Source organism: Streptomyces sp. 135 (assembly GCF_020026305.1).
In the GTDB taxonomy this organism is placed as follows: Bacteria; Actinomycetota; Actinomycetes; order Streptomycetales; family Streptomycetaceae; genus Streptomyces.
This window is the reverse complement of record NZ_CP075691.1, coordinates 1996248-2224827: the sequence shown is the minus strand read 5'-3', so window position 1 is coordinate 2224827 and position 228580 is coordinate 1996248. Positions and strand designations below refer to the sequence as shown.

Annotated in this window: 203 protein-coding genes, 1 tRNA gene and 7 pseudogenes (2 of these 211 only partly in view); 134 read left to right on the top strand and 77 right to left on the bottom strand. The window is 71.4% G+C overall.

Going from position 1 to position 228580, the window contains the following annotated elements; all coding sequences use genetic code 11:
• A protein-coding gene (locus KKZ08_RS10035; RefSeq protein ID WP_223774118.1) for a DivIVA domain-containing protein crosses the window boundary here: on the top strand, window positions 1-70 show its end. The gene continues 1043 nt to the left of window position 1, outside the view; 70 of the gene's 1113 nt are visible here — the last part of the coding sequence; its start codon lies beyond the left edge, outside the window; its stop codon occupies window positions 68-70.
• Window positions 71-282: 212 nt separating this feature from the next.
• Here KKZ08_RS10035 and ileS read toward each other — a convergent pair whose 3' ends face one another.
• A complete protein-coding gene (gene ileS / locus KKZ08_RS10030) occupies window positions 283-3429 on the bottom strand; it encodes an isoleucine--tRNA ligase (protein ID WP_223774117.1) in 3147 nt (1048 codons plus the stop codon).
• Window positions 3430-4021: 592 nt separating this feature from the next.
• Between ileS and KKZ08_RS10025 the strand changes: the two genes are divergently transcribed.
• From KKZ08_RS10025 to KKZ08_RS10005, 5 genes are all read left to right on the top strand, one after another.
• Window positions 4022-5995, top strand: a complete 1974-nt coding sequence (locus KKZ08_RS10025; RefSeq protein WP_263303335.1) for a histone H1-like repetitive region-containing protein — start codon at window positions 4022-4024, stop codon at window positions 5993-5995.
• Window positions 5996-6073: 78 nt separating this feature from the next.
• On the top strand, window positions 6074-6667 hold the full coding sequence (gene lspA / locus KKZ08_RS10020) for a signal peptidase II (protein ID WP_223774116.1): 594 nt from the start codon (window positions 6074-6076) through the stop codon (window positions 6665-6667).
• A gap of 62 nt (window positions 6668-6729) precedes the next feature.
• Window positions 6730-7671, top strand: coding sequence for an RluA family pseudouridine synthase (locus KKZ08_RS10015; protein ID WP_223774115.1), 942 nt, complete (start codon window positions 6730-6732; stop codon window positions 7669-7671).
• Window positions 7668-8141 carry a GNAT family N-acetyltransferase gene (locus tag KKZ08_RS10010; protein WP_223774114.1) on the top strand — a complete coding sequence of 158 codons (474 nt, stop codon included), beginning with the start codon at window positions 7668-7670 and terminating at the stop codon, window positions 8139-8141. The genes KKZ08_RS10015 and KKZ08_RS10010 overlap by 4 nt, the downstream gene beginning before the upstream one ends.
• Window positions 8142-8278: 137 nt before the next feature.
• Window positions 8279-9865, top strand: a complete 1587-nt coding sequence (locus KKZ08_RS10005; RefSeq protein WP_223774113.1) for a Na+/H+ antiporter — start codon at window positions 8279-8281, stop codon at window positions 9863-9865.
• 22 nt (window positions 9866-9887) lie between these two features.
• Here the strand turns inward: KKZ08_RS10005 and KKZ08_RS10000 are convergent, their stop codons facing one another.
• Window positions 9888-10979 (bottom strand): mechanosensitive ion channel domain-containing protein, encoded by a 1092-nt coding sequence (locus KKZ08_RS10000; protein WP_223774112.1) that lies wholly within the window; start codon window positions 10977-10979, stop codon window positions 9888-9890.
• A 103-nt stretch (window positions 10980-11082) separates the two neighbouring features.
• On the opposite strand from KKZ08_RS10000, the gene KKZ08_RS09995 reads away from it, so the two are divergent.
• Window positions 11083-11652, top strand: coding sequence for a dienelactone hydrolase family protein (locus KKZ08_RS09995; RefSeq protein ID WP_223774111.1), 570 nt, complete (start codon window positions 11083-11085; stop codon window positions 11650-11652).
• Between the two features lie 25 nt (window positions 11653-11677).
• On the opposite strand, the gene KKZ08_RS09990 is transcribed toward KKZ08_RS09995, so the two are convergent.
• From KKZ08_RS09990 to KKZ08_RS09975, 4 genes are all read right to left on the bottom strand, one after another.
• Entirely contained in the window at window positions 11678-13342 is a 1665-nt protein-coding gene (locus KKZ08_RS09990) for an alkaline phosphatase D family protein (RefSeq protein WP_223774110.1), read from the bottom strand.
• Between the two features lie 86 nt (window positions 13343-13428).
• Complete coding sequence (locus KKZ08_RS09985; RefSeq protein WP_223774109.1) at window positions 13429-14238, bottom strand: DsbA family protein; 810 nt, start codon at window positions 14236-14238, stop codon at window positions 13429-13431.
• Window positions 14239-14286: 48 nt separating this feature from the next.
• A complete protein-coding gene (locus KKZ08_RS09980) occupies window positions 14287-14973 on the bottom strand; it encodes a hypothetical protein (protein WP_223778984.1) in 687 nt (228 codons plus the stop codon).
• A gap of 78 nt (window positions 14974-15051) precedes the next feature.
• Window positions 15052-16380, bottom strand: a complete 1329-nt coding sequence (locus tag KKZ08_RS09975) for a DUF2252 domain-containing protein (RefSeq protein ID WP_223774108.1) — start codon at window positions 16378-16380, stop codon at window positions 15052-15054.
• 213 nt (window positions 16381-16593) lie between these two features.
• Between KKZ08_RS09975 and dnaE the strand changes: the two genes are divergently transcribed.
• Complete coding sequence (gene dnaE / locus KKZ08_RS09970) at window positions 16594-20136, top strand: DNA polymerase III subunit alpha (protein ID WP_223774107.1); 3543 nt, start codon at window positions 16594-16596, stop codon at window positions 20134-20136.
• 79 nt (window positions 20137-20215) lie between these two features.
• Here the strand turns inward: dnaE and KKZ08_RS09965 are convergent, their stop codons facing one another.
• A complete protein-coding gene (locus KKZ08_RS09965; protein WP_223774106.1) occupies window positions 20216-20395 on the bottom strand; it encodes a hypothetical protein in 180 nt (59 codons plus the stop codon).
• Window positions 20396-20732: 337 nt separating this feature from the next.
• Here KKZ08_RS09965 and KKZ08_RS09960 point away from each other — a divergent pair, with 337 nt between their 5' ends.
• From KKZ08_RS09960 to KKZ08_RS09945, 4 genes are all read left to right on the top strand, one after another.
• A complete protein-coding gene (locus KKZ08_RS09960; protein WP_223774105.1) occupies window positions 20733-21980 on the top strand; it encodes an NYN domain-containing protein in 1248 nt (415 codons plus the stop codon).
• Window positions 21981-22097: 117 nt separating this feature from the next.
• Window positions 22098-23078 carry an ABC transporter ATP-binding protein gene (locus tag KKZ08_RS09955; protein ID WP_223778983.1) on the top strand — a complete coding sequence of 327 codons (981 nt, stop codon included), beginning with the start codon at window positions 22098-22100 and terminating at the stop codon, window positions 23076-23078.
• Between the two features lie 85 nt (window positions 23079-23163).
• Window positions 23164-23961, top strand: a complete 798-nt coding sequence (locus tag KKZ08_RS09950) for an ABC transporter permease (RefSeq protein ID WP_223778982.1) — start codon at window positions 23164-23166, stop codon at window positions 23959-23961.
• 34 nt (window positions 23962-23995) lie between these two features.
• Window positions 23996-24679, top strand: coding sequence for a DUF2567 domain-containing protein (locus tag KKZ08_RS09945; protein ID WP_223774104.1), 684 nt, complete (start codon window positions 23996-23998; stop codon window positions 24677-24679).
• A gap of 120 nt (window positions 24680-24799) precedes the next feature.
• Here the strand turns inward: KKZ08_RS09945 and ybaK are convergent, their stop codons facing one another.
• The 4 genes from ybaK to KKZ08_RS09925 form a co-directional block, all read right to left on the bottom strand.
• Window positions 24800-25306, bottom strand: coding sequence for a Cys-tRNA(Pro) deacylase (ybaK, locus tag KKZ08_RS09940; RefSeq protein ID WP_223774103.1), 507 nt, complete (start codon window positions 25304-25306; stop codon window positions 24800-24802).
• A 21-nt stretch (window positions 25307-25327) separates the two neighbouring features.
• Complete coding sequence (locus KKZ08_RS09935; RefSeq protein ID WP_223774102.1) at window positions 25328-26074, bottom strand: LON peptidase substrate-binding domain-containing protein; 747 nt, start codon at window positions 26072-26074, stop codon at window positions 25328-25330.
• 2 nt (window positions 26075-26076) lie between these two features.
• Window positions 26077-27048, bottom strand: a complete 972-nt coding sequence (locus KKZ08_RS09930; protein WP_223778981.1) for a hypothetical protein — start codon at window positions 27046-27048, stop codon at window positions 26077-26079.
• Window positions 27049-27264: 216 nt separating this feature from the next.
• Window positions 27265-28779, bottom strand: coding sequence for an oxidoreductase (locus KKZ08_RS09925; RefSeq protein WP_223778980.1), 1515 nt, complete (start codon window positions 28777-28779; stop codon window positions 27265-27267).
• Window positions 28780-29001: 222 nt separating this feature from the next.
• Here KKZ08_RS09925 and hisD point away from each other — a divergent pair, with 222 nt between their 5' ends.
• Genes hisD through hisF form a run of 8 tightly spaced genes read left to right on the top strand, consistent with a single transcriptional unit; the run spans window position 29002 to window position 34755 of the window.
• Entirely contained in the window at window positions 29002-30324 is a 1323-nt protein-coding gene (hisD, locus tag KKZ08_RS09920; RefSeq protein ID WP_223774101.1) for a histidinol dehydrogenase, read from the top strand.
• Window positions 30321-31442, top strand: coding sequence for a histidinol-phosphate transaminase (locus tag KKZ08_RS09915; protein WP_223774100.1), 1122 nt, complete (start codon window positions 30321-30323; stop codon window positions 31440-31442). Before hisD ends, KKZ08_RS09915 begins: the two co-directional genes overlap by 4 nt.
• Window positions 31439-32041, top strand: coding sequence for an imidazoleglycerol-phosphate dehydratase HisB (hisB, locus tag KKZ08_RS09910; RefSeq protein WP_223774099.1), 603 nt, complete (start codon window positions 31439-31441; stop codon window positions 32039-32041). The genes KKZ08_RS09915 and hisB overlap by 4 nt, the downstream gene beginning before the upstream one ends.
• A 3-nt stretch (window positions 32042-32044) precedes the next feature.
• Window positions 32045-32209 (top strand): hypothetical protein, encoded by a 165-nt coding sequence (locus tag KKZ08_RS09905; RefSeq protein ID WP_062781233.1) that lies wholly within the window; start codon window positions 32045-32047, stop codon window positions 32207-32209.
• Between the two features lie 17 nt (window positions 32210-32226).
• Window positions 32227-32868, top strand: a complete 642-nt coding sequence (hisH, locus tag KKZ08_RS09900) for an imidazole glycerol phosphate synthase subunit HisH (protein ID WP_223774098.1) — start codon at window positions 32227-32229, stop codon at window positions 32866-32868.
• Window positions 32865-33593: a bifunctional 1-(5-phosphoribosyl)-5-((5-phosphoribosylamino)methylideneamino)imidazole-4-carboxamide isomerase/phosphoribosylanthranilate isomerase PriA gene (priA, locus tag KKZ08_RS09895; RefSeq protein ID WP_223774097.1), complete on the top strand. Its 729-nt coding sequence runs from the start codon at window positions 32865-32867 to the stop codon at window positions 33591-33593. The genes hisH and priA overlap by 4 nt, the downstream gene beginning before the upstream one ends.
• Complete coding sequence (locus KKZ08_RS09890; protein ID WP_223774096.1) at window positions 33590-34003, top strand: RidA family protein; 414 nt, start codon at window positions 33590-33592, stop codon at window positions 34001-34003. Before priA ends, KKZ08_RS09890 begins: the two co-directional genes overlap by 4 nt.
• Window positions 34000-34755 carry an imidazole glycerol phosphate synthase subunit HisF gene (hisF, locus tag KKZ08_RS09885; RefSeq protein ID WP_223774095.1) on the top strand — a complete coding sequence of 252 codons (756 nt, stop codon included), beginning with the start codon at window positions 34000-34002 and terminating at the stop codon, window positions 34753-34755. Before KKZ08_RS09890 ends, hisF begins: the two co-directional genes overlap by 4 nt.
• Before the next feature lie 15 nt (window positions 34756-34770).
• Here the strand turns inward: hisF and KKZ08_RS09880 are convergent, their stop codons facing one another.
• The gene (locus tag KKZ08_RS09880) at window positions 34771-35406 is read right to left on the bottom strand and encodes a TIGR03085 family metal-binding protein (RefSeq protein WP_223774094.1); all 636 of its coding nucleotides are present in this window, start codon (window positions 35404-35406) and stop codon (window positions 34771-34773) included.
• 83 nt (window positions 35407-35489) lie between these two features.
• Between KKZ08_RS09880 and hisI the strand changes: the two genes are divergently transcribed.
• The 10 genes from hisI to lgt all read left to right on the top strand — a co-directional run bounded on the left by hisI (window position 35490) and on the right by lgt (window position 44193).
• Window positions 35490-35876 (top strand): phosphoribosyl-AMP cyclohydrolase, encoded by a 387-nt coding sequence (gene hisI, locus KKZ08_RS09875; RefSeq protein WP_223774093.1) that lies wholly within the window; start codon window positions 35490-35492, stop codon window positions 35874-35876.
• Window positions 35877-35887: 11 nt separating this feature from the next.
• Complete coding sequence (locus tag KKZ08_RS09870) at window positions 35888-37396, top strand: anthranilate synthase component I (protein ID WP_223774092.1); 1509 nt, start codon at window positions 35888-35890, stop codon at window positions 37394-37396.
• 7 nt (window positions 37397-37403) lie between these two features.
• Entirely contained in the window at window positions 37404-38087 is a 684-nt protein-coding gene (locus KKZ08_RS09865; protein WP_223774091.1) for a TIGR02234 family membrane protein, read from the top strand.
• A 106-nt stretch (window positions 38088-38193) separates the two neighbouring features.
• Window positions 38194-38424 carry an HGxxPAAW family protein gene (locus tag KKZ08_RS09860; protein WP_223774090.1) on the top strand — a complete coding sequence of 77 codons (231 nt, stop codon included), beginning with the start codon at window positions 38194-38196 and terminating at the stop codon, window positions 38422-38424.
• A gap of 155 nt (window positions 38425-38579) precedes the next feature.
• The gene (locus tag KKZ08_RS09855; protein WP_223778979.1) at window positions 38580-38969 is read left to right on the top strand and encodes a DUF2752 domain-containing protein; all 390 of its coding nucleotides are present in this window, start codon (window positions 38580-38582) and stop codon (window positions 38967-38969) included.
• A gap of 141 nt (window positions 38970-39110) precedes the next feature.
• The gene (gene trpC, locus KKZ08_RS09850) at window positions 39111-39920 is read left to right on the top strand and encodes an indole-3-glycerol phosphate synthase TrpC (RefSeq protein ID WP_223774089.1); all 810 of its coding nucleotides are present in this window, start codon (window positions 39111-39113) and stop codon (window positions 39918-39920) included.
• A gap of 306 nt (window positions 39921-40226) precedes the next feature.
• Window positions 40227-41513, top strand: coding sequence for a tryptophan synthase subunit beta (gene trpB, locus KKZ08_RS09845; protein ID WP_223774088.1), 1287 nt, complete (start codon window positions 40227-40229; stop codon window positions 41511-41513).
• Complete coding sequence (gene trpA, locus KKZ08_RS09840) at window positions 41510-42325, top strand: tryptophan synthase subunit alpha (protein WP_223774087.1); 816 nt, start codon at window positions 41510-41512, stop codon at window positions 42323-42325. The genes trpB and trpA overlap by 4 nt, the downstream gene beginning before the upstream one ends.
• Before the next feature lie 62 nt (window positions 42326-42387).
• On the top strand, window positions 42388-43167 hold the full coding sequence (locus KKZ08_RS09835) for a thioredoxin domain-containing protein (protein WP_223774086.1): 780 nt from the start codon (window positions 42388-42390) through the stop codon (window positions 43165-43167).
• Between the two features lie 78 nt (window positions 43168-43245).
• Window positions 43246-44193 (top strand): prolipoprotein diacylglyceryl transferase, encoded by a 948-nt coding sequence (gene lgt / locus KKZ08_RS09830; protein ID WP_223774085.1) that lies wholly within the window; start codon window positions 43246-43248, stop codon window positions 44191-44193.
• A gap of 44 nt (window positions 44194-44237) precedes the next feature.
• On the opposite strand, the gene KKZ08_RS09825 is transcribed toward lgt, so the two are convergent.
• The 7 genes and pseudogenes from KKZ08_RS09825 to KKZ08_RS09795 all read right to left on the bottom strand — a co-directional run bounded on the left by KKZ08_RS09825 (window position 44238) and on the right by KKZ08_RS09795 (window position 51865).
• Window positions 44238-45080, bottom strand: a complete 843-nt coding sequence (locus tag KKZ08_RS09825) for a CoA ester lyase (protein ID WP_223774084.1) — start codon at window positions 45078-45080, stop codon at window positions 44238-44240.
• Complete coding sequence (locus KKZ08_RS09820) at window positions 45077-46285, bottom strand: CoA transferase (protein ID WP_223774083.1); 1209 nt, start codon at window positions 46283-46285, stop codon at window positions 45077-45079. Before KKZ08_RS09820 ends, KKZ08_RS09825 begins: the two co-directional genes overlap by 4 nt.
• A pseudogene (locus tag KKZ08_RS09815) lies at window positions 46282-47033 on the bottom strand (PfkB family carbohydrate kinase). Before KKZ08_RS09815 ends, KKZ08_RS09820 begins: the two are co-directional and overlap by 4 nt.
• Window positions 47030-48347 (bottom strand): annotated as a pseudogene (locus KKZ08_RS09810) (ADP-ribosylglycohydrolase family protein). Before KKZ08_RS09810 ends, KKZ08_RS09815 begins: the two co-directional pseudogenes overlap by 4 nt.
• A complete protein-coding gene (locus KKZ08_RS09805; protein ID WP_223774082.1) occupies window positions 48344-49555 on the bottom strand; it encodes an ADP-ribosylglycohydrolase family protein in 1212 nt (403 codons plus the stop codon). The pseudogene KKZ08_RS09810 and the gene KKZ08_RS09805 overlap by 4 nt, the downstream one beginning before the upstream one ends.
• Window positions 49491-50819 carry an ADP-ribosylglycohydrolase family protein gene (locus KKZ08_RS09800; protein WP_223778978.1) on the bottom strand — a complete coding sequence of 443 codons (1329 nt, stop codon included), beginning with the start codon at window positions 50817-50819 and terminating at the stop codon, window positions 49491-49493. Before KKZ08_RS09800 ends, KKZ08_RS09805 begins: the two co-directional genes overlap by 65 nt.
• A gap of 38 nt (window positions 50820-50857) precedes the next feature.
• A complete protein-coding gene (locus KKZ08_RS09795) occupies window positions 50858-51865 on the bottom strand; it encodes an ADP-ribosylglycohydrolase family protein (RefSeq protein ID WP_223774081.1) in 1008 nt (335 codons plus the stop codon).
• A gap of 247 nt (window positions 51866-52112) precedes the next feature.
• Here KKZ08_RS09795 and KKZ08_RS09790 point away from each other — a divergent pair, with 247 nt between their 5' ends.
• From KKZ08_RS09790 to KKZ08_RS09765, 6 genes are all read left to right on the top strand, one after another.
• On the top strand, window positions 52113-52844 hold the full coding sequence (locus KKZ08_RS09790) for a VIT1/CCC1 transporter family protein (RefSeq protein WP_223774080.1): 732 nt from the start codon (window positions 52113-52115) through the stop codon (window positions 52842-52844).
• A gap of 308 nt (window positions 52845-53152) precedes the next feature.
• On the top strand, window positions 53153-57721 hold the full coding sequence (gltB, locus tag KKZ08_RS09785) for a glutamate synthase large subunit (RefSeq protein WP_223774079.1): 4569 nt from the start codon (window positions 53153-53155) through the stop codon (window positions 57719-57721).
• Window positions 57714-59174: a glutamate synthase subunit beta gene (locus tag KKZ08_RS09780; protein WP_223774078.1), complete on the top strand. Its 1461-nt coding sequence runs from the start codon at window positions 57714-57716 to the stop codon at window positions 59172-59174. The genes gltB and KKZ08_RS09780 overlap by 8 nt, the downstream gene beginning before the upstream one ends.
• 261 nt (window positions 59175-59435) lie before the next feature.
• Complete coding sequence (locus tag KKZ08_RS09775; RefSeq protein ID WP_223774077.1) at window positions 59436-60737, top strand: sugar ABC transporter substrate-binding protein; 1302 nt, start codon at window positions 59436-59438, stop codon at window positions 60735-60737.
• 54 nt (window positions 60738-60791) lie between these two features.
• A complete protein-coding gene (locus tag KKZ08_RS09770) occupies window positions 60792-61805 on the top strand; it encodes a sugar ABC transporter permease (RefSeq protein WP_223774076.1) in 1014 nt (337 codons plus the stop codon).
• Complete coding sequence (locus KKZ08_RS09765; protein WP_223774075.1) at window positions 61802-62650, top strand: carbohydrate ABC transporter permease; 849 nt, start codon at window positions 61802-61804, stop codon at window positions 62648-62650. The genes KKZ08_RS09770 and KKZ08_RS09765 overlap by 4 nt, the downstream gene beginning before the upstream one ends.
• Window positions 62651-62706: 56 nt before the next feature.
• Here KKZ08_RS09765 and KKZ08_RS09760 read toward each other — a convergent pair whose 3' ends face one another.
• Complete coding sequence (locus tag KKZ08_RS09760) at window positions 62707-63453, bottom strand: glucose 1-dehydrogenase (RefSeq protein ID WP_223774074.1); 747 nt, start codon at window positions 63451-63453, stop codon at window positions 62707-62709.
• A 134-nt stretch (window positions 63454-63587) separates the two neighbouring features.
• Here KKZ08_RS09760 and KKZ08_RS09755 point away from each other — a divergent pair, with 134 nt between their 5' ends.
• Window positions 63588-64325 carry a VWA domain-containing protein gene (locus KKZ08_RS09755; protein ID WP_223774073.1) on the top strand — a complete coding sequence of 246 codons (738 nt, stop codon included), beginning with the start codon at window positions 63588-63590 and terminating at the stop codon, window positions 64323-64325.
• On the opposite strand, the gene KKZ08_RS09750 is transcribed toward KKZ08_RS09755, so the two are convergent.
• A complete protein-coding gene (locus tag KKZ08_RS09750) occupies window positions 64322-65254 on the bottom strand; it encodes a tyrosine-protein phosphatase (protein WP_223774072.1) in 933 nt (310 codons plus the stop codon). The two genes, KKZ08_RS09755 and KKZ08_RS09750, sit on opposite strands and share 4 nt — an antisense overlap.
• A gap of 327 nt (window positions 65255-65581) precedes the next feature.
• Between KKZ08_RS09750 and KKZ08_RS09745 the strand changes: the two genes are divergently transcribed.
• From KKZ08_RS09745 to KKZ08_RS09735, 3 genes are all read left to right on the top strand, one after another.
• Window positions 65582-65785 (top strand): cold-shock protein, encoded by a 204-nt coding sequence (locus KKZ08_RS09745; RefSeq protein WP_037661310.1) that lies wholly within the window; start codon window positions 65582-65584, stop codon window positions 65783-65785.
• A 163-nt stretch (window positions 65786-65948) separates the two neighbouring features.
• The gene (locus KKZ08_RS09740) at window positions 65949-67559 is read left to right on the top strand and encodes a DEAD/DEAH box helicase (protein ID WP_223774071.1); all 1611 of its coding nucleotides are present in this window, start codon (window positions 65949-65951) and stop codon (window positions 67557-67559) included.
• 111 nt (window positions 67560-67670) lie between these two features.
• On the top strand, window positions 67671-68522 hold the full coding sequence (locus KKZ08_RS09735) for a pentapeptide repeat-containing protein (RefSeq protein WP_223774070.1): 852 nt from the start codon (window positions 67671-67673) through the stop codon (window positions 68520-68522).
• 7 nt (window positions 68523-68529) lie between these two features.
• Here KKZ08_RS09735 and KKZ08_RS09730 read toward each other — a convergent pair whose 3' ends face one another.
• Window positions 68530-69423 carry a hypothetical protein gene (locus KKZ08_RS09730; RefSeq protein WP_223774069.1) on the bottom strand — a complete coding sequence of 298 codons (894 nt, stop codon included), beginning with the start codon at window positions 69421-69423 and terminating at the stop codon, window positions 68530-68532.
• A 248-nt stretch (window positions 69424-69671) separates the two neighbouring features.
• On the opposite strand from KKZ08_RS09730, the gene KKZ08_RS09725 reads away from it, so the two are divergent.
• A complete protein-coding gene (locus KKZ08_RS09725) occupies window positions 69672-70469 on the top strand; it encodes a serine protease (RefSeq protein ID WP_223774068.1) in 798 nt (265 codons plus the stop codon).
• 153 nt (window positions 70470-70622) lie between these two features.
• Complete coding sequence (locus KKZ08_RS09720; protein WP_223774067.1) at window positions 70623-73730, top strand: endo-alpha-N-acetylgalactosaminidase family protein; 3108 nt, start codon at window positions 70623-70625, stop codon at window positions 73728-73730.
• A gap of 27 nt (window positions 73731-73757) precedes the next feature.
• On the opposite strand, the gene KKZ08_RS09715 is transcribed toward KKZ08_RS09720, so the two are convergent.
• Window positions 73758-75515 (bottom strand): beta-galactosidase family protein, encoded by a 1758-nt coding sequence (locus KKZ08_RS09715; protein ID WP_223778977.1) that lies wholly within the window; start codon window positions 75513-75515, stop codon window positions 73758-73760.
• A 130-nt stretch (window positions 75516-75645) separates the two neighbouring features.
• Here KKZ08_RS09715 and KKZ08_RS09710 point away from each other — a divergent pair, with 130 nt between their 5' ends.
• The 6 genes and pseudogenes from KKZ08_RS09710 to KKZ08_RS09685 all read left to right on the top strand — a co-directional run bounded on the left by KKZ08_RS09710 (window position 75646) and on the right by KKZ08_RS09685 (window position 83732).
• Window positions 75646-76617, top strand: a complete 972-nt coding sequence (locus tag KKZ08_RS09710) for an AraC family transcriptional regulator (RefSeq protein WP_223774066.1) — start codon at window positions 75646-75648, stop codon at window positions 76615-76617.
• 11 nt (window positions 76618-76628) lie between these two features.
• Window positions 76629-76973 (top strand): chorismate mutase, encoded by a 345-nt coding sequence (locus tag KKZ08_RS09705; protein ID WP_223774065.1) that lies wholly within the window; start codon window positions 76629-76631, stop codon window positions 76971-76973.
• Window positions 76974-77046: 73 nt separating this feature from the next.
• Window positions 77047-79618: pseudogene (pepN, locus tag KKZ08_RS09700) on the top strand (aminopeptidase N).
• Between the two features lie 149 nt (window positions 79619-79767).
• Window positions 79768-80622 carry an NAD(P)H-binding protein gene (locus KKZ08_RS09695; RefSeq protein ID WP_223774064.1) on the top strand — a complete coding sequence of 285 codons (855 nt, stop codon included), beginning with the start codon at window positions 79768-79770 and terminating at the stop codon, window positions 80620-80622.
• Between the two features lie 225 nt (window positions 80623-80847).
• Window positions 80848-82287: an aminotransferase class I/II-fold pyridoxal phosphate-dependent enzyme gene (locus tag KKZ08_RS09690; RefSeq protein ID WP_223774063.1), complete on the top strand. Its 1440-nt coding sequence runs from the start codon at window positions 80848-80850 to the stop codon at window positions 82285-82287.
• Window positions 82284-83732 (top strand): SidA/IucD/PvdA family monooxygenase, encoded by a 1449-nt coding sequence (locus KKZ08_RS09685; protein ID WP_223774062.1) that lies wholly within the window; start codon window positions 82284-82286, stop codon window positions 83730-83732. Before KKZ08_RS09690 ends, KKZ08_RS09685 begins: the two co-directional genes overlap by 4 nt.
• A 64-nt stretch (window positions 83733-83796) precedes the next feature.
• Here KKZ08_RS09685 and KKZ08_RS09680 read toward each other — a convergent pair whose 3' ends face one another.
• Window positions 83797-85599 carry a 5'-nucleotidase C-terminal domain-containing protein gene (locus KKZ08_RS09680; protein ID WP_223774061.1) on the bottom strand — a complete coding sequence of 601 codons (1803 nt, stop codon included), beginning with the start codon at window positions 85597-85599 and terminating at the stop codon, window positions 83797-83799.
• Between the two features lie 128 nt (window positions 85600-85727).
• Between KKZ08_RS09680 and KKZ08_RS09675 the strand changes: the two genes are divergently transcribed.
• Together KKZ08_RS09675 and pyk are read left to right on the top strand one after the other, a co-directional pair.
• Complete coding sequence (locus tag KKZ08_RS09675) at window positions 85728-86438, top strand: SIMPL domain-containing protein (RefSeq protein WP_223774060.1); 711 nt, start codon at window positions 85728-85730, stop codon at window positions 86436-86438.
• Window positions 86439-86581: 143 nt separating this feature from the next.
• Window positions 86582-88009, top strand: coding sequence for a pyruvate kinase (pyk, locus tag KKZ08_RS09670; RefSeq protein ID WP_223774059.1), 1428 nt, complete (start codon window positions 86582-86584; stop codon window positions 88007-88009).
• Window positions 88010-88024: 15 nt separating this feature from the next.
• Here pyk and KKZ08_RS09665 read toward each other — a convergent pair whose 3' ends face one another.
• Both KKZ08_RS09665 and KKZ08_RS09660 read right to left on the bottom strand, forming a co-directional pair.
• On the bottom strand, window positions 88025-88816 hold the full coding sequence (locus KKZ08_RS09665; protein ID WP_223774058.1) for a helix-turn-helix domain-containing protein: 792 nt from the start codon (window positions 88814-88816) through the stop codon (window positions 88025-88027).
• Between the two features lie 106 nt (window positions 88817-88922).
• Window positions 88923-88997 (bottom strand) — tRNA-Leu (locus KKZ08_RS09660).
• Between the two features lie 101 nt (window positions 88998-89098).
• Here KKZ08_RS09660 and KKZ08_RS09655 point away from each other — a divergent pair.
• On the top strand, window positions 89099-89761 hold the full coding sequence (locus KKZ08_RS09655) for a response regulator (RefSeq protein ID WP_223774057.1): 663 nt from the start codon (window positions 89099-89101) through the stop codon (window positions 89759-89761).
• 96 nt (window positions 89762-89857) lie between these two features.
• On the opposite strand, the gene KKZ08_RS09650 is transcribed toward KKZ08_RS09655, so the two are convergent.
• From KKZ08_RS09650 to KKZ08_RS09615, 8 genes are all read right to left on the bottom strand, one after another.
• Window positions 89858-90574, bottom strand: coding sequence for an ABC transporter ATP-binding protein (locus tag KKZ08_RS09650; RefSeq protein WP_223774056.1), 717 nt, complete (start codon window positions 90572-90574; stop codon window positions 89858-89860).
• Window positions 90574-91395 carry an ABC transporter ATP-binding protein gene (locus tag KKZ08_RS09645; protein ID WP_223774055.1) on the bottom strand — a complete coding sequence of 274 codons (822 nt, stop codon included), beginning with the start codon at window positions 91393-91395 and terminating at the stop codon, window positions 90574-90576. Before KKZ08_RS09645 ends, KKZ08_RS09650 begins: the two co-directional genes overlap by 1 nt.
• A 3-nt stretch (window positions 91396-91398) precedes the next feature.
• Window positions 91399-93243: a branched-chain amino acid ABC transporter permease gene (locus tag KKZ08_RS09640; RefSeq protein WP_223774054.1), complete on the bottom strand. Its 1845-nt coding sequence runs from the start codon at window positions 93241-93243 to the stop codon at window positions 91399-91401.
• Between the two features lie 5 nt (window positions 93244-93248).
• Window positions 93249-94178: a branched-chain amino acid ABC transporter permease gene (locus KKZ08_RS09635; protein ID WP_223774053.1), complete on the bottom strand. Its 930-nt coding sequence runs from the start codon at window positions 94176-94178 to the stop codon at window positions 93249-93251.
• A 194-nt stretch (window positions 94179-94372) separates the two neighbouring features.
• Window positions 94373-95620, bottom strand: a complete 1248-nt coding sequence (locus tag KKZ08_RS09630; protein WP_223774052.1) for a branched-chain amino acid ABC transporter substrate-binding protein — start codon at window positions 95618-95620, stop codon at window positions 94373-94375.
• 291 nt (window positions 95621-95911) lie between these two features.
• Window positions 95912-96517 (bottom strand): Tat pathway signal sequence domain protein, encoded by a 606-nt coding sequence (locus tag KKZ08_RS09625; protein ID WP_223774051.1) that lies wholly within the window; start codon window positions 96515-96517, stop codon window positions 95912-95914.
• A gap of 289 nt (window positions 96518-96806) precedes the next feature.
• Window positions 96807-97289, bottom strand: a complete 483-nt coding sequence (locus KKZ08_RS09620; RefSeq protein ID WP_223774050.1) for a hotdog fold thioesterase — start codon at window positions 97287-97289, stop codon at window positions 96807-96809.
• Between the two features lie 65 nt (window positions 97290-97354).
• Complete coding sequence (locus tag KKZ08_RS09615; RefSeq protein ID WP_223774049.1) at window positions 97355-99634, bottom strand: FdhF/YdeP family oxidoreductase; 2280 nt, start codon at window positions 99632-99634, stop codon at window positions 97355-97357.
• Between the two features lie 124 nt (window positions 99635-99758).
• Here KKZ08_RS09615 and polA point away from each other — a divergent pair, with 124 nt between their 5' ends.
• From polA to KKZ08_RS09590, 5 genes are all read left to right on the top strand, one after another.
• A complete protein-coding gene (polA, locus tag KKZ08_RS09610; protein ID WP_223774048.1) occupies window positions 99759-102512 on the top strand; it encodes a DNA polymerase I in 2754 nt (917 codons plus the stop codon).
• Between the two features lie 256 nt (window positions 102513-102768).
• Window positions 102769-103764 carry a serine hydrolase gene (locus KKZ08_RS09605; protein ID WP_223774047.1) on the top strand — a complete coding sequence of 332 codons (996 nt, stop codon included), beginning with the start codon at window positions 102769-102771 and terminating at the stop codon, window positions 103762-103764.
• Between the two features lie 180 nt (window positions 103765-103944).
• Entirely contained in the window at window positions 103945-105723 is a 1779-nt protein-coding gene (locus KKZ08_RS09600; protein ID WP_223774046.1) for a lytic transglycosylase domain-containing protein, read from the top strand.
• 173 nt (window positions 105724-105896) lie between these two features.
• Entirely contained in the window at window positions 105897-106031 is a 135-nt protein-coding gene (locus KKZ08_RS09595) for an SPW_0924 family protein (RefSeq protein ID WP_223774045.1), read from the top strand.
• 44 nt (window positions 106032-106075) lie between these two features.
• Window positions 106076-107074 carry a DUF3068 domain-containing protein gene (locus tag KKZ08_RS09590; protein ID WP_223774044.1) on the top strand — a complete coding sequence of 333 codons (999 nt, stop codon included), beginning with the start codon at window positions 106076-106078 and terminating at the stop codon, window positions 107072-107074.
• Here the strand turns inward: KKZ08_RS09590 and hrpB are convergent.
• Window positions 107071-109605: an ATP-dependent helicase HrpB gene (gene hrpB / locus KKZ08_RS09585; RefSeq protein ID WP_223774043.1), complete on the bottom strand. Its 2535-nt coding sequence runs from the start codon at window positions 109603-109605 to the stop codon at window positions 107071-107073. The two genes, KKZ08_RS09590 and hrpB, sit on opposite strands and share 4 nt — an antisense overlap.
• A gap of 4 nt (window positions 109606-109609) precedes the next feature.
• A complete protein-coding gene (locus tag KKZ08_RS09580; RefSeq protein WP_223774042.1) occupies window positions 109610-110431 on the bottom strand; it encodes a class I SAM-dependent methyltransferase in 822 nt (273 codons plus the stop codon).
• A 354-nt stretch (window positions 110432-110785) separates the two neighbouring features.
• Here KKZ08_RS09580 and rpsA point away from each other — a divergent pair, with 354 nt between their 5' ends.
• The gene (gene rpsA, locus KKZ08_RS09575; RefSeq protein WP_223774041.1) at window positions 110786-112294 is read left to right on the top strand and encodes a 30S ribosomal protein S1; all 1509 of its coding nucleotides are present in this window, start codon (window positions 110786-110788) and stop codon (window positions 112292-112294) included.
• Window positions 112295-112452: 158 nt separating this feature from the next.
• Here rpsA and KKZ08_RS09570 read toward each other — a convergent pair whose 3' ends face one another.
• Window positions 112453-113415 (bottom strand): right-handed parallel beta-helix repeat-containing protein, encoded by a 963-nt coding sequence (locus tag KKZ08_RS09570; protein WP_223774040.1) that lies wholly within the window; start codon window positions 113413-113415, stop codon window positions 112453-112455.
• Window positions 113416-113607: 192 nt separating this feature from the next.
• Between KKZ08_RS09570 and KKZ08_RS09565 the strand changes: the two genes are divergently transcribed.
• The 3 genes from KKZ08_RS09565 (at window position 113608) to KKZ08_RS09555 (ending at window position 115625) form a co-directional block, all read left to right on the top strand.
• On the top strand, window positions 113608-114546 hold the full coding sequence (locus tag KKZ08_RS09565) for a PAC2 family protein (RefSeq protein ID WP_223774039.1): 939 nt from the start codon (window positions 113608-113610) through the stop codon (window positions 114544-114546).
• A gap of 24 nt (window positions 114547-114570) precedes the next feature.
• A complete protein-coding gene (gene coaE, locus KKZ08_RS09560) occupies window positions 114571-115176 on the top strand; it encodes a dephospho-CoA kinase (protein WP_223774038.1) in 606 nt (201 codons plus the stop codon).
• Window positions 115177-115256: 80 nt separating this feature from the next.
• Complete coding sequence (locus KKZ08_RS09555; RefSeq protein ID WP_223774037.1) at window positions 115257-115625, top strand: tetratricopeptide repeat protein; 369 nt, start codon at window positions 115257-115259, stop codon at window positions 115623-115625.
• Window positions 115626-115655: 30 nt separating this feature from the next.
• Here the strand turns inward: KKZ08_RS09555 and KKZ08_RS09550 are convergent, their stop codons facing one another.
• Window positions 115656-115916, bottom strand: a complete 261-nt coding sequence (locus KKZ08_RS09550) for a DUF6343 family protein (RefSeq protein WP_223774036.1) — start codon at window positions 115914-115916, stop codon at window positions 115656-115658.
• Window positions 115917-116202: 286 nt separating this feature from the next.
• On the opposite strand from KKZ08_RS09550, the gene KKZ08_RS09545 reads away from it, so the two are divergent.
• On the top strand, window positions 116203-116640 hold the full coding sequence (locus KKZ08_RS09545; RefSeq protein ID WP_223774035.1) for a DoxX family protein: 438 nt from the start codon (window positions 116203-116205) through the stop codon (window positions 116638-116640).
• Between the two features lie 38 nt (window positions 116641-116678).
• Here the strand turns inward: KKZ08_RS09545 and KKZ08_RS09540 are convergent, their stop codons facing one another.
• Window positions 116679-117125 carry an RNA-binding S4 domain-containing protein gene (locus KKZ08_RS09540; RefSeq protein ID WP_223774034.1) on the bottom strand — a complete coding sequence of 149 codons (447 nt, stop codon included), beginning with the start codon at window positions 117123-117125 and terminating at the stop codon, window positions 116679-116681.
• Window positions 117126-117318: 193 nt separating this feature from the next.
• Between KKZ08_RS09540 and KKZ08_RS09535 the strand changes: the two genes are divergently transcribed.
• The 6 genes from KKZ08_RS09535 to KKZ08_RS09510 all read left to right on the top strand — a co-directional run bounded on the left by KKZ08_RS09535 (window position 117319) and on the right by KKZ08_RS09510 (window position 123575).
• Complete coding sequence (locus KKZ08_RS09535; RefSeq protein ID WP_223774033.1) at window positions 117319-118821, top strand: Na+/H+ antiporter NhaC family protein; 1503 nt, start codon at window positions 117319-117321, stop codon at window positions 118819-118821.
• A 46-nt stretch (window positions 118822-118867) separates the two neighbouring features.
• Window positions 118868-119614 (top strand): uracil-DNA glycosylase, encoded by a 747-nt coding sequence (locus KKZ08_RS09530; protein ID WP_223774032.1) that lies wholly within the window; start codon window positions 118868-118870, stop codon window positions 119612-119614.
• Window positions 119615-119623: 9 nt separating this feature from the next.
• Entirely contained in the window at window positions 119624-120814 is a 1191-nt protein-coding gene (locus tag KKZ08_RS09525; protein WP_223774031.1) for an MFS transporter, read from the top strand.
• 24 nt (window positions 120815-120838) lie between these two features.
• Entirely contained in the window at window positions 120839-121798 is a 960-nt protein-coding gene (pip, locus tag KKZ08_RS09520; RefSeq protein WP_223774030.1) for a prolyl aminopeptidase, read from the top strand.
• A 297-nt stretch (window positions 121799-122095) separates the two neighbouring features.
• The gene (locus KKZ08_RS09515; RefSeq protein ID WP_223778976.1) at window positions 122096-123022 is read left to right on the top strand and encodes a glycoside hydrolase family 6 protein; all 927 of its coding nucleotides are present in this window, start codon (window positions 122096-122098) and stop codon (window positions 123020-123022) included.
• Window positions 123023-123086: 64 nt separating this feature from the next.
• On the top strand, window positions 123087-123575 hold the full coding sequence (locus KKZ08_RS09510) for a GNAT family N-acetyltransferase (protein WP_223774029.1): 489 nt from the start codon (window positions 123087-123089) through the stop codon (window positions 123573-123575).
• Window positions 123576-123653: 78 nt separating this feature from the next.
• Here the strand turns inward: KKZ08_RS09510 and KKZ08_RS09505 are convergent, their stop codons facing one another.
• The 5 genes and pseudogenes from KKZ08_RS09505 to KKZ08_RS09485 form a co-directional block, all read right to left on the bottom strand.
• Window positions 123654-124112: a GNAT family N-acetyltransferase gene (locus tag KKZ08_RS09505; protein WP_223774028.1), complete on the bottom strand. Its 459-nt coding sequence runs from the start codon at window positions 124110-124112 to the stop codon at window positions 123654-123656.
• Complete coding sequence (locus KKZ08_RS09500; protein ID WP_223774027.1) at window positions 124109-124561, bottom strand: RidA family protein; 453 nt, start codon at window positions 124559-124561, stop codon at window positions 124109-124111. The genes KKZ08_RS09505 and KKZ08_RS09500 overlap by 4 nt, the downstream gene beginning before the upstream one ends.
• Window positions 124562-124626: 65 nt before the next feature.
• Complete coding sequence (locus KKZ08_RS09495) at window positions 124627-125682, bottom strand: hypothetical protein (RefSeq protein ID WP_223774026.1); 1056 nt, start codon at window positions 125680-125682, stop codon at window positions 124627-124629.
• Window positions 125679-126961: pseudogene (locus KKZ08_RS09490) on the bottom strand (MFS transporter). The gene KKZ08_RS09495 and the pseudogene KKZ08_RS09490 overlap by 4 nt, the downstream one beginning before the upstream one ends.
• A gap of 14 nt (window positions 126962-126975) precedes the next feature.
• Window positions 126976-127944 carry a metallophosphoesterase gene (locus KKZ08_RS09485; RefSeq protein WP_223774025.1) on the bottom strand — a complete coding sequence of 323 codons (969 nt, stop codon included), beginning with the start codon at window positions 127942-127944 and terminating at the stop codon, window positions 126976-126978.
• Between the two features lie 342 nt (window positions 127945-128286).
• Here KKZ08_RS09485 and KKZ08_RS09480 point away from each other — a divergent pair, with 342 nt between their 5' ends.
• The 4 genes from KKZ08_RS09480 (at window position 128287) to KKZ08_RS09465 (ending at window position 134255) form a co-directional block, all read left to right on the top strand.
• A complete protein-coding gene (locus KKZ08_RS09480) occupies window positions 128287-131370 on the top strand; it encodes a DEAD/DEAH box helicase (protein ID WP_223774024.1) in 3084 nt (1027 codons plus the stop codon).
• A gap of 235 nt (window positions 131371-131605) precedes the next feature.
• Window positions 131606-132868 carry an SWIM zinc finger family protein gene (locus tag KKZ08_RS09475; RefSeq protein WP_223778975.1) on the top strand — a complete coding sequence of 421 codons (1263 nt, stop codon included), beginning with the start codon at window positions 131606-131608 and terminating at the stop codon, window positions 132866-132868.
• Between the two features lie 120 nt (window positions 132869-132988).
• Window positions 132989-133429 carry a hypothetical protein gene (locus KKZ08_RS09470; protein ID WP_223774023.1) on the top strand — a complete coding sequence of 147 codons (441 nt, stop codon included), beginning with the start codon at window positions 132989-132991 and terminating at the stop codon, window positions 133427-133429.
• Window positions 133430-133478: 49 nt separating this feature from the next.
• A complete protein-coding gene (locus KKZ08_RS09465) occupies window positions 133479-134255 on the top strand; it encodes a nucleotidyltransferase domain-containing protein (protein WP_223774022.1) in 777 nt (258 codons plus the stop codon).
• Between the two features lie 433 nt (window positions 134256-134688).
• Here KKZ08_RS09465 and KKZ08_RS09460 read toward each other — a convergent pair whose 3' ends face one another.
• Window positions 134689-135192, bottom strand: coding sequence for a DUF3574 domain-containing protein (locus tag KKZ08_RS09460; RefSeq protein WP_223774021.1), 504 nt, complete (start codon window positions 135190-135192; stop codon window positions 134689-134691).
• Window positions 135193-135351: 159 nt separating this feature from the next.
• Window positions 135352-135969: a 2'-5' RNA ligase family protein gene (locus tag KKZ08_RS09455; protein ID WP_223774020.1), complete on the bottom strand. Its 618-nt coding sequence runs from the start codon at window positions 135967-135969 to the stop codon at window positions 135352-135354.
• Window positions 135970-136160: 191 nt separating this feature from the next.
• Here KKZ08_RS09455 and KKZ08_RS09450 point away from each other — a divergent pair, with 191 nt between their 5' ends.
• From KKZ08_RS09450 to KKZ08_RS09440, 3 genes are all read left to right on the top strand, one after another.
• The gene (locus KKZ08_RS09450) at window positions 136161-137552 is read left to right on the top strand and encodes an amidohydrolase (RefSeq protein ID WP_223774019.1); all 1392 of its coding nucleotides are present in this window, start codon (window positions 136161-136163) and stop codon (window positions 137550-137552) included.
• Between the two features lie 216 nt (window positions 137553-137768).
• Window positions 137769-138452, top strand: coding sequence for a DUF899 domain-containing protein (locus tag KKZ08_RS09445; RefSeq protein WP_223774018.1), 684 nt, complete (start codon window positions 137769-137771; stop codon window positions 138450-138452).
• A 170-nt stretch (window positions 138453-138622) separates the two neighbouring features.
• Entirely contained in the window at window positions 138623-138811 is a 189-nt protein-coding gene (locus tag KKZ08_RS09440; protein WP_223774017.1) for a hypothetical protein, read from the top strand.
• Between the two features lie 71 nt (window positions 138812-138882).
• Here KKZ08_RS09440 and KKZ08_RS09435 read toward each other — a convergent pair whose 3' ends face one another.
• Together KKZ08_RS09435 and KKZ08_RS09430 are read right to left on the bottom strand one after the other, a co-directional pair.
• Window positions 138883-139311 (bottom strand): hypothetical protein, encoded by a 429-nt coding sequence (locus tag KKZ08_RS09435; protein WP_223778974.1) that lies wholly within the window; start codon window positions 139309-139311, stop codon window positions 138883-138885.
• 154 nt (window positions 139312-139465) lie between these two features.
• Complete coding sequence (locus tag KKZ08_RS09430) at window positions 139466-139894, bottom strand: ATP-binding protein (RefSeq protein WP_223774016.1); 429 nt, start codon at window positions 139892-139894, stop codon at window positions 139466-139468.
• A gap of 230 nt (window positions 139895-140124) precedes the next feature.
• Between KKZ08_RS09430 and KKZ08_RS09425 the strand changes: the two genes are divergently transcribed.
• From KKZ08_RS09425 to KKZ08_RS09415, 3 genes are all read left to right on the top strand, one after another.
• Window positions 140125-140985, top strand: coding sequence for a helix-turn-helix transcriptional regulator (locus KKZ08_RS09425; protein ID WP_223774015.1), 861 nt, complete (start codon window positions 140125-140127; stop codon window positions 140983-140985).
• Window positions 140986-141079: 94 nt separating this feature from the next.
• Entirely contained in the window at window positions 141080-141295 is a 216-nt protein-coding gene (locus tag KKZ08_RS09420) for a DUF397 domain-containing protein (RefSeq protein ID WP_223778973.1), read from the top strand.
• A 46-nt stretch (window positions 141296-141341) separates the two neighbouring features.
• Window positions 141342-142148, top strand: a complete 807-nt coding sequence (locus KKZ08_RS09415) for an SAM-dependent methyltransferase (protein ID WP_223774014.1) — start codon at window positions 141342-141344, stop codon at window positions 142146-142148.
• A 72-nt stretch (window positions 142149-142220) separates the two neighbouring features.
• Here the strand turns inward: KKZ08_RS09415 and KKZ08_RS09410 are convergent, their stop codons facing one another.
• Both KKZ08_RS09410 and KKZ08_RS09405 read right to left on the bottom strand, forming a co-directional pair.
• A complete protein-coding gene (locus KKZ08_RS09410) occupies window positions 142221-142700 on the bottom strand; it encodes an anthrone oxygenase family protein (protein WP_223774013.1) in 480 nt (159 codons plus the stop codon).
• 143 nt (window positions 142701-142843) lie between these two features.
• Complete coding sequence (locus tag KKZ08_RS09405; RefSeq protein ID WP_223774012.1) at window positions 142844-143575, bottom strand: DUF2293 domain-containing protein; 732 nt, start codon at window positions 143573-143575, stop codon at window positions 142844-142846.
• 71 nt (window positions 143576-143646) lie between these two features.
• On the opposite strand from KKZ08_RS09405, the gene KKZ08_RS09400 reads away from it, so the two are divergent.
• The 3 genes and pseudogenes from KKZ08_RS09400 to KKZ08_RS09390 all read left to right on the top strand — a co-directional run bounded on the left by KKZ08_RS09400 (window position 143647) and on the right by KKZ08_RS09390 (window position 145161).
• Window positions 143647-144297: a uridine kinase gene (locus KKZ08_RS09400; RefSeq protein ID WP_223774011.1), complete on the top strand. Its 651-nt coding sequence runs from the start codon at window positions 143647-143649 to the stop codon at window positions 144295-144297.
• Window positions 144298-144406: 109 nt separating this feature from the next.
• Window positions 144407-144628: pseudogene (locus KKZ08_RS09395) on the top strand (PPOX class F420-dependent oxidoreductase); the annotation flags it as partial.
• A gap of 113 nt (window positions 144629-144741) precedes the next feature.
• Window positions 144742-145161 (top strand): CBS domain-containing protein, encoded by a 420-nt coding sequence (locus KKZ08_RS09390; protein ID WP_223774009.1) that lies wholly within the window; start codon window positions 144742-144744, stop codon window positions 145159-145161.
• A gap of 38 nt (window positions 145162-145199) precedes the next feature.
• On the opposite strand, the gene KKZ08_RS09385 is transcribed toward KKZ08_RS09390, so the two are convergent.
• A complete protein-coding gene (locus tag KKZ08_RS09385) occupies window positions 145200-146345 on the bottom strand; it encodes a magnesium and cobalt transport protein CorA (protein ID WP_223774008.1) in 1146 nt (381 codons plus the stop codon).
• 158 nt (window positions 146346-146503) lie between these two features.
• Here KKZ08_RS09385 and KKZ08_RS09380 point away from each other — a divergent pair, with 158 nt between their 5' ends.
• Together KKZ08_RS09380 and KKZ08_RS09375 are read left to right on the top strand one after the other, a co-directional pair.
• Entirely contained in the window at window positions 146504-147334 is an 831-nt protein-coding gene (locus KKZ08_RS09380; protein WP_223774007.1) for a methyltransferase domain-containing protein, read from the top strand.
• Window positions 147335-147408: 74 nt separating this feature from the next.
• The gene (locus tag KKZ08_RS09375; RefSeq protein ID WP_223774006.1) at window positions 147409-147783 is read left to right on the top strand and encodes a cupin domain-containing protein; all 375 of its coding nucleotides are present in this window, start codon (window positions 147409-147411) and stop codon (window positions 147781-147783) included.
• Window positions 147784-147805: 22 nt separating this feature from the next.
• Here the strand turns inward: KKZ08_RS09375 and KKZ08_RS09370 are convergent, their stop codons facing one another.
• From KKZ08_RS09370 to KKZ08_RS09360, 3 genes are all read right to left on the bottom strand, one after another.
• Window positions 147806-149074: an MFS transporter gene (locus KKZ08_RS09370; protein ID WP_223774005.1), complete on the bottom strand. Its 1269-nt coding sequence runs from the start codon at window positions 149072-149074 to the stop codon at window positions 147806-147808.
• An 80-nt stretch (window positions 149075-149154) separates the two neighbouring features.
• On the bottom strand, window positions 149155-149709 hold the full coding sequence (locus KKZ08_RS09365; RefSeq protein WP_223774004.1) for a methylated-DNA--[protein]-cysteine S-methyltransferase: 555 nt from the start codon (window positions 149707-149709) through the stop codon (window positions 149155-149157).
• 39 nt (window positions 149710-149748) lie between these two features.
• Entirely contained in the window at window positions 149749-150645 is an 897-nt protein-coding gene (locus tag KKZ08_RS09360; protein ID WP_223774003.1) for a glycerophosphodiester phosphodiesterase family protein, read from the bottom strand.
• A 275-nt stretch (window positions 150646-150920) separates the two neighbouring features.
• On the opposite strand from KKZ08_RS09360, the gene KKZ08_RS09355 reads away from it, so the two are divergent.
• From KKZ08_RS09355 to KKZ08_RS09330, 6 genes are all read left to right on the top strand, one after another.
• A complete protein-coding gene (locus KKZ08_RS09355; RefSeq protein ID WP_223774002.1) occupies window positions 150921-151799 on the top strand; it encodes an MHYT domain-containing protein in 879 nt (292 codons plus the stop codon).
• Window positions 151800-151861: 62 nt separating this feature from the next.
• Complete coding sequence (gene uvrB / locus KKZ08_RS09350; protein WP_223774001.1) at window positions 151862-154015, top strand: excinuclease ABC subunit UvrB; 2154 nt, start codon at window positions 151862-151864, stop codon at window positions 154013-154015.
• A 155-nt stretch (window positions 154016-154170) separates the two neighbouring features.
• Window positions 154171-154749 (top strand): TerD family protein, encoded by a 579-nt coding sequence (locus tag KKZ08_RS09345; RefSeq protein ID WP_223774000.1) that lies wholly within the window; start codon window positions 154171-154173, stop codon window positions 154747-154749.
• A 116-nt stretch (window positions 154750-154865) separates the two neighbouring features.
• A complete protein-coding gene (locus tag KKZ08_RS09340; RefSeq protein WP_223773999.1) occupies window positions 154866-156830 on the top strand; it encodes a TerD family protein in 1965 nt (654 codons plus the stop codon).
• Between the two features lie 264 nt (window positions 156831-157094).
• A complete protein-coding gene (locus tag KKZ08_RS09335) occupies window positions 157095-158093 on the top strand; it encodes a TerC family protein (RefSeq protein WP_223773998.1) in 999 nt (332 codons plus the stop codon).
• A gap of 75 nt (window positions 158094-158168) precedes the next feature.
• On the top strand, window positions 158169-159269 hold the full coding sequence (locus tag KKZ08_RS09330; RefSeq protein WP_223773997.1) for an ionic transporter y4hA: 1101 nt from the start codon (window positions 158169-158171) through the stop codon (window positions 159267-159269).
• 33 nt (window positions 159270-159302) lie between these two features.
• Here KKZ08_RS09330 and KKZ08_RS09325 read toward each other — a convergent pair whose 3' ends face one another.
• A complete protein-coding gene (locus tag KKZ08_RS09325; protein WP_223773996.1) occupies window positions 159303-160589 on the bottom strand; it encodes an MFS transporter in 1287 nt (428 codons plus the stop codon).
• A gap of 62 nt (window positions 160590-160651) precedes the next feature.
• A complete protein-coding gene (locus KKZ08_RS09320) occupies window positions 160652-161698 on the bottom strand; it encodes a S66 peptidase family protein (RefSeq protein ID WP_223778972.1) in 1047 nt (348 codons plus the stop codon).
• Between the two features lie 79 nt (window positions 161699-161777).
• Here KKZ08_RS09320 and aroQ point away from each other — a divergent pair, with 79 nt between their 5' ends.
• Window positions 161778-162251 carry a type II 3-dehydroquinate dehydratase gene (aroQ, locus tag KKZ08_RS09315; RefSeq protein ID WP_223773995.1) on the top strand — a complete coding sequence of 158 codons (474 nt, stop codon included), beginning with the start codon at window positions 161778-161780 and terminating at the stop codon, window positions 162249-162251.
• 33 nt (window positions 162252-162284) lie between these two features.
• Here aroQ and KKZ08_RS09310 read toward each other — a convergent pair whose 3' ends face one another.
• Both KKZ08_RS09310 and KKZ08_RS09305 read right to left on the bottom strand, forming a co-directional pair.
• Window positions 162285-162941 carry an MBL fold metallo-hydrolase gene (locus tag KKZ08_RS09310; protein WP_223773994.1) on the bottom strand — a complete coding sequence of 219 codons (657 nt, stop codon included), beginning with the start codon at window positions 162939-162941 and terminating at the stop codon, window positions 162285-162287.
• Between the two features lie 10 nt (window positions 162942-162951).
• A complete protein-coding gene (locus KKZ08_RS09305; protein ID WP_223773993.1) occupies window positions 162952-163644 on the bottom strand; it encodes a maleylpyruvate isomerase family mycothiol-dependent enzyme in 693 nt (230 codons plus the stop codon).
• A gap of 251 nt (window positions 163645-163895) precedes the next feature.
• On the opposite strand from KKZ08_RS09305, the gene uvrA reads away from it, so the two are divergent.
• Window positions 163896-166991: an excinuclease ABC subunit UvrA gene (uvrA, locus tag KKZ08_RS09300; RefSeq protein WP_223773992.1), complete on the top strand. Its 3096-nt coding sequence runs from the start codon at window positions 163896-163898 to the stop codon at window positions 166989-166991.
• A gap of 173 nt (window positions 166992-167164) precedes the next feature.
• On the top strand, window positions 167165-167938 hold the full coding sequence (locus tag KKZ08_RS09295; protein ID WP_223773991.1) for a crotonase/enoyl-CoA hydratase family protein: 774 nt from the start codon (window positions 167165-167167) through the stop codon (window positions 167936-167938).
• Between the two features lie 150 nt (window positions 167939-168088).
• Here KKZ08_RS09295 and KKZ08_RS09290 read toward each other — a convergent pair whose 3' ends face one another.
• Window positions 168089-169021, bottom strand: a complete 933-nt coding sequence (locus tag KKZ08_RS09290) for a carbohydrate kinase (protein ID WP_223773990.1) — start codon at window positions 169019-169021, stop codon at window positions 168089-168091.
• A 193-nt stretch (window positions 169022-169214) separates the two neighbouring features.
• Here KKZ08_RS09290 and KKZ08_RS09285 point away from each other — a divergent pair, with 193 nt between their 5' ends.
• Window positions 169215-169643 (top strand): Rieske (2Fe-2S) protein, encoded by a 429-nt coding sequence (locus KKZ08_RS09285; RefSeq protein WP_223773989.1) that lies wholly within the window; start codon window positions 169215-169217, stop codon window positions 169641-169643.
• A 13-nt stretch (window positions 169644-169656) separates the two neighbouring features.
• Here the strand turns inward: KKZ08_RS09285 and KKZ08_RS09280 are convergent, their stop codons facing one another.
• Window positions 169657-170742 (bottom strand): hypothetical protein, encoded by a 1086-nt coding sequence (locus KKZ08_RS09280; protein ID WP_223773988.1) that lies wholly within the window; start codon window positions 170740-170742, stop codon window positions 169657-169659.
• Window positions 170743-170967: 225 nt separating this feature from the next.
• Here KKZ08_RS09280 and KKZ08_RS09275 point away from each other — a divergent pair, with 225 nt between their 5' ends.
• The 14 genes from KKZ08_RS09275 to KKZ08_RS09210 all read left to right on the top strand — a co-directional run bounded on the left by KKZ08_RS09275 (window position 170968) and on the right by KKZ08_RS09210 (window position 187719).
• Window positions 170968-171627, top strand: coding sequence for a papain-like cysteine protease family protein (locus KKZ08_RS09275; RefSeq protein WP_223773987.1), 660 nt, complete (start codon window positions 170968-170970; stop codon window positions 171625-171627).
• A gap of 5 nt (window positions 171628-171632) precedes the next feature.
• Window positions 171633-172478, top strand: coding sequence for a hypothetical protein (locus KKZ08_RS09270; RefSeq protein ID WP_223778971.1), 846 nt, complete (start codon window positions 171633-171635; stop codon window positions 172476-172478).
• 102 nt (window positions 172479-172580) lie between these two features.
• On the top strand, window positions 172581-175085 hold the full coding sequence (uvrC, locus tag KKZ08_RS09265; protein WP_223773986.1) for an excinuclease ABC subunit UvrC: 2505 nt from the start codon (window positions 172581-172583) through the stop codon (window positions 175083-175085).
• The gene (gene rapZ, locus KKZ08_RS09260) at window positions 175082-176017 is read left to right on the top strand and encodes an RNase adapter RapZ (RefSeq protein WP_223773985.1); all 936 of its coding nucleotides are present in this window, start codon (window positions 175082-175084) and stop codon (window positions 176015-176017) included. The genes uvrC and rapZ overlap by 4 nt, the downstream gene beginning before the upstream one ends.
• Complete coding sequence (yvcK, locus tag KKZ08_RS09255) at window positions 176014-177036, top strand: uridine diphosphate-N-acetylglucosamine-binding protein YvcK (protein WP_223773984.1); 1023 nt, start codon at window positions 176014-176016, stop codon at window positions 177034-177036. Before rapZ ends, yvcK begins: the two co-directional genes overlap by 4 nt.
• The gene (whiA, locus tag KKZ08_RS09250) at window positions 177027-178016 is read left to right on the top strand and encodes a DNA-binding protein WhiA (RefSeq protein ID WP_030784145.1); all 990 of its coding nucleotides are present in this window, start codon (window positions 177027-177029) and stop codon (window positions 178014-178016) included. Before yvcK ends, whiA begins: the two co-directional genes overlap by 10 nt.
• Before the next feature lie 195 nt (window positions 178017-178211).
• Window positions 178212-181172 carry a M14 family metallopeptidase gene (locus tag KKZ08_RS09245; RefSeq protein ID WP_223773983.1) on the top strand — a complete coding sequence of 987 codons (2961 nt, stop codon included), beginning with the start codon at window positions 178212-178214 and terminating at the stop codon, window positions 181170-181172.
• Between the two features lie 188 nt (window positions 181173-181360).
• Entirely contained in the window at window positions 181361-182371 is a 1011-nt protein-coding gene (gene gap / locus KKZ08_RS09240) for a type I glyceraldehyde-3-phosphate dehydrogenase (RefSeq protein WP_223773982.1), read from the top strand.
• A 106-nt stretch (window positions 182372-182477) separates the two neighbouring features.
• Window positions 182478-183689: a phosphoglycerate kinase gene (locus tag KKZ08_RS09235; protein WP_223773981.1), complete on the top strand. Its 1212-nt coding sequence runs from the start codon at window positions 182478-182480 to the stop codon at window positions 183687-183689.
• Between the two features lie 6 nt (window positions 183690-183695).
• Window positions 183696-184472 (top strand): triose-phosphate isomerase, encoded by a 777-nt coding sequence (tpiA, locus tag KKZ08_RS09230; RefSeq protein ID WP_223773980.1) that lies wholly within the window; start codon window positions 183696-183698, stop codon window positions 184470-184472.
• 124 nt (window positions 184473-184596) lie between these two features.
• Window positions 184597-184827, top strand: a complete 231-nt coding sequence (gene secG / locus KKZ08_RS09225) for a preprotein translocase subunit SecG (RefSeq protein WP_030784160.1) — start codon at window positions 184597-184599, stop codon at window positions 184825-184827.
• 159 nt (window positions 184828-184986) lie between these two features.
• Entirely contained in the window at window positions 184987-185322 is a 336-nt protein-coding gene (locus tag KKZ08_RS09220; RefSeq protein ID WP_003957010.1) for an RNA polymerase-binding protein RbpA, read from the top strand.
• A 168-nt stretch (window positions 185323-185490) separates the two neighbouring features.
• Window positions 185491-187143, top strand: a complete 1653-nt coding sequence (pgi, locus tag KKZ08_RS09215) for a glucose-6-phosphate isomerase (protein ID WP_223773979.1) — start codon at window positions 185491-185493, stop codon at window positions 187141-187143.
• A 312-nt stretch (window positions 187144-187455) separates the two neighbouring features.
• Window positions 187456-187719, top strand: a complete 264-nt coding sequence (locus KKZ08_RS09210; RefSeq protein ID WP_223778970.1) for a DUF2087 domain-containing protein — start codon at window positions 187456-187458, stop codon at window positions 187717-187719.
• A 51-nt stretch (window positions 187720-187770) separates the two neighbouring features.
• On the opposite strand, the gene pgl is transcribed toward KKZ08_RS09210, so the two are convergent.
• The 5 genes from pgl to tkt are packed head-to-tail and all read right to left on the bottom strand — an operon-like array spanning window position 187771 to window position 194362.
• On the bottom strand, window positions 187771-188550 hold the full coding sequence (gene pgl / locus KKZ08_RS09205; RefSeq protein ID WP_223773978.1) for a 6-phosphogluconolactonase: 780 nt from the start codon (window positions 188548-188550) through the stop codon (window positions 187771-187773).
• A complete protein-coding gene (gene opcA / locus KKZ08_RS09200) occupies window positions 188547-189596 on the bottom strand; it encodes a glucose-6-phosphate dehydrogenase assembly protein OpcA (RefSeq protein WP_223773977.1) in 1050 nt (349 codons plus the stop codon). The genes pgl and opcA overlap by 4 nt, the downstream gene beginning before the upstream one ends.
• A complete protein-coding gene (gene zwf / locus KKZ08_RS09195) occupies window positions 189593-191125 on the bottom strand; it encodes a glucose-6-phosphate dehydrogenase (protein WP_223778969.1) in 1533 nt (510 codons plus the stop codon). Before zwf ends, opcA begins: the two co-directional genes overlap by 4 nt.
• A complete protein-coding gene (gene tal / locus KKZ08_RS09190) occupies window positions 191122-192240 on the bottom strand; it encodes a transaldolase (RefSeq protein ID WP_223773976.1) in 1119 nt (372 codons plus the stop codon). Before tal ends, zwf begins: the two co-directional genes overlap by 4 nt.
• A 34-nt stretch (window positions 192241-192274) precedes the next feature.
• Entirely contained in the window at window positions 192275-194362 is a 2088-nt protein-coding gene (gene tkt, locus KKZ08_RS09185) for a transketolase (RefSeq protein ID WP_223773975.1), read from the bottom strand.
• A 419-nt stretch (window positions 194363-194781) separates the two neighbouring features.
• Here tkt and KKZ08_RS09180 point away from each other — a divergent pair, with 419 nt between their 5' ends.
• From KKZ08_RS09180 to KKZ08_RS09170, 3 genes are all read left to right on the top strand, one after another.
• Complete coding sequence (locus tag KKZ08_RS09180; RefSeq protein ID WP_223778968.1) at window positions 194782-195735, top strand: heme o synthase; 954 nt, start codon at window positions 194782-194784, stop codon at window positions 195733-195735.
• A gap of 93 nt (window positions 195736-195828) precedes the next feature.
• Window positions 195829-196191 (top strand): hypothetical protein, encoded by a 363-nt coding sequence (locus tag KKZ08_RS09175; protein ID WP_223773974.1) that lies wholly within the window; start codon window positions 195829-195831, stop codon window positions 196189-196191.
• Between the two features lie 124 nt (window positions 196192-196315).
• Window positions 196316-197395 carry an amidohydrolase gene (locus KKZ08_RS09170; RefSeq protein WP_223773973.1) on the top strand — a complete coding sequence of 360 codons (1080 nt, stop codon included), beginning with the start codon at window positions 196316-196318 and terminating at the stop codon, window positions 197393-197395.
• A 6-nt stretch (window positions 197396-197401) separates the two neighbouring features.
• Here the strand turns inward: KKZ08_RS09170 and KKZ08_RS09165 are convergent, their stop codons facing one another.
• From KKZ08_RS09165 to KKZ08_RS09155, 3 genes are read right to left on the bottom strand one after another with little or no spacing between them, the layout of a single operon-like run.
• Window positions 197402-198424: a COX15/CtaA family protein gene (locus KKZ08_RS09165; RefSeq protein ID WP_223773972.1), complete on the bottom strand. Its 1023-nt coding sequence runs from the start codon at window positions 198422-198424 to the stop codon at window positions 197402-197404.
• 53 nt (window positions 198425-198477) lie between these two features.
• Window positions 198478-199248 (bottom strand): ABC transporter permease, encoded by a 771-nt coding sequence (locus KKZ08_RS09160; protein WP_223773971.1) that lies wholly within the window; start codon window positions 199246-199248, stop codon window positions 198478-198480.
• Entirely contained in the window at window positions 199245-200168 is a 924-nt protein-coding gene (locus tag KKZ08_RS09155; RefSeq protein ID WP_223773970.1) for an ABC transporter ATP-binding protein, read from the bottom strand. The genes KKZ08_RS09160 and KKZ08_RS09155 overlap by 4 nt, the downstream gene beginning before the upstream one ends.
• A gap of 186 nt (window positions 200169-200354) precedes the next feature.
• On the opposite strand from KKZ08_RS09155, the gene KKZ08_RS09150 reads away from it, so the two are divergent.
• The 8 genes from KKZ08_RS09150 (at window position 200355) to KKZ08_RS09115 (ending at window position 206954) form a co-directional block, all read left to right on the top strand.
• Window positions 200355-201104, top strand: coding sequence for a metalloregulator ArsR/SmtB family transcription factor (locus KKZ08_RS09150; protein WP_223773969.1), 750 nt, complete (start codon window positions 200355-200357; stop codon window positions 201102-201104).
• On the top strand, window positions 201101-202522 hold the full coding sequence (gene sufB / locus KKZ08_RS09145; protein WP_223773968.1) for a Fe-S cluster assembly protein SufB: 1422 nt from the start codon (window positions 201101-201103) through the stop codon (window positions 202520-202522). Before KKZ08_RS09150 ends, sufB begins: the two co-directional genes overlap by 4 nt.
• Before the next feature lie 68 nt (window positions 202523-202590).
• Window positions 202591-203772 (top strand): Fe-S cluster assembly protein SufD, encoded by a 1182-nt coding sequence (gene sufD / locus KKZ08_RS09140; RefSeq protein WP_223773967.1) that lies wholly within the window; start codon window positions 202591-202593, stop codon window positions 203770-203772.
• Window positions 203769-204098, top strand: a complete 330-nt coding sequence (locus KKZ08_RS09135; protein WP_223773966.1) for a non-heme iron oxygenase ferredoxin subunit — start codon at window positions 203769-203771, stop codon at window positions 204096-204098. Before sufD ends, KKZ08_RS09135 begins: the two co-directional genes overlap by 4 nt.
• Before the next feature lie 7 nt (window positions 204099-204105).
• Window positions 204106-204870, top strand: a complete 765-nt coding sequence (sufC, locus tag KKZ08_RS09130; RefSeq protein ID WP_125512037.1) for a Fe-S cluster assembly ATPase SufC — start codon at window positions 204106-204108, stop codon at window positions 204868-204870.
• On the top strand, window positions 204867-206135 hold the full coding sequence (locus KKZ08_RS09125; RefSeq protein ID WP_223773965.1) for a cysteine desulfurase: 1269 nt from the start codon (window positions 204867-204869) through the stop codon (window positions 206133-206135). Before sufC ends, KKZ08_RS09125 begins: the two co-directional genes overlap by 4 nt.
• Before the next feature lie 16 nt (window positions 206136-206151).
• Window positions 206152-206622 (top strand): Fe-S cluster assembly sulfur transfer protein SufU, encoded by a 471-nt coding sequence (sufU, locus tag KKZ08_RS09120; RefSeq protein ID WP_223773964.1) that lies wholly within the window; start codon window positions 206152-206154, stop codon window positions 206620-206622.
• Window positions 206619-206954 (top strand): metal-sulfur cluster assembly factor, encoded by a 336-nt coding sequence (locus tag KKZ08_RS09115; protein ID WP_127910322.1) that lies wholly within the window; start codon window positions 206619-206621, stop codon window positions 206952-206954. The genes sufU and KKZ08_RS09115 overlap by 4 nt, the downstream gene beginning before the upstream one ends.
• A gap of 135 nt (window positions 206955-207089) precedes the next feature.
• On the opposite strand, the gene KKZ08_RS09110 is transcribed toward KKZ08_RS09115, so the two are convergent.
• Window positions 207090-208244 (bottom strand): oxidoreductase, encoded by a 1155-nt coding sequence (locus tag KKZ08_RS09110; RefSeq protein ID WP_223773963.1) that lies wholly within the window; start codon window positions 208242-208244, stop codon window positions 207090-207092.
• A 118-nt stretch (window positions 208245-208362) separates the two neighbouring features.
• On the opposite strand from KKZ08_RS09110, the gene KKZ08_RS09105 reads away from it, so the two are divergent.
• The 6 genes from KKZ08_RS09105 to KKZ08_RS09080 all read left to right on the top strand — a co-directional run bounded on the left by KKZ08_RS09105 (window position 208363) and on the right by KKZ08_RS09080 (window position 212970).
• Complete coding sequence (locus KKZ08_RS09105; RefSeq protein ID WP_223773962.1) at window positions 208363-208683, top strand: multidrug efflux SMR transporter; 321 nt, start codon at window positions 208363-208365, stop codon at window positions 208681-208683.
• A complete protein-coding gene (locus KKZ08_RS09100; protein WP_223773961.1) occupies window positions 208683-209228 on the top strand; it encodes a TetR family transcriptional regulator in 546 nt (181 codons plus the stop codon). Before KKZ08_RS09105 ends, KKZ08_RS09100 begins: the two co-directional genes overlap by 1 nt.
• Window positions 209229-209387: 159 nt before the next feature.
• Window positions 209388-210389, top strand: coding sequence for a 2,3,4,5-tetrahydropyridine-2,6-dicarboxylate N-succinyltransferase (gene dapD / locus KKZ08_RS09095; protein WP_223773960.1), 1002 nt, complete (start codon window positions 209388-209390; stop codon window positions 210387-210389).
• A gap of 125 nt (window positions 210390-210514) precedes the next feature.
• Window positions 210515-211048, top strand: a complete 534-nt coding sequence (locus tag KKZ08_RS09090) for a hypothetical protein (RefSeq protein ID WP_223773959.1) — start codon at window positions 210515-210517, stop codon at window positions 211046-211048.
• Between the two features lie 138 nt (window positions 211049-211186).
• On the top strand, window positions 211187-211747 hold the full coding sequence (locus KKZ08_RS09085; RefSeq protein ID WP_223778967.1) for a SigE family RNA polymerase sigma factor: 561 nt from the start codon (window positions 211187-211189) through the stop codon (window positions 211745-211747).
• On the top strand, window positions 211744-212970 hold the full coding sequence (locus KKZ08_RS09080; RefSeq protein ID WP_223773958.1) for a WD40 repeat domain-containing protein: 1227 nt from the start codon (window positions 211744-211746) through the stop codon (window positions 212968-212970). Before KKZ08_RS09085 ends, KKZ08_RS09080 begins: the two co-directional genes overlap by 4 nt.
• Here the strand turns inward: KKZ08_RS09080 and dapA are convergent.
• The gene (dapA, locus tag KKZ08_RS09075) at window positions 212910-213863 is read right to left on the bottom strand and encodes a 4-hydroxy-tetrahydrodipicolinate synthase (RefSeq protein ID WP_223773957.1); all 954 of its coding nucleotides are present in this window, start codon (window positions 213861-213863) and stop codon (window positions 212910-212912) included. The two genes, KKZ08_RS09080 and dapA, sit on opposite strands and share 61 nt — an antisense overlap.
• A gap of 236 nt (window positions 213864-214099) precedes the next feature.
• Between dapA and KKZ08_RS09070 the strand changes: the two genes are divergently transcribed.
• From KKZ08_RS09070 to KKZ08_RS09035, 8 genes are all read left to right on the top strand, one after another.
• Window positions 214100-214261, top strand: coding sequence for a hypothetical protein (locus KKZ08_RS09070; protein WP_223773956.1), 162 nt, complete (start codon window positions 214100-214102; stop codon window positions 214259-214261).
• On the top strand, window positions 214258-214923 hold the full coding sequence (locus tag KKZ08_RS09065) for a hypothetical protein (protein WP_223773955.1): 666 nt from the start codon (window positions 214258-214260) through the stop codon (window positions 214921-214923). The genes KKZ08_RS09070 and KKZ08_RS09065 overlap by 4 nt, the downstream gene beginning before the upstream one ends.
• Window positions 214924-214987: 64 nt before the next feature.
• Window positions 214988-215416: a phage holin family protein gene (locus KKZ08_RS09060; protein ID WP_223778966.1), complete on the top strand. Its 429-nt coding sequence runs from the start codon at window positions 214988-214990 to the stop codon at window positions 215414-215416.
• The gene (locus KKZ08_RS09055) at window positions 215413-216117 is read left to right on the top strand and encodes a DUF3618 domain-containing protein (RefSeq protein WP_223773954.1); all 705 of its coding nucleotides are present in this window, start codon (window positions 215413-215415) and stop codon (window positions 216115-216117) included. The genes KKZ08_RS09060 and KKZ08_RS09055 overlap by 4 nt, the downstream gene beginning before the upstream one ends.
• Window positions 216114-216380 (top strand): DUF4235 domain-containing protein, encoded by a 267-nt coding sequence (locus tag KKZ08_RS09050; RefSeq protein ID WP_223773953.1) that lies wholly within the window; start codon window positions 216114-216116, stop codon window positions 216378-216380. Before KKZ08_RS09055 ends, KKZ08_RS09050 begins: the two co-directional genes overlap by 4 nt.
• A gap of 157 nt (window positions 216381-216537) precedes the next feature.
• Window positions 216538-217341 (top strand): SGNH/GDSL hydrolase family protein, encoded by an 804-nt coding sequence (locus KKZ08_RS09045; protein ID WP_223773952.1) that lies wholly within the window; start codon window positions 216538-216540, stop codon window positions 217339-217341.
• Between the two features lie 93 nt (window positions 217342-217434).
• The gene (locus KKZ08_RS09040) at window positions 217435-218217 is read left to right on the top strand and encodes an antibiotic biosynthesis monooxygenase (protein ID WP_223773951.1); all 783 of its coding nucleotides are present in this window, start codon (window positions 217435-217437) and stop codon (window positions 218215-218217) included.
• 71 nt (window positions 218218-218288) lie between these two features.
• A complete protein-coding gene (locus tag KKZ08_RS09035; RefSeq protein WP_223773950.1) occupies window positions 218289-219059 on the top strand; it encodes an SRPBCC domain-containing protein in 771 nt (256 codons plus the stop codon).
• Window positions 219060-219080: 21 nt separating this feature from the next.
• Here the strand turns inward: KKZ08_RS09035 and KKZ08_RS09030 are convergent.
• Window positions 219081-220782: pseudogene (locus tag KKZ08_RS09030) on the bottom strand (endonuclease/exonuclease/phosphatase family protein).
• Window positions 220783-221086: 304 nt separating this feature from the next.
• Between KKZ08_RS09030 and KKZ08_RS09025 the strand changes: the two are divergent.
• Both KKZ08_RS09025 and KKZ08_RS09020 read left to right on the top strand, forming a co-directional pair.
• The gene (locus KKZ08_RS09025; RefSeq protein WP_223773949.1) at window positions 221087-222547 is read left to right on the top strand and encodes a hypothetical protein; all 1461 of its coding nucleotides are present in this window, start codon (window positions 221087-221089) and stop codon (window positions 222545-222547) included.
• A gap of 203 nt (window positions 222548-222750) precedes the next feature.
• Window positions 222751-224253: an alkaline phosphatase PhoX gene (locus KKZ08_RS09020; protein WP_223773948.1), complete on the top strand. Its 1503-nt coding sequence runs from the start codon at window positions 222751-222753 to the stop codon at window positions 224251-224253.
• A gap of 31 nt (window positions 224254-224284) precedes the next feature.
• Here KKZ08_RS09020 and KKZ08_RS09015 read toward each other — a convergent pair whose 3' ends face one another.
• Window positions 224285-224722, bottom strand: coding sequence for a hypothetical protein (locus KKZ08_RS09015; RefSeq protein WP_223779373.1), 438 nt, complete (start codon window positions 224720-224722; stop codon window positions 224285-224287).
• Between the two features lie 149 nt (window positions 224723-224871).
• Window positions 224872-225228 (bottom strand): annotated as a pseudogene (locus KKZ08_RS38610) (serine/threonine protein kinase); the annotation flags it as partial.
• Window positions 225229-225553: 325 nt separating this feature from the next.
• On the opposite strand from KKZ08_RS38610, the gene KKZ08_RS09005 reads away from it, so the two are divergent.
• On the top strand, window positions 225554-225781 hold the full coding sequence (locus KKZ08_RS09005; RefSeq protein ID WP_030784272.1) for a CarD family transcriptional regulator: 228 nt from the start codon (window positions 225554-225556) through the stop codon (window positions 225779-225781).
• 78 nt (window positions 225782-225859) lie between these two features.
• Here the strand turns inward: KKZ08_RS09005 and KKZ08_RS09000 are convergent, their stop codons facing one another.
• The 4 genes from KKZ08_RS09000 to KKZ08_RS08985 all read right to left on the bottom strand — a co-directional run.
• On the bottom strand, window positions 225860-227086 hold the full coding sequence (locus KKZ08_RS09000) for a TerD family protein (protein WP_223778965.1): 1227 nt from the start codon (window positions 227084-227086) through the stop codon (window positions 225860-225862).
• Window positions 227087-227174: 88 nt separating this feature from the next.
• Window positions 227175-227396: a hypothetical protein gene (locus tag KKZ08_RS08995; RefSeq protein ID WP_223773947.1), complete on the bottom strand. Its 222-nt coding sequence runs from the start codon at window positions 227394-227396 to the stop codon at window positions 227175-227177.
• A 59-nt stretch (window positions 227397-227455) separates the two neighbouring features.
• Complete coding sequence (locus KKZ08_RS08990) at window positions 227456-228445, bottom strand: zinc-dependent alcohol dehydrogenase family protein (RefSeq protein WP_223773946.1); 990 nt, start codon at window positions 228443-228445, stop codon at window positions 227456-227458.
• A protein-coding gene (locus KKZ08_RS08985; RefSeq protein ID WP_223773945.1) for a carbohydrate ABC transporter permease crosses the window boundary here: on the bottom strand, window positions 228442-228580 show its end. 692 nt of this gene lie beyond the right edge of the window; only the last 139 of its 831 coding nucleotides appear in the window; its start codon lies beyond the right edge, outside the window — the gene reads right to left on this strand; the stop codon is at window positions 228442-228444. The genes KKZ08_RS08990 and KKZ08_RS08985 overlap by 4 nt, the downstream gene beginning before the upstream one ends.

Here is a 228580-nt window from a genome sequence, read left to right as displayed (position 1 = left end):
GGGCCAGCAGCCGATGCAGCAGGCTCCGTCGCCGATGCGTGGTTTCCTCATCGACGAGGACGACAACTGACGGGCGTGACCACGCCTTAGGCGTCGGCAGCGTTCAGGGCCGGGCCCCCAGATTCTCTGGGGGCCCGGCCCTTTTGCGCGTCCGGGGGTGTTCTGTGCGTCCGGCGGCGTCGTACAGGAGCGTTCGTCTGTACGTGGTACGCAACGCCGAAGGCCCGGTCCCACCAAGATTTCTTGGCGGGACCGGGCCTTCGGCCGTGTGCTCGGGCGCGCTTACGCCTTGCGCAGGCGGAACGTCAGCTTCAGGGAGTTGTCGGTGAACGGCTGCCCGAATGTGTCGTCCGCCTCACCCTGGGCGAACTCCGTGGCGAGCACCTCGTCGGAGATGAGCCCGGCGTGGTCGGAGAGCGCCGTGAGCACCTCCGGGTCCGTGGACGTCCAGCGCAGGGCGATCCGGTCCGCGACGTCCAGGCCGCTGTTCTTGCGGGCCTCCTGGATCAGGCGGATCGCGTCACGGGCGAGGCCCGCGCGGCGCAGCTCCTGAGTGATCTCCAGGTCCAGGGCGACCGTGGCACCGGAGTCGGAGGCCACCGACCAGCCCTCGCGCGGGGTCTCCGTGATGATGACCTCGTCCGGGGCCAGCGTCACCGTCTCGCCGTCGACCTCGACGGAGGCCGTGCCCTCGCGGAGCGCCAGCGACAGGGCGGCGGCGTCGGCCTCGGCGACGGCCTTGGCGACCGCCTGGACACCCTTGCCGAACCGCTTGCCGAGCGCCCGGAAGTTCGCCTTGGCGGTGGTGTCGACCAGGGAGCCGCCGACTTCGGAGAGTGACGCCAGGGAGGAGACGTTCAGCTCCTCCGTGATCTGGGCGTGCAGCTCCGGGCCGAGCGAGTCGAAGCCGGACGCCGCGACGAGCGCGCGGGACAGCGGCTGGCGGGTCTTGACGCCCGACTCCGCGCGGGTGGCACGGCCGAGCTCGACCAGGCGGCGTACGAGGACCATCTGCCGGGACAGCTCCGGGTCGATGGCGGTCAGGTCCGTCTCCGGCCAGGAGGCGAGGTGCACGGACTCCGGGGCGTCCGGGGTCACGGGCACGACCAGGTCCTGCCAGACACGCTCCGTGATGAACGGCGTGAGCGGGGCCATCAGGCGCGTGACCGTGTCGACGACCTCGTGCAGGGTGCGCAGGGCCGCCTTGTCGCCCTGCCAGAAGCGGCGACGGGAACGGCGTACGTACCAGTTGGAGAGGTTGTCCACGAAGACGGACAGGAGCTTGCCCGCGCGCTGCGTGTCGTAGCCCTCCAGGGCCTGGGTGACCTGGTCGGTCAGGGCGTGCAGCTCGCTGAGCAGCCAGCGGTCCAGGAGCGGGCGGTCGGCGGGCGCCGGGTCGGCGTCGCTCGGGGCCCACTTCGACGTACGGGCGTACAGGGCCTGGAAGGCGACCGTGTTCCAGTAGGTGAGGAGCGTCTTGCGGACGACCTCCTGGATGGTGCCGTGGCCCACGCGGCGCGCCGCCCACGGGGAGCCGCCGGCCGCCATGAACCAGCGCACCGCGTCGGCGCCGTGCTGGTCCATGAGCGGGATGGGCTGGAGGATGTTGCCCAGGTGCTTGGACATCTTGCGGCCGTCCTCGGCGAGGATGTGGCCGAGGCAGACCACGTTCTCGTAGGACGACTTGTCGAAGACCAGGGTGCCGATGGCCATCAGCGTGTAGAACCAGCCGCGGGTCTGGTCGATGGCCTCCGAGATGAACTGGGCGGGGTAGCGGCTCTCGAAGAGTTCCTTGTTCTTGTACGGGTAGCCCCACTGCGCGAACGGCATGGAGCCCGAGTCGTACCAGGCGTCGATGACCTCCGGCACGCGCGTGGCCGTGCCGGCGCAGCCCTCCTTGGGGCACGTGAAGGTGATCTCGTCGATGAAGGGGCGGTGCGGGTCCAGGCCCGACTGGTCGGTGCCGGTCAGGTCGGAGAGCTCCGCGCGCGAGCCGACGCAGGTGAGGTGGTCGTCCTCGCAGCGCCAGATGGGCAGTGGGGTGCCCCAGTAGCGGTTGCGGGAGAGCGCCCAGTCGACGTTGTTGTTCAGCCAGTCGCCGAAGCGGCCGTGCTTGACCGACTCCGGGAACCAGTTGGTCTTCTCGTTCTCCTGGAGGAGCTTGTCCTTGACGGCCGTGGTGCGGATGTACCAGGACGGCTGCGCGTAGTAGAGCAGCGCCGTGTGGCAGCGCCAGCAGTGCGGGTAGCTGTGCTCGTACGCGATGTGCTTGAAGAGCAGGCCGCGGTCGTCGAGGTCCTTGGTGAGGGCCTCGTCGGCCTTCTTGAAGAAGACGCCGCCCACGAGCGGGACGTCCTCCTCGAAGGTGCCGTCCGGGCGGACCGGGTTCACGACCGGCAGGCCGTACGCGCGGCAGACCTTGAGGTCGTCCTCACCGAAGGCGGGGGACTGGTGGACGAGGCCGGTGCCGTCCTCCGTGGTGACGTACTCGGCGTTGACCACGAAGTGGGCCGGAGCCGGGAACTCCACCAGCTCGAAGGGACGTTGGTACGTCCAGCGCTCCATCTCGGCGCCGGTGAAGGTCTCGCCGGTCGTCTCCCACCCCTCGCCGAGCGCCTTCTCGACGAGCTGCTGGGCGACGACGAGCTTCTGCTCGCCGTCCGTCGCGACGACGTAGGTGACGTCGGGGTGCGCGGCGACGGCGGTGTTGGAGACGAGCGTCCAGGGCGTCGTCGTCCAGACCAGGAGGGCGGCCTCGCCCGCGAGGGGACCGGAGGTGAGGGGGAAGCGGACGTAGACGGACGGGTCGACCACCGTCTCGTAGCCCTGCGCCAGCTCGTGGTCGGACAGGCCCGTGCCACAGCGCGGGCACCAGGGGGCGACGCGGTGGTCCTGGACGAGCAGGTCCTTGTTGAAGATCTCCTTCAGGGACCACCAGACCGAGTCGACGTACTCGGGGTTCATCGTCCGGTACGCGTCGTCGAGGTCGACCCAGTACCCCATGCGGGTCGTCAGCTCGGTGAAGGCGTCGGTGTGGCGGGTCACGGACTCGCGGCACTTGGCGTTGAACTCGGCGATGCCGTACGCCTCGATGTCCTTCTTGCCGTTGAAGCCGAGTTCCTTCTCGACCGCGAGCTCCACGGGGAGGCCGTGGCAGTCCCAGCCGGCCTTGCGGGCCACGTGGTAGCCGCGCATGGTGCGAAAGCGCGGGAAGACGTCCTTGAAGACGCGGGCCTCGATGTGGTGGGCGCCCGGCATGCCGTTGGCGGTCGGCGGACCCTCGTAGAACACCCACTCGGGGCGGCCTTCGGACTGCTCCAGGCTCTTGGCGAAGATCTTCTGCTCGCGCCAGAAGTCGAGCACGGCGTGCTCGAGGGCGGGCAGGTCGACCTGGGCGGGTACCTGTCGGTACTGCGGCGGCGTATTCACGGGCTCCTCCGGCGGATGTGCTGCCTTCCGTCGGAGGGACGAGAGCCGTGTGCGCCTGGTGCGGCGCGCTCCCGCGGTACCACCCTCCTTGGCTCTCCGGAACGGTGCTCCGTGCCGGTGAGCCCCCTCATTGGGGTCGCGATACCGGGTCTACTCACCTCGGCCCTACGGCCTCGGCTTTCTTCCGGCGGCTCCGGGGTGATCTTCACGTCGCGCTCGCCCCCGGGCTCACACCGTCCCCGGGTCGCTCATGGCTGCGTACGCCGCTACTCGTCCCCATCCACGCTTCTCGCTGCCGTTCAGTGTACGGCGCCCGGGAAGCGTGGCCGAACGGTTTTTGCGGGACCGCGCGGGGGGCGGGGTGCGGGGCGTGGACTGACCCGAATGGCGACATGCGCGGCGCGGGATCCCGGCGCGCGTCGGCCGGCGGATTACCCGGCAGGGAGTTGGGCACAACGCTTGCAGACTCGCCCCGCGGGACCGGCGTGGCGGGCGGATCGGGCGGCGTGCCCCGTTGCCGCGGGCCTGGAGTCGATTTATCGTCCCAGAACGATTCGCGTGCAAGATCACAATATGTGAAGGGGCCGCGGCCATGGTGGCGAAGAAGACCGCCGTACAGCAGTCGGCGTCCGGCAGATCCACAGGCGCGGCCGGGACGACGGCCAAGGATGTGAGCGGCAGCGGCGGAGGCAGCGGCAGCGGCGAGAAGCGCGGGCACGAGGCGTACGTGGCCAATGGCATGCATGCGGCGAGGGAGGTCGCGCGGAAGGTCCATGTGGGGCCCGGAGCGATGTCGCGGGAGGAGGCGGCGGGGAAGGGGGCGGGGGTGTCGGGGGCGGTGGGGAAGAGGGCGGGGGTGTCTGGGGCGGCGGTTGCGTCGGGGGCGGCGGGGAAGAAGGCGGTGGCGAAGGGGGCGGTGGTCAAGGAGGCTGCGTCTGAGCAGGCCGCGGCGAAGAAGACTGCAGCTGAGAAGGCGGCAGCCAAGAAGACGGCGGCTAAGAAGACTGCCGCCAAGAAGACGGCAGCTATGAAGGGGGCTGTCGAGAACACGGCAACGGAGGGGGCGGCAGCCGAAAAGGCGGCGGCCAAGAAGACGGCCAAGAAGGCTGCGGCGAAGAAGGCGGTGGCCGAGCCGATCGTGTCGGGCGAGGCTGTGCCACAGGCGGCCGGGGCGAAGAAGGCCGTGGCTGAGCCGACCGTGCCGAAGGCGGTCGCAGCGAAGAAGGTGGTGGCTGAGCCGACGGTGCCTGGTGAGACCACACCGGAGAAGGCTGCACCGGAGACGGCCGCAGCGAAGAGGGCCCCAGCGAAGAAGGCCCCAGCGACGAAGGCCGCGGCCGAGCCAACCGTGTCTGGCAAGACCGTGCCGGAAGCGGCTGTGCCGAAGGCGGCCTCAGCCGAGCCGACCGCGCCTGGCGAGGCCGTGCCGGAAGCGGCGGTGCCGGACGCGGCCACGGCGAAGAAGGCCGTGGCCAAGAAAGCCGGCGTCGAGAAGGCCACTACCAAGAAGCCCACTACCAAGAAGGTCGCCGCCAAGAAGACCGCCGCCAAGAAGGCTGCCGCGAAGAATGCTTCCTCCAAGGAGGCTTCCGCCGAGAAGTCGGTGGGCAAGAAAGCCTCTGCCGATGGGGCGGGAGCCGCGGAGGCATCCGCTCCCGGGGTGGGGGCGGACGAGGCTTCTGAGAGCGCTGCCAAGACGGCTGAGCAGGCAGGGAAGATGGCGATGGAGGAGGCGACCCCGCTGCGGAAAGCGGCCCCCGCGAGGGATGCGGGCCATGCGGGGGCGGAGGCTCCCGTGAGGGAAGCGACTCCTGCCGGGGAAGGGACTCCCGGGGGAGGCGCAGACCTGGACCTGGAGGGAGAGGTGGACGTCGGGGGCGAGACAGACTCCGCGGCAGGCATGGCCCCGGCCGGGGAAGCACCCGCCAAGAAGAGCCCCGTCAAGAAGAGCCCTGCCAAGAAAAGCGCCGCCAAGCAGGGCACGACGAAGCAGAGCACGGCCAAGAAGAGCACGGCGAAGAAGACGGTCGCGTCCGCGGCCGAAGATGCGGCTGAGGCCGCGGAGACGACGGGAGCCACGACAGTGGTTGCGAAGAAGACTCCGGGCACGGCGACCGCAGCGACCAAGCCGACGGCGGTGCCCAAGGCGCGTGCCGCCGCGGCCGACGCCGGTGAGCTCGCGGTCCGGCCGGGCGAGGACCCCTGGACGCCGGAAGAGGTCGCGCAGGCCCGCACGGACCTCCAGAGCGAGGCGCTGCGGCTGACCACCGAGATCACGGCGTCCGAACGGGCCCTCGCGGGGCTGATGCGGGACTCCGGGGACGGCGCGGGCGACGACGAGGCGGACACCGGTACGAAGAACATCACGCGCGAGCACGAGATGGCCCTGGCCGCGAACGCGCGCGAGATGCTCGTCCAGACCGAGCGCGCCCTGGAACGCCTCGACGCGGGGACGTACGGCCTCTGCGAGAACTGCGGCAACCCGATCGGCAAGGCGCGCATGCAGGCCTTCCCGCGCGCGACGCTCTGCGTGGAGTGCAAGCAGAAGCAGGAACGGCGCTCCTGAGCACGGCCTGAACGCCTGGACCCGTACGTGTGTGCCGTACCCTCGTCCCCAGTCAGGTACCTAGGTCGAGGGACTCACGTGGCAGAGGCGGAGCGCATCATCGGTACGCCGGACAACCCTGAGACGGGCGGGGGCGAGCCGGAGCAGTCCGGCGAGGTCGCGGGCGAGGACGGGCAGCAGCCCAGGGGCAGGCGCAGGATCGCCGTGCTCTTCGTCGTCGCCGCCGTCGCCTACGCCTTCGACCTGATCAGCAAGATGATCGTGGTCGCGAAGCTGGAGCACCACGAGCCGATCGACATCGTCGGCGACTGGCTCCGCTTCAACGCGATCCGGAACGCGGGCGCGGCCTTCGGGTTCGGCGAGGCCTTCACGATCATCTTCACGTGCATCGCGGCCGCCGTCATCGTGGTGATCGCCCGCCTCGCCCGCAAGCTGTACAGCCTGCCCTGGGCGATCGCGCTCGGTCTGCTGCTCGGCGGCGCGCTCGGCAACCTCACCGACCGGATCTTCCGTGCGCCCGGCGTCTTCGAGGGCGCGGTGGTCGACTTCATCGCCCCCAAGGGCTTCGCCGTCTTCAACCTCGCGGACTCGGCGATCGTCTGCGGGGGCATCCTGATCGTGCTGCTGTCCTTCCGCGGACTCGACCCGGACGGCACCGTCCACAAGGACTGAGGCCCCGCCCCGTACGAGACCTGTGGTCGGGGAGTGTCGGTGGGCTCCTGCATACTCAATGGGTGAGCACGATTCCCGAGATCCGCACCCTGCCCGTGCCGGACGGCCTGGAGGGCGAGCGCGTCGACGCCGCCATCTCCCGCATGTTCGGTTTCTCCCGTACGAAGGCCGCCGAGCTCGCCGCGGCGGGGAAGGTCTCGGTCGACGGCTCGGTGGTCGGCAAGTCCGAGCGGGTGCACGGCGGCGCCTGGCTGGAAGTGGAGATGCCGCAGGCGCCCGCTCCGGTGCAGGTCGTGGCCGAGCCCGTCGAGGGCATGGAGATCGTGCATGACGACGACGACATCGTCGTGATCGTCAAGCCGGTCGGCGTGGCCGCGCACCCGAGCCCCGGCTGGACCGGGACGACCGTGATCGGCGGCCTCGCGGCGGCCGGTTTCCGCGTCTCCACCTCCGGTGCCGCCGAGCGCCAGGGCATCGTGCACCGCCTGGACGTGGGCACCTCCGGCCTCATGGTGGTCGCCAAGTCGGAGCGCGCGTACACGTCCCTGAAGCGCCAGTTCAAGGAGCGCACGGTCGACAAGCGCTACAACGCGCTGGTGCAGGGCCACCCCGACCCGATGAGCGGCACCATCGACGCCCCCATCGGCCGGCACCCCAACCACGACTACAAGTGGGCGGTCACGGCCGAGGGCAAGCCCTCCGTGACGCACTACGACCTCATCGAGGCCTTCCGGGCCGCCTCCCTGCTCGACATCAAGCTGGAGACCGGGCGCACCCACCAGATCCGCGTCCACATGGCGGCACACCGGCACCCCTGCGTGGGCGACCTGACATACGGCGCGGACCCGACGCTCGGCAAGCGGCTCGGCCTCACGCGGCAGTGGCTGCACGCGGTCCGGCTCGGCTTCGAGCACCCGGGCGACGGGCAGTGGGTGGAGTTCGAGAGCCAGTACCCCGACGACCTCCAGCAGGCGCTCGACCGGGTGCGGGAGGAGAGTTCTTGAGCGATGTGACGATCCGGGTCGCTCGGGACCCGGACGACCTGGCGGCCTGCTTCGCGGTCCGCAAGGACGTCTTCGTGGCCGAGCAGCAGGTGCCCGAAGAGCTTGAGTACGACGAGTACGACGCCGAGGCGACGCACGTGCTGGCGGTGCGCGAGGACGGCGTTCCGCTGGGCACCGGGCGGCTCCTGACCGGCGCCGCGGCCGCCGTGAAGAACGGTGGGGACGCCACCGTCGGCGCGCTCGGCCGGCTCGCGGTGACGCGGGCGGCGCGCGGCCTCGGCGTCGGAGCGGCCCTGGTCGGCGCCATCGAGGACGCGGCACGCGCGCGTGGCCTGACGGCGGTCGACCTGCACGCGCAGACGCACGCCCTGGGTTTCTACGAGCGCCTGGGGTACGAGGCGTACGGACCTGAATTCCCGGACGCCGGAATTCCGCACCGGGCCATGCGGAAGGCACTGCGCCGGCGCTGAAGCGTAGGCACGGGCCGCGCGCCCCCGGGGCACCGCCGCGAGCGCGGAAAGTGGGGCGCGGTCGTCCGGTTCGCAACGGACGCGTGGCAGGGTTGAGGTCTTGATCGTTGGAGTCTCGACCGCCCGGAGGGCGCACCGTGGATCAACTGGCGCTGCTGCTCGTCTTGCTGCTGGGGGCCGTCGTCACGGTGCCGCTGGGGGACCGGCTCGGGCTGCCCGCGCCGGTGCTGATGACGCTGGCGGGCATCGGCATGGCCCTCCTGCCGTTCGTGCCCAATGTCGAGATCCCGCCGGACTACATCCTCCCGCTGGTCCTGCCGCCCCTGCTCTACGCGTCCGTGCAGCGCACGTCATGGCGGCAGTTCGCGGCCAACCGGCGGCCCATCTTCCTGCTCGCCGTGGCCCTGGTGTTCGTGACCACGGCGGCGGTCGCCGCCATGGCCAACGCCCTGGTGCCCGGGCTGCCGATCGCCGCGGCCGTCGCGCTCGGAGCGCTCGTCGCGCCGCCGGACCCCGTCGCCGCGACCGCCGTCGCGGGTTCGCTCGGGCTGCCCCGCAGGCTCGTGTCGATCCTGGAGGGCGAGGGGCTCTTCAACGACGTCACCGCGATCGTGCTCTACCACGTGGCGATCGCGGCGGCGGTGAGCGGCACCTTCTCCTGGCCGTCCGCCGCGGGCAGGCTGGTGCTGTCCGCAGTGGTGGCCGTGCTCGTCGGGCTCGTGCTCGGCTGGCTCACGAACAAGCTCATGATGCTGCTCGGCGACGCCACCCTCCAGACCGGCCTGACGCTGCTCGTGCCGTTCGTCAGCTATGTGCTGGCCGAGGAGATGCTCGGCTCCGGCGTGCTGGCCGTCCTGACCACGGCGCTCTACCTCGCGGAGAACGCCGTCGACGCCGACGACGTGCTCGGGCGGATCACCGGCCAGACCTTCTGGCAGATCGTCGACACCCTGGTGACCGGCGCCGCGTTCGGGCTCATCGGGCTCGAACTGCACAACGTCTTCGGCATCGCGAGCGGCCGTGAGTGGGAGATGTTCGGCTGGGGCGCGGCGATCGTCGGGGTCGTCGTCGGCGTACGGCTGCTGTGGCTGCTGCCCGCGACGTGGCTCGCCAAGCGGCTCCACAAGCGCCGGGACTTCGACGAGGACATCCCGACGAGCTGGCGCGAGACCGTCGTCATGTGGTGGGCCGGTATGCGCGGCGTGGCGTCCGTGGCGCTCGCGCTCGCCATCCCGCTCAAGACGGACGACGGGTCTCCGTTCCCGGCCCGCGACGAGATCATCTTCATCGCGTTCTGCGTCATCATGGCGACCCTCGTCGTCCAGGGGCTCACGCTGCCCTGGCTGGTGCGCAAGCTCCGGGTGCAGGCCGACGCCGGCGCGGAGCGGGAGCTGGAGCGCGAGCTGGCGGTGCGCGCCGCCAAGGCCGCCAAGCGCCGCCTGAAGGAGATCGAGGAGGTCGAGGAGCTCCCGGAGGAGGTCTCGGAGCGGTTGCAGCGCGGCGCGTTCGACATCGGGGCCAGGATCAGCCCGGACATGGTCGACGAGGAGCGCCGCGAGCGGTACGCGCGGCGCGTGGACCGCCTGAAGGCCTTCCAGCGCATCCAGCGCGAGATGATGTCCGCCGCCCGCCACGAGGTCCTCGCCGCGCGCAGCGAGCCCGGTGCCGACCCGGAGATCGTCGACCGGGTGCTGCATCACCTCGACGTGCGCAGCTTGCGCTGAGGCGGCAGGTGGCGTCGCGGGCTCAGCCTCGGCCGGTGCGGGGCATCTCCGGGGCTAGGGGGTGCGGGTCGTGGCCGTTCGGGGCGGGTTCCGCCCAGGCCGTGGTGATCCGCGGCAGCGCGTACGGATGGTGTTCCGTCAGCCACTGGATCAGCTGCTCGCGCACGGTGACCCGCACCGTCCAGACGTCGTCCGCGTCCTTGGCGGTGACCAGGGCGCGGACCTGCATCGTGCTCGGCGTCGTGTCCGTGACCGCGAGGCCCCAGTCCCTGCCGTCCCACGCCGCGCACTCGCGCAGGATGTCCCGGAGCTTCTCGCGCATCTCGTGGACCGGCGCGGAGTGGTCCAGGTGGAAGAAGACCGTGCCGGTCATCTGCGCGCCGCCACGGGACCAGTTCTCGAAGGGCCTGGACGTGAAATACGACACGGGCATCGTGATCCGGCGCTCGTCCCAGGTGCGGACGGCCAGGAAAGTGAGGGTGATCTCCTCCACGGTGCCCCACTCGCCCGCCACCACCACGGTGTCCCCGATCCGCACCATGTCGCCGAAGGCGATCTGCAGGCCCGCGAAGAGGTTGCCGAGGGTGGACTGGGCCGCGACACCGGCGACGATGCCGAGGATGCCGGCCGAGGCCAGCAGCGAGGTGCCCGCGGCCTGCATGGCGGGGAAGGTCAGCAGCATCGCGGCGACCGCCACGACGGCGACGATCGCGGTGACGACCCGCTGGATGAGCGTCACCTGCGTACGGACCCTGCGCACCCGGGCCGGATCGCGGTGGACCGCGGCGTAGCGGGCGTACGAGGACTCCACTATCGCCGCGGCGATCCGCACCACCAGCCAGGCCGTGGAGCCGATGAGCACGAGGGACAGGATCCGCCCGATGGCCTGCGAGTGGTTCCTGGCGAGCTCCGCGTGCCCGTAGGAGCCTCTCAGCAGGGCGGCGCACAGAACGACGTGGAAGGGCACCCGGCAGCGGCGCAGCAGACCCCACAGCGGGGTCTCGTGGTGCCGCTCGTCGGCCCGGCGCATGGCGAAGTCGACCAGCCAGCCGATCGCCACCGTGAGCACGACCGAGCCGCCGATCACGATCAACGGACGCAGTACGTTCTCCATGGCTCCGAGGGTAGGGGTACCGCGTCCGTACTTCCGCAGGCAGGGGTGCCAGGTGCATGACATTGAAACCGGGGTACCCGGCACGGATGGCACGATTGACCCCATGAACATCATGCTCTTCCACTCGACGTACGGGCTGCGGCCCGCGGTGCACGCGGCTGCGGACCGGCTGCGCGCCGCGGGGCACAAGGTGTGGACCCCCGATCTCTTCGAGGGGCGCACCTTCGACACCGTCGAGGAAGGCATGGCCTTTCAGGACGGGCTCGGCAAGGACGAACTCCTGAAGAGGGCGATCCTGGCCGCCGCCCCCTACTCCGAGCGAGGCCTCGTCTACGCGGGCTTCTCGCTCGGCGCCGCGACCGCGCAGACCCTCGCGCTCGGCGACGACAAGGCGCGCGGCCTGCTGCTCCTGCACGGCACCTCCGACATCGCGGAGAACGCGTCCGTGGACGGCCTGCCGGTGCAGCTGCACGTGGCGGAGCCCGACCCCTTCGAGTCGGACGACTGGCTGAGCGCGTGGTACCTGCGGATGGGGCGCGCCGGGGCCGACGTGGAGATCTACCGCTACGCGGGCGCCGGGCACCTCTTCACCGACCCGGACCTCGACGACTACGACGCCGAGGCGGCGGAGGCGACGTGGCGCACGGCGACCGGCTTCCTGGAGACGCTCTGACGGCCTCCGGCACGCCCCCGCGGGCTCAGCGCACCGGCTCGTGCACCCGCTCGACCTTCTGCGTGCCGCTGAGCGTGCGGTAGGAACGGACCCAGGACGACGTCGCCTTCGGGTCGGTCCGGTCGGAGAGGGCGTAGTAGTCCATCTGCGCGCGCTCGGCGGTGACGTCGAGGACGCCGTAGCCGTGCGAGTCCATGTCCAGCCACTTCACATGGCGGTTGGCCGCCTTGATGGCCGCCGCGGCCGCCAGCGAGACGGTGTGCGGGGCGACGTCGAGCATGTCGTCGATGTTGTCCGAACTCACCGAGGTGACCACGAACTCCGTGGCGACCGAGGGCGAGAGGGGGTACGTGGCCGCCGTGGCCGGCACGTTGTTCGCCCACGCCATGTGGATGTCACCGGTCAGGAAGACGGTGTCCTGGATCTTGTTGTCCCGCAGGTGGGCCAGGAGTTCCTTGCGGTCGTCCGTGTAGCCGTCCCACTGGTCGGTGTTGATGGCGAGGCCCTCCTTGGGCAGACCCAGCAACTCCGCGAGGGGCGCGAGGAGGTGCGCGGGCAGGGAGCCGAAGGCGACCGGCGAGATCATCACCGAGGTGCCGACCAGCTTCCAGGCGGCGCCCGAGGACGCGAGGCCCGCCTTCAGCCAGTCGAGCTGCGCGCGGCCCGTCAGCGTACGGTCCGGGTCGTCCACCGCGCCGCTGCCGGTGCCCGCCTGCTGGGAGCGGAAGGATCGCAGGTCGAGCAGGTGCAGATCGGCCAGCCTGCCGAAGCGGATACGGCGGTGGACCGTGCCCTCGGTCGAGGGGCGTACGGGCATCCACTCGAAGTACGCCTGCTTGGCCGCCGCCATGCGCTGCGCCCAAGGACCCTCGGACGCGCTGTGGTTGACGGCGCCGCCCGACCAGGTGTTGTCCGCGAACTCGTGGTCGTCCCAGATCGCGACGACCGGGTGCGCGGCGTGCATCGCCTGCGCGTCGGGGTCGGTCTTGTGCGCGCCGTGCCGGACGCGGTAGTCGGCGAGCGTGATGATCTCGTGCCGGGGCTCGTGCTGGCGTACGACGTCGTCGGCCGTCGGGTATTCACCGCTCCGGTACTCGTAGATGTAGTCCCCGAGGTGCAGGACCGCGTCGAGTTCGGTGCGGTCCGCGAGATGGCGGTACGCCGAGAAGTACCCCGCCTCCCAGTTGGCGCAGGAGACCACGCCGAACCGGACGCCGTGCGCGGTGGCTTCGTGCGCGGGAGTGGTGCGGGTGCGGCCCACGGGGGAGTGCACCGGGGAGGCGTCTCCTACGGAGAAGCGGAAGTAATAGGTGGTCGCCTGGCGCAAGCCCCTTACGTCGGCCTTGACCGTGTGGTCGGAGGCCGCCCGCGCGGTGGTGCTGCCCCTGCTGACGACTCTGGAGAAGCCCTTGTCCTCGGCTATCTCCCAACGCACCTCCGTATCGGGCCCCTTGCCCGACCCGGGCACGGCGTCCGGGGTGGGCGTCACCCGGGTCCACAGCAGGACGCCGTCGGGCAACGGATCACCGGAGGCGACACCGTGCAGGAAGGCGGGGCTCTCGGCGGCGTGTGCGAGGGATGCCGTGGCGAGTGGGGCCGCGAGTGCGGCGGTGGCGGCAACGGCCTTGACGACCGTGCGGCGACTGGGAGTTGAGGCACCTGTGGGTGCGGAAGGGAGGCTACTGGTCACGAGTGATCACATTACTGACCAGTATGGACGAAGAGCGGGCCAACGGGGAAAATTGGCCCGCTCTTCGGCGGAAGGCAGAGCGCCCGCTACTTCGTGACGCCCGCCGTCTTCAGCGCGGCCTTCCAGGCGTCCGGGGTCTTCGGCGTCTCGATCACCTTGCCGTTGACCTTGATCGTCGGGGTCGACTCCACGCCCTCGGCATCCTGGAAGGAGTCGCTCATCTTCACGGCCCAGGCGTCGTAGGTGCCCTTCTTGACGGCACTCTCGAACTTCTTGTTGTCCTTGAGCGCGTCGACCGTGTCGGCCACCTTGAGCAGCTCGTCGTCATCCGCGAACGTGTCGGTGGACTCCGACGGGTGGAACTTCGCGGAGTACAGGGCGGTCTTGAACTCGAGGAACGCGTCCGGGCTGACGTTCAGGGCGGCACCGAGCGCGCTCAGCGCGTTCTTCGAGCCCTCGCCGCCGAGGTTGTTGTCGAGGAACGTCCCGATGGTGAAGGACAGCTTGTAGTCGCCGTCCTTCATGCCCTTGTCGACCGCGGAGCCGATGGACTGCTCCATGGCCGCGCAGCCGGGGCAGCGCGGGTCCTCGTACAGGTGCACGGTGTTCTTGGTGGAGGACTTGCCGAGCGTGACCGTGGTGCCGTTCTTGCCCGAGGTGTTGGCCGGGGCGACCACCTTCGCGTCGGCGGCCTTCTCCCACTTCGAGGGGTCGCTCGGCTTGTTGCTCTGCATCACTGCGTAGCCGACGCCGCCGGCGATCGCGATGACGCCGACGATCGAGACGCCGACGATGGCCGCGCGCTTGCGCTTCTCCCGCTTCCGCTCGGCTTCCTGCTGAGCGCGGATCCGCTCACGGGCGGCGGACTTGGCGGCCTGGCTGTTGCGCTTGCTCATGATCTTTTCTCCGTGTGGGTCAACTGCGTGGGGGTGCCGTACTCGTGCTCAGGCGAAGATCGCCGAGCGCGGCGGTCCACGCCGCCCCACGAAGTGCACCAGCAGGCGCGTGGCGGTGACGCGCGCCCGGCGCTCGGGGCGCGGCAGGCGGCGTACGGGAGTGCGCGGCACGATCACCGAGGCGACCGCGAGCAGCAGCGGCCGGAACGACGCCGCGGCGACCGCGCGCAGGAGCTGGGCCAGGGCCCGCTCACCGCGGCGCAGCCACGCCGCCGCCAGGAGCCCCACGCCGACGTGCGCCCCGAGCAGCAGCCAGGCGGCGCCCGGGTCGGCGTCGGCGAGCAGCGCCGCGGCGCCGCCGTGGCCGTCCGCGGTCATCCGGGCCAGCGGTGTCCCGACGGGCGTGCCACCGCACAGCACGTCGAAGCCGACGGAGCGCAGCGGGCCGGCGACCGGGCCGCCCGCCTCGCCGTAACAGACGTGCTGGCCGGCGGTGAACACCGTGTCGGCCGCCAGCTCCAGCGGGATCAGCAGGGCGGCGATCCGTCCGTAGCCGCGCTCGCGGCCCGCCAGCGCGTACGCGAGGACGAAGACGGCGGCGGCGATCGCCGCGACGGTGGTCAGCGGCAGGGGGACCCGGGACAGCAGCACGTGCGACGCGGCGGAGAGCGTCACGACGAGTGCCGTGAACAGCGCCGCGCGCACGGCTCTGAGCTGGGTCCCGGATATGTCCATCGCGGAGGAGTGTGCCATGGGTTCCTGTAGGAGCGCCCTCAAGGGTGCCTATGAGTTCCGCATCGGCACCCGGGGCGGCTACAGGCCCGGGATCCGGCCGTTGCGGAACAGGTCGACGAAGATCTGGTGGTCGCCACGCGCGCGTGCCCCGTAGGTGTGCGCGAAGTCCACGAGCAGCTCACCGAAGCCGCCCTCGTCGGCCGCGATCGCGGCGTCGATGGCACGCTCCGTGGAGAACGGCACCAGGTCCGAGTGCCCGCTCTCGTCGTCCGCCGCGGCGTGCATCGTGGCGGTGGCGCGGCCCAGGTCGGCGACGACCTCCGAGATCTCCTCCAGGTCGTCGATGTCCGACCAGTCCAGGTCCACCGCGTACGGCGACACCTCGGCGACCAGCTGGCCCGCGCCGTCCAGCTCCGTCCAGCCGAGCCACGGGTCGGCGTGCGCCTGGAGCGCGCGCTGCGAGATGACCGTGCGGTGCCCCTCGTGCTGGAAGTAGCCGCGCACCGCCGGGTCCGTGATGTGCCGCGAGACGGCCGGGGTCTGCGCCTGCTTGAGGTAGATCACGACGTCGTTCTCCAGGGCGTCGCTGTTGCCCTCCAGGAGGATGTTGTACGACGGCAGGCCCGCCGAGCCGATGCCGATGCCGCGCCGGCCCACCACGTCCTTCACGCGGTAGGAGTCGGGGCGGGTGAGCGAGGACTCCGGCAGCGTCTCCAGATAGCCGTCGAAGGCCGCGAGGACCTTGTAGCGCGTGGCGGCGTCCAGCTCGATGGAGCCGCCGCCCGGCGCGAAGCGGCGCTCGAAGTCGCGGATCTCGGTCATCGAGTCCAGCAGCCCGAAGCGGGTCAGGGAGCGCGCGTCGCGCAGCGCGTCCAGGAGGGGGCCCTGGGCGGTGTCCAGCGTGAAGGGCGGCACCTCGTCGCTCTTGGCGCCGGTCGCGAGGTCGTGGATGCGCTCGCGGTACGCCGCGGCGTAGATCCGCACCAGGTCGGAGATCTGCTCGTCGCTGAGCGCCTTCGAGTAGCCGATCAGGGCCACGGAGGCGGCGAAGCGCTTCAGGTCCCAGGTGAAGGGGCCTACGTACGCCTCGTCGAAGTCGTTCACGTTGAAGATCAGGCGGCCCTGGGCGTCCATGTACGTGCCGAAGTTCTCGGCGTGCAGGTCGCCGTGGATCCACACCCGGCCCGTGCGGTCGTCCAGGTAGGGCCCGCCGTGCTGCTCGCGCTCCAGGTCGGCGTAGAACAGGCAGGCCGTGCCGCGGTAGAACGCGAAGGCGGAGGAGGCCATCTTGCGGAACTTCACCCGGAACGCGGCGGGGTCCGCGGCAAGCAGCTCGCCGAACGCGGTGCCGAAGACGGCGAGGATCTGCTCGCCGCGCTGATCGGCCGTGGGCTGCGGGACGGACATCGCTGGGTGCCTCCTGGTTACAGGGTCGTGCGGGACAGTGGTGGACGGGTGGGGGCGGAGATTCCGCCCGTACCGGGCAGGCGCTCCGCCCCTTCCAACGCACGACCGTACTCCCGAGTGCCCGCCCGCTGTCAGTGCCCCGGATTAGACTTCACCGCTGTCCCCCAGACTGCCCGCAGCCTGTCACCAACCGTTCTCCGGAGGCCTCCTACCGTGACCAAGCCGCCCTTCACGCACCTGCACGTGCACACCCAGTACTCGCTGCTTGACGGTGCCGCGCGGCTCAAGGACATGTTCAACGCGTGCAATGAAATGGGCATGACGCACATCGCCATGTCCGACCACGGCAACCTCCACGGTGCGTACGACTTCTTCCACTCGGCGCAGAAGGCGGGCGTGACGCCGATCATCGGCATCGAGGCGTATGTGGCGCCGGAGTCGCGGCGCAACAAGCGGAAGATCCAGTGGGGCCAGCCGCACCAGAAGCGCGACGACGTGTCCGGTTCCGGTGGCTACACCCACAAGACGATCTGGGCGGCGAACAAGACGGGCCTGCACAACCTCTTCCGCCTCTCCTCGGACGCGTACGCGGAAGGCTGGCTCCAGAAGTGGCCGCGTATGGACAAGGAGACGATCTCCCAGTGGTCGGAGGGGCTCATCGCCTCCACCGGCTGCCCCTCCGGTGAGCTGCAGACCCGGCTGCGTCTCGGGCAGTTCGACGAGGCGCTGAAGTCGGCCGCGGAGTACCAGGAGATCTTCGGCAAGGACCGGTACTTCCTGGAGCTGATGGACCACGGCATCGAGATCGAGCGCCGGGTCCGTGACGGCCTGCTGGAGATCGGCAAGAAGCTCGGCATCCCGCCCCTGGTGACGAACGACTCGCACTACACGTACGCGCACGAGTCGACCGCCCACGACGCCCTGCTCTGCATCCAGACCGGCAAGAACCTCTCGGACCCGGACCGCTTCCGCTTCGACGGCACCGGTTACTACCTGAAGTCGACCGACGAGATGTACGCGATCGACTCCTCGGACGCCTGGCAGGAGGGCTGCCGCAACACGCTCCTGGTGGCGGAGCAGATCGACACCACGGGGATGTTCGAGAAGCGCGACCTGATGCCGAAGTTCGACATCCCCGAGGGCTTCACCGAGGTCACCTGGTTCCAGGAGGAGGTCCGCCGCGGCATGGCGCGCCGCTACCCGGGCGGCGTCCCGGAGGACCGCCAGAAGCAGGCCGAGTACGAGATGGACATCATCATCCAGATGGGGTTCCCGGGGTACTTCCTGGTGGTCGCCGACTTCATCATGTGGGCCAAGAACAACGGCATCGCGGTGGGCCCCGGCCGAGGCTCCGCGGCCGGCTCGATCGTCGCGTACGCCATGGGCATCACCGACCTCGACCCGATCACACACGGCCTGATCTTCGAGCGGTTCCTCAACCCCGAGCGCGTCTCCATGCCCGATGTCGACATCGACTTCGACGAGCGCAGGCGCGTCGAAGTGATCAGGTACGTGACGGAGAAGTACGGCGCCGACAAGGTCGCCATGATCGGCACGTACGGAAAGATCAAGGCGAAGAACGCCATCAAGGACTCCGCGCGCGTGCTCGGATATCCGTACGCGATGGGCGACCGCCTCACCAAGGCCATGCCCGCCGACGTCCTCGGCAAGGGCATCGACCTCGACGGCATCACCAACCCCAGCCACCCGCGCTACAGCGAGGCGGGCGAGATCCGGGGGATGTACGAGAACGAGCCGGACGTGAAGAAGGTCATCGACACCGCCAAGGGCGTGGAGGGCCTGGTCCGGCAGATGGGCGTGCACGCGGCCGGCGTGATCATGTCCAGCGAGCCGATCGTCGACCACGCCCCGATCTGGGTGCGCCACACCGACGGCGTGACCATCACGCAGTGGGACTACCCCCAGTGCGAGTCGCTCGGCCTGCTCAAGATGGACTTCCTGGGCCTGCGCAACCTCACCATCATGGACGACGCCGTCAAGATGGTGAAGGCCAACAAGGGCATCGAGCTGGAGATGCTCTCCCTGCCGCTCGACGACCCGAAGACCTTCGAACTGCTCTGCCGCGGTGACACCCTCGGCGTCTTCCAGTTCGACGGCGGCCCGATGCGCTCGCTGCTGCGCCAGATGCAGCCCGACAACTTCGAGGACATTTCCGCCGTCTCGGCCCTGTACCGGCCGGGCCCGATGGGCATGAACTCGCACACGAACTACGCCGAGCGCAAGAACGGCCGCCAGGAGATCACGCCGATCCACCCGGAGCTCGAAGAGCCCCTGAAGGAGACGCTCGGCCTCACCTACGGCCTCATCGTGTACCAGGAGCAGGTGCAGAAGGCCGCCCAGATCGTCGCGGGCTACAGCCTCGGCGAAGCCGACATCCTGCGCCGCGTGATGGGCAAGAAGAAGCCCGAGGAGCTGGAGAAGAACTTCGTCCTCTTCCAGGCGGGCGCCCGGAAGAACGGCTATTCCGACGAGGCCATCCAGGCCCTGTGGGACGTCCTGGTCCCCTTCGCCGGCTACGCCTTCAACAAGGCGCACTCCTCCGCGTACGGCCTGGTCACCTACTGGACCGCCTACCTCAAGGCGAACTACCCGGCCGAGTACATGGCCGCGCTGCTCACCTCGGTGAAGGACGACAAGGACAAGTCGGCCGTCTACCTCAACGAGTGCCGCCGCATGGGCATCAAGGTCCTCCCGCCGAACGTGAACGAGTCCGTGCACAACTTCGCCGCGCAGGGCGACGACGTGATCCTCTTCGGCCTGGAGGCGGTCCGCAACGTCGGTACGAACGTGGTGGAGTCGATCATCCGTTCGCGCAAGGCCAAGGGGAAGTTCACCTCCTTCCCCGACTACCTCGACAAGGTCGAGGCGGCCGCCTGCAACAAGCGCACCACGGAGTCGCTCATCAAGGCGGGCGCCTTCGACACGATGGGCCACACCCGCAAGGGCCTGACCGCGCAGTACGAGCCGATGATCGACAACGTGGTCGCGGTGAAGCGGAAGGAGGCCGAGGGCCAGTTCGACCTCTTCGGAGGGATGGGGGACGAGAGCGGCGGCGACGAGCCGGGCTTCGGTCTCGACGTGGAGTTCTCCGAGGACGAGTGGGAGAAGACGTACCTGCTCGCCCAGGAGCGCGAGATGCTCGGCCTGTACGTCTCCGACCACCCGCTCTTCGGCCTGGAGCACGTGCTGTCCGACAAGGCCGACGCGGGCATCGGGCAGCTCACCGGCGGCGACTTCTCCGACGGCTCGGTCGTCACCATCGGCGGCATCATCTCCGGCCTCCAGCGCAAGATGACCAAGCAGGGCAACGCCTGGGCCATCGCCACCGTCGAGGACCTCGCCGGTTCCATCGAGTGCATGTTCTTCCCCGCGACGTACCAGCTGGTGTCGACCCAGCTCGTCGAGGACGCCGTGGTCTTCGTCAAGGGCCGGCTCGACAAGCGCGAGGACGTGCCGCGGCTCGTCGCGATGGAGCTCCAGGTCCCCGACCTGTCGAACGCGGGCACCAACGCCCCCGTGGTGATCACCATCCCGACCGTCAAGGTCAGCCCGCCGATGGTGACCCGCCTCGGTGAGGTCCTCAGCCACCACCGCGGCAACAGCGAGGTGCGGATCAAGCTCCAGGGGGCGCAGAAGACCACGGTCCTGCGGCTCGACCGGCACCGCGTGAAGCCGGACCCCGCGCTCTTCGGCGACCTCAAGGTGCTGCTCGGCCCGTCCTGCCTGGCGGGCTGACCGGCAGCCGCCGCGGCGGACGAAAGCACGAGGGGCGCACCCGGACCGGGTGCGCCCCTCAGTCGTGCCTCAATGTGCGTCAGTTGTGGCCGAAGCGGCGCTGGTGCTTACGCGCAACATCAGCGGGGCTGCCCTGCGGCTGCGACTCCATCGGCGACTGGGCCTCGGCGGCGGCCGACTTGGCCTGCTCCGACGCCCGCTCGGCCGCCGAGGCGCGGTTCTCCTGGCTGCCCTGCTTGCGATTCCTGTTCTTGGCCATGGTGATCTTCCTCCTGAGGGGAATCCGGGGGCCATGACGCGATCAGACTCACATAGGACGACAAAACGCGCATTTCGGAAAATTACCGTGCGTGATAAGTGCTCTCCTCAAACGAAGCGGTGATACGCCACGCCGAAGATCGAGTTCCGGCCGTTAACCTCCGCCAGGTCGGGCAGACTCGAAGCAGACCCGACGCGGCCCCGCACCCGCACCCCTGATTCATCTCCGTCACAGGGTGTGTCCGCGGGCCTTCGAGGGAACGTCCAGGAACCTCCGGGCACTTTCAGGAACTGCCGCCGAAGGCCGGGAGAACCTCCAGGGAAAGAGGGTGGATCGCGTGGACCGCTGCATCGTCCTGGTGGACGCCGGGTATCTGCTGGGTGCCGCCGCGAGTCTCCTCGCGGGCGAACCGTCCAGGTCCCGGATCACCGTCGATCACACCGCCCTGATCCACGGTCTGCGCGAGCGCGCGGAGTCCGACACGGAGCGCCAGCTGCTGCGCATCTACTGGTTCGACGGCGCCCCCGACCGCGTACCCCAGCCCGAACACCGGCGGCTGCGCGTCATGCCCCGCGTGACCGTCCGGCTCGGCGCCCTGACCCGCAGCGACGGGCGCTGGGCGCAGAAGGGCGTGGACGCCGCGATGCACGCCGAGCTGACCGAGCTGGCCCGCAACCGCGCCTGCTCCGACATCGTGCTCGTCACCGGCGACGGGGATCTGCTGCCGGGCATGATGGCTGCCAAGGAGCACGGCGTCGCCGTCCACCTGTGGGCCGTGCAGGCCGCCGACGGCGACTACAACCAGTCCGAGGACCTGGTCGCCGAGGCCGACGAGCGGCGCGTGCTCGACCGCGCGTGGATCACCAAGGCCGTACGCCCCAAGGAACTCACCGGCATCTGCGCCCCGCCGCCCGCCCCGCGCCCCGAGATCGCCGCGATCCTCTCCGCGCCGCTCCCGGAGTCCGCGCTCGCCGCCGCGGCCCAGCGCGCCGAGGAGGAGGCCGCCCCCGCCCGCCACTCCGACGCCACCTCCAACGGCCGGGAGCCCGGCGAGCACCGCGCCCCCGCGGGCAGAACCGTGCCCACCCCCAAGGACCTGGCCGCCCTGCGCGGCCCCGGCACCCACACCGCCGCCCCCCAGCACCCCACCAACGCCACGCTGCGCTGGTCCTCCGACAAGGGCTGGGTCGAGCGGCCCGGCGGCGCGCCCGAGGGCACCGAGGCCGCCGCGCTGCCCACCCTCGCCCAGCTGACGACGGCCGAGCAGCGCTGGGCCGACCGCGAGGAGGACATCACCACGGTCGGCGGCGACCCGTATGAAGTAGGACAGGTGTTCGCGCGGCGCTGGATGGCGCGCCTCCCCGAACAGCACAACCTCCAGAAGCTGTCGACGATGTACCCCCGCATCCCGCACCGCATCGACGGCGAGCTGCTGCGCTACGCGGCGCGCTTCGGTCTCCTCGCCCACAAGGACGACCAGATCGACGAGCACGACCGGTACGCGATCCGGGCCGGTTTCTGGCGGGAGATCGACGTGCGGACGGCCGCCGAACACGCGCCCGCGGGAGACCGGGCAGGTGACTGATACGGGGCGTACGGGGCGCCCCGGGCGTCATCCGCACCCGCGGACCCCGTACTCTCGTCCTTCGTGAGTACGCGCCCGGCACCGGCAGTCCGACAGGGACTCCGTCAGGAACACGGCATCGAGGCCGTCTGCGCGGTGCGCGACCTGGTCAAGACCTACCCCGCCGCCCGCGGCGGGCGCGGCCGGCCCGCGACGCCCGAGATCCGCGCCACCGACGGCATCTGCCTGACGGTGCGGCGCGGCGAGATCTTCGGCCTGCTCGGCCCCAACGGCGCCGGCAAGTCCACCCTCGTACGCCAGCTGACCGGGCTCATGCGGCCCGACAGCGGCGGCGTCGACATCCTCGGGCACGACATCGTGCGCCACCCCGAACGGGCCGCGCGGCTCCTCGCCTACCTGGGACAGGAGTCCACCGCGCTCGACGAGCTGACGGTGTCGCTCGCCGTCGAGACGACCGCGCGGCTGCGCGGCCTCGACGTACGCCGGGCGCGGGCCGAGCGGGACGCGGTCCTGGAGGAGCTGGAGCTCACCGCGCTGGCCGCGCGTCCGCTGAAGAAGCTCTCCGGCGGGCAGCGGCGGCTCGCCTGCTTCGCCACCGCGCTGGTGGGGGAGCGGCCGCTGCTGGTCCTCGACGAACCGACCACCGGCATGGACCCCGTCGCACGCCGTGCCGTATGGGCGGCGATCGACTGGCGCAGGGCCGAGCGCGGCACGACCGTGCTGCTCGTCACGCACAACGTCATCGAGGCGGAGACCGTGCTCGACCGGGTCGCCGTGCTCGACCAGGGCAAGGTCATCGCCTGCGACAGTCCGGCCGGGCTCAAGGAGAAGGTCGCCGACGAGGTGCGCGTGGAACTGGTGTGGCGGGAGCGGGCCCCCCTGGACGTCCCCGAGGTGGCCGCGCTGCGCTCCTGTGCCGTCGAGTCGGGGCGGCGGTGGTCCCTGCGGCTCGCTCCCGACGAGGCACGGGCGGCCGTGGCGGCGGTCACCGGCGGGGCAGCCTTCGCCGCGCTGGACGACTTCACCGTGGCCACGCCCAGCCTGGAGGACGTCTATCTCGCGCTGGGCGGACGTGGGCGGGGGTTGGTGAAGGCGTGACGCACCCCGCATCGAACGGTGAGCGAACAGACAGGTACCTGAGCAGGAAGGACGTTCGGTGAGCGCGGTTCCTTTGGAAGCCGCTGTGCGGGCCGACAGCGTACGCCCGGAGCAGGAAGCCGACGGCCCGGCGCCCCTCGGGCCCCCCGCCCGTCTCTTCCCGGCGCTCTCGGCCGTCTACCGCGCCCAGCTGTCCCGCGCGCGGGTCGCCCGGATACCGCTGCTCTTCGTGGCGACCTTCCAGTCCGTCGGCATCATGATCCTGATGCGCGGCGTCGTCGACGGCGGCGGCGAGGCGCGTGCCGTGGTCGCCGGGTCGTCCGTGCTCGTCGTCGCGTTCGTCGCCCTGAACCTCCTCGCGCAGTACTTCGGGCAGCTCCGCGCCGACGGCGGGCTCGACCACTACGCCACGCTGCCCGTGCCGCCCGCCGCCGTGGTGCTGGGCGCCGCCGCCGCTTACGCCTCGTTCACGGTGCCCGGCACCCTCGTCACGGCGGTCGTCGGGTGCGGGCTCTTCGGGCTTCCGCTCACCCACCTGTGGGTGCTCCTCGCGGTGATCCCGCTCGCCGGGGCCGCCCTCGCGGGGCTCGGCGCCGCGCTCGGTCTGCTCGCGCCGCGGCCGGAACTGGCCACGCTGCTCGGCCAGATGGGCATGTCGGCGGCGCTGCTGCTCGGCGTGCTCCCCGCCGAGCGCATGCCGACGCTGCTCCAGTACGCGCGTGACCTGCTGCCCTCGACGTACGGAGTGGAGGCCTTCGCCCGTACGTTCGATCCGGAGCCGGATTGGGCTGTCGTCGCCCTGGATCTGGCCGTCTGCGCGGGGGTCGGCGTGGCCTCGCTCGCCGTCGCCACGTGGGCGTACCGCCGAGCGGCCGTCCGGTGACGCGCCGCACAGGGACTGCTGGCACGATGTGTGGGTGACCGCACCGCTGACACCCTCCCAACCGCCGCACCACCAGCCCTCGAACGACCCCTGGCAGACAGCCCCGCACCCGGCGGGAGCGACGTCTCCGTACGGATACGAGGAGGACGGGCCCGGCATGAAGAACGAAGCGCTCCAGGCCGTGGCGGTCATGGTCGCGGTCGCCGTCAGCGGCGTACTGCTCGGGCTGCTGTGGGTGTGGCTCTCCCCGCGCGTGCCGCTCATCTCGGACGGTCAGACCGTGTACCTCAAGGACACCGAGGGAGAGCAGGCGATCGGGGTCGACGGAACGTTCACTCTGCTCGCGCTCGGCTTCGGTCTCGTCAGCGGCGTGGTCGCCTTCCTGCTGCGCAAGAGCGGCGGCGTCCCGCTCGTCGCGGGGCTCGCGCTCGGCAGCCTGCTGGGTGCCCTGCTGGCGTGGCGGGCCGGGATCTGGCTCGGCCCGCAGACGGATGTGGTCGCGCACGCCAAGGCGGTCGGCAAGGGAGTCGTCTTCGACGCGCCCCTCGACCTGAAGGCCAAGGGCACCCTCCTGGCCTGGCCGGTGGCCGCGCTGGCCGTGCACCTCGGCCTCACCGCGCTGTTCGGGCCCCGGGACCCGGAGCCGTACCCCGTGCCCTACGGAGAGCCCCGCGGCGAGGCCCACTCATCCGCCGAGGGCACGGGCACGGGGCTCTGAGTCAGGCGGGGCGCCTGCCGTGATTGGCCTTGCGCTTCTTCGCCCGCCACTTCCGCATGCGCGTCTTCTTCGACATGCTCCCGGTACTAGTCCCGCACCGGGCAGGTGTCGAGGCGCCTTTCAGGCCGTGCGTCCGACGGGCGCCAGTACCGCCCCGGTGAGCTCCGCCAGGTCGCCCGGCGCGAGCTCCACCTCCAGGCCCCGGCGGCCCGCCGAGACGCAGATCGTGGCGTGCGCCGACGCCGAGTCGTCCAGGACCGTACGCAGCCTCTTGCGCTGGCCGAGCGGGGAGATGCCGCCCCGCACATAACCGGTGGTGCGTTCGGCCGCCGCCGGGTCGGCCATCACGGCGCGCTTGCCCCCGACCGCGGCGGCCAGCGCCTTGAGGTCCAGGGAGCCCGCGACCGGCACGACGGCGACGGTCAGCTCGCCGTCGACCTCCGCGACCAGCGTCTTGAAGACCCGGTCCGGAGAGACGCCCATGGCCTGCGCGGCCTCCTCGCCGTACGAGGGATGGGCCGGGTCGTGCTCGTAGGCGTGGACCGTGAAGGCGGTGCCCGCCGCGGTCAGCGCCACCGTCGCCGGGGTCCCGGCCCCGCCCGCCTGCTTCTTCTGCTTCTTCGCCAAGGTGATGCGCCTTTGCATGCGTCAGTTGAGGCTGGTCGTCCCGCGCGTCAGCTCCGTCGCGGGCAGCGAGGGCAGGTTACGGATGATGGCGGTCTCGGCGCGCAGCAATTTCAGCTCGTCCCGCAGCCGCGCCGCGGTGTCCGGCGCCTCCAGGAGCCGCTGCTTGGTCGGGGTGTCCAGGACGGCCGCCGCCGCGACCAGGTACGACACCACGGACGGCTCGTCCGGCAGCTCCGCCCCCGTCGTCAGCGAGCGTTCCCGCGCCCCCGCCAGCCGCTTCTGGTAGGCCCGGAAGGCGCGCAGGACACCCTCCGCGAGCGTGCCCGCCCCCTCGCCCGGCTCCTCCGGCACCTCCTCGACCTCGGCGGTGAGGAAGGCCCCGGAGGCGTCGACCGACAGGATCCGCACCCGCGTGGTGCCGGTGGCGAGGACCTCGAAACCGCCGTCGGCGCGCTCCCTGATCGTCGCCGCGTCCGCCACGCAGCCCACGGTGTGGAAGGCCTTGACCGGGTCGTCGCCGAAGCCCGCGGCGGGGCCGTGCTCGGGCAGCGCCGTCTGGTCGGGGAGGCCGGGCGCGCTGGGCGCCACCTCCAGGCCGTCGCGGATGGCGACGACGGCGAACTGGCGCTGCTCCTCCTCGGGGGACTTGAGCAGCTCGCGCATCATGGCGCGATATCGCTCCTCGAAGACGTTCAGCGGCAGGACGAGGCCGGGGAACAGCACCGAGTTGAGCGGGAAGAGCGGAAGCCGGATGGTCACGACCGGCAAGCCTAATGCTCGCCGGAGCGCTCACGTCCGCGCGGCGGCCGCAGCGGGGTCATCGACGCCACTTCGATGCGTACGCCGTCGCGCAGCTCCAGGAACTGGCCCAGCGGATCGTCCGCCATCCGGTCCCAGGGGAAGGACGTCGCGTACGGTCCGATCAGGCGCAGCTGTTCGAGGGCGTCGTCCCACCGCTCCAGGCGGACCAGGACGTACGCGAGGAGGTTGCGGACCTCGGCGGGCCAGGGATCGCCGGCCGCGTACTCCGAGGACAGGCCGATGGCGAGGTCGGCCGCCGCGTCCAGACGCTCGCGCGGCACGCTGCCCGTCGGGCTGGTGAGGTAGGCGAAGGCGGCACGGGTCGGCAGGACCTGTATCAGCGAGCCGGGCAGCGCGTCCGAGGCGGCGCGCTCGGCGAAGTCGAAGCACTCGCGGTGCGAGCCGTACCAGGCGGCCGAGAGGTACTGGAGGGCGGAGGCATGGCAGCCGTAGTGGTACGAGGAGCGGCGCACCGCCTCCTCCCACAGCTGTTCGAAGACGGTGTGCGTGGCGTGGGTGCCGCGGGCGTGGTCGAGGGCGATCCGCCAGGGCACCGGGTCGCGGGGGTCGGCCTCGGCGGCGGCGGTCAGCAGCGGGCTCACCTCGCGCAGCAGCTCGGCGCGGGCCGGTGACTCCCAGCCTCGGACGACCGCCAGCTCGGCCTTGACGAGCAGGGCGTCCGGGTCGTGCGGGGACGCGGCCAGCCACGCGTCGAACCACTCGGGGCGGGAGCGGGCGAAGGCGGCGAGCCGCGTGGTGTAGCGGTCGCGGTTCTCCCACTCGGCGGCATCGCGGGTGGTGGCGAGGAGCTTGGCGGCCGGGCCGTGGTCACCGCGCCCGGCGGCGACGAGCGCGGGGGCGAGCCGCTCGTCGGGCACGTCGAGGAGGACCTCCTCGTCCGGCGGCAGCCCGGCGGCGAGCCGCGGGGTGTGCCGGATCATGCGGGCGGTACGGATGAAGGCACGCAGCACCGTGCCCTCCTTTGCGCCTCAACCGGCGCCGCTCGCGCGGGGGGTGGCCGGTCACCGTCGTGGTTGCTCAATTGTTGGTCGCTGTGGGATGACGGTCGAAGGGCGGCGAAGGTTGCCCGCCGCCGGATAACGGTTCGGCGGGGCGCACCGGCGCGGGGCGGCCGGGGGCGCGCCGTGGCACGCGCCTCAGCTGCGCCGCAGCAGCCGGGTCGCGCCCGCCGCCACCGTCGTCGCCAGGACCCAGCCGAGCAGGATCAGCGCCGTCGAGAACCACTGCCAGCCGCCGCGCAGCTGCCAGTAACTGTCCTGGCCGAGGTTGATCACGGGCAGCAGGAGGTCGAGCGCGAAGAGCGCGGGGTTCCAGTTCGGGTGCTCGCCCGGTTTGATCGCCGGGTGGTCGGCGTGCGAGAACGCCACGGCGCTGACCGCCCACAGCACGGCCATCCAGACCGCCGCCCGGCCGGGCCGGTAGCCGTACGCGACCGTCCAGTCCTGGGCGAACCCCCACAGCTTCGCCGCCATCGGCAGCGTCTCGCGGCGCCGGCGCTGCTTGGCGAGGAGGACCTCGCGGGCGTCGGCGTCCTCACCGCCGTTGCGCAGGACGGCGGCCAGCTTCTCGTACGGCTCCGGGTTGTACTCGGCGGTCGCGGCCGACACCCAGGCCAGCCGCCGGTCGAGCGTGAAGCTGCCCAGCGGGACGAGGTTCTCGTAGGTGAAACCGCCCATCTGGAGGCCGCCGGGTCCTGGCCAGCTGGTCGCCCGGTCGATGAGGTTGACGACCTTGGCGCCGGACAGCACGACCTTGCCGCGCTGCGGCGCCTCGCCCAGGAAGCGCAGCTCCGGCGTCTGGACGCGGCGCAGCGAGATCTCCTGGTCGTTCTGGAGCCTGAAGCGGGCCGCCGCGAAGTCGATGGCGTCGCCGAAGCGGCCGTCGTCGAGCCGGATGCCGCCCTCGCACTCGAAGCGCTGCACGCGGGTGCCGCGCGCCGGGGTCGTGCCGCTGGTCTGCGGCGGATTGCCGACGGCGGCGGGCGTCAGGTACAGCGTGCGCTCCACGGTCAGCTGCGGGGCGTTGAGCGCGTACCGCCCGTACTGGTTGATGAGTCTGCTGCCGCGCAGGCTCAGCGACACGCCGACCTTCGCGCCGCGCAGGCTCAGCTCGCCGTGCGACTCCATCATCTCGGCCTGGAGGTCCTGCCCGACGGTGAGGCCGTCGCCGGTGATCGAGCGGCTGCGCCGGTCGCGGTAGACCACCGCCTGGTTCAGGAGCAGATCGGTGCCGATCTGGGCGTCGGTGAGGCGGATGCCGTTGTGCACCCGGCAGCGCGGCAGGTGCAGATCGCCCTCGGTGTGCAGCCGGGCCGCCTCGATGCGCGGGATCGAGCAGTCGACCAGGCGCAGCGTGGCGAAGCGGGACTCGGGGAGGAGGATCTCCTTCTCGAAGCGGCAGTGCTTCATCTCGGTGTACGGGACGATGGTCCCGCCCGCGAGATCGAGCACGTCGGTGATCTGCACCCCCGCCAGCTTCAGCGAGGAGACCCGGCCCGCCAGCGCGGGCGGCCCGCCGAGGAGGAGCCAGCACACGATGCGCGCCCGCACGCTGCGCTCGGGCCCCCAGGGGTGCCCGCCGTGCGGATCGTCCGCGGCGCCGTCGCCCGATCTGAGGTCGTAGACGCTGCCGTTGCGGAACGCCTGCCACATGCCGATCTCCGCGGCGGTCAGCCCGTCCGGCGGCTCCGCGGTGCCGTCGTCGTCGACCACTGCTCCTGCCACCTCCTCCGCGTGTACCGGTGCCTCGTACACCTGTTTCATGCCCGCTCTGTGACCGGCTGAACGCGCTTGGTGAAGACGGTCCCGCGAGATCCATATCAGCCACTGATACGGGCGGACGAGGTCGAAAGAAGGTCTGAGAGAATTGGCCATGTGATCTCTCGAATCGATCTGCGCGGCGACGCCCTCCCCGAGGGCCCCGCCCTGCGCGCCCTGCTGCCCCGTGCCGACTTCGACGTCGCGGCCGCCCTGGAGAAGGTGCGGCCCATCTGCGAGGACGTGCATCATCGGGGCGACGCGGCGCTGATCGAGTACGCGGAGAAATTCGACGGCGTGCGGCTCGACCAGGTCCGGGTGCCCGCGGCCGCCCTCAAGGAGGCCCTGGCCGGTCTCGACCCCGTCGTGCGCGAGGCGCTGGAGGAGTCGATCCGCCGCGCCCGCCTCGTCCACTGCGCCCAGCGCCGCGCCCCGCACACCGTGCAGGTCGTGCCCGGCGGCAAGGTCACCGAGAAATGGGTGCCGGTCGAGCGCGTCGGGCTCTACGCCCCCGGCGGCCGGTCCGTCTACCCCTCCTCCGTGATCATGAACGCCGTCCCGGCGCAGGAGGCGGGCGTCGGATCGATGGCGCTCGCGTCCCCGCCGCAGGCCGACTTCGGCGGACTTCCGCACCCGACGATCCTCGCCGCCTGCGCGCTCCTCGGCATCGACGAGGTGTACGCGGTCGGCGGCGCCCAGGCCGTCGCGATGTTCGCCTACGGCACCGAGACCTGCGCCCCCGCGAACATGGTGACCGGCCCCGGCAACATCTGGGTCGCCGCCGCCAAGCGCTACTTCACCGGCCGCATCGGCATCGACACCGAGGCGGGCCCGACCGAGATCGCCGTCCTCGCCGACGACACCGCCGACCCGGCGCACGTCGCGTCCGACCTGATCAGCCAGGCCGAGCACGACCCGCTCGCGGCCGCCGTGCTCGTCACCGACTCCGAGGCGCTCGCCGACGCGGTCGCCAAGGAGCTGGTGCCGCAGGTCGCCGCCACCAAGCACGTCGAGGACCGCATCGTCCCGGCGCTTCAGGGCCGCCAGTCCGCGATCGTCCTCGTCGACGGCGTGGAAGAGGGCCTGCGGGTCGTCGACGCGTACGGCGCCGAGCACCTGGAGATCCAGACCGCCGACGCCCCTTCCGTCGCGGAGCGCGTCAAGAACGCCGGCGCGATCTTCGTCGGCCCCTGGTCGCCGGTCTCCCTCGGCGACTACTGCGCGGGCTCCAACCACGTCCTGCCGACCGGCGGCTGCGCCTGCCACTCCTCGGGCCTGTCCGTCCAGTCGTTCCTGCGCGGCATCCACATCGTGGACTACACCCGCGAGGCGCTCGCTGACGTCGCGCACCACGTGGTCACGCTCGCCGAGGCGGAGGACCTGCCCGCGCACGGGGCGGCCGTGAAGGCGCGGTTCGGATGGAAGGTGCCGGGCCAGTGAGCACCGTACGCATCGACGACCTCCCCGTACGCGACGAACTGCGCGGCAAGTCCCCCTACGGCGCGCCCCAGCTCGACGTACCCGTACGCCTGAACACCAACGAGAACCCCTACCCGCTCCCCGAGCCGCTCGTCGAGCGCATCGCCGAGCGGGTCCGCGAGGCGGCTCGCGACCTCAACCGCTACCCCGACCGGGACGCGGTGGAGCTGCGCACCGAGCTGGCGCGCTACCTCACCCGCACCGGCGGACACGAGGTCACGCTCGCCAACGTGTGGGCGGCCAACGGCTCCAACGAAGTCATCCAGCAGCTCCTGCAGACCTTCGGCGGCCCCGGCCGCACGGCCATCGGCTTCGAGCCCTCGTACTCGATGCACGGCCTGATCGCGCGCGGCACCGGCACGGCCTGGATCTCCGGGCCGCGCCACGACGACTTCACGATCGACGTGGCGGCGGCGGTGAAGGCCATCACCGAGAACCAGCCGGACGTCGTCTTCATCACCACGCCCAACAACCCCACGGGCAACGCCGTCCCCGCCGAGACGGTCCTCGCGCTGTACGAAGCGGCGCAGGCCGCGAAGCCGTCCATGGTGGTGGTCGACGAGGCGTACGTGGAGTTCAGCCACGGAGACTCGCTGCTGCCGCTGATCGAGGGGCGCCCGCACCTCGTCATCTCACGGACCATGTCGAAGGCGTTCGGCGCGGCCGGGCTGCGCCTCGGCTACCTCGCCGCCGACCCTGCGGTCGTCGACGCCGTACAGCTGGTGCGCCTGCCCTACCACCTGTCGGCCGTCACCCAGGCCACCGCGCTCGCCGCCCTGGAGCACACCGACACGCTCCTGAAGTACGTGGAGCAGCTCAAGGCCGAGCGCGACCGCCTCGTCACCGAGCTGCGCGCGATGGGGTACGAGGTGACGGACTCCGACGCCAACTTCGTCCAGTTCGGGCGATTCGACGGCGAGGGGGCCTCCCACGAGGTCTGGCAGAAGATCCTCGACCGGGGCGTCCTGGTCCGGGACAACGGCGTACCGGGATGGCTGCGGGTCACCGCGGGAGCACCCGACGAAAACGACGCGTTCCTCGATGCGGTGCGCGAACTCAAGAAGGAGCAGGACGCATGACTCGCGAAGGCCGCGTCGGAAGAATCGAACGGATCACCAAGGAGACCTCCGTCGTCGTCGAGATCGATCTCGACGGCACCGGCAAGGTCGACGTGTCGACCGGGGTCGGGTTCTACGACCACATGCTCGACCAGCTCGGCCGCCACGGCCTGTTCGACCTCACGGTCAAGACCGACGGCGACCTGCACATCGACTCCCACCACACCATCGAGGACACCGCGCTCGCGCTCGGCGCCGCCTTCAAGCAGGCACTCGGCGACAAGGTGGGCATCTACCGCTTCGGCAACTGCACGGTCCCGCTCGACGAGTCGCTGGCCCAGGTGACGGTCGACCTCTCCGGCCGCCCGTACCTCGTGCACACCGAGCCCGAGAAGATGGCGCCGATGATCGGCGAGTACGACACGACGATGACCCGGCACATCCTGGAGTCCTTCGTCGCGCAGGCCCAGATCGCCCTGCACGTCCACGTGCCGTACGGGCGCAACGCCCACCACATCGTGGAGTGCCAGTTCAAGGCCCTGGCCCGCGCCCTGCGGTACGCGTCCGAGCGCGACCCGCGCGCGGCCGGCATCCTTCCCTCCACGAAGGGCGCGCTCTAACCCATGACCGGCCTCAACACCATCCTCATCGTCGTCGGTCTCTTCCTGATCGGCGGCGTCATCTCCTTCGTCAAGCAGGGGATGCCCAAGAGCCTGATCACGCTGCTCTCCATCGGCGCCGTGATGTGCCTGGCGGCGGGCATCCTGCGGCTCGACTACTGGAACTGACGGGAGGCGTACGCCACATGAGCACTCCCAAGAAGGTCGTCGTCTTCGACTACGGCTTCGGGAACGTCCGCTCCGCCGAGCGCGCCCTCGCGCGCGCGGGAGCCGACGTCGAGATAACGCGCGACTACGACAAGGCCATGAACGCCGACGGCCTGCTGGTGCCGGGCGTCGGCGCGTTCGCCGCCTGCATGCAGGGGCTGAAGGAAGCGCGCGGCGACTGGATCGTCGGGCGGCGCCTGGCCGGCGGGCGTCCCGTGATGGGCATCTGCGTCGGCATGCAGATCCTCTTCGCGCGCGGCATCGAACACGGCGTCGAGACCGAGGGCCTGGACGAGTGGCCCGGCACGGTCGAGCCGCTGAAGGCCGAGATCGTGCCGCACATGGGCTGGAACACGGTCCAGGCCTCCGCCGGGTCCACGCTCTTCAAGGACCTGGACGACGAAGCCCGCTTCTACTTCGTGCACTCCTACGCCGTGCACCACTGGTCCCTCGAAGTCGCGAACCCGGCGATGCGCGCCCCGCACGTCACCTGGTCCACGCACGGCGAGCCCTTCGTGGCGGCCGTCGAGAACGGCGCGCTGAGCGCCACCCAGTTCCACCCCGAGAAGTCCGGCGACGCCGGCGCCCAGCTCCTCACCAACTGGATCGGAACCCTGTGAGCACCCTCGAACTCCTTCCCGCCGTCGACGTCCGCGACGGCCAGGCCGTACGTCTCGTCCACGGCGAGTCCGGCTCGGAGACCTCCTACGGCTCCCCGCTGGAGGCCGCCCTCGCCTGGCAGCGGTCGGGCGCCGAGTGGCTGCACCTGGTCGACCTGGACGCGGCGTTCGGCACGGGCGACAACCGTGACCTCGTCGCCGAGGTGACAGGGGCCATGGACATCAAGGTGGAACTCTCCGGCGGCATCCGCGACGACGCCTCGCTGGCCGCCGCCCTCGCCACCGGCTGCACCCGCGTCAACCTCGGCACCGCCGCCCTGGAGACCCCCGAGTGGGTCGCCAAGGTCATCGCCGAGCACGGCGACAAGATCGCGGTCGGCCTCGACGTACGCGGTACGACGCTGCGCGGCCGCGGCTGGACCCGCGACGGCGGCGACCTCTACGAGACCCTGGAGCGCCTGAACTCCGAGGGCTGCGCGCGCTACGTGGTCACCGACATCGCCAAGGACGGCACGCTCCAGGGCCCCAACCTGGAGCTCCTGCGCAACGTGTGCGCGGCGACGGACCGCCCCGTCGTCGCCTCCGGCGGCGTCTCCTCCCTGGACGACCTGCGCGCCATCTCCGAGCTCGTCCCGCTCGGCGTCGAGGGCGCGATCGTCGGCAAGGCGCTGTACGCGAAGGCGTTCACGCTCGAAGAGGCGCTCGCCGCGGTGGCGTCGTCATGAGCGACGCCGTACGCCGGGTGAGCACGGGCGGCCCCTGGGAGGAGGCCATCGGCTACTCCCGCGCCGTCGAACTGCCGAACGGCCTCGTCCTGGTGTCCGGTTGCACGTCGGTGGTGAACGGCGTGATCGAGGCGGGCACCCCGTACGACCAGACCGTCAACGCCTTCCAGGTCGCCTTCGACGCGCTCAAGAAGCTCGGCCTCGGCCGTGAGCACGTCGTACGCACCCGCATGTACCTCACGCACGCGCGGGACGTGGAGGACGTGGGCCGCGCCCACAAGGAACTCTTCGACGACGTGCGCCCCGCCGCCTCCATGCTGATCGTCTCCGGCTTCATCGACCCCAGTCTGGTGGTCGAGGTCGAGGTGGAGGCGTACGGTCCGCGCGCCGCCCAGGGAGGCGCGGCATGACCCTCTCCGTACGCGTGATCCCCTGCCTCGACGTGGACAACGGCCGCGTCGTCAAGGGCGTCAACTTCCAGAACCTGCGCGACGCGGGCGACCCCGTCGAGATGGCCAAGGTGTACGACGCCGAGGGCGCCGACGAGCTGACCTTCCTGGACATCACCGCGTCCTCTGGCAACCGCGAGACGACGTACGACGTGGTCCGCCGTACCGCCGAGCAGGTCTTCATCCCGCTCACGGTCGGCGGCGGCGTCCGCACCGCCGAGGACGTCGACAAGCTCCTTCGCGCGGGCGCGGACAAGGTCGGCGTCAACACGGCGGCGATCGCCCGCCCCGACCTGATCCGCGAGATCGCGGAGCGCTTCGGCCGCCAGGTCCTCGTCCTCTCCGTGGACGCGCGCCGCACCCCGTCCGGCACCTTCGAGGTGACCACCCACGGCGGCCGCAAGTCCGCCGGCATCGACGCCGTCGAATGGGCGCACGAGGCCGCGGAGCTGGGCGCGGGCGAGATCCTGCTCAACTCGATGGACGCCGACGGCACGAAGGACGGCTACGACATCGAGATGATCTCGGCCGTACGCCGACACGTCACGGTCCCGGTCATCGCCTCCGGCGGCGCGGGCCGCCTGGACCACTTCCCCCCGGCGATCGAGGCGGGCGCGGACGCGGTGCTCGCGGCGTCGGTCTTCCACTTCGGCGATCTGCGGATCGGCGAGGTGAAGGAGACGTTGCGGGGGGCGGGGCACCCGGTGAGGTAAGGCCGGGCCGGGGCCCTACAGCCCCAGCTGCTTCGTCTCGTGGAGGGCGGCGATCGCGTCCTTGTCGCCCTCCAGCAAGACGTCGGCCGCCTCCTGCCTGCCGTACGCGAACAGCAGCAGCTCCGACGGTTCGCCCGTCGCCGTCACCACCGGGGTGCCCCGGTGGGCCACCGCCGTGCGGCCGTCCGGGCGGCGCAGGACCAGGCCGACCGGGGACTTGCGGCCCACCAGGCGGGCCGTGCGCTCCAGGCGGGACCACAGGGCGTCGGAGAAGACCGGGTCGAGGGCGCGCGGCGTCCAGTCGGGCTGGGCCCGGCGCACGTCCTCGGTGTGGATGTAGAACTCGAGGGCGTTCGACGCCTCGTCGAGCTGCTTGAGCGAGAAGGGCGAGAAACGCGGCGGGCCCGTCCTGATCAGCTGGATCAGCTCTTCGTACGGCTTCGCGGCGAATTCTGCCTGCACCCGCTCCAGACGCCCCGCCAGCTGCTTGATCAGGAGCCCGCCCGCGGCGTCCGCGCGGCGCTCGCGCACCACCACGTGGGCCGCCAGGTCCCGGGTCTTCCAGCCTTCGCAGAGCGTCGGGGCCTCAGGGCCCTGGGCCTCCAACAGGTCGGCGAGGAGAAGTCGTTCACGCTTCGCATGGGTCGACATGCCAGCCAGCCTACGACCGGTCGGCCGGTCCGGACAGTGGACGCCCGCCGGGCCCGCCGCGCCGGCGCGGCACAATGGGCGGCATGACCAGCGTGCCCCCGCCCAGCAGCGGCCTCGACCCGGAGATCGCCGCGCGCCTCAAGCGCAGCGCCGACGGCCTCCTCCCCGCCATCGCCCAGCAGTACGACACCGGCGAGGTGCTCATGCTCGGCTGGATGGACGACGAGGCGCTGCACCGCACCCTCACCACCGGGCGCTGCACCTACTGGTCCCGCAGTCGCCAGGAGTACTGGGTCAAGGGCGACACCTCCGGACACTTCCAGTACGTCAAGGAGGTGGCCCTCGACTGCGACGCGGACACCGTCCTCGTCCAGGTCGACCAGGTCGGCGCGGCCTGCCACACCGGCACCCGCACCTGCTTCGACTCCGACGTGCTGCCGTTGTCCGGCGTACCGGCGCCCGGTCAGTAGGGTCTGCCGGCATGGACCTCGACACCTTCCGCAAGCTCGCGACCGACCGCCGAGTGATCCCCGTCAGCCGCAAGCTCCTCGCGGACGGCGACACCCCCGTCGGCCTCTACCGCAAGCTCACCGCCGAACGCCCCGGCACCTTCCTCCTGGAGTCCGCCGAGAACGGCCGCAGCTGGTCCCGGTACTCCTTCGTCGGCGTCCGCAGCGCCGCCACCCTCACCGTCAAGGACGGCGAAGCCCACTGGCTGGGCACCCCGCCCGTCGGTGTCCCCACCAGCGGCGACCCGCTCGACGCCCTGCGCGCCACCGTCGAGACCCTGCACACCCCCCGCGACCTGGTCACCGACGCGGGCCTGCCGCCCTTCACCGGCGGCATGGTCGGCTACCTCGGCTACGACATCGTGCGCCGCCTGGAGAAGATCGGCCCCGGCGACCGGGACGACCTGCGGCTCCCCGAGCTGACCATGCTGCTCACCAGCGATCTCGCCGTCCTGGACCACTGGGACGGCTCGGTCCTGCTGATCGCCAACGCCATCAACCACAACGACCTCGACACGGGCGTCGACGAGGCGTACGCCGACGCGGTCGCCCGGCTCGACGCCATGGAGGCCGACCTCTCGCGCCCCGTCGCCCAGCCGCCGGCGGCGCTCCCGCCCTCCGAGCTGCCCGAGTACACCGCGCTGTGGGGCGGCGAGCAGTACCAGGAGGCGGTCGAGGACATCAAGGAGCGCATCCGGGCCGGCGAGGCCTTCCAGGTCGTGCCCTCGCAGCGCTTCGAGACGCCGTGCGAGGCGAGCGCGCTGGACGTGTACCGGGTGCTGCGGGCCACCAACCCCTCGCCGTACATGTACCTCCTGCGCCTCGACGGCTTCGACGTCGTCGGCTCCAGCCCCGAAGCCCTCGTCAAGGTCGAGGACGGGCACGCCATGGTCCACCCCATCGCGGGCACCCGCCACCGCGGTGCCACCCCGCAGGAGGACCAGGCGCTCGCCGACGAACTGCTCGCCGACCCCAAGGAGCGCGCCGAGCACCTGATGCTCGTCGACCTCGGCCGCAACGACCTGGGCCGCGTCTGCGAGCCGGGCTCCGTGGAGGTCGTGGACTTCATGTCCGTCGAGAAATACTCCCACGTCATGCACATCGTCTCGACGGTCACCGGACAGGTCGCCGAGGGCCGCACCGCCTTCGACGTGCTCACCGCCTGCTTCCCCGCGGGCACCCTCTCCGGCGCCCCCAAGCCCCGCGCGATGCAGATCATCGACGAACTGGAGCCCTCCCGGCGCGGACTGTACGGCGGCTGCGTCGGCTACCTCGACTTCGCGGGCGACTCCGACACCGCCATCGCGATCCGCACCGCCCTGCTGCGCGACGGCACGGCGTACGTGCAGGCCGGAGCCGGTGTCGTCGCCGACTCCGACCCCGTCGCCGAGGACACCGAGTGCCGCAACAAGGCCGCCGCCGTGCTGCGCGCCATCCACACCGCCAACCGCCTGCACGCCCCGGGAAGCCGTGAGGGATAGTGGACAGGTGACTTCCGCTGTACCACCGCCCCGTACCGACGCCCAGCCCGACCCCGCCAAGGCCGCGGAGGCCGCCGGGTCCGCCGAGACCAAGGAACAGCGCGGCAGCAGGCGCAGCATCGCCGCCGCCCTGCTGCTCGGCGCCGTCGGCGCGGCCCTCGCGCTGCTCGCCTCCCGCCAGACCTGGGCCCGCGGCACGGCGTCGGTGGCGGGCGGCGACCTGCCCCTGACCGCGAGCGGCGGCGACGTCACGGGCGTGCCCGCGGCCCTCGCGATAGTGGGCCTCGCCGCCCTCGTCGCGGTCTTCGCCGTCCGCCGCACCGGACGCGTCCTGGTCTCCCTGCTGCTCACGCTGAGCGGCGCGGGCACCGTGGCCGCCGCCCTGATCGGTGCGGGCGACAGCGCGGCCCTCGACGAGAAGGCCGCCACCGCGTCCGGCGACGCCGCCGCCACCATCGGCGGCCTGAGCCACACCGGCTGGCCCTACGCCGCGGCCGCCGCGGGCGTCCTCCTCCTGCTCGCGGGCCTGCTCGCCCTCACGTACGGTCGCTCATGGCCCGCCATGTCGGGACGCTACGAACGCGACGGCTCGCCGCGCCCCCGCAAGGCGCGCCGCGCCCCGGACCCCGAGCGGCCCGAGGAACTGTGGAAGGCCCTGGACCGGGGCGAGGACCCGACGCGCGAAGCATGACCCCGCGCTCAGGCCATACGCGCCGGTACGGGACAATGACAGCGAGCGTCCGACTCGCGGTGGGTCTTACGCCCATCACCACGCATACAGCAACGAGGAGCAAGTCATGGCGGGCAGCAGCCACGGACACACCCCGGCCGCCTGGACCGGTGTCATCATCGCCTTCATCGGTTTCTGCGTCGCCGGTGCCTTCATGGTGATGGCCAACGTGCCCGGGTTCTGGGCGGGCATGGCCCTCGCCGCGGTCGGCGGCCTCGTGGGCCTCGTCATGCGCGCCATGGGCCTCGGCGCGGACAAGAACCAGCAGCAGCGCCAGGTCGTGCGGTCCCAGAGCTGACCTCCGCCGTACGGAAAGAGGCGGTCCGGCAGGTGCCGGGGCCGCCTCTTCCGCTGTCCGGCCCCCGGGCGGCGGGCCCCGGGCCGGGGCACAATGCACGCGTGAGAGCCGAAACCGAGAGCGCCGAGACCGCCCGAAAGGGCGCGCCCGCGCTCCTGGCCCGCCTGCGCGTGCCGACCGGTGTCCTCGCCGCCGTCGCCGGCGCCTTCGCGTACGTCGGCGCCGTCGACCCGAACGAGCCCGGCCACTACCCCGCCTGCCCGCTCTTGCGCCTCACCGGTATCTACTGCCCCGGCTGCGGCGGGCTGCGCAGCGCCCACGCCTTCATCCACGGCGATCTCACCGCGGCCCTGGGCGCCAACGCGCTCGCCGTCGCCGGCTACGGCCTCTTCGCGGTGCTGTGGGCCGTCTGGGTGGTCCGCGTGGCGCGCGGGCGGCCCCCGAGGATCGACTTGCGCCCGGCACAGCTGTGGGGCGCCGGTGTCCTGGTGGCCGCCTTCACCCTCGTACGCAATCTGCCGTTCGGGTCATGGCTGCATCCATGAACGCGCAGGCCGCAGGGGTGACGCGTGTCCAGGTCGTGGGATGGGCGTCAACCGGATGCGGGGGCTTCGCCCTCCTGCGGATACCATCGCAGTGACCAGCTTGAACGTCAGCTTCAACCGTCAGGGAAGGGGACCGCTCGCGTGAGTGTGCTCGACGAGATCATCGACGGAGTCCGTGCCGACCTCGCGGAGCGGCAGGCGCGCGTCAGCCTCGAAGAGCTCAAGGAACGCGCGGCCAAGGCTTCTCCGGCCAAGGACGGTGCGGCGGCCCTGCGCGGCGACGGCGTCAAGGTCATCTGCGAGGTCAAGCGCTCCAGCCCCTCCAAGGGCGCTCTCGCCGCGATCGCCGACCCGGCCGGCCTCGCCGCCGACTACGAGGCGGGCGGCGCCGCCGTCATCTCCGTGCTCACCGAGGAGCGCCGCTTCGGCGGTTCGCTCGCCGACCTGGAGGCCGTCCGCGCCAAGGTCGACATCCCGGTGCTGCGCAAGGACTTCATCGTCACCTCGTACCAGCTGTGGGAGGCCCGGGCGTACGGCGCCGACCTCGCGCTGCTGATCGTGGCCGCCCTGGACCAGCCCGCCCTGGAGTCCCTCATCGAGCGCGCCGAGTCGATCGGCCTCACGCCGATCGTCGAGGTGCACGACGAGGAAGAAGCCGAGCGCGCCGTCGACGCGGGCGCCCGGGTCGTCGGTGTCAACGCCCGCGACCTGAAGACCCTCAAGGTCGACCGCACCGTGTTCGAGCGGATCGCCCCCGAGCTGCCGGACAGCGTCGTCAAGATCGCCGAGTCCGGTGTCCGCGGCCCGCACGACCTGATCGCGTACGCCAACGCGGGCGCCGACGCGGTCCTCGTGGGCGAGTCCCTGGTGACCGGCCGCGACCCGAAGGCCGCGGTCTCCGACCTGGTCGCCGCGGGTGCGCACCCGGCGCTGCGGCACGGACGGAGCTGACCCCTCCCGATGCCGATCTCCGCCCGCCTCGCACCCGGCTGCCGCCCCCGCGGCTGCCGGGCGCCCGCGCGGCGCGTGCGGGGCAGGCGGGTGCGGTACCACATCGGCTCGGAGCCGGGCCAGATCCCCGGGATGCGATGGCGACGCGGCGCCTTGACCGCCGCCGCGAGCTGAAAGCCCCGTAAGGGGCGCGGGGAACTGCGCGACAAGCCCAGGACGGGCCGCAGTCGCGATCAATCCCGACCAGCAACGGCGCCAGGGCGCACGCGCGCCAGACGTCAACGCCAGTCCTAGCGAGGATTCCGCATGCCCAGCGAATACTTCATCCCGGACCCGGAGGGTCAAATCCCCAGCACCGAAGGCTACTTCGGCGCGTTCGGCGGCAAGTTCATCCCGGAGGCCCTCGTCGCCGCCGTGGACGAGGTCGCCGTCGAGTACGACAAGGCCAAGAGCGACCCGGAGTTCGCCCGCGAGCTCGACGACCTCCTGGTCAACTACACCGGCCGTCCCAGCAGCCTCACCGAAGTGCCCCGCTTCGCGACGCACGCCGGCGGCGCCCGCGTCTTCCTCAAGCGCGAGGACCTCAACCACACCGGCTCGCACAAGATCAACAACGTGCTCGGCCAGGCCCTGCTCACCAAGCGCATGGGCAAGACCCGCGTCATCGCCGAGACCGGCGCCGGCCAGCACGGCGTGGCCACGGCCACCGCCTGCGCGCTCTTCGGCCTCGAATGCACCATCTACATGGGCGAGATCGACACCCAGCGCCAGGCCCTGAACGTGGCCCGCATGCGCATGCTCGGCGCCGAGGTCATCGCCGTGAAGTCCGGCAGCCGCACCCTCAAGGACGCCATCAACGAGGCGTTCCGCGACTGGGTCGCCAACGTGGACCGGACCCACTACCTCTTCGGGACCGTCGCGGGACCGCACCCCTTCCCCGCCATGGTCCGCGACTTCCACCGCGTCATCGGCGTCGAGGCCCGCCGCCAGATCCTGGAGCGCGCCGGCCGGCTGCCCGACGCCGCCGTCGCCTGCGTGGGCGGCGGCTCCAACGCCATCGGGCTCTTCCACGCCTTCATCCCCGACCGGGACGTACGCCTCATCGGCTGCGAGCCCGCCGGGCACGGCATCGAGACCGGTGAGCACGCGGCCACGCTGACCGCGGGCGAGCCGGGCATCCTGCACGGCTCCCGCTCCTACGTCCTCCAGGACGAGGAGGGCCAGATCACCGAGCCCTACTCGATCTCGGCGGGCCTGGACTACCCCGGCATCGGCCCCGAGCACGCCTACCTCAAGGACAGCGGCCGCGGCGAGTACCGCGCGGTCACCGACGACGCGGCGATGCAGGCCCTGCGGCTGCTCTCCAGGACCGAGGGCATCATCCCGGCCATCGAGAGCGCCCACGCGCTCGCCGGTGCGCTCGACATCGGCAAGGAGCTCGGCAAGGACGGCCTGATCGTCGTCAACCTCTCCGGGCGCGGCGACAAAGACATGGACACGGCCGCGCGCTACTTCGGCCTGTACGACACGGACGCCACCGTCGAGGCGGACGCGTCCGCCACCGGTGCGGAGATCAAGGGGGACGCCAAGTGAGCGGCAACATCCGACTGCTGGGCGACACCCTGGCCGTCGCCAAGGCCGAGGAGCGCTCCGCGCTCATCGCGTACCTGCCCGCCGGTTTCCCCACCGTCGACGGCGGCATCGCGGCCGTCAAGGCGGTCTTCGACGGCGGCGCGGACGTCGTCGAGGTCGGCCTGCCGCACAGCGACCCGGTGCTCGACGGGCCGGTCATCCAGACCGCCGACGACATCGCCCTGCGCGGCGGCCTCAAGATCCGCGACGTCATGCGCACCGTCCGCGAGGCCCACGAGGCGACCGGCAAGCCGGTGCTCGTCATGACGTACTGGAACCCGATCGACCGCTACGGCGTGGAGCGCTTCACCGCCGAGCTCGCCGAGGCCGGCGGTGCGGGCTGCATCCTGCCCGACCTGCCCGTCCAGGAGTCCGGCCTCTGGCGGGAGCACGCCGAGAAGCACGACCTGGCGACGGTCTTCGTCGTCGCGCCGAGCAGCAAGGACGAGCGGCTCGCCACGATCACGGCGGCGGGCTCCGGGTTCGTGTACGCGGCGTCGCTGATGGGCGTCACGGGCACCCGCGAGTCCGTCGGCGAGCAGGCCCAGGACCTGGTGCGGCGCACCAAGGCCACCACCGACCTGCCGGTCTGCGTGGGCCTCGGCGTCTCCAACGCCCGCCAGGCCGCCGAGGTCGCGGGCTTCGCCGACGGAGTGATCGTCGGCTCCGCCTTCGTACAGCGGATGCTCGACGCCGAGGACGAGGCCGCCGGACTCGCCGCCGTGCGCGCGCTGGCGGCCGAACTCGCGGACGGCGTCCGCGGCAAGGCGTAACTCGTACGGGTGGTCCTGGACCGGGGAGGCACGCTCGTGCCTCCCCGGTTCGTTGGCGGGGTGTGAGTGAGAAGAACCGTGAGGCAAAGCGATCGGCCCGTGAGCGGCTGACGGAAGAGCGAGAGCGACAGAAGGCCCGCGACAAGCGGCGCCGGGCGCTGATCGTGGGCGCCGCGGTGGTCGGCGTCCTCGGCCTCGCCGCCGTGGTGGGGCTGCTCGCCGCCAATGCCGGCGACGACGAGAAGGACACATCCGGGCCCGTGGTCGTCCCCAAGGGGGCGACCGGTGAGGACGAGCTGACGCTCCCGCTCGGCAAGGCGGACGCCAAGTCGACCCTCACCATCTGGGAGGACTTCCGCTGCCCGGCCTGCAAGGGCTTCGAGGACGCCTTCCGCTCCACGATCCACGACCTCGCCGACAAGGGCGAGCTGAAGGTGGAGTACCACCTGGCCACGCTCATCGACGGGAACATGGGCGGCAGCGGCTCCCTGCGCGCGGCCAACGCCGCGGCGTGCGCCCAGGACGCCGGCAAGTTCCCGGCGTACCACGACGTGCTCTTCAAGAACCAGCCCGCCGAGACCGACGACGCCTTCGGCAAGAACGAGAAACTGATCGACCTCGCCGGTCAGGTCGACGGTCTCGTCACGGACTCCTTCAAGAAGTGCGTCGAGGACGGCAGGCACGACAGCTGGGTCGTCCGGTCGAACAAGGCCTTCGAGGACGCGAAGCTCCAGGGCACCCCGACCGTGCTGCTCAACGGCAAGAGCATCTTCGGCGACCAGAAGAACCCGCTCACCCAGCAGAAGCTGCGGCAGATGGTGCGGGACGCCAACAAAGGCTGAGGCGCAGGCGCCCGTTATGGACCCGTAGCCGGGCTGGTTGCCGCCCCCGCCGCCCGGCACGGTAGCGTCGGACGTGCCATGGACCTTGCCTTCATTCCCAGCCCGTCCCGCGGAGTGGTCGAACTCGGACCCATTCCGCTGCGCGGCTACGCGTTCTGCATCATCATCGGCGTCTTCGTGGCCGTCTGGCTCGGCAACAAACGGTGGATCGCCCGCGGGGGCCGCGCCGGCACCGTGGCCGACATCGCCGTGTGGGCCGTGCCGTTCGGCCTCGTCGGCGGGCGTCTCTACCACGTGATCACGGACTACCAGCTGTACTTCAGCGAGGGCCGTGACTGGGTCGACGCCTTCAAGATCTGGGAAGGCGGCCTCGGCATCTGGGGCGCGATCGCGCTCGGCGCGGTCGGCGCGTGGATCGGCTGCCGCCGCCGGGGCATCCCGCTGCCGGCCTGGGCCGACGCGCTGGCCCCCGGCATCGCGCTCGCCCAGGCCATCGGCCGCTGGGGCAACTGGTTCAACCAGGAGCTGTACGGCAGGCCCACCGACGTGCCGTGGGCGCTGAAGATCACCTCGGCGGAGGACGGCCGGGTCCCCGGCACGTACCACCCCACCTTCCTGTACGAGTCCCTGTGGTGCGTCGGCGTCGCCCTCCTCGTCATCTGGGCCGACCGCCGCTTCAAGCTCGGGCACGGCCGGGCGTTCGCGCTGTACGTCGCCTCGTACTGCGCGGGGCGCGGCTGGATCGAGTACATGCGGGTCGACGACGCGCACCACCTGCTCGGCCTGCGCCTCAACGTATGGACCGCGATCGTGGTCTTCGTGCTGGCCGTCGTCTACCTCGTGGTGTCGGCGAAGAAGCGTCCCGGGCGCGAGGAGATCGTGGAACCCGATGACTCCGGCGCGGTGGCCTCCGGCGGGGGCGTCGGTGACGGTGACGGCGGTTCCGTGCAGCTCACCAAGGGGGAGAAGACCCCCGCGTCCAAGGCCGAGTCCAAGGCCGAGTCCGGGCCCGCCGAGAAGAGCTGAGGCCAAGGCCTTCCGGGCGTACGTCGCTTCCGGGCGTACGTCGACTAGCGCAGGCGTCGCGCCAGGGACAGGATCCGCTGCGCGCCCTCCACCACCGCCCGGTCGACGAAGCGGCCGTCAGGCAGGGCGAGGGCGCCCTCGTCCGTCGGCGCCGCCTTGGTGATCTCCTCCGCCTGTTCGATCTCCTCGGCGGTGGGGAGGTAGGCCCGTTCGATCACCGGGAGCTGGCGGGGGTGGATCGCCGCGCGGCCGAGGAAGCCGAGGGCGCGGCCCCGGGCGCAGGACGCCGCCAGGCCTTCGAGGTCGCGGATGTCCGGGTGGACGGACTGGCCGGGCGGGGCGAGGCCCGCGGCGCGGGCGGCCACCACCACGCGGGAGCGCGCCCAGTCCAGGCCCGCGTCCTCCCGTACGCCGAGGTCCGCGCGGAGGTCCGCCTCGCCGAGGGAGAGGCCGTGCAGCGCCGGGTGCGCGGTGGCGATGGCGAAGGCGTGCTCCACACCGAGCGCGGACTCCACGAGGGCGTGCAGGCTGGGGGAGCCGCCGTCGGCGGGGACCGCGCGTTCCGCGACGCGGATGACGTCGGCGCGGGAGGTGACCTTGGGCAGGCGCAGCCCCGCGACGCCGGGGAGCGGGGCGATCGCGCGGAGGTCGGCGTCGGCGAGGGGGGTGCCCAGCGCGTTCACGCGGACGTGGACGGGGACGGGCGGCGGATGGGGATCCGAGAGGAGTTCCGCCGTCGCGGACCGCGCGTACTCCTTGCGGCCGGGGGCGACCGCGTCCTCCAGGTCGACGATCACCACGTCGGCGCCCGCGCGCAGGGCCTTGGCCACCACCTCGGGCCGGTCGCCCGGGGCGTAGAGCCAGGTCAGGGGGTGGGCGGCGGTCATAGGGCGCCCTCCTTGCGCAGCGTCGTGATCTCCCGTTCCGTCAGGCCGAGTTCGGCCAGGACCGCGTCCGTGTCCGCGCCGTGCGGGCGACCCGCCCAGCTGATCGCGCCGGGGGTCTCGGAGAGGCGGAAGAGCACGTTCTGCATGCGGAGCGGGCCGAGTTCCGGGTCCTCGACCGTGGTGAGCGTGTCCAGGGCGGCGTACTGAGGGTCCGTCATGACGTCGCGTACGTCCTGGATGGGGGCGATCGCCGCCTCCGCCTTCTCGAAGGCCTCGATCACCTCGGCGCGGGTGTGGCGGGCGATCCAGCCGCCGACCGCCTCGTCGAGGACGTCGGCGTGGGCGGCCCGCTCCGCGCCCGAGGCGAACCACGGCTCGGCGATCAGCTCCGGGCGGCCGACCAGGCGCAGTACGCGCTCCGCGATGGACTGCGCCGAGGTGGAGACGGCGACCCAGCGGCCGTCGGCGGTGCGGTAGGTGTTGCGGGGCGCGTTGTTCGTGGAGCGGTTGCCGGTGCGGGGCTGGACGAAGCCCAGCTGGTCGTACCAGAGCGGCTGGGGGCCGAGGACCGTGAGGATCGGTTCGATGATCGCCATGTCCACCACCTGCCCGCGTCCGGTGCGCTCACGTGCCGCGAGCGCGGTCAGTACCGCGTACGCCGTCGCGAGGCCCGCGATCGAGTCGGCCAGGCCGAAGGGCGGCAGCGTCGGGGGCCCGCCGGGCTCGCCGGTGACCGCGGCGAAACCGCTCATAGCCTCGGCGAGCGTGCCGAAGCCGGGGCGGCGCGCGTACGGACCGAACTGGCCGAAGCCCGTGACGCGGGTCAGGACCAGGCGGGGGTTGGCCGCGCTCAGCTCCTGCCAGCCGAGGTCCCACTTCTCCAGGGTGCCGGGGCGGAAGTTCTCCACGATCACGTCGGCGGTGGCGGCGAGGCGCAGCAGGGTCTCGCGGCCGCCGGGCGTGGACAGGTCCAGCGTCATCGTGCGCTTGTTGCGGCCGAGCAGCTTCCACCACAGGCCGACGCCGTCCTTCGACGGGCCGTGGCCGCGGGACGGGTCGGGGCGGCTCGGGTGCTCGACCTTGATGACCTCCGCGCCGAAGTCGCCGAGCATCGTGGCGGCGAGGGGGCCGGCGAAGAGGGTGGCCAGGTCGAGGACGCGGAGGCCGGTGAGGGGCGGGGTCGTGGGCGGCTTCGCGTGTGTCATGAGGGGATGCCGTTCGCCTGGGCGTCGATTTCCTTGCGGCAGGGCATGGAGGCGGAGGCCCCCGGTCGCTGTACGGAGAGCGCGGCCGCCGACGACGCCCAGTGGAGGGCGTCCGGCACGGGCCTTCCCTCGGCCAGGGCCACGGCGAGGGCCCCGGCGAAGGTGTCGCCCGCGCCGGTCGTGTCGACCGCCGTGACCCGTGGCGCGGGCACCGTCACCGGTTCGGCGCCGCGCGCCGCGTACAGGCTGCCCTCGGCGTCGAGGGTGATGACGACCTCGGGGACCTGGGCCAGGAGCGAGCGGGCGGCGGCCCGCGGGTCGTCCGCGATGCCGGTGAGCGCGGCGGCCTCGTGTTCGTTGGGCAGCAACAGGTCGGTGGCGGCGAGGAGTTCGTCGGGGAGCGGCTGGGCGGGAGCCGGGGTGAGGACCGTGCGCACCCCGTGGCGGCGGGCGGCCCGCGCGGCGGTGAGCGGTGCCCGGTGCCACGCTGCGAGATCCGTGTCCGCGAGGAGCGCAGCTGCGCGCCGAAGGTGTCGGCGCCGATCGCGCCGATCATCGAGACGGTGGCGCCTGCGCGGGCCGCGGCGACGGCCTGGTTGGCGCCTTTGCCGCCGGGGACCGTACGGAACTCGCGGCCGGTCACGGTCTCGCCGCGCCGCGGGGCCTTGGCGACGTACGCGACGAGGTCCATGTTGGCGCTGCCGAGGACGGCGATGTGGGGCGTCGGTGTCACGGGTGTCGGCGTCATGAGCGGTGTGCCTCCCGGGCGGTGAGTTCTGCGAGGGTGTCGAAGCCGATGCCGTCGAAGCCGTCCACGGACGTGGCGAGCCGGTTCTTGAGCGGCGCGGTCCAGCGGGCGGGCAGCGCGGCCGGGTGCCCCGCCAGCAGGCCCGCGATCGACCCGGCGGTCGCGCCGTTGGAGTCGGTGTCCCAGCCGCCGGAGACGGCGCGGGTGATGGAGCCGGTGAAGTCGCCGTCGGCGTGGGTGAGGGCGGCGGCGATCAGGGTGGCGTTCGGGACGACGTGGACCCAGTGGTGGGTGGGGTAGGCGGCGTGCAGCTGGTCCACGACGGCGTCGAAGTCCGTTGTCGCGGAGGCGAGGTGGATGCCGTGGTGGACGGCTTCGCGGAGGGGGGAGTCCCGGGGGACGGCCGCCAGGCCGGTGCGCAGGCAGCGGTGGATGTCGGTGTCCCCGGCCGCCGCCGCGGCGATGGTGGCGGCGGCGAACACGGCGCCGTGGACACCGTCCGCCGTGTGTGTCAACGCGGCGTCCCGGTACGCCTGTTCGGCCGCGGCCTGCGGGGCGCCGGGGTTGGTCCAGCCGTGCGCATCGGCCCGGATGAGGGCGCCGATCCACTCGCGGAAGGGGTTGCGGTGGGTGGCGGTGTGCGGGGGTTCGATGCCGTGGAGGAGGTTGCGGTAGGCGACGCGCTCGGCGGTGAAGGTGCGCCCGGCCGGCAGCTCGTCCAGCCAGAGCCGCGCCACGTCCTCGGTGGTGAAGGACTTGCCGTGGCGCTGGAGGAGGACGAGGCCGAGCAGCGGGTAGTTGAGGTCGTCGTCCTCGGGCATGCCGTCGATGTTCTCGGCGAGGGAGGTCGCCGCCGAACGCTTGTTCCACGGGTACGCCGCCTTGAGTGCGGGCGGCAGCCCTCGCTCCGTGAACCAGGTGGTCAGCGGCCAGTTGCCGGTCGCCCTGGCGATGCCGCGGATGCCGTCGAGGGGCAGCTTCTCCACCGGTTTGCCGAGGAGGCAGCCCGCGGCCCTGCCGAGCCAGGCGGCGTGCAGGCGGTCGCGGAGGTCGGCGGGGCGGGCGGCGCGGGACCGCGGGTGCGGGCGGCGGCTGCGCGGGGTGGCGGGCCCCAGCTCGTCCAGTAGCTGTTCGGCGAGGGCGCGGAGGCCGGGCGGGACGGGGCGGGGAGGCGCCCGCGCGCGGGGGCGCCGGGTGGCCGCCCGCCGCGAGCCAGCGGGCGCGGACTGAGGAGACGTCACGGCCCTCGTGCTCGGCCTGCCGGAGCTCGTGGCCGATGAGGTCCTCCGGCTGGACCCAGGTGATGCGGATCATGGGGTGGCCGTCAGGGCGTCGAAGGCGGCCTCGTGGGCGCGGCGGCGCGCGACGTCCCGGGTGAAGACCTCCCGCGTGACCTCCGTCAGGGCCCTCGCGGGGGCGTACAGGTCGAGGCGGCTCGCTTCCGCCACCGTCTTCGCCCAGTCGCGCGGGATCGCCGCCTCACCGTGCAGGGCGCCGACGATCGCGCCGCTCATCGTCGCGATGGAGTCGCAGTCGCGGCCGTAGTTGACGGCGCCGAGGACCGTGCGGCGGTAGTCGCCCTCACCGACCAGGAGCATGGCCAGGGCCACGGGCAGCTCCTCGATGGCGTGCAGGCGCGAGGGGCGGCGGGCGCCCAGGGACGGGGCGCGGTAGTCGGGGCCGACCGTGTCGAAGGGGGCGACGGCGGCGCGGACGGGGGCCAGGGCCGTCTCGAAGTCCCGGTGCCGGGCGGCGACTTCCGCCACCGCCTCGATCGCCGCCCGTGTGCCGTCCTTCGCCAGGGCGAGGCTCGCCTCGACCACCGAGTCCGGCGTGGCGCCGGGCGTGCAGGCGGCCGCCACCGCCGCCGCGAAGACACCCGCCGCCTCGCGGCCGTACGAGGACTGGTGGGCGCCCGCGATGTCGAGGGCCTCGGCGTACGCGCCCTCCGGGTTCGCGGCGTTGACCAGGCCGACCGGCGCCATGTACATCGCGGCGCCGCAGTTGACGATGTTGCCGCTGCCGGCCTCGCGCGGGTCGACGTGGCCGTAGTGGAGGCGGGCGACGAGCCACTTCTCGGCGAGGAAGAGCCGGTGCAGGGGGAGGGTCTCGGCCGCCAGCTCCGGGATCCAGCGCGGCGTCGTCATGAGGTCCGGCACGAGGTGGTCGGCGATGGCGTACGCGTCGAGGTGGTCGCGGACGGTGCCGTAGACCCGTACGAGCGCGTGGGTCAGCAAGGTGTCGTCGGTGACGTGGCCGTCGCCCTTGTGGTAAGGCGCGATGGGGCGGGCGGTCCGCCACGCGTCGCCGTTCCAGGGGCCGACGATGCCCTGGACGCGGCCGCCGTGCCGCTCGGCGATCTGTTCCGGCGCGTACCCCTCGACGGGGCCGCCGAGGGCGTCGCCGACGGCCGCGCCGACGAGGCTGCCGGTGATGCGGTCCGCCAGACCGGCCGTACTACTTGTGGGCCTTTCCGTGGTGCTTGTTCGGCTTGTTAGGTTTGTGGCGCCTGTGGGCTTCATGTCGGAATTGTCCATCGCCTCTACCCTGTTCAGCTGGAATGGCCAGGCCCGTATGTGCCAAGTGCCCGGCGAGTTCCACCAGGTCGGTGCCGGCGAGGCGGGGCAGCGTGCAGCCGGAGAGCGTCCGGCAGGTCTCGCGCCATGCCTCGGGAATCGCCGCCGCCGTGCCGAACGTGCCGGTCAGCGCCCCGGCGAGGGCGGGCGCCGAGTCCGCGACCCGGGAAAGGCACGCGGCGGCGGGTACCGCCTCGCAGATGCGGCCGCGTGCGGCGGTGGCCAGAGCGAGGGCCACCGGGACGGTCTCGGCGGCGGCGATGCCGTAGCTGTACACGTGGTCGACGATCTGGTGTTCAAGGAGCGGTACGAGATCGAAGGCGCACCCGGCGTCGCGGGCGAGCTTCACGGCGTGCCGGGCGTTGCGGCCGATCTCGGTGTGCCCGGGGAGCTGGGCGAGCGCGGCGTCCACCGCCTGCTCGACGTCCGCGCCGCCGAGGGCCGCCGCGATCGCCGAGGCCATCGCGCGGGCGCCGTGCGTGCCGTCACCGTCCTGGGTGTAGCGGGCGTCGAACTCCGCGAGGGCGGCGGCCCGTTGGGGGTCGCCGGGGTGGACCAGGGCGAGCACGCAGGCGCGTACGCAGGCGGCGTCGTCGAAGAAGTGCGGGTTGTCGTGGCCCGTGGCGGGTGGACGCAGCCCCGCGGCGAGGTTGCCGAGGCCCGCGCGGACGGAGATCCGGGCGCGCAGGGGGAGCACGGCGGACTCCACCTCGGGGGCGCGGGCCGCCGCCTCCGCCACCTCGGCGGCGAGCGTCGACCAGGCGAGGTCCAGCGCCGCCCGTACCCGGCGGTCCGGGGGCAGCCCGGGGTCCAGGGTCCCGTCGGCGGCGCGGAGCAGCGACTCCGCGGTGAACGCCGCCCATTCGGCGTCGTCCGAGGGGCCGAGCCGCAGGGGTTCGGGGGGCTGGTTCAGGGCGATGGGGACGGGCAGGGTGGTCGTGGCGTTCTGCTCGGCGAAGGTGTCCAGCTCGCGGGTGAGGCGGCGGGTCCACTCGGGCATGCGGGCGGCCCGGTGCCGGGCGGCGGGCCACCCGGCGGCGTCGCCCGCGGCCAGGCCCAACAGCAGTCCCTCGATGCGGGGCGCTTGAGCTGGGCTTCTGTTGTGTGCGGCTTGAGCCGGGCTTTGGTTGCGTGCGGCTTGAGCCGGGCTTTCGTCACGTGCGGTTTGAGCCGGGCCTTCGTGTACGTCCGTTCGGCCGGTCACCGGCATGGTCGGCACAGCGGCGACAGCGCTGGGCCCGTCGGCGCTCACGACCCCTCCCCGTCAGGGATCAGCAGTTCCGCCACGTCCAGTACGTGATGCCCCCGCATCGAGGGCAGGCAGCTGCCCCGCGCGGGCCCGATGGCCAGGGCCCAGGGCTCGGGGATCGAAGAGACGCCGCACGTCGCCCCGGCGAGCGCGCCCGCGACCGCCGCGGTCGTATCCGCGTCACGGCCCATGTTCACCGCCGAGAGCACCGCGCAGCGGAAGTCGCCGCTCGCCGCCGCGTACGCCCCGAAGGCGAGGCCCACCGCCTCCGGGGCGAGGTCGGTCCAGGGGTAGCCGCCGATGACCACCGCGGAGCGGACCGCGCGTTCGCCGCGATGGGCGGCGATGACCGCCCGCCGCAGCGACCGTGACGTCCAGCAGTCGTCCGGGATGACGGAGAGAGCCGCCGTCACGACGGCATCCACCCGCGCGCCCGCCATCGCCGCCGCGACACCCGCCGCGACCGCCTGGCCGCCGTAGATGCCCTCGCCGTCGTGGCTGACCGAGCCGTCGATCGCGATGAGGCGGGCCGCCTCGTCGGGGCGCCCCGCGGCGAAGACGCCGAACGGCGCGGCCCGCATCGCGAGGCCGTCGCTCCATGCGTGCCGGTGCTGCGCCGAGATGGGGGCGGCGAGGCCGCGCCGCAGGTTCTCCAGCGTGCCGCGCTCGCTGAAGCCCGCGCCCCGGAAGGGGCCCTCGTCCAGGTCGGCGATCCACTGGTGCCAGGCGGACTCGACGTGCGCGACGGTCAGGGCCGAGCCGTGCCGGGCGAGGAGCAGCCCCGAGAAGATGGCGTACTCCGTGTCGTCCGTGCCCGCCGGGTGTTCGGCGACGTACCCGGTGATGCGGCCCCAACGGGCCCGGATCTCGGACGGTTTCATGTTCTCCGCGGGCGCGCCGAGCGCGTCGCCGACCGCCAGGCCGAGCAGCGCGCCGCGCGCCCGTTCGCGGAGGCCGGCGGCGTCGCCGGGCGTCGGGACCGAGGGAACGCATGCGATGGATGCCATGCCGTGCCTCTCTGTTGCGCGGACCGCTGGATGCGGTGCTTGGTGCATCCCTGCCACGCGGGGTGCTCACACGAGCATGCCGGGGCTCAGATCACCCCTTCGCGCTTCCGTTCCGGCGAGCTGTGAAGGGCCTCGCGAGGCCCCCGCCGAGGCACGTTTGCGCAGGTAAGTACGGCCTTCCTTGCTGGCGGGAGATTTTTTTCGCGCGTACTTTCGACATTGTCCAAGCATTGAGGGGGTCCATACCATGGCGATCATCGAGACCGAAGCGGCACTGCACGAGGCGCACCGCGACAACCACACCCACCGGGACGTCAACGGCGGCTGGCTGCGTCCGGCCGTGTTCGGCGCGATGGACGGGCTCGTGTCCAACCTGGCGCTGATGACGGGGGTCGCGGGCGGCTCGGTCGCGCAGCAGACCATTGTCATCACCGGCCTCGCGGGGCTCGCCGCGGGCGCGTTCTCCATGGCGGCCGGCGAGTACACCTCCGTCGCCTCGCAGCGCGAGCTGGTCCAGGCCGAACTGGACGTGGAGCGCCGGGAGTTGCGCAAGCACCCCATGGACGAGGAGCGCGAGCTCGCCGCCCTGTACGCCTCACGCGGGGTCGAGCCGGAGCTGGCCCGCGAGGTCGCCCGTCAGCTTTCCCGGGACCCCGAGCAGGCCCTGGAGATCCACGCCCGCGAGGAACTCGGCATCGACCCGGGCGACCTGCCGTCGCCGACCGTCGCCGCGGTCTCCTCCTTCGGCGCGTTCGCGCTGGGCGCCCTGCTGCCCGTACTGCCGTATCTGCTCGGCGCCACGGTGCTGTGGCCCGCCGTGCTGCTCGCGCTCGTCGGGCTCTTCGCCTGCGGCGCGGTGGTCGCCAAGGTGACCGCGCGGTCCTGGTGGTTCAGCGGTCTGCGGCAGCTCGCGCTCGGCGGGGCGGCGGCCGGTGTGACGTACGCCCTGGGCAGTCTGTTCGGTACCGCCGTAGGATAAGGCCGTGCAGGCCTATGCGGGACCTTGCATAAATAGTCGTTACTCGGCGGTTTCGGATCGATTGCCACCGGGCATGAGCCGTAAGCGCTGCGGGCAATGAGGCTCGCGGCGCTCTGGGCCTTCGGCCATGGATCTGTCCGTAAAGGTCCCCCTCGAACCGCTCCCCACCTCTTTGAGCGGTGTCCACATGATGGAATGAGCTATCCGCTTTTCGAGAAGCGTTCCATCATGTAACCTGCACGAAATTTCGCCAGGGCCAACGTCGTCCCTTGCCACATGTAGTTGCCTCGACGACGACGGGAGTGCCGATGCGTACCCACGCCTGGTCGCCCATGGACGGTCGCCCCGCCCCCCAGGGGATGTACGACCCCCGTAACGAACACGACGCCTGCGGTGTCGGGTTCGTGGCCACCCTCACCGGTGTTGCCAGCCACGACCTGGTCGAACAGGCGCTGACGGTACTGCGCAACCTCGAACACCGTGGCGCCACCGGCTCCGAGCCCGACTCCGGTGACGGCGCCGGAATCCTGCTCCAGGTGCCCGACGCCTTCCTGCGCGAGGTGGCCGGATTCGAACTGCCCGCGGCCGGCGCCTACGCCGTCGGCATCGCCTTCCTGCCGGTCGACACCGCGGGCACCACCGACGCCGCCGTCTCACAGATCGAGACGATCGCTTCCGAAGAGGGCCTGACCGTCCTCGGCTGGCGCGACGTGCCCGTCGCCCCCGAGCTGCTGGGTGCCACCGCCCGCTCCACGATGCCGGTCTTCCGGCAGGTCTTCGTCGCCGACGGCGAGAGCACCGGCCTGGAGCTGGACCGCAAGGCGTTCATGCTGCGCAAGCGCGCCGAGCGCGAGGCCGGGACGTACTTCCCCTCGCTCTCCGCCCGCACCATCGTCTACAAGGGCATGCTGACCACCGGCCAGCTGGAGCCGTTCTTCCCCGACCTGTCCGACCGCCGCTTCGCCACGGCCGTCGCGCTCGTCCACTCCCGCTTCTCGACGAACACGTTCCCGAGCTGGCCGCTCGCACACCCGTACCGCTTCGTCGCGCACAACGGCGAGATCAACACCGTCAAGGGCAACCGCAACTGGATGCGCGCCCGCGAGTCCCAGCTCGCCTCCGACCTCTTCGGAAGCGAGAAGCTGGACCGGATCTTCCCGATCTGCACGCCGGACGCCTCCGACTCCGCGTCCTTCGACGAGGTCCTCGAACTCCTGCACCTCGGCGGACGCTCGCTGCCGCACTCCGTGCTGATGATGATCCCGGAGGCCTGGGAGAACCACGCCTCCATGGACCCGGCACGGCGCGCCTTCTACCAGTACCACTCCACGATGATGGAGCCCTGGGACGGCCCGGCCTGCGTCACCTTCACCGACGGCACCCAGGTCGGCGCGGTCCTCGACCGCAACGGCCTGCGCCCCGGCCGCTACTGGGTCACCGACGACGGCCTCGTCGTCCTCGGCTCCGAGGTCGGCGTCCTCGACATCGACCCCGCGAAGGTCGTCCGCAAGGGCCGCCTCCAGCCCGGCCGGATGTTCCTCGTCGACACCGCCGAGCACCGCATCGTCGAGGACGACGAGATCAAGGCCGCCCTCGCCGCCGAGAACCCGTACCAGGAGTGGCTGGAAACCGGCGAGATCGAGCTCTCCGACCTGCCCGAGCGCGAGCACATCGTGCACACGCACGCCTCCGTCACGCGCCGCCAGCAGACCTTCGGCTACACCGAGGAAGAGCTGCGGATCATCCTCGCGCCGATGGCCAAGACCGGCGGCGAGCCGCTCGGCTCCATGGGCACCGACACCCCGATCGCGGCCCTGTCCGAACGCCCGCGCCTGATCTTCGACTACTTCACGCAGCTGTTCGCGCAGGTCACCAACCCGCCGCTGGACGCCATCCGCGAAGAGCTCGTCACCTCGCTGCACAGCAGTCTGGGCCCGCAGGGCAACCTCCTTGAGCCGACCGCCGCGTCCTGTCGCAGCGTCACCCTGCCCTTCCCGGTGATCGACAACGACGAGCTGGCCAAGCTCATCCACATCAACGCCGACGGCGACATGCCCGGCATGAAGGCCGCGACCCTCTCCGGCCTCTACCGCGTCGGCGGCGGCGGCGACGCGCTCGCCGCCCGCATCGACGAGATCTGCGCCGAGGCCGACGCCGCCATCGAGGCCGGCGCCCGCCTGATCGTGCTCTCCGACCGGCACTCCGACGCCGAGCACGCGCCGATCCCCTCGCTGCTGCTCACCTCGGCCGTCCACCACCACCTCATCCGCACCAAGCAGCGCACCCAGGTGGGCCTGCTCGTCGAGGCGGGCGACGTGCGCGAGGTCCACCACGTGGCCCTCCTCATCGGCTACGGCGCCGCCGCCGTCAACCCCTACCTCGCGATGGAGTCCGTCGAGGACCTCGTCCGCGCGGGCACGTTCCTGCCCGGGATCGAGCCCGAGCAGGCCATCCGCAACCTCATCTACGCCCTCGGCAAGGGCGTCCTGAAGGTCATGTCCAAGATGGGCATCTCCACCGTCGCCTCCTACCGCGGCGCCCAGGTCTTCGAGGCCATCGGTCTCGACCAGGCCTTCGTGGAGCGGTACTTCAGCGGTACGACGACGAAGATCGGCGGCGCCGGCCTCGACGTCATCGCCCAGGAGGTCGCCGCCCGCCACGCCAAGGCCTACCCGGCCTCCGGCGTGCCCTCCGCGCACCGCGCGCTGGACATCGGCGGCGAGTACCAGTGGCGCCGCGAGGGCGAGCCGCACCTGTTCGACCCCGAGACGGTCTTCCGCCTCCAGCACTCCACGCGCAGCCGCCGCTACGACATCTTCAAGCAGTACACGGGCCGTGTGAACGAGCAGTCCGAGCGGCTCATGACGCTGCGCGGCCTCTTCGGCTTCAAGTCCAACCGCCCCTCGATCCCCGTCGACGAGGTCGAGCCGGCCTCCGAGATCGTCAAGCGGTTCTCGACCGGCGCCATGTCGTACGGCTCCATTTCCAAGGAGGCGCACGAGACCCTCGCCATCGCCATGAACCAGCTGGGCGGCAAGTCCAACACCGGTGAGGGCGGCGAGGACGCGGACCGGCTCTACGACCCGGCGCGCCGCTCCTCTATCAAGCAGGTCGCCTCCGGCCGCTTCGGTGTGACCAGCGAGTACCTGGTCAACGCCGACGACATCCAGATCAAGATGGCCCAGGGCGCCAAGCCCGGCGAGGGCGGCCAGCTGCCCGGCCACAAGGTCTACCCGTGGGTCGCCAAGACGCGTCACTCGACGCCGGGCGTCGGCCTCATCTCGCCGCCGCCGCACCACGACATCTACTCCATCGAGGACCTCGCCCAGCTCATCCACGACCTCAAGAACGCCAACCCGGCGGCCCGCATCCACGTGAAGCTGGTCTCCGAGGTCGGCGTCGGCACGGTCGCCGCGGGCGTCTCCAAGGCCCACGCGGACGTCGTCCTCATCTCCGGCCACGACGGCGGCACGGGCGCCTCGCCGCTGACCTCGCTCAAGCACGCGGGCGGTCCCTGGGAGCTCGGCCTTGCCGAGACCCAGCAGACGCTGCTGCTCAACGGCCTGCGCGACCGCATCGTCGTACAGACCGACGGCCAGCTGAAGACCGGCCGTGACGTGATCATCGCCGCGCTGCTCGGCGCCGAGGAGTTCGGTTTCGCGACCGCGCCGCTCGTCGTCTCCGGCTGCGTCATGATGCGCGTCTGCCACCTGGACACCTGCCCGGTCGGCATCGCCACGCAGAACCCGGCGCTGCGCGAGCGGTTCTCCGGCAAGGCCGAGTACGTCGTGAACTTCTTCGAGTTCATCGCCGAGGAGGTCCGCGAACTCCTCGCCGAGCTGGGCTTCCGCTCCATCGAGGAGGCCGTCGGCCACGCCGAACTCCTCGACACCGAGAAGGCCGTCAAGCACTGGAAGGCGCAGGGCCTGGACCTGGAGCCGCTCTTCCACGTGCCCGCGCTGCCCGCCGGAGCCGTGCGCCACCAGGTCACCGTCCAGGACCACGGCCTGGAGAAGGCGCTCGACAACGAGCTGATCAAGCTCTCCGCCGACGCGCTGGCCGCCTCCAGCGTGACCGACGCGCAGCCCGTGCGTGCCCAGGTCGCCATCCGCAACATCAACCGCACGGTCGGCACCATGCTGGGCCACGAGGTGACGAAGAAGTTCGGCGGCGCGGGCCTGCCCGACGACACCATCGACATCACCTTCACCGGCTCGGCGGGCCAGTCGTTCGGCGCCTTCGTGCCGCGCGGTGTCACCCTGCGCCTCGAAGGCGACGCCAACGACTACGTCGGCAAGGGCCTGTCCGGCGGCCGCATCATCGTCCGCCCGGACCGCGGCGCCGACCACCTCGCGGAGTACTCGACCATCGCGGGCAACACCATCGCGTACGGCGCGACCGGCGGCGAGCTGTTCCTGCGCGGCCGCACCGGCGAGCGCTTCTGCGTCCGCAACTCCGGCGCGACCGTGGTCTCCGAGGGCGTGGGCGACCACGGCTGCGAGTACATGACCGGCGGCCACGCCGTCGTCCTCGGCGAGACCGGGCGCAACTTCGCGGCCGGCATGTCCGGCGGCGTCGCGTACGTCATCGACCTGGACCGCGACAACGTGAACGCGGGCAACCTGGGCGCCGTCGAGGAGCTGTCCGACTCCGACAAGGTGTGGCTGCACGACGTGGTGCGCCGCCACCAGGAGGAGACGGGCTCGACCGTCGCCGAGAAGCTGCTCGCCGAGTGGGACGTGGCGGTGGCGCGCTTCAGCAAGATCATCCCCAGCACGTACAAGGCAGTGCTCGCCGCCAAGGACGCCGCCGAGCGAGCCGGTCTCTCCGAGACCGAGATCACCGAGAAGATGATGGAGGCGGCGACCAATGGCTGATCCCAAGGGCTTTTTGAACCACGGCCGCGAGGTCGCCAAGACCCGCCCGGTCGGCGAGCGCGTCCGCGACTGGAACGAGGTCTACGTTCCCGGTTCGCTCCTCCCGATCATCTCCAAGCAGGCCTCGCGCTGCATGGACTGCGGCATCCCGTTCTGCCACAACGGCTGTCCGCTCGGAAACCTCATCCCCGAGTGGAACGACTACGCCTACCGCGAGGACTGGCAGGCCGCGCAGGAGCGGCTGCACGCCACGAACAACTTCCCGGAGTTCACGGGCCGTCTCTGCCCGGCCCCGTGCGAGTCGGCGTGCGTCCTCGGCATCAACCAGCCGGCCGTCACCATCAAGAACGTCGAGGTCTCCATCATCGACAAGGCGTGGGAGACCGGCGACGTGGCGCCGCAGGCGCCCGAACGGCTGTCCGGCAAGACGGTCGCGGTCATCGGCTCCGGCCCGGCGGGTCTCGCCGCCGCCCAGCAGCTGACCCGCGCCGGTCACACCGTCGCCGTCTACGAGCGCGCCGACCGCATCGGCGGCCTGCTCCGCTACGGCATCCCTGAGTTCAAGATGGAGAAGCGGCACATCAACCGCCGCATCGAGCAGATGCGGGCGGAGGGCACCAAGTTCCGCACCGGCGTGGAGATCGGCCGGGACATCGACGCGATGAAGCTGCGCAAGCGGTACGACGCCGTGGTCATCGCCGCCGGTGCCACCATCTCCCGCGACCTGCCCGTCCCGGGCCGCGACCTGAACGGCATCCACTTCGCCATGGAGTACCTGCCGCTCGCCAACAAGGTCCAGGAGGGCGACTTCGTGGCGCCCCCCATCACCGCCGAGGGCAAGCACGTCGTCGTCATCGGCGGCGGCGACACCGGCGCGGACTGCGTGGGCACCGCCCACCGCCAGGGCGCGGCCTCGGTCACCCAGCTGGAGATCATGCCGAAGCCGGGCGAGGACCGGGCGCCGCACCAGCCGTGGCCGACCTTCCCGATGCTGTACAAGGTGACCTCCGCGCACGAGGAGGGCGGCGAGCGGGTCTACTCCGTCTCGACCACGCACTTCGAGGGCGACGAGGACGGCAACGTCCAGTTCCTGCACCTCGTCGAGGTGGAGTTCATCGACGGCAAGCTGACCCAGAAGCCGGGCACCGAGCGCAAGATCCCGGCCCAGCTGGTCACCCTCGCGATGGGCTTCACCGGCACCGACCGGGAGAACGGCCTCGTGGACCAGTTCGCCCTGGAGCTCGACGAGCGCGGCAACATCGCGCGCGACGCCGACTTCCAGACCAACGTCCCCGGCGTCTTCGTCGCCGGTGACGCGGGCCGGGGCCAGTCGCTCATCGTCTGGGCGATCGCCGAGGGCCGTTCGGCGGCACGCGGCGTCGACCGCTTCCTCACCGGTGCGAGTGATCTTCCGGCCCCGATCCGCCCGACGGACCGCGCCCTGACGGTCTAGCACCACCCCTTCACACGTCCCGTACAACGGCGTACGGAACTGAGCGGCGCCCGCCTCGTCCCCGACCGGACCTGGGCGGGCGCCGTGGCATTCGGGGGCGGGGCGTAACCTGTGTGTTGCATGGTGCGCAATGGCACGTGCGTATGTTGCGTCACCCGCAACCGTCATTACGGTTCGGCCGCTTATCCCAATGGGTCTAGACCGCCTCGACCGTGTGTGACCACAATCGCTCCCACCAATCGGAACCTGGAGGGGGCCGGCATGAAGCGACGGGTCATCGCGGCTGTTGCTGTCGCCATGAGTCTCGGACTGACCGCCACGGCGTGCGGCGGCGATGACGGTGACGACGGCGGCAAGGCCACCGACGGCAAGGGCAAGACCCTCACCGTATGGATCATGGAGGGGACCAACCCCGACGCGCGGCCCTTCTTCAAGGAGGCCGGGGAGGCCTTCGAGAAGAAGACCGGCGCCAAGATCAAGGTCGAGTACCAGCAGTGGGCCACCGCCCAGAAGAAGTTCACCACCGCCATCGAGGGCGGCCCCGACCAGGTGCCGGACGTGGCCGAGGTCGGCACGACCTGGGTGCCGCAGTTCGCCGAGACCGACGCGCTCGTCGACGTCACCGACGAGGTGAAGAAGTCGGGCCTCGGCGACGACCTGGTCGAGGGGCTGAAGGACGCGGGCACGCTCGACGGCAAGCAGTACGGCATGCCCTGGTACGCGGGCGTCCGCTCGCTCGTCTACCGCAAGGACCTCTTCGCCAAGCACGACATCAAGCCCCCGACCACGTGGCAGGAGCTGCGGACGGCCGCGAAGACGCTCAAGGAGAAGGAACCGAACCTGGTCGCCTTCCCGGTGGCGGGCGGCGCGGAGATGTTCGCCGCCCCCTTCGTCTGGGGCGCCGGCGGCGAACTGGCCACCGAGTCCGGCGGCTCGTGGAAGTCCGGCATCAACTCGCCCGAGGCCGTCAAGGGCATCGAGTTCTACACGGACCTCGCCACCAAGGACAAGGTCTCCCCGGCCAAGGTCAGCACCTGGACGGAGAAGGAGGTCGGCGAGGCCTGGAACAAGAGCGAGATCGGGATGTCCATCGGCGGCAACTGGACCCCGAAGGCGATCGTCGACAAGAACCCGTCCCTCAAGGGCAAGCTCGGCGCCGTGCCGCTCCCGGGCCAGAACGGCGGCATGAGCAAGTCCTTCCTCGGCGGCTCTTACCTGTCCACGTTCGACACGGACAAGAAGGAACTCGCCTGGGAGTTCGTGAAGATGCTGACCACCGGCGAGTTCGCCGCCAAGTGGGCCGAGCAGACGAACTACTTCCCCGGCCAGAACTCCGAGCTGGAGAAGATCGCGGCGAAGAAGGACCCGCTGGTCGAGCCGTTCGCCAAGCAGATGCTGGAGGCCGGCGCCACGGTCCCCAAGACCAAGGCGTACGGCGAGATCCAGGCGTCGAAGGTCATCCCGCGCATGGTCCAGTCGATCCTCACCGGAAAGGCGTCCGTCCAGGAAGCCGCGGACAAGGCCGCCGACGACATGGACGCCATCTTCGCCAAGGACAAGTGACCAGGGCGAGTTCGGCACCGTGAAAGGCACGACTGTGAAGGACGCGACGCGACTGTGAAGGACGCGACTGTCGTGAAGGACACGCTCGTCGGCGGCGGCGGACCGGAGGCACCGGTCCGCCGCGAGCCCCCGTCGCCCGACGGCGGCGCCGAGGCCGCCCGCCGCCGCAAGAAACTGATCACCCTCACCCGCCCCTGGCTCCTCCTCACCCCCTCCCTCCTCGTCCTCGCGGGACTCCTGCTCTGGCCGCTGATCCAGGTCGGCAAGCTCTCCCTCCAGGACTACGAGGTCAAGTTCGGCGGCGGCACCGGCACGTTCACCGGCTTCGACCACTACAGTGACCTGCTCGGCAGCGACCTGCTGTGGCAGACCGTCCTGCCCAACACCGTCTTCTTCGCCATCGCCTGCGTCGGCCTGACCGTCGCCCTCGGCACGCTCGTGGCGCTGCTCCTCAACCGTCTCGGGCCGACCTGGCGACTGATCTGCTCGATCGCGATCCTCGCCGCCTGGGCCATGCCCGCGGTGACGGGAACGTACGTCTGGATCTGGCTCTTCCAGCCACAGGACGGCATGGTCAGCCAGCTCGCGGGCTCGATCGGCCTCATCGACCCCGAGACCACCAACTGGTTCACCGAACGCGGGCCGTTCTACGCCATCGCCACCCTCAACGTCATCCACCACGGCTTCCCGTTCGTCGCCATCACCGTCCTCGCGGGACTCATGACGATCCCCAAGGAGCTGTACGAGGCGGGAGAGCTGGACGGCGCGAACGCCTGGCAGCGGTTCTGGAACATCACGGTGCCGACGATCAAGCCCGTCTTCCTGGTGGTGACCATCCTCTCCACCATCTGGGACTTCAAGGTCTTCACCCAGATCTATCTGATGCCGGGCGGCGACGGCTCCAACCCGGAGGTCTACAACCTCGGCGTCTACTCCTACATCGAGGCCTTCGCCAAGAACGACTACGGCGCGGGCGCGGCGGCCGCGGTGCTGCTCACCGTGCTGCTCCTGATCATCACCGTCGTCTACATCCGTACGCTCTTCCGGCAAGGGGAGGAGGACCTGTGACCGCCCGCACGCGTACCCACACCCGCACCACGCTCGCGAGCCGCATCGGCCTACCGGTTGCCGTCGCCGCGCTCCTCGTCTTCACCCTCTTCCCCGTCTACTGGATGATCTCCACCGCGCTCGACCCGAAGGCGCTCACCCGCGGCTCGGACGTGCTGCCCAGCGGCATCAGTCTCGAACACTTCGAATTCGTCTTCGACAAGGGCAACTTCGGTACGTACCTGCTGAACTCGGCGCTCGTCGGCCTCGCCACGATCGTCGCGGCCGGACTGCTCTCCCTCTTCGCCGCCATCGCGGTGGCACGCTTCAAGTTCCGCTTCCGCACCTCCGTACTGATCATGATCCTGATCGTGCAGATGGTGCCGCTGGAGGCCCTGGTCATCCCGCTCTTCATCCAGATGCGGGACTACGACATGCTCAACTCCCTGCTGGGCCTGAGCGTCGTCTACATCGCCCTCTCGCTGCCCTTCGCGATCTGGACGCTGCGCGGCTTCGTCGCCACCGTCCCGAAGGAGGTCGAGGAGGCCGCGTACATCGACGGGGCGTCCTGGCCGCGGATGTTCTGGTCGGTGCTGCTGCCGCTGGTCGCGCCGGGCCTCGTCGCCACCTCGATCTTCGCCTTCATCACGGCGTGGAACGAGTTCGTCTTCGCGTACACCTTCATGAAGGGCAGCGACAAGTACACGGCGGCCGTCGGCATCTACCAGTTCTTCGGGGAGAACTCGACGTCCTGGGGCCCGGTCATGGCCAGCTCCACCCTGGTCACGGTACCGGTGATGATCTTCTTCGTGATCGTGCACCGGAAGCTCGGCTCGGGCCTGGCGGCGGGCGCGGTCAAGGGCTGAGCCGGGCGTTCGCGCGGGCCTTCGAACTGCTGGACGGGTGGAAGGCCGGGGCGCCGTCACCCCGTCGTCGAGCCGCCGTCCACAGCGAACTCCGCGCCCGTGACGTACGACGACGCGTCCGACGCCAGGAACAGCACCACCTCGCCGACCTCCTCCGGGCGGCCCATCCTGCCGAGCGGCAGATGCGACCAGTCCCGCCCGGCGGAGGTCGCGGCGATCATCGGGGTGTCGACCGCCCCCGGATGCACCGAGTTGACCCGGACCCCGTACCGCGCGAGGTCAAGCGCCGAGGACCGGGTCAGGCCCCGCAGCCCGAACTTCGTCGAGCCGTACGCCGCGTGACCCGGGATGCCGACCAGCCCCGCCGTCGACGAGACGTTCACGATCGAACCCCCGCCCGCCTCCTTCAGCGCGGGCAGCACCGCCTGGATACCGAGGAACGGCCCCAGCAGATTGACGCGGAGCAGCGCCTCGAAGTTCTCGTACGTCTCCTCCTCCACGGAGGCCGTGCGCCACAGCGCGGCGTTGTTCACCAGGGCGTCGAGCCGCCCGAAGACGTCGAGGGCGCGCGCCACGGCCGCCGCCCAGCTCCGCGCGTCCGTCACGTCATGACGTACGAACTCCCCATGCCCGCCCAGGGACGCGGCGACCTCGCGCCCCTCCTCCACCCGTACGTCCGTGACCACGACCCGCGCCCCGGCCTCGGCGAACAGCCGCGCCTCCGCCGCGCCCTGCCCGCGCGCCGCCCCGGTGATCAGAACCGTCCTGCCGTCCAGCCCGTACGAGATCTCCCGTGAGCCCATGCCGCATAGGTCTAGCAGTCATATGTGCAAGGGAGAAGGGTTCCTGCCCCGGACGGAAGCCGGGAACGGCGCGTACCCTCGGCCGCTGACGGACCGGCACGGTGGCGGTCCCGCACGGAGGAACGGAGCGGCGCATGGGTCCCGCGATCAGTCTGCGCAAGGTGGAGGACTCGGCGCCCGCGCTGGTCAGCCTCTACAAGAGCGCCGGGGTGTCCTTGCGCAAGCACGGCCTGGAGGGCGCCCGGGCGGCGGTCTACCTCGTCGTCGACTACTCCGGATCCATGCGGCCGTACTACCGGGACGGCAGCGTCCAGGCCCTCGCCGACCGGGTGCTCGGCCTCTGCGCGCACCTCGACGACGACGGGAGGGTGCCCACCGTCTTCTTCTCCACGGACATCGACGCGGTGACGGAGATCGCGCTCGACGACCACCGCGGCCGGATCGACGCCATCGTGGCCGGGCTCGGACACATGGGGAAGACCAGCTACCACCTGGCGATGGACGCCGTCATCGACCACTACCTCGACCACGCTGCACACGCCGACGGCTCCGCGACGCCCGCCCTGGTGATCTTCCAGACTGACGGCGGGCCGATCAGCAGGCTCGCCGCCGAGCGCTATCTGTGCAAGGCGGCGAAGCTGCCCCTGTTCTGGCAGTTCATCGGCTTCGGCGACCCGGCGAGCAAGCAGTTCGACTATCTGCGCAAGCTCGACGAACTCGCCGTGCCGGCCAAGCGCCCGGTCGACAACGCGGGCTTCTTCCACGCCGGGAACGACCCCTTGGCCGTGCCGGACGACGAGTTGTACGACCGGCTGGTGGGGGAGTTCCCCGCATGGCTCGCGGCGGCCCGGGCGGCCGGGATCGCGGCCTAGCCGACCATGCGGTGGCGCAGCTTCACGAGCGTGTCCGCGTCGAGGCCCAGCCCCTTGGTCAGATAGCCGCCCAGACCGCCGTACCGCCGCGCGGCCTCGTCGAGAGCCGTGTCCAGGTAGTCGGTCCGCACCTCCTGGAGCGGGATGATCAGGTCCGGGTTCCGCATCAGCCCGCCCTGCTCGAGGGCCTCGCGCACCTTCGCGTCGTGGGCGGACCGGTAGGTGTTGGAGGCCAGGTAGTCGCCCACGGCCGCCCTGTCCGGTACGCCGACCAGGCGCAGCAGCAGATACGTCGTCCAGCCGGTGCGGTCCTTGCCCGCGGTGCAGTGGTAGAGCAGCGGGGCGCGGCTGTCCGCGATGTCGCGCAGGGTGGCCGCGAACTGTGCGCGGTTGGCGGCGTCGGTGACGAAGGTGCGGTAGACGTCCCGCATGAACGAGGCCGCCCTGCCGTTGCCCAGCATCTCCTCCTGCTTGACCGGGTCCTTGGAGCCGATCGCGGTGAGGAGCCGGGTGAACAGGCCGTTGTCGGTGACGGGGCGCGGGACGGGGGTGGCTCCGCCGGGCAGCCGGTCCGGCCCGTCGTACTGCACCTCGGCGGGCACCCGGAAGTCGATGACCTTCGCCAGGCCGAGCCCGGAGAGCGTGGCGAGGTCGGCGTCGGTGAGTTTGCTCAGGGCGTCGGCGCGGAAGACCTGGCCCCGGCGGACGTGCTCCCCGTCGTAGGTCCGGTATCCGCCGACGTCGCGTACGTTGACGGCGCCGTGGAGGGGGATGTGGCGTGCGCTGTCGTACGCCGCCGACGTCGCCGCCGGGCGGGACGGCGGGGGCGAGGGTTCGGCGTGGGCCGCCCAGGCGGGCAGGGCGCCGAGGAGGAGGGAGGAGATCGCGAGTCCAGCCGCCGTACGGGTGCGTGGGACGCTGACGCGCATCGGGCCGCCTTCCGGTCGGAGTGATGGCGGTGGCGGTGCGGTGCCTGAACCAACCAAACGATTGTTCGGGGAAGATAGCGAGGTCCTCGCCAAGGGGGAAGGGGACGGGTGGCGCACGTCTCCCCGGCCCGGGAACAACGACTCCGCCGGGCGTGTTAAAGTTACGTGTTGCAGTTTTGGTACCCATGGACTTTATGTGCGCCTGACGGGAATGCTCCGAGGGCGCATTATTGTTTTTCCGGTTCTCTCCGGTATGGGGGTCATTGCAGCGCTGGAGATTGGCAATTCCGCGATTCTCCATTCACTGCCCCTGTTGAGGAGATTGACATGGCAACCGGCACCGTAAAGTGGTTCAACTCGGAAAAGGGCTTCGGCTTCATCGAGCAGGACGGCGGCGGCCCCGACGTCTTCGCCCACTACTCCAACATCGCGTCCTCGGGCTTCCGTGAGCTCCTCGAGGGCCAGAAGGTTTCCTTCGACGTGACCCAGGGCCAGAAGGGCCTCCAGGCCGAGAACATCGTTCCTGCCTGATCGTCGCAGCGCGCGAACCTCACAGCCGAGGCCCGCACCGGAAGGTGCGGGCCTCGGCTTGCGCTGTCATCGGGCCCTACCGGGCCCAGAGCCGCACCCAGGCTCAGAGCCGCCCCCAGGCTCAGCGGTCCGGAAAGTCCAGCGACCAGGAAGGCATTACTGCATGAACCGCTCCGAACGCCCGGCACGACCCGCCCGCAAGCGGCCCGCGAACGCAGCCGGAAAGGGCAGGCCGACCGGCCAGGCGAAGGGCTCCGCACATTCCGCGAAGAAGCCCGGAAGCCGTAAGCCGAAGCCGGCGCAGGGCGGCGACTTCGCACTGCCCGAGAGCATCACGCCCGCGCTGCCCGCCGTCGAGGCCTTCGGCGACCTGGATATGCCCGAGGCCCTCCTGAAGACGCTGGCCGCCCAGGGCGTCACCGAGCCCTTCCCGATCCAGGCCGCGACCCTCCCGAACTCCCTCGCCGGACGCGACATCCTCGGCCGCGGCCGCACCGGCTCCGGCAAGACCCTCGCCTTCGGCCTCGCGCTCCTCGCCCGCACCGCCGGGCACCGCGCCGAGCCCAAGTCGCCGCTCGCCATGGTCCTCGTCCCCACCCGCGAGCTGGCCCAGCAGGTCACGGACTCCCTCACGCCGTACGCGACGTCGGTGAACCTCCGCATGGCCACCGTCGTCGGCGGCATGTCGATCACCCGGCAGTCCGGGACGCTGCGCCGCGGCGCCGAGGTCCTGGTCGCCACCCCCGGCCGCCTCAAGGACCTGATCGAGCGCGGTGACTGCGACCTCTCACAGGTGCGCGTCACGGTCCTCGACGAGGCCGACCAGATGGCCGACATGGGCTTCATGCCGCAGGTCACGGCGCTGCTGAAGCAGGTCGCGCAGGGCGGCCAGACCATGCTGTTCTCGGCGACGCTGGACAAGAACATCGACCGGCTCGTCCGGATGTTCCTGACCGACCCCGTCGTGCACTCCGTCGACCCGTCGGCGGGCGCTGTCACGACGATGGAGCACCACGTCCTCTACGTCGCCGACGAGACGGACAAGAAGGCCGTCGCCATGCGGATCGCGGCCCGCGAGGGCCGCGTGATCATGTTCCTGGACACCAAGCGCGCCGTCGACCGCTTCACCAAGCGTCTCCTCGCCAACGGCGTCCGCGCCTCCGGCCTGCACGGCGGACGCTCGCAGCCGCAGCGAAACCGCACCCTGGACCAGTTCAAGACCGGCCAGGTCACCGCGTTGATCGCGACGAACGTGGCGGCGCGCGGCATCCACGTCGACGACCTCGACCTGGTCGTGAACATCGACCCGCCCGCCGACCACAAGGACTACCTCCACCGCGGCGGACGCACCGCCCGCGCCGGAGAGTCCGGCAGCGTCGTCACCCTCGTGCTCCCCGAGGAGAAGCGGGAGATGACGCGGCTGATGTCCGACGCCGAGATCAGCCCCCGCACGGTGCGGATCTCCTCCTCCGACGAGGAGCTGGTACGCATCACCGGCGCCCGGGAGCCCTCGGGCGTGCCGGTGGTCATCGAGACGCCGCAGCCCCAGCAGCCCGCCCAGACCTCGCAGCGCCGCCGACGACCCCGCAGCGGTGGTGGCGGTGGTGGCGGCGCGGCTGCCTCCGGCCAGGGCGGACAGCAGCGCAGGGTGCCGCGGCAGGGGCAGGGCGGTCAGTCCCGCGACGGTTCCGGTTCCGCCGGGGGCGGCGCCGGGGCCGCGGCACGCGCGCCGCTCCGGTGGCGGCGCCCAGGAGGCCGCCGCAGCGCCGCGTGACACCGCCGGGCAGGCCGGGCCCCGTCCCGGCCTGCCCACCCCCGGTTCGGCCCGTAGCGCTGCCGGACAATGGTGAGCCGTACCGTACGACGTTCCAAAGGAGCCCGCCCGATGCCACCGGAGCGCGAACCCGTCGCGTTGCCCCTGCTCGAAGACGACCGCGCCGCCCTGCGCGCCGACTGCGGCAACTGCTTCGGACTGTGCTGCGTGGCCCTCGCCTTCTCCGCGTCCTCGGACTTCGCGCAGAACAAGGACGCGGGCAAGCCGTGCGGCAACCTCCAGGCGGACTTCCGCTGCGGCATCCACCGCGAGCTGCGGGACAAGGGCTTCCGCGGCTGCACTGTGTACGACTGCTTCGGCGCGGGCCAGCACGTCTCGCAGCACACCTTCGGCGGCCGTGACTGGCGCGCGGATCCGGCCACCGCCCGGCAGATGTTCGAGGTCTTCCCCCTCATGCGGCAACTCCACGAACTCCTCTGGTACGTGACCGAGGCGCTGACCCTGCCGCAGACGAAGCCGATCCGCTCCGACCTGCGCACCTGCCTCGCCCGCACCGAGGCGCTGACCCGGGGCGCCCCCGAGGCGATCACCGAGACCGACGTCGCGGCGCACCGCGAGGACGTCAACGTCCTCCTCCTGCGCACCAGTGAACTCGTACGCAAGGGTGTCGGCGGCAAGAAGAAGGACCGCAGGGGAGCGGACCTCTTCGGCGCACGGCTCAAGGGCGCCGACCTCAAGGGCGCCAACCTGCGCGGTGCCTGCCTCATCGCCGCCGACCTGCGCGGCGCCGACCTGAGGACCGCCGACCTGATCGGCGCCGACCTGCGCGACACGGACCTGCGGGGCGCCGACCTCACCGGCGCGCTCTTCCTCACGCAGACGCAGGTGAACGCGGCCAGGGGGGACGAGCGCACGAAGCTCCCGGACGCCCTCGCCCGCCCCGGCCACTGGTCCGCCTCATGAGCGACGCCTAGGCGTCGCACTCCAGGACCGTCCGGCACAGCGCGCACCGCGCCCGGACCCGTCCCCGCGCCGGTACGCGGATCCGCTGGCAGCACGTGGGGCAGGGGAACGACACCCGCAGCGCCCCGAGCCCGTCGGACGAGAACGAGTACGTCCCGTCCCCCGGGCCCGACCCGTGCTCGCGCGCGTACCGCCGGTCCTTCGCGTACCGCCGTCTGCCCGCCCACCCGGCGGCCGTCAGCGGCGGCCGCTGCTCGTCGCGGCGGGCCTGGGCGAGCCCCTTGGTGTACGCCGTGTAGGCCTGCGCGCTGGTGAACCACGTCTCCGGCGCCTCGCCGAAGGCCAGCGCCCGCTTGGCGAGGACGTAGCCGAACTCCTCGGGGGTGAGGTAGCCGAGCTTCTGCGAGGAGACGCCGTCCTCGCGGAAGGCGTCCAGGAGCAGCCAGCCGGCGCCGAGGTACGCGGCGGCGGTGTCGGTGAGGATCTCGTTGTCGCGGGTGCCGGGGAACGACAGGTCGAGCCGGTGCAGATACACGTGCATGACCTCGTGGGCGAGCGCCGCGCCGATGTCCCGCCGGTGGGTGCGGAAGCGGTCGTTGAGCTCGACGAAGTACTCGGGCCCCGCGGTGAGTTCGACGTTGGCGGCGTGTTCCATCGCGCGGAAGCCGACGATCACGCGGGCGTCGGGCAGGCGCAGGTGCCGCACCATCTCGCGGGCCACCCGCTGCGCACCCAGATGCAGGTCGTCCTGGTCGCCGAAGGCCACGTCGGCGGGGGCGACGCTGGTGTCGAAGGTGTGGACGGTGTCGTACGAAAGGCGTTTGTAGAGCGCGGTGACGGCGGCGCGCACGGTCTCCAGATGGGGGTAGCCGTGCTGCACGGGACCGCCGCCGACCGTCACGTCCCTACCCCCTGATGTCAGCCGTCGGGACACTGAACCCGGCTCCACTGTAAGGGCGTTGCGGCCCCCGGGAGCGGGCCCCGCGGCGGGGCGTGGCCGGAAACCTCCCCTTGTCCTGAGCGGACACCGATCTCCATAATCCGCAACAACGCTTTGTCGGGCTCATGCCATCCGGGCTGTTGGAACGGACGGCAAGGGCTTGCCCTCGCGCGCGCTTTCCTCATCAACCCCCCACGAAGGGAAGACAATTGAAGACCAAGCTGCGTGGAGTCAAGAGAGCCGCCACCCTCGGTGCGATCGCGCTCGCCACCTTCAGCCTTCAGCCCGTGGCCGCCTCCGCCGCGCCCGACCCGGGCCCCCAGCCGAGTGAGCGTGTCGTCGGAGGGACCCCCGCCAAGCAGGGTGAGTTCCCGTTCATGGTCCGGCTGTCGATGGGCTGCGGCGGCGCTCTGTACGCCAAGAACATCGTGCTGACGGCGGCCCACTGCGTGGACGGCTCCGGCAACAACACCAGCATCACCGCCACCGCCGGTGTCGTGGACCTCAGGAGCTCCGCCGCGATCAAGGTGAAGTCCACCAAGGTCCTCCAGGCCCCCGGCTACAACGGCAAGGGCAAGGACTGGGCGCTCATCAAGCTGGCCAAGCCCATCGACCTGCCCACGCTGAAGATCGCCAAGACCACCGCGTACAACAAGGGCGACTTCACCGTCGCGGGCTGGGGCGCCGACCGGGAAGGCGGCGCCCAGCAGCGCTACCTCCTCAAGGCGACCGTCCCGTTCGTCAGCGACGCCGACTGCAAGGCCGCGTACGGCGGCGAGCTCACGCCCGGCGAGGAGATCTGCGCGGGCAACCTCGCCCAGGGCGGCATCGACACCTGCCAGGGCGACTCGGGCGGCCCCATGTTCCGCAAGGACGAGGCCGGCGCGTACATCCAGGTCGGCATAGTCAGCTGGGGCAACGGCTGCGCCCGGCCGAAGTTCCCCGGCGTCTACACCGAGGTGTCGACGTTCGCCGCGGACATAGAGAAGGCGGCGGCGGGACTCTGACGTCCGGCTGTCGCGGTGCGGGGCGCCCGAGACCGTGGGCGCCCCGCCCTTCGCGGTTAAGTCCAACACCTGTCCCTCCTTTGTCCATAGGCGTGTCCGCACCGCCCGGCGCATCGTGATCGGCACCGATTCCGCCCCATGGAGGGATGCCGCATGCTGCCGTCAGACACGTCCGGGCCGAGCCGCAGGGCCGTCGTCGCCACCGGTGCGCTCGCCGGGGTGGGGGCCGCCCTCGGAGCAGGGTCCGGCGCGTACGCCAAGGACGCCCCCGCCGGACCGGCCGCACCCGAAGCGACCCTGCGCTCCCGCCACCTGGACGTACGCGTCGCCACCGCCTTCCCGCGCGTCATCGCCTACACCGACCGCGCGAGCGGCGCCGTCCTGCACGGCACCACGGACGCCGTCACCACGGTCCTGATCGACGAGGCCGAGCACACACCCGAGGTGACCGCCTCGGCGGACAAGGCCCGCATCGCGTACGTACTCGCCTTCGCGGGCGGCACCCGCATCCACGTCGAGATCGCCGTCGAGGGACGCCACGTCCACTGGCGCGTCACGAAGATCGCTGACACGGACGCGCTGCGCGTCGGCACCCTGCGGATCCCCGGCCTTGCCCTGCTCGCCGTACGCGACGACCAGCCGGGCGCCGCCCTCCTGGCCGCCAAGGTGCAGCTGGACAAGGCCAAGAGCGGCGACACCCTGATCCGGCCGGACAACGACACACCCGCGGCGGCGCCCACCGGCTGCGCGTACGCCGTCGTCGCGCACGACCGGCTCGGCGGCGCGATCGAGACGAACACCGTCTACGACAGACCGACCAGCGCGGCGGGCACCACCTGGGACAACGGCCGGCTGTGGCACGAGACGGTGCGGACCGGCGGCCGCGTGGAGGCGCGGCTGACCCCGGGACAGTGGACGCACCGGGCCGCGACCGCGCCCGTGGACGCCACCGAACCCCTCCCGTACGCCACCGTCGTGATCACCGGCGACCGCAACGGTGACGGCAAGGTCGACTGGCAGGACGCCGCGACCGCCTTCCGCGACATCATGGTGACCCCGCTCGGCGCCGACGAACAGCATCTGCGGGTCGTCCCGCACATCCCGTTCAACTTCGCCTCGCAGGCCACCAACCCCTTCCTCGCCACGCTCGACGACGTCAAGCGCATCCACCTCGCCACCGACGGGCTGCGCCAGTACACGCTCCTCAAGGGCTACCAGTCGGAAGGCCACGACTCCGCCCACCCCGACTACGCGGGCAACCACAACACCCGCGCGGGCGGCCTCGACGACCTCAACACCCTCGTCCACGAGGGCGGGAAGTGGCACAGCGACTTCGGCGTTCACGTCAACGCCACCGAGTCCTACCCCGTCGCCCACGCCTTCTCCGAGAAGCTCGTCGACAAGAACAACAAGCAGTGGGACTGGCTCGACCAGAGCTACCGCATCGACCAGCGCCGCGACCTCGTCTCCGGGGACATCATCAAGCGCTTCGCCGACCTGCGCGCCGAGACCGACCCGGCCCTCAACACCCTCTACATCGACGTCTTCCGCGAATCCGGCTGGACCTCCGACCGCCTCCAGCGGGCCCTGCGCGACCAGGGCTGGAACCTCACGACCGAGTGGGGCCACGGCTTCGAACGCTCGGCGCTCTGGTCGCACTGGGCCACCGAGACCGACTACGGCGGCGACACCTCGCGCGGCATCAACTCGCGCCTGATCCGCTTCGTCCGCAACCACCAGAAGGACGTCTTCGCCGACAAGTGGCCGACCCTCCTCGGCATCGCCCGCATGGGCAACTTCACCGGCTGGATCGGCAAGACCGACTGGCACGCCTTCTACGACCTCATCTGGACCCACTCACTGCCCGCCAAGTACCTCCAGGCCTACCCCATCAAGACATGGGACGAGCACGAGATCACCTTCTTCGGGCCCACCGGGACGACCGTCTCCGACGCCGTCGAAGGCAAGCGGCGCATCACCACCGACGGACACGTCGTCTACGAGGACGGCCGCTACCTGCTGCCCTGGGAGCCCCGCAAGGCCACCGATCCCGCCAAGCTGTACCACTACAACCCCGCCGGCGGCAGCAGCACCTGGCACCTCCCGCGCGCGTGGGCGGGCCGCTCCCGCGTCGCCCTGTACCGGCTCACCGACCAGGGCAGGGTCTTCGAGTCGTACGTCCCCGTGCACGGCAAGAAGGTCACCCTCAAGGCCGAGCCGAAGCAGCCCTACGTCCTCTACCGCGAGCGCGCCGCCGCCCCGCCCGACCCGAAGTGGGGCCAGGGGACACCGCTGCACGACCCGGGATTCCACTCCGGCTCCCTGAAGGGCTGGCAGGTCAGCGGGCCCGCCTCCGTGCAGCGCAGCGCCCTCGGCGACTACGAGCTGGTCATCGGCGCGGGCGGCGCGGCCTTTGTCGGACAGCGCCTCGCCCGCCTGCGGGCCGGTACGTACGTGGCGTCCGTGCAGGTCGAGGTCGGCGAGAAAGCGGGGGAGCGGCGCAAGGCCTCCCTGGAGGTGCGCACCGCCGACGGCGTCACCGCCGCCAACTTCACCGAGACGTCCACCGCCGGCAACTACGTCGCCGCCGACCGCAAGCACGGCACCCGCTTCCAGCGCATGTTCACGTACTTCACCGTCCCCGAGGGCGGCGGCACCGCCGAGCTGACACTGCGGGCCGCGGCGGGCCACGCGCGCGTGCGCTTCGACAACGTACGGGTGGCCGCGACCCACCGCCCGGCCAAGCGCCCCCGCGCCACCCTCGTCCACGAGGACTTCGAACACGTCCCGCAGGGCTGGGGCCCGTTCGTCAAGGGCGACGCGGGCGGCGCCACCGACCCGCGCACCCACATCGCCCAGCGCCACGCCCCGTACACGCAGCGCGGCTGGAACGGCAAGGCGATCGACGACGTCATCGACGGCGGCAACTCCCTGAAGTCACGCGGCGAGAACACCGGCCTCGTCTACCGCACGGTCCCGCACACCGTCCGCTTCGCGCCGGGCAAGCGCTACCGCGTCTCCTTCCGGTACGAGAACGAGAAGGCGGGCCAGTACGCCTGGGTCACCGCCGTCGACGAACCCGCACCCCGCGAGATCGACCGCGAGGAACTGCCCGTCGCCACCGACCCCACCACGCTCACCTACGAGTTCACCGCCCCCGCCGAGGGAGAGGCCTGGGTGGGCCTGCGCAAGACCGGCGGCGACGGCACGGCCGAGTTCGTGCTCGACGCCTTCGAGGTGACCTCCGTGACCGACGCCTGAGCGGGACGGGGCGGCCCCTCGCGGGCCTCAGGACAGCGTGACGGCTGCGCCCGGGGCCGCCCCCTCCAGCTCCAGCACCCACACCTCGTTGACGCCCTCCCGCAGCACGGGGCCCGGCACATACAGCGACCGCTGCGGGCCGACCGACCAGTACCGGCCCAGGTTGAAGCCGTTCACCCAGACGAATCCCCGCGTCCAGCCCGGCAGTTCGAGGAACGCGTCGCCGGGGGAGCCGACCTCGACCGTGCCCCGGTACAGGCCCCGCCGCCCCTCCCCGGAACCGGTCACGGGCACCGCCCGCACCGCCGACGCCACGTCGAACGCGTCCAGCCGCAGACCCCGCGCCCGCACCCCGTGCAGGTACTGCCGCTCATGCAGGACACCCCCGCAGATGCCCTTGGACTCACCGGAGCGCGGCCCGTAGTTGACCCGGCCCAGCGACTCCACCCACAGCTCCACGCGCGCGTGCCCGGCCACGGGGTCCTCCAGGACGGGCTCGTCCTCGGTCAGGACCCCGGCCCGCTCCCCGTCCACGTACACGACCGCCAGGTCCCGCAGCCCCCGCACGCTCAGCCGGTAGGGGCGGCGCGGGCCCGGCACCGTCAGGGCGTAGCGCACCAGGCCCCGGTCCACGTCGAGCTCCTCGAAGGTGGGCGGGACGGCATGCTCGGCCTCCGGGGTGCCGAAGCACTCCAGGACCGTGTCCAGCGAGGCCCACTCCGTGAGCGCCGCCGTGGCGGGGGCGCCCAGCACCGGCGGGGGCGGCGGCGGCTCGGGCAGGGGCTCCGTCGCGTACGGGGCGAGGACCTCCCGGAAACGCCAGAACTTCGCCGTGGGACGGCCGGACTCGTCGATCGGCGCGTCATAGTCGTACGACGTGACGTCCGGCTCCAGCGGCCCGTCGTGCAGCGCCCCACCGCCCCGGTTGGCCCCAGCCCAGCCCGCGAAGTTCGTGCCGCCGTGCGCCATGTAGAGGTTCACCGACGCCCCGCACTCCAGGATCTCGCGCAACGCCGCCGCCGCGTCGTCCGCGTCCCGTACGACATGATCCGCGCCCCAGTGGTCGAACCAGCCGCACCAGAACTCCATGCACATCAGCGGCCCCTTGGGACGGTGCGCGCGCAGCGTCCCGAAGCCGGAGCGCGCCCCCGAGCCGAAATTGGCCGTCGCCAGGACCCCCGGGATCGAGCCGCCGCTCACCATGTGGTCCTCGGGGCCGTCCGAGGTGAACAACGGCACCCGCACCCCCTCGCCGCGCAGCAGATCGACCAGGCGGCGCAGGTACACCCGGTCCGAGCCAAAGCTCCCGTACTCGTTCTCGACCTGGACCATGATCACGGGGCCGCCGTCCGCGCCGCCGTGCTGACGCGGCACGACCTCCCGCAGCAGCCGGTGGAACCAGCGCTCCACATGCGCCAGGTACTCCCCGTCACGGGTACGCGCGCGTGCCCCCAGGGACCCCGTCAGCCAGTGCGGCAGCCCGCCGTTCTCCCACTCCGCGCAGATGTAGGGGCCGGGCCTGACGATCGCCCACAGCCCCGCCTCGTGCGCCGCGTCCAGGAAACGGCCGAGCGCCGACACGTCGCGGTACCCGCCGGGCCGCGGCTCGTGCAGGTTCCACGGGACGTACGTCTCCACGCAGTTGAGCCCCATCGCCCGCAGCATCGCCAGGCGGTGCCCCCACTGCGCCTCGTGCACCCGGAAGTAGTGCAGCGCGCCGGAGAGCAGCCGCACCGGCCGCCCGTCCACCTCGAAATCGTCCTCGCCGACCCTGAACCCGTCCATCGTGTCCTCTCGCTCACCCACCGCCCGTCCACGATCACCTCTGGCGGGCGGCGGGGTCCATGGACAAAGATCGGGTCCGGTTGGACGCAGCGAGCGGGTCGGCCAGGCCCGCACCGGAAGGGGCACGCGGATGTACCACACGTGGATGCGGTATTTCACTCCCAGCCCGGCCCACCACAAGCTCGGCCTTGCCTGCCTCGGCGTCGGCCTCCAGCACGGCCTCCTGCCGACCGTCGGCCCCCGCACCCTCGACCACCACGTCGCCGTCGTCATCAGCGCGGGCGGCGGCTGGTTCCGCGGCCCCGACGGACGCCGTACGACGGTGACCGCACCCGCCCTGATCTGGCTCACCCCCGGCGTACGCCACCACTACGGGCCCGACCCCGACACCGGCTGGGACGAGTGCTTCGTCGACTTCACCGGCCCCGCGACCGCGACGTACACCGAACTCGGCTACATCGAACCCAGCCGCCCCGTGGTACCCCTCTCCGACGCGGCGGGCGCCCGCGCCGCCGTCGGCCGCATCGCCCGCGCGGCCCGCCGCGGCAACCCCCTCCTCGAAGTCGAGACCGGCGCCGCCGTCCACGAACTCCTCGTCGCCCTGCGCCGCGCCCGCGCCGACATCGCCCCCGACGGCGACCCCGTCCTCCAGGCCCTGGCCCGCGACGCGTTCCGCCCCCTGTCCGTCGCCGAACACGCCGCCCGGCACGGCATGACCCCCGCCGAGCTGCGCACCGCCGTGCGGCGCGGCGCCGGATGCAGCCCCAAGGACTACCTCCTCGGCATCCGCCTCGGCCGCGCCAAGGAACTCCTCGCCGCCACGGAGCTGCCCGTCGCCGCCGTCGCCCGCCGCGTCGGCTACGACGACCCGGCGTACTTCTCCCGCCTCTTCACCCGCCGCGTCGGCACGGCACCCGTCCGCTTCCGGGAACAGCAGGGCCGTGCCGTGCCCGGCGGCTGGTCACAGCAGGTGCCGGATCCCGACGACCCGCCGATGCTGCGGTCCCCCTCCGGGGGCGGCACAGGGGCGGCACCGGTGCGGCAGGGCCACACCCCACCCCCCGCTCCACCACCCTCCCCCCGCCCCCGACCGGCAACGTAGGCTCATGCACCATGACCACCAGCCACACCAGTGACACGAACGGCGCGAGCGCGGCGGAGGGTACGGACGAGGCCGTGCGCGCCGAGCTGTCCCGGCTGCGCGACAGCATCGACAACATCGACGCCGCCGTCGTCCACATGCTCGCCGAGCGCTTCAAGTGCACCCAGCAGGTCGGCCACCTCAAGGCCAACCACCAGCTGCCGCCCGCCGACCCGGCCCGCGAGGCCCGCCAGATCGCCCGGCTGCGCGAACTCGCCGAGAGCGCCAAGCTCGACCCCGCGTTCGCCGAGAAGCTGCTCAACTTCATCATCGCCGAGGTGATCCGCCACCACGAGACGATCGCCAAGTCGTCCTGACGCCACCCCCCGCCGGACGGCGCACACCGCCCTGACCTTCACCGACGCCGGTGCCATCGGGCAGCATGGGCCCATGCCCGTACTGACGCGCGACGAAGCGCAGACCCGAGCCCAGCTCATCGACGTCCACCGGTACACCGTCGAACTCGACCTGACCCAGGCGACCGACCCCACCGTCGGCACCTTCGACTCGCGTACCGTCATCCGGTTCAGCGCCCGCACCGACGGCGCCACCTTCGTCGAGCTCAAGCCCGCCGAGCTGCGCTCCGCCACCCTCGACGGGCAGCCTCTCGCCGTGGACCTGGCCGACAACCGCCTCGCGCTCGACGGGCTCACCGCGGGCGAACACGAGCTGCGCGTGGACGCCGCGATGCGCTACTCCCGCACCGGCGAGGGCATGCACCGCTTCACCGACCCCAGTGACGGCGAGACGTACACGTACACGCAGTTGTTCATGGAGGACGTGCAGCGCGTCTTCGCCGCCTTCGACCAGCCCGACCTGAAGTCCGTCTTCGAGCTGACCGTCACCGCCCCCGAAGGCTGGACCGTCCTCGCCAACGGCATCACCGAACACCTCGGCGACGGCACCTGGCGCGCCGCCCCCACCCCGCTCATCTCCACCTACCTCGTCGCGGTCGCCGCCGGCCCCTACCACTCCGTGCGCACCGAACACCGCGGCCTCCCCTTCGGCATCCACTGCCGCCGCTCGCTCGCACCGTTCCTGGACGCCGACGCCGAGGAGATCCTCGACATCACGCGGGCCTGCTTCGACCGCTACCACGAGAAGTTCGAGGAGCCCTACCCCTTCGACTCCTACGACCAGGCGTTCGTCCCCGAATTCAACATGGGCGCCATGGAGAACCCCGGCCTCGTCATCCTCCGCGACGAATTCGTCTACCGCTCCGCTGTCACCGACACCGAGCGGCAGACCCGCGCCATGGTCATCGCCCACGAGATGGCCCACATGTGGTTCGGCGACCTCGTCACCCTCACCTGGTGGGACGACATCTGGCTGAACGAGTCCTTCGCCGAGTACATGGGCTTCCAGACCACCGCCGAGGCCACCCGCTTCAAGGACCCGTGGACCGACTTCGGCGTCACCCGCAAATCCTGGGGGTACGACGCCGACCAGCGCCCCTCCACCCACCCCGTCGCCCCCGCCGCCGACGCCGTCCCCGACACCGCGTCCGCGATGCTCAACTTCGACGGCATCTCGTACGCCAAGGGGGCGAGCGCCCTGCGCCAGCTCGTCGCCTGGCTCGGCGAGAAGGACTTCCTCGCGGGCATCAACACCCACTTCGCGCGGCACAAGTTCGCCAACGCCACCCTCGCCGACTTCATCGACTCCCTCGCCCACGCCACCGACCGCGACGTGCACGCCTGGGCCGAGGCCTGGCTGCGCACCACGGGCGTCGACACCCTCACCTCGAAGGTCGCGCACGCCGGACGCGAGTGGACGCTCACCCTCGACCGCGGCACGGGCGACGGCACCCACGGCGACGGCCGCCCCCACCGCGTCGCCGTCGGCGTCTACGACCGCGACCTCGCCGGCGGCCGCGGCCTCGTCCTGCGCGAGCGGTACGAGACCGACATCCCGTCCACCGAGCCCGCCACGCCCCGCGACGGCGGACGCCCCGCCCTGATCGTCCCCAACGACCAGGACCTCACCTACGCCAAGATCCGCCTCGACGAGACCTCCCAGGAGACCGCGCTGCGCGACCTTTCCGGAGTCCCGGACGCCCTCACCCGCGCCGTCCTGTGGAACAGCCTGCGCGACATGGTCCGCGACGGCGAACTCGACGCCGGCTCCTACCTCGCGACGGCCCTCGCCCACCTCCCCGAGGAGAGCGACCTCGCCATCGTCCAAGGCGTCCTCACCTTCGCCACCGCCCACATCGCCGGCCGCTACGCCGGCCCCGAGGAGCGGCCCGCCGCACTCGCCGCCCTCGGCGAACTCTGCCGCGACCTGATCCGACGCACCGAGGACGGCTCCCACCCCGGCCTGCGCCTCACCGCCGTCCGCGCCGCCATCGACGTCGCCACCCAGCCCGGTCCCCTCCAGGCGTGGCTGAACGAGGGCACCGTGCCCGGCGGCCCCGAACTCGACCCAGGAGCTGCGCTGGCGCGTCCTCGCCCGCCTCGCCGTGCTGGACGCGACCGACGAGGCGGCCATCGCCGCCGAGCTGGCGCGGGACCCGAGCGCCACCGGCCAGGAGGGCGCCGCCCGCTGCCGGGCCGCGCTGCCGGACGCCGCGGCCAAGCGGGCCGCCTGGGACGCGATGTTCGCCTCCGACGAACTGTCCAACTACCTCCTCAAGGCCACCGCGCAGGGTTTCTGGCAACCCGAACAGGCCGACCTCGTCAGGGAGTACGTCCCGCGCTACTACGAGGACGCCGTCGCCGTGGCGGCCCGGCGCGGCTCCGCGATCGCCGACGTGGTGGGCCAGTGGGCCTTCCCCGCCCCCTTCGTGGACGCCGAGACGCTGCGGCTGGGCGAGCGGTGCCTGCGGGACGCGGACCCGATCCCCACCCTGCGCCGCAAGTTCGCCGACCAACTCGACGACCTGGCGCGGGCGTTGCGCGTCCGACAGGGCGCAGGCAAGGGCACTGAAAAGGGCACGGGCAAGGGCACCGGCAGGGCCTGATCCGGGCCGCGCGGCGTAGGTCCCACGGCCTACGCCCACTGGTCCCAAACGACGATCCGGCACCCGGCACAACCGGCCTAGGCTCGCACCCGGGCCGGGCCGGACCTGCCGGAACGGCCGCGCGCACCCCCACCAGAAGGAGCCCTGCCGTGATCGTCGTGACCGGAGCCACCGGAAACGTGGGCCGCGCCCTCGTGGGCCGGCTCACCGCCGAAGGAACCCCCGTACGCGCCCTGACCCGCGCCCCCGAGCGCGCCGGACTGCCCGAATCCGTGGACGTCGGCCACCTCGACCTCTCCGGCGACCGGCCCCGACCCGCCGACCTCGCCCCGCTGTTCGAGGGCGCCTCGGGTCTCTTCCTGCACCTCCAGGCCGCGGGCACGCACACCGCCGCCCTCCTTCAAGCGGCCCGCGCGGGCGGCGTCCGCCACGTCACCGTCCTCTCCTCGGGCATCATCCAGGACGGCGCCGACACCAGCCACCCCATCTACGCCGCCCACGCCGAACTCGAAGCACACGTGACGGAGAGCGGCCTCGGCCACACCTTCCTGCGGCCCAACGCCTTCGCCACCAACTCCCTCCAGTGGGCGCCGCAGATCCACGCCGGTGACACCGTGCGCGGCCCCTTCGGCGGCGCCGTGACCGCCCCCATCCACGAGGACGACATCGCCGAGGTCGCCGCCCGCACCCTCCTCGACGACGGACACGACGGCGCCGTCCACCGCCTCACCGGGCCCGAGGCCGTCACGACGGAACAGCAGATCCACGCCATCGGCGCCGCCCTCGGCCGCACCCTGCGCTTCGTCGACATACCGCCGAACGAAGTCGGCCCCGAACTCTTCCCGCACGTACCACCGCAGATGCTGCCCGCCATCCTCGCCTCCTTCGCCGAAACCGTCGGCACCGAACCGGAGATCACCACCACGGTCGAAACCGTCACCGGCAAGCCGGCCCGCACGTTCGCCCAGTGGGCCGACGACCACAAGGACGACTTCCGCCCCTGAGAAGCCGCAGCGCCGTGCCGGAACCCCGGGCCGGGGGTTCCGGCACGCGACGCCCCGCGCCACCCCTGCGCGCCCCCGGCCCGCTCAGCACCCCCACCGCACCCACACGTTTTCTCCGCACGGCAGTACCACTTTCGGGTTCGGATCGCCGAGGACCCCGGGCGCGGCGCCCACCCGGCGTACAGGCTGGTGCCCCTGTACGCGCGCACCCGAAGGACACGCCCCATGAGCACCCCGCCGCCCCTCGCCGGAGGCGTCCAAGGCCCCGACGCCCTGCGGCCCTTGCTCGCGGTCACGCTCGACGCCCTGCACCACGGGGCGACCGCCCGCGGCGGCCCGCTCCCCGCCGACGGCCCCACCGCCGTCACCGACCGCGTCCGCGCCGCAGCCGAACCCGTCCTGCCCGAGCACGGCACGGGCCCCGAAGCCGCCCTGCGCACCCTCGTCCACGCGCTCGCCGAAGGCGCCGCCGACCCCGCCGACCCCCTGTGCGCCGCCCACCTGCACTGCCCGCCACTCGCCCTGGCGGCCGCCGCCGACCTCGCCGCCTCCGCGCTCAACCCCTCCATGGACTCCTGGGACCAGGCCCCCGCCGCCTCCACCCTCGAAACCCTCGTCACCCGCGCACTCGCCGCCGAGGTCCACCCCGAAGCGGACGCCCTGGTCACCACCGGCGGCACCGAGTCCAACCAACTCGCCCTGCTCCTCGCCCGCGAAGCCGCCACCCGAGGCCCGCTGCGCCTCCTCGTCGGCGAGAACGCCCACCACTCCCTCGCCCGCGGCGCCTGGCTCCTCGGCCTGCCCGACCCGGTCACCGTCCCCGCCCCCGCCGGCACCCTCGACCCGGCCGCCCTCGACGAAGCCCTCAACGAACTCGGCGGCCCGCACACCACCTTCCTCGTCACCGCCACCGCCGGCACCACCGACGCCGGACTCATCGACCCCCTCGACGACATCGCCGACGTCTGCGCCGCCCACCGCGCCCGGCTGCACATCGACGCCGCGTACGGCGGCGGCCTGCTCTTCAGCGACGTACGCAAACACCTCCTGAAAGGCATCGAGCGCGCCCACACCGTCACCCTCGACCTGCACAAACTCGGCTGGCAGCCCGCCGCCGCCGGACTGCTCGCCGTCCGCGACCCGAACGACCTCGCCGCGCTCACCCACCGCGCCGACTACCTCAACGCCGACGACGACACCGAAGCGGGCCTGCCCGACCTCCTCGGCCGCTCCCTGCGCACCACACGCCGCCCCGACATCCTCAAGATCGCCGTCACCCTCAAAGCCCTCGGCCGCACGGGACTCGGCGCACTCGTCGACCGAGTCTGCGACCACGCACGGCACTTCGCCGCCCTCATCGAAGACCACCTCCGCTTCGAGCTGTACGACACCCCGGCCATCAGCACCGTCCTGTTCCGCCCCACAGACACCGACGACACCCACCTCGCCCACGTACGAAGGCGACTGCTCACCGAAGGCACCGCCGTCCTCGGCCGCGCCGACCTCGACGGCCGCCGATGGCTGAAAGCCACCCTCCTCAACCCGCACACCCGCCCCGGCGACCTCACCACGCTCCTCGAACACGTCGACGACACCAGCCGACAGGCCACCGCCAGGGCCGCGCGCACCACCCCCCACCTCGCGGAAGGAACCACCCCCCGATGACCGGCACGCCCGACCAGCCCGACCCCACGCCGCGCTCCACGCCCGAAGACCCCCGCGACCTCGTCGGCATCGGCATCGGCCCCTTCAACCTCTCCCTCGCCGCCCTCGCCCACCCCCTCGGCGAACTCGACACCGTCTTCTACGAACAGAGCCACGGCTTCCACTGGCACCCCGGCCTCCTCATCGAAGGCGCCACCCTCCAAGTGCCCTTCCTCGCCGACCTCGTCACCCTCGCCGACCCCGCGAGCCCCTGGTCCTTCCTCAGCTACCTCAAGAGCCGCGAGCGGCTCTTCCCCTTCTACTTCGCCGAGCGCTTCCACATCCAGCGCGCCGAGTACGACGCCTACTGCCGCTGGGTCAGCGAAAACCTCACCGCACTCCACTTCGGCCACCAGGTCGACGCCGTCCGCTGGAACCCCGAACGCGACCTCTTCGAAGTCGACTTCACCCAGCTCGACACCGACGGCGAAGCCGAAGCCCTCGGCCGCACCTACACCAGGAACATCGCCCTCGGCGTCGGCACCGCCCCCCACATCCCCGAACCCCTCAAACCCCTCGCCGAAGCCCCCACCGTCCCCGTCATCCACTCCGCGGACTACCTCGACCACCGCGAACTGCTGCTCTCCGCCGAGCACATCACCGTCATCGGCTCAGGACAGTCCGGCGCCGAAGTCTTCCTCGACCTGCTGCGAGCCCGCCCCGCCGGCCGCGAGAAAATCCACTGGCTCACCCGCACCGAAGCCTTCGCACCCATGGAGTACTCGAAGCTGGGCCTGGAACACTTCACACCCGACTACACCCGCTACTTCCACGCCCTGCCCGAAACGGTCCGCGACGACCTCGTGCCCCACCAATGGCAACTCCACAAAGGCATCGACGCCGACACCATCGCCGCCATCCACGACGAGCTCTACCGGCACACCCTCCACGGCGGCTGGCCCGACGCCGTCCTCACCCCCGGCGTCCTCGTCCGCACCGCCGGCCGCGTCGCCAGCACCCGCGTCGAACTCCACCTGGAACACCTCCAGCAGGGCACGCGCTCCCGCCTCACCACCGACGCCGTCGTCCTCGCCACCGGCTACCGCGAACGCCCCACCGAGCAACTCCTCGCCGGCCTCGACCCCTACATCCGCAAGGACTCCTCCGCCCGCCCCCGCGTCGACGAGCACTACCGCCTCGTCCTCGACCCCTCCATCACCGCCACCGGCAGCAACATCTACGTACAGAACGCCGAACGCCACACCCACGGCGTCGGCGCCCCCGACCTCGGCCTCGCCGCCTGGCGCAGCGCCACCATCCTCAACGCCCTCACCGGCAAGGACCCCTACCCCCTGCCCCGCCGCACCGCGTTCACCAGCTTCGGCCTGCACACCCCCACCATCCCCGGCCAGGCCACCGGCCGCGTGGGGGAACAGCGCGGAAACCTCGTACGCCTCAAGAACTGACCCCCACCCGGGCCACCCCGGCCCCCGGCGGACGCCCGCCGGGGGAGGCCACGAACAACGCCACTCAGAACACCGGCGTACCGTCCCGGGTCAGCCTCCAGTCCACCGACGCGAACCCAGCGGGATCGATCGTCCCCTTCGCCTTCACCCAGCCGATGATCGTGTTACGGATCTCCTCCGAATTCGCCCACACCTGCTTGGCACCCGCGACATGCGGGAAATTCCCGCCACCGCTCGCCCGGTAATTGTTCACCGCCAGCACGAACTCGGCCTTCGGGTCGATCTCCTCGCCCTCGAACGACAACTTCACGACACGCGAACCCACCGGCTTCGCGATATCGATCTCATACGTCACGCCATACACCGCGTCGTAGTTGTAATCCGGGATCTTCTCGGCGTTCGTCAGCTTCGCCGGGTCCACCGGGGCACCCGCGGGCGTCTGCACGTAGTAGCGCGCCGAGAACTCCAGGTACTCCTTGAGCTGCGCACCCGTGAGCAACCGCGCCTCCAGGGTGTTCTCGAAGGGATACAGCCCCGCCGCGTCCTTGATCGTCACCTCGCCCGCCGGAATCCGCGCGGTCCGCGAGAAACACGACGCCTGCGAGAGCACCGGCAGCGCCGCGTACGTCCCACCCGCCAACGCCTGCGCCACCGTCTCCTTCTGCACCCGATTGATCAGATCGATGATCGCGACATCCTTGTACGGGCCCTCGGCCGTACTCATCGCCGCCTTCGACGTGCCGATGACCTGATTGACGTAGGCGACGACCTTCTTGTGCTCGTCGGCCAGCAGCCGCGTGATCTTCCCGTCCTCCGCGGCCGTGTTGGAGTTCAGGACCTTCGCCCCCACCTTCTCCACCGTCCACCGGCCCTTCACCCACACCAGCTCGAAGTCGAACAACGTCAGACGCTGCCCCCACTTCAGCGGCTCCGACAGGACGACCCGCTTGCCCGTCGCCTTGTTCTCCACGAAGTACTCGGGAATCTCCGTGTGCGCGTGCCCCACCAAAATCGCGTCGATACCCGGCACCTGCTCCGCCACCAGGCCCGCCGCGTTCTCCACATACGGCAACTGATCCCCGTACGACGACGTGCCACTGGAACCGGAGTGCGCCGACACGATCACGACATCCGCACCCATCGACCGCAGCCTCGGCACCCACTTCGCGGCCTGCTCCTCAAGACCGGGAAACGTCATCTTGCCCTGGACGTTCGCCTTGTCCCAGATCGCGATACCCGGATTCGTCAGACCGAGCACCGCCACCTTCACATCACGCCCGTGCGGAGTACGCAGCCGCTTCATGAAATACGGCGGGAACGCCGGCCGCTGCGTCTTCGCGTCCAGCGCATTGGCCCCGAGAAGCGGGAAATCACACTGCTCCTCGAACTTGCGCAGCACCGGTATACCGTAATTGAACTCGTGATTGCCGAGCGCCGCCGCGTCATAGCCCATCGCGTTCATCGCCTGCGCCATCGGGTGCACCGGGCCGCGCACGGCGGTGATCGGATCCACCTTGGCGTAGTAGTACGAAAGCTGCGTGCCCTGGATGGTGTCACCCGCGTCGATCAGGAGCGTATTGCGACGCCCCTTCTCCGCACGCACCTCGTTCACCAACGTGGAGATCTTGGCCAGACCCACGTCATTGTGGTCCTTGTCGTCGAACTCCTTGTCCGTGAAGTAATCCCAGTTGAAGACGTTGCCGTGCAGATCCGTCGTGCCGAGCACGGTGAACGAATACCGCTTCTCCCGCCGACCCGGCTTCCCCTTCGCCTGCGCCACGGACGGCGCCACAGCCCCACCCGTGAGCGCCACGCCCACGCCGGTGACGGCGGACGTGCCCAGGAACTTCCTGCGGTTCAGCGGCATTTCTGTACTCCTCGGTCGACCGTAGTAACGCGCGTAGATTCTGACCTCCGCAGCCCGTTCGGCAACAGACCCGCCAGGTTGCGATCCGATGACTGTCGGACCCACCGGCACAGTGCGACAGTGAGCCCATGAACACCACCCCCACCCCCTACGGCACCCCCGACGCCCCCCGCCTCGCCGTCCGCGGCGAAGCACACCTCGAAGTCGACCCCGAGATCGCCCGCATCGGCATCACCGTCAACGCCCGCGGCACCGACCGCCGCGACGCCCTGAACGACCTCACCCGGCGCAACACCACCGCCCTCGACCTCATCAAGAGCTACGGCGACACCGTCGAGAAACTGGAGACCGGCGCCTTCTCCATCACCCCCGAACTCACCAGACACGGCCGCGCCGAACGCGTCCGCGCCTACCACGGCCGCGTCCACATCACCGCCGAACTCACCGACTTCACCGCACTCGGCGAACTCACCAGCCGCCTCGCCGACCTCGACCTCACCCGCGTCGAAGGCCCCTGGTGGGCCCTGCGCCCCGACTCACCCACCCACCGCCGCGCCAGGCAGCAAGCCGTCCGCGAAGCGGTACAACGCGCCCGCGAATACGCCGAAGCCCTCGGCACCGAACTCGCCGCCCTCGTCGAACTCGCCGACCTCGACGCCGAGAACACCCCCGCCCACGGCTACGGCGCACCCGCCGGTGCCATGCGCTCCGTCGCCTACGGCGGAGCGACCGACATGCCCACCGAAACCGCACCCCTGGACCTCGAACCACAACGCCAGCACGTCTACGCCCAGGTCAACGCCCGCTTCACCATGACACCCCCACGACTGGACCCGTGACCCGGTCTGGGACAGCCGAAAAACCGCTCATCAGAGCAGTCGCCCGCACACTTCAACACTTGTCAACACCCCTTCACCCAAAGGTTGTTGAGTAGTCACGCAGGACCAATTCACTACTGACCGGTAAGCCCTAGGGTCGAACCATGCGCCGAGCCAAAATCGTCTGCACCCTGGGCCCCGCCACCGACTCGTACGACCAGATCAAGGCACTGGTCGAAGCCGGAATGGACGTAGCCCGCTTCAACCTCAGCCACGGCACCCACGCCGAACACGAGGAGCGCTACCAGCGCGTGCGCAAGGCCTCCGAGGAGAGCGGCCGCAGCGTCGGCATCCTCGCCGACCTTCAAGGCCCGAAGATCCGCCTCGGCCGCTTCAGCGAAGGCCCCGTACTCCTTGAACGCGGCGACGAGTTCACCATCACCGTCGAAGACGGCGTCCAAGGCGACCGCCAACGCTGCGGCACCACCTACAGCGGCCTCGCCCAGGACGTCACCTCCGGCGAACGCATCCTCGTCGACGACGGCAAGGTGACCCTCCAGGTCACCGGCGTGATCGGCCCCCGCGTCGCCACCACCGTCCTCGAAGGCGGCATGGTCTCCGACCACAAAGGCCTCAACCTCCCCGGCGTCGCCGTCTCCGTCCCCGCACTCTCCGACAAGGACGAAGAAGACCTCCGCTGGGCCCTGCGTACAGGCTTCGACGTCATCGCCCTCTCCTTCGTACGCAGCGGACGCGACATCGAAGACGTCCACCGCATCATGGACGAGGAAGGCCGCCGACTCCCCGTCATCGCCAAGGTCGAGAAGCCGCAAGCCGTCGACAACATCGAGGACATCGTCGCCGCCTTCGACGGCATCATGGTCGCCCGCGGCGACCTCGGCGTCGAAATGCCCCTCGAACAAGTCCCCATCGTCCAAAAGCGCGCCATCAAACTCGCCAAGCGCAACGCCAAACCGGTCATCGTCGCCACCCAGATGCTCGACTCCATGATCGACAACTCCCGCCCCACCAGGGCCGAGGCGAGCGACGTCGCCAACGCCGTCATCGACGGCACGGACGCGGTGATGCTCTCCGGCGAGACCAGCGTCGGCAAATACCCCGTCGAAACGGTCAAGACCATGGGCCGCATCGTCGAAGCTGCCGAAGAGGACATCCTCGCCAAGGGCCTGCCCCCACTCACCGAGCGGAGCAAACCCCGCACCCAGGGCGGCGCTGTCGCCCGCGCCGCCGCCGAGATGGGCGACTTCCTCGGCGCCAAATTCCTCGTCGCCTTCACCCAGTCCGGCGACACGGTCCGCCGCCTCTCCCGCTACCGCTCACCCATCCCGCTCCTCGCCTTCACCCCCGACAAGGCCACCCGCTCCCAGCTGAACCTCACCTGGGGCGTGGAAACCTTCCTCGGCCCGCACGTCGACTCCACCGACGCGATGGTCGACCAGGTCGACGAACTGCTCCTGGAGATCGGCCGCTGCGAGCGGGGCGACGTGGTCGTCATCACGGCCGGCTCCCCGCCGGGGGTGTCGGGCTCGACGAACCTGGTCCGCGTCCATCGCATCGGCGAGAACGAGTAGCCCCCGGCGGTTCGGTCAGTATTTGGGGCCGATGTGGGCGTCCATCAGGGCCACGGAGGCTTTGCGGGCGACGGAGATGTTGAACGGGTTGCCGTTGCGGGTGCAGTGCGTCCACTCGATGCCGAGCTGGTCGAGGGTGTCGGTGTAGATCTCACGGATGTCGTCGGAGACGTTGGTGAAGAAATACCGTGGATATTCATAGCGCTTCCGCTCCCCGCTGACCATACGGGTCGTCCAGTTGGTGATGCGGCACCCGTCGGAGTGGATGAGCCCCCGGACGAAGTCCCAGGGGTGCGCGTCGACGATCTCCTGCTGCCAGGGTTCGAGGGCAATCTTGCGGTCGTGCTTCTTGCCGGGGCCGTGCTGGGGGAAGAGGCAGGGGAGATGCTTGAAGTAGACCTTGATGTTGTGGGCGCCCTTCGTGCGTACGCGGCACGCGGCATTGTGCGGAAAGACCGCCCGAAGTGCGGTCTCGGCCAGGTCCTGGATGCCGGGCCAGCCGTCGTCCAGGGTGATCGCGAGGCTGGGAACATGATGCTTGGCGTAGTGGCTGATATGGCCGTCCCCTAAATAGAGGCCGAGCAGGTAAGCGCAGGCGGAGTTGTCCAGCGGACGCCGGTGGCAGAGGGGGCAAAGAAGCGATGGTCTCGTCGCGACCGGCTCTCCGCGCTTGGCGCGGTCTACGTGTTTCCAGTAGCTGATGGTGCCGAGGGGGACGTTCAGTCGCCGGGCGACTTCGGCGTTCTTTGAGCCACCCCGCAGCAGGGTGAGTGCTTGCTGCCGTACCTCTGTGCCATGGAAGTGCATACGGACACGGTGCGTGAGTGAATGCGGTCGTGAGCAGCAGAAAGCGGATGTTCACGGGAACGAGAACATCCGCTTGCGGATTACGACCTTGGAATCTAAGGAAAAGTGCCCCGGGTGGGACTCGAACCCACACTGTAAGGTGTTTGAGACCTTCGTCTGCTGCCAATTGGACTACCGGGGCCCAACGAATCAAAGGTTTCCCCCAACCCGCTGCCCAACCACCATACCGCAGCTGGGTAGGCTCTTGGGAGCTGCACCCCTGTCCTGATCGAGGAGCCCCCCGTGACCGCGCCCGAGTCGCCCCAGCCCGCAGACGACGACGTGTCCGGCGACGACCAGTCGCACGTCCCGCCGCTGACGACCCGCGTCGTCATCGCCGAGGACGAGGCCCTGATCCGGCTCGACCTCAAAGAGATGCTGGAGGAAGAGGGCTACAGCGTCGTCGGCGAGGCGGGCGACGGTGAGAAGGCCGTCGAGCTGGCCCGCGAGCACAGGCCGGACCTCGTGATCCTGGACGTGAAGATGCCCGTCCTGGACGGCATCTCCGCCGCGGAGAAGATCGCGGAGGAGTCCATCGCCCCCGTACTGATGCTGACCGCGTTCTCGCAGCGGGACCTCGTCGAGCGGGCGAGGGACGCGGGTGCGATGGCGTACCTGGTGAAGCCGTTCAGCAAGAGTGACGTCGTCCCGGCGATCGAGATGGCCGTCTCGCGGTTCACGGAGCTGAAGACGTTGGAGAAGGAGGTCGCGGACCTCTCCCAGCGGCTGGAGACGCGGAAGCTGGTGGACCGCGCGAAGTCGATCCTCCAGACGGAGTACGGCCTGACGGAGCCCGCCGCGTTCCGGTGGATCCAGAAGACGTCGATGGACCGCAGGCTGTCGATGCAGCAGGTCGCGGAGGCGGTCATCGAGGACGCCGAGGAGAAGAAGGCGGCGAAGGGTTAGCCCCGGAGCCGGCATACGCGCGTACGTACGACAGGGCCCGCACCCCGAAGCCGGGGGTGCGGGCCCTGTCGTATGCGGGGAGGGGTGGGCGTGGCCTCAGTCCTCGCCGAGGTACGCCTTGCGTACCGATTCGTCGTGCAGCAGGTCCCCACCCGTACCGGAGAGGACGATGCGGCCGACTTCCATGACGTGGCCCTCGTCGGCGAGGGAGAGCGCCGCTTGGGCGTTCTGCTCGACGAGGAGGATCGTGGTGCCCTGGGATTTCAGTTCGGCGATGGTCGCCATGATCTTCTGCATCATGATCGGTGAGAGTCCCATGGAGGGTTCGTCGAGCATGAGCAGTTTGGGTTGTGACATGAGGGCGCGGCCCATCGCGAGCATTTGTTGTTCGCCGCCGGAGAGGGTGCCCGCTGCTTGTTTCCTGCGTTCTCCGAGGATGGGGAAGAGGTCGTAGGCGCGGTTGATGTCCTTTTCGATGCCTGCCTTGTCGGAGCGGAGGTAGGCGCCGAGGCGGAGATTGTTCTCGATGGACATGCGGGGGAAGATGTGGCGGCCTTCGGGGGAGTGGGCGAGGCCGAGGGCGACTATTTGGTCGGCGCGGTATTTGCGTAGGGCTTTGCCGTTGAATTTGATGGTGCCGCTGACGGGCTTGAGCAGGCCTGACAGGGTGCGGAGTGTGGTGGTCTTGCCTGCGCCGTTGGTGCCGATGAGGGTGACGACTTTGCCGGCCTCGACGGTGAAGGAGATGCCTTTGACGGCTTCGATCCTGCCGTAGGCGACGCGGAGGTCCTCGACCTCAAGGAGTGCGGTCATCAGTTGTTCTCCTCGAAGGGTTCGCCGAGGTAGGCGGCGATGACGCGGTCGTCCTGCCGGACCGTCTCGCTGGATCCTTCGACGAGTTTCTCGCCCTGGACGAGGACGGCGACGCGGTCGCAGAGGTTGAAGATGAAGCGCATGTCGTGCTCGATGACGAGGACGGCGATACCCATGTCGCGGATGGCGAAGACGAGTTCTTCGGTGGCGCGGGTTTCCTGGGGGTTCATGCCGGCGGTGGGCTCGTCGAGGAGCAGGAGGCCGGGTTCGCTGGCGAGTGCGCGGGCGATCTCCAGCTTGCGCTGTTCTCCGTAGGGGAGATTGCGTGAGAGGTGTTCGGCTTTGTCGGCGAGGCCGACGAAGCCGAGGAGTTCCATGGCGCGGGTCTTGGAGGCGGCTTCGGCTCGGTGGAAGCCGGGGCCGCGGAGGAGGGCTGACCAGAGGCCTTCCTTGGTGCGGGTGTGGCGGCCGACGAGCACGTTCTCCAGCACGGTCATGTTGGGGAAGAGGCGGATGTTCTGGAAGGTGCGGGCGACGCCGGCCGCGGTGACCTTGAAGGATTTGGCGGGGAGGATCTGGCCTTTGTAGCGGACTTCGCCTTCGGTGGGGATGTAGAGGCCGGTGAGGCAGTTGAAGAAGGTGGTTTTGCCGGCGCCGTTGGGGCCGATGAGTCCGACGATTTCGCCGCTGTTGACGGTGAGGTCGACGGATCGTACGGCGGTGAGGCCGCCGAAGCGCATGGTGACGCCGCGGGCGTCGAGGACGCTCTGTCCTGCGGGGGTGGCTGGGGCGTGGCCCTTTTCGTTGGTGTTCGTGGTCATGGGTCAGGCCCCTGTCTTGCTCAGGACGGTGGGCGGTGGTGTCTCGCCGGGGTCGAGTTCGGCTTCGTGGAATTCGAGTTGGCGGCGGCGGTTGGGGATGAGGCCTTCGGGGCGGAAGCGCATGAGGAGTGCGAGGGCGAGGCCGAAGGCGAAGAGCTGGTAGTCGCCGAGGAAGGCGAGTTTGTTGGGGATGAGGTAGAGGAGTGCCGCGCCGACGAGGGGTCCGCTGATGGTGCCCATGCCGCCGAGGACGACGGCGGCGAGGAGGAAGGCGGAGTTGGGTGGCACGGTGTTGGCGAATTGGTACTGCTCGGGTGTGACGGTGTAGGTGACGTGTGCCTGGACGGTGCCGGCGAGGCCTGCGAGGGAGGCGCCGAGTGCGAAGGCGATGAGTTTGACGCGGAAGCCGTTGATGCCCATGGCCAGTGCGGCGGTCTCGTCCTCGCGGATGGCGACCCAGGCGCGGCCGATGCGGGAGTCGCCGCTGCGCCGGAAGACGAGGACGACGACGAGGGTGATGAGCAGCATCAGGAAGAAGTAGTTGGCGAAGCGGCCGATGGTGAAGCCGCCGATGCTGTGTTCCAGGCCGAAGTCGAAGCCGAGGATCTTCAGGTTGGGGATGGAGGAGATGCCGTTGGAGCCGTTGGTGATGTCGGGTCCGGAGGCGCCGTCGGAGTTCATGGCGACGATGCGGAAGATTTCTCCGAAGCCGAGGGTGACGATGGCGAGGTAGTCGCCGCGCAGTCGCAGGGTGGGGGCGCCGATGAGGACGCCGAAGACGAGTGAGGCGGCGGCGCCGACGAGGATGGCTCCCCAGAAGGGGAGGTGGATGTCGAAGGGTGAGGAGGGGGATCCGGAGACCATGGATGCGGCGTAGGCGCCGACGCCGAGGAAGGCGACGTATCCGAGGTCGAGGAGGCCTGCGAGGCCGACGACGATGTTCAGGCCGAGTGCGACGGTGGCGAAGATGAGGATGTAGACGCCGATGGTGGCGTATTGGTCGTCGTTCTGGGTGAAGGGGAAGGCGGCCGCGGCGAGGAACGCGCCGATGAGGGTGACGTTGCGGTGGCGTGCGGTGTAGACGGAGACGTGGGCGACGAGGCCGGCTTTGGAGAGTGCGGCGAAGCCGAAGGCGACCGAGATGAGGAAGCCGATGAAGAGTTCGTCGTATTCGGTGCCGATGCCGTAGGTGAAGACGAGCAGGCCGGTGGCGAGCGCGGCGACGATGATCAGGATCTCGGCGTATCCGGGGAGTTTGCGCGGGGCGGGGGGTCCTTCGGCGGCGAAGGCTCCCTTGACGGTGGTCAGGCCGTTGCGCAGGCGGTGTTTGAACTGTTCCCAGCCGGTGTCCTCGGGGTCGACGGGGTAGGTCTGTGGCCGTTGGAAGGGCAGGGCCAGGGCGCCGGTGAGGGCGGTGAGGGTGGCGATGGCGGTGATCCAGCCGCCGGGTTCGAGGTTGGCGAGTCCGCCGAGTTGGACGCTGATCGCGAGGATCGTGTACCAGGCGGTGGCGAAGGCGGCGAGTGCCGCGTATTTGAGGGCGGCGTCGGCGTTGCCGGGGGCGATGGCGCGTATGCCTTTGATGCCGTAGGAGGCGAGGCCGAGGAGGGTGGTGAGGGTGCCGGTGATGAGGACGAGCCATTGCAGGCCGCCGGGGTAGCCGTAGTAGGTGAGGTCGCCGGGGAAGGTGGCGGTCCAGGTCCAGGCGAGGAAGGCGGAGACGATGGTGAGTGCGCCGCCGCCGGTGGCCATGGCGCGGGCCGGGCCGGTGGGGATGGGGAGGAGGCCCGTGGGGGCGTCTTCTTCGCGCGGGCGGGAGTTGTCGGCCGCCGTGGTGTGTGTGGTCATGGTTGTCACGCCCTGTCCGCGACGCGCTCGCCGAGGAGGCCTTGTGGCCTGACGAGGAGGACGACGATGAGGAGTACGAACGCCCAGACATCGGCCCAGGACTGGCCGCCGAGCTTGTCCATGCCGGGGATGTCGTTCATGTAGGCGGTTGCCATGGCTTCGGCGACGCCGAGGACCAGTCCGCCGATCATGGCGCCGTAGATGTTGCCGATGCCGCCGAGGACGGCGGCGGTGAAGGCTTTGAGGCCCCAGAGGAAGCCCATGCGGAAGTTGACTTCGCCGTAGCGGAAGCCGTAGGCGATGGCGGCGATGCCGGCGAAGGCGGCTCCGAGGGCGAAGGCGACGACGATGACGCGGTCGGTGTTGACGCCCATGAGTTTGGCGGTGTCGGGGTCTTGGGCGGTGGCTTGCATGCCGCGGCCGACGCGGGTCTTCATCACGAACCAGCCGAGGGCGAACATGCAGATGGGGGCGGCGACGACGAGGAAGAGGTCGCCGGGCTGGATGGTGACGCTGCCGATGTGGATGGAGTCGCCGGGGATCTCGGGGAAGGTGCGGGACGACTTGGCGCTGGGGTACCAGGCCCAGACCGCTTGCTGGAGGGCGAGGGAGAGGCCGATGGCGGTGATGAGTGGGGCGAGCCGTGGTGCGCCGCGCAGGGGCCGGTAGGCGAAGCGTTCGGCTCCGATCGCGACGGTCGTGGAGACGATGACGGCGCCGATGATCATGAGGGGGACGGCCGCCCACATGGTGGTGCCGCCGGGGAGCCAGAGCCAGACGGTGAGGGCGCCGAAGCCGCCGACCATGAAGATCTCGCCGTGGGCGAAGTTGATGAGCTGGACGATGCCGTAGACCATTGTGTAGCCGATGGCGATCAGGCCGTACATGGATCCCAGTAGCAGGCCGTTGACCAGCTGTTGCGGCAGTTCGTGCACCGCAGGTCCTCCGAGTCTTTCGAGCGACGGGTGTCGGATGCGACGGATACGACGGACGCGACGGACGCGACGGACACGGCATCGCTGTGCCGGCCGGGATGTCACCGTGGCGGATGTGACGCCGCGCGGGGCGCTGTCGGGCAGCGCCCCGCGCGGTGGTGTCGTGCGCGGTGGTGTCGTGCTGCGGTGGTGGGTCAGCCGGTGTAGGTGCCGGACTCGACGGGCTGCCAGCCCTTGGCCGGGTCGGTGGTGTCCTTGACCTGGTAGACCGTGAGCTGCTTGTTCGTGGCGTCGCCGTATTCGTCGAAGGAGACCTTGCCGGTCACGCCGTCGAAGGAGACGTCCTGCATGGCGTCGACGATCTTGGCTCGGGCGTCGGAGGGCAGTTCGCCGTCGTTGTCCTCGACGACCTTCTTGACGGCCTCGATGATCGCCCAGGCGGAGTCGTAGGAGTAGCCGCCGTAGGCCTCGTAGGCCTCCTTGTAGCCGGCCTTCTTGTAGTTGGCGATGAACTCCTTGGCGGAGGGCAGCTGTTCGACGGGCTGGCCGACGGAGGTGGCGTAGTCGCCCTTGCCGTCCTTGCCGGCGAGCTTGATGTAGTCGGCGCTGTAGAGGCCGTCGCCGCCGACGAGCGGGATCTTGGCTCCGGCCTTCTTCATCTGCTTGCTCAGGGGGCCGGCGGCCGGGTACTCGCCGCCGTAGTAGACGACGTCGGCGTCCGAGTTGCGGATCTTGGTGGCGACGGCGCCGAAGTCCTTGGTGTCGGGGTTGACGTGCTCGGTGCCCGCGACCTTGCCGCCGAGCTTGGTGAACTCGGCCTTGAAGGTGGCGGCGAGGCCCGCGCCGTAGGTCTTCTTGTCGTCGATGACGAAGACCTTCTTCTTCTTGGCCTTGTTGTACAGGTACTGCGCCGCGAAGGGGCCCTGGATGGCGTCGGTGGTGGCCGTACGGAAGTAGGCCTTGTAGGGGCGCACCTTCTTGCCGCCGTTCCAGTCCGGGCCCTGGGTCATGGCCGGGTTGGTGTTGGCGGGGGAGACCTGGACGAGTTTGGCGTCGTCGAAGACCTTCTGCATGGACTCGCCGACGGAGGAGTTCAGGGGGCCGACGGCGCCGAGGAGTTCCTTGTTGGCGACGAACTTGGTGGCGTTGGTCTGGCCGGAGGAGGGCTGTCCCTGGTCGTCGGCTGCCTGCATCTTGAAGGTGATGCCGTCGACGTAGTTCTTGTCGTTGGCCTGCTTGACGGCGAGGTCGACGGAGTTGCGGATGCCGAGGCCCAGCGCGGAGAGGTCACCGGTCAGCGGCGCGTCGACGCCGATGACCACGGTGGTGTCGCCGCCGTCGGCGCTTCCCTTGTCCTTGTCGTCGCGCGAGCCACAGGCGGTGAGGGTGAGAGCCCCCGCGGTGAGTGCAGCGGTGATGGCTATGAGCGAACGTTGACGCACGATCAGTCCTTTCCCCTGGCACGGCCGTCCCTTGTTGGGATGCCGAGTCGAGCGCGGAACCGAACTGACGGGAATCCGGTGGGCGCGGTGACTGGCCGTGACTCTAAGGGCGCCTTTGTTCCAGGTGGAGTGGTCAGACCAAGGCTGTGACGCTCTTGTTATGCCACGGAGTATTCCGGGCTGGAACGCAGGGGGCGGTTGAGGCCGAATGTGACCTTGTTCGGGGGATCTCGACGCATCCACATGCTGAGAATCTCCAGGACAACCGGCAGGAGCGTAAGGGTATTTGGCTCATGACACGCGTGTTCGTGGGCATGCGGCGGTCAGTGCTCCGGAAAGATCATTCGCGTATTCCGGACCCAGGATGTAACTCTGCCGCTCGTTTGCGCGCGCATTACGCAGTGTTACTTCCAAGAAAGGGAGTCCGGCATTCCGTGGCACTTCTCCGCATTCGCGAATGTGCATCGTGATGATCAACTTCCGGGGTGTTCCCGATTTCACCGTGAATGGGGTGGCGGGGGATACGCGCACCGAAAGCGCCGCCGAGGGCTGGGCGACCCGTCGGACGGACACCGGGGGTCCGGCCTCGTGGGTGACGGTGACGGCGAAGGTGAAGTTCCGCTCCCCGGCCCGCGGACGCGACATCTCGCCGGTGTACGTCACCGCCACACTCTGCGACGGCCAGGGCGGGGGCGGCGCGGGCGGCGGCTCGGGGCGGGTGAGGTGGAGGATCAGCCCGGCCGCGCCGAGGAGCACGGCCGCGGCGGCGGCGAGGGTGGTGCGGTGGTGGCGGCGGGGGGCTCGCCAGGCAGCCCTGGGGGCGGCGGCTTTCCGGCCATGGGTGTTTTCACGCCCGTAGGTGTCCTCGCCCGGCTCGACCGGGCCGATGGCGTTCACGCCCGGGGCCCGCCGGTCGGCTCGCCGTCACGGTGGCGTGCGGCGCGACGCTCGTGCGCCTCACCGATGTCGCGCAGGGTCTGGTGCTGCCCGTTCGACCCGCAGCCGCAGCCGGTGCCGACGGCCGGTGGGAGGGGGAGCGGGAGGGCGAGCGCACAGAGCCGTCTCCGGCGCTGTCTCCGGTGCCGTATCCGGTGCCTCATGCGCCGACGCTAGTCCGGAGCCGCACGCTCCGACAGTGCGCGTGCGCCCGCCCTCGTGACGCGTGTGCGCCCCGCCCGTCGCCGGGTCAGCCGGTCGCGCCGTCCGCGCCGCCCGCGGGGGCGTCCCGCAACATGCACGTCAGGCGCGCGCTGCACACCCGCCTGCCCTCCTCGTCGCTGACCGCGATCTCGTACGTGGCCGTGGAGCGGCCCCGGTGCACCGGCGTCGCCACGCCCGTGACCAGGCCGGAGCGGGCACCGCGGTGGTGCGTGCAGTTCAGGTCGACGCCGACGGCGAGCTTGCCGACGCCGCCGTGCAGCATCGCGCCGATGGAACCGAGGGTCTCGGCGAGCACCGCGGACGCGCCGCCGTGCAGCAGGCCGTACGGCTGGGTGTTGCCCTCGACCGGCATGGTGCCGACGACGCGCTCCGCCGAGGCCTCCCGTATCTGCACGCCCATGCGGGTGCCGAGGTGCCCCGCGGAGAACAGGGCGGCCAGATCGATACCGAGCGCGGCGTACTCGTCGATGACCTCCTGCGGGAACTTCACGCTGTGCTGCTCACCCATGGGGCCCGGCTCCGTTCGTTCGTCCGTCGTCACACGCATCACTTGCGCTGTCGCTGAGCAAACGCTCAGTCGAGCGACGATTGTTCCAGGCGTACGACGACGGACTTGCTGGCAGGGGTGTTGCTGGTGTCGGCGGTGGCGTCCAGCGGCACCAGGACGTTGGTCTCCGGGTAGTACGCGGCGGCGCAGCCGCGGGCCGTCGGGTAGTGCACGATCCGGAAGCCGGGCGCCCGGCGCTCCACACCGTCCCGCCACTCGCTGACCAGGTCCGCGTACGCCCCGTCGGCGAGACCCAGCTCCCCGGCGTCCTCGGGGTTGACCAGGACGACGCGGCGCCCGTTCTTGATGCCGCGGTAGCGGTCGTCCAGGCCGTAGATGGTGGTGTTGTACTGGTCGTGGGAGCGCAGCGTCTGGAGCAGCAGGCGGCCCTCGGGGAGGGCCGGGTACTCGACGGGGGCGGCCGTGAAGTTGGCCTTGCCGGTGGCGGTGGGGAAGCGGCGCTCGTCGCGCGGGGCGTGTGGCAGGGCGAAGCCGCCGGGGTGCGCCACGCGCGCGTTGAAGTCCTCGAAGCCGGGGATCACGCGCGCGATGCGGTCGCGCACGGTGGCGTAGTCCTTCTCGAACTCCTCCCAGGGCGTACGGGACGCGGGGCCGAGGACGCGCCGGGCCAGCCGGCACACGATGGCGGGTTCGGAGAGCAGCTGGTCGCTCGCGGGTTCCAGGCGGCCGCGTGAGGCGTGCACCATGCCCATGGAGTCCTCGACGGTCACGAACTGCTCGGCGCCCGCCTGGAGGTCGCGTTCGGTACGGCCGAGCGTCGGCAGGATCAGGGCGCGCGCGCCCGTGACGGTGTGCGAGCGGTTCAGCTTCGTGGAGACGTGCACCGTCAGGCGGGCCTTGCGCATCGCCGCCTCGGTGACCTCGGTGTCGGGGGAGGCCGACACGAAGTTGCCGCCCATGGCGAAGAAGACCTTCGCCTCGCCGTCCCGCAGCGCGCGGATCGCGCGGACCACGTCCAGGCCGTGGTGGCGGGGCGGCGCGAAGCCGAACTCCTTCTCCAGGGCGTCGAGGAAGGCGGGCGCGGGCCGCTCGAAGATGCCCATCGTGCGGTCGCCCTGCACGTTGGAGTGGCCGCGCACGGGGCAGACGCCCGCGCCGGGGCGGCCGATGTTGCCGCGCAGCAGAAGGAAGTTGACGACCTCGCGGATCGTGGGCACGGAGTGCTTGTGCTGGGTCAGGCCCATCGCCCAGCACACGACGGTGCGCCGGGAGGCGAGCACCATGGCGAGGGCTTCCTCGATGCGTGCGCGGTCCAGGCCGGTGGCCTTCAGGGTCTCGTCCCAGTCGGCTTCCCGCGCGGCGGCGACGAAGTCCTCGTACCCATGGGTGTGTTCGCGTACGAACTCCTCGTCGACCGCGCCCTCGGTCTCAAGGATCAGCTTGTTCAGGAGGCGGAAGAGGGCCTGGTCGCCGCCGAGGCGGATCTGGAGGAAGAGGTCGGTGAGGGCGGTGCCCTTGAGCATGCCCTGCGGGGTCTGGGGGTTCTTGAAGCGCTCCATGCCCGCTTCGGGCAGCGGATTGACCGTGATGATCCTCGCGCCGTTGTGCTTGGCCTTCTCCAGGGCGGAGAGCATGCGCGGGTGGTTCGTGCCCGGGTTCTGCCCGGCGACGATGATCAGATCCGACTTGTAGACGTCCTCCAGCAGGACGCTGCCCTTGCCGATGCCGATCGTCTCCGTCAGCGCGGAGCCGGACGACTCGTGGCACATGTTGGAGCAGTCGGGCAGGTTGTTCGTGCCCAGCTCGCGGGCGAACAGCTGGTAGAGGAAAGCCGCTTCGTTGCTGGTGCGGCCCGAGGTGTAGAAGACGGCCTCGTCGGGGCCGTCGAGGGCCGCCAGCTCCTCGGCGACGATGTCGAAGGCGCGCTCCCAGGAGACGGGCTCGTACCGCTCGGCGCCCTCCGCCAGGTACATGGGGTGGGTGAGGCGGCCCTGCTGCCCCAGCCAGTACCCACTGCGGGTCGCGAGGTCGGCCACGGGGTGCGCGGCGAAGAAGGCGGGGGTCACGCGGCGCAGCGTGGCCTCCTCGGCGACCGCCTTCGCGCCGTTCTCACAGAACTCCGCCTTGTGCCGGTGCTCGGGCTCGGGCCAGGCGCAGCCGGGGCAGTCGAAGCCGTCCTTCTGATTGACGCGCAGCAGGGTCAGGGCGGTGCGGCGCACGCCCATCTGCCGCTGCGCGACCCGCAGCGTGTGGCCGATGGCGGGCAGCCCGGCGGCGGCGTGCTGCGCCTGCTCGACCTGCGGCGCGTCCTGGACCGGATCGCCCTTGGGCGGCTTGCTTGCCATGGTCGGCTCCCCTTCGAGCACCTACGTGAGCTACGTCATCGATCCTCCCACGCGCCGGTGACAACGCCCGGCCGAGGGGGCGGGCGGGACCGGACTGTCAGTGGGGCGTGGCAGGATCGGGGACGTGGCAGAAACAGCATCGAAGAAGAAGTCCGAGACCGTGGCGGCCAAGGCCCCGAAGGCGGGCGGCGAGCAGCGCCCGCGCCTGCTCCTCATGGACGGGCACTCCCTGGCGTACCGGGCGTTCTTCGCGCTGCCCGCGGAGAATTTCACGACCGCGACGGGCCAGCCGACGAACGCGATCTACGGCTTCGCGTCGATGCTGGCGAACACCCTGCGTGACGAGGCGCCCACGCACTTCGCAGTGGCCTTCGACGTCTCGCGCAAGACGTGGCGCTCCCAGGAGTTCCCCGACTACAAGGCGAACCGCTCCAAGACCCCGGACGAGTTCAAGGGCCAGGTCGAGCTGATCGGCGAGATGCTCGACGCGATGCACGCGGTGCGCTTCGCCGTGGACGGCTTCGAGGCGGACGACGTCATCGCGACGCTCGCCACCCAGGCCGAGGCGGCCGGCTTTGAAGTGCTGATCGTCACCGGCGACCGCGACTCCTTCCAGCTGATCACCGACCACGTCACGGTGCTCTACCCGACCAAGGGCGTCTCGGAGCTGACCCGCTTCACCCCGGAGAAGGTCGCGGAGAAGTACGGCCTCACGCCCAGCCAGTACCCCGACTTCGCGGCGCTGCGCGGCGACCCGTCGGACAACCTCCCGGGCATCCCCGGTGTCGGCGAGAAGACCGCCGCGAAGTGGATCAACCAGTTCGGTTCGTTCGCCGACCTCGTCGAGCGTGCCGAGGAGGTCAAGGGCAAGGCCGGGCAGAACTTCCGCGACCACCTGGAGGCGGTCAAGCTCAACCGCCGCCTGACCGAGATGGTGCGCGACGTCGAGCTGCCGAAGACGGTCGCCGACCTGGAGCGCGCTCCGTACGACCGCACGGCGCTCGCCATGGTCCTGGACACCCTGGAGATCCGTAACCCCTCGCTGCGCGAGCGTCTCCTGGCCGTCGACCCGGGCGCCGAGGAGGCCGAGCAGACCCCCGTCGCGCCCGGCGTCGAGCTGGACGGCGCGGTCCTCGGCGCGGGTGAGCTCGCCCCCTGGCTGGCCGAGCACGGCAAGGCGGTCCTCGGTGTCGCCACGGTCGACACCTGGCAGCTCGGTTCGGGCACCGTCACCGAGGTCGCGCTCGCCGCGGCCGGGGGAGCGGCCGCCTGGTTCGACCCGGCGACGCTGGACGAGGCCGATGAGAACGCGTTCGCGGCCTGGATCGCCGACCCCGCCAAGCCGAAGGTGATGCACAACGCCAAGGCGGTCATGCGCGTCTTCCCCGAGCACGGCTGGTCGGTGGCGGGCGTCACCATGGACACCGCCCTGGCCGCCTATCTCGTCAAGCCGGGGCGCCGCTCCTTCGCCCTGGACGCCCTCTCCCTGGAGTACCTGGGCCGTGAGCTGGCGCCCGCCTCCGCCGCCGACGGACAGCTCGCCTTCGGCACGGAGGAGGACGAGCGGGCCGAGGCGGACTTCCTGATGTCGCAGGCCCGCACCGTCCTGGACCTCGGCACCGCCTTCGGCGAGAAGCTGCGGGAGGTCGGCGCGAGCGACCTGATGCAGGACGTCGAGCTGCCCACGTCCACGCTCCTGGCCCGCCTTGAGCGGCACGGCATCGCGGCCGACCGCGCCCATCTGGAGGCGATGGAGCAGCAGTTCGCGGGCGCCGTGCAGCAGGCGGTGAAGGAGGCGCACGCCGCGGCGGGCCACGAGTTCAACCTCGGCTCGCCCAAGCAGCTCCAGGAAGTCCTCTTCGGTGAGCTGAACCTCCCCAAGACGAAGAAGACCAAGACCGGCTACACCACGGACGCGGACGCGCTGGCCTGGCTGGCCGCCCAGACGGAGAACGAACTGCCGGTCATCATGCTCCGCCACCGCGAGCAGGCGAAGCTGCGCGTCACCGTCGAGGGGCTGATCAAGTCGATCGCCGCGGACGGCCGCATCCACACCACGTTCAACCAGACGGTGGCCGCGACGGGCCGTCTCTCCTCGACGGAGCCCAACCTCCAGAACATCCCGGTCCGCACGGACGAGGGGCGCGCGATCCGCCGCGGCTTCGTGGTGGGCGAGGGCTTCGAGTCGCTGATGACGGCGGACTACAGCCAGATCGAGCTGCGCGTGATGGCGCACCTCTCCGAGGACGAGGGCCTCCTTGAGGCGTTCACCTCCGGTGAGGACCTGCACACCACCGTCGCCTCGCAGGTGTTCTCCGTGGACCGCTCGAAGGTCGACGCGGAGATGCGGCGCAAGATCAAGGCCATGTCGTACGGCTTGGCGTACGGCCTGTCGGCGTTCGGCCTCTCCCAGCAGCTGAACATCGACGCGGGTGAGGCGCGTGCCCTGATGGACACGTACTTCGAGCGGTTCGGCGGGGTGCGGGACTATCTGCGCCGCGCGGTCGACGAGGCGCGGGCCACGGGGTACACGGAGACGATGCTGGGCCGCCGGCGGTATCTGCCGGACCTCAACAGCGACAACCGTCAGCGCCGTGAGATGGCCGAGCGGATGGCGCTGAACGCCCCGATCCAGGGCACGGCCGCGGACATCGTCAAGATCGCCATGCTGAACGTGCACCGCGCGCTCACCGAGGCGGAGCTCGACTCCCGCATGCTGCTGCAGGTCCACGACGAAATCGTCCTGGAGATCGCTCCGGGCGAGCGCGCGAAGGTGGAGGAGCTGGTCCGCCGCGAGATGGCCGGCGCGGTGGCCCTCCGGGCGCCGCTGGATGTCTCGGTGGGCGTGGGCCCGAACTGGGAATCGGCCGCGCATTAGCCTCCGGGGGCGCCTGTCTTCTGCGGCCCCGGAGGGGGCCGGCCGCGCAGTTCCCCGCGCCCCTTACAGGGGCGCTCGCTGGAGCCCCGTAAGGGGCGCGGGGAACTGCGCGACAAGCCCCCACCGGGCCCGCAGCGAAGAACGACGCCCCACCCCGCAGTAACCAACGCCCCGCCCGCACAACCCCGCAGGCCCCCTCACCCACGTGGCCCCCGCCCCCGCGCCCCCCGAGCGACCCCGGGGCCAGGATGACCCCATGGCCCCTCACCTACGAGCCCGCCGCCGCTCCCTGCTCGCCGCGGCGCTCACCACGGCCCTGCTGAGCCCCATACCCGCGGCCGCCGCCGATGCCAGCGACCGGCAGGGCGCGGCCCTCTGCACGGCCGACCGCGACCGTACCCTCGCCGCCCGGGTGTCCGAGGACATCCGGGCGGCGCTGTCGTCCAGGTCCGGCCAGGTCTCCGTCTCCGTACACGACACCCACACCGGCCTCGTCTGCGAACTCGCGAGCCTGCGCCGTTACGACGCGGCGAGCCTCACCAAGGTCCTGATGATGCAGGCGGCGCTGCGCCGCGCACAGGAGTGGGGCCGAGGCCTCACCGCCTGGGAGCACCGGCGGATCCGCCCCATGATCACCCGCTCCGACAACGACGCGGCCGCACGGCTCTGGCGCAACCTCGGTCACCCCTACCTCTCCCGCTTCCTACGCCGCGTCGGCACCACCGCCACCACCCTCGGCCCGTACGGCTATTGGGGCCTGACGCGCACCACGGCCGCCGACCAGCAGTGGCTGCTCGGCGTACTCACCGGCGCCCCGGATGTCCGGGCAGTCCTCAAGCCGAGCGCCCGCGCGTACGGGCTGCGGCAGATGGCCGACGTCCAGAGCGACCAGCGCTGGGGCGTGCCCGCCGGCATGCCGCGCGGCATCCGCGCTCATCTCAAGAACGGCTGGCTGCCGAGGGCCGAGCACGGCTGGCGCGTGCACAGCGTCGGCGTGTTCACCGGCGGCGACCGCACGTACCGCATCGTCGTCCTCAGCCACGGCAACCCCTCCATGGCCTACGGAGTACGCACCGTGGAACGCGTCGCGTACGCCGTGCACCGCGCTTTGAACAAGGGCCGCGCCATCGCCCAGGGCTTCACCCCGCAGAGCGAGATCAGCGAGGTCCCGGACGGTTCGGCCCCGCCCGAGGGCGACTTCGCGACGCCCGGGGAGGAGCCCGGCCGGGCGGGGGAGAGCCCCGCGGCGTAACAGCCCTGTCGCGGTATCGGTTAACTGGTAAAAACCGGGCACGAACGGGTGCCTGGGCGCGGGAAGTTGTCGTAGTGTCGCCAGAGCCGCCCTGCTGGGGAGCACGCGCGTACGAAGACGAGCGCGTACGGAGGTGGGGTCGGCGCGCAACAGTCGTCAAAGGGGAGGGGTGGCTCGGTCATGGCGCCGGTATTCGGCAGGCGACTGCGCAGGGGGGCGGTGACCAGCGCGGTGGCCGCGGCGGCGGTGGCGGCACTCGCCGCGTCGCAGGCCCCGGGCGTGACGGACGTCCCGCGCGGCGATCGCACGGCGGGAGCGGCGGACACGCCGTCGGGTGACTCCGCGACCGGCGACTCGCCCTACTACACCGATCTGCCACGCCTCAAGAGCCCCACCCCCCTCCCGCCCAACGGCGGTGACAAGGAGGCCGAGGCGGGCCTGCCGGCCACCGTCCTCGACGCGTACAAGAAGGCCGAGACCGCGCTCGCCGACGCCAAGCCCGGGTGCAATGTCCCCTGGGAGCTGCTCGCCGCCATCGGCAAGGTCGAGTCGGGCCACGCCTGGGGAGGCCGCGTCGACGCGAACGGCACGACGCTCAAGTCGATCACCGGCCCGCCCCTGAACGGCGACGGCTTCGCGAAGATCACCGACACCGACCGCGGCGTGCTCGACGGCGACACGACGCACGACCGCGCGGTCGGCCCCATGCAGTTCATCCCGTCGACGTGGGCCACCTCGGGCCAGGACGGCAACAACGACGGCAAGAAGGACCCCAACAACATCTACGACGCGGCGCTCGCCGCCGGCCACTACCTCTGCGCGAACGACCGCGACCTGGCCGACGAGGACGACCTGCACAAGGCGATCCTGAGCTACAACCGCTCCACGGAGTACCTGAACACCGTCCTGTCGTGGCTGGAGTACTACCGCAACGGCACGCACGAGGTCCCCGACGGCAAGGGCGTCCTGCCGGACGACCGCAGCGACGACCGCACGCGGAACCCGGGCCTGACGCCGGGCGGCTCCGGCAGCAACGGCAACCGCGACATGACGGGCACGTACGAACCGCCCCGCAACAACGACAAGCCGGGCAACGGCGGCAAGCCCGGCAATGGCGGCAAGCCCGGGAACGACGACAAGCCCGGCAACGGCGACGACAAGCCCGCCCCCACGCCCGCCCAGCAGGTCGCGCGCCTGAAGGACGCCGGTACCGGCACGCTGGCCGCGACCGCGGGCGACGCCTTCGCCGGGCGCGTGCAGGTGCGTACGGAGTCCAAGTCGGGCTCCGGCGTCGCCAAGGTCAAGGTGAAGTTCCGGGTCGTCGGTGACACGGACGCCCGCTTCGAGGGCGGCGCGCGGAGCGTCGTCGTCACCACGACCGCCGCGGGCAGGGCCACCGCCCCCGTGCTCGAGGCGGGCGAGAAGACCGGCCAGTTCACCGTGCGGGCCACGGTCGTGGGGCGCAAGCTGACGGGCCTCGACTACGCCGCGAAGGTCACCGCCCGTCAGGCCGACGCCCTGGCCAGGACCAGCGACAAGCCGCTGGTCTGCGAGGCGGGCAAGGAGTTCGCCGACCAGGTCGAGGTCAAGGCCACGTACAAGGGCCGGGCGGCCGCCGGAGTCGCGACCACCGCCACCCTGATCAAGTCGGCGACGGACGCCACCCCCAACGACAAGGGCCCCTACTTCAAGGACACGAGCGGCAATCCGGTCCGAGTCCTCAAGGGTCTCAAGACCGATGCCAACGGCCTGTTGAAGCTGCCGAAGCTGTACGCCGACGACGCGTCGGGCACGTATCTGCTGCGGGTCGTCACGGTCGGCGGCGCCACCGTCACCGTCGAGCTGAAGGTGACCGCCCCCGCCACCTCGACCGATCCGGCCACCCCGCCGGCTTCCACCACCCCGCCGGCCTCGACCACGCCGACCGCTCCCACCACCCCTGCCACTCCGACCGCTTGACCGGACCTCCACAGGCCCTACCGGACCGCCCCCGCGCCGACAACGGCGCGGGGGCGGTCCCGTGTTGCGCGACCTGTTCCCCTCTCGCCTCCGCATTGCTACGGTGCCCGACCTGACGCTCTATCAGTTCCGGCCGACGGCCAATGACCACCGGCCGACTCGGGAGGCCCCGCATGCGTGCCCTCATCGCCGCCGCCACCGGTCTCGCCGTCGCGCTCGCCCTGGTCCTGGCGATCACGGCGATCGGCGCCCCGTCCGGCGAGACGTCCCCCAAGCCCCTGCTCACCACCGTCCCCAAGCATCCGTAGACGCACTGCCCCAAGCACCCGTAGACGTAGGGAGGGTCGCCGCGATGCGCCGCAAGGCCAGCCTCGTCCTGCTCGCCTTCGCCGTGTTCTTCACGGCCATGTCCCCGCTCATGCGCTGGTACGCCTTCCCGCGCCTCGCGAAGATCCCGCCGAGCCAGTACCAGGACGCGGTCCTGGAGGCGAAGAACCCCACGCTCATCGACTACGGCTCGATGAAGGCCGAGAAGGTCGACAAGGTCACCATCGTGCAGACCCTCAAGGGCAACGTGGAGGCCTCCGAGGAGATCGAGAAGAGCGCGGACCGCGACGTCGTCGTCTGGGACGCGCTCTCCTACATCGAGGACTCCGAGGGCAAGATGGTCTCCAAGGTCCCCGAGCGCTACATCTTCGACGCCCACAGCCAGGAACCGGTGCACGCCACCGGGGAGTCGGTCGACGGGGACCCGGTCAAGCGCCAGGGCATCGAGTTCAAGTGGCCCTTCCTGACGGAGAAACGGGACTACGAGTACTTCGACGCGCAGGCCCGCGTCACCAAGCCCATCCACTACAAGGGCACGCAGACCTTCCGGGGCGTGCAGGTCTACTACTTCGAACAGACCATCCCCTGGACCGAGGTCCCCTTCCCCAAGACGATGCCGGTCAAGGGCATCACTCCGAAGTCCCTCGCCAAGACCGGCACCACCCGCTGGTACACCACCGTCCGCAAGTTCTGGGTCGAGCCGGTCACCGGAGCCCCCGTCTACGGCGAGGAGATCCAGAAGAACGAACTGCGCGGCGGCACGCTCCTCGGCGGACGCGACAAGGTCACCGTCTTCGCCGGGCACGTGAAGATGCGCGAGGACTACATCGAGAGCACTGTCGACCTGGTCAAGTCCCAGCGCGTCCTGGTGCTCCTGCTCACCTCCTACCTGCCCTGGGGCTTCCTCGGCCTCGGCCTGCTCCTGCTCGCACTCTCCCTCTGGCTGGAGGCCCGCGGGCGCAGGCGGAGCGGCCCCGGGCCCACGGCGACGGCCGGCCCCGAACCGGAACCCGTCAGCGCCTAGGCGCTCCCGCCCTCCCGGGCCTGGCGCGCCTTGGTGTACCGGGTCGGCTCGGCCGACGCCGGGTCCTCGGGCCACGGATGCTTCGGATAACGGCCGCGCAGCTCCGCCCGCACCGCGCGGTAGCCCTCCCGCCAGAACGAGGCGAGATCGGCCGTGACGGCGGCGGGACGTCCCGCGGGCGACAGCAGGTGGACGACCACGGGCACCTGCCCGGCGGCGATCCGAGGGGTCTCGGCCAACCCGAACATCTCCTGGAGTTTCACCGCGAGGACGGGCTGCCCGGGATCGGAGTAGTCGATCCGGATCCTGGACCCGCTCGGCACCTCAAGCCGCTCCGGAGCGAACTCGTCCAGACGCACGGCCTCACCCGTGGCCCACGGCAGCAGCCGCCCGAGCGCCTGCCCGGCGTCGATGCGGCCGAGGTCGGCCCGCCGTCGCGCCTTGGACAGCTCGGGCTCCAGCCACTCGTCCACGCGCGCGTGGAGGGCGTCCTCCGACACGTCGGGCCACGGCGCCCCCAGATGCCGATGCACAAAGGCGAGCCGCTCCCGCAGTTCCCGCGCCCCCCGCGACCACTTCAGCAGCCCGGTCCCTTCCTCCCGCAGCCCGGCCAACAGCGCCTCCCGTACGAGATGGGGGTCGACGTCCTTCAAGGGCCGCACCGCCAGCTCGATGGCCCCGAGGCGTTCGACGTGCCGCGCCACCAGGTCCCCACCGGACCAGGCCACCTCGTCCCGCTGGGAGCACAGCGGCGCGGCAGCGCTCCGCGCCCCGTCCTCGTCGATCTGCGCACCGAGCAGCACGCGCGCGTGCCCGGTGCCGACAGGGCGGTCGGCCACGGCCACGGCGATCCACTCCGCCCCCGTCAGCGAGGAGCCGGGACGCAGCTCGGCGCGGGTGCCGTTGGCCATGAGGTACGTGCCGCCGCCGACCGCCCGGGCCACCCGTTCGGGAAACGCCAGGGCGGCGACCACCCCGGCGACCCGCTCCTCGCCTCCGAAGCCGGGCGCCGCCGCGTGATCCTGGACCCCCGCCGAAGTCAGGCGCCGCACCTCCGTGCGCCAGCGCACCACGTAGCCGTCGTCCTGGCGCCGCCGAGCGATCCGCCAGGCCATGGCGAGGTCGTCGCCGTACTCCCGCGGCGGCTCCTCGCTCAGCAGCGCCACCACCTCCGCGGCCCGCCGGGTGCCCACGAGCGGCGCCGCGTCCAGCAGGGCGCGGGCAAGGCGCGGATGCAGGCCCACCCGCGCCATGCGCGTGCCCCGCTCCGTCACCCGCCCCGTCGCGTCGACCGCCCCCACCGCCGTCAGGACCTCCCGCGCCGCCGCCATCGCGCCGCCCGGCGGGGGATCGAGCAGCGCGAGCCCCGAGGCGCCCGGATCGCCCCAGCAGGCTGCCTGGAGGGCGAACGCGGCGAGGTCGGCCACTTTGATCTCCGGCGCCGGAAAGCGAGCCAGGCGCCCGTCCTCGGCCTCCGCCCAGCATCGGTACACGGCTCCCGGCGCCTCACGCCCGGCCCGCCCCGCCCGCTGCCGCCCCGCCGCCTGAGAGGCCCGCACCGTCGCCAGTGCGCTCAGCCCGCGCGCGTGGTCGACCCGCGGCTCGCGTGCCAGACCCGAGTCCACGACCACCCGCACACCGGGCACCGTCAACGACGACTCGGCGACGGACGTGGCCAGCACGACCCGCCGCTCCGGCGAACCCGCGAGCACCGCGTCCTGCACGGCCGCCGGGGCCCGCCCGTGGACCTGCAACACCTCCACGTCCCCGAGACCGCCCAACTGCCCCGCCACGCGCGCGATCTCACCGACCCCCGGCAGGAAGCACAGGACGTCCCCGTCCCGCTCGGCCAGGGCGCGCCGGACCACCGCCGCCACATGCGTCAGCAGCGCCGGATCCACCCGCATCCCGTGCGGCGGCCGCACCGCCCGCGCGGGCGGCGCCCACACCACCTCCACGGGATGCGCGATCCCCTGGGCCTCCACCACGGGCGCGCCCCCGAGGATCCGCGCCCACCCCTCCGCGTCGGTCGTCGCGGACGCGGCCACCAGCCGCAACTCGGGGCGCAGCGCCGCCCGCACGTCCACCAGGAAGGCCGCCACGGTGTCCGCGTCCAGATGCCGTTCGTGGCACTCGTCGATGACGACGACGTCCACACCGGCCAGCTCCTGGTCCCGTTGCAGCCGCTGAAGCAGCACACCCGTCGTCACGACCTCCACGCGCGCGTGTGGGCCCACGACGCGCTCTCCGCGCACGGTGTAGCCGACGCTCTCGCCCACCTTCTCGCCGAGCAGCCACGCCATCCGCCGCGCGGCGGCCCGGGCTGCGATGCGCCGCGGCTCGGCGACGACGACCCGGCGTGCGCCCTCCGAGGCGTCGAGCAGACCGGCCAGCGCCAGCGGCACCAGCGTCGTCTTGCCCGTGCCGGGCGGGGCGCACAGCACGGCGCTGCCCGGCCCCTCCAGGGCGGCTCGGAGGGAGGGCAGCGCGTCTCGTACGGGCAGGTTCAGGGCAGCGGCGTCGCGGATCACCCGCTCAGTCTCGTACGCATACGTAGATGGCCGTCCCCGGGATCAGGTTTCCGCGCAGCGGGGACCAGCCGCCCCACTCCTGGGTGTTCCAGGCGGGCCACTCCGGCTCGACGATGTCGACGAGGCGGAAGCCGCCCGCCACGATGTCGCGGACCCGGTCGCCGATCGTCCTGTGGTGCTCCACGTAGACGGCGTTCCCCTGCTCGTCCTGCTCCACATAAGGAGTGCGGTCGAAGTAGGAGGCCGCCACGGTGAGGCCCTCCGGGCCCGGCTCGTCGGGGAAGGCCCAGCGGATCGGGTGCGTCGCGGAGAACACGAAGCGGCCGCCGGGGCGCAGCACGCGGCGCACCTCCTTGAGGACCAGTACCGGGTCGGCGACGAAGGGCAGCGCCCCATAGGCGGAGCAGGCGAGGTCGAAGGAGCCGTCCTTGAAGGGCAGCACCCCGGCGTCGGCCTGCACCAGTGGTACGTCCCCGCCGATCCGCAGCGCGTGCTGGAGCTGGCGGTGCGAGAGGTCGAGGGCCACGGGCCGCGCGCCCTGGGAGACCAGCCAGCGCGAGCACTGGGCGGCGCCGGCGCCGATCTCCAGGATGTCCTTGCCCTTGAGGTCCTCGGGCGGACCGAGCAGTTCCGCCTCCACCTCGTCGAGCCCCTCGGGACCCCACACGAACCGGTCGTCCCCGAGGAACGTGCCGTGCTCGACCTGGTAGTCGTCGGCGTTCCTGTCCCACCAGCCGCGGTTCGCGCGACTGCTCTCCGTGACGTCCGCGGTACGGCGGGTGGCTTCGGGCTCGGGCAGTCCGGACTCTTGGATGATCGGCTCCATCGTCGTAATCTTCCGTCGAACTCGTCGATTACCGGTCGAGAGGGGGCGCGGTGCGGCCCGTGTGGCCTCAGGCGACAGGTTTTGTGCCGGGTATGCGGTGTTCCGCCCCGGGTGTGCGCCTTCGCGCATTGACCCTGTCCGGCTGCCCCCGTATGCTACAAGTTGCGCTGCGAGCCTGCGCTCCTCAGACATAGCAGGCTGCGCTCGCGTCTGTTGTATGTCCCCTCGGTTGTCGAGGCGCCTTCCCTTGCCGGAAGTCGCGCTTCCTAGGCTGTCCGGCTTCTGCAGAGCGAAATCGGCTCCCGGCGTTGCAGTACCTACGACTTCAATGTCCGTACCGGAGCCCTAACCCACATGACGAGCAGCACCGAGACCACCGCCACCACCCCGCAGGTAGCGGTCAACGACATCGGTAACGAGGAAGCCTTCCTCGCCGCGATCGACGAGACGATCAAGTACTTCAACGACGGCGACATCGTCGACGGCGTCATCGTGAAGGTCGACCGGGACGAGGTCCTGCTCGACATCGGTTACAAGACCGAAGGCGTCATCCCGAGCCGCGAGCTCTCGATCAAGCACGACGTCGACCCGAACGAGGTCGTCAAGGTCGGCGACGAGATCGAGGCCCTGGTTCTCCAGAAGGAGGACAAGGAAGGTCGTCTGATCCTGTCCAAGAAGCGCGCTCAGTACGAGCGTGCCTGGGGCACGATCGAGAAGATCAAGGAAGAGGACGGGATCGTCACCGGTACCGTCATCGAGGTCGTCAAGGGTGGTCTCATCCTCGACATCGGCCTCCGTGGCTTCCTGCCGGCCTCCCTCGTGGAGATGCGCCGCGTCCGCGACCTCCAGCCCTACGTGGGCAAGGAGCTCGAGGCCAAGATCATCGAGCTGGACAAGAACCGCAACAACGTGGTCCTGTCCCGCCGTGCCTGGCTCGAGCAGACCCAGAGCGAGGTCCGCCAGACCTTCCTCACGACCCTGCAGAAGGGCCAGGTCCGCTCCGGCGTCGTTTCCTCGATCGTCAACTTCGGTGCGTTCGTGGACCTCGGTGGCGTCGACGGTCTCGTCCACGTCTCCGAGCTTTCCTGGAAGCACATCGACCACCCCTCCGAGGTTGTCGAGGTCGGCCAGGAAGTCACCGTCGAGGTCCTCGACGTGGACATGGACCGCGAGCGTGTCTCCCTGTCGCTCAAGGCGACGCAGGAAGACCCGTGGCAGCAGTTCGCCCGCACGCACCAGATCGGGCAGGTCGTTCCCGGTAAGGTCACCAAGCTCGTTCCGTTCGGTGCGTTCGTGCGCGTCGACGAGGGCATCGAGGGCCTGGTCCACATCTCCGAGCTGGCCGAGCGCCACGTGGAGATCCCGGAGCAGGTCGTCCAGGTCAACGACGAGATCTTCGTCAAGGTCATCGACATCGACCTCGAGCGTCGCCGGATCTCGCTGTCGCTGAAGCAGGCCAACGAGTCCTTCGGCGCCGACCCGTCGGCCGTCGAGTTCGACCCGACCCTGTACGGCATGGCCGCGTCCTACGACGACCAGGGCAACTACATCTACCCCGAGGGCTTCGACCCCGAGACCAACGACTGGCTCGAGGGCTACGAGACCCAGCGCGAGGCCTGGGAGACCCAGTACGCCGAGGCGCAGTCGCGCTTCGAGCAGCACCAGGCTCAGGTCATCAAGTCCCGCGAGGCCGACGCCCAGGCCGAGGCCGAGGGTGCGGCGGCTCCGGCCGGCGCCGCTCCGGCCGCGTCCGGTGGCGGCGGCGGTTCGTACTCCTCGGAGTCGGACGACAACTCCGGCGCCCTGGCTTCGGACGAGGCGCTTGCCGCGCTCCGCGAGAAGCTGGCCGGCGGCCAGAGCTGAGGCTCGCCCCTAGGCGGTAGCTGAACGACGCTGCGGGCCCGCATCCCTTCGGGGGTGCGGGCCCGTTGTGCGTCCTGGTTCCAGTGCGGGGCTGTGGGGGCTGGCTGGTCGTGCAGTTCCCCGCGCCCCGGGGGGCTCGTCCCTGAGGGACTCGCCCCCTATGGCGTCACCGGGATGTTCGTCAGGCCCCGGCCGCCGGTCACGGTGTTGCTCGCGTACACCGTCGTCTTGCAGCCGCCGCTGTGGTTCGTCACGTTGATCGCCAGCTGCTTGTCGCCCGTCGCGCCCGTCAGGGTGGACCTGTTGCCGCGGAAGACCGTGCCGCAGCCCCAGCCGGGCTGCTGGGTGTGGGTCTCGTAGCCGTTGTTCAGGGTGTTCTTGCCGGTGTTGTCCTCGATGACGTAGTCGTTGCCCTTCACGTCGACCCATGAGTCGTCGTAGTGGTTGCCGGTCAGGCCCCTGCCGTCGAACGTGTTGCCCGAGACCTTGCCGCCCGTGGTGCCCTCCTTGAGGTCGATCGCCTCGCCGCCGACGTCCGGGCCGATCGTGTTCCCGAGGATCTGTACGTTGTCGCTCTTGTCGGAGAGCGTGTTGGCGGTGCCGACGTAGATGCCCTCGCCCATGCCGCGGCCGTCGTTCCCGGTGTCGTGGATCCGTGAATTCCTGATCACGCCGTCGCGGCTCGACTTGCGGAAGTGGACGCCCTCCATGTCGAGGCCGTGGACCGTGACGGTGTCCACGACGACGCCTCGCGCGGAGTCGATCATGATGCCCTTCTGGCCGCCGGTCACGGTGATGCCCTTCACCGTCCAGTACGCGGCGCCGTTCAGGTGCAGCCCGTAGCCGCCGCCTGCCGTGAGCACCGCCTTCGCGGAACCGGTCAGCGTGATGCGGGAGGCGGCGCTCGCCGCCACGGAGGTCTTGAAGTTCCCGGAGTACGTCCCGTCGGCGAGGTGGATCGTGTCGCCGGGCGAGGCGCCGGTGAGCGCCGCCTTGAGCTGGGCGGCGGTGGAGACCTCGATGGTCCGCGCGGGGGCTGCCGCGAACGAGGCCGTGGTCAGGGTCGCGGAGGCGGCCGTCGCCGTGAGCAGGGCCGTGAGAAGCGTGCGTGGGGTGCGCATGGGGGGTGACCTTCCGTCGAGAGCGGAGTTCTCGTACGTGAACGCAGGGTGTTCATGTGAACGTTGCGAACGTAAGGGCGGGGCATGTCCGCGTCAAGGTATGGACCAGTGCGGACCGCTCGCGGCAGGAAGCGGGAATGCCCGTGGCACTGCGTGCGTTCTCCGTTACGAACACGAGGAGGAGCGGTCACAGTGCTTGATCCGCAGGGTTTGTACGCATGGGAGCCGAAGGGCCTCGCCGTCGTCGACATGGCGCTCGCCCAGGAGTCGGCCGGACTGGTCATGCTCTACCACTTCGACGGATACATCGACGCGGGTGAGACCGGCGAGCAGATCGTCGAGCGGCTCACGGACAGCCTGCCCGGGCAGGTGGTGGCGAGATTCGACCACGACCGGCTCGTCGACTACCGCGCCCGCCGCCCGCTGCTCACCTTCCGACGCGACCGCTGGACCGACTACGAGGTGCCGACGCTCGACGTCCGCCTCGTGCAGGACGCCACGGGCGCGCCCTTCCTGCTGCTCTCCGGGCCGGAGCCGGACGTCGAGTGGGAGCGCTTCGCCGTCGCCGTCCAGCAGATCGTGGAGCGCCTCGGCGTACGCCTGTCGGTGAACTTCCACGGCATCCCCATGGGCGTGCCGCACACCCGCCCCGTGGGGCTCACGCCGCACGGCAACCGCACCGACCTGGTCCCCGGCCACCGCAGCCCCTTCGAGGAGGCGCAGGTACCGGGCAGCGCCGCGTCCCTCGTCGAGTACCGCCTCCTGGAGGCGGGCCACGACGTGTTGGGCGTCGCCGCGCACGTCCCGCACTACATCGCGCGCTCCGCCTACCCCGACGCGGCCCTCACGGTCCTGGAGGCGATCACCGCCGCCACCGGCCTGGTGCTGCCCGGCGTGGCCCACGGACTGCGCACCGAGGCGCACCGCACCCAGACCGAGATCGACCGGCAGATCCAGGAGGGCGACGAGGAACTGGTCGCGCTGATCCAGGGACTTGAACACCAGTACGACGCGGCGGCGGGCGCCCAGGAGCGCGGCAACATGCTCGCCGAACCGGCGGACATCCCCTCCGCCGACGAGATCGGCCGGGAATTCGAACGCTTCCTCGCCGAGCGGGAGGGCGACGCGTGACCCGCAGGCCCTAAGCTGCCCGTCATGCTGAAGGTGGGCCTGACCGGCGGAATCGGCGCCGGCAAGAGTGAAGTGTCGCGGCTTTTCGTCTCGTCCGGTGCCGTCCTGATCGACGCCGACAAGATCGCGCGTGAGGTGGTGGAGCCGGGGACCCCCGGCCTCGCGGCCGTCGTCGAGGCGTTCGGGCGGGAGGTTCTGGCCCCGGACGGCTCGCTGGACCGCCCGAGGCTCGGCGCGATCGTCTTCGCCGACGCCGACAAGCTCGCCGCCCTCAACGCGATCGTGCACCCGCTCGTCGGCGCCCGCTCCGCCGAGCTCGAACGCTCCGCGTCCGGCGACGCGGTGGTCGTCCACGACGTGCCGCTGCTCACCGAGAACGGCCTCGCCCCGCTGTACGACGTGGTGGTCGTCGTCGACGCGAGCCCCGAGACCCAGCTGGACCGCCTGGTGCGGCTGCGCGGCATGAGCGAGGACGACGCCCGCGCGCGGATGGCGGCGCAGGCCACCCGCGAGAAGCGCCTGGAGATCGCCGACATCGTGATCGACAACGACGGCCCCCTGGAGGGGCTCCAGGAGCGGGTCGCCGAGGTGTGGGCGGAGCTGGAGCGCAGGGCACGTACGCAGGACTAGTCCGCCCCGTGGGCCGTCGCTTCGGAATAGGGACGGCCGCGACGGGCGTTGACCCGGAGGAGTGAGGGAAGGAGTCCAGCGTGCCCGAAATCACCCCGGAGACTCATGTCATCGACTTCCGAGCGGCGGAGCAGCTCCTCGCCGCGCGGGATCCGCGGGGCGCGGTGAAGCTGCTCGACACGGTCATCGCGGCCCATCCCGAGAACACGGCGGCCCGGCTGCTGCGCGCCCGCGCGTTCTTCGCCGCCGCGCAACTGCGCGCAGCCGAGCTGGAGTTCAGCATCGTCCTGGAGCGCGAACCGGACAACGCGTTCGCGCACTTCGCGCTCGCCCGCACCTACGAGCGCGGCGCCCGCCCCGAGCAGGCGCGGCGCCACTTCCGCCTCGCGGCCGCCCTCGACCCGCAGCCGGAGTACCTCGCGGCGGCCCGCTTCGACAAGCAGGACTGACCTCTACCGCCCCGCCGGCGTGAGCCGTCGCTAGGGGATGTCCGGCGGATCGTACGGCGGGATGTCTCGCCCCGGCTGATAGTGCGGGCCCTGCCGCATGCGGTGCGTCACCCACGCCAGGTCGGCCGCGACCACCAGGAGCAGCACTCCGCACGCCACCGCCCATCCGGTCCGCCCGGTCAGCGCGAACGCGGCCGTGCCGAATGCGGCCCAGCCGAGGCCCCATACGCTGAACCAGAAACGCATCCGCAGGGGACTGCGCGCTGTCAGCGGTTCACTGCCTGTGCGCATGTGAGGTCATCTCCTCCTCCCAGAATAGAGAGAGTGCGAGCCACGCGCCGCACCGCCCCAGCCACCACCCGCGGCGCGGGATGCCGAGGGTCTGCCGGCGCCACGTCACGGACGGCGGCTGCACCTCCGGATCGTCTCGGCGGAGCCCGTGGGCGTTTCGAAAAGCCGTGCGGGAGCGATGAGTTCCGCGCGGTGGTCCTGTCTATCCCTGTGACAGCACAGCAGCGCGGCAGGCCGGCAGCTCACCAGGGCGGCGGCTCCGCGACCCCGTCACCGAGGAGATGCCATGACGGCCACCGCCACCACCGCCGCAGCCACCACCCCCGTACCCGTCACCGCTCCTCGCAGCCGCGGCGCCCGCATCGCGTTGCGTACGCTCCGCGTGCTGCTCGCCGTGTTCTTCGGTGTCGCGAGCGGTGTCCCGAAGCTGATCGCGCATCCCACCGCCGTCGAGTCCTTCGACAAGCTCGGCTGGGGCGCCCCGGGGATGTACACGATCGGGGCGCTGGAACTGCTCGGCGGTATCGCGCTGCTGCTGCCGCTGCTGTCCTCGCTCGCCGCGACGGCGTTCATCGGGCTGATGGCCGGCGCGTTCATCGTGACGGTCACGGCGCTCGGCGGTGAGAACGCCGCGACGCCCCTGATCCTCACCGTGCCCCTGGCCTGGATCGCCTGGGCGACCCGCGGCGAGACGGCGAAGCTGATCGCCCGCATCCGCCGATGATCCCCGCGCCGCCCCCGGGGTTCCGACCGGCGCCCCGGTCAGCCCTCCAGGCCCCGGAGGCGCTCCAGCTCGCGGCGGTCCCGCTTCGTGGGGCGGCCCGCGCCCCGGTCGCGGATGCCCGCCGGGGCGACGGCCTCGCGCGGCGGGGGCGGCGGGCTGTTGTCGACGTAGGCCTCGGCGGCGACCGGCGCGCCCACCCGCTTGCGCAGGACGCGCTTGACGACGACGACCCGCTCCCGGCCGCCCGCCTGCCGCAGGCGCACCTCGTCGCCCACCCGCACGCCGTACGCGGGCTTGACCCGCTCGCCGTTGACCCGGACGTGACCGCCCTTGCAGGCGGCGGCGCCCATCGAGCGTGTCTTGACGAGGCGGACCGACCAGATCCAGCTGTCGACGCGCACCGAGCCCTCGCCCGCGGGCGCGCCGCCCGCCGAAGCGCTGCCCGGAGCGCGGTCCGTGCCGCCTCCTGAAGTCTGCGAAGCCATGCTCCGACCTTAGTCCGGCTCCGCCGCCGCGGGCCCGGCTCACGGCGAGCCGTCCGGAATCCGCTGACCCCGGCCGCCGATAATCCGGATCAATCGCCATAAAGAGCCGGAAGCGGTCCGGACATGACGTACGACTCCCAGGGGTGCGGCCCATGACGCCTTTCGAAGCCACCGCCACGGAAGGCGGTGCCGCGTGCGGAAGTTCAGCTTCCCCAGTGCTCTGACCGTCCTCGTCGTCGTCACGCTCGCCGTATGGCTGCTCGCCTTCCTCGTCCCCTCGGGGCAGTACGACAGGAACGACTCCGGCGCCCCCGTCCAGGGCACCTACCACCGCGTCGACTCCGGACAGTCGTTCGTCGACCGGCTCAACGACCTGTTCCTGTCGCCCGTCAACGGCCTCTACGGCATCCAGGACGAGAGGACCGCGCTGGTCGCGCCCGACAACGTCGGCGCGCTGTACGGCAGCGCGGGCGTGTTCCTCTTCGTGCTCGCCATCGGCGCCTTCATCACCGTCGTCTTCGCGACCGGCGCGCTCGACCGGGGCATCGGGCGGCTCGCGCACCGGCTGCGCGAGCGCGGCGCGCTGCTCATCGCCGGCGTCATGGTCGTGTTCTCCGTGCTCGGCACGGTGGAGGGCTTCGCCGAGGAGACGCTCGGCTTCTACGGGCTGATCGTGCCGCTGATGCTCGCCCTCGGCTACGACCGCATGACCGCCGTCGGCGTGATCATCCTCGGCGCGGGCGTCGGCGTCCTGTGCTCGACCGTGAACCCCTTCGCGACGGGCGTGGCCTCCTCCGCCGCCGGCATCTCGCTCGGCGACGGCATCGTGCTGCGCTGCGCCATGTGGATGGTCCTGACCGGGGTGACGATCGCGTACGTCATCCGCTATGCCGCGCGGGTCCGGCGCGACCCGGAGCGCTCCCTGTCGGGCTTCCTGCCGGGCGACCGGGAGGGCGGCGACCGGGACGGCGAGTCGGCCGTGTCCGCCGCGAGCGAGGTGCCCGCGCTGACCTCGCTGCACAAGGCCGTGCTGGTCGCGACGGCGCTCGTCTTCGCGTTCATGATCTTCTCGGTGGTGCCCTGGTCGAGCGCGCTCACCGGCGACGCGGACGCCACCCCCTACGGCTTCGAACTCGGCTGGTCCTTTCCGCAGCTGGCGGCCCTGTTCCTGTGCGCCGCCGTCCTCGTCGGGCTCGTCGCGCGGATGGGGGAGCAGCGGCTGAGCTCCACGATCGTCCAGGGCGCCGCCGACTTCGTCTCGCCCGCGCTGGTCATCCTGCTGGCCCGCGGCGTGACGACGATCATGAACAACTCGAAGATCACGGACACCGTGCTGCACTCCATCGAGGGCGTGGTGAAGGGGACCTCCTCGGGGCTCTTCGCGGTCATCGTCTTCCTCGTGAACCTGCCGCTCGCCTTCCTGATCCCCTCCACCTCCGGCCACGCGACGCTCGCCATGCCGATCCTCGCCCCGCTCGCCGACTTCGCCGGGGTCTCGCGCGCGGTCGTCGTGACGGCCTGGCAGGCGGCCAGCGGCCTGATGAACCTGTGGGTGCCGACGACGGCGGTGACCATCGGCGGCGTGGCGCTCGCCAAGGTCGGCTACGACAGGTATCTGCGGTTCGTGTGGCCCCTGCTGGCCGTCCTGTTGCTGCTGATCTGCGGTTTCGTGGCGCTGGGGGCGGCCGTGACATGACAGGGCGCACGCCGTGGACGGACGTACATTACGTACGGTGGAGGGCATGGACGGCCTGAGCGAACTGGACGAACGGATCACCGGCTGCCGGGCGTGCCCCCGCCTCGTCGACTGGCGCGAGGAGGTCGCGCGCACCAAGCGCGCGGCCTTCGCCGACTGGACGTACTGGGGGCGCCCGGTGCCCGGCTTCGGCCCGCACGACGCCTCGCTCCTGATCATCGGCCTCGCGCCCGCCGCGCACGGCGCCAACCGCACCGGACGGATGTTCACCGGCGACCGCTCGGGGGAGTTCCTCTATCCGGCGCTGTACGACGTCGGCCTGGCCTCGCGGCCCACCGCCGTCAGCGCCGACGACGGCCTGACGCTGTACGGCACCCGCATCACCTCGCCCGTGCACTGCGCCCCGCCCGAGAACAAGCCGACCACGGGCGAGCGCGACACCTGCCGTTCCTGGCTGGTGAGCGAGTTGAAGCTGCTCGCCCCGACGCTCAGGTCCGTGGTCGTGCTCGGCGGCTTCGGCTGGCAGGCCGCGCTGCCCGCCTTCGCGGCGGCCGGCTGGCAGGTGCCGAAGCCCCGCCCGGCGTTCGGGCACGGGGCGCACGTGGTGCTGCCGGGCGGCCCTGAGGGGGAAGAGCTCGACGTCTTCGGCTGCTACCACGTCAGCCAGCGCAATACGTTCACCGGACGCCTGACGCCCGCGATGCTGCGGCAGGTGCTGAGCGCGGCGGCCTTCGAAGCGGGACTGTACCCGGATGGCCCAGCAGGTCGGGCCGAGGCGGGCGGCGGTTCCTAGCGTGAGGGTGTGGACCACACACGAGCAGCCAAGCCCTCCGCCACCGCCTACCGCAACCTGGCCGTCGCGACGGTCGGTTTCACCCTCACCTTCTGGGCCTGGGCTCTGGTGGCGCCGCTCGGCAGCGACTTCAAGGACCGGCTCGGACTGAGCTCCTTCGAACAGTCGCTCCTGGTCGCCGTGCCGGTGATCGTCGGCTCACTGGGCCGCGTACCGGTCGGCGCGCTCACCGACCGCTATGGCGCCCGGCTGATGTTCCCCCTGGTCTCGGCGCTGACCATCGTGCCGGTGCTGCTGATCATCCCGGCCAGGAACAGCTACCTCGCGATGCTCGCGGTCGGCTTCCTGCTCGGGCTCGGCGGGACCACGTTCGCCATCGGCATCCCGCTCGTCAACTCCTGGTTCCCGCCCGCCCGCAGGGGCTTCGCACTCGGCGTCTTCGGCATGGGCATGGGCGGCGTGGCGCTCTCCGGCTACTTCACGCCGCGCATCGCCGGACACGGCGCCAACCTGCCGTTCATCGTCGTGGCGATCGCGCTCGCCGCCTTCGCGGTGCTCGCCGCGCTGCTCGTCACCGACCGCCCCGACCGGCCCGTGCCCGCCGACCCGCTCACCACCCGGCTCGGGCGGGCGGGTCGGCTGCCGGTCACCTGGGAACTGTCGGCGCTGTACGCGATCGGCTTCGGCGGGATCGTCGCCTTCGGGGTGTACCTGCCCACGTACCTGAAGACCTGGTACGACCTGTCGCCCACCGACGCCGGGACCAAGGCGGCCGGGTTCGCGCTCGTCACCGTCGTCTTCCGGCCCATCGGCGGCTGGCTCTCCGACCGGATCCACCCCGCCACGGTCACCGCCGCCGCCCTCGCCGTGGTCGCGCTCTTCGCCGTCTTCCAGGCCTTCGACCCGGAGCTGTATCCCATCGGCACGATCTGCTTCCTGGTCATGGCCGCCGGCCTCGGCACCGCGAGCGGCAGCGTCTTCGCCCTCGTCTCCCAGGTCACCCCGCAGCCGCAGGTCGGCTCCGTCACCGGCATCGTCGGCGCGGTGGGCGGCCTCGGCGGGTTCCTTCCGCCGCTGGTCATGGGCGCGATCTACAGCGCCAAGGACTCGTACTCGATCGGCTTCATGCTGCTGTCGGACCTCGCGCTCGCGGGGTGCGTCTACGCGTACGGGCGGATGCGCACCGCCAAGCCCGTCTGACGCGGGGGCCGTTAGGGTGCCCCGATGGGCCTCTACCCGGACATCGAACCCTACGACCACGGCATGCTCGACGTCGGCGACGGCAACCGCGTGTACTGGGAGGTCTGCGGCAATCCGCTCGGCAAGCCCGCCGTCGTGCTGCACGGCGGGCCCGGCTCCGGCTGCACGTCCTTCGCCCGCAGGTACTTCGACCCCGACGCCTACCGCGTCGTCCTGCTCGACCAGCGCGGCAGCGGCCGCTCCACGCCGCACGCGAGCGACCCGGCGACCGACATGAGCGTCAACACGACCCCGCGTCTGATCGCCGACCTGGAGCTGCTGCGGCGGCACCTGGGCATCGAACGGTGGCTGGTGTGGGGCGCGTCGTTCGGGTCGGTGCTGGGGCTGCGGTACGCGCAGACGCACCCCGGCCGGGTCTCGGAGCTGGTCCTCACGGGGCTCGCCACGGGCAGCCGCGCCGAGGTGGCCCTGCTGACCCGGGGGCTCGGGAAGATCTTCCCCGCGGCGTGGCGGGCCTTCCGGGACGGGGTGCCGGAGGCGGAGCGGGACGGGGACCTCGCCGCCGCCTACCACCGGCTCCTGGAGTCGCCCGACCCGGCGGTCCGGGCGGCCGCCGCGCGCTCCTGGACGGACTGGGAGACGGCGTTCCTGCCGGCCCCGCCGCGTTCCGTGCCCCGCTACGAGGACGCCGTCTTCCGGGCCGGTTTCGCGCGCACGGTCACGCACTACTTCGCCCACGACCACTGGCTGGCCGGCGACGAGGTCGTCCTGCGGGACGCGCCGTCGCTGGCCGGGATCCCGGGCGTCATGGTGCAGGGAAGCCTGGACTTCGGGAACCTCCTCGGCATCCCGTGGCGGCTCGCGCAGGCGTGGCCGGACAGCCAGCTGATCCTCGTCGAGGAGGCCGGGCACGACGCGGGGGCACGCGGGATCGCGGACGAACTGACGGCGGCGACGGACCGGTTCCGGCCGGGCGCGGGCTGAGGCGCACCGGTCCGTACCGGAGCAGTGGGGTCGGCGGGGAGTGCCGGAAGCGCGTACTTGGGGGGGCGCCGGGGCCGGGACACGCCACCGAAAGGGTGGTTTTGTCCGGTCCCCGGTGGAAGACGGGGCCGCGACGGGCACCACGACCGCAGACTCCGGGAAACGCGTCGGGCAGGACCGGCGCCGAGCAACTGGAGCCGTCCGGTGTCCCAGCCGCCTTGCCCCCGCCTCGGGCCCCGCCGTCCCTCCCGCCACCGCTTCCCGCTCCTGCGGGGGGTCCTCGCCGCCGTCCTCCTTCTGGGCGCGGCGGCCTCCGGCAGCGCACAGGCGGCCCGCGCCGAGCCCGGGGGCGCCCCGGTGTTCTGGGTCGACCCGGACAGCGCCGCCGCCCGGCAGGCCGACGAATGGTGGGAGCAGGGGCGTATCGAGGAGGCCCTGCTCATCGAGCGCATCGCGGAGCGCCCCCAGGCCGTGTGGCTCAACGACGACGAGCCGGGGGCGGTCGTGCGGGCCAAGGTGGAGGCGGCGGAGCGGGCGGGTCGCACCGCGCTCCTCGTCGCCTACTTCGTCCCGGACCGCGACTGCGACGGCTACTCCTCCGGGGGCGCCCGCGACGCCGCGCACTACCGCGAGTGGATCGACGACTTCGCCACGGGCCTCGGCACCACGGGCGCCTACGTGATCCTGGAGCCGGACGCCGTCGCGCACATGGTGGCGGGCTGCGAGGACGCCGACGCCGACGAGCGGTACGCCCTGCTCGCCCACGCCGTCGAGCGCCTCAAGCGGCAGCCGGACACCAAGGTGTACCTGGACGCGGGCAACGTCGGCTGGATCCCCGACGAGCGCCGCCTGGTCGCCCCGCTGCGCAGCTCCGGGATCGACGAGGCCGACGGTTTCGCGCTGAACGTATCCAACTTCCACACGGACGAGGAGAGTGCGGACTACGGGCGCCGGCTCGCCGCCGAGCTCGGCGGCGACAAGCACTTCGTCATCGACAGCAGCCGCAACGGCAACGGCCCCTACGCGGGCACCGAGGCCTGGTGCAATCCGCCGGGCCGCGCGCTCGGCACCCCGCCCACCACCGCCACCGGAGACGCCGCGCTCGACGCCTACCTGTGGATCAAACGGCCCGGAGAGTCCGACGGAACCTGCCGGGGCGGCCCACGGGCCGGGCAGTGGTGGCCCGAGTACGCGCTGGGGCTCGCCGAGCGGGCGCGCGGCTAGCGCTCTGACCGTTGGGCGTGATCACGGTGGACCTCTTTCCGTCGTACGACGAAGACTCGCGGGCATGGTGACTCTGCGGGTTCTCACGACAGACGACCGGCCGTTGTGGCGAGCACTCCGCCTCGCGGCGCTGACCGACGCGCCCGACGCATTCAAGGTCCGGCTCGTCGACTGGGACAGAGGCGAAGAAGAACGCTGGCATGCCCGCCTGGAGCTTCCCGGCGCCTACCACGTTGCCGCGCTGCTGGACGGGCACCCCGTTGGCATGGCCAGCGGCCTTCCCGGCGCCGCCGGTATCAGGGAGCTGAGGTCTGTCTGGGTCAGCTCCGAGGCGCGAGGCCGTGGCATCGGCAACCGGCTGATCACGGCAATCGAGACCTGGGCCCTGGGATCGGGCGGAGCAGCCTTGAAGCTCGCGGTGCTCCCGGGCAACGAATCCGCCATCGCCCTCTACCGGCGCAACGGTTTCATGGACACGGGAGAGCGCGGCGACGTGCTGCCCGATGGGACGACCAGGGAACAGATCATGGTGAAGGCACTTCGCCGGGCGTGACCAGCAGGCTTGATCCACTCCGGGGAAACCGTCAAGGACCGGCCACTGCCGTTCCGGTGAACCTTCCCCGTCGGAGCGCTAGCGGGGCCGCCAGACGCAGCGGACGTCGGGCTCGCGCTCCTCGTTGCCGGAGCCGTCGGTCCGTTCGGCCTCGGTGAAGCCATGGCGTGCGTAGAACCGCCGCGCCGGGGCGTTCACCTGGAACGTCCGCAGCCACAGGCCCTCGGGGCTGCGCTCCTTGGCCAGCGCCACGAAGCGGTCGCCGATGCCGCGGCCCCGCCACTGGGGGTCGAGGTAGAGCTGGCTCAGCTCGTCGCCGTCGAGCACCATCATGCCGACCGCCCCGCCCGCCGCCTCCGCGAGCCACGTGCCGCCGGCCGGCACGACGACGTACCGGAAGAACTCCCGCACCTCGGCGTCGGAGTGGGCCCGGCGCACGGTCGGCAGCGCGGCGTCATAGGAGCGCAGATAGACGTCGGCGACGGCCGCGCCGTCGGACGCGGCGGCCGGGCGCAGAGCGACCGGGGTGGCTGTCACGGGCGCTCCGCAGGACGGTCGTCCGCGGGTGGGCCGGGTACGTCGGGGACGACCGCGGTGGCGGTGATCTCCACGAGCTGGCCCCGGTAGCCGAGGCAGGTGGTGCCGAGCAGCGTCGAGGTGTGCGGGCCCGCGTGCAGGCCGGAGGCGCGTACGACCTCCCAGGCCTCGTCGAGCACCGCGGGCGTGTCGCCGACGACGTACACCGTGCTGGCCACCACCTGCGACAGGTCGCTGCCCACCGCCCGCAGGGCCTCGTCGAGGTTGGCGACGACCTGCTCGGTCTGGCGGGCGATGTCGCCCTCCCCGACGAGCCTGCCCGCGGGGTCGAGCGGGACGGACCCCGCCATGAAGGCGAGGCGGGTGCCCGCCTCGACGACGGCGGCGTGGGCGTAGCCGGGTGGCGGGAAGAGGGTGGGAACGACGGTGCGTTCCGGGACGGCGGTCATGGAGGGATCATGCGGGGCCCCGGCCGTGTACGCACCCGAATTTCGTACGTGACCGGGGCGCCGGCTCAGCGCACGGCCGCCGGTGAACTGCCGCCCCGTACCCGCAGGGTGGGCTTGCCCGAGCCGTCGGCGGGCGTCGCCCAGATGTCCTGTTTGCGGCCGTCCTCGCCCGGCAGCGCGTACGCGAGAGTGCCGTCGTCCAGCCAGGCGGCCTGGTCGTCGACGTTCCGCCGCTCGGCGAGCGGGCGCTCCCGCATCGTGCGGAGATCCAGGACGTACAGCCGCCACGGGTCGCGGGTCCCCTCGCGTACGCGCTTCTTGAAGGCGAGGCGCGTGTCGTCGGGGGAGAGGGAGGGGCATTCGACGTTCTCGCGCAGGGCGGTCGCCGACCACTTCTTCATGTCGCCGCGCACGAGGTACGTCTTGCCCTTCGTCGAGACGGTCGCGTAGAAGACGTTGTCGTCCTTGGTGAACGTCACGCCCCAGTAGTTGACGTCGGGGGCGTGGTAGCGGCGGCCGTCGAGGGTGAGGGGGATCTCCTCCATGTTCTTGATGAGGTAGCCGGTGCGGGTGTCCAGGATCGAGGTGCGGGTGGAGAAGGAGGAGCCCGCGTAGGAGTCGCCGGTGGCGAACATCGTCCAGGACAGCATCCGGCCCGACGCGGAGACACGGGCCCGGTTGGGGATGCCGGTCAGCGCGACGCGGCGCTTCTCGCGGAGCTTGTCGTCCAGGACGACGGCGTACGACTTGGGCGGGATCCCGGAGCGGCGCTGGAGGCAGAGCCCGGTGCCCCCGGCGGCGTAGAAGCGCTCGCAGGACGGGCCGCCGGTGGTGCGCGCGGCCTGCGGGGCGGCCTTGCCGGACGCGGGGAGGCGGGCGACGCGGCCCGCGCCCGCCTCGGTGCTGCGGAAGTACAGCTGCCCCCGGTCGAGGCCGAACGCGGAGGTGGTGTCGGCGGACTGGGCGCGCTGCGCCGCGTGCAGGGTGTACGCGACCGCGACGCCCGCGAGGACGGCGGCCGCCACGGAGATCGCGACGATGCGGGAGCGCAGCGATCGCGGTGTGCCGGGAATGCCAGGAGTATCAGGAATGCCAGGAATGCCAGGGGCTGACTCGGTCATGAGGGCCTTTCGGGACGGGGCCTTTCAGTACCGGCCCTTTCGGTACGCGGGAGCAGCACGGCCGCCCCCGCGAGCGCCGCCGCCAGGGCGGCGACCGCGCAGGTCAGCGCCGTGCCGACGCCCCACAGCGTCCAGGCGGCGCCGAAGCCCGCGGCGGCGACAAGACGGGCGAGGGCCTGTCCCGTCTGGAGCACGGCCATGCCGGCGGCCCGCCGCTCGCTCGGTACGAACGGTGTGGCGAGGGCCATCAGGACGCCGTCGGTGGCGGCGTAGAAGACACCGAGCAGGAGCAGGACGCCGACGAGCAGCGGCCGGCCGTCGGTGGGCGCGAGCAGGAGGACGTAACCGCCGAGGAGCGCCAGGTGCCCGGCGAGGAAGGGGACGCGGCGCCCGACGCGGTCGGCGAGCCGCCCGGCCGGGACGGCGAGCAGCAGATAGACGGCGGCGGCGCCCAGCGGGAGCAGCGGGAACCACGACACGGCGAAGTCGAGCCGCCGTTGGAGCAGGAGGTAGAGGAACGCGTCGCCGATGGTGGCCGCGCCGAGCAGCGAGGCGGCGTACAGGACGCGGCGGAAGGCGGGGACGCGGAGCAGGTCGAGCGCTCTGGGGCCCGCCTGCTTCCGGGGGCCGGGCGCGGAGAGCTCCCGGTGGCCGGGCACGAACGCGACCAGCATCAGCACCCCGAGCAGCCCGAAGCAGAAGCTGACGACGAACACGGCGTCGTACGCGTCCGCGGTCGCCCACAGCAGCGCGAACGCGGCGAGCGGCCCGAGCAGCGCGCCCGTGGTGTCCATCGCGCGGTGCACGCCGAAGGCGCGGCCGAGGGTGTCGGGCGGGCTGCTCAGCGAGATGAGCGCGTCGCGCGGCGCGGTCCGCACGCCCTTGCCGACGCGGTCGGCGGCGAGCGCCGCGCCGATCCGGCGGCGGCGCCGCCCGCGAGCAGCAGCCCGAGGCGGGAGAGCGCGGAGAGGGCGTAGCCGCCCCCGGCGACGAGCTTGTGCCGCCCGCCGCGGTCGGCGGCGTACCCGCCGGCCAGCCGCACCAGTGCGGTCACGCCGTTGTAGAGCCCGTCGAGGAAGCCGAACTGGAGGGGGGAGAGGCCGAGTTGGAGGACGAAGTAGAGCGGCAGGACCGCGGTGACCATCTCGGACGAGATGTCCGTGACCAGGCTGACCGCGCCGAGCGCGAGGACGGGTCCGGCGACGCGGCCGCGCCGGGCCTCGGAGGCGTCGCGCCTCTCCGAGACCTTGGCGGCCGCGTCGGTGGTGGCCAGATACATGGCGCTCGCTCGTCTCAGCGGCAGGTGTAGGACGGGCTGGTGTCCTTCGTCGAGCCGTCCGTCGCGACGAGGTTCCAGGAGAACCCGGTGTCGGTGAAGTTCAGCTTGATCACGCCGAAGGTGCCGGTGATCCGCTTCTGGCTGTTGGGCTGCACCTCCTCGATGTCGTACGGGTTGGCGCCGCCCATGCCGCCGAGCAGCTCGACGATGCCGTTCGGGTCGGCCTTGCCGTCCGCGTTCTGCGGCGCGAACCGCTCGTAGTGGTGGTCGTGGCCGTTCAGCACCAGCTCGGCCTTGTTCTCCTGGAGCAGCTTCCATACGGGGCGGCCGACGGGGTCGTTGCCGTGGCCGCCGGAGGAGAAGAGCGGGTGGTGCCAGTACGCGGCGACGCACTTCTTGTCGTTGGCGGCGAGGTCGGCCTTGAGCCAGTCGATCTGCTCGTCGTCGTCGAAGCTGTTGGAGTCGAGGGCGATGAAGTGCCAGTTGCCCTGGTCGTAGCTGTAGTAGCTCTTGCCGTCGGGGTAGGCGATGGACCCGAAGTAGGACTTGTAGCCCTTGAGCGGACCGGCCGGGTCGTAGGTCTCGTGGTTGCCGGGGATGGGGCGGGTCTTGTTCTTGAAGGCGCCCCAGGTCTTGTCGTAGTAGTTCTTGTAGTCCTTCAGGCGCGCGTCGTCGTACTGGTTGTCGCCCATGGTCATCACGAAGGACGGGTTGATCTGCTTGACCAGGGCCGCCGTCTTGGGGTGCTTGCAGCTGCTGCTGCTCGCGGTGCACTGCTCGGCGATGTCACCGGCGGCGACCGCGGTGAAGCCGGCTCGGGGCCCCGCGGCGGGGGAGGCGTCGGCCTCCTCGGCCGGGGACCAGAGCAGGACGCCGCCGACCAGCGCGAGCGAGGCGCCCACGGCGATCGGGACGCCCCAACGGGCCCTGGGTGAACGGGCGTTGGGCGTGCGGGAATTCATGGCGCGGGGGGTGGGCGGCATGTCCGTCTCCTCGGTTGGCGTGGGGGTGCCGGGCCGTTGCGGGGAATCCTGGCGAGGCGGCATGAGCGCGTCAAGGAGTTGGGATGAATTTTTGTTAGGAAACTTTCCTTCCAGTGCTTGGTGGGGGCTGGAGGAGGTGGGTGGTGGGTGGCTGGGGGCGGTGCGGGCGGGCTGTGGATGGGGGTGGGTCGGACCTGGCCGGAGGGGTACGGGACGGGTCGGTGGGGGCGGGCCGGGGCGGTCGTGGGGTGGTCGCGGGGTGGGGTTGTCAGTGGTCTCGCCTAGGGTGGCGAAGGTGGGGGACGGGTGGCGTGAGCAGGGGCTGAGTGAGGCGGTGCGGCGATGACGGCAGAGGCGGCGGCGGTGGACGACGCCCTCCCGCTCGTACGTTCCTGTGCGGCTGTCTTCCTTCCGGCGGAGGTGCCGAGGCGGGGGCGGGTGGCGTTGTGGCGGCCGGGTGGGGGAGCGCTGCTGGAGGGGGTGGCGGCGGGGGTCGGTGAGGGGCGGGGCTGGGCTGCGGGTGGGGGCAGGGGGGTGGCTGACCTCGGAGGTCTGGGGGGTTCCGGGGGTCTAGGAGGGCACGGGGGAGGGGCGGGCTTCGCAGGCCCTGGAGGCTGTGAAAGGGCGGGAGAGCTCGGCGATCTCGTCGTCGCCCGTAGGCACGGCAAGGGCGCCCGTTCCCGGACCGTGCCCGCGCTGTTCCTGCCGGTGGCCGAGGCCGTGCCGCTCCTGCTGCGCGCCGCGCACCCGCATCCCACCGCCGCCTGCTGGGCCGCCGCCGCCCGGCACGCGCTGCACCTGGCCGCGCGGGGCAGGCTGTTGCCCGGCCTCACCGCGGAGGACCTGGACGCGTGGCGGGCCGGGCCACTCGACGAGGCCGATGTCGTCCAGCTGCGGGCCATCGCCGCGGCCCTGCCCGCCGAGGCGCACGCCGTACCGCTGCCGGGGGGCGGGCCACTGCTGCTGCCTGAGCCATTCGCCCTGGTCAGAGCCTTCGTGGACGCCGTGGTGGACACGCTGCCGCGCACCCCGGCCGCCGCACACGCGGTCGGCGCCCCCTTCGCGGCGCGGGAGCCCCAGCGGCTGCCGGGCGCGCGGGAGTGGGCGGCGGAGGTCGCGGCCGGGATGGACGCCGGGGTGCGGGTGTCCCTGCGGCTCGACCTGCGGGCGCACGAGGTGTTCGACAGGGCGGAGGAGACAGGGGCCTGGACTGCTCAGGAGGGCGGGGGTGAGCCGGGAGCCGCGTCGGCGTCCCGGGGCGCGGGCCGGGCGGAGGTGCCCCGCGCGGCCGTGGCCAGCCCCGCGGCCGCCGTCGTGCAGGTCCACAGCCTCGCCGACCCGTCGCTCGTGACCGACGTCCCCGGACTCTGGGCGGACACCGACCACTTCGGCCCGCGCGCCAGGGTCGACACCCTGCTCGCCCTGCGCCGCGCCGCCCGCGTATGGCCGCCGCTCGCCAGGCTCCTGGAGCGGCCGCGCCCCGACGTACTGCCGCTGAGCGAGGAGGAGTTGTACGACCTGCTGGGCTCGGCGGCCGGCCGGCTCGCCGCTGCGGGGGTGGCCGTGCACTGGCCGCGCGAGCTGACGCGCGGCCTCACCGCGACGGCCGTCGTCCGCCCCGCGCCCGGCTCCGCCGCCGACAACTTCGACTTCTTCAAGACCGAGAAACTGCTCGAATTCCGCTGGCAGCTGGCCTTCGGCGACCAGCCGGGCGACCCGCTGACCGACGCCGAACTGGACCTGCTCGCGGAGGCGCACCGCCCGGTGGTCCGCCTCCGCGACCAATGGGTGCTGGTCGACCCCGAACTCGTACGCAAGGCACGCAAACGCGACCTCGGCCTGCTCGACCCGGTGGACGCCCTCTCCGTCGCCCTCACCGGCACGGCGGAGGTCGACGGCGAGGAGGTGCCCGCCGTGCCCGTCGGCGCGCTCGCGAAGCTCCGCGAGCGCGTGACGGACGACCTCGGCACGATCGCCCAGCCGCCCGGCCTCGACGCCACCCTGCGGGACTACCAGCTCAGGGGCCTCGCCTGGCTGGACCGCATGACCTCGCTCGGCCTCGGCGGCTGCCTCGCCGACGACATGGGCCTGGGCAAGACGATCACGCTGATCGCCCTCCACCTCCACCGCGCGCACCCCGCGCCGACGCTCGTGGTCTGCCCCGCGTCACTGCTCGGCAACTGGCAGCGGGAGATCGAACGCTTCGCGCCGGGCGTACCGGTACGCCGCTTCCACGGCCCGGGCCGCAGCCTCGCCGGACTGACCGGCGGCTTCGTCCTCACGACGTACGCCACGATGCGTACGAGCGCCTCCGAACTGGCCGGCCGGCCCTGGGGCCTCGTCGTCGCGGACGAGGCGCAGCACGTCAAGAACCCGCACGCGGCGACGGCGAAGGCGCTGCGCACGATCCCCTCCCCGGCCCGCGTCGCGCTCACCGGCACGCCCGTGGAGAACAACCTCTCCGAGCTCTGGGCCCTCCTCGACTGGACGACCCCCGGTCTGCTCGGCCCCCTGAAGGCGTTCCGCGCCCGGCACGCGCGTCTGGTGGAGGGCGGCGATCCCAGCGGAACCGGCGAGAACGACGAGGCGCTGGCCCGCCTGTCCCGTCTGGTGCGGCCCTTCCTGCTCCGCCGCAAGAAGTCCGACCCCGGCATCGCCCCGGAACTCCCGCCGAAGACGGAGACCGACCACCCGGTCGCGCTCACCCGCGAACAGACCTCGCTGTACGAGGCGGTGGTGCGCGAGACACTGGCGCGCATCGAGGCGTCGGACGGCATCGCCCGCCGCGGCCTGGTGATGAAGCTGCTCATGGCGCTCAAGCAGATCTGCAATCACCCGGCGCAGTATCTGAAGGACGGCGTGCTCACCACGCGGTCGGGCCGCGCCCGCTCGGGCAAACTGGAGCTGCTCGACGAACTGCTCGACACGATCCTCACCGAGTCGGAGAGCGCGGGCGCCGTCCTGATCTTCACGCAGTACGTGGAGATGGCCCGCCTCCTGGAGACGCACCTGGCGGGGCGCGGCATCCCCACGCAGCTCCTGCACGGCGGGACGCCGGTGGCGCGCCGCGAGGAGATGGTGGACCGCTTCCAGTCGGGCGAGGTCCCGGTGTTCCTGCTGTCGCTGAAGGCGGCGGGCACGGGCCTGAACCTCACCCGGGCGGGTCACGTGATCCACTACGACCGCTGGTGGAACCCGGCGGTCGAGGAGCAGGCCACCGACCGCGCGTACCGCATCGGCCAGACCCAGCCCGTCCAGGTCCACCGCCTGGTCACAGAGGGCACGGTCGAGGACCGCATCGCCGAACTCCTGGCGGCGAAGCGGGCGTTGGCGGACGCGGTGCTCGGCGAGGGCGGCGAATCCGCGCTCACCGAGCTGTCGGACGCGGAACTGACGGACCTGGTGGCGCTGAGGAGGACGACGTGAGCGGGGCGGTTGGCGCCGACGGCGGTCGGGGACCGGCGGACGACGGCGACACGACGCCGACGCGTGCCGGGCGGGAGCCGTTGCGTGCCGGGCGGGACTCGTCGCGTGCCGGGCAGGATCCGTCACGGGGTGAGCGGGACTCGTCACGGGGTGGGCGGGACTCGTCACGGGGTGGGCGGGGCCTTCGCGGGGCGGTGGCCTCGGCTGGGCCAGCGGCATGAGCGAGACGAGCCGCATGGGCAGTGGCCGCGTCTTCCCCGCCCTGCCGGCGCACCTGGACCCCACGGAACCCTTCGCCGCGTCCTGGTGGGGCAACGCGTGGATCGACGCGCTGGAGGAGAGCGCCCTCGACCAGGCCCGCCTGGCACGCGGCCGCACGTACGCCCGCGAAGGGGCGGTCGACACGATCACCGTCGCGCCGGGCCGCATCGTCGCGTACGTCCACGGCAGCCGTCCCCGCCCCTACCGCGCGGAGATCCGCCTGCGGACGATGCTCCCCGAACACTGGGACCGCTTCCTGGACGCGGTGGCCGCCGACCCCGCGCACATCGCGGCGCTGCTCGACAAGGACATGCCGCACGCGCTGGCTGCGGCTGCGGACCGGGCCGACGTCCAACTGCTGCCGGGCGCCCGCGAGCTGTCCCCCTCCTGCACCTGCCCCGACCGGGGCCACCCCTGCAAACACGCGGCAGCGCTTGCCTACCAGACGGCCCGCCTCCTGGACGCCGACCCCTTCGTCCTGCTCCTGCTGCGCGGAGGCGAGGAACAGGACCTCCTGGACGAGCTGTCCCGCCGCAACGCGCACAAGTCGGCGGCGGAACAGCAGGCCACCCCGCCGCCGCCCACGTCCGCCGAACCGGAACTGCCCGGCACCCCGGCGCGGGACGCGCTGACCTTGGAGTACCGCCCAGCGCTCCCGCCCCCGATGGCGCCCCCGGCCCACCCGGGCGAGCCGCCGGTGCTGCCGTCGCTGCCCGGCGCCCCGGACGCGACGTCCCTGGAATTCCTGATCACCGACGCGGCGGCCAGGGCCCACGCGTTCCTGACCACGGGCGCCGACCCCTTCACGGCCACGTCCCCCTGGCACGACGCGGTCCGCCTGGCGGCCTCGCACCCCGGCCTCACGGGCCGCCGCACCTTCAGCCGCCAGTTCGCCGAACTGGCCCGCTCCGTGGGCCGCACCCCCGCGGACCTCTCCCGAGCGGCGGCGGCCTGGCGCCAGGGCGGCGAGGAGGGCCTAGCGGTCCTGGAAACCCCCTGGGACCCCCCGGCGGGCCCCTTCGACCGCGCCCGCGGCGCCCTGGCGGCGGCGGACCTCCCCCGCATGACGATCCACCGCAACGCCCTCACGACCGCGGACGGCTCCCTCCAACTCCGCTTCGGCCACGACAACCGCTGGTACCCGTACCGAAGCGAGCCGGGCGCGGACGACTGGTGGCCGGAGGGGGAGGCGGACATGGATGTGGTGGGGGCGGTGGCGGGGGTGCTCGGGGGATGAGAAGGCCTCCGTCCGAGGAGTCATGGGAAGGCGGCGTGCCGGGAGTGGTGGCGGGGCGGCAGCGCGTTGTCGGTGCCGCGCGTTACCGTGAAGGGGTCGGAGGCGGAGAAGGGGGGGCCCGTGGACGCTGAGTTGACCGCGTTGGCGGCGGCCGGGGCGACGGCGCTCGTGCAGCAGATGGTCACCGAGGGATGGACGCAGGCCCGGGATCGCGTCGCCCGGTTCTTCTCGCGGGACAGCGGGGGTGACGAGGGCGTTCTCGTCGGGGAGCTGGAGGAGGCGCGCGCCGAGGTCGTCGCCGCGCATGACGCCGGGGACAGCGAGACCACGGCCGACGTGCGGACGGAGTGGCGTTCCCGGCTGCGCCGCAGGCTCGCCGCCGATCCCGCCGCCGCTGCCGAACTGCGGGCCTTGCTGGACGAGTTGGCTCCGGACACCGATGCGGGCGTGCCTCAGGGTGGCGACACGTACAACCACATCAGCGGTGGCGTGATCCACGGCACGGTGATCCAGGCGGGGAGCGTCGGGCAGCTGAACACCGGCGACGGACGGCGACCGTGACGACCGTCGACGCCGGGGTGGTTCCATGACGACGCGTTTCACGCGTTCCATGAGCGACGAAGCCTTCCTCGACCATGTCGCCGACCGGCTCGCCGCCCTCCCCGGTGTCGAGGCCGTCACCCTCGGCGGCTCCCGCGCGCAGGGCACGCACACCGCCGACAGCGACTGGGACACCGCCGTGTATTACCGCGGGCCCTCCTTCGACCCCGCCGCGCTGCGTGCGATCGGCTGGGAAGGGGAGGTCTCGGGGATCGGCGAGTGGGGCGGCGGGGTCTTCAACGGCGGGGCGTGGCTCACCGTCGACGGGCGCCGCGTCGATGTGCACTACCGCGATCTCGACGTGGTCGAACGCGAGGTCGAGGAGGCCGAGGAGGGGCGGTTCCGCTGGGAGCCGCTGATGTTCCACCTCGCCGGGATCCCCAGCTACCTGGTCGTCGCGGAACTCGCCGTCAACCAAGTGCTGAGGGGCGAACTGCCGCGCCCCGCCTACCCCGAGGCCCTGCGCCGCACGGCTCCCGGCGTCTGGCTCGGCCGGGCCCGCATGACCCTCGGCTACGCCCGTGACAACAACGCCCCGCGTGCCCAGCACACCGAGGTCGCGGGCGCCCTCGCCACGGCCGCGATGGAGGGCGCGCACGCGGTGCTCGCCGCGCGCGGCGAATGGGTCACCAACGAGAAGCGGCTCCTGGAGCGGGCGGGTCTGCGGGACATCGACGCGATTCTGGTTTCCCTGGCGGCAGCCGGGCCCGTGGACCGTGAGCGCCTCTTGAGGGCGCTCGACGAGGCGGAGCGGCTCATTGTGACGGGCGTGACGGCGGGGGCGTGACGCCCGGGGTGTGGCAGCAGGGGCGTGCACCGTGGCGGCGGTGGTGTGTCTGTGGCGGCTGGGGCGCACCATGGCGGCCGCGGCCGCGGTCGCTGTTGCGGGCGTTGTTGTGGTGTTGAGGTCCACCGTGCGGCTGGTGCGCGTCGTGACGACGCAGGGGCGTTGACGGCGGTTGAGGGGCACCTTGCGGCTGTGCGCGTCGGGAGGCAGGTGCCCTGTGGCCGCCGGGGAGGGAGGCCTTGCGTGACGGCCGGGGGCTCCGCATGACGGCCGGGGCTCCGCGTGTCGGCCGGGGATCCCTCTAACGGCCGGGGCTCCGCGTGATGGCCGCGAGGCTCTGCGAGCCGGGCCCACGGAGCTCGCCCGGCCCCGCGAGGCTCCGCGAGCCTGGCCCACAGAGCTCGCCCGGCCGCCTCCCTCCGCGCGCCGCCGGTCAGAAATCGACCCTCGTCCGCTCGTCCAGCCGCGCCACCGACTCCTGCGCGAACGCCTTCTCGTAATCGCTGCGGATCTCCTCGATCAACACGTCCCGCTTGCGCGCCTCGCCCGCCGGATACAGCAGGATCAGTTCGTACGAACGCTCGCGCTCGATCCTGCCGTTGGCGTCGCGCCACTGCCCGCGCCCGTCCTGGATGGTCAGCCCGTCGGGGAAGCCCGGCGTGACCTCCTTGTCGATGAAGGCCATGAACTGCTTGTCGGTGACGGCGGGGCCACCGTCGGGACGCTCCGTGCCGAAGAAGAGCCGGGTCTCCGTGTAGGGCTTGCCCCGGACGGGCGTCGACGGGGCGGCCGTTGAGGTGGCAGCGGTGGAGGACGACGACCGCGGGGCGTCGTCCAGTGAGGCGTACGCCGCCGGGGCCGCGACCGCGAGGACGGCGGTCGCGGCGCCGGCCACGGCGAGTCGGGTACGGGTGAGGCGGGAGAGGGTGAGAGCCACGGGGCGGCCCCTTTCGGGTGAGGAGGGGTCCGCGAGCCCACCCCCGCCGGGTACGGGAGTGCGGGAGCCGTGGACCCATGTCGGCGGCAAACCGTAGCGGACGTGCCCACCCCGCCCGTCCTACTTCTCGGGGGATGTCCTGACTCCTGCCCGGCGGTTTCACATCCGCTTCGTACGCGCGTCACAGAGCGCGGGCCCGGCCACGCACTCTCCCAGGCGGTACGTCCTGAGGTCCCGCCAGCCGCCCGCGCCGTCCGTCACGATCAGGTGGACCTCGTTCACCTGGCTGACGAGGGGCAGGTGCGGGGCGAGCCGGGTCTCCAGGGCGTCGTAGGCGGCTTCGTACGTGTCCGGGCCCTCGTGGTTCGCGAGGGTCAGGTGGGGCGGGAGGGGAGGGGTGAAGATGCCGCGGTACGGGACCGCTTCGGGCCAGCGGCCGGTGAGGGACTCGGTGAGGGACTCGGTGAGGGCGCGTACGGGGGCTTCGGGTTCCGGCGGGAGGTAGAGGACTCCCGGGTAGCGGCGGAACCCGCTGAAGGTGAGGGTGAAGGGCGCGTGGGCCGCGAACACCTCCGCCAGGTCGGCGTGGGCCGACGCGCAGAGGCGGGACTCGTTGAGGAACGGGTAGAGCACCGTGACGTGGGCCGGGAAGCCCGCGCTCACCAGATGGTCCGCCTCGGGGACGCGGATGCTGAGGGCCGTGTCACCGGGCAGATCGGCCCAGCCACCGGGTTCGTCCCGCGTCGTCGTCGCCGTCGCCGCCGCTGTCTCCGTCACGGCGCCCCCTCGGTTGAGTCTCGTACGTACGTGCCCACAGTGCGGCATGGTGTCACGACGGCATGGGCGGGCATGGGCGGGCACTGGCGGTACCGGATGCCGCACCGACCGCCCCGGCCGCACCCCCCCCCGCAGCCACAGCCCACCCCCACACCGCCCCCCGCCGCCCTGGACGCCACTACCGTGAAGAAATGACGCCGCCGACGCCCCCGTCCCCTACACCCCCCGCCGACCTCCTCATCACCGGCTGCACCGCCCTGACCCACGGCCCGGACGGCGAGATCGTCTTCGTGGACGACGCGGTGATCGTCGTACGTGACGGAGTGATTGCCTCGGTCACAGCAGCCGATCCCGCCGGCACGACCGCCACCCCGGAGGCCCGCGTGGCCGCCGAGCACATCGACGCCCGCGGCACCGTCGCCCTCCCCGGCCTCATCAACTGCCACACGCACACGCCGATGGTCGCCCTGCGCGGCCTCGCCGAGGACCTGCCCGCCCACGCGTGGTTCAACGACTGGATCTGGCCCATCGAGTCCAATCTGACCGAGCGCACGGTCGGGCTCGGCGCGCGCCTCGCCTGTGCCGAGATGATCCGCGGCGGCGTCACCACCTTCGCCGACCACTACTTCGCCATGGACACGGTGGCCGACGTCGCCGAGGAGAGCGGCTTGCGTGCCGTCCTCGGCCAGGCCTACTTCAGCTCGCAGGGACCGGACGGGCGGGCCGCCTCCCTCGACTTCGCGCTGCGGCGGCGCGGCGCCGCCGACGGGCGCGTCACCACCTGCCTCGCCCCGCACGCCCCGTACACCGTCGATGACACCGACCTCGCCGCGACCGCCGAACTCGCCCGCGAACACGGGCTGCTCGTCCACATCCACGCCGCAGAGAACCGCGAGCAGACCGAGAACAGCCTGGCCCGGCACGGCCGTACGCCCATCGAGGTCCTGGAGCGCGCCGGGCTCCTGGACGTGGACCTCCTCATCGCCCACGCCACCGGCCTCGACCCTGCCCGCGACCTGCCCGCGCTGCGCCGTTCCGGTGGTCGCGTCGCCGTCGCCTCGGCGCCCCGCGGCTATCTGAAGTTCGGCTGGGACACCACACCCGTGCGGACGCTGCGCGAGGCCGGCGTCCCGGTCGGCCTGGCCACGGACGGCGCCGCGTCCAACAACACCCTCGACGTGTGGGAGTCCATGACGCTCACCGCGCTCGTCCAGAAGCACGCGGAGAACGACCCCACCTGGCTCACCGCCCGCCAGGCCCTGGACCACGCCACGTCGCAGTCCGCGCGAGCCGTCGGCCTCGGGCGGGTGGTCGGCAGCCTCGCCGAGGGGCGGCGCGCCGACATCATCCTCGTGGACCTGAGCGGACCGCACACCCAGCCCGTGCACGACCTGGCCGCCACCCTGGTGCACAGCGCCCGCTCCGCTGACGTGCGCACCACGATCGTGGACGGCCGGGTCCTCATGCGCGACCGCGAACTGCTGACCCTGGATGTGCGGGAGACGGTCCGGGAGTTGGGCGAACTGCTGCCCGAACTCGTCGACCGGAGCCACGGCAGACGCGTCCAGGAGTACGAGGGCTGACCGCGCCGCCCCTGTGACCTCTCACCTCGCACTCTCACCTCGCGTCTCGAACCTTTCGCCTTTCACCCCTCACCCCTCACCCCTCACCCCTCACCCCTCACCCCTCACCTCAGATTCCCTTTTCGGCTTTTCTCGCCCGGGAGCGATGAGTTCCGCACACCCCGCCGGTCCACCCTTTCGCCGAGGTACGCGCCCGAAGGGTGGAGGAGACACACCATGGGACTTCCGGACATCGTCACGCGCGAGGAGTGGCTGGTCGCACGTGAGGAGTTGCTGGCCAAGGAGAAGGCCGCCACCCGCGCGCGCGACGCGCTCAACGCCGCGCGACGCCGACTGCCGATGGTGGAGGTCGACAAGGAGTACTACTTCGACGGCTCCGACGGGAAGGCGACGCTGCTCGACCTCTTCGACGGCCGGGACCAACTGATCGTCTACCACTTCATGTACGCCCCCGAGTGGGAGGCGGGCTGCCGCAGCTGCTCCGCCTTCCTCGACCAGATCGGGCACCTCGCACATCTGCGGGCCCGCGGCACGAACTTCGTCGCCGTCTCCCGCGCGCCCTTCACCGCGCTCCTCACCTTCAAGGCCCGCATGGGCTGGACCGTACCCTGGTACTCGACGCACGGCGGCGACTTCAACCACGACTTCGGCGCCTCCTCCACCGAGGAGCCGTGCGACATCCCCGCGATCAACTGCTTCCTGCGGGACGGCGACCGCGTCTTCCACACCTACGCGACGTTCGCCCGCGGCCTGGACGGCCTCGGCTCCACCACCAGCCTCCTGGACCTCACCGCGCTCGGCCGGCAGGAGGAGTGGGAGGAGCCGAGGGGGCGGGCGTCGGCGCTCGGCGCCCCGGCGGGCAGCGCGCGGGTGCGCTACCACGACGAGTACGAGGACTGATCCCCCGGAGTTCCGGAGCCCCCCGATCCCCGGGGCCCCGGGAGAACCCTGGGAAATGCCGCAACTCTGTGTCAGTTCGGTCACGTTGCGAGCCCTGGAGGGCGCTATGAGCGTTCTCACCGGTACAGAGTCTCGAGCAGCGCACCGAACCACACGGGGGCAGGAACACGATGAACGGACGACTGGTGCTGGAGCGTTTCCCCGCGGGCGGACCCCGCGGGTCATGGCCCGCGGAGGAGTTCGCGCGGGCCCGCCGCGCGGAAGGCCGACCCGCGGAGGTCGTGATGGACCTCGCCTCCGACGCCTTCCTGGTGATCGTGCGCGTCACCGACTCCGAGGAGGCCCCCGCAGCCGTTTGAACCGCCCGGGCCACCCCGAGCGCCAGGAGCCCCAAGCCCCCTATGCGCTAAGTGCGACAGACCCCGATGCGCTAAGCGCGACAGGCCCGCGACCACCCCGGCGTCGTCCCCGTCGCCCGGCACAGCGCCAGGTAGAGCGGGATCGGCGGAGTGTAAGGGACGTCGCCGTCGGGGCGGTTGATCAGCACCGGGCGGCGTCGGCCGCCGTCCCGCACGACCGCGCCCGCCGAGTAGGCGGCCGCCGCAGGCCACTCCATGGCGACATCGGAGTCCGCGGGCACGATCCACCACCAGCGCGGCCCGTCCTCGTACACGCACCCCACGCGGGGCAGCCGGGACATCAGGCGGGGCCCGAGCGCCGCCGGCACCGCCACCGCGTCGCAGCCGAGTGGCTCGGTCATGCCCTCGGGCAGGTCGAGCCGCAAGGGTGGTGGCGGAGCCCCGGCGAGCTGTCGCCGCCGGGAGAGCCGGACCAATGTGTTCAGACCCAACGACCGCACCGTACCCGCGCTCACATGCCCCCCGCCCGCATCACTGCCACGCTCGACTCACCCGTTCTCGCACCCGCGACACCGCCGTGCTGGTCCACGCCGGCCGCGAGTTCTCGGTATCCGCGTCACCGCCGCGCTGGTCCACGCCGGCCCCGCGATCGGTCTATGCGAACGGCGACACCTGTGCCGCCGTCCGTCGCAACTCCGCCCACACCGTGCGCCCGTTTCCGGGCCCCGCTTCGTGGACGCCCCACGCGCTGCTCACCGCGTCGACGAGAAGCAATCCCCTCCCGTGCTCCTCATCTGCCCCCCTGTGCACGGGGCGCGGCACACCTGGCCCGCACCCTTCGTCACGCACGGATATCCGCAGCTTCCCCGAATCCGCGCAGAACTCGCAGATGATCCACCGGCTCGTGGTGTGCACCACGGCATTGGTGACCAGTTCGGAGAGGACGAGTGCCGCCGCGTCGCAGGCGTCCTCGTCACGCACGGCCCAGACGCCGAGCTGCGCGCGCAGCAGGCGTCTGGCCTGCGCGACGGAGTTCGGTTGAGGGGCGAGCGCGAAACTGACGCAGACCTCGGCAACGCTCACAGGACGTGCCTCGGCGAGATCACCAAGACGGCCTTCGGCGGCTTCGGTTCCTAACGGCGCGGGCGGAGTCACGCTCTCCACTATCGCCCCGCCCAGAACACCTTGGCAAGAGCCACTCTGAAATGTGCACAGTGGCGTGTTCCTCCGAGACGGCGCATGGCACACTGCTCGCAACGGCTCACGGTGCGGTGTGGGTTGTGGCAACGCGCAGTCAGGTGGAGGTAGGAGACGTGAGCGAACCGCGGTCCGCGCCGACCGTCGGCCAGGTCGTTCTCGGTCGTCGCCTACAGGACCTGCGGGAGAGCGCCGGCCTGAGGCGCGAGGAGGCGGCGAAGATCCTGCGCGTCGCCCCGGCCACCGTCCGCCGCATGGAGACGGCCGAGGTCGCGCTGAAGATCCCGTACCTCCAACTGCTCCTGAAGGCCTACGGCGTCGCCGACGACGAGGCCGACGCGTTCGTGACCCTCGCCGAAGAGGCGAACAAACCGGGCTGGTGGCAGCGGTTCCACGACATCCTGCCGGGCTGGTTCAGCATGTACGTCAGCCTGGAGGGCGCGGCCAGCCTCATCCGCTCCTACGAGCCGCACTTCGTGCCCGGCCTGCTCCAGACCGAGGAGTACGCGCGCGGCGTGATGCTCTCCGGAGCCATCGGCCAGACCCGGCCCGCGGACATCGAGCGGTATGTGGCGCTGCGCATGGAGCGTCAGGCGCTGCTCACCCGCGAGGACGCGCCCCGGCTGTGGGTGGTGATGGACGAGACCGCGCTGCGCAGGCCCGTCGGCGGCCCCGAGGTGATGCGCGCGCAGCTCGACCGGCTGCTCGAAGCCACCGAGATGCCCCATGTCACGCTCCAGGTCGCGCCGTTCGCGGCGGGCCCGCACCCCGGAACGTACGGACCGTTCGTGCTCTTCCGCTTCGCCATGGCGGAGCTGCCCGACATGGTCTACAGCGAGTACCTGACCGGCGCCGTCTACCTGGACGCGCGCAAAGAGGTGGCCACCCACCTGGAGGTCATGGACCGCATGGCGGCGCAGGCCGCCACCGCACAACGCACGAAGGACATCCTCCGGGACGTCCGCAAGGAGCTGTGACATGGACCGACATCGAGCCGGAACGCGCCCCGCCGGTCCGCGTTCGCCCGGGGCCCGCGACGACTCGCGTGCCGAGTCCCGCATCTACAACGGCATGCCCGCCCGTGACCTCGGCAACGACGGCTGGCACAAACCGTGGAGCGGCGGCAACGGCGGCAACTGCCTGGAGGCCATGAAACTCGACGACGGCAGGGTCGCGGTGCGCCAGTCGGCCGACCCCGACGGCCCCGCGCTCATCTACACGCACGGGGAGATCAACGCCTTCATCCAGGGGGCGAAGGCCGGCGAGGCGGACTTCCTGCTGTCGTGACCACCGCGTCCCTCCTCCCCGACCGCCGCCTACCCGTGGAGCTGCCGTGACCGACCCGTCGTACATCGACACCAGCAAGCCGCACCCCGCACGCATGTACGACTGGTTCCTGGGCGGCAAGGACAACTACCCGGTGGACGAGGAGATGGGCCGCCGGCTCGTCGCCATGGACGGGCAGGTCCTGACGATGGCGCGGGCCAACCGCGCGTTCATGCACCGCGCCACGCGCTGGCTCACGACCCAGGGCGTCCGGCAGTTCCTGGACATCGGCACGGGGATACCGACCGAACCGAACCTCCATCAGGTCGCCCAGGCCATCGCCCCGGAGACCCGCGTCGTCTACTGCGACAACGACCCGATCGTCCTCGCCCACGCCGAGGCGCTGCTCCGCTCGACGCCGCAGGGCGCCACCGAGTACATCCAGGCGGACTTCCGCGAACCGGAGAAAATCCTCGAAGAGGCCGGGCGGGTCCTCGACTTCGACCGGCCGGTCGCCCTGTCGCTCGTCGCGCTGCTGCACTTCATCGCGGACGAGGACGGCGCGTACGAACTGGTGGACCGCCTGATGAGCGCCCTGCCGCCGGGCAGCCACCTGATGCTGTCGCACGGCACGGGCGAGTTCACCCCGGACACGGCGCGGCAGGCGGCGGAGCTCTACAAGTCACGCGGCATGACGCTGGCGCTGCGCACCCGCGCGGAGGTGGAGCGCTTCTTCGAGGGGTACGAGATGGTGGACCCCGGAGTGGCGATCATCGACCGCTGGAAGCCGGAACCGGGCGCGGGGACGCCGGGGACGCCGGAAACGGGGGAGCGGCCCACGCCGGGGTACGGGGCGGTGGGGCGCAAGCGCTGACCGCCCGCCGCTGCGTGTTCACCGTGGTCGCGTCGCGTCTCGTCGCGTCTCGTCAGGTCAGGTCAGAGCAGGTCAGGTCAGGGCTAGGACGAAGCACGCCGCCGCGGCGAGCGAGGCCACGCCGCGGACGTGGTTCCACGCGGTCCACTCACGGACGTACGCACGCCAGTACGCCGCGCCCTCCGCGCTGTCCGGGTCGACCTTCGCGAGGGCTTCGTTGCGCGGGATGTTCGCGGCGACCGTCACGCCGAACGAACCGACGAGATACAGTGCACAGCCGAACAGCAGCTCGAAGGTGCCCTCGTCCGGCCAGAGCACGAACGTCACGACGGCGAGCACCGCGCACAGCCCCGTCGCCCCCAGGAAGACGGTCATGAACGCCGGGTTGACCGCGGCGACGTTCATCGAGTTCATCGCGGCGATGCCCTGGGCGGGCGGCAGCGCGGCCAGGCCCTTCATCACGAAGGTCGAGAACGCGGCGAAGACCCCGGCGGCGACACCGCAGGCGAGCGCCCCCAACACGGTGAGGACGAAGTACGGTCCGTCGATCATGGCAACTCCCGCGGTGATTAGGGCCGTTACGTCGGATGGGCGGGCCGCGAGTGATCCTGCACGGCGGGCCGTTTCCCCACAAGTCAATTGCCGCGGGCGGCCGGCGGCCATACGTACGGCTCGCGGGCGCATGCGTGGACGTCTCAGGGGCTCGGGTGGTGGTGTGCGGCCGGGGTCGGGGGAGGCGGCGGTCGGCCGGGTGGGCGGTCCGATGTGTCGCGCCACTTCCGCAGCGTCGTCTCCGTCAGGGAGGCGATCCGGCGCCGCGCCTCGCCTCGCGCGACCCCGCTCATCAGCAGCCGGTCGTACGGCGTATCGGTGTGCCGCACCGCGGCGGTGACCGCTGCCCTCACCGCCGCCTCCGAGAGCGCCCGCCCCGCCGCGCTGCGCCCCACCCGCCCGCTGCCCCGGACCGAGGCGTGCGCGGCGATGGCGAGGGCGCGCTCGGCCGGGCAGCCGGGAAAGAGCCGCCGGATCTCGGCGGCGAAGGCCGCGGTGAACCGCACGTCCTCAGCGGCCCGCCGCGCCGCGTCCCGTTCCCTGCGCCGCGCCCGCGCCTGCGCGTCGGCGAGGCACCGCTCCTCCGCGTGGGCGAGGGCCGCCTCCTCGACCAGCACGCCCTGCCGTTCGTACCGGGCACGGCGGCGGTGGAAGCGGACGACGACCGCGCAGAGCCCACTGGCCTCACGTGCCCGCCGCGTGAGCGCGGTGTCGCCGCGCGGCAGGTACACGAGGTGCCCGAGGTCGGCGCAGTCCAGGCAGCGCGGCTCACCGTGTTCGAGGACGAGCAGGGGCAGGGGGCTGGAACGGCACTCGGCGCAGCGCCGCCGTTTCAGGGGCTGGAAGACCACAAGGCCGGGGGGAGGGCTCGCCATGCCCGTCTCATTCCCCGAATCCTCCGCCGACCCGCCACCCCGGGCCCGGCGCGCGGCGGCATCATGGGCCCGTGCGACTCGAACCGATCACCTGGGAACGCCTGGCCGACACCCTCGCCGACCGCCTGCTCGACCTGAGGACGGCGGACGGGAGCCCCTGGCCGCGCGTCGCCGTGGACGGTGCGCCGGCGGGCGGCACCGGCGAACTGGCGCGGGGCGTGAGCGACGCGCTGCGCCTGCGCGGGCGGTCCTCGCTCGTGGTCGCCACCGAGGGGTTCCTGCGACCGGCGTCGCTGCGGCTGGAGTACGGGCGCCAGGACGTGGAGGCGTACTACAGCGGGTGGTTCGACACCGGGGCGCTGTGGCGCGAGGTCCTCGGACCGCTGGACCCGGGCGGCACGGGCCGTGTCCTGCCCGACCTCTGGGACCCTGCCGCCGACCGCGCGACCCGCAGCCCCTATGTCCGACTCCCGCCCGGCGGCGTGCTCTTGCTGCACGGCCCGCTGCTGCTCGGCCACTGGTTCCCGTTCGACCTGACGGTGCACGTACGCCTCTCGCCGGGCGCCCTGCGACGACGTACACCGGAGGACGAGCGCTGGACACTCCCGGCCTTCGAGCGGTACGAGACGGAGACGGACCCGGCGGCCGTGGCCGACGTGGTGGTGCGGGCGGACGACCCCCGGCATCCGGCGTGGAGCGGTGGAGACGCCCCGGACTCCTGAAACCCCTGTCTGTATGCCTCCTGAAACACCTATCTCACCGTCGAGGAGGGCGCGGACGGAATCGGCGATGACAAGGGGGGAGGCCGTGCTCGGGTAGGTCCGTAACCTCGAACGCGACCCCCGCGTGAGTGTCTCGGTCGACGACCTCGCGAACCCGTACTCCTCGGCCGAGATCCGCGGCGTCGCCGAGATCCTGCCGGACGAGGGCAAGCGGCTCCCGCACGAGCTCTCGCACAAGTACCTGGGCATCGATCCGCCGGCGGAGAAGGACGAGGAGACCCGGGTCATCGTCCGCGTGACCCCGCGCAAGATCATCACGTTCGCCCCCTGAGGCGGCCGCCCGCTCCGGATGCGGGGCGCCGGGGACGCCACGAGAATGAGGGGCGCCGGGACCAGCGGCGCGCTCGCGCCGCTCCGGACACTGCCCGGCCACGGGAGGTACCGATGACCACCGCCGGAGACATCATGCATCAGGGGGCCCAGTGGATCCCCAAGCACGAGACGCTGGACCGCGCCGCCCAGCTGATGCGCGAACTAGACGTGGGTGCCCTGCCCATCGGCGACGAGAACGAACGGCTCTGCGGCATTCTCACCGACCGCGACATCGTCGTCGGCTGTGTGGCCATGGGCCACGATCCGTCCCGGGTCACCGCGGGCGACCTGGCCAAGGGAACGCCCCGGTGGATCGATTCGAACGCCGACGTCGACGAGGTCCTGCGGGAGATGCAGGGCCACCAGATCCGCCGCCTGCCGGTGATCGAGAACAAGCGGCTCGTCGGCATGATCAGCGAGGCCGACTTGGCCACGCACCTCACCGACGACCAGCTCGCGGGCTGGGTCGAGAGCGTGTACGCCAAGAACTAGCCGACGCCCGCGCGAGCGAGGCACACCCCCCGGGCCGCCTACAGCCAGCCGCTGCGCCGGAAGCCGCGGTACAGCGTGAAACAGACCGTCGCCACCAGGGCCATCACCACGGGATAGCCGTACTTCCAGTGCAGTTCGGGCATGTGATCGAAGTTCATGCCGTACATGCCGCAGACCATCGTCGGCACGGCGATGACGGCGGCCCAAGCGGTGATCTTCCGCATGTCCTCGTTCTGCGCGACGGTCACCTGGGCGAGGTGCGCCTGGAGGATGGAGTTCAGCAACTCGTCGAAGGCGGCGATCTGCTCGGTGGCCCGCTTCAAGTGGTCGTCGACGTCCCGGAAGTACGCCTGTATCTCCGGGGCGATGACGCGCATCGGCTGAGTGGCCAGCACCTGGAGCGGACGGCCCAGCGGCACCACCGCGCGCTTGAGCTCCAGCAGTTCGCGCTTGAGCTGGTAGATGCGGCCGGGGTCGAGCCGCTCGCCGTCCGGGGCGAAGACGGCCGTCTCGACCTGGTCTATGTCGGACTGCACCGCGTCCGTCGCCGCGAGGTAGTCGTCCACGACATGGTCCGCGATCGCGTGCAGCACCGCGGCCGGGCCCTGGGCGAGCTGCTCGGGCGCGCCCTCCAGCTCCTCGCGCAGCGGGCCGAGCGAGCCGTGCCGGCCGTGCCGGACCGTGATGACGAAGTCGCGGCCCACGAAGACCATGATCTCGCCGGTGTCCACCACCTCGCTGGTGGCGGTCAGTTCGGTGTGCTCCACATAGCAGACCGTCTTGAAGACGGCGAAGAGCGTGTGGTCGTACCGCTCCACCTTCGGGCGCTGGTGCGCGTGCACCGCGTCCTCCACGGCGAGCGGGTGCAGGTCGAAGAGGTCGGCGATGCCGGCGAACTCCCGCTCCGTCGGCTCGTGCAGACCCAGCCAGACGAAGCCGTCGTCCGTCTTGCGGATGCGCTCCACCGACTCGACGAGGTCACGGCCGGCGGGCTGGCGGACGCCTTCGCGGTACGTCACGCAGTTCACCACCGACGAGCCCAGCGGGGAGCGGGCCGGGTGGCTCAGGTCGACGCGCGCGCCGCGGCGGCCCAGGCGGGCCACTCTGCGCAGGCCGCCGACCTTCCGCAGGCTTCCGACCCTGCCCAGGTTCCCGACTTTCCGCAGGTTGCCTGCCATCGACATGTGGGGCTCCTCGCGCTGACGACGTGACGTGCCAGTCTGCCAGGACGGCCGCCCACTCCGCTGATCCCTGGGGGAACGGATCGTTCCGCTCCGGAATGGCCCCGGAATGGCCGGTTCTGCTTCCGGGGTGCAAGCCTGACAAATGGGATGATCGCGGCATGACGCGTATCGACGGTCACCTCCTCGACCCCCGGCGACTCCCCGACCCCCGACAGCTCTCCGACGCCCGGCAGGCCGAGGCGAAGCAGCGCTTCGCCGCTTACGCCGCCCTCTTCGACACCACCACCTTCGGACACATCGAACGCCTCGGCCTCGGCCCCGGCTGGCGCTGCTGGGAGGTCGGGGCGGGCGGCACATCCGTGATCTCCTGGCTGGCCAAGCGGGTCGGCCCCACCGGCAGGGTCCTGGCGACGGACATCGACACGTCCTGGCAGCTCCGGACCGCGCGCTCGCCCCTGGAGGTACGCACGCACGACGTCGCCGCCGATCCGCCGCCCGCCGAGGCCTTCGATCTCGTGCACGCGCGGCTCGTCCTCGGCGAGGTGGCGGACCAGGAGCGGGCCCTGAAGTCGATGCTCAGGGCGCTGCGGCCGGGCGGCAGGCTGCTGATCGAGGAGGCCGACCCCGCGCTCCAGCCGCTGGCCTGCCCCGACGACCACGGCGCCGCGCAGGAGCTGGCCAACCGGCTGCGTCAGGCCGTGCGCGCGCTGCTCGCGGAGCGCGGCGCGGACCTCACGTACGGCCGTCGGCTGCCCCGGCTGCTGCGAGAGGCGGGCCTGCGCCAGGTGGAGGCCGACGCGTACTTCCCGCTGGCGTCACCGGCCTGCGCGGCCCTGGAGACCGCGACGCTCCAACAACTCCGCCCGGCCCTGATCGCAGCGGGCCTGGCCACCACGGACGACCTGGACCACCACCTCTCCAACATCACCACGGCCCCCCTGGACCTGGCCACCCCACCCTTGATCTCAGCCTGGGGCAGAAAACCCTGACGCCCTCACCCCGCGTCCCGCCCCGAAAGGGGCGCGGGGAACTGCGCAACGCCCCCCGGCTAGGGTGACCGCCCATGACCACGAATGATCAAGCCGCCACCGCCCCCGCCTCGTTCGCCGTGCACATCCCGGATGTCGAACTGGAGGCCGAGCCACTCACCCCCGAGCAGATCGTCTCCGGCACCCCGGTGGTGACCGGCAAGGTCCTGTGGGAGTCCGCCGACGGCAAACAGCTGCGCGGCATCTGGCAGATCACGCCGGGCGTGGTCACCGACACCGAGGCCAACGAACTCTTCGTGGTCGTCAGCGGCCGGGCCACCGTCCAGGTCGAGGGCGGCGACACCCTGGAGCTCGGCCCCGGCGACGCCGCCGTGCTGCGCGAGGGCGACCGTACGACGTGGACGGTGCACGAGACGCTGCGCAAGGCGTACCACATCACGCTGCCCTGACCCCACCCCCCGCCGCGCGGGATCACGCCTTCTTGGCCGCCACCGCCCGGCGGACGGCGAGCGCGGCCACCGGCAGCAGGATGCAGGCCCCGACGAGGTTGAGCCAGCCGTAGCTCGCCCGGGCCACGATCAGGCCGGCAACCGCGCCGCCGATGCCCGCCGCCGCGTTCATCGTGAGGTCCGAGAGGCCCTGCACGGCGGCCCTGGCCGGCTGCGCCACCGAGTCGGTGAGCAGCGCGGAGCCGGAGACCAGGCCCGCCGACCAGCCGAGGCCGAGCACGAAGAGACCGGCGGCGGTCTGGCCGTGGCTCGGCCCCGCCGTGCCGGCGAGCAGCGCGGCGCAGCTCAGCAGCCCCACGGTCAGGCCGATCACGGACAGGCGGCCGAACCGGTCGGCCAGCCAGCCCATCACCGGCGAGAACGCGTACATGCCCGCGATGTGACCGCTGATGACCAGCCCGACCAGTTGCAGGCTCGCGCCGTGGTGCCCCAGGTCGACCGGGGTCATCACCATGATCGAGACCATCACCGTGTGCGAGACGGCGACCGTCACCAGCGCCAGGCGGGCCATCGGGGAGGCGGCCACGGCGGCGATCCCGGCCCTCAGCGAGCGGCTCTGCGTGGTGTCGTCCTCCTGGGGGGCCAGCGCGCGGGCGGTGAGCAGCGGGTCGGGGCGCAGCAGCAGCGCCACCACGAGCGCGGCGACCGCGAAGATCCCGGCCGCGAAGAGGAACGGTCCCGCCGTCTCGGGGATGGCGGTGCCGGCGAAGAGCCGGCTCGTGGGCGCGGCGATGTTCGGCCCGAGGACCGAGCCGATGGTGGTGGCCCAGATGACGAGGGAGATGGCGCGGCCCCGCCGCTCGGGCTCGGCGAGGTCGGCCGCGGCGAAACGTGCCTGCAGCGTGGCCAGCGACCCCCCGCCGAAGGCCGCCATGCCGAGCAGCAGCAGCGGAAAGCTTCCGATGACAGAGGCCAGCACCACGAGCCCCGCCCCGAGCGCGCCGATCGCATACGCGAGGACGAGACCCGCCCGCCGCCCACGGGACGTCATCAGGGCGGCGAGCGGCAGCGAGAGCAGCGCCGTACCGGCCACGGAAGCGGTGGGCGCCAGACCCGACACCGCCTCCGTCCCGCTCACCTCGGTGGCGAGCACCGGGGCCAGCGCGATGCCGACCGGGATCCCGAGCCCGCCGAGGATCTGACTGGCGATCAGCACCGCGGTCGTGCGGCGGCGCAGGGCGGGCAGCGCCTCCGGCGCCGGTATGTCAGGAGCGTCGAGGGTCTTGGTCACTGACGCAGTGTGCCAGGGGCTCGGGGGACGCGAAACAGAGTTGACGGGGAAACAGGGCACCCGCGCCGAGCGGCGGCGGCTCAGAACAGCGGCTGGGGGAGCACCCCCTCCAGGGCGAGCAGCTGCCGCTTGGTCTCCAGGCCGCCGCCGAAGCCGCCGATGCCACCGTCGCTCTCCACCACACGGTGGCACGGCACCACGACCGGCAGCGGATTGGAGCCCATGGCGATGCCGACGGCCTGCGCGGCGCGCGGCTGCCCGACGCGGCGGGCCAGGTCGCCATAGCCCACCACCGTGCCGAACGGCACCCCGGAGGCGAGCTCGCGCAGCACCTGGCGGTTGAAGCCGGAGATCAGCGACCAGTCAAGCGGCAGCTCGAAATCGCGCCGCTCGCCCGCGAAGTAGGCCGCGAGCTGCCGTATCGGCTCGGCGAGCAGCGGTGACTCCGGTGCGCACACCGGCTCGACGCCCAGGCGGGAGCCGAGCCGGTCCACGGCCTTGTCGCGCACGTCGTCCGTGGCGTGGAAGACCACGGTGACGAGACCGGTGCCGGTCGCGGCGAGGAGCAGGGGGCCGATGTCGCTGCCGACGACGGCCCACACGGCCTGGCGCCGCTCCTGAGCGTTGGCGTTCATGCCGACCACCGTACGACCGGCCACTGACAACGCGCCGCGTCAGTTGTCCCGCAGGGCCTTGCGTACGACGTCGGGCGTGTTGGTGATGATCCCGTCCACGCCGAAGCCCGCGGCGCGCCGCGCGTTCGCCGCGTCGTTCACGGTCCACGTGAAGATCTCCAGGGGCTTGCCGTGCGGCCCCGTGAACGCGTGGATCGCGGCGACGTAACCGACCGAGATGGACGTGTGCGGCGAGTTGATCTGGTCGGAGAACTTCGCGTACGCGGGCAGTTGGGCGACCGAGGGGGTGCCGAGGAAGCCCGTCTTCACGTCGGGCCGCAGCTTGTGCACGGTCTTCACGCTGTCGGCGCTGAAGCTCTGGATGACCAGCTTGCTCTTGACGTGGTGCTTGTCGAGCCAGCCCGTCTCGCGGAGCACCCGCAGGCCCTGCTTCTCGATGCCCGGGTAGAGCTCGGGCTTCTTGAACTCGAAGACGAGCTTCTGGTGGTTGCGCGAGACCCGGCGCATGTACTGCGCGAGGGTCGGCACCCGCTCACCCGCGTACTTCGGGCTGAACCAGCTGCCCGCGTCGAGCCTCGCGATCTCGGCCGCCGTGAAGTCCGCGACCTTCCACGGGGCGCGGCCGGGGAAGACCTCCTCCACGTTCGTCGTCCGCTTCAGGTTGTCGTCGTGCATGATCACCAGCTCGCCGTCCTTGGTGCGCTGGACGTCGTTCTCGACCCAGCGGAACCCCATGTCGCGGGCCTTGTCGATGGCCGCCAGGGTGTTCTCCGGGGCGTAGGCGGAGGCGCCGCGGTGGGCGACGACCAGCGGTCTGTCGTGGTCGCCGGTGGCCGGCGCAGCCGGTGTCCGCGCGGCGGCGGTGGCGGTGGGGAGGACGAGTGCACCGGCGCCCATGAGGGCGGCGGTGGCGGCAGCGGCAGCGCGTGCGTACACGGGTACTCCTCGCGTCGTTGAGGTCACGGACCGGTCGAGAGTGACAGTCCACGGCCAACGAGAAACAGGTGCAGGATGGCCACAGGTTGAACGAAGTCACCACGGTCGAGGACCCCGCGCGCGGGTAACGCGTTTCTTTGCCGGAAAATCATTCGGGCGTCCTGGGGTGAGCTTTACTCTCTGCCTCAACCGACGGTCTTTCAGATGACCGACGGTAGGGGGTGTATGGGGCATTTCGGGGCATTTAGGCACAATAGGCGGAAGGGCTACCGCGCATGCAGGGCACGGTCGACGGGTTCAGCTACGGAGTCGTCACACCGGTGGTGGCCTACGTCATGGCCTGCCTCGGAGGAGCGCTCGGGCTGCGCTGCACGACCAGATCGCTGCTCGTCGCCCACTCCTGGCGGCCCGGCTGGCTCGCGCTCGGCTCGGCCGCGATCGGCTCCGGCATCTGGACCATGCACTTCGTGGCGATGATGGGCTTCACCGTCGCGGAGACACCGATCCACTACGACAAGGCGCTGACCTTCGCGAGTCTCGCCGTCGCCATCGTCATGGTCGGCATCGGCATCTTCATCGTCGGATACCGCGGCGCGACCGGCACCGCCCTGTTCACCGGCGGGACGATCACGGGCCTCGGCATAGCCTCGATGCACTACCTCGGAATGGCCGGTATGCGTCTTCGCGGGACGCTGGAGTACAACACGCTCACCGTCGCCGCGTCCGTGGTGATCGCCATGGTGGCCGCCACCGCCGCCCTGTGGGCGGCCGCGCAGGTCAGGGGTTTCCTGTGGAGCCTCGGCGCCAGCCTCGTCATGGGGCTGGCCGTCAGCGGCATGCACTACACCGGGATGGCGGCCCTCAGCGTCCATCTGCACGGCCCGGACACGGAGCCGCCCGGTGCCTCGTCCGCCGAGATCCTCGCGCCGATGATGATCGGCCCGCTCGCCTTCCTGCTCCTCGCGGGCGTCATCGTGATGTTCGACCCGCTGATGCTGACGGGCGGCCGGCATCCGGACACCAGGAGCGGCGCGCACCCCGGACGGCGCCCCCACCCGCCCTACCCCGTCCCGCGCCCGGGCGACCGCCACGCCCCCGGCCCCCGCCGCGGACCCCGTCGGCGGCCCGGCTCGCGCACCTCGCAGAGCCGGTGAGCGAGCGCCGCCGAGCCCCCGATCCCGCCCGGTTGTCAGTGCGGGGTCGTACGGTGGATTCCATGCGGCCCGTATCCAAGATCGAACGCACGGTGGCGCCTTTCGAGGTCGTCAGTCCGTACCAGCCCAGCGGCGACCAGCCGGCAGCCATCGCCGAGCTGGAGCGGCGCATCCGCGCAGGTGAGAAGGATGTCGTCCTCCTCGGCGCGACCGGCACCGGCAAGTCCGCCACCACCGCGTGGATGATCGAGAAGCTTCAGCGCCCCACCCTCGTGATGGCGCCGAACAAGACACTGGCCGCCCAGCTGGCGAACGAGTTCCGCGAGCTCCTGCCGAACAACGCCGTCGAGTACTTCGTCTCGTACTACGACTACTACCAGCCCGAGGCGTATGTCCCGCAGTCGGACACCTACATCGAGAAGGACTCCTCGATCAACGAAGAGGTGGAGCGCCTGCGCCACTCCGCGACGAACTCGCTGCTGACCCGCCGCGACGTCGTCGTGGTCGCCTCCGTCTCCTGCATCTACGGCCTCGGCACCCCCCAGGAGTACGTGGACCGGATGGTCCCGCTCAAGGTCGGCGACGAGATCGACCGCGACCAGCTGCTGCGTCGCTTCGTGGACATCCAGTACACGCGCAACGACCTGGCGTTCACCCGCGGCACCTTCCGCGTCCGCGGCGACACCATCGAGATCTTCCCGGTCTACGAGGAGCTGGCCGTCCGCATCGAGATGTTCGGTGACGAGATCGAGGCGCTCTCCACCCTCCACCCGCTCACCGGCGAGGTCATCAGCGACGACGACCACCTGTACGTCTTCCCGGCCTCGCACTACGTGGCGGGACCGGAGCGCCTGGAGAAGGCGGTCAACGGCATCGAGAAGGAGCTCACCGAGCGCCTCGCCGAGCTGGAGAAGCAGGGCAAGATGCTGGAGGCCCAGCGCCTGCGCATGCGCACCACGTACGACCTGGAGATGCTCCGCCAGATCGGCTCCTGCTCCGGCGTCGAGAACTACTCGATGCACTTCGACGACCGCGCGCCCGGCACCGCCCCCAACACCCTCCTCGACTACTTCCCCGAGGACTTCCTCCTCGTCCTGGACGAGTCGCACGTCACGGTCCCGCAGATCGGCGCGATGTACGAGGGCGACGCCTCCCGCAAGCGCACCCTCGTCGACCACGGCTTCCGGCTGCCCTCCGCCCTGGACAACCGCCCCCTGAAGTGGGAGGAGTTCCTCGGCCGCATCGGACAGACGGTCTACCTCTCCGCCACCCCGGGGAAGTACGAGCTCTCGCGCGGCGACGGCTTCGTCGAGCAGATCATCCGCCCCACCGGCCTCGTCGACCCCGAGGTCGTCGTCAAGCCCACCGAGGGCCAGATCGACGACCTGGTGCACGAGATCCGCACGCGCACCGAGAAGGACGAGCGCGTCCTGGTCACCACCCTCACCAAGAAGATGGCCGAGGACCTCACCGACTACTTCCTGGAGCTCGGCATCCAGGTCCGCTATCTGCACAGTGACGTCGACACCCTGCGCCGCGTCGAGCTCCTGCGAGAGCTGCGCTCCGGTGAGTACGACGTCCTGGTCGGCATCAACCTCCTCCGGGAGGGCCTGGACCTGCCCGAGGTCTCCCTGGTGGCCATCCTGGACGCCGACAAGGAGGGCTTCCTGCGGTCCGGGACCTCCCTGATCCAGACCATCGGCCGCGCCGCGCGCAATGTCTCGGGCCAGGTCCACATGTACGCCGACAAGATCACCCCGGCGATGGAGAAGGCCATCGACGAGACCAACCGCCGCCGGGAGAAGCAGATCGCGTACAACAAGGAGAGGGGGATCGACCCGCAGCCGCTGCGCAAGAAGATCAACGACATCGTGTCGGCGATCGCGCGCGAAGAGGTCGACACCGAACAGCTCCTCGGCTCCGACTACCGCAAGCCGAAGGCAGGCAAGGGCGCCAAGGCCCCGGTGCCCGCGCTCGGCGGCGAGGCGGGCAGGGCCGGCGGTGCGGCCACCTCCGCCAAGGCCAAGGGCAAGAAGGGGCAGACGGTCCCCACCGACCGCCCCGCTGCCGAACTGGCCGAGCAGATCGAGGAGATGACCGAGCGCATGCGCGCGGCCGCCGCCGACCTCCAGTTCGAGATCGCCGCGCGGCTGCGCGACGAGGTGTCGGAGATGAAGAAGGAACTGCGGCAGATGAAGGAGGCGGGGCAGGCCTAGGGGCACGCCCGGGGGAGGCGGAGCGGCGTACTGGCCGGTCTGTTGCAGGACCGCCACAAAGTGCGGCCGGCGCTGCGGCCGCGCAGGTGACGCTGCGTAGGGTGCTGGGCAACCGCAAGAGGCGGTTGCCCAGGCAGTTCGAGAGGGGACAGCGCGTGACGGTCAACATGACCAAGGGTCAGGCCATCAGCCTGCAGAAGGACGACGGGGGCGCCCTGTCCGCGGTGCGCATGGGGCTCGGATGGCAGGCGGCCCCGCGCCGCGGTCTGTTCGGCACACGGACGCGGGAGGTCGACCTGGACGCGTCGGCGGTCCTGTTCGCGGACAAGCAGCCTGTGGACGTCGTCTTCTTCCGGCACCTGGTCAGCGACGACGGCTCCGTGCGGCACACCGGCGACAACCTCGTCGGCGGTGTCGGCCAGGGCGGCGACGACGAGGCGATCCTCGTCGATCTCCAGCGGATCCCCGTCCACATCGACCAGATCGTCTTCACGGTGAACTCCTTCACCGGCCAGACCTTCCAGGAAGTGCAGAACGCGTTCTGCCGTCTGGTCGACGAGACCAACGGCCAGGAGCTGGCCCGCTACACCCTGGACGGCGGCGGCCAGTACACCGCCCAGATCATGGCGAAGGTCCACCGCGCGGGCGCGGGCTGGCAGATGACGGCCATCGGCAACCCCGCCAACGGCCGCACCTTCCAGGACCTGATGCCGTCGATCCTGCCGCACCTGTAAGCCGCACCTGCAAGCCGCATCTGGCTCACATCAAAAGGGCCCTGGGCAGGCCACATCCAGTCCACATCCGTAGGGGCGAGGGCTCGACGGGAGCTCTCCGAGGGGGGAACAAGGCGATGACGGCCGAGCTGGTGCGGGGGCAGAACCATCCGCTGCCCGGGACCCGCCTGGAGATCCGGGTCTCGGCCGGCGAGCCGATCGTGGCGGGGGCCACGCTCGGCGACGACCGGGGCAGGGTCCCCGGCGCGGAGTGGGTGGCCCACCCCGGCTCGCCCACCCTGCCGGGCCTGGAGGTGTCTGGACAGGCGGCGGCCGACCACCGCCTCGCCGTCGACCTCGGCGCCCTGCCGGACACCGTCCACCGGGTCAGCGTCCTGCTCGCGCTGCCCGTCGCCGCCGGGGGCCCCGCCAGCTTCCGCGCCCTCGCGGCTCCCTTCGTCGCGGTCACCGGACTCGACGGCGCCGAGGTGGCCAGCTACACCATCACCGACCTCGACGCCGAGTCCGCCGTCGTCGCCCTGGAGCTCTACCGCCGCCACGGCGCCTGGAAGGTCCGCGCCGTCGGCCAGGGGTACGCGGGCGGCCTCGCCGAGATGCTCACCGACCAGGGCCTGCCCCAGGCCCGCGAGCTCGCGGACGCCATCGACGACGCGGTGGCCCAGGGCCTGGCCCGCTCCGTGGCCGCGCCTTCGCCCCGCCCCGCCGACGACGCCCGCGTGCGCACCACCACCGAGGACCACGGCCCGGCGCACGGCCGCCCCGCCCCGCCCGTACAGCGGCCGGGCGGCGAGACCCCCGTACAGCCGCCCGTTCAGCAGCCCGGCGGGGACCCCGTGCCCCCTGCCGACACGCCGACCGGCGGCGGCCCCGTCGACTACACCCACCCCGGGCGCCGGACCACCGCGCCACCGCCACCGCCTCCCGCGGCGCCCCCGGCCGAGCCCGGCCTGCCCGCGCAACCCGTGGCGGGCGACGCCACCGGCTGGTCCCTGGAGGAGCGGCTCTACAACCAGGTCTGGGGCATGTTCGAGGACCTGGCCCGCACCACGGCCGCGTACCGGAGCGCCGTCGACTTCGCCGACTCCCGCATGGAGCAGGAGCTCGACAAGGTCCTCGACGACCCGCGCAGCCGCATCGGCGGCGCGGGCGACGCCGCCCGCGAGAGCGCACGGACCAAGCACGCCGACCTCGTCGGCCGGGCCAGGGCGGCCCTCGACCGCGACCTCGGCCAGCTCGCCGCCGAGGCCGATGTCGTCGAGCCCGCCCTCCCCCCGGCGTTCGCGGCGTGGAGCAACCCCGTCTGGCACGCCTACCGCGCCCCCATGGAGATCCCGATGGCGCTGCGCCTCGGCGACCTCCACCTCCCCGAGCGCCCCGACCTGCGCATCCCGATGCTCGTCAGGCTGCCGCTCGAGCGCGGCCTGTGGATCGACGGCGGCAAGGCCCTCACCAACCACCGCACCGACTCCACCGCGCTGCGCCGCCTCGCCATGGACACCGCGGTCGCCCACGCCGCGCGGCTGCTCGCCGTCTACCCCGCGGGCGAGTTCCAGGTGCACGTCATCGACCCCGCGGGCTCTGCGACGGCCGCCCTCGCCCCGCTCGTGTCCGCCGGTGTCCTCGCCGGGCCCCCGGCGGCCGGGGCGGCCGGAGTCTCCGACGTCCTCGCCAGGCTCACCCAGCGCGTGGACCTCGTCCAGATGGCGATCCGCGGCGGCGCCGCCGACGCGCTGCCCCCGGACCTGGACACCGCCGAGCAGCTCCTGATCGTCAACGACTTCCCGCACGGCTTCGACGACCGCGCCGTGACCCGGCTGCGCTACCTCGCCGACGAGGGCCCGTCCGTCGGCGTGCACCTCATGATGGTCGCCGACCGCGAGGACGCCGCCGAGTACGGCCCGCTGCTCGACCCCCTGTGGCGCGCGCTGCTGCGCCTGACACCGGTGCCCGACGACCACCTCGCCGACCCATGGGTCGGGCATACGTGGACGTACGACCCGCCGGTCCTCCCCGCGGGCAGCCAGATCCTGCGGCAGGTCCTCGAACAGGTCGCCACGGCCCGGCGCACCGGCGGCCGGTGACGGCGAAGCGATCCGGTAAAGCGACCTTCTCCCCTCTCTGAGCTGGGCTTTTGGCGTTTGTTTACCATCCCCTTTACCAACCCTTGGTGTTTCGCGTACTCTTCTACCAGCGGAGGGGAGTACTCCCGGCTGCGACGTTCCCGTCAATACGGACCGCCATCGGTCCCGGGGCGTCGGCCCGATTCATGGCGGTGACCGCCTCGGGTGGAAGAGACCTCCGGCAGCGACGACGCTGATCAGTAGCCGTACGAAGCCGGAGGCGCAGTGGACGTTTCAATGACCCTGTGGGTAACGACCGTTCTAGGTCTGTGTGCCCTGATCGCGGTCGACTTCTTCATCGGGCGCAAGCCCCATGACGTGTCGATCAAGGAAGCCGGAGTATGGACGGTCGTCTGGATCGTCCTCGCGGCGCTCTTCGGCGTCGGCCTGCTGATCGCGGGTGAGAGCCAGGCTTCCGGCGAGTTCTTCGCGGGCTTCATCACCGAGAAGTCGCTCTCCGTCGACAATCTCTTCGTCTTCATCCTGATCATGGCGAAGTTCTCGGTGCCGAGCCATCTCCAGCAGCGCGTGCTGCTCTTCGGTGTGCTGATAGCCCTGGTCCTGCGCGCGATCTTCATCGCCGCCGGCGCCGCGGTCATCGCCAACTTCTCGTGGGTCTTCTACATCTTCGGCGCGTTCCTGATCTACACCGCCTGGAAGCTCATCCAGGAGGCGCGCGCCGACGAGGAGGAAGAGGACTGGGAGGAGAACCGCCTCCTGAAGTCCATCGAGAAGAAGTTCGGCGTCTCCGACCGGTACGAGGGCACGAAGCTCTTCGTCCGGAAGAACGGCAAGAAGATCATGACGCCCCTCATGGTCGTCATGCTCGCCATCGGCACCACCGACGTGCTCTTCGCGATGGACTCCATCCCGGCGATCTTCGGCCTCACCCAGGACCCGTACATCGTCTTCACCGCCAACGCCTTCGCCCTCATGGGCCTGCGGCAGCTGTACTTCCTCATCGGCGGTCTGCTCAGGAAGCTGGTCCACCTCAGCTACGGCCTGTCGGTGATCCTCGGCTTCATCGGCGTGAAGCTCGTCCTCCACGCCCTCCACGAGAACGGGGTGCACGTCCCCGAGATCTCCATCCCGGTCTCGCTCGGCGTCATCTGCGGCGTCCTGGTGATCACCACGATCACCAGCCTCATCGCCTCCAAGAAGCAGGCGGAGAAGGACGCGGCCGAGGCCGCGGACGGCGCGGAGAAGGACAGCGTCGAGGCCTGACGGTCACTCTCCCGCCCGGCACCGGGCGGGAGACACCGAGTAGCGGCACCCAAGCGCCCGGGGCAGCATCGAGTCATGGTCACTCGGCTCCGGGCGCTCGGCATGCAGTGGACGGCTGTGGTCCCGCTCCTCGCGGTCGTCCTCCTCGTCCTCACCTGGGGGCGCGACCTGCCCGGCGCGGTCATCGCCGTGGTGACCCTGGTCCTCGCGGGAGCGGTGCTCGCCGCCGTCCACCACGCCGAGGTGATCGCGCACCGCGTCGGCGAACCCTTCGGCTCGCTCGTCCTCGCCGTCGCCGTGACCATCATCGAAGTGGCGCTGATCGTCACCCTCATGGCCGACGGCGGCGACAAGAGCGCCACCCTCGCCCGGGACACCGTCTTCGCCGCAGTGATGATCACCTGCAACGGCATCGTCGGACTCTGCCTCCTGGTCGGCGCCCTGCGCCACCGCACCGCCGTCTTCAACCCCGAGGGCACCGGCGCCGCCCTCGCCACCGTCGCGACCCTGGCCACGCTCTGCCTGGTCCTGCCGACGTTCACCACCACCAAGCCGGGGCCGGAGTTCTCCACGGGCCAGCTCACCTTCGCCGCCGTCGCCTCGCTCACGCTGTACGGCCTGTTCGTGACCACCCAGACCATGCGTCACCGCGACTACTTCCTGCCGCTGACCAAACAGGGCGAGGTCATCGACGCCGACAGCCACGCCGAAGGCCCCTCCACGCGGCAGGCGCTGACCAGCCTCGGCCTGCTCGCGCTGGCCCTGATCGGCGTGGTCGGCCTCGCCAAGGGCGTGTCACCGACGATCGAGTCGGGAGTGGAGAGCGCCGGCATGCCGCACGCCGTCGTCGGCGTGATCATCGCGCTGCTCGTGCTGCTGCCCGAGACGATCGCGGCCGTGCGCGCCACCCGCCGCGACCGGGTGCAGACCAGCCTCAACCTCGCCCTCGGCTCGGCGATGGCCAGCATCGGCCTGACCATCCCCGCCGTCGCCCTCGCCTCCCTTTGGCTGTCCGGGCCGCTCGTGCTCGGCCTGGGCGCGACCCATATGGTGCTGCTCGCCCTCACGGTGGTCGTCGGCACGCTCACGGTCGTACCGGGGCGCGCCACTCCGCTCCAGGGCGGCGTCCACCTGGTGCTGTTCGCGGCCTACCTGGAACTGGCGGTCACGCCGTAGGCGCCGGCGGTCAGGCCGTAGGCGAGCAGAGGCTCATCCCGCGGCCGGCACCGCCTCGCGCACCGGCCGCGTCTCGGGGAGCAGCGCGAAACAGCCGAGGCTCAGCACGGCGATACCCGTCAGATACGCGGCCACGCCCCACGGCGTCCCGTCCCCTTGGGCCACCGCCGTCGCCACGATGGGCGTGAGCGCCCCGCCGAGCACGCCGCCGAGGTTGTAGCCGACCGCGGCGCCCGTACAGCGCACGCGCGGTTCGTACAGCTCGGGCAGGTACGCGGCGATCACGGCGAACATGGTGATGAACGCGATCATCGCCACCAGGAAGCCGAGGAACATCAGCAGCGGCTGCCCGGTCGCGAGCAGCGCGATCATCGGGAACATCCACAGCGCGGACGCGGCGCACCCGAGCAGACACAGCGGCCGCCGCCCGTACCGGTCGCCGAGCACGGCCACCACCGGGGTCAGGGCGCCCTTCACCACCACGGCCGCCATGATGCACGTCAGCATCACCGTGCGGCTCACGCCGAGCCGCTCCACCGCGTAGGCGAGCGACCAGGTCGTCACCGCGTAGAAGACGGCATAGCCGACCGCGAGCGCGCCCGCGGTCAGGAGCACCAGGCGCCAGTGGTCGCGGACCACTTCGACGAGCGGCACGCGCGCGTGCTCACGCACCCGCAGGAAGTCGGGGCTCTCCGCGAGCGAGGTGCGCAGCGCGAGTCCGGCCGCCGCGAGCGCCCCCGCCGCCCAGAACGGCACCCGCCATCCCCAGGCGGTGAACTGCGCGTCGGAGAGGGTCGCCGAGAGCGCCAGCATGATGCCGTTGGCAAGGAGGAAGCCGACCGGCGGCCCGATCTGCGGAAAGCTCGCCCACAGTCCGCGCCGCTCGGCCGGCGCGTGCTCCGCGGTCAGCAGCACGGCGCCACCCCACTCGCCGCCGAGCCCGAGCCCTTGCAGGAAGCGCAGCACAAGGAGGAGTACGGGAGCGGCGATCCCGATCGATTCGTACGTCGGAACGCAGCCGACGGCGACCGTGGCGACGCCGGTGAGGAGCAGCGACCCGACGAGTACGGGCCGCCGCCCGCGCCGGTCCCCGATATGCCCGAAGAGGACCGACCCCAAGGGACGTGCCACGAAGCCCACGCCGAAGGTCGCGAAGGCGGCGAGCGTGCCCGCCAGCGGCGAGAACGTCGGGAAGAACAGCGGCCCGAGGACCAGTGCCGCGGCCGTCCCGTAGATGAAGAAGTCATAGAACTCGATGGCGGTCCCGGCGAGCGAGGCCGCCGCGAGCCACGGCAAGGAGGGTGGTTCAGTGGTGCGCATGTCGCTCGAACTACCCACAGTGACGGGTGGTTACGGGGGGCGCACGGTGGTGATCGGGTCGTTCAGTACGTCACCGTGATCCGCCGCCCCGGCCCGTCGACCCGCACGGTCCCGCCGTACGGGATCACCATCTGGGGGTCGGTGTGCCCGAGGTCCACGTCGAAGACCGCCATGGTGTCCGGGGCGTACACGTCGAGGGCCCGCAGCACGGCTTCCCGCTGCTCACGCACGTGCGTGGCCTTGGCCTCCGCGTCGTTGGGGCGGGTGAACGACCAGGCCTTGGCGCGGCCCATCAGGAGGGCCGGGAAGCGGTGCAGCAGCCCGCGTTCCCCCATGTTGCGCAGGATGCGGAACACCGCGTCGGCGCTCAGCAGTTCCTCCGAGGTCTCCAGGAACAGCACGCATCCGTCGTACGCCGACAGGTCGCGTGCGATCTCACGGTCCGTCATCAGCAGCCAGGAGAGGATCTCCAGCTCGCCGCCCCAGGAGCGGCCCTCCACGACCCGCTCCGGCCGGTGCCAGTGCCAGCCGCCGCCCGGCTCGGTCGGCGGCTCCTCGGCGAGGCTCGCGGGGTCGTCCCAGGGCAGGTCGACGTCGCGGTAGCGGTCGGCCGGGTGGAGTTCGTAGGGCCCGGAGGTGAAGAGCGCGGCCCGCAGCGAACGCTCCGTCAACGGCGCCATCGCGCCCGGCCGGCCGAGCTCGCACATCACGGACGCGCCGTGGTAGCCGACGATGCCGCACTGCCAGAGGTAGGCGAGCAGATTGGTGTTGTCGCTGTAGCCGAAGAACGGCTTCGGGTGCGCGCGGAGCAACTCCCGGTCCAGATGCGGCAGTACGGTGATCTGGTCGTCGCCGCCGATGCTCGCGATGACGGCCTTGACGGTCGGATCGGCGAACGCGGCGTGGATGTCGTCGGCCCGCTCCCGCGGCGACGCCCCCATCTTCCGTGTCGACGGATACTCCACCGGTTCCAGGCCGTACTCCGTGCGGAGCCGTTCGAGGCCGAGTTCGTAGGGGAGCGGGAAGAGCTCCGGAAGGCCGCTGGACGGTGAGAGCACGGCGATGCGGTCCCCCGGCGAGGGCTTGGGCGGGTACAGGGGTTCGGCGATCATGGGGGGCAGCGTAGGGCCGTACTCCCCGAGGCCGCACCCGAGTTCCCGCGCACGGGAGGCGTGATAGACCTCGTCCATGACCCTCAGTGCCCGTAGCCTCGCCACCGCCCCGATCATGATCCTGAACGGCCCGAACCTGAACCTCCTCGGGCAGCGCCAGCCCGAGATCTACGGCTCGGACACCCTCGCGGACGTCGAGGCGCTGTGCGCGAAGGCGGCGGCCGCGCACGGCGGCACGGTGGACCTGCGGCAGAGCAACCACGAGGGCGAGCTGGTCGACTGGATCCACGAGGCGCGCGAGCGCCACGCGGGCATCGTCATCAACCCGGCGGCCTACTCCCACACGTCCGTCGCGATCCTGGACGCGCTCAACACCTGCGACGGCATGCCGGTGGTGGAGGTGCACATCTCCAACATCCACCAGCGCGAGGCGTTCCGGCACCACAGCTACGTCTCGCAGCGCGCCGACGGCGTCATCGCGGGGTGCGGCGTCCAGGGCTACGTCTTCGCGGTGGAGCGGGTGGCGGCGCTGGTGGCCGCCGGGGCGTGAAGCCGCCCCCGCGGCCCGCCGCGCCGCCTGGGCTCACCAGCCGCGGGCGCGCCACTCCGCCAGGTGCGGCCGCTCGGCGCCCAGCGTCGTGTCGTTGCCGTGGCCGGGGTAGACCCACGTCTCGTCCGGGAGCGTCCCGAAGATCTTCGTCTCGACGTCGTCCATGAGGCTCGCGAAGGCCTTCGGGTCGTTCCACGTGTTGCCGACGCCGCCCGGGAAGAGGCAGTCGCCGGTGAACACGTGCGGATGGCCGTGCGGGTCGTCGTAGACGAGCGCGATCGAGCCCGGCGTGTGGCCCACCAGGTGGCGGGCGGTGAGCTCGACCCGGCCGACACGGACGGTGTCGCCGTCGTCCACCGGCACGTCGGTCGGCACGGGGATGCCCTCGGCGTCCGCACGGCCCGCGTACGTCCGCGCGCGGGTCGCCGCCACGACGGCGGCCAGCGCCTGCCAGTGGTCGCCGTGCTGATGCGTGGTGACGACGGACGCGATGCCGTCGTCACCGATCAGCGTCAGCAGCGTCTCGGCGTCGTTCGCCGCGTCGATCAGCAGCTGCTCGCCGGTGGCCCGGCACCGCAACAGATAGGCGTTGTTGTCCATCGGCCCGACCGCGACCTTCGAGATCATCAGGTCCGGCAGCTCGTGCACATCCGCGGGCCCGCCGACCTTCACCGCTCCGCTGTACGTCATGCGCGTCAGCCTATAGCGGGGGCAGGGCGGGCAGGAGACCGCCTTCGGCCGTGAGCCCGGAGCCGTCGCGGCGGCCGGCGAGCCAGCCGACCACCTCGGGCGCGGGGCCCGAAACGGTGACGGTGCCATCGTCGGGGGCGCCCTGCCGGCCGGTGCTCCACGCGTGCGTGCCGTCCGTGATCCGCGTGGGCGGCACATCGGGGTTGCCAGAGAACCGTGCGGCCAGGAAGGCGATCTCCCGGCGCACGAATTCCTCCGGCAGGTCCTCCAGCTCGTACCCGATGCCGAGGTCGACGTGGTGCAGCTCGACCTCGACCCACCGCCGGAACGGCACCCGTGACGCGGAGTCCGTGACGCCGTTGCGGAGCTCCACCGTGCGGGACCAGTCCGCGGGCTTCGCCGCCTCGTCCTGGAAGCGGGCCGCGCTCTCCCGTACGTCCGCGAGCTGCTCCGCGAGGGCGCGCGGGGCGTCCCGCTCGATGTCCGCGTCCCGCACCTTCGCGTCGACGTACATGGGGCGGCCGGCGAGGACGTTCACCAGGGCGTCCGCGTTCCGGGCGAGGTGGGCGAGGACATGACCGCGGGTCCAGCCCGGGAGCCGGGACGGCTCGGCGGTCGCATCGCCGTTCAGTTCTCCGGCCGCGGTGAGCAGCCGCTCGGTCGCGTCACGTACAGACGCCAGGTCGCGCACATGATCAATCATGCGCCCGACGATAGCTGGGTCACACGTACGGGTGAAGGTGTCCAGGTCAACCCATAATTCGAATGTGCGTGCTATATGGTCGAGGGCGGCATCGGGCATTCTTGGAGGTCCGGGCTTGTTGTGCATGCGGAACCAGGGAAGCGGCCCGGCGTTGTCAGTGGCTCGCCCTAGTCTGTGAACGATGGGGGTTCTGCCCCTGGAACGACGGGGTTCTGCCCCTGTCACTTCTCTCAAGAAAGGTGCGGACCGGCGTGGCCGACCGTCTCATCGTCCGTGGCGCGCGCGAGCACAATCTCAAGAACGTCTCGCTCGACCTCCCGCGTGACTCCCTCATCGTGTTCACCGGACTCTCCGGGTCGGGCAAGTCCTCGCTCGCGTTCGACACGATCTTCGCCGAGGGCCAGCGGCGGTACGTCGAGTCGCTTTCCTCGTACGCCCGGCAGTTCCTCGGCCAGATGGACAAGCCCGACGTCGACTTCATCGAGGGCCTCTCCCCGGCGGTCTCCATCGACCAGAAGTCGACCTCGCGCAACCCACGCTCGACGGTCGGCACCATCACCGAGGTCTACGACTACCTGCGCCTGCTCTTCGCGCGCATCGGCAAGCCGCACTGTCCCGAGTGCGGCCGCCCCATTACCCGGCAGTCGCCGCAGGCCATCGTCGACAAGGTCCTGGAGTTGCCCGAGGGCAGCCGCTTCCAGGTCCTGTCCCCGCTGGTGCGCGAGCGCAAGGGCGAGTTCGTCGACCTCTTCGCCGACCTCCAGACCAAGGGGTACTCCCGCGCGCGGGTCGACGGACAGACGATCCAGCTCTCCGAGCCGCCCACGCTCAAGAAGCAGGAGAAGCACACCATCGAGGTGGTCGTCGACCGCCTCACGGTGAAGGACTCCGCCAAGCGCCGCCTGACCGACTCCGTGGAGACCGCCCTCGGCCTCTCCGGCGGCATGGTCGTGCTCGACTTCGTCGACCTCCCCGAGGACGACCCCGAGCGCGAGCGCATGTACTCGGAGCACCTCTACTGCCCGTACGACGACCTGTCCTTCGAGGAGCTGGAGCCCCGCTCCTTCTCCTTCAACTCGCCCTTCGGCGCCTGCCCGGACTGCACGGGTATCGGTACGCGCATGGAGGTCGACCCCGAGCTGATCGTCCCGGACGAGGACAAGTCGCTCGACGAGGGCGCCATCCACCCCTGGTCGCACGGCCACACCAAGGACTACTTCGCCCGCTTGGTGAACGCGCTCTCCGACGCCCTCGGCTTCGCCACCGACATGCCCTGGGCCGGGCTTCCGCAGCGCGCCAAGAAGGCCCTGCTGTACGGCCACAAGACGCAGATCGAGGTGCGCTACCGCAACCGCTACGGCCGCGAGCGGGTCTACACCACCGCCTTCGAAGGCGCCGTGCCCTTCGTCAAGCGCCGGCACAGCGAGGCCGAGAGCGACGCCAGTCGCGAGCGCTTCGAGGGCTACATGCGCGAGGTGCCCTGCCCCACCTGTGAGGGCACGCGCCTCAAGCCGATCGTCCTGGCCGTCACGGTCATGGGGAAGTCCATCGCCGAGGTCTCCGCGATGTCCATCAGCGACTGCGCGGACTTCCTCGCCGAGCTGAGGCTGGGCGCCCGCGACAAGAAGATCGCCGAGCGCGTCCTCAAGGAGGTCAACGAAAGGCTGCGCTTCCTGGTCGACGTCGGCCTGGACTACCTCTCGCTGAACCGCGCGGCGGGCACCCTCTCCGGAGGCGAGGCCCAGCGCATCCGCCTCGCCACCCAGATCGGCTCCGGCCTCGTCGGCGTGCTCTACGTCCTGGACGAGCCGTCCATCGGCCTCCACCAGCGCGACAACCACCGGCTCATCGAGACCCTCGTACGCCTGCGCGACATGGGCAACACGCTCATCGTCGTCGAGCACGACGAGGACACGATCAAGGTCGCCGACTGGGTCGTCGACATCGGCCCCGGCGCGGGCGAGCACGGCGGCAAGGTCGTGCACAGCGGCTCCATGAAGGAGCTGCTGGACAACGACAAGTCGATCACCGGGCAGTACCTCTCGGGCAAGAAGGCCATCCCGGTCCCTGACGTGCGCCGACCCGCCGACCCGGCGCGCCGGCTCACGGTCCACGGCGCCCGGGAGAACAACCTCCAGGACATCGACGTCTCCTTCCCGCTCGGCGTCCTCACGGCCGTCACCGGCGTCTCGGGGTCCGGCAAGTCGACGCTGGTCAACGACATCCTCTACACGCACCTGGCCAGGGAGCTGAACGGCGCCCGTTCCGTCCCGGGCCGCCACACGCGCGTGGAGGGCGACGACCTCGTCGACAAGGTCGTACACGTCGACCAGTCGCCCATCGGCCGCACCCCGCGGTCGAACCCGGCGACGTACACCGGAGTCTTCGACCACGTCCGCAAGCTCTTCGCGGAGACCACGGAGGCGAAGGTGCGGGGTTACCTCCCCGGGCGCTTCTCCTTCAACGTCAAGGGCGGTCGCTGCGAGAACTGCTCCGGTGACGGCACCATCAAGATCGAGATGAACTTCCTGCCGGACGTGTACGTCCCGTGCGAGGTCTGCCACGGCGCGCGCTACAACCGCGAGACGCTGGACGTCCACTACAAGGGCAAGTCCATCGCCGAGGTCCTCGACATGCCGATCGAGGAGGCGCTCGGCTTCTTCGAGGCCGTGCCCGCCATCGCCCGCCACCTGAAGACGCTCACGGACGTCGGCCTGGGGTACGTGCGCCTCGGCCAGTCCGCGCCCACGCTCTCCGGAGGCGAGGCCCAGCGCGTGAAGCTGGCCTCCGAGCTCCAGAAGCGCTCCACGGGCCGGACCGTCTACGTCCTGGACGAGCCGACCACCGGTCTGCACTTCGAGGACATCAGCAAGCTGATCACGGTCCTCTCCGGTCTGGTCGACAAGGGCAACACGGTCATCGTCATCGAGCACAACCTCGACGTGATCAAGACCGCGGACTGGGTCGTCGACATGGGCCCCGAGGGGGGCAGCGGCGGCGGTCTGGTCGTCGCCGAGGGCACGCCGGAGGAGGTCGCAGGGGTGTCGACGAGCCACACCGGCAAGTTCCTTCGGGAGATCATCTCGGCCGACCGGATCAGCGACGCGCTGCCCTCGCAGGGGCGCAAGCCGGCCAAGAAGGCGACGGCGAAGAAGGCCACCGCCAAGCGGGCGGTGGCGGCGAGCGCCACCGCCACGAAGAAGACGGCCACGGTCAGGACCGGCACGGCCGCCGCCGACAAGCCGACGGCCACCGCCAAGAAGGCCGCCGCCACCACGAAGAAGACGGCCGCCGCCACCAAGAAGGCCGCCGCGAAGAAGACGGCGACGCGGGCCCGCAAGGCCTGACCGGCTCCGCCTGTGCCGAAGGCGTCTCTCCCCTCACCGGGCGGGACGCCTTCGGCGTATCACGTATCCGTACCCGTACGCGTACCCGTATCCGTACTCGCACCCGTACCCGTACGCGTCCGGCGCCCGGAAGAGGCCTTGTCCGGTTCCCGTCGCCGTGGTCGGCTGCTCCCATGTCCGTACGTACTGAACGCGCAGGCCCCGTCACCACCGTCGTACTGTCCCGCCCTGCCGCGCGGAACGCCGTCGACGGACCCACCGCGCGCGCCCTCGCCGACGCCTTCCGTGCCTTCGACGCCGACCCCGAGGCATCCGTCGCCGTTCTGTGGGGCGAGGGCGGCACCTTCTGCGCGGGCGCGGACCTCAAGGCCATCGGCACCCCTGACGGCAACGACGTGACGCGGGACGGCGACGGCCCCATGGGCCCCACCCGGATGCGCCTGGCCAAGCCGGTGATCGCGGCGATCTCCGGTCACGCCGTCGCGGGCGGCCTCGAACTGGCCCTCTGGTGCGATCTGCGGGTCGCCGAGGAGGACGCCGTCCTCGGCGTCTTCTGCCGCCGCTGGGGCGTGCCGCTCATCGACGGCGGGACGGTGCGGCTGCCCCGGCTGATCGGCGAGGGCCGCGCCATGGACCTGGTCCTGACGGGCCGCCCGGTGGACGCGGCGGAGGCGCTCGGCATGGGTCTGGTCAACCGCGTGGTCCCCGCGGGCACCTCGCGCGCCGCGGCCGAGCGGCTCGCCGCCGAGATCGCCGCGTTCCCGCAGACGTGCCTGCGGGAGGACCGGCTCTCCCTCCTGGAACAGGGCGGCCTGTCCGAACAGGACGCGATGGCGGGCGAGTTGCGGCACGGGCGGCGCTCCCTGACCGAGGGGGGCGAGGCGGCCGAGGGCGCCGCCCGGTTCGCGGCGGGGGCGGGGCGGCATGGGGCGTTCACGGACGACTGAGGACGCCCCGAAGGCTGGAGGGGCTGCCGGCACGCACCCGCCGTGCTGGACGGCGCCCACCTCGGCGTCGTACGGCCGCGCGCCGGGCAGCGGCTGCCTGTTGCCGGTCACCTCCCGGACGGTGGCCGGCAAACCGCGTGACCGGCTCTCTCACTCCCTGCCCTGGTCGAGTTCCGCCATGTACGGAGGCTCCGCCCCCGTCCGTGAGCAGGTGACCGCCGCCGCACGCGCCGCGAAGCGGAGGACGGCCGTCCAGCCGTCCTCGTCCAGGGCGGCCAAGGCCTCTGCCGAGAGCACGTCCCGGGCCGCGAGGCCGTGCAGGAGGGCCGCGTTGACCGTGTCGCCCGCGCCGATCGTGTCCACCACGTCGACCGGTACGCCGGGCACCCGCACCTCCGTGCCGTCCCGTGTGTAGAGGGAGAGGCCGTCACCGCCGTGCGTGACCACCACGGCCGATGGCCCGGCCGTCAACCACTCCCGCGGGGTGCCGCCGAGCCAGTCGGCGTCGTCCTGCGAGAGCTTGAGCAACGTGACGGACGGCAGCCAGCTCGTGAACCGCGCGCGGTAGGCGTCGGCGTCGGGGAACAGCCCGGCCCGTACGTTGGGGTCGAGCGCCGTGAACACCCCGCGCGCCGCCGCCCGGCGCAGCAGCTCCTCGTACGCGCTCGCGCCCGGCTCCAGGACGAGCGAGCAGGTGCCGAACGACATGGCCCGTACACCGTCGGGCAGCTGATCGGGGGCGCTGAAGAGCCGGTCGGCCGTGCCCTCCACGTAGAAGGCGTACCCGGCCGAGCCGTCCGCGCCGACCGACGCCACGGCGAGCGTCGTCGGCTCGGGGCCCCGCTGCACGTACGAGACGTCGACACCGGCCGCCCGCAACCCGTCGAGCAGCGCCTCGCCGAACACGTCCCGCGAGACGCGCGAGCAGAAGGCGACGGGGGAGCCGAGACGGCCGAGCGCCACGGCGGTGTTGTACGGGCCCCCGCCGAGGCGCGGCGCGAGCGCCGGCAGCCCGGCCGCGGCGCCCCCCTCCGCCTCCTGCGGCACGAGGTCGATCAGGGCCTCTCCTGCGACGACTATCACGGCGGTTCCTCTCCGGCGCTGCCTCGGCTCGGCTCGGGCCGCGCGGGCCCTGCGTCCCGCACAGGCTAGGCCGTGCGGGACCCCTCGGCGGTTAGCGGGCACCACTCGGGCACGCCCGCGCCGCACCCGGTCCAAACGGCTCCCGCCGGTATCGTCTGCTCCGTCACCGACGCCCCTGACCTGTGGAGACACCATGCCCGGCACGCCCCCCGCCCGCCGCACCGTGCTGCGGGCCGCCGCCCTCGCCCCGGCCGTCGGGCTGGGGCTCACCGCCTGCTCCTCGGGTGACGGGGGATCGAACCGGTCGGCGCCGACCGCGCCGGTGGACCTCGGGAAGTCCGACGACGTGAAGGTGGGCGCCTCGAAGCTGTACACCGATCAGAACGTGGTCGTCAGCCGGATCTCCGACGACGAGTACACGGCGTACAGCACGATCTGCACCCATGCCCGCTGCCCGATCAACAAGCTGGAGGGGCGCAAGCTGATCTGCCAGTGCCACGGCAGTCAGTTCGACGCCACGAACGGCAAGGTCCTGAAGGAACCGGCCGTCAAGCCGCTGCCCGAACTGCCGGTGAAGGTGGAGAACGGCAAGATCATCGCGGGCCCGGAGAAGAAGGCCTAGGACCCGCCCGGCCTCACTCCCAGTCCCACGCGATCCCCAGCAGCCCCGCCCGCACCTGCGGCTCCACCAGGTGCACCGAGCGGTGGCTGCCGCTCAGCGTCAGCTCCTGGCGTCCGCCGCGCGGGGCCGCGGCCGACTGCTGGGCGAAGCGGTGGCAGCGTACGGGCAGGGCCTGGTCGTCGAAGCGGATCTGTAGCGCGTACTGGCCGCCCGCGTAGGTGAAGCCCCGCACGTACTCGGTGGCCGTCCCCGCGGTGCCGTCATCGAAGCCGTAGGCGAACAGGTGGGTGTCGCCCGCGCGCAGCCGTGTGTCGAAGAGCAGTTCGGCGACCAGCACGCCCGCTCCCTCGTGCCACCGCACGCGGCCGGTCCGGCAGTTCTCCAGGGCGCGCACCCGCACCCGGTCGGGGGCGCAGCCGGGATCACCGTGGTAGATGGCGACGTAGCGGTCCACGCCGTCCCGGTGGGCGCGCACGGCGTGCTGTGACTCCCGGCCGACCAGCTCACGCCGCGCGCCGATCCGCACCCGCTCGTGATGGCCGATGGTGTGCAGCCCGCCGTCCACGGGGGAGCCCAGCTCGACGAGGAGCGCGCGCAGCACGTCGGAGGCCTCCACGAGGGAGCGGTACGAACGGGCGGCGGGCCGTTCCCGGTCGGCGCGCTCGCCCGGCCGGGCCAGGAGCCGGATCAGCGACTCCTCGGGCAGCTGGAGGATCTCCTCCAGGGCGCGTACGGCGCGCAGCGACTCGGCGCGCTGGGGGCGCCGGGCCCCCTGCTGCCAGTAACTCAGGCTGGTCACGCCGACGTGGATGCCGTACTGGGCCAGATGGTGCCGCACCCTCTGGAGCGGCAGCCGCCGGCTGGCGATCGCGGTGCGCAGCGCGATGTGGAAGGGGCCGGTGCGCAGGGCGGCCGCGAGGTCCGCCAGGTCGGCCGAGTCCGCCGACGAGTCCACCGAGTCCGCCGGATGCGCCGGATCCGCCGGGTATCCGTCCGCCGTCCGGGCCGCGCCCGACGCGGGCAAGCGCCCTGCGGGCAAGCGCTCCGCGGGCACGCCCTCCGCGCGTACGCCCCCCGCCAACTGTGTGCCGTGCCGCATGCGGCCCTCCTGTGAACGTTCACTCCAGCCGCCCCGGCGTTCGTGCCGGTCGGAGCGGGTCGCCAGGTGGGCGTACGACGTCCGTTCACTTCCGTACGCCCGCCGTTCACGGCCCAGGTAATTCCGCATTGAAGCGTGTTGACCTGCACCCGACAACACTCGATGCTCAATCGCAGCGTCCGGACGCGCTCCTCCATACCCCACACCCCGCTCGGGAGGACCGCGATGCGCCCACCGATCAGCAGGAACAGCGGCATAGGCAGACGTAAGCGCCTGGCCGCGCTCGCCGTCGTAGCGGCGGCGCTCCTCGCCGCCCCCACGGCCACGGCGGCCCCCGCCCCCGTAACCACCGCCGCGCCCGCCGCCGACAAGGCGACCGGCACCGCCGCCGACCCGTCCGCGCTGGCCGCCAGGCGCCTGAACATCACCATGCAGGCGCAAGCGAAGACCAACTGGTGCTGGGCGGCCGGCGGCAACACCATCGCGGCCTTCATGGGCCGCAACTACAGCCAGAACCAGTTCTGCAACGCCGCCTTCGGACGCAGCCAGAACACCGAGTGCCCCAACAACCAGGCCACGCTCGGCAACGTCCAGAACGGCCTGCGCTGGGCGGGCATCAACCCCGGCTCGTACGTCACCGGCTGGCTCCGCTACCCCACGGTGAAGGCGGAGATCGACTCCGGACGCCCGGTGGAGACCCGCATCCAGTGGTCCAACGGTGGCGGCCACATGCACGTCCTCTACGGCTACGACGACGCCAACAGCTGGGTCTACTGGGGCGACCCCTGGCCCTCGAGCGACCGCTACAACTGGGCCTCGCACGCCTGGTACGTCGACAACAACACCTTCTCCTGGACCCACTCGCTCTACCGGATCGGGGCGTGAGCGCGATGACCCGTCACCTTCCCCGCCACCTGGTCAGGGCCGCGCTCGCCGGTTCGGCCGCCACCCTCTTCCTGGGCCTCGCGGCCCCGCAGGCCTCCGCGGACACCGGCCCCGCCGCGCCCTCCGCGGCCTCCCGCGCCGCCGCGCACCAGGCCGCCGAGGCGCCGCGGACCCTCGACACGCTCTCCCGCTTCTTCGCCAGGGAGGGAGCGGTCACCAAGGCCGCCGCGGATCCGAGCATCGAGGGCAGGGCCGTGCCCGTGTACTACCTCTCCCCGGAGTTCGTCGCGGGCAAGAAGGGCGCTCCGGTCGCCCGCCTGGAGTTCCTCGCCAGCAAGGCCGTCTCCTCCGACGGCCAGAAGGCCTCCCTGTGGACCGTCGAGCGGGGCGGTTCCTGGCAGGTCGTGAACATCGCCACAGGGGACGACGAGACCCGCTACGCGCGCGTGGGCGCCGAGAAGCTGCCCGGCGGCACCGTCTTCCACGAGCCGCAGATCAACGCCTGGTACGTGCAGGGCCACGCGCGCGTGCTACCCCTCGACAAGGACGCGGTCCGCGCGGTGGGCGCCGAAGGGACCTCGCTGGCCGCCTACCGGGAGCGCGTCCAGAAGGCGTACGGCGACAAGCTGCCGGACTCCGCGTACGAGAAGTCCGGCAAGGCGGGCGGGTACGACGACGCCGCGAGGCCCGAGCAGGCATCCGGCCAAGGCCAAGCGCAGGGCCAGGGCCAGGGACAGGAGCAGGGTCCCGTCACCGTCGCCTCCTCGCTGGCGGGCGCGGGCGTCCTGGCCGCGCTCGGCCTCTCCGGGACGGTGCTGGTCAGGCGCCGCCGGGCCCGGCACCAGGGCTGATCCGGGGGACGGCGGCCGGGACACCGGCCGCCGTCCCGTCCACCGCCCCGGGCAGGAGGCGGCCACCCCGGACTGTCAGCCCACGCCAGTAGGCTGTCCGACATGGCCGACCCTTCCAGCTACCGCCCCAAGCCGGGACAGATCCCCGACGCCCCGGGGGTCTACAAATTCCGCGACGAGCACCGCCGGGTGATCTACGTCGGGAAGGCCAAAAGCCTGCGCCAGCGCCTGGCCAGCTACTTCCAGGACCTGGCGAACCTCCACCCCCGCACGCGCTCCATGGTGACGACCGCCGCCTCCGTCGAGTGGACGGTGGTGAACAACGAGGTCGAGGCGCTCCAGCTGGAGTACTCCTGGATCAAGGAGTTCGACCCCCGGTTCAACGTCAAGTACCGCGACGACAAGAGCTACCCCTACCTCGCGGTGACGATGAACGAGAAGTTCCCGCGCGTGCAGGTGATGCGCGGCCAGAAGAAGAAGGGCGTGCGGTACTTCGGGCCGTACGGCCACGCGTGGGCGATCCGCGACACCGTCGACCTGCTCCTGCGCGCCTTCCCGGTGCGCACCTGCTCCGCGGGCGTGTTCAAGAACGCCACCCGCACCGGCCGCCCCTGCCTGCTGGGCTACATCGGCAAGTGCTCGGCGCCCTGTGTGGAGCGCGTCACCCCCGAGGACCACCGCCAACTCGCCGAGGACTTCTGCGACTTCATGGCGGGCCGCACGGGGACGTACATCCGCCGCCTGGAGCGGCAGATGACGGACGCCGCCGAGGAGATGGAGTACGAGCGCGCGGCCCGCCTGCGCGACGACATCGACGCCCTCAAGAAGGCGATGGAGAAGAGCGCCGTCGTCCTCGCCGACGCCACCGACGCCGATCTGATCGCCCTCGCCGAGGACGAGCTCGAAGCCGCCGTCCAGATCTTCCACGTCCGCGGCGGACGCGTGCGCGGCCAGCGCGGCTGGGTCACCGACAAGGTCGAGGCCGTCACCAGCGGCGACCTCGTCGAACACGCCCTCCAGCAGCTGTACGGCGAGGAGAGCGGCGACGCCGTGCCCAAGGAGGTGCTCGTCCCCGCCCTGCCCGACCCCCTGGAGCCGGTCCAGGAGTGGCTGACCGAGCGCCGCGGGGCGAACGTCTCGCTGCGCATCCCGCAGCGTGGCGACAAGAAGGCCCTGATGGAGACCGTCGCGCGCAACGCCCAGCAGTCCCTGGTCCTGCACAAGACCAGGCGCGCCTCCGACCTGACCACCCGCTCCCGCGCCCTGGAGGAGATCGCCGCCGCCCTGGAGCTGGACAGCGCCCCCCTGCGCATCGAGTGCTACGACGTCTCGCACCTCCAGGGCGACGACGTCGTGGCGTCGATGGTCGTCTTCGAGGACGGCCTCGCCAGGAAGAGCGAGTACCGCCGCTTCCAGATCAAGGGCCGTGTCGGGGACACGCAAATCTGGCACGGCGAGGGCCAGGACGACGTCCGTTCCATGCACGAGGTGATCGCCCGCCGCTTCAAGCGCTACATCTCCGACAAGGAGAAGACGGGGGAGTGGTCGGACGAGGGGGCCGCCACGGACACCATCGACGCCAACGGCGAGGTGCCCGCGAGCGGTCTGACCGAGGAGGACGGCCGCCCCAAGCGCTTCGCGTACCCCCCGCAGCTCGTCGTCGTCGACGGCGGCCGACCGCAGGTCGCGGCCGCCAAGCGGGCCCTGGACGAGCTGGGCATCGACGACATCGCGGTCTGCGGCCTCGCCAAGCGCCTGGAGGAGGTCTGGGTCCCCGGCGAGGACGACCCGGTCATCCTGCCGCGCACCAGTGAGGGGCTCTACCTCCTGCAGCGCGTACGGGACGAGGCGCACCGCTTCGCGATCACCTACCAGCGGGCCAAGCGGGCCAAGCGATTCAAGGCGGGGCCGCTGGACGACGTGCCGGGCCTCGGCGACGCCCGCAAGCGGACGCTGATCAAGCACTTCGGTTCGGTGAAGCGGCTGCGATCCGCGACAATCGACCAGATCTGCGAGGTGCCCGGCATAGGCCGCAAGACCGCCGAGGTCATCGTGGCGGCCCTCGCCGGGGCGGTGCCCGCGGGCCCCGCCGTGAACATGGCCACCGGAGAGATCATGGAAGACGAGGAGCCCACCTCGGCGGGCGCCTCGGAGAGTGCGGCCGAGGAGCCCGTGGCGGCGGCGCTCCCCGGTAGCGAGGGCGAGGGGCTCGTCCCAGCGGACGCCTCCCGCACCGAAGACGTGGAGCCCGTGACAGCGGGGCTCCCCGGCAGTGAGGACGAGAGGCCCACCTCGGCGGGCGTCTCTGGCAGCGAAGACGAGGAGCGCACCCCAGTGGGCGCCTCGGAGAGTGCGGCCGAGGAGCCCGTGACGGTGGGCTCCCCCGGCAGCGAAGACGAGGGGCCCTCCCCAGCGGACGCCTCCCGCACCGAAGACGTGGAGCCCGTGACAGCGGGGCTCCCCGGCAGCGAAGACGAGGGGCCCTCCCCAGCGGGCACCCCTGGCAGTGAAGACGAGGAGCCCACCCCAGTGGGCGCCTCCGGCAGTGCAGGCGAGGAGCCCGTGACCGCGGGCACCTCAGAGGAACGACGGGGGCAGGACACATGAGCGAGCACGACGAAGGTGGAGAGCAAGTGAGCGCGGGCACGCCGATCGAGACGCCAGGAGTCCCCGACACGGCGATCCCCGAACTGGTGATCATCTCCGGCATGTCGGGTGCCGGACGCAGCACGGCGGCCAAGTGCCTGGAGGACCTCGGCTGGTTCGTGGTCGACAACCTGCCGCCCGCGCTGATCCCCACCATGGTGGAGCTCGGCGCCCGCTCGCAGGGCAACGTCGCCCGCATCGCGGTCGTCGTCGACGTACGCGGCCGCCGCTTCTTCGACAACCTCCGCGAGTCCCTCGCCGAGCTGGAGTCCAAGAACGTCACGCGGCGCATCGTCTTCCTGGAGTCCTCCGACGAGGCCCTGGTCCGCCGCTTCGAGTCGGTCCGCCGCCCCCACCCGCTCCAGGGCGACGGCCGCATCGTCGACGGCATCGCGGCCGAGCGCGACCTGCTGCGCGAGCTGCGCGGCGACGCCGACCTGGTCATCGACACCTCCAGCCTGAACGTCCACGAGCTGCGCGCCAAGATGGACGCCCAGTTCGCGGGCGAGGAGGAGCCCGAGCTGCGGGCCACCGTCATGTCCTTCGGCTTCAAGTACGGCCTGCCGGTCGACGCCGACCTGGTCGTGGACATGCGCTTCCTGCCCAACCCGCACTGGGTCCCGGAGCTGCGCCAGTACACCGGCCTCAACGACGAGGTGGCCGCGTACGTCTTCAACCAGCCCGGCGCCAAGGAGTTCCTCGACCGCTACGCCGAGCTGCTCCAGCTCATCGCCGCGGGCTACCGCCGCGAGGGCAAGCGGTACGTGACGATCGCGGTCGGCTGCACCGGCGGCAAGCACCGCTCCGTGGCCATGTCGGAGAAGCTCGCGGCGCGCCTGGCGTCCGAGGGCGTGGAGACCGTCATCGTCCACCGGGACATGGGGCGCGAGTGAAGCCGACCCGCCGGAGCGTCCGCCTGAGCCGTCTGGGCCGCAAGCGGGGCACTCAGCCGAAGGTGGTCGCACTCGGCGGGGGCATGGGCCTGTCCGCCTCGCTGGCCGCGCTGCGCCGCATCACCGGGGCCGGTGACCTCACCGCCGTCGTCACCGTCGCCGACGACGGCGGCTCCAGCGGCCGGCTCCGCGACGAGCTGGGCGTGCTGCCGCCCGGCGACCTGCGCAAGGCGCTCGCCGCGCTCTGCGGCGACGACGACTGGGGCCAGACCTGGGCCCGCGTCATCCAGCACCGCTTCCAGTCCCGCGGCGACCTGCACGAGCACGCGGTCGGCAATCTGCTGATCGTCGCCCTGTGGGAGCAGCTCGGCGACCACGTCCAGGCCCTGGACCTGGTCGGCCGGCTGCTCGGCGCCCAGGGCCGCGTCCTGCCCATGTCCGCCGTGCCGCTGGAGCTCCAGGCCCTGGTCAAGGGCCACGACCCGAGCCGCCCCGACGATGTGGACACCGTCCGCGGCCAGGCCACGGTGGCCCTCACCCCGGGCGAGGTGCAGTCCGTGCACGTCGTCCCGCACGACCCGCCGGCCGTTCCCGAGGCGGTCGCCGCCGTCCTCGACGCGGACTGGGTGGTGCTCGGCCCGGGCTCCTGGTTCTCCTCGGTGATCCCGCACCTGCTGGTCCCCGAACTGCTCGACGCGCTCACCGAGACGAAGGCCCGCAAGGTCCTCCCGCTCAACCTCGCGCCGCAACCGGGAGAAACCGATGGCTTCTCTCCGCAGCGTCATTTGGAGGTTTTGGCCCGACACGCCCCTAAACTCGCCCTGGACGTGGTGCTGGCCGACGAGGCCGCCGTGCCCGACCGTGAGTCACTGACCGATGCCGCGAAGCGGCTCGGTGCCACGGTCGAGCTGGCGCCGGTGGCCCGGCCCGACGGAACTCCGAGGCACGATCCGGAGCTCCTGGCAGCCGCGTACGACCGTATTTTTCGGATGCATGGAAGGATCGGCCCATGGCGATGACGGCAGCGGTGAAGGACGAGATCTCCCGGCTCCCCGTCACCCGGACCTGCTGCAGGAAGGCAGAGGTCTCGGCGATCCTGCGGTTCGCGGGCGGCCTTCACCTGGTGAGCGGCCGCATCGTGATCGAGGCGGAGCTGGACACCGCGATGGCGGCACGCCGCCTGAAGCGGGACATCCTGGAGATCTTCGGGCACAGCTCGGAGCTGATCGTGATGGCCCCCGGCGGCCTGCGGCGCGGCTCGCGCTACGTCGTCCGGGTGGTCGCGGGCGGCGATCAGCTGGCCCGCCAGACGGGCCTCGTGGACGGCCGCGGACGCCCCATCCGTGGTCTGCCGCCGCAGGTGGTCTCGGGGGCCACCTGCGACGCCGAGGCGGCCTGGCGCGGGGCGTTCCTCGCCCACGGCTCGCTCACCGAGCCGGGCCGCTCGTCCTCCCTGGAGGTCACCTGCCCGGGGCCGGAGGCCGCGCTCGCCCTCGTCGGCGCCGCGCGCAGACTCCAGATCGCGGGCAAGGCGCGCGAGGTGCGGGGCGTGGACCGGGTCGTCGTACGCGACGGGGACGCGATCGGCGCCCTGCTCACCCGCCTCGGGGCCCACGAGTCGGTGCTGGCCTGGGAGGAGCGGCGGATGCGGCGCGAGGTGCGCGCCACCGCCAACCGCCTGGCCAACTTCGACGACGCGAACCTGCGCCGCTCGGCCCGCGCGGCCGTCGCCGCGGGCGCCCGTGTGCAGCGCGCCCTGGAGATCCTCGGTGACGAGGTGCCCGAACACCTGGCGGCGGCCGGACGGCTGCGCATGGAGCACAAGCAGGCCTCCCTGGAGGAGCTGGGTGCCCTCGCCGACCCGCCGCTGACCAAGGACGCCGTCGCGGGCCGCATCCGCCGGCTGCTGGCCATGGCCGACAAGCGGGCCCAGGACCTGGGCATCCCCGGCACGGAGTCCAATCTGACCGAGGAGCTCGCCGACAACATGGCGGTCTGATCTCGCGTACGTATGGCGGTCTGATCTCACGGGTCCGATCCTCGCGACGTACCGAAAGCCGCCGACGCCCCACGGGGCGTCGGCGGCTTTTCCGTGCCCACCCCGCGCACCTTCACCCGCTGTATTGACTTGATCATGCACTGTCACGAGCCTGGCATCCCGCACATCTGTGCCGGACAACCGCAAGGGGGGCTCATGAGACGAAGAGCGAGCGCGAGATCGACCCTCGCCGCGAGCGCACTGCTCATCGGCGGCCTCGTCGCCGCACCGCACGCCCAGGCGAGCGGACCCGCGAAGGCCCCGGCCGCCGACGATCCGGCGGCCGTGAAGGTCTACCAGGCCGACGTCACCAAGCAGCAGATACCGATCCTGGTCAAGGCGGGCCAGGACGCGCATGAGCTCGCGGGCCAGGCCCCCGAGCGCGGCACCGGCCCGGTCGAGCTGTATCTGACCGAGGGCCAGGCCAAGGCCATCGAGCGCCAGGGCATCGAACTGCGCGAGCACGAGATCTCCAAGGCCGCGCAGCGCAGGACCGAGGCCGCCGGGGACGGCGTCTACCGGCCCTACAGCGGCAAGGGCGGCCTCAAGGAAGAGATCGTCAGGACCGGACAGGCGCACCCCGGCCTCACCAAGGTCGTCTCCATCGGCAAGACCGTCCAGGGCAAGGACATCCTCGCCCTGAAGCTCTCCAAGAACGCGAAGAAGTCCGCGGACGGTTCCAAGCCCGCCACGCTCTACCTGTCCAACCAGCACGCGCGCGAGTGGATCACCCCCGAGATGACCCGCCGCCTGATGCACCACTACCTGGACAACTACGGCAAGGACAAGCGCATCACCAAGCTCGTGGACTCCACCGAGCTGTGGTTCGTGCTCTCCGCCAACCCCGACGGCTACGACTTCACGCACGCCGCCGACGGCGAGCGCCAGTGGCGCAAGAACCTCCGCGACATCGACGGCGACGGGAAGATCGCGCCGGGCGACGGCGTCGACCTCAACCGCAACTTCGCCTACAAGTGGGGCTACGACAACGAGGGCTCGTCGCCCGACGCCTCGTCGGAGACCTACCGCGGCACCGGACCGATGTCCGAACCGGAGACCAAGGCGCTCGACCGCTTCCAGAAGCGCATCGGCTTCGAGTACGGCATCAACTACCACTCCGCGGCCGAACTGATCCTCTACGGAGTGGGCTGGCAGGTCGCCACGCCCACCCCGGACGACGTGCTCTACAGGGCGCTCGCCGGTACCCCCGAGAAGCCCGCGGTCGCCGGCTACCACCCGCAGGTCTCCTCCGAGCTGTACACCACCAACGGCGAGGCCGACGGCCACGCGGGCAACATCAACGGCATCGCGATGTTCACCCCGGAGATGTCCACCTGCCAGACCGCCTCGAACGTCGACCCGGACGACGCCTGGCGCCCGCAGGACTGCGCGTCGATCTTCACCTTCCCCGACGACGAGAAGCTGATCCAGCAGGAGTTCGCCAAGAACGTCCCGTTCGCGCTCGCCGTCGCCGAGACCGCGCTCCACCCCGACAAGCCGGTCTCCGTCAGCGGTGTCGACGCCCCCGACTTCACCCCGGACACCTTCTCCACCTCGTACGCACGCGGGGGCGACCAGGAGGTCGCCGTCACCGCCCGCAAGTCCGTGCGCGACAAGGAGCTGAACTACCGGATCAACGGCGGCCGTACGCACGATGAGGACCTCAGGGCCTGGAAGGGCGGCGAGACCTACGGAGGCGAGGACAACCTCCACTTCGACCAGTACCGCGCCGAGATCGAGGACGCGCGCGTGGGCGACAAGGTCGAGGTGTGGTTCACCGGCCGCACCAAGAAGGGCCGCACCCACAGCGAGCACTTCACGTACACGGTCGCCGAACGGCCGAGGGCGAGCACGCTCGTCGTCGCCGAGGAAGGCGCCACGGCCGCCCAGACCCAGAAGTACGTCGACGCCCTGAAGGCCAACAAACGCTCCGCCGCCGTCTGGGACGTGGCCAAGCAAGGCGTCCCGCACCCGCTCGGCGTCCTGTCGCACTTCACCGCCGTCGTGCACCACACGGGCGACGCCGTCCCCGGCGCCCCCACCCAGCTCGCCCTGCGCGCCTACCTCAACGAGGGCGGCAAGCTCATCGAGTCCGGCGAGCGGGCCGGCGGCGCCGTCGACCTGGGCCAGGCCCTGACCGACGACTTCGCTCAGTACTACCTGGGGGCGTACGAACGTCTGCCCGCACCCGGCGTCAAGGGCTTCGAGGGCAGCGGCGCGCTCAAGGGAGTGAAGGGCCCGCTCGGTGACGCCGACACCAACCCGCTCGACAAGGCCGGCCGCTTCACCGTCACCTCCGACAACCTGCCCGTCAAGCAGTTCCCGCAGTTCAAGAGCGCCGCCGCGGGCTCCTACCCCGGCATCACCAACCCGTACGCCCCCTTCGCGGGCCAGGGCATGGCCTCCGCCACCCACGCCGACCGGGACTACAAGCGGCTCACCCGCACCCTGGACCTCACCGGCGTCTCGGCCGCCGACAAGCCGGAGCTGCGGTTCGCGCTCAACTGGAGCCTGGAGTCCGGCTACGACCACGGGCTGCTCGAAGCCCGCACCCCGGGCGCCGACGACTGGACGACGCTGCCCGACAGGAACGGCCACAGCCGGGCCACCGTGCCCGCCGAGTGCGCGGCCGGGTTCTTCCTCAACGGCCACCCCTTCCTGCGCCACTACCTGACGCAGGAGGCGAGCGGCTGCACGGCCACCGGCACCAGCGGCTCCTGGAACAGCTTCACGGGCTCCTCCGGCGGCTGGCAGCCCGTCGCCTTCGATCTGAGCGCCTACGCGGGCAAGAAGGTCGAGATCTCCCTCAGCTCGGTCACCGACCCCTCCAGCGGCGGGCGCGGCCTCTTCGCCGACGACGCCCAGCTGGTCGTCGGCGGCGACGTCAAGGAGACCGAAGGCTTCGAGACCTCGCTCGGCGCCTGGGCCGTCACCGCGCCCCCGGCGGGGAGCCCCAATATCACAGGCGACTGGGCGCGGACCGGGGAGCTCCACCGACCCCACGCGGCGGTTACAGCGCGTGACAGCGTGCTGCTCGGCTTCGGCTTCGAACACGTCCCCGGAAAGGCCGAAAGAGCCGCTCTTATGGGCGCCTCCCTGGCACATCTGCGCAGCTGACGCCCATATTCGGGACCAAGGACCCGGTGGTTCGTGCCGCTACTGAGGGGTACGAGCCACCGAGTCGCTTCAGGGCCCTCTCAATGTCACCTCAGAGGCTTCAGAGAGGTAGGGTCGGAAGCGGTCGGGGACATCCCATACAACTCGCCGGCGTGCAAAACCGGCGTACCAACGAGGAGATCGGTTTCGTGACGATCCGCGTAGGCATCAACGGCTTTGGCCGCATCGGTCGCAACTACTTCCGCGCGCTGCTGGAGCAGGGTGCGGACATCGAAGTCGTGGCTGTCAACGACCTGGGTGACACCGCGACCACCGCGCACCTGCTCAAGTACGACACCATCCTGGGCCGCCTCAAGGCCGAGGTGTCGCACACCGAGGACACCATCACCGTCGACGGCCACACCATCAAGGTGCTGTCCGAGCGCAACCCCGCCGACATCCCGTGGGGCGACCTCGGCGTCGACATCGTGATCGAGTCCACGGGCATCTTCACGAAGAAGGCCGACGCCGAGAAGCACATCGCCGGCGGCGCCAAGAAGGTCCTCATCTCGGCTCCGGCCAAGGACGAGGACATCACCATCGTGATGGGTGTCAACCAGGACAAGTACGACCCGGCGAACCACCACGTCATCTCCAACGCCTCCTGCACCACCAACTGTGTGGCGCCGATGGCCAAGGTCCTCGACGAGAACTTCGGCGTCGTCAAGGGTCTGATGACCACGATCCACGCGTACACCAACGACCAGCGGATCCTGGACTTCCCGCACAAGGACCTGCGCCGCGCCCGCGCCGCCGCCGAGAACATCATTCCGACCACGACGGGTGCCGCCAAGGCCACCGCCCTGGTCCTGCCGCAGCTCAAGGGCAAGCTCGACGGCGTCTCGATGCGCGTCCCGGTCCCGACCGGTTCGGCCACCGACCTGGTCGTGGAGCTCCAGCGCGAGGTCACCAAGGACGAGGTCAACGCCGCGTTCAAGAAGGCCTCCGAGGACGGCGACCTCAAGGGCATCCTGTACTACACCGAGGACCCGATCGTGTCCTCGGACATCGTCAGCGACCCGGCCTCCTGCACCTTCGACTCCCTGATGACCATGGTCCAGGAGGGTACGTCGGTGAAGATCCTCGGCTGGTACGACAACGAGTGGGGCTACTCCAACCGTCTGGTCGACCTCACGGTCTTCGTCGGCGGTCAGCTCTAATATCCAGAGCAGGCATCTCGATGTGAGCACAGGGCCTGTCCCGCGCAACGCCGCGCCGGACGGGCCCTGTCGCGCGTCAGCCCAGCCCTCCCAAGGAGTCCAAGCAGTGAAGACGATCGACGCACTTCTCGCCGAAGGGGTCAACGGCAAGCGGGTGTTCGTCCGCGCCGACCTCAACGTGCCGCTCGCCGACGGCACCATCACCGACGACGGCCGCATCCGCGCCGTCCTGCCGACGGTCAAGGCCCTCGCCGAAGCGGGCGCCAAGGTCGTCGTCGCCTCGCACCTGGGCCGCCCCAAGGGCGCCCCGGACCCGGCCTTCTCGCTGCTTCCCGCCGCCGAGCGGCTCGGGGAGCTTCTCGGCGCGCCCGTCGCGTTCGCGCAGGACACCGTGGGTCCCGCCGCGCACGACGCGGTGGACGGCCTGGAGCCCGGCCAGGTCGCCGTCATCGAGAACCTCCGCTTCAACGCGGGCGAGACGAGCAAGGACGACGCCGAGCGCGCCGAGTTCGCCGAGCGGCTCGCGGCCCTCGCGGACGTGTACGTGGGTGACGGCTTCGGTGCCGTGCACCGCAAGCACGCCTCCGTGTACGACCTCCCGGCCAAGCTGCCGCACTACGCCGGCTACCTCATCGCCACCGAGGTCGGCGTCCTGAAGAAGCTCACCGACGACGTCAAGCGGCCCTACGCCGTGGTCCTCGGCGGCGCCAAGGTCTCCGACAAGCTCGGCGTGATCGACCACCTCCTGGAGAAGGCCGACCGCATCCTCATCGGCGGCGGCATGGCCTACACCTTCCTCAAGGCCCAGGGCCACGAGGTCGGCATCTCCCTCCTCCAGGAGGACCAGATCCCGGCGGTGAAGGAGTACATGGAGCGGGCCGAGGCGAAGGGCGTCGAGTTCGTCCTCCCCGTCGACGTGCTGGTCTCGCCGGACTTCCCGGACCTGAAGACCAAGGCCCCGGCCAACCCGACCACGGTCGCCGCGGACGCCATCCCGGCCGACCAGGAGGGTCTCGACATCGGCCCCGAGACCCGTAAGCTCTACGCCTCGAAGCTCGCCGACGCGGCCACCGTCTTCTGGAACGGTCCGATGGGCGTCTTCGAGCACCCCGACTACGCCGAGGGCACCAAGGCGGTCGCCCGGGCGCTCCTCGACACCTCGGCCTTCACGGTCGTCGGCGGTGGCGACAGCGCCGCCGCCGTGCGGACCCTGGGCTTCGACGAGAACGCATTCGGCCACATTTCCACCGGTGGCGGCGCCTCCCTCGAGTACCTCGAGGGCAAGACGCTCCCCGGCCTCGCGGCACTGGAGAACTGACACCTGATGACTACGCGTACCCCGCTGATGGCGGGCAACTGGAAGATGAACCTCAACCACCTCGAGGCCATCGCCCACGTCCAGAAGCTCGCCTTCGCCCTGGCGGACAAGGACTACGAGGCCTGCGAGGTCGCCGTCCTGCCGCCCTTCACCGACCTGCGCTCCGTGCAGACCCTGGTCGACGGCGACAAGCTCAAGATCAAGTACGGCGCCCAGGACATCTCGGCGCAGGACTCCGGTGCCTACACCGGCGAGATCTCGGGCTCGATGCTGGCCAAGCTGAAGTGCACCTACGTCGCCGTGGGCCACTCCGAGCGCCGCCAGTACCACAACGAGACCGACCAGATCTGCAACGCCAAGGTGAAGGCCGCCTACAAGCACGGTCTGACCCCGATCCTCTGCGTCGGCGAGGGCCTGGAGATCCGCAAGGCGGGCCAGCAGGTCCAGTACACGCTGAACCAGGTCGACGGCGGCCTCAAGGACATCCCGGCCGAGCAGGCCGAGTCCGTCGTGATCGCCTACGAGCCCGTCTGGGCGATCGGCACCGGCGAGGTCGCCACCCCTGAGGACGCGCAGGAGGTCTGCGGCGCGATCCGCGTCCGCCTCGCCGAGCTGTACTCCCAGGAGCTCGCCGACAAGGTGCGCATCCAGTACGGCGGCTCGGTGAAGTCCGGGAACGTCGCCGCGATCATGGCCCAGCCGGACGTCGACGGTGCCCTGGTGGGCGGCGCCGCGCTCGACTCGGAGGAGTTCGTCAAGATCGTCCGCTTCCGCGACCAGTGAGTATGCGGTAGCGGCATTACGTCGTACCCTTGCGGGGGCCGGGCGGCCTCGGTCACCGAGGCTCCGGCCCCCGTCGTCGATACAGAGTCGATTCAGATCCGAGGAAGTTGGTCCAGCCGTGGTTATGGGGTTCTCGATCGCCCTCATCGTCTTCAGCGCTCTGATGATGCTGCTGGTGCTGATGCACAAGGGCAAGGGCGGCGGTCTCTCCGACATGTTCGGTGGCGGCATGCAGTCGTCCGTCGGTGGCTCCTCCGTCGCCGAGCGCAACCTCGACCGCATCACGGTCGTGGTCGGTCTGCTGTGGTTCGCGTGCATTGTGGCGCTGGGCCTGCTGATGAAGGCGAACAACTAGCGCCAGGCACTGCTCGCTTGTCCGGTGCGAGTCCGCGTGTGCGGCTTATCATGGGGCTTGCGTCCGGGGGTGGGGTGTAACTCCGCACACTGGACGCGCGTTGGGCCTTACGTAAACTGAGGCGCCCGCAGCAGCACCATCACGCAGGGAGTTACGACCGTGGCAAGTGGCAACGCGATCCGAGGAAGTCGGGTCGGGGCGGGGCCGATGGGCGAGGCCGAGCGCGGTGAGTCCGCGCCGCGACTGCGCATCTCCTTCTGGTGCTCCAACGGGCACGAGACGCAGCCGAGCTTCGCCAGCGACGCGCAGGTCCCCGATACGTGGGACTGTCCCCGCTGCGGCTTCCCTGCCGGACAGGACCGGGACAACCCCCCGGACCCGCCGCGCACCGAGCCGTACAAGACGCACCTGGCGTACGTACGTGAACGGCGCAGCGACGCGGACGGCGAGGCGATCCTCGCGGAGGCGCTCGCCAAACTGCGGGGCGAGATCTGAGACTTGGCGATCGGCCGGGCACCGGAAAGGTGTCCGGCCGGTTTCTTGTTTCGGTACGTGTGCGGACAGACGGCTCCAGATATCTCATACCGCCCGCTGATCCATTAGGTTGGACAGTGCAGCGGGGCAAGGTACGTACGCAGGTACGAAAGAAGGCTGAAGTCCGAGATGAACGCAGAAAGCCGCGCCAGGCTCAATCAGACGCCCGAGTGGACGGCGCTCGCCCGTCACCGCGAGAAGCTCGGGGAGGTGCAGCTGCGCGAGCTGTTCGCCGCGGATCCCACGCGCGGCACGGCGTACACCCTCCAGGTCGGTGACCTGCACATCGACTACTCCAAGCACCTCATCACCGAGGAGACGCTGACGCTGCTGCGCGAGCTGGCCGCCGCCACCGACGTCTTCGGGCTGCGCGACGCCATGTTCCGCGGCGAGAAGATCAACACCACCGAGGACCGCGCCGTCCTGCACACCGCGCTGCGCGCCCCCCGCGACGCCGTCATCGAGGTCGACGGCGAGAACGTCGTACCGGCGGTGCACGCCGTCCTCGACAAGATGAGCGCCTTCTCCCAGAAGGTCCGCTCCGGCGAGTGGACCGGCCACACCGGCAAGCGCATCAAGAACGTCGTCAACATCGGCATCGGCGGCTCCGACCTCGGCCCCGCCATGGCGTACGAGGCGCTGCGGGCCTTCACCGACCGCGACCTCACGGTCCGCTTCGTGTCGAACGTGGACGGTGCGGACCTGCACGAGGCCGTGCGGGACCTGGACGCCGCCGAGACGCTGTTCATCATCGCCTCGAAGACGTTCACCACCATCGAGACGATCACGAACGCCACGTCGGCGCGCGACTGGCTGCTGACCGAGCTGAAGGCGGGTCAGGACGCGGTCGCCAAGCACTTCGTGGCCCTGTCGACGAACGCCGAGAAGGTCTCGGACTTCGGCATCGACACCGCCAACATGTTCGAGTTCTGGGACTGGGTCGGCGGCCGTTACTCCTACGACTCGGCGATCGGTCTCTCCCTGATGATCGCCATCGGGCCCGACCGCTTCCGCGAGATGCTCGACGGCTTCCACCTCGTCGACGAGCACTTCCGCACCGCGCCCGCCGAGTCCAACGTGCCGTTGCTGCTGGGCCTGTTGGGCATCTGGTACGGCAACTTCCACGACGCGCAGTCGCACGCGGTCCTGCCGTACTCGCACTACCTCTCCAAGTTCACCGCCTACCTCCAGCAGCTGGACATGGAGTCCAACGGCAAGTACGTCGACCGGGCAGGCCAGGAGGTCGACTGGCAGACCGGCCCGGTGGTGTGGGGCACGCCCGGCACCAACGGCCAGCACGCCTACTACCAACTCATCCACCAGGGCACCAAGTTGATCCCGGCGGACTTCATCGGCTTCGCCCGGCCGGTCGCCGATCTGCTGCCCGGCCTGATCGCCCAGCACGACCTGCTGATGGCCAACTTCTTCGCGCAGACGCAGGCGTTGGCGTTCGGCAAGACGCCCGACGAGGTGCGCGCCGAGGGCGTCGCCGAAGAGCTCGTCCCGCACAAGACGTTCAAGGGCAACCATCCGACGACGACGATCCTCGCCAAGGAGCTGACCCCCTCCGTCCTCGGCCAGCTCATCGCGCTCTACGAACACAAGGTGTTCGTCCAGGGCGCCGTGTGGAACATCGACTCCTTCGACCAGTGGGGCGTCGAGCTCGGCAAGGTCCTCGCCAAGCGCGTCGAGCCCGCCCTCACCGAGGGCGCCGAGGTGCCCGACCTGGACGGATCGACGACGGCCCTCGTCGCCAAGTACCGGGATCTGCGCGGCCGTTGAGCCGCACGGGGCGTTAATCGGATGCGTTCCCAAGGCCCGGCGGGTGACACTGCTTCGGCTCTGTCACCCGCCGGGAGGGACCCCGTCATGGACCAGCTGCTCGCCGCGCTCGCCGACCCCGAGAGACTGCGGCTGTACGCGCGCATCGTCCTCGACGACCTGCCGCCGCGCGAGGCCGACTCCGCCACCGCCCGCAAACACCTGGGCCGGCTGCTCGCCACCGGGCTCGTGGAGCGGCTGCCCGACGGATCGCTGCGGGCCGACCCGGCCGTCTTCCGGCGGGCGCCGGGGGCCCTCGACGCCCATCCCACCGTGCCGCGCCGCCTCACCGGCTTCTTCGCGCACGGCCGCCTCACGGCCATCCCCGTACGCCCCGTCGTACGCCACGAACTCCTCGTCCACCTCACGGACACCCTCTTCGACGCCGACCGCGCCTACAGCGAGCGCGAGGTCAACGACGCGTTCCGCACCGTGCACGACGACACCTCGGCGCTGCGCCGGTACTGCGTCTCCGACGGCCTGCTGGTGCGAGAGCGGGACGGCAGCAGCTACCGCCGCGTCCACGCCCACGCCTAAGGGCCCCGCACCGGTCGGTGCGGGGCCCTTACACGTACGACGAACCGGCGGCTAGGCCACAGCCGGCGGATACAGCTCCGGAGGGAGCTGCGAGGCCGCCGCCGCGTCCAGCAGCCACAGCGTGCGCGAGCGGCCTCGGGCGCCGGCCGCGGGGGCCTGCACCTCGCCCGCTCCGGACAGGGCGATGGCCGCGGCCCCCGCCTTGTCCTCGCCCGCGGCCAGCAGCCACACCTCGCGCGCCGCCCTGATCGCCGGGAGCGTCAGGGAGATGCGGGTCGGCGGGGGCTTCGGCGCACCGTGCACGCCGACCACCGAGCGCTCCGTCTCGCGCACCGCCGGGTGCTCCGGGAAGAGCGAGGCGACATGCGTGTCCGGGCCGACGCCGAGCATCAGGACGTCGAAGGCCGGCACCTGGCCGTGGTCCTCCGGGCGCGCGGCGGCGGCGAGTTCGGCGGCGTAGACCTCGGCGGCGGCGTCCACCTCGTAGGGGCCGTCCGAGGCGGGCATCGGGTGCACCCGCGCCGGGTTGACCGGCACCGAGTCGAGCAGCGCCGCGCGGGCCTGGGTGTAGTTGCGCTCCGCGTCACCGTCCGGCAGGAAGCGCTCGTCGCCCCACCACAGGTCGAGGCGCGACCAGTCGACCGCGTCCCGGGCCGGGGAGGCGGCGAGCGCCGCCAGCAGGCCGTTGCCGTTGCGGCCGCCGGTGAGGACCACCGACGCGTAGCCCCTCGCGGACTGCGCGTCGACGATCTTCGTGATGAGACGGGCCGCCGCGGCCCGTGCCATCAGCTCCTTGTCGCGGTGGACGACGAGCTGCGGGGCCCCGGTCACTTGGCCGCCGCCTTCTTCGTGGCGGCCTTCTTCGCCGGGGCCTTCTTCGGCTCGGGGGCCGCCGGGGAGCCACCGGGCTCCCTGGCTTCCCCGGCCGTCTCCGTCACCGGCTCCGACGGCGTCTCCGCCAGCCGGTCCACGCCGTACTTGAGCGCGGAGGCGTAGGTGTCGTCCGGGTCGAGGCGCCGCAGCTCCTCGGCGATCAGCTCGGCCGTCTCGCGGCGCTTGAGCGCCACCGCGCGGTTGGGCTGGCCCTCGATGTGCAGCGTGGCGAGCGAGCCGTCGGCCCGGTCGAGCACGATGGGGCCGCAGTCGGTCTCCATGCGTACGCCGGTCAGGCCGGGGCCCGGCGAGATCGCCCGCCGCACCGGTACGTCGAGCCGGTCCGCGAGCCACATGGCGAGCAGCTCACAGCTCGGGTTGAACTCCTCGCCGTCGACCTGCACCGACTTCACCTTGCAGGCGATCTGGTCCAGCGCCGCGGCGAGCATGGAGCGCCACGGGGTGATGCGGGTCCAGGCCAGGTCCGTGCTACCGGGGTGGTAGGACTCGGCGCGGGCGGTCAGCTCCCGGATCGGGTCCTCGGCCGTGTACGAGTCCGTCACGCGGCGCTGCGCCAGGGCGCCGAGCGGGTCGTTGGCGGCGTCGGCCGGGGCGTTCACCGGCCACCAGACGACCACCGGGGCGTCGGGCAGCAGCAGCGGAAGCACGACCGACTGGGCGTGGTCGATGACCTCGCCGTACAGCCGCAGGATCACCGTCTCGCCGGTGCCCGCCTCCACGCCGACCCGCACCTCGGCGTCGAGCCGCGAGTTGGTGCGGTCACGGGGCGAGCGCGCGGCCCGCTTGATGACCACGAGGGTGCGCGAGGGGTGCTCGCGGGACGCTTCGTTGGCGGCCCTCAGGGAGTCGTAGGCGTTCTCCTCGTCGGTGACGATGACGAGGGTCAGGACCATGCCGACGGCCGGGGTGCCGATCGCCCTGCGGCCCTGCACGAGCGCCTTGTTGATCTTGCTGGACGTGGTGTCCGTAAGGTCGATCTTCATGGCCGACGCCAGCTCCGTCCGTCTCGTGCGAGCATTTCGTCCGCCTCGGTCGGGCCCCAGGTGCCTGCCGGGTACTGCGCGGGCTTGCCGTGCTTGTCCCAGTACTCCTCGATCGGGTCGAGGATGTTCCAGGACAGCTCGACCTCCTCCGTGCGCGGGAAGAGGTTGGCGTCGCCGAGCAGGACGTCCAGGATCAGGCGCTCGTACGCCTCGGGGCTGGACTCGGTGAAGGACTCGCCGTACGCGAAGTCCATCGAGACGTCCCGGATCTCCATGGAGGTGCCGGGGACCTTCGAGCCGAACCGGACCGTGATGCCCTCGTCGGGCTGGACGCGGATGACGATCGCGTTCTGCCCGAGCTCCTCGGTCGCCGTGTGGTCGAAGGGGGAGTGCGGCGCGCGCTGGAAGACGACCGCGATCTCCGTGACGCGGCGGCCCAGGCGCTTGCCGGTGCGCAGGTAGAAGGGGACGCCCGCCCAGCGGCGGTTGTCGACCCCGAGCTTGATCGCCGCGTAGGTGTCGGTCTTCGACTTGGGGTCGATGCCCTCTTCCTGGAGGTAGCCGACGGCCTTCTCGCCGCCCTGCCACCCCGCGGCGTACTGCCCGCGGACCGTGCTGGCGCCGAGGTCCTTCGGCAGCCGGACGGCGCCGAGCACCTTCGCCTTCTCGGCGACCAGCGCGTTCGCGTCGAAGGAGGCGGGCTCCTCCATCGCGGTCAGCGCCATCAGCTGGAGCAGGTGGTTCTGGATGACGTCGCGGGCGGCGCCGATGCCGTCGTAGTAGCCGGCGCGGCCGCCGATGCCGATGTCCTCGGCCATCGTGATCTGGACGTGGTCCACGTACGACCGGTTCCAGATCGGCTCGAACATCTGGTTGGCGAAGCGCAGCGCCAGGATGTTCTGGACGGTCTCCTTGCCGAGGTAGTGGTCGATCCGGAACACCTGGTCCGGGGCGAACACCTCGTGCACGATCGCGTTCAGCTCGCGGGCCGATGCCAGGTCATGGCCGAACGGCTTCTCGATGACCGCGCGGCGCCAGGCGCCCTCGGGGGCATCGGCGAGGTCGTGCTTCTTGAGCTGCTGGACGACCTGCGGGAAGAACTTCGGGGGCACCGAGAGGTAGAAGGCGAAGTTGCCGCCGGTGCCCTGCGCCTTGTCCAGCTCCTGGATGGTGGCCTTGAGCTGCTCGAAGGCCTCGTCGTCGTCGAAGTTGCCCTGGACGAAGCGCATGCCCTGGATGAGCTGCTGCCAGACCTCCTCGCGGAACGGCGTACGCGCGTGCTCCTTGACCGCGTCATGGACGACCTGGGCGAAGTCCTCGTCCTCCCAGTCGCGGCGGGCGAAGCCGATGAGGGCAAAACCCGGCGGCAGAAGGCCTCGGTTGGCGAGGTCGTAGACGGCGGGCATCAACTTTTTACGGGACAAATCGCCCGTGACGCCAAAAATGACCAGGCCCGACGGCCCCGCGATACGCGGGAGCCGTCGGTCTGCGGCGTCACGCAGCGGATTGCTGCTTGACAAAGTGGTCAGCCCTTCGCAGGAGCGAGGCGCTTGAGCTCGGCCTCGGTCGACTTGAGCAGGTCGGTCCAGGAGGCCTCGAACTTCTCGACGCCCTCGTCTTCAAGGAGCTGCACGACGTCGTCGTACGCGATGCCGAGCTTCTCCACGGCGGCGATCTCGGCGCGCGCGTCGTCGTACGTGCCCGCGATGGTGTTGCCGGTGATCTGACCGTGGTCGGCGGTCGCCTCCAGGGTCGCCTCGGGCATCGTGTTCACCGTGTTGGGCGCGACGAGCTCGTCGACGTACAGGGTGTCCTTGTACGCCGGGTCCTTGACGCCGGTCGAGGCCCACAGCGGACGCTGCTTGTTGGCCTGCGCCTTGTCGAGCGCGGCCCAGCGGTCCGAGGAGAAGACCTCCTCGTACGCCTCGTAGGCCAGCCGGGCGTTGGCGAGGGCGGCCTTGCCCTTGAGGGCCTTGGCCTCGTCGGTGCCGATGCCGTCCAGGCGCTTGTCGATCTCGGTGTCCACGCGGGACACGAAGAAGGACGCCACCGAGTGGATCTTCGACAGGTCCAGGCCGCGCTCCTTGGCCTTCTCGAGGCCCGCGAGGTAGGCGTCCATGACCATGCGGTAGCGCTCCAGCGAGAAGATCAGCGTGACGTTGACGCTGATGCCGAGGCCGATGACCTCGGTGATCGCCGGGATGCCCGCCTGGGTGGCGGGGATCTTGATGAGCGCGTTCGGCCGGTCCACCAGCCACGCGAGCTGCTTGGCCTCGGCGACCGTGGCCTTGGTGTTGTGCGCGAGGCGCGGGTCGACCTCGATCGACACGCGGCCGTCCTGGCCGTCCGTCGCGTCGAAGACCGGGCGCAGGATGTCGGCGGCGTCACGGACGTCCGCCGTCGTGATCATGCGGATGGCCTCTTCGACCGTGACCTCACGGGCCGCCAGGTCGGAGAGCTGCTGGTCGTAACCGTCGCCCTGCGAGATGGCCTTCTGGAAGATCGACGGGTTGGTCGTGACGCCCACGACGTGCTGCTGGTCGATCAGCTCGGCGAGGTTGCCGGACGTGATCCGCTTGCGCGACAGGTCGTCCAGCCAGATCGCGACGCCTTCTTCGGAGAGGCGCTTGAGTGCGTCTGTCATGGAATTACATCTCCTACTTGGTCGTATACGGGCGTCAGCGCTGAGCGGCGGCGATCGATTCCCGCGCCGCCTGGGCCACCGCGTCGGCGGTGAACCCGAACTCGCGGAAGAGGATCTTGCCGTCGGCCGAGGCACCGAAGTGCTCCAGCGAGACGATGCGTCCGGCGTCGCCCACGTAGCGGTACCAGGTCAGGCCGATGCCCGCCTCGACCGCCACGCGCGCCTTCACGGACGGCGGCAGCACGCTCTCGCGGTACCCCTGGTCCTGCTCCTCGAACCACTCGACCGACGGCATCGAGACGACGCGCGTCGGAACGCCGGCGGCCTGGAGCTGCTCGCGCGCCTCGACGGCGAGCTGCACCTCGGAGCCGGTGCCGATGAGGATGACCTCCGGAGTGCCGCCCTCGGCCTCGAACAGGACGTAACCGCCCTTGGCCGCGTCCTCGTTGCGGTCGTACGTCGGTACGCCCTGGCGGGTCAGCGCGAGGCCGTGCGGGGCGCCCTTGCCGAACTCCTTGGTGAACCGCTTGAGGATCTCGCGCCAGGCGATGGCGGTCTCGTTCGCGTCGGCCGGGCGTACGACGTTCAGGCCCGGGATGGCGCGCAGCGAGGCCAGGTGCTCGACCGGCTGGTGCGTCGGGCCGTCCTCGCCGAGACCCACCGAGTCGTGCGTCCACACGTACGTCACCGGCAGGTGCATCAGCGCGGACAGCCGGACGGCGTTGCGCATGTAGTCGGAGAACACCAGGAAGGTGCCGCCGTAGATGCGGGTATTGCCGTGCAGCGCGATGCCGTTCATCTCCGCGGCCATGGAGTGCTCGCGGATGCCGAAGTGGATCGTGCGGCCGTACGGGTCGGCCTCCGGCAGCGGGTTGTCCGCCGGGAGGAACGACGACGTCTTGTCGATCGTCGTGTTGTTCGAGCCCGCGAGGTCGGCGGAGCCGCCCCACAGCTCGGGGATGACCGCGCCGAGCGCCTGGAGGACCTTGCCGGACGCGGCGCGCGTGGCGACGCCCTTGCCGGTCTCGAAGACGGGGAGGTGCTCCTCCCAGCCCTCGGGCAGTTCGCCCGCGGCGACCCGCTCGAAGGTGGCGGCGTGCTCGGGGTTCGCGGTGCGCCAGGCGGCGAAGCCCTTCTCCCACTCGGCCTTGGCCTCGCGGCCGCGGTCGAGGGCCTTGCGGGTGTGCGTGATGACCTCGTCGGAGACCGCGAAGGTCTGCTCCGGGTCGAAGCCGAGGACCCGCTTGGTGGCGGCCACTTCCTCCTCGCCGAGCGCCGAGCCGTGGGCGGCCTCGGTGTTCTGCGCGTTCGGGGCGGGCCAGGCGATGATCGAGCGCATCGCGATGAAGGAGGGACGCTCGGTCTCGGCCTTGGCGGCCTGGATCGCGGCGTACAGGGCGGCCGGGTCGAGGTCGCCGTTCTCCTTGGGCTCCACGCGCTGGACGTGCCAGCCGTAGGCCTCGTACCGCTTGAGGGTGTCCTCGGAGATCGCGGTGGCGGTGTCGCCCTCGATCGAGATGTGGTTGTCATCCCACAGCATCACGAGGTTGCCGAGCTTCTGGTGCCCGGCCATCGAGGACGCCTCCGCGGAGATGCCCTCCTCCAGGCAGCCGTCACCGGCGATGACGTAGATGTGGTGGTCGAACGGCGACTCGCCCGCGGGGGTCGCCGGGTCGAACAGACCGCGCTCGTAGCGGGCGGCCATCGCCATGCCCACGGCGTTGGCGACGCCCTGGCCCAGCGGGCCCGTCGTCGTCTCCACGCCGGTCGTGTGCCCGTACTCCGGGTGACCCGGGGTCTTCGAGCCCCAGGTGCGGAAGGCCTTCAGGTCATCCAGCTCCAGGCCGAAGCCGGCCAGGTAGAGCTGAATGTAGAGGGTCAGGGACGAATGGCCCGCGGAAAGGACGAACCGGTCGCGACCGGTCCACTCCGCGTCCGCCGGGTCGTGGCGCATCACCTTCTGGAAAAGGGTGTACGCGGCGGGCGCGAGGCTCATGGCCGTACCGGGATGGCCGTTGCCGACCTTCTGTACGGAATCCATGGCCAGGACGCGAGCGGTGTCAACGGCTCGCTGGTCCAGTTCGGTCCACTCGAGGTCTGTGGTGGTCGGCTTGGTGCTCACCCTGAGTCAGGGCTCCTCTCCACATGTCGAATGCCGGCGATGTGAATCTCACCGGCCGTTGTCGAGCCTACCGCTGCCAGAACGTGCATTTTTTCGAGCCATTCCAGACTGCCGGGACAAGCGGGGATCCGCCTCCTGAAAGGAATGCACGGCGATTCGCCATGTGAATAACGAAGCGCTCATATGTCCGCTCAATGGTCGTTCGGTATCGCTCATGTGTCCGCTCAAAGGACGCTCCACGCCGCTCACGCGACCGGCCGCCCGACCCTCGGTACCCCGCGTCCGGACGCTCAACACGAACCCACCCCCGCGAAGGGCGAGGTATGGGCAACGTCTACAGTGGCGTGGTACGCGCGAGCCTTTACCGGATCTTCATGTCAGAAGGTGCCGGTCGGCTCGCTGGGATGTCTCTGTCAGGGGTGTGCGTGACGGCCGTTGAATCCCGTCCAGCGGGGGTTTCCGGGACGGACCTTAGCCCGAGCCATCGGCCGTTCGGGGCCCGTGTCAAGGCGTTCGTGGCGCTGACCAAGCCGCGGATCATCGAACTCCTCCTCATCACCACCGTTCCGGTGATGTTCCTCGCCGAACAGGGCGTGCCGGACCTCTGGCTGGTCTTCGTGACCTGCCTGGGCGGCTACCTCTCGGCGGGCGGCGCCAACGCGCTGAACATGTACATCGACCGCGACATCGACGCCCTCATGGACCGTACGTCGCAGCGGCCGCTGGTCACCGGAATGGTGAGCCCCCGCGAGTGCCTCGCCTTCGGCATCGCCCTCGCGGTCGTCTCCACGCTGCTCTTCGGCCTCGCCGTGAACTGGCTCTCCGCCTGGCTCGCGCTCGGCGCGCTGCTCTTCTACGTGGTCGTCTACACGATGATCCTCAAGCGGCGCACCTCGCAGAACATCGTCTGGGGCGGCATCGCGGGCTGCATGCCGGTCCTCATCGGCTGGTCCTCGGTCACGAACTCCCTGTCGTGGGCGCCGGTCATCCTCTTCCTCGTCATGTTCTTCTGGACGCCGCCGCACTACTGGCCGCTCTCCATGAAGGTCAAGGACGACTACGCGCGCGTGGGCGTGCCGATGCTGCCGGTCATCGCCTCGAACAAGGTCGTCGCCCGGCAGATCGTCCTCTACAGCTGGGTCATGGTCGCCGTCTCGCTGCTCCTCCAGCCGCTCGGCTACACCGGCTGGTTCTACACGGCGGTGGCGCTGGTGACCGGCGGCTGGTGGCTGTGGGAGGCGCACGGCCTCCAGAACCGCGCCAAGGCGGAGGTCACGGGCGGCCAGCTCAAGGAGATGCGGCTCTTCCACTGGTCCATCACGTACGTGTCGCTGCTCTTCGTCGCGGTGGCGGTGGACCCCTTCCTGCGCTGAGCGCTCGCTTCGCCGACGGGCGGGGCACGTGGTGTCGAACGCCACGTGCCCCGCCCGTCGCCAGTTGATCTACCCGTCGGTAGCATCCTGCCCATGGCAGACACGCAGCAGGTGGACGAGAGCAAGCCGGACGACGGCAAGCAGGCCGCTCGTGCGGAGCGGAAGGCGGCCAGGCTCGCCAAGGAGATCGGCGCCTTCGCCCGCGAGCACGGCGGGGCCGAGGGGCAGATCGCGTACCTCGGCCAGAAGGGCGCGCGCATCGTCCTCGTCGGCGAGGACGGCGGCTGGGGCGACCTGGTGGCGCCCACCCACGCCGTCGCGCTCAGCGCCGTCGAGAAGTCCGGGATCACCGTCCACGAGGACTTCGACGGGGACTTCGCCGCGAAGGTGCGGACCGGGCCATACGAGTGGACCCGCATGGCCGGCATCCAGCTCGGCGGACCGAAGAACGCCTGAGTCGCGCTGCCGGACGCCTGAACCGTGCTGTTGTTCGACCCGCCGAGACCGGCCGAAAGCAACACCTGGCACGCGGGTCACCCGTTAGGACCGTAGGAGCAAGGTCCATTCAGCGGGAGTCCGCATGATCGAAACGCCGTCCCTGGTGGACCAGTACTGCCATGGCGTCCTCCGTACGGAGCTGGGCCTCGGCACCTTCGAGGCCCACCTCGGCCGGGGCGAGGGACCGCCCGCCCCCGGCACCACCTTCTTCGACACCCAGACCGGCTTCGCGGTGCGCCGCTGGTGCCCGCCGCTGCTGGGCCTCGAACCGCACTGCCCGCCGGCCCGCTACCTCGCCCGGCGCCGCGATCTCGGCGTCCTGGAGTCGGGGCGGCGGCTGCTGCGGGGCAGCGGCATCACGACGTACCTCGTCGACACGGGGCTGCCGGGGGATCTGACCGGGCCCGGCGAGATGGCGTCCACGGGCGACGCGGAGGCCCGCGAGATCGTGCGCCTGGAGCTCCTCGCCGAGCAGGTCGCCGACACCTCCGGGACCGCCGACTCCTTCCTCGCCAACCTCGCCGAGTCCGTGCACGGCGCGGCCGCGCACGCCGTCGCCTTCACCTCGGTCGCGGGGGTGCGCCATCCGCTCGCCCTCGCGGCGCGGCCACCGGGGCCGGGGGAGGTGCGGGGCGCGGTGGGGCGCTGGCTCGCGGGGCGGCAGGTGGGCGGGGAGCTCGCCGACCCCGTGCTGCTGCGGCATCTGCTGTGGATCGCGGTCGCCTCCGGCCGGCCGCTCCAGCTGCACGCGGGCGCCGGTGACCCCCAGACGCACTTCGGGGACTTCGCCCGCGCCACCGCGGGCCTCGGCACCGATCTGGTGCTCCTGCACGGCTATCCGTACCACCGCGGCGCCGCCCACCTCGCGGCCGTCTTCCCGCATGTGTACACCGACCTGGGGCCCGCGCTCGTACGCACCGGGGCGCGGGCGGCGGCCGTGCTCGCGGAGATCCTCGAACTGGCGCCCTTCGGCAAGCTGCTGTTCTCCAGCGGCGCGCACGGGCTGCCGGAGCTGCATGTCGTGGGGGCCCGGCTGTTCCGCGAGGCGCTCGGGCGCGTCCTCGGCGGCTGGGTCGCCGAGGGGGCCTGGTCGCTCACCGACGCGCAGCGCGTGGCGGGCCTGATCGCGGCGGGCAACGCCTGCCGCGTGTACGGCCTCTAGAGGCCTCTAGACCACCGAGAGCCGCGAGTCGTCCGCCTGCGCGGGCACCCCGGCCGTGGGCAGCGGCCGCTCCCGCAGGGACAGCAGCACGCGCAGCACGGCGATCCACACCAGGCACGAGCCGAACATGTGCAGGCCGACCAGGATCTCCGGCAGGTCCGTGAAGTACTGGACGTAGCCGATGGCGCCCTGGGCGAGGAGGATCAGGAACAGGTCGCGGGTGCGGGCCAGCGGGCCGCGCGGCGCGTCCACCGCCTTGAGGACGAACCACAGGGCGAAGGTCAGCGTCACCACGATCCAGGCGAGCACCGCGTGCAGCTTGGTGACGCCCTCCCAGTCCAGACCGACCGGGGCGAGGTTCATCCGCGGCACGTCGCTGGAGTCGCCCGCGTGCGGCCCGGCGCCGGTCACGACCGTGCCGACCGCGATCAGCAGCACCGAGGCCGCCACCAGGAACCAGACCAGCTGCGCCACGGCCTTGCCGACCAGCGGGCGCGGCTCGGTGTCGCCCTCGCGGGAGCGCTGCCACATGATGGCGGCGATCGCGATCAGGGCCGAGGAGAGCAGGAAGTGCGCGGCGACCGTGTAGGGGTTCAGGCCGACGAGTACGACGATGCCGCCGAGTACGGCGTTGCCCATGACCAGCCAGAACTGCGTCCAGCCGAGCCGGGTGAGGCTGCGCCGCATCGGCTTCTGCGCGCGCGCCGCGATGATCGCCCAGCCGACGGCGGCGCACAGCACGTACGTCAGGACGCGGTTGCCGAACTCGATGTAGCCGTGGAAGCCCATCTCGCTCGTCGCGGTGAGGGAGTCCTCCGTGCACTTGGGCCAGGTCGGGCAGCCGAGCCCCGAACCGGTCAGCCGGACGGCTCCGCCCGTCACCACGATGACCACCGTCATGGCGAGGGAGATGAAGGCCGCCCGCTGGACGGTCCGCTGGGTGGGGGTCCAGCGCTCGGCGATGAAGGCGAGCGGGTTCCGCGCGGCTTGAGCGAGGTCGGCTCGGGTCACGTTTGGCACGCGACCCATCGTAGGGGGCCGCTTGTGCACGGCTTCACGAGGGGGACGTATCCGGCGTCCGGCTACTCCCAGCGGAAGAACTTCGCCGCCGCGCCGAGCCCGAGGACCGCCCACACCGCGAGGATCCCGAGGTCCGCCCACGGCATGCCCGCGCCGTGCTGGAGGACGTCGCGCAGCCCCTCCGAGAGCGCCGAGACGGGCAGCAGGCCGAGGGCCGACTGGACCGCCCCGGGGAACTTGTCGAGCGGCACGATGACGCCGCCGCCCACGAGGAGGAGCAGGAAGACGAGGTTCGCGGCCGCCAGCGTCGCCTCGGCCTTGAGCGTGCCCGCCATCAGCAGGCCGAGCCCGGAGAAGGCCGCCGTGCCGAGGAGCAGCAGGAGCAGGACGGAGACGGGGTTACCGTGCGGCGACCAGCCGAGCGCGAACGCGATGGCCGTCAGCAGCGCGACCTGGAGGACCTCGGTGACCAGCACGGAGAGGGTCTTGGCCGCCATCAGCCCCCAGCGGGGCAGTGGGGAGGCGCCGAGCCGCTTGAGCACGCCGTAGCGCCGCTCGAAGCCGGTCGCGATGGCCTGGCCGGTGAAGGCCGTCGACATCACGGCGAGCGCGAGGACGCCGGGCGCGAGGAAGTCCACGGCCTCGCCCTTGCCCGTGTCGATGATGTCCACGGCGCTGAACAGCACGAGCAGCAGGGTCGGGATCACGACGGTGAGGAGCAGCTGCTCGCCGTTGCGCAGCAGCATCCTCGTCTCCAGGGCCGCCTGCGCGGCGATCATGCGGGGGAGCGGGGCGGCGCCCGGCTTCGGCGTGTACGTACCGGCGGCGCTCATCCGCGCAGCTCCTTACCCGTGAGCTCCAAGAAGACGTCTTCCAGAGTGTGGCGTTCGACCGAGATCCGGTCCGGCATCACCCCGTGCTGGGCGCACCAGGAGGTGACGGTGGCGAGCAGCTGCGGGTCGACCGTGCCGCTCACGCGATAGGCGCCGGGGGTCAGTTCGGCCGCGGCCGAGTCCGGGGGCAGCGCCTTGAGCAGCGAGCCGACGTCGAGGCCCGGGCGGCCGGTGAACCGCAGGGTGTTCTCGGCACCGCCGCGGCACAGCTCGTCGGGGCTGCCCTGGGCGATGACCTTGCCCGCGTCGATGATCGCGACGTCGTCGGCGAGCTCCTCGGCCTCGTCCATGTGGTGCGTGGTGAGGATGACGGCGACCCCGTCGCGGCGCAGATCGCGGACGAGCTCCCAGGTCGCCCGGCGGGCCTGCGGGTCGAGGCCGGCGGTCGGCTCGTCCAGGAAGACCAGCTCGGGCCTGCCGACCACGGCCAGGGCGAGCGCGAGGCGCTGCTGCTGGCCGCCGGAGAGCCGCCGGTAGGTGGTGCGGCCGCACGAGGCGAGCCCGAGGCGCTCGATGAGGGCGTCCACGTCCAGCGGATGCGCGTGCAGCTTGGCGACGTGGCGCAGCATCTCGTCCGCGCGGGCGCCGGAGTAGACGCCGCCGGACTGGAGCATCACCCCGATGCGGGGCCGCAGCGCATCGGCCTCGCGGACCGGGTCGAGACCAAGGACGCGGACCGTGCCGGAGTCCGGCTTGCGGTACCCCTCGCAGGTCTCGACCGTGGTGGTCTTGCCGGCGCCGTTGGGGCCGAGGACGGCGGTGATGCCCGCCCCGGCCGTCAGGTCGAGGCCGTCGACCGCGGTCTTGGTTCCGTACCGCTTGACCAGACCCTGGAGTTGGACGACGGGCTCGTTTCGCATGGTGGGCAAGTCTAGGGACATGGCGCGGGCGCCGGGTCGGCGGGGCGCGGTCGGTTCCCCGGCAGCCGGTGGTCCTCGGTGATCGTTTCCGCAGGTCAGCTTAGGTATGCCTAAGTGATGTAGCGCACCGGGCCGTGCTCCGGACGCGGGTTGTCAGGGTCTGAGGAATTACGCAACAATGGCGTTGTGAAAAACGTTGGCGAGGCTCCGCAGGAGGAACTCGCGGCCGGGTTGCGGTCGGACCGATCCACACGCAACCGGGTCGCGCGCTCCATCCTGGACCACGGCCCCTCCACCGTCGCCGACCTCGCGAAGCGTCTCGGTCTCACCCAGGCGGCCGTCCGCCGGCACCTCGACTCCCTCGTCCACGAGAACGTCGTCGAGCCTCGTGAGCAGCGTGTCTACGGCGCGCGGACCCGGGGTCGCCCCGCGAAGGTCTTCGCCCTGACCGACTGCGGCCGCGACGCCTTCGACCAGTCCTACGACAAGCTCGCCGCCGAGGCCCTGCGCTGGATCACCGAGCGGCACGGCGAGGGCGCGCTCGTCGCCTTCGCCCGCGAGCGGCTCGCCGCGCAGGCCGAGGCGTACCGGGAAGCGATCGACGCCGCACCACCCGAACAGCGCACCGAGGCTCTGGCCAAGGCATTGACCGCCGACGGGTACGCTGCTACGGCGCGCAGCGCACCGGTCGGCGAGCAGCTCTGCCAGCACCACTGCCCTGTCGCCCATGTCGCCGAGCAGTTCCCGCAGCTGTGCGAGGCGGAGACGGAAATGTTCTCCGCACTGCTCGGCACGCATGTGCAGCGCCTCGCCACCATCGCCCACGGAGACGGCGTCTGCACGACGTTCATCCCGCGCAGTGGCAGCAGCGGCGACAGCACCACACGGACCACCACACCAGCATCAGCAAGCACGGCCGGGAGGAACCCCGCATGACTCTCCCCACGGAGACTGCCCACCCTGAGCTCGAGGGCCTGGGCAACTACGAATACGGCTGGGCCGACTCCGACGCGGCGGGTGCCTCTGCCAAGCGCGGCATCAACGAGGACGTCGTCCGGGACATCTCGGCCAAGAAGTCCGAGCCGGAGTGGATGACGAAGCTGCGCCTCAAGGGCCTGCGCCTCTTCGACAAGAAGCCCATGCCGAACTGGGGCTCGGACCTCTCCGGCATCGACTTCGACAACATCAAGTACTTCGTGCGCTCCACGGAGAAGCAGGCGGAGTCCTGGGAGGACCTGCCCGAGGACATCAAGAACACGTACGACAAGCTCGGCATCCCCGAGGCGGAGAAGCAGCGCCTCGTCGCCGGTGTCGCGGCCCAGTACGAGTCGGAGGTCGTCTACCACCAGATCCGCGAGGACCTGGAGGAGCAGGGCGTCATCTTCCTCGACACCGACACGGCACTGAAGGAGCATCCGGAGCTCTTCAAGGAGTACTTCGGGACCGTCATCCCCGTCGGCGACAACAAGTTCGCGTCGCTGAACACCGCCGTGTGGTCGGGCGGCTCGTTCATCTACGTCCCCAAGGGCGTGCACGTCGAGATCCCGCTCCAGGCCTACTTCCGTATCAACACGGAGAACATGGGCCAGTTCGAGCGGACGCTGATCATCGTCGACGAGGACGCCTACGTCCACTACGTCGAGGGCTGCACCGCGCCGATCTACAAGTCGGACTCGCTGCACTCCGCCGTCGTCGAGATCATCGTGAAGAAGGGCGGCCGCTGCCGCTACACGACGATCCAGAACTGGTCGAACAACGTCTACAACCTGGTCACCAAGCGCGCCGTGGCGTACGAGGGCGCGACCATGGAGTGGATCGACGGCAACATCGGTTCCAAGGTCACCATGAAGTACCCGGCCGTCTACCTCATGGGCGAGCACGCCAAGGGCGAGACGCTGTCCATCGCCTTCGCGGGCGAGGGCCAGCACCAGGACGCCGGCTCCAAGATGGTCCACATGGCGCCGAACACCTCCTCCAACATCGTCTCCAAGTCGGTGGCGCGCGGCGGCGGTCGTACGTCGTACCGCGGCCTCGTCGAGATCGGTGAGGGCGCCGCCGGATCGAAGTCGAACGTGCTCTGCGACGCGCTGCTCGTCGACACGATCTCCCGCTCGGACACCTACCCCTACGTCGACGTCCGCGAGGACGACGTGTCGATGGGCCACGAGGCGACCGTCTCCAAGGTCTCCGACGACCAGCTCTTCTACCTGATGAGCCGCGGCATGACCGAGTTCGAGGCCATGGCGATGATCGTCCGCGGCTTCGTGGAGCCGATCGCCAAGGAGCTGCCCATGGAGTACGCCCTGGAGCTGAACCGGCTGATCGAGCTGCAGATGGAGGGTTCGGTCGGTTAAGACCGGACACCGTCCCGCAGCGAGCAGACTTCTTACGCAGAGCGCAGAGAGAGAGCACGACGACAGCCATGGCTGAGGCTCAGAACATCCCGGTGGGCTCCACTACCGCCGGCTCGATCGCGGTGGCCGCCGAGTCCACCGTCGCCACCCGCATGAGCGCACCCCCCTCCTACGACGTGGCGGACTTCCCGGTCCCCCACGGCCGCGAGGAGGAGTGGCGGTTCACGCCGCTGGAGCGCCTGCGCGGGCTGCACGACGGCACGGCGGTCGCCGACGGCGGCATCCGCGTCGAGGTGAGCGCCCCCGAGGGCGTCACCCAGGAGACGGTGGGCCGGGACGACGCGCGCGTCGGCAGGGCGGGCAAGCCCGTCGACCGCGTGGCCGCGCAGGCCTACTCGTCCTTCGAGAAGGCCTCGGTCGTGACGGTCCCCAAGGAGGCCGTGCTCACCGAGCCCATCCGCATCGCCGTGCACGGCGAGGGCGGCACCGCCTTCGCGCACCAGGTGATCGAGCTGGGCGCCTTCGCCGAGGCCCTGGTCGTCATCGACCACACCGGTGACGCCGTGCTCGCCGCCAACGTCGACTTCATCGTCGGCGACGGCGCCAAGCTGACCGTCGTCTCCGTCCAGGACTGGGACGACAAGGCGGTGCACGTCGCCCAGCACAACGCCCTGGTCGGCCGCGACGCCTCCTTCAAGTCCGTCGTCGTCACCTTCGGCGGTGACCTGGTCCGCCTGCACCCCCGCGTCGAGTACGCGGGCACCGGCGGCGAGGCCGAGCTCTTCGGTCTCTACGTCACCGACGCCGGCCAGCACCAGGAGCACCGACTCCTGGTCGACCACAACACCCCGCACTGCAAGTCGAACGTCGTCTACAAGGGCGCGCTCCAGGGCGACGACGCCCACGCGGTGTGGATCGGCGACGTCCTCATCGAGGCCGCCGCCGAGGGCACGGACACGTACGAGATGAACCGCAACCTCGTGCTGACCGACGGCGCCCGCGTGGACTCGGTCCCGAACCTGGAGATCGAGACCGGCGAGATCGTCGGCGCGGGCCACGCCTCGGCGACCGGCCGCTTCGACGACGAGCAGCTGTTCTACCTCCAGTCGCGCGGCATCCCGGAGGACGAGGCGCGCCGCCTGGTCGTCCGCGGCTTCTTCGCCGAGCTGGTCCAGCAGATCGGTCTGCCGGACGTCGAGGAGCGCCTCATCGCGAAGATCGAAGAGGAGCTGGAGGCGACGGTCGCATGACCTTCGTACGCGTCTGCGGACTGGGCGAGCTGGAGGAGGACACCCCCAAGCGGGTGGAACTCGACGGCACGCCGGTCTCGGTCGTCCACACCGAGGGCGAGGTGTTCGCGATCCACGACATCTGCTCGCACGCGAACGTCTCCCTCTCCGAGGGCGAGGTGGAGGACTGCCAGATCGAGTGCTGGCTGCACGGCTCCGCGTTCGACCTCCGCACCGGCAAGCCGTCCGGCCTTCCCGCGACGCGCCCCGTCCCCGTATACCCCGTAAAGATCGAAGGGGGCAGCGTCCTCGTTGACGTAGGCGCCCCCCTCTCCCAGGAGTCCTGAGGCACCCATGGCAACGCTTGAAATCAAGGACCTGCACGTCACCGTCGAGGCCGACAACTCCACCAAGGAGATCCTCAAGGGCGTCGACCTGACCGTGAAGCAGGGCGAGACCCACGCCATCATGGGCCCGAACGGCTCCGGCAAGTCGACGCTCGCCTACTCCATCGCGGGTCACCCCAAGTACACGATCACCCAGGGCAGCGTCACCCTCGACGGCGAGGACGTCCTGGAGATGTCCGTCGACGAGCGCGCCCGCGCCGGCATGTTCCTCGCCATGCAGTACCCGGTCGAGGTCCCCGGCGTCTCGGTCTCCAACTTCCTGCGTACGTCGGCGACGGCGATCCGCGGCGAAGCCCCCAAGCTGCGCACCTGGGTGAAGGAGGTCAAGTCCGCGATGGAGCAGCTCCAGATGGACCCGGCCTTCGCCGAGCGCAACGTGAACGAGGGCTTCTCCGGCGGTGAGAAGAAGCGCCACGAGATCCTCCAGATGGAACTCCTCAAGCCGAAGATCGCGATCCTCGACGAGACGGACTCCGGTCTGGACGTCGACGCGCTGCGCCAGGTCTCGGACGGCGTCAACCGCGTCCGGGAGACCGGCGAGGTCGGCACGCTCCTGATCACGCACTACACGCGCATCCTGCGCTACATCAAGCCCGACTTCGTGCACGTCTTCGCGAACGGCCGCATCGCCGAGTCCGGCGGCGCCGAGCTCGCCGACAAGCTCGAGGCCGAGGGCTACGAGGCTTACACGAAGGGCGGCGCATCCGCGTGACAGTGGCCCACCAGGGGCTTTCCGGCCTCCTCGACACCGAGGCGATCCGCAAGGACTTCCCGATCCTGGATCGCACGATCCACGACGGCAAGAAGCTCGTGTACCTGGACAACGCGGCGACCTCGCAGACGCCGCGCCAGGTCCTCGACGTGCTGAACGAGTACTACGAGCAGCACAACGCCAACGTCCACCGCGGTGTGCACGTCCTCGCCGAGGAGGCCACGGCGCTGTACGAGGGCGCCCGTGACAAGGTCGCCGCGTTCATCAACGCGCCCAGCCGCGACGAGGTGATCTTCACCAAGAACGCCTCCGAGTCGCTCAACCTCGTGGCCAACATGCTGGGCTGGGCCGATGAGCCCTACCGCGTGGACCACGAGACCGAGATCGTCATCACGGAGATGGAGCACCACTCCAACATCGTGCCGTGGCAGCTGCTCTCGCAGCGCACGGGCGCGAAGCTGAAGTGGTTCGGCCTCACCGACGACGGTCGCCTGGACCTCTCCAACATCGACGAGATCATCACCGAGAAGACGAAGATCGTCTCCTTCGTGCTGGTGTCGAACATCCTGGGCACGCTCAACCCGGTCGAGGCCATCGTGCGCCGCGCCCAGGAGGTCGGCGCGCTCGTCCTCATCGACGCCTCGCAGGCCGCCCCGCACATGCCGCTGGACGTGCAGGCGCTCCAGGCCGACTTCGTGGCCTTCACCGGCCACAAGATGTGCGGCCCGACGGGCATCGGTGTGCTGTGGGGACGCCAGGAGCTCCTGGAGGACCTGCCGCCGTTCCTCGGCGGCGGCGAGATGATCGAGACCGTGTCGATGAACTCGTCGACGTACGCTCCCGCGCCGCACAAGTTCGAGGCGGGCACGCCGCCGGTCTCCCAGGCCGTGGGCCTGGGCGCGGCCGTCGACTACCTCTCGGCCATCGGCATGGACAAGATCGCCGCGCACGAGCACGCGATCACCGAGTACGCGGTCAAGCGCCTCCTCGAGGTCCCGGACCTCCGGATCATCGGTCCGACGACGGCCGAGGACCGCGGCGCCGCGATCTCCTTCACGCTCGGCGACATCCACCCGCACGACGTGGGCCAGGTCCTGGACGAGGAAGGCATCGCGGTCCGCGTGGGTCACCACTGCGCCCGCCCCGTCTGCCTCCGCTACGGAATTCCTGCGACCACGCGAGCGTCGTTCTATCTGTACTCCACGCCCGGCGAGATCGACGCCCTCGTCGACGGCCTGGAGCACGTACGGAACTTCTTCGGCTGAGGGGCTGGCTGGGAACGTGAAGCTGGATTCGATGTACCAGGAAGTCATCCTGGACCACTACAAGCACCCGCATGGTCGTGGTCTGCGCGATGGCGACGCCGAGGTGCACCACGTCAACCCGACGTGCGGGGACGAGATCACCCTGCGCGTGAAGTACGACGGGTCGACCATCGCCGACGTGTCGTACGAGGGCCAGGGCTGCTCCATCAGCCAGGCCAGCGCGTCCGTCCTGAACGACCTCCTGGTCGGCAAGGAGCTCGCCGAGGCGCAGAAGATCCAGGAGGTGTTCCTGGAGCTGATGCAGTCCAAGGGCAAGCTGGAGCCGGACGACGCCATGGAGGAGGTCCTGGAGGACGCCGTCGCGTTCGCCGGGGTCTCCAAGTACCCGGCGCGCGTCAAGTGCGCGCTGCTGAGCTGGATGGCGTGGAAGGACGCGACGGCCCAGGCGCTGGGTACCGACGACGTCGCTGAGAGGAAGACCGCATGAGCGAGAACGAGACTCTGACCAAGCCGGCTTCGGAAGAAGAGGTCCGCGAGGCGCTGTACGACGTCGTCGACCCCGAGCTGGGCATCGACGTCGTCAACCTCGGCCTGATCTACGGCATCCACGTCGACGACGCGAACATCGCGACGATCGACATGACGCTCACCTCGGCGGCCTGCCCGCTGACGGACGTCATCGAGGACCAGGCGAAGTCCGCCACCGACGGCATCGTGAACGAGCTCCGGATCAACTGGGTCTGGATGCCGCCGTGGGGCCCGGACAAGATCACGGACGAGGGCCGCGAGCAGCTGCGGGCGCTCGGATTCAACGTCTGAGTCGAGGCTCTGCCGAGCGGTTGATCGGCTGAGCGGTCGTTCGCTGTGCGGCTGTGTCGCGAAGCCCCCCGGAGGATTCTCCGGGGGGCTTCGTCGTGTCGTCGTCGCGTTCCGCGCCCTCAGGGGTCTTCCATGTCACTGCCGCTCCGCAGACGCCTCCGCCAAGGTGTGGGCCAAGTCCTCCTTGCGGATGCGGCGGTCCACGTAGAGGAGGGCGGTGACCAAGGGGAGGAAGACCGCGGCCGCCAGCTGGGTGAGGAGGGTGCCGAGCAGGGCTGCCACCGCGTACAGGCCGGTCCGCGAGCGCAGTTGGTCCAGCATCACTTCGGACGCGGAGGTGTCCGGGGTGACCACGGGCGGCTCGGGTGCGGCGAATTGCATGGGCAGTTGGTATACGAGGGACACGATCATCACCATCGCGCCGGCGAGCAGCGAGATGCCGAACGCGCGCCACCAGGCGCCCCGGACGAGGTGTACCGAGCGGCGCAGCGCGGTGAGCGGGCTCGCCGATTCGAGGACGGTGGCCGCGGGGGCGAAGGCGAACAGGACGTACAGCCAGGCCGACAGGGGGATCACGAGGAGGAAGAGGAGGAAGAGCAGGCCGAGGGGAGCGGTCGCGTCGGTCAGGACCGTCACGAAGACGGCGACGAAGAAGAGAGCGAACAGGGCGAGCGGCAGGAGCAGGATGAGCGCGAGCGGCAGTGTCACGGCCGCCACCGCCGGGGTCCGCGACCAGGCCCTGCGCGTCACGGCGCGGAAGGTCGCGGGGCGGCCGAGTACCGCCTCGTGCAGGGTCGCCGCGACCGAGGCCTGCACGAACGAGTTGACGGCGAGCGCGCCGACCAGGCCGGCCGCCCAGACGGCGCCGAACGCGACCAGCACCGGTTTGCCGTGCTCCCAGGTGAACTCCGCCCCGTCCGCGGACAGGGCCGCGTAGTGGTCCCGGGCGACCACGTACGCGATGCCGAGCGCGGCCCCCAGCACGACGGCGTACAGCGCGTACGCGGCCAGGGCGGCGCCGAAGAGCGGCTTGGCGTAGCGCCGCATCGTGGCGAAGGCGCCGCCGAGGACGTGGTCGACGCCGAGCGGGGCGAGCGGGATGACGCCGGGCTTGGGCGGGGGCGGAGGCGGCGGGCCCCAGGGGCCCTGCTGTCCCCAGCCGTACGGCGGCGGGTACGGGGCTCCGGCTCCGTACGGAGGTGCTCCGTACCGCGCTGTCCCGTGCCCCGGCCCGTCGTGTCCTGGTCCTGTCCGCGGACCCTGAGGTCCCCACCCCGGTGTGTCCGGCATCTGCTCTCGCGCTCCATGGTGTGTCGTGCGTGCGTCCTGTGGCCCCCCACAGTGATCGCGTCACCTTAGCCCGCCGAGTTATGTACGGTCGTACGCAACGATATGTACACTCGTACGCATGGGATACGCACTGCTGGCCGCGGCGATCGCGGCGGAAGTGGCCGGCACCACGGCCATGAAGTACAGCGAGGGGTTCAGCAAGCTGTGGCCCTCGCTCATCACCGTCGTGGGCTACCTGCTCGCCTTCACGCTGCTCGCGCAGACCCTCAAGACGCTCTCCGTGGGCACCGCCTACGCGATCTGGGCGGGCATCGGCACCGCCGCCGTCGCGGCGATCGGAATGCTGTTCATGGGGGAGCCGGCCGGGCTGCTCAAGGTCACCGGGATCGTGCTCGTCATCGCGGGCGTCGTCGTGCTCAATCTCGGCGGTGCGCACTGATGCCCCGGCGCTACGACCCCGAGCGCCGCCAGCGGATCATCGACGCCGCGATCCGAGTGGTCGGCGCGAAGGGGATCGCCGGGCTCAGCCACCGCTCGGTCGCCGCCGAGGCCGACGTGCCGCTCGGGTCGACGACGTACCACTTCAAGACGCTCGACGAGCTGCTGGTGGCCGCGTTGCGGCAGAGCAACGAGGGCTTCGCGAAGGTGATGGCCGCGGGCGGCGCCTTCGAGGACCCGGACGCCGACGTCGCGGGGGAGCTGGCCCGGCTCCTCGGCGAGTGGTTCGCGGGGGAGCGGACCGGCCTCGAGCTGGAGTACGAGCTCTATCTCGCCGCCCTGCGCAGGCCCGCGCTGCGCCCCGTGGCCGCCGAGTGGTGCCAGGGGCTCACCGAGGTACTGGTGCCGCGCACCGATCCGGTCACCGCGCGCGCCCTCGTCGCCCTGATGGACGGGATCAGCCTGCAAGTGCTGCTCACCGGGGGTGAGTACGACGAGGCGTACGCGCGGGACGTGCTCAGTCGGCTGCTGGTGCCGGGCTCCTGAGCGCGGGGGAGAGGGCGAGGCGGTGGCGGCCGTGACGGGCGGCGGCGCGCGGTCGCGTGGCGTCCGGTGCTCCGCCGCGGGTCGCCGCGCCGCGGTACCGGCGGCCCGGACCCTGAGACCGGTTCGCCCGCGCGAGGCCCATCCGGTTAGGTTTCACCCATGACCGACACGAACGCACCCCGCACCACCGGCGCCATCGCCGCAGGCCTCGCCACCGTCGCCGCCGACGGCACCGTCCTCGACACCTGGTTCCCCGCGCCCGAGCTCGTCGCTGTCTCCGCCGAGGAGCACGGCCCCGCCGGCAGCGAGCGGCTGACCGCCGAGCGTGCCGTGGAGCTGCTCGGTGACGGCGCCGCCGAGGCGATCGGCCCGGACGCCCGCCGCGGCGTGGAGATCGTCGCCGTGCGTACGGTCATCGCGTCACTCGACGACAAGCCGCTGGACGCCCACGACGTCTACCTGCGCCTGCACCTGCTCTCGCACCGCCTGGTCAAGCCGCACGGCGTGAACCTGGACGGCCAGTTCGGCTTCCTCGCCAACGTCGCCTGGACCTCGCTCGGCCCGGTCGCCGTCGACGACGTCGAGAAGGTGCGGCTGAACGCCCGCGCCGAGGGGCTGCACCTCGCCGTGACGTCCGTCGACAAGTTCCCGCGCATGACGGACTACGTCACGCCGAAGGGCGTCCGCATCGCCGACGCCGACCGGGTCCGCCTCGGCGCGCACCTCGCCGAGGGCACCACGGTCATGCACGAGGGCTTCGTGAACTTCAACGCGGGCACCCTCGGCACCTCCATGGTCGAGGGCCGCATCTCCGCCGGGGTCGTCGTCGGCGACGGCTCGGACATCGGCGGCGGCGCCTCCACGATGGGCACCCTCTCGGGCGGCGGCAACGTCCGCATCGTCATCGGCGAGCGCTGCCTGGTCGGCGCCGAGGCGGGCGTCGGCATCGCGCTGGGCGACGAGTGCGTCGTCGAGGCGGGCCTGTACGTCACCGCCGGTACGCGCGTCACCATGCCCGACGGCCAGATCGTCAAGGCCCGCGAGCTCTCCGGCGCCTCGAACATCCTCTTCCGCCGCAACTCGGTCACGGGCACCGTCGAGGCCCGCCCGAACAACGCGGTCTGGGGCGGTCTCAACGAGATCCTGCACAGCCACAACTGACCATCGCCGGGAACGACAACAGGGGGAGCGTCATGCGCGGAAGCGTCATGCGGAGAACGGGAATCCGGGCCGTGGCCCTGGGGGCCGTGACAGTGATCGGTCTGGTCGCCGGGTGCGGTCAGAGCGTGGGGCAGTCGCGTGGGGACGGGCACGCCGCGGCGCGGGAGATGAGCCACGCCGCGGCCGGTGACCACAGTCACCGGCTGCGCAAGAGCGACATCCCCTGGAGCGGCCACGGCCCTGACCCGTTCAACGCGCAGCTCAAGCTCGCCGACGGGCGGCGCGTCGCCATGCACTACATGCGCGGCAAGGGGCTCTTCGTGCAGGACTACAGCCCCCGGGCCAAGGGCTGGTCCAAGCCCGCCGTGATCTACAAGACGAGGACCGACGCCTGCCAGGGCATCACGCTCAAGGCCAAGGACGGCACCGTCGCGGCCTTCGGGGACTTCGCCCGGTGGTGCGCGGACGGCGAACCGCCCATGGAGTCCGTCGCCGCCGTGGCCACGGGATCGCTGGCCAAGTGGGACAAGCACCTCACGAGGAACTTCGACGGCTGGCAGAAGATCGCCGTCGCGCCCGGCGGCAAGAAGGCCACGTTCAGCCGGGGCGGCACGACGCTGCGCTGGACCAAGGCGGCGGGCTTCCCCGCCGCCGGCTGAACAACCTCTCCACCCAAAGCGGCCACCCTCCGGGGTGGCCGTTTTTTCTGTCTCGGCCAGCAGGCATAGCGGGGGGCGTCCGGACCCGTCCTCACTCATGCGGGAGGGCAACAGGCCCCCCAGGGAGCGAAGGTGACGATGGATGCCCAGGAGCAGGAGAGTTTCCGGGAGTTCGTGGAGACGAGATCCTCGGCGTTGTTGAAGACCGCCATACTGCTCAGCGGGGGCGACCGGCACGCGGGTGAGGACCTGCTGCAGAACGCGCTCGTCAAGGCGGCGGGGCGGTGGCGTCGGATCGACGAGCCGGAGGCGTACGTCCGGCGGATCCTGTATCGGCAGCAGGTCAGCCGCTGGCGGCTGAAGTGGCCGCGGCGCGAACTGGCCGTCGCCGAGCCGCCGGAGCGCGCGGCGTCCGGGGACGGTACGTCCGCCGCGGAGCTGCGGATCGTGATGCGCGGTGCGCTGGCCAAGCTCACCGCGCGCCAGCGCACCGTGCTCGTGCTGCGCTACTTCGAGGACCTGCCGGAGGCGGAGGTGGCCGCCGTCCTCGGCTGCTCCGTCGGCACCGTGCGCAGTACGACGCACCGCTCCCTCGCCCGGTTGCGCGGCCTCGCGCCCGAGCTGGCGCGGCTCGACCGGCAGGACGTGGCCGAGCGGCCCTCTTCCCCCGACTTCTCGCCGATGGAGGTACGACCGTGAAGGTGGCAGATCTGGTCCGTGAGTCGCTGCGGGAGCAGGCGGACCAAGGGGCGCCCGTGCCGGGGAACTTCACCGACCGGGTGCTGGCCGCGCGCAGGCGGCGCAGGACCCGGACGATGGTGGGCGCCTCGCTCGCGGTGGTGACGGCCACCGTCGTGGCGGTGGCGGTACCGGGCCTCGGCCCGGACTCCGCGGACGGCGGCCCGCGCCCGGCCAGTGAGCTGCAAAGCGGCGACGTCCTCGCACACCCCGGCCAGACACCGCCCCGGGAGCTGATCGCCGCGGGCGACACGGCGCTCGCCGCGTACAGCACGAACAAGCGCGTCAAGCTATCCGACGGCGACGCCGTCATCACCCGCACCTACCGGCTCCTCGACCAGAAGACCGGCACCTACCGCGAGGCCCCCCGCTGGTCGTGGCTCGACGTCGCGCCCGGGATGCGGACCGCCGCCGTCCTGGAGCGGGAACTCCCGGCCAAGCGGATCGGGCTGCTGAACCTGATGACGGGCAAGGTCGAGCGCTGGATCCCGGTGGACCGCGGAGTCGGCGGCGTCGAGTTCTCGCCCGACGGCAGGAAGCTCGTCGCGACGACGTACGCGGAGAATCCGGACCTGCTCGACATGGACAATCCGATGAGCGACGGCAAGCACACGGAGCCGGGCCCCGCCGACCCGAGCAGGACCGGCTTCTACGTCCTCGACGTGGCGTCGGGGGACGGCGACTGGAGCGAGGTGAAGACGGAGACCGGCGGGTTCGGCATCGCGGACATCAACACCCGTCAGGACTTCACCTTCAGCCGTGACGGCTCGCTGGTCTACACGGGCCTCACCTCCGCCCCGCACCAGCAGTACTACGACTTCGAGGGCCGCAAAGCGAGCACGCCCGCGAGGGAGAAGCATCTGCACTGGTTCGTCGAGGCCGGGCTCTCCCCGAACGGAAAGCTCGCCGCCGGTGACTTCGCGGGCGGCAACAGGACCACCGCCACCGAAGTCCTCGACCCCCTCACCGGCAAGCGGGTCGCCAAGCTGCCCGGCCAGCAGCTTCTCGCCTGGGCCGACGACAAGCGGCTCATCGCCTGGGACATCGCGCCCGGCACGAGCGAATACCGCAACCGTCTCGTCCTGATCACCATCGGGAGCGAGAAGACCGTCCCGCTCAGCGGCTACCGCTCGCCGAAGGAGGTTTCCGGCGGGCGCTGGACCCCGCTCTTCGCCGACCGGTAGGCGGCGAGCAGCCCGTCGGTCGCCTCGCGGCCGGCGGGCAGCAGCGGTGCCCGCACCGGACCGGCGGGCAGGCCGAGCCCGCCGAGCAGCGCCTTCGCCGTGACCGCGCCGGGCAGACCCGAGGCCATCATCAGCTCGATCAGCGGGGCGGCGGCCAGCTGGCCCTCGCGGGCGGCCGCCGTGTCGCCCGCGTCGAACGCGTCGAGGACCGCGCGCAGCCGGGCGGGGATCACGTTGGACACCGTGCTGATGTAGCCGGCGCCGCCCACCGCGTACAGCGCGAGGTTGTACTCGTCGCAGCCCGCGTAGTACGCGAGGTCCGTACGGGAGATGACGTGCTGGCTGCCGAGGATGTCGTAGGCGCAGTCCTTCACACCGACGATCCGCGGATGGTCCGCGAGGCGCAGGAGGGTCCGCGGCTCGATGCGGGTGCCGGTGCGGCCCGGGATGTCGTAGAGCAGCGCCGGGAGCCCGCAGGCGTCGGCGACCGTGCGGAAGTGCGCCTCGACGGCGTCCTGCGGGGGCTTGCTGTAGTACGGCGTGACCACCAACAGGCCGTGCGCGTCCGCCTTTTCCGCGTCGCGTGCCTGCTCGACGGTGCGGTGGGTGTCGTTGCTGCCGACGCCCGCGACGATGTGGGCGCGCTCGCCCACCGCGTCGGCCACCGCCCGGACGAGCGCCGCCTTCTCGGCGTCGGAGGTGGTCGGCGACTCACCGGTCGTGCCGGACAGGACGAGCCCCTCGCAGCCGTCGCCCACCAGCCGGTCGGCGAGGCGCTGGGCCCCGTCGAGGTCCAGGGCGCCGGTGTCCGTGAAGGGCGTGATCATCGCGCACAGGGCGCGGCCGAAGGGGGGCCGTGCGGGCGGCGCGGGGCGGGTGGGCGTGTGGGTCATGCGAGCAGTCTCGGGCCGCGGACACTGAAGCTCCACTTAATTCTTCTACACGGTAAGGCGCAGCAGTGCTACGTGATGGGGGGTGGTGTGCGGAGGCACGGAGGTGATTTCAAGGCGGGTTCCGGGCGGGACGCCGGTGAATTCGCGTCTGATCGGGGCTAGTTGAGGCATGCGGTGGTGCCAATTCGGCCTCTTGTGGGTCACCATGGCGGAACAGTCGGTCCCTAGGAGGCGTCATGAGGCTCGGCAAGGCACTCGCCACCGGAATCGCCGAAGAGCAGCCGCGGCAGGAGGATCCGGCGCGGCCGTACAAGACGACGACCGTGCCCGAACCCGGCCCCGCGACCGCTGAGCCGGCGGCGGAGCCCCGGCCGGTCGAGGCCGCGGCAGGCCGATGAGGCTGCGGCTCCCCGAGGAACGCCCGACGGAGCCGCCGACCGGTTACAAGATCGCCCGCCCGGTGCTGTCACACGACGGCACCCGGGCCGCCTTCACCGGCGTCTCCCTCGGCGCGGGCCTGCCGTACGCGGTCCTCGACGAGGCGGGCTGCGTCTACGGCAGACGGCACAGCGCCCCCAACCGCCGCTGCGACTGCGGGTTCCACTGCGTGCACGACCGGGCCACCGCCGAGGGGCTGCTGTGCACCGCCGAGCATCGCGGGGCGGTGCTCCTCGAAGTGACGGTGCTCGGCGTGTACATCCGCTTCGAGCGCGGCTTCCGGTACGCCAGGCAGCGGGTGCGGGAGGCCACCGTGCCGCCGTGCGACTGCGGCGGCGCCGCCACGCTCCTCGCCGACGCCGGGTGGGGCAGGCCGGGGTGGCGGGCCCTCGAACCGGCGTGCGGGCTGTGCAGGGGGGCGCGGCAGGCCGTGTCCGTGGTGGAATTCGCGCGGCTCGCGGGGGAGGGGCTGAGGGTCGTCACGGCCGCCCCGCCCGCCTCCGCGGGCGGGCCCCTGACGCTCGGCATGCCCGAACTGATGGCCGAGGCCGCACTCCTCCAGGCGCGCCTCGACTGGTTCCAGGCGGAGCTGGCGCGGCTGACCGGGGATCAACGGGGATAGCGCGGCCAGGTGCGGGTACCCGGCCCTTCCAGCCAGAAGGGAGGTGGCACCCGTGACCGGGACCATGCACGAGCAGTCGACGCGCGATCGCGCGCGGCACAGCGACGATCCGCAGCACTCGGTGGGCCAGCTCGTCGAGCGGGCCACCGCGCAGCTGTCGGACCTCGTACGCCAGGAAATGCGGCTCGCCGCCCAGGAGATGGCCGCCAAGGGGAAGCGCGCGGGCCGCGGCGGCGGACTCCTCGGGGCGGCCGGCGCGATCTCGTACATCGGACTCATGGCGCTGGCGGCCACGGCCATCGCGGCGCTCTCTCTCGCCCTGCCCGTCTGGGCGGCCGCCCTCATCGTCACCGGCGTCCTCTTCGCCGTGGCGGGGGTGCTGGCCGTGATGGGGCGCAAGCAACTGGCCCGAGCGGTACCGCCCGTGCCGCAGGAGGCCATCGAGAGTGTCCGGGCGGACGTCGAGGAGATCAAGGGAAGGGCGCACCGATGACGAACACGCCGAAGGACCCCCAGGGCCCCAAGGGCGGCCAGGAGCCGGAGAGTTCGTCGGACACGGGCGCGCAGGGGCCGGACGAACTGCGCCGGCAGATCGAGGGCACCCGCGGGCGGCTCGGCGTGACCGTGGAGGAACTGGCGGCGAAGGCGGACGTGAAGTCCCGCGCGAAGGAAAAGGCCGAAGCGGTAAAGGGTCAAGTACGTGGAACGGCGGCACAGGTGAAGGACAAAGTGACGGAGCAGGCGGCCCGCGCGAAGGGCAAGGCGGCGGACGAGGCGGGGCACGCGAAGAACGCGGCCGCCGGAAGCACGGCACAGGCGAAGGAGAAGGCGATCGAGGGCGCGGCGCAGGCGAAGGGCAAGGCGATCGAGGGCGCGGCGCAGGTCAAGGGCAAGGCCATCGAGGGCGCCGCCCTGGCGAAGGGCAAGGCCGCGGAGGGCGCCGCGCGGGCCAAGGGAGCCGTGCTCGGCGTGAAGGCGCGCGCGGAGGAACACCAGGCCGTGGCCCAGGCCGAGGAGAAGGTCACCGAGGTGGCGCGGCGCGTGCAGGACAACACACCGGAGCCGGTACGGGACGTCGCGACCGGCGTCGTACGGGCCGGCCGCCGGCGCCCCGGGGCGTTCGTCGCGGCGGGGGCGGGCGCGTTGCTCGCGTACGTCGCGTTCCGGCGCCGTAAGGGAGGTGGCCGCCGATGAGCAAGACCAACGTGCTCTACAAGCCGCTCGGGATGGCCTTCGGCATGCTCGGCGGTATGGCCGCGAGCGCCCTGTTCAACCGCACCTGGAAGATGGTGGCGGGCGAGGACGACGCCCCCGACGCCCACGACGAGGACCGGGCCTGGCGCGAGATCCTCGCGGCGGCCGCGCTCCAGGGCGCGATCTTCGCCGTGGTCAGGGCGGCGGTGGAACGCGGCGGAGCGGTGGGCGTCCGCCGTGTGACGGGCCGCTGGCCGGACTGACGGCGGCAAAGGGGCGGCCCTGGGCTGCCCTGTGGGCTCCAGGGAGCGGCCGGGCGGAGAACCGCGGACAACGACATGCCGCGGAATCCCGCCCGGCCGCCCCTCGCCGCCGAAAGGCCGCGTTGACGAGGTCAGGTGCCCGGAGGAAGCTCGGCCCATGACCACCACGCAGCACCATCCGTACGCACGCTACGTCGCGATCGGAGACAGCCAGACGGAGGGCCTCGGGGACGGTGATGAGGCGCGCGGCTACCGGGGCTGGGCCGATCGGCTCGCCGAGATCCTCGCCTCGGTGAACCCCGACCTCCTCTACGCCAACCTCGCCGTCCGCGGCCGGCGGACCGCGCTGATCAAGGCGGAGCAGCTCGGCCCCGCGCTCGCGATGAAGCCGGACCTGGTGACCGTCATGGCGGGCATGAACGACCTGGTGCGGCCGAGCGGCTTCGACGCGGCCCGCGTCGCCGCCGACCTCGAGGAGATGTTCACCGAACTCACCGCGGCCGGCGCCCACGTGGCCACCGTGACCTTCCCGGACATCGGGCGGATCTCCCCGCTCGCGCGGCGAGCGCTGCCCCGCGTCCTGGACCTGAACGCCCGGATCCGGGCCGCCGCCGACCGGCACGGCGTGACGGTGCTCGATACCTTCCCGCACCGGATCACCAGCGACCCGCGGCTGTGGAGCGGCGACCGCATGCACGCGAGCCCGCTGGGCCACGCCAGGATCGCCGCCGGGATGGCGGACGCCCTCGGCCTGCCCGGCCACGAGGGCTGGCTGGCCACGCTGCCGCCGCTCGCCCCGGTGTCGGTGTGGGGGGAGGCGACGGCGCACGCACGCTGGTTCACCGGGTTCATGGGCCCGTGGCTGTGGCGGCGGGTGCGGGGCCGCTCCTCGGGCGACGGCCGGGAGGCGAAGCGCCCCGTCCTCGGCGCGGTGACCGTACCGGACCCCGAACGCGCTTGACCTGAACCATGGTTGATGTCCGAGCATGAGGCGTGCACGGAGCCGGGCCCGTACCGGCTCCGGACCCACCCGCACCGAGACGGACGGACAGCCATGTCTGCGACCACTGCGACTTCTGCGACCACTGCGACCACGACCCAGAGCACCGGCACCCATCCCGACCCGGCCCGCCCCGACGCGGGCCTCACCTTCCTCAGCACCTGGAGCACCGGCTCGCCCGAACGGCAGCGCGCCACCCTGGACACCATCGCGCGGGTCTGGCGGAGCCGCCCCTGGCCGCATGAGGGACTCCTGTCCTACGCGGTGTACGCGGGCTCCGACGGCTCGACGGTCCTGCACCACTCGCAGTGGCGGGACGAGCAGGCGTACCAGGAGTTCTTCGCGAGCGCGGAGAACGGCAGGGACGCGCGCAACGCGGACATCGACGCCACCGTGCCGGGCATAGAACGCCTCGCCCTCGCCAAGACACGGCTGTACCGCAGCTGGCCGGACGGCGCGGGACGCGTGGGGCGCTCGGGGCGCTCGGGGCGCGAGCCCGGCGCCGTCGTGATCGTGGAAGTGGACTTCGAGGGTCCCGACGCCGATCGCCAGCGCGCCTGGGTGGACGGCGTGCTGGACGCCCTGAACAGCGATCCGGTCCGGGGCGGGGCGCTGATCGCCGCGCACTTCCACGTCAGTACGGACGGCACGAAGGTCGTCAACTACGCGGAGTGGGAGAGCGAGCAGGCCCACATCGACGCGCTCGCCGCCGCCGGCGACGGCGTGGGATCACCGACGCCCGAGTGGCGGCGCGTGCAGGAGTTCCCCGGGGTCGCGAGCGGCGACTCGGTCGCCCGGTACCGGCCGGCGTACAACTTCCTACCGAGCCATGCGTAGATTCCGGGCGCCCCGCCACCGACGGCTCCGCCCGCCTGGACAGGGGTAGGGGGCGGCGGGACGGTGGGGGGATGCTGGACGTCCCCGCGAAAGGCCCCGCCGACGGCGGCAAGCGCTTCGAGATCGCCCGGGAGTTCGAGGTCGAGGGTTCCCCCGCCGAGGTCTGGGCCGCCCTCACCACCGGCACCGGCGGCTGGCTGTGGCCCATGAAGTACGAGCCGCGCGAGGGCGGCGCCGCCCCCTTCGGCGGCACCGTCACCCGCTGGGAGCCGCCGCACCGCCTCACCGCCCGCGTCCAGGGCGCCGACCACGGGCCCGGCCGGCCCCCCGACCGGCTGGACCAGCTCGACCACACCATAGAGCCGCGCGACGGCGGCCGGCGCTCCTGGCTGCGCTACGTCCAGCGGGGCTCCTTCGCCGACGACTGGGACCGCCGGTACGACGACGCCATCAGGCACACCGACTTCCACCTGCACACGCTGCGCCAGTACATGGCGTACTTCGCGGGCCGCCCCGCCGTCTTCTCCGCGCTCAATGGCCCGCCCACCTCGGTCACCCCGGATGCCTTCACGCGCCTCGCCCGCGCCCTCGGCCTGCCCGACGACGCGGCCGAGGGCGCCCGGGTCCGCGTGGAGGCCCCCGGCGAGGAACTCGACGCGGTGATCGACTTCCGCAGCCGGTACTTCATCGGCCTGCGGACGGACGACGCCCTGCACCGCTTCTTCGGCCGCAACCACTCCGGCGCGCCGGTGCGCGTCAGCGTGCACGACTTCGGCCCGCAGGCGGACACCAAACGCACCGAACTGGCCTGGCAGGACTGGCTGCACCACCTCTACGGGTGAGCCGGCCGGCGCCTGCCCCGGTTACGGCTCGAAGCGCAGCACCTGCGGGTCGTGATCGCTGTTCTGCTCGGTGAACTCCGCGTTGATGTGCACACTGTCGTAGGAGAAGTCGTCCTCGTCCCCCACCCCGGGGCTGATCAGGATCTGGTCGAGGACCTGCGAGTTGCCCTGGTAGACGTACGAGTAGCGCTCGCTCTCGGGCAGCGACGTGACGGCCGCGCGCAGCGCCCCGCCGTCGGTGAGGGCCTTGGTGGTCGCCGAGAACTCGAAGTCGTTGATGTCGCCGAGCACGACGACGTCCGCCTTCCGCTCCACCGCGCGGATGTCCTTCACGAAGCCGTTCACGGCCTGCGCCTGCTTCAGCCGCTGCGTCTCCGAGGAGCGCACCGGCGGCTGGTGGTGCGAGGTGAGCCCCTCGTCGCCGCCCTTGGACCCGAAGTGGTTGGCGATCACGAAGACCGTGCGGCCGCGGAAGACGAACTCGCCGGCCAGTGGCTTACGGCTGTTGGTCCACGCCGCGTTCTGCGGGTCGATCCGGCCGGGGGAGTGGCTCAGCGCGGCGCGCTTGCCCGACCGTACGACCTCGGTGGCCGTCGTCGCGTCGCCGCCCGCGCGCTCGGTGAAGGAGACCCGCTCTGGGTTGAAGAGGAAGACCTGGCGGATGTTGCCGCCGGGCTCACCGCCGTCCTTGTTGTTCACCGGGTCGATGGACCGCCACTCGTAGCGCGGCCCGCCCGCCGCGACGATCGCGTCCGTGAACTTCTTCAGGGTCGCGCCCGCCGAGACCGTGCCGTCGTTCTTCGCGCCGTTGTCGTCCTGGATCTCCTCCAGGGCGACGATGTCGGGCGAGGCGAGGTTCGTCACGACGGCCCCGGCCAGCGCGTCGAACTTCTCCTGCGGGTCGGCCGGGTCGAGGTTTTCCACGTTGTACGTGGCCACCGCCAGCTCACTCCTGGCCTGGCGGCGCGTCTTCTCCCGTACGAGACCCTTGTCGCGGACGTCGCCCAGCTCGCGGGCGACGAGGGTGTAGCCGCCGAACTGGTTGAAGTCCAGGGGTCCTTCGGCGCCGCCCTTCAGGACGTCGCCGACATTCGCCTTCGGGAAGGGCCGCTCGGAGACGGGCGCGAGCTGCTGGATCTGGAGCCGGCCGCCGTTCTGCGCGTCGTAGGAGCCGTAGACGGCGCCGCCGCGCCGGTTGCGGTTCTCGTGGGGTTTCACCGTCACCCACAGCTCGTTGTACGCGTCGGTCGCCCCGACCACGCGCGAGCTGCCGACGCTCACGTTCATGCCCTCCAGGGACTCGTACAGGTCCAGGGCGTACGTACGGGGCTTCAGCGGCAGGCCGTTGACGCTGCCGTCCTGCGCGGGGTCACCGGCGGGCGCGTACCGGGAGGGCACGGACTTCGCGCCGAGCCGGACGGACGTTCGGCGACTCCGGACCGCCGGACGGGGCGGGCCACCGACGTTGCCGGGACGAGCCTGACGGTCGCTGGTGGCGTCGCCGTCCGCTTGGATCCAGATCGTAGCCGCGGACGCCGGTCACGATGCCGCGCACGTCCGTGACCTGCTGCCCGGCCAGCGGCGAGAGACGGGTGGTGCCCTGGATGTCGTGGACGCGGACCTCGTCGGCCGAGGCGGCGGGGGAGGAGACGGCGAGCAGGCCGGCCGCGAGGGCGGTGGTGACGACGGCACCGACGGCGGCGGATCTCGGTATGTGAGGCATCAGGGAACTCCGGATGAGGGGTGAGGGGAGACAGGCAAGACAGGCAAGACAGGCAGGACAGGCAAGACAGGCAGGACAGGGCGGACAGCGAGGACACGGAGGGTGAGAGGCGTCCCGAGCGGGCGCTCTACGCGCGTCAATCTCGTGCGTGACCAGGGGAGTTGTCAAGGTTCTGCGGGTGCCCGTCGCCTGTACGTCTTCTGACAGGGACATGAACCGGGCGGCATACGGCCAAATCCGTCTAGGCTTGCGCCTTGCCGACCCGTACCCTCGGCGCCCCGCACCCTCGGAGGAGAACCAGCCGATGTCCGTAAGCCCCGCCACCCTGCCGCCGGTGCTGCTGCACTCCGAAGCGGAGCTCGCGCGGGCCGCGCTCGCCACACCGCTGCTCTCCCGCGCCGTGCGGCTCGCCCGCTGGGCAGGTCCTGGGACCAGGGTCGGCGCGGGCGGCGAACTCGTCGAGGCCCAGCTCCCTGCGGCCGCCGCCGAGCTGGGGCTCGACGCGGGTGACCCCGACGCGGCGGCGTACGCGAGCGAGGCCTGGCGGATCGCCGTGGACACCGGCCTGGTGGAGGTCGCGGACGCACAGGAGGAGGGCGGGGAGGGCACCGTCACCCAGGGCGAGGAGCTCGCGCTGCTCTCCTCCGGCGGCCCGCAGGACGTCCTCGGCATCTGGCTCGGCGCCCTCGACACCGTGTACGCGGACGCCACCGTGCCCGACATGGAGGACCTCCTCGACGTCCTGGAGGAGAAGGGCGAGGTCGACTTCGCCGAGCTCGGCTGGGACCCGCAGGCCGAGGCGGACTTCCTGGACGGCGTCCTCGGCAACCTCTACCTGCTCACCGTGGGCGACGCCGCGGGCGGTGAGGGCCCGGTGCCGCTGCCCGCGCTCGCCGCCTCGATGATCGTCCCCGACGACATGGGCGAGCCCACGGACGACGTCCTGGAGCAGGTGTCGGACGCGATGATGAAGCTCGACGACCAGTTCCGCCTCTTCGAACCGCTCGGCCTGGTCGAGTACCAGCCGGTCGACGAGGCCCTCATGGCGGAGATCGACGAAACGGGCCCGGTGGCCGAGCCCGCGCCGGTCGACGACGAGGACGTCACCCGCTACGGCATGGTGCGGCTCACCCCGCTCGGCCTCTACGGCATCCGCGCCCGCATGCTGGAGGCCGGCGTCGACGCGCCGGCCGTCGGCGAACTCGCCGACAAGGGTGCGGACGTGCTCCTGGAGGGCACCTCCGGCTTCCCGCAGGCCGCCGCGCAGGCCGAGATCGAGCAGTGGCTCGACCGGCACGAACCGCTCGGCGCGGCACGGGAGTTGCTGGCCGCGGCGCGCGGCGGCGACGAGGGCGCGCCGCTGCGCAGGCTCCGCTGCCAGCAGGCGCTGTCCCTGGTCGGCGACGAGGCGGAGCCCGCGCTGCGCGAAGTGCTCGACGACCCGGAGCTCGGCGGGCTCGCCCGGGTGTGGCTCGCCGAGCACGGCGCCGCCGACGTGCCCGCGCCGTCGGAGGCGCTCGTCTTCTGGCTGACCATCGACACGATCGCCGCGCAGCTCGCCGCCGAGGGCAACTCCGAGGAGCTCCAGGGCCTCGTCGAGGGCCTCGCCCAGCAGCACAGCGGCTTCTTCGCCACGGCGTGGCGCGTGGAGCACCCCGCCACGGCGGACGTCCTCGAAGCGATGGGGCGGCTGCACCCCGACAAGAAGGTGGCCAAGGAAGCACGGAAGGCGGCCTTCAAGGCGAGGTCGCAGCAGGGCCTGTGACGGAGCCGGCCGTCCGGTGAGCCAGCCGTCCGGTGAGCGGGAGCGTCCCGCTCACCGGAGGACGGTCAGGTTCACGGAAGGTGGCCCTTCGGCGTCGGACGGCGTTCAACCGCCGTTCAAGCGGAGGCGGGACCGTTTCGCCGACGGCAGCCCGATGGCCGGTCCGGTCCTACGAATTCCGCCTTCGCGCCTCAGGAGAGACCATGTCGCTCGCCCGCAGGGACTTCACCAGACGCTCCGCGATGACCGGGGCGGGGATCGCCCTGGCCGGCAGCGTCGGCGCGCTCGCCACCGCGCCAGGCGCCCTCGCCGCCACGGAGTTCGACGGCATCGACGGCGCCGACGCCGCGGACGGTACGCACGCGCGCGGCCACGGCGGTCCCGGCTACGGCCCGCTGATCCCCGACCCGAAGGGCCTGCTGGCCCTGCCCGCGGGATTCTCGTACCGCGTCCTCACCCACAGCGGGAAGACCCGGCTGGAGAGCGGCGAGTACACGCCCTCCAACCACGACGGGACCGCCGCCTTCGCGGGCCCGCGCGGCACCACCCTCCTCGTCAACAACCACGAGCTGAGCGGCCCCCGCAGCAAGTGGAAGCACCCCGTCCCGCTCGCCGACGGACTCGTCTACGACCCCGCCGCGTCCGGCGGCTGCACCGTCGTCGAGGTCCGCCGCGACGGGCACGTCGCCGAGTGGGTCGGCATCGCGGGCACCGCCACCAACTGCGCCGGCGGCAGCACCCCCTGGGGCACCTGGCTGACCTGCGAGGAGACCGAGGACAGGGCCGGCCAGAACGGCATGACCAAGGACCACGGCTACGTCTTCGAGGTCGATCCTTCCCCAAGCTCTCAACTGCGTTCGAGCAGGGGAGGCCCCAATGACCGCCGCGCCAACCTCGCCCCCAAGCCCGTCAAGGCCCTCGGCCGCTACGCCCACGAGGCCGTCGTCGTCGACCCTCGGCGCGGCCACCTCTACCTCACCGAGGACGCCTCGGGGCCCAACGGCCTCCTCTACCGCTGGACCCCGCCGCACGGCTTCGAGCACGGCCGCGGCAGGCTGCGCACCCTCGCCGACGACGCGGGCGTCCTGAAGGCGCCCAAGTGCTTCGACTCCGGCGGCCGCTTCGTCGACGACCTCTCCCGCGCCACCAGGATCGGCACGGTGTACGGCGTCGACTGGGTGGAGGTGCCCGACCGCGACGCGCGGACGGTGCCGGTGCGCCAGCAGTTCGACGACGGCGACATCACGCGCGCCCGCAAGCTCGAAGGCATGTGGTGGGGCGACGGCGGCGTCTACATCGTGGCCTCCTACGCCCGCGGCGAGAGCCCCGTCCAGCACGACGGACAGGTGTGGTTCTACCACCCCGGCCGCCGCACCCTCACCCTGAAGGTCCTGCTCGGCGTCAACCCCGACCCGGACCGCGACGGCGCCCTGGACGGCCCCGACAACATCACCGTCTCGCCGTACGGCGGCCTGGTCGTCGCGGAGGACGGCGACGGCGTCCAGCACCTGTTCGGTGCGACGGAGCGCGGCCGGACGTACCCCATCGCGCGCAACGAACTCAACGCCGGCACGGCGGACGACCCGAAGTACAGCGAGTTCGCGGGCGTCACCTTCTCGCCCGACGGAAGGACGCTGTACGCGAGCATCCAGTCGCCCGGCATCCTGCTGGCGATCACCGGCCCCTGGAAGCGACAGCGCCGCTGACGTCCCCGCTGACGCCCCCTGGCCCCCGTGGTCACCAGGGGGAACGGGGATCCGTCGGGACGGCGGCGGGGGTGGCGGGCCGCTCTCGCGGAACGGCACCGAAGGCGCCCAGGAGGCCGAGGTCGACCATCTCGTCACCGGGGGCCGCGCCGCCCTCCGCGTCCCACGTCGACAGCTCCGCCATCTCGTCCTCCTGGAGGCGGATCAGGCCGGCGATCGGCTCCGTCTCCCACCACGGGGGCGTGGCCGCCCGCCCCGCGCACCAGGCCAGTGCCTCCGGGACCGACGGGCGGCGCGCGGGGTCGCGCGCCAGGCAGCGGCCGAGGAACCAGGGCCAGGCGTCGCCCGGCACGCCGAGCAGGTCCGGCTCCTCGTACAGCGTGCGGGAGAGCACCTCGGGCGCGCGCCCCGAGCCGAACGGGCCGCGGCCGGTCGCCGCCACCGCGAGGACCGCGCCGAGCGCGAACACATCGGCGGCGGGCCCCGGCCGGGCGTCCCCGTCAGCAGCTCGGGGCGAGGAAGCCGGGCGAGCTGGGGCCGCCCGGCCGCGGCGAGGCTCTCGGCGGCCGCGCGCCCGGCGACGCCGAGGCCGAGGAGCTTCGGACCGTCCCGGGTGACGACGACGTTCGACGGCTTCACGGCACGGTGCAGGACGCCCGCCGCGTGCACGCCCGCGAGGGCCTCGGCGAGCGCCGCGCCCAGCGCGCCCAGCTCGGCGTCGCCCAGCGGACCGTAGGTGCCCACCGCTTCCGGCAGGCCGGGCCCCGCGCAGAACTCGATCGCCACCCACGGCTCCGCCGCGTCCGGACCGGCGTCGAGCACGGCGGCCGAGTACCGCCCGGTCACGGCGCGCGCGGCGGCCGCCTCGCGCCGGAAGCGCTCACGGAAGCCCGGGTCGGCCGCGAGCCGCGCGTGGACCGTCTTGACGGCGACCGGCTGCCCGGACGCGGACCGCGCGAGGTGGACACGGCCCATGCTGCTCTCGCCGAGCAGCGAAACGATCCGGTACCCGCCGACGTCCACGGGTGCTCCTTCCAGCGGGCCCCGGCGGGACCCTTTCGATGACAGGACGATCTGTGCTCTGTCGGTCTGTGCGACGCCTGTGAGGCATCGTACGGTTGCGGCCGCCGGGGGCGGGCGGGCCGACCGGGCACCGTGATCCCCGTTACCCCTTTCGGGTCGCTTCGGGCCCCGCGACGGCCGTCGGTGGAGGGGTTTGTGTGTCTGTTCCATACCGATGTGAGGGCGGTGTGAGCTCGGAGCATGGTGCGGGGGGTGTCCGGGGGCGCATACTTCGAATATGACGAGGCCCGCCGGCTCGCGCCGCCACCTGCCGAACAGTCCCTTCAACGTGCCCGCTCCGCCCGCCCCACCCGTAGAGCAGTTCGCCGTGGGTGACCGGGTCTCCCACGACCAGTACGGACTCGGGAGGATCGTCGGCGTCGAGGGAGAGGACGCGGTCGTCATCGACTTCGCGGGCCGTCAGGGACGGTTCCTGAGTCCCTACCCGAAGCTCGCCAAGCTCTGACACCCGAAGACCTGATCCGACACACGTGAGGGGCGGCGGGCCGCGATGCGCGGTCCGCCGCCCCTCACGCATGTCCGCCTACAGCGCCTGGGCCGCGGGCTTCACCATGCCACGCACCGTACGGGACTTCACGAACTGCCCCATGCCGGTCATTTCCCACTCGCCGGTGAACTGCTTGATCAGCTTGGCCATCATGACGCCGGTCTGCGCCTCGGCGTTGGTCAGGTCGAAGCGGACCAGCTCCTCGCCGGTCGCCGCGTCCATCAGACGGCAGTAGGCCTTCGCGACCTCCGTGAACTTCTGGCCGGAGAACGAGTTCACCGTGAAGACCAGGCCCGTGACGTCCTGGGGGAGGCGGCCGAGGTCGACGACGATCACCTCGTCGTCACCGCCGCCCTCGCCCGTGAGGTTGTCACCGGAGTGCTTGATCGCGCCGTTCACGATCGAGAGCTTGCCGAAGTAGCAGCTGTCGACGTGGTTGCGGTTCGGGCCGTACGCGATGACGGAGGCGTCCAGGTCGATGTCCTTGCCACGGAACGCGGGCTCCCAGCCGAGGCCCATCTTGACCTGGGAGAGCAGCGGCTTGCCGCCCTTGACCAGGGACACCGTCTGGTTCTTCTGGAGGCTGACCCGGCCCTTGTCCAGGTTGATCTTCCCGGCGCCGGGGACGGGCGCGGCGGGGGCCGGGGGAGCGGCGGGCGCGGCCTGGCGCGGGTCGGCCACCGGCGGCGGCCCCTGGACCGGCTGCCCCGCCGGAGGGGCCATGGGGGGCGCCATCGGGGCGGCGGGCGCGGCGGCCGGTGCCGGGGCGGGCTCCTCGACCGAGACGCCGAAGTCCGTGGCGATGCCGGCCAGGCCGTTCGCATACCCCTGGCCGACCGCGCGGGCCTTCCACGCGCCGTTGCGCAGGTAGATCTCGACGATCACCAGGGCCGTCTCGGTGCCGAGCTGCGGCGGGGTGAAGGTGGCGAGCACGGAACCGTCGTCCGCGTTGCGAATGGTGGCGGTGGGCTCGATGCCCTGGAAGCTCTGGCCCGCCGCGTCCGGACTCGCGGTCACGACGATCTTCTCGATGCCGGACGGCACGGCGGCCGTGTCCACGGTGATCTTGTCGGGGGTCGTGCCACCGCCCGACTGGTACGTCACACCGGGCCCCGAGGGCTGGTTGAAGAAGATGAAGTCGTCGTCGGAGCGCACCTTGCCGTCGGCGGTGAGCAGCAGGCCCGATACGTCGAGCCGCACCGGAGCGGCGACGTCCACCGCCACGCGGGCGGCGGTCAGCGGGATGTTCGAGCCGGGGGTCATAGCTGTCATGCCAGGGGTAACGAACGACCCCGCTTTACCGTTCCCTTACCCGGGCAAGGTTTTTCCCGGCCATGCGGGGCGACGCTCCTCAGCCGCGGTTGCGCGGATGGGCCCGCGCCGCCTTCTCGTTTCCCCGCCTGTAGTTGCCGGTCCAGCGGGCCATCACCAGCTGCGGGTCCCCGCCCGCGAGCTCGGCGATGAACCGCTCGGCGCGGGGGCCGCGCAGCGTCCCGGCGGCGCGTGCGCCATGGGTGATGACGACGCTGCCGTCGGCGCGCTGCTCGTAGGTGAATCCATGAGGTCTCGGCATGGCCGGGAGCGTATGCTCCGGCCGCGCCCGGCCGGTACCGAATTACCGGGCGGCGCGGATCACGGCACGACGACGGTCTTCCGCCCCACTCCTGCCGCGAACTGGTCCAGCGCCCGCGGATAGTCGTCCAGCGGCAGCCGGTCGCTGATGAACACCTCCGGGTCGAGCACCCCCGCCGCGAACAGCTCGGCCGCCCGCTCGAAGCTGTGCAGGACGGCCATCGAACCGGTGATGGTGATCTCCTGGTTGTAGATGCGGTACGGGTCGACGGTGACCCGCGTGGCGTAGTCGGCGACGCCGAACTGGAGGAACGTGCCCGCCTTGGCGACCCGGTCCAGGCCGTCCTGGATGGCGGCGGCGTTGCCCGTCGCGTCGATCACGACGTCCCAGCCGCCCGGCCGGTCCAGCTCGTCGGCACCGGCCGCCGCCGCCGAGACACCGAGCCGCTGCGCCGTCGCCAGCCGCCGTGGGTTGAGGTCGACCACGTCGACGCTCGCCGCGCCGGTCCGCTTGGCGAGTTCCAGCATCATCAGGCCCATCGTCCCCGAGCCGTAGATCAGCACGTGCGCGCCGAGCCTCGACCGGAGGACGTCGTAGCCGCGCACCGCGCAGGACAGCGGTTCGATGAGGGCCGCGTCCCGGGCGCGTACGTGATCGGGCAGGCGTACGCAGTTGGCGGCGGGCGCCGCCGCGTACTGGGCGGCCCCGCCCGCCGTGGTCACCCCGATGGCGGCCCACCGCTCGCACAGGTTGCCCCGCCCGGCCCGGCAGTAGCGGCACTCGTGGCAGTGCAGCGAGGGATCCACGGCGACCCGGTCACCGGCCGCCAGTTCGCTCACGTCACGGCCGAGGGCGACGACGGTGCCGGCGAACTCGTGGCCGGGCACCACCGGCAGCCTCGGCGCGAACTCGCCCTGGCGGATGTGCAGATCGGTGCCGCACAGGCCGCAGGCGGCGACCTCCACGACGACCTCGCGGGGCCCCGGCGTCGGGTCGGGCACCTCACCGACGACGACCTTGCCCACCGACTCGACGATCGCGGCCTTCATTTCACGGCTCCCAACGACAGGCCCTGGACCAGCTTGTCCTGGGCGGCGAACCCCGCGGCGAGCACCGGCAGGGAGATCACGAGCGACGCGGCGCACACCTTCGCCAGGAACAGGCCCTGGCTGGTGATGAAGCCG

Coding starts and splice junctions, on each gene's coding strand:
- KKZ08_RS10025 (WP_263303335.1), top strand. CDS start 4,022: ATGGTGGCGAAGAAGACCGCCGTACAGCAGTCGGCGTCCGGCAGATCC.
- KKZ08_RS10000 (WP_223774112.1), bottom strand. CDS start 10,979: ATGGAGAACGTACTGCGTCCGTTGATCGTGATCGGCGGCTCGGTCGTG.
- KKZ08_RS09995 (WP_223774111.1), top strand. CDS start 11,083: ATGAACATCATGCTCTTCCACTCGACGTACGGGCTGCGGCCCGCGGTG.
- KKZ08_RS09985 (WP_223774109.1), bottom strand. CDS start 14,238: ATGAGCAAGCGCAACAGCCAGGCCGCCAAGTCCGCCGCCCGTGAGCGG.
- KKZ08_RS09980 (WP_223778984.1), bottom strand. CDS start 14,973: ATGGACATATCCGGGACCCAGCTCAGAGCCGTGCGCGCGGCGCTGTTC.
- KKZ08_RS09975 (WP_223774108.1), bottom strand. CDS start 16,380: ATGTCCGTCCCGCAGCCCACGGCCGATCAGCGCGGCGAGCAGATCCTC.
- KKZ08_RS09965 (WP_223774106.1), bottom strand. CDS start 20,395: ATGGCCAAGAACAGGAATCGCAAGCAGGGCAGCCAGGAGAACCGCGCC.
- KKZ08_RS09930 (WP_223778981.1), bottom strand. CDS start 27,048: ATGATCCGGCACACCCCGCGGCTCGCCGCCGGGCTGCCGCCGGACGAG.
- KKZ08_RS09925 (WP_223778980.1), bottom strand. CDS start 28,779: ATGTGGCAGGCGTTCCGCAACGGCAGCGTCTACGACCTCAGATCGGGC.
- hisB (WP_223774099.1), top strand. CDS start 31,439: ATGACTCGCGAAGGCCGCGTCGGAAGAATCGAACGGATCACCAAGGAG.
- KKZ08_RS09905 (WP_062781233.1), top strand. CDS start 32,045: ATGACCGGCCTCAACACCATCCTCATCGTCGTCGGTCTCTTCCTGATC.
- hisH (WP_223774098.1), top strand. CDS start 32,227: ATGAGCACTCCCAAGAAGGTCGTCGTCTTCGACTACGGCTTCGGGAAC.
- KKZ08_RS09890 (WP_223774096.1), top strand. CDS start 33,590: ATGAGCGACGCCGTACGCCGGGTGAGCACGGGCGGCCCCTGGGAGGAG.
- hisF (WP_223774095.1), top strand. CDS start 34,000: ATGACCCTCTCCGTACGCGTGATCCCCTGCCTCGACGTGGACAACGGC.
- KKZ08_RS09880 (WP_223774094.1), bottom strand. CDS start 35,406: ATGTCGACCCATGCGAAGCGTGAACGACTTCTCCTCGCCGACCTGTTG.
- hisI (WP_223774093.1), top strand. CDS start 35,490: ATGACCAGCGTGCCCCCGCCCAGCAGCGGCCTCGACCCGGAGATCGCC.
- KKZ08_RS09870 (WP_223774092.1), top strand. CDS start 35,888: ATGGACCTCGACACCTTCCGCAAGCTCGCGACCGACCGCCGAGTGATC.
- KKZ08_RS09860 (WP_223774090.1), top strand. CDS start 38,194: ATGGCGGGCAGCAGCCACGGACACACCCCGGCCGCCTGGACCGGTGTC.
- trpB (WP_223774088.1), top strand. CDS start 40,227: ATGCCCAGCGAATACTTCATCCCGGACCCGGAGGGTCAAATCCCCAGC.
- lgt (WP_223774085.1), top strand. CDS start 43,246: ATGGACCTTGCCTTCATTCCCAGCCCGTCCCGCGGAGTGGTCGAACTC.
- KKZ08_RS09825 (WP_223774084.1), bottom strand. CDS start 45,080: ATGACCGCCGCCCACCCCCTGACCTGGCTCTACGCCCCGGGCGACCGG.
- KKZ08_RS09820 (WP_223774083.1), bottom strand. CDS start 46,285: ATGACACACGCGAAGCCGCCCACGACCCCGCCCCTCACCGGCCTCCGC.
- KKZ08_RS09805 (WP_223774082.1), bottom strand. CDS start 49,555: ATGAAGCCCACAGGCGCCACAAACCTAACAAGCCGAACAAGCACCACG.
- KKZ08_RS09800 (WP_223778978.1), bottom strand. CDS start 50,819: ATGCCGGTGACCGGCCGAACGGACGTACACGAAGGCCCGGCTCAAACC.
- KKZ08_RS09795 (WP_223774081.1), bottom strand. CDS start 51,865: ATGGCATCCATCGCATGCGTTCCCTCGGTCCCGACGCCCGGCGACGCC.
- KKZ08_RS09790 (WP_223774080.1), top strand. CDS start 52,113: ATGGCGATCATCGAGACCGAAGCGGCACTGCACGAGGCGCACCGCGAC.
- gltB (WP_223774079.1), top strand. CDS start 53,153: ATGCGTACCCACGCCTGGTCGCCCATGGACGGTCGCCCCGCCCCCCAG.
- KKZ08_RS09780 (WP_223774078.1), top strand. CDS start 57,714: ATGGCTGATCCCAAGGGCTTTTTGAACCACGGCCGCGAGGTCGCCAAG.
- KKZ08_RS09775 (WP_223774077.1), top strand. CDS start 59,436: ATGAAGCGACGGGTCATCGCGGCTGTTGCTGTCGCCATGAGTCTCGGA.
- KKZ08_RS09760 (WP_223774074.1), bottom strand. CDS start 63,453: ATGGGCTCACGGGAGATCTCGTACGGGCTGGACGGCAGGACGGTTCTG.
- KKZ08_RS09755 (WP_223774073.1), top strand. CDS start 63,588: ATGGGTCCCGCGATCAGTCTGCGCAAGGTGGAGGACTCGGCGCCCGCG.
- KKZ08_RS09750 (WP_223774072.1), bottom strand. CDS start 65,254: ATGCGCGTCAGCGTCCCACGCACCCGTACGGCGGCTGGACTCGCGATC.
- KKZ08_RS09745 (WP_037661310.1), top strand. CDS start 65,582: ATGGCAACCGGCACCGTAAAGTGGTTCAACTCGGAAAAGGGCTTCGGC.
- KKZ08_RS09740 (WP_223774071.1), top strand. CDS start 65,949: ATGAACCGCTCCGAACGCCCGGCACGACCCGCCCGCAAGCGGCCCGCG.
- KKZ08_RS09735 (WP_223774070.1), top strand. CDS start 67,671: ATGCCACCGGAGCGCGAACCCGTCGCGTTGCCCCTGCTCGAAGACGAC.
- KKZ08_RS09720 (WP_223774067.1), top strand. CDS start 70,623: ATGCTGCCGTCAGACACGTCCGGGCCGAGCCGCAGGGCCGTCGTCGCC.
- KKZ08_RS09715 (WP_223778977.1), bottom strand. CDS start 75,515: ATGGACGGGTTCAGGGTCGGCGAGGACGATTTCGAGGTGGACGGGCGG.
- KKZ08_RS09710 (WP_223774066.1), top strand. CDS start 75,646: ATGTACCACACGTGGATGCGGTATTTCACTCCCAGCCCGGCCCACCAC.
- KKZ08_RS09705 (WP_223774065.1), top strand. CDS start 76,629: ATGACCACCAGCCACACCAGTGACACGAACGGCGCGAGCGCGGCGGAG.
- KKZ08_RS09690 (WP_223774063.1), top strand. CDS start 80,848: ATGAGCACCCCGCCGCCCCTCGCCGGAGGCGTCCAAGGCCCCGACGCC.
- KKZ08_RS09685 (WP_223774062.1), top strand. CDS start 82,284: ATGACCGGCACGCCCGACCAGCCCGACCCCACGCCGCGCTCCACGCCC.
- KKZ08_RS09680 (WP_223774061.1), bottom strand. CDS start 85,599: ATGCCGCTGAACCGCAGGAAGTTCCTGGGCACGTCCGCCGTCACCGGC.
- KKZ08_RS09675 (WP_223774060.1), top strand. CDS start 85,728: ATGAACACCACCCCCACCCCCTACGGCACCCCCGACGCCCCCCGCCTC.
- pyk (WP_223774059.1), top strand. CDS start 86,582: ATGCGCCGAGCCAAAATCGTCTGCACCCTGGGCCCCGCCACCGACTCG.
- KKZ08_RS09665 (WP_223774058.1), bottom strand. CDS start 88,816: ATGCACTTCCATGGCACAGAGGTACGGCAGCAAGCACTCACCCTGCTG.
- KKZ08_RS09650 (WP_223774056.1), bottom strand. CDS start 90,574: ATGACCGCACTCCTTGAGGTCGAGGACCTCCGCGTCGCCTACGGCAGG.
- KKZ08_RS09645 (WP_223774055.1), bottom strand. CDS start 91,395: ATGACCACGAACACCAACGAAAAGGGCCACGCCCCAGCCACCCCCGCA.
- KKZ08_RS09640 (WP_223774054.1), bottom strand. CDS start 93,243: ATGACCACACACACCACGGCGGCCGACAACTCCCGCCCGCGCGAAGAA.
- KKZ08_RS09620 (WP_223774050.1), bottom strand. CDS start 97,289: ATGGGTGAGCAGCACAGCGTGAAGTTCCCGCAGGAGGTCATCGACGAG.
- KKZ08_RS09615 (WP_223774049.1), bottom strand. CDS start 99,634: ATGGCAAGCAAGCCGCCCAAGGGCGATCCGGTCCAGGACGCGCCGCAG.
- KKZ08_RS09605 (WP_223774047.1), top strand. CDS start 102,769: ATGGCCCCTCACCTACGAGCCCGCCGCCGCTCCCTGCTCGCCGCGGCG.
- KKZ08_RS09600 (WP_223774046.1), top strand. CDS start 103,945: ATGGCGCCGGTATTCGGCAGGCGACTGCGCAGGGGGGCGGTGACCAGC.
- KKZ08_RS09595 (WP_223774045.1), top strand. CDS start 105,897: ATGCGTGCCCTCATCGCCGCCGCCACCGGTCTCGCCGTCGCGCTCGCC.
- KKZ08_RS09590 (WP_223774044.1), top strand. CDS start 106,076: ATGCGCCGCAAGGCCAGCCTCGTCCTGCTCGCCTTCGCCGTGTTCTTC.
- KKZ08_RS09580 (WP_223774042.1), bottom strand. CDS start 110,431: ATGGAGCCGATCATCCAAGAGTCCGGACTGCCCGAGCCCGAAGCCACC.
- rpsA (WP_223774041.1), top strand. CDS start 110,786: ATGACGAGCAGCACCGAGACCACCGCCACCACCCCGCAGGTAGCGGTC.
- KKZ08_RS09570 (WP_223774040.1), bottom strand. CDS start 113,415: ATGCGCACCCCACGCACGCTTCTCACGGCCCTGCTCACGGCGACGGCC.
- coaE (WP_223774038.1), top strand. CDS start 114,571: ATGCTGAAGGTGGGCCTGACCGGCGGAATCGGCGCCGGCAAGAGTGAA.
- KKZ08_RS09550 (WP_223774036.1), bottom strand. CDS start 115,916: ATGCGCACAGGCAGTGAACCGCTGACAGCGCGCAGTCCCCTGCGGATG.
- KKZ08_RS09545 (WP_223774035.1), top strand. CDS start 116,203: ATGACGGCCACCGCCACCACCGCCGCAGCCACCACCCCCGTACCCGTC.
- KKZ08_RS09540 (WP_223774034.1), bottom strand. CDS start 117,125: ATGGCTTCGCAGACTTCAGGAGGCGGCACGGACCGCGCTCCGGGCAGC.
- KKZ08_RS09530 (WP_223774032.1), top strand. CDS start 118,868: ATGGACGGCCTGAGCGAACTGGACGAACGGATCACCGGCTGCCGGGCG.
- pip (WP_223774030.1), top strand. CDS start 120,839: ATGGGCCTCTACCCGGACATCGAACCCTACGACCACGGCATGCTCGAC.
- KKZ08_RS09510 (WP_223774029.1), top strand. CDS start 123,087: ATGGTGACTCTGCGGGTTCTCACGACAGACGACCGGCCGTTGTGGCGA.
- KKZ08_RS09500 (WP_223774027.1), bottom strand. CDS start 124,561: ATGACCGCCGTCCCGGAACGCACCGTCGTTCCCACCCTCTTCCCGCCA.
- KKZ08_RS09495 (WP_223774026.1), bottom strand. CDS start 125,682: ATGACCGAGTCAGCCCCTGGCATTCCTGGCATTCCTGATACTCCTGGC.
- KKZ08_RS09485 (WP_223774025.1), bottom strand. CDS start 127,944: ATGCCGCCCACCCCCCGCGCCATGAATTCCCGCACGCCCAACGCCCGT.
- KKZ08_RS09480 (WP_223774024.1), top strand. CDS start 128,287: ATGACGGCAGAGGCGGCGGCGGTGGACGACGCCCTCCCGCTCGTACGT.
- KKZ08_RS09475 (WP_223778975.1), top strand. CDS start 131,606: ATGGGCAGTGGCCGCGTCTTCCCCGCCCTGCCGGCGCACCTGGACCCC.
- KKZ08_RS09465 (WP_223774022.1), top strand. CDS start 133,479: ATGAGCGACGAAGCCTTCCTCGACCATGTCGCCGACCGGCTCGCCGCC.
- KKZ08_RS09450 (WP_223774019.1), top strand. CDS start 136,161: ATGACGCCGCCGACGCCCCCGTCCCCTACACCCCCCGCCGACCTCCTC.
- KKZ08_RS09445 (WP_223774018.1), top strand. CDS start 137,769: ATGGGACTTCCGGACATCGTCACGCGCGAGGAGTGGCTGGTCGCACGT.
- KKZ08_RS09440 (WP_223774017.1), top strand. CDS start 138,623: ATGAACGGACGACTGGTGCTGGAGCGTTTCCCCGCGGGCGGACCCCGC.
- KKZ08_RS09420 (WP_223778973.1), top strand. CDS start 141,080: ATGCCCGCCCGTGACCTCGGCAACGACGGCTGGCACAAACCGTGGAGC.
- KKZ08_RS09410 (WP_223774013.1), bottom strand. CDS start 142,700: ATGATCGACGGACCGTACTTCGTCCTCACCGTGTTGGGGGCGCTCGCC.
- KKZ08_RS09405 (WP_223774012.1), bottom strand. CDS start 143,575: ATGGCGAGCCCTCCCCCCGGCCTTGTGGTCTTCCAGCCCCTGAAACGG.
- KKZ08_RS09390 (WP_223774009.1), top strand. CDS start 144,742: ATGACCACCGCCGGAGACATCATGCATCAGGGGGCCCAGTGGATCCCC.
- KKZ08_RS09385 (WP_223774008.1), bottom strand. CDS start 146,345: ATGTCGATGGCAGGCAACCTGCGGAAAGTCGGGAACCTGGGCAGGGTC.
- KKZ08_RS09380 (WP_223774007.1), top strand. CDS start 146,504: ATGACGCGTATCGACGGTCACCTCCTCGACCCCCGGCGACTCCCCGAC.
- KKZ08_RS09375 (WP_223774006.1), top strand. CDS start 147,409: ATGACCACGAATGATCAAGCCGCCACCGCCCCCGCCTCGTTCGCCGTG.
- KKZ08_RS09365 (WP_223774004.1), bottom strand. CDS start 149,709: ATGAACGCCAACGCTCAGGAGCGGCGCCAGGCCGTGTGGGCCGTCGTC.
- KKZ08_RS09355 (WP_223774002.1), top strand. CDS start 150,921: ATGCAGGGCACGGTCGACGGGTTCAGCTACGGAGTCGTCACACCGGTG.
- uvrB (WP_223774001.1), top strand. CDS start 151,862: ATGCGGCCCGTATCCAAGATCGAACGCACGGTGGCGCCTTTCGAGGTC.
- KKZ08_RS09340 (WP_223773999.1), top strand. CDS start 154,866: ATGACGGCCGAGCTGGTGCGGGGGCAGAACCATCCGCTGCCCGGGACC.
- KKZ08_RS09330 (WP_223773997.1), top strand. CDS start 158,169: ATGGTCACTCGGCTCCGGGCGCTCGGCATGCAGTGGACGGCTGTGGTC.
- KKZ08_RS09325 (WP_223773996.1), bottom strand. CDS start 160,589: ATGCGCACCACTGAACCACCCTCCTTGCCGTGGCTCGCGGCGGCCTCG.
- aroQ (WP_223773995.1), top strand. CDS start 161,778: ATGACCCTCAGTGCCCGTAGCCTCGCCACCGCCCCGATCATGATCCTG.
- KKZ08_RS09310 (WP_223773994.1), bottom strand. CDS start 162,941: ATGACGTACAGCGGAGCGGTGAAGGTCGGCGGGCCCGCGGATGTGCAC.
- KKZ08_RS09305 (WP_223773993.1), bottom strand. CDS start 163,644: ATGATTGATCATGTGCGCGACCTGGCGTCTGTACGTGACGCGACCGAG.
- KKZ08_RS09295 (WP_223773991.1), top strand. CDS start 167,165: ATGTCCGTACGTACTGAACGCGCAGGCCCCGTCACCACCGTCGTACTG.
- KKZ08_RS09285 (WP_223773989.1), top strand. CDS start 169,215: ATGCCCGGCACGCCCCCCGCCCGCCGCACCGTGCTGCGGGCCGCCGCC.
- KKZ08_RS09280 (WP_223773988.1), bottom strand. CDS start 170,742: ATGCGGCACGGCACACAGTTGGCGGGGGGCGTACGCGCGGAGGGCGTG.
- KKZ08_RS09275 (WP_223773987.1), top strand. CDS start 170,968: ATGCGCCCACCGATCAGCAGGAACAGCGGCATAGGCAGACGTAAGCGC.
- KKZ08_RS09270 (WP_223778971.1), top strand. CDS start 171,633: ATGACCCGTCACCTTCCCCGCCACCTGGTCAGGGCCGCGCTCGCCGGT.
- uvrC (WP_223773986.1), top strand. CDS start 172,581: ATGGCCGACCCTTCCAGCTACCGCCCCAAGCCGGGACAGATCCCCGAC.
- rapZ (WP_223773985.1), top strand. CDS start 175,082: ATGAGCGAGCACGACGAAGGTGGAGAGCAAGTGAGCGCGGGCACGCCG.
- whiA (WP_030784145.1), top strand. CDS start 177,027: ATGGCGATGACGGCAGCGGTGAAGGACGAGATCTCCCGGCTCCCCGTC.
- KKZ08_RS09245 (WP_223773983.1), top strand. CDS start 178,212: ATGAGACGAAGAGCGAGCGCGAGATCGACCCTCGCCGCGAGCGCACTG.
- tpiA (WP_223773980.1), top strand. CDS start 183,696: ATGACTACGCGTACCCCGCTGATGGCGGGCAACTGGAAGATGAACCTC.
- secG (WP_030784160.1), top strand. CDS start 184,597: ATGGGGTTCTCGATCGCCCTCATCGTCTTCAGCGCTCTGATGATGCTG.
- pgi (WP_223773979.1), top strand. CDS start 185,491: ATGAACGCAGAAAGCCGCGCCAGGCTCAATCAGACGCCCGAGTGGACG.
- opcA (WP_223773977.1), bottom strand. CDS start 189,596: ATGAAGATCGACCTTACGGACACCACGTCCAGCAAGATCAACAAGGCG.
- tal (WP_223773976.1), bottom strand. CDS start 192,240: ATGACAGACGCACTCAAGCGCCTCTCCGAAGAAGGCGTCGCGATCTGG.
- KKZ08_RS09175 (WP_223773974.1), top strand. CDS start 195,829: ATGGCAGACACGCAGCAGGTGGACGAGAGCAAGCCGGACGACGGCAAG.
- KKZ08_RS09170 (WP_223773973.1), top strand. CDS start 196,316: ATGATCGAAACGCCGTCCCTGGTGGACCAGTACTGCCATGGCGTCCTC.
- KKZ08_RS09165 (WP_223773972.1), bottom strand. CDS start 198,424: ATGGGTCGCGTGCCAAACGTGACCCGAGCCGACCTCGCTCAAGCCGCG.
- KKZ08_RS09160 (WP_223773971.1), bottom strand. CDS start 199,248: ATGAGCGCCGCCGGTACGTACACGCCGAAGCCGGGCGCCGCCCCGCTC.
- KKZ08_RS09155 (WP_223773970.1), bottom strand. CDS start 200,168: ATGCGAAACGAGCCCGTCGTCCAACTCCAGGGTCTGGTCAAGCGGTAC.
- sufB (WP_223773968.1), top strand. CDS start 201,101: ATGACTCTCCCCACGGAGACTGCCCACCCTGAGCTCGAGGGCCTGGGC.
- sufD (WP_223773967.1), top strand. CDS start 202,591: ATGGCTGAGGCTCAGAACATCCCGGTGGGCTCCACTACCGCCGGCTCG.
- KKZ08_RS09135 (WP_223773966.1), top strand. CDS start 203,769: ATGACCTTCGTACGCGTCTGCGGACTGGGCGAGCTGGAGGAGGACACC.
- sufC (WP_125512037.1), top strand. CDS start 204,106: ATGGCAACGCTTGAAATCAAGGACCTGCACGTCACCGTCGAGGCCGAC.
- KKZ08_RS09115 (WP_127910322.1), top strand. CDS start 206,619: ATGAGCGAGAACGAGACTCTGACCAAGCCGGCTTCGGAAGAAGAGGTC.
- KKZ08_RS09110 (WP_223773963.1), bottom strand. CDS start 208,244: ATGCCGGACACACCGGGGTGGGGACCTCAGGGTCCGCGGACAGGACCA.
- KKZ08_RS09105 (WP_223773962.1), top strand. CDS start 208,363: ATGGGATACGCACTGCTGGCCGCGGCGATCGCGGCGGAAGTGGCCGGC.
- KKZ08_RS09100 (WP_223773961.1), top strand. CDS start 208,683: ATGCCCCGGCGCTACGACCCCGAGCGCCGCCAGCGGATCATCGACGCC.
- dapD (WP_223773960.1), top strand. CDS start 209,388: ATGACCGACACGAACGCACCCCGCACCACCGGCGCCATCGCCGCAGGC.
- KKZ08_RS09085 (WP_223778967.1), top strand. CDS start 211,187: ATGGATGCCCAGGAGCAGGAGAGTTTCCGGGAGTTCGTGGAGACGAGA.
- dapA (WP_223773957.1), bottom strand. CDS start 213,863: ATGACCCACACGCCCACCCGCCCCGCGCCGCCCGCACGGCCCCCCTTC.
- KKZ08_RS09070 (WP_223773956.1), top strand. CDS start 214,100: ATGAGGCTCGGCAAGGCACTCGCCACCGGAATCGCCGAAGAGCAGCCG.
- KKZ08_RS09065 (WP_223773955.1), top strand. CDS start 214,258: ATGAGGCTGCGGCTCCCCGAGGAACGCCCGACGGAGCCGCCGACCGGT.
- KKZ08_RS09060 (WP_223778966.1), top strand. CDS start 214,988: ATGCACGAGCAGTCGACGCGCGATCGCGCGCGGCACAGCGACGATCCG.
- KKZ08_RS09055 (WP_223773954.1), top strand. CDS start 215,413: ATGACGAACACGCCGAAGGACCCCCAGGGCCCCAAGGGCGGCCAGGAG.
- KKZ08_RS09050 (WP_223773953.1), top strand. CDS start 216,114: ATGAGCAAGACCAACGTGCTCTACAAGCCGCTCGGGATGGCCTTCGGC.
- KKZ08_RS09045 (WP_223773952.1), top strand. CDS start 216,538: ATGACCACCACGCAGCACCATCCGTACGCACGCTACGTCGCGATCGGA.
- KKZ08_RS09040 (WP_223773951.1), top strand. CDS start 217,435: ATGTCTGCGACCACTGCGACTTCTGCGACCACTGCGACCACGACCCAG.
- KKZ08_RS09035 (WP_223773950.1), top strand. CDS start 218,289: ATGCTGGACGTCCCCGCGAAAGGCCCCGCCGACGGCGGCAAGCGCTTC.
- KKZ08_RS09025 (WP_223773949.1), top strand. CDS start 221,087: ATGTCCGTAAGCCCCGCCACCCTGCCGCCGGTGCTGCTGCACTCCGAA.
- KKZ08_RS09020 (WP_223773948.1), top strand. CDS start 222,751: ATGTCGCTCGCCCGCAGGGACTTCACCAGACGCTCCGCGATGACCGGG.
- KKZ08_RS09005 (WP_030784272.1), top strand. CDS start 225,554: ATGACGAGGCCCGCCGGCTCGCGCCGCCACCTGCCGAACAGTCCCTTC.
- KKZ08_RS09000 (WP_223778965.1), bottom strand. CDS start 227,086: ATGACCCCCGGCTCGAACATCCCGCTGACCGCCGCCCGCGTGGCGGTG.
- KKZ08_RS08995 (WP_223773947.1), bottom strand. CDS start 227,396: ATGCCGAGACCTCATGGATTCACCTACGAGCAGCGCGCCGACGGCAGC.
- KKZ08_RS08990 (WP_223773946.1), bottom strand. CDS start 228,445: ATGAAGGCCGCGATCGTCGAGTCGGTGGGCAAGGTCGTCGTCGGTGAG.